The 163,374-nt window shown below is 43.0% G+C and carries 146 protein-coding genes, 1 other RNA gene and 3 pseudogenes; 100 read left to right on the top strand and 50 right to left on the bottom strand.

Translation table 11 applies throughout. The features are described from left to right. From IEV39_RS09585 to rimI, 4 genes are all read left to right on the top strand, one after another. A partial coding sequence (locus IEV39_RS09585; protein ID WP_075192013.1) for an EF-Tu C-terminal domain-related protein occupies positions 1-126 on the top strand: 126 nt, incomplete at its 5' end. A 199-nt stretch (positions 127-325) separates the two neighbouring features. Next, entirely contained in the window at positions 326-1,207 is an 882-nt protein-coding gene (locus tag IEV39_RS09580) for a metal-dependent hydrolase (protein WP_005229048.1), read from the top strand. A gap of 218 nt (positions 1,208-1,425) precedes the next feature. Next, on the top strand, positions 1,426-2,310 hold the full coding sequence (locus IEV39_RS09575) for a metal-dependent hydrolase (protein WP_005229049.1): 885 nt from the start codon (positions 1,426-1,428) through the stop codon (positions 2,308-2,310). Positions 2,311-2,402: 92 nt separating this feature from the next. Further along, the gene (gene rimI / locus IEV39_RS09570; protein WP_188382617.1) at positions 2,403-2,864 is read left to right on the top strand and encodes a ribosomal protein S18-alanine N-acetyltransferase; all 462 of its coding nucleotides are present in this window, start codon (positions 2,403-2,405) and stop codon (positions 2,862-2,864) included. On the opposite strand, the gene IEV39_RS09565 is transcribed toward rimI, so the two are convergent. The 4 genes from IEV39_RS09565 to trxB all read right to left on the bottom strand — a co-directional run bounded on the left by IEV39_RS09565 (position 2,850) and on the right by trxB (position 7,151). Then, positions 2,850-3,665 (bottom strand): arginyltransferase, encoded by an 816-nt coding sequence (locus IEV39_RS09565; RefSeq protein WP_005283961.1) that lies wholly within the window; start codon positions 3,663-3,665, stop codon positions 2,850-2,852. The two genes, rimI and IEV39_RS09565, sit on opposite strands and share 15 nt — an antisense overlap. A 28-nt stretch (positions 3,666-3,693) precedes the next feature. Next, on the bottom strand, positions 3,694-4,425 hold the full coding sequence (gene aat / locus IEV39_RS09560; RefSeq protein ID WP_005283963.1) for a leucyl/phenylalanyl-tRNA--protein transferase: 732 nt from the start codon (positions 4,423-4,425) through the stop codon (positions 3,694-3,696). An 86-nt stretch (positions 4,426-4,511) separates the two neighbouring features. Next, the gene (locus IEV39_RS09555; RefSeq protein ID WP_005283966.1) at positions 4,512-6,068 is read right to left on the bottom strand and encodes a class I SAM-dependent methyltransferase; all 1,557 of its coding nucleotides are present in this window, start codon (positions 6,066-6,068) and stop codon (positions 4,512-4,514) included. A gap of 132 nt (positions 6,069-6,200) precedes the next feature. Beyond that, positions 6,201-7,151 (bottom strand): thioredoxin-disulfide reductase, encoded by a 951-nt coding sequence (gene trxB / locus IEV39_RS09550; protein ID WP_005283969.1) that lies wholly within the window; start codon positions 7,149-7,151, stop codon positions 6,201-6,203. A 252-nt stretch (positions 7,152-7,403) separates the two neighbouring features. Here trxB and IEV39_RS09545 point away from each other — a divergent pair, with 252 nt between their 5' ends. Both IEV39_RS09545 and rhtC read left to right on the top strand, forming a co-directional pair. Beyond that, positions 7,404-10,487 (top strand): DNA translocase FtsK, encoded by a 3,084-nt coding sequence (locus IEV39_RS09545; RefSeq protein WP_005283972.1) that lies wholly within the window; start codon positions 7,404-7,406, stop codon positions 10,485-10,487. Positions 10,488-10,615: 128 nt separating this feature from the next. Continuing rightward, complete coding sequence (gene rhtC / locus IEV39_RS09540) at positions 10,616-11,233, top strand: threonine export protein RhtC (RefSeq protein ID WP_005229055.1); 618 nt, start codon at positions 10,616-10,618, stop codon at positions 11,231-11,233. A 76-nt stretch (positions 11,234-11,309) separates the two neighbouring features. On the opposite strand, the gene IEV39_RS09535 is transcribed toward rhtC, so the two are convergent. The 7 genes from IEV39_RS09535 to yihG form a co-directional block, all read right to left on the bottom strand. Then, the gene (locus IEV39_RS09535) at positions 11,310-11,840 is read right to left on the bottom strand and encodes a hypothetical protein (RefSeq protein WP_005283975.1); all 531 of its coding nucleotides are present in this window, start codon (positions 11,838-11,840) and stop codon (positions 11,310-11,312) included. A 156-nt stretch (positions 11,841-11,996) separates the two neighbouring features. After that, entirely contained in the window at positions 11,997-12,284 is a 288-nt protein-coding gene (locus IEV39_RS09530) for a PA4642 family protein (protein ID WP_005283978.1), read from the bottom strand. 125 nt (positions 12,285-12,409) lie between these two features. Next, positions 12,410-12,682, bottom strand: coding sequence for a cell division topological specificity factor MinE (gene minE / locus IEV39_RS09525; protein WP_004655180.1), 273 nt, complete (start codon positions 12,680-12,682; stop codon positions 12,410-12,412). 2 nt (positions 12,683-12,684) lie between these two features. Beyond that, complete coding sequence (gene minD / locus IEV39_RS09520) at positions 12,685-13,497, bottom strand: septum site-determining protein MinD (protein ID WP_005229058.1); 813 nt, start codon at positions 13,495-13,497, stop codon at positions 12,685-12,687. A 65-nt stretch (positions 13,498-13,562) separates the two neighbouring features. Continuing rightward, positions 13,563-14,282: a septum site-determining protein MinC gene (minC, locus tag IEV39_RS09515; RefSeq protein ID WP_005283982.1), complete on the bottom strand. Its 720-nt coding sequence runs from the start codon at positions 14,280-14,282 to the stop codon at positions 13,563-13,565. A 117-nt stretch (positions 14,283-14,399) separates the two neighbouring features. Then, positions 14,400-15,458, bottom strand: a complete 1,059-nt coding sequence (locus tag IEV39_RS09510) for a hypothetical protein (protein ID WP_005283985.1) — start codon at positions 15,456-15,458, stop codon at positions 14,400-14,402. 24 nt (positions 15,459-15,482) lie between these two features. Continuing rightward, the gene (gene yihG / locus IEV39_RS09505; RefSeq protein WP_005283989.1) at positions 15,483-16,400 is read right to left on the bottom strand and encodes a 1-acylglycerol-3-phosphate O-acyltransferase, YihG family; all 918 of its coding nucleotides are present in this window, start codon (positions 16,398-16,400) and stop codon (positions 15,483-15,485) included. 380 nt (positions 16,401-16,780) lie between these two features. On the opposite strand from yihG, the gene IEV39_RS09500 reads away from it, so the two are divergent. The 10 genes from IEV39_RS09500 (at position 16,781) to IEV39_RS09455 (ending at position 26,919) form a co-directional block, all read left to right on the top strand. Then, the gene (locus IEV39_RS09500) at positions 16,781-17,434 is read left to right on the top strand and encodes a YiaD family glycine zipper/OmpA-like lipoprotein (protein WP_004770962.1); all 654 of its coding nucleotides are present in this window, start codon (positions 16,781-16,783) and stop codon (positions 17,432-17,434) included. 197 nt (positions 17,435-17,631) lie between these two features. Beyond that, positions 17,632-19,671: a DNA helicase Rep gene (rep, locus tag IEV39_RS09495; protein ID WP_005229067.1), complete on the top strand. Its 2,040-nt coding sequence runs from the start codon at positions 17,632-17,634 to the stop codon at positions 19,669-19,671. 23 nt (positions 19,672-19,694) lie between these two features. After that, positions 19,695-20,147: a dUTP diphosphatase gene (gene dut / locus IEV39_RS09490; protein ID WP_005229068.1), complete on the top strand. Its 453-nt coding sequence runs from the start codon at positions 19,695-19,697 to the stop codon at positions 20,145-20,147. A gap of 193 nt (positions 20,148-20,340) precedes the next feature. After that, positions 20,341-21,762 (top strand): phosphomannomutase/phosphoglucomutase, encoded by a 1,422-nt coding sequence (locus IEV39_RS09485; RefSeq protein WP_005283992.1) that lies wholly within the window; start codon positions 20,341-20,343, stop codon positions 21,760-21,762. A gap of 13 nt (positions 21,763-21,775) precedes the next feature. Next, the gene (argB, locus tag IEV39_RS09480) at positions 21,776-22,675 is read left to right on the top strand and encodes an acetylglutamate kinase (RefSeq protein ID WP_005229070.1); all 900 of its coding nucleotides are present in this window, start codon (positions 21,776-21,778) and stop codon (positions 22,673-22,675) included. A gap of 126 nt (positions 22,676-22,801) precedes the next feature. Then, positions 22,802-23,578 (top strand): GNAT family N-acetyltransferase, encoded by a 777-nt coding sequence (locus tag IEV39_RS09475; RefSeq protein WP_005283995.1) that lies wholly within the window; start codon positions 22,802-22,804, stop codon positions 23,576-23,578. A 99-nt stretch (positions 23,579-23,677) separates the two neighbouring features. Next, positions 23,678-24,526, top strand: coding sequence for a class II glutamine amidotransferase (locus IEV39_RS09470; protein WP_032867878.1), 849 nt, complete (start codon positions 23,678-23,680; stop codon positions 24,524-24,526). A gap of 283 nt (positions 24,527-24,809) precedes the next feature. Next, positions 24,810-25,265 carry a bacteriohemerythrin gene (locus IEV39_RS09465; RefSeq protein WP_005283998.1) on the top strand — a complete coding sequence of 152 codons (456 nt, stop codon included), beginning with the start codon at positions 24,810-24,812 and terminating at the stop codon, positions 25,263-25,265. A 247-nt stretch (positions 25,266-25,512) separates the two neighbouring features. Next, on the top strand, positions 25,513-26,595 hold the full coding sequence (locus IEV39_RS09460; RefSeq protein WP_005284001.1) for an SLC5/6 family protein: 1,083 nt from the start codon (positions 25,513-25,515) through the stop codon (positions 26,593-26,595). Further along, the gene (locus IEV39_RS09455) at positions 26,596-26,919 is read left to right on the top strand and encodes an RnfH family protein (protein WP_005284004.1); all 324 of its coding nucleotides are present in this window, start codon (positions 26,596-26,598) and stop codon (positions 26,917-26,919) included. It abuts the gene before it with no gap. Between the two features lie 53 nt (positions 26,920-26,972). Here IEV39_RS09455 and IEV39_RS09450 read toward each other — a convergent pair whose 3' ends face one another. Beyond that, positions 26,973-27,371 carry an outer membrane protein assembly factor BamE gene (locus IEV39_RS09450; protein WP_004655148.1) on the bottom strand — a complete coding sequence of 133 codons (399 nt, stop codon included), beginning with the start codon at positions 27,369-27,371 and terminating at the stop codon, positions 26,973-26,975. 111 nt (positions 27,372-27,482) lie between these two features. Here IEV39_RS09450 and fur point away from each other — a divergent pair, with 111 nt between their 5' ends. Continuing rightward, on the top strand, positions 27,483-27,920 hold the full coding sequence (fur, locus tag IEV39_RS09445) for a ferric iron uptake transcriptional regulator (RefSeq protein ID WP_005284007.1): 438 nt from the start codon (positions 27,483-27,485) through the stop codon (positions 27,918-27,920). A 97-nt stretch (positions 27,921-28,017) separates the two neighbouring features. On the opposite strand, the gene IEV39_RS09440 is transcribed toward fur, so the two are convergent. Further along, complete coding sequence (locus IEV39_RS09440; RefSeq protein ID WP_004770977.1) at positions 28,018-29,136, bottom strand: PilT/PilU family type 4a pilus ATPase; 1,119 nt, start codon at positions 29,134-29,136, stop codon at positions 28,018-28,020. Positions 29,137-29,160: 24 nt separating this feature from the next. Continuing rightward, positions 29,161-30,198: a type IV pilus twitching motility protein PilT gene (locus tag IEV39_RS09435; RefSeq protein WP_004770978.1), complete on the bottom strand. Its 1,038-nt coding sequence runs from the start codon at positions 30,196-30,198 to the stop codon at positions 29,161-29,163. 127 nt (positions 30,199-30,325) lie between these two features. Between IEV39_RS09435 and IEV39_RS09430 the strand changes: the two genes are divergently transcribed. Together IEV39_RS09430 and IEV39_RS09425 are read left to right on the top strand one after the other, a co-directional pair. Then, positions 30,326-31,012 (top strand): YggS family pyridoxal phosphate-dependent enzyme, encoded by a 687-nt coding sequence (locus tag IEV39_RS09430; protein WP_005284010.1) that lies wholly within the window; start codon positions 30,326-30,328, stop codon positions 31,010-31,012. A 46-nt stretch (positions 31,013-31,058) separates the two neighbouring features. After that, a complete protein-coding gene (locus tag IEV39_RS09425; protein WP_005284013.1) occupies positions 31,059-31,754 on the top strand; it encodes a tetratricopeptide repeat protein in 696 nt (231 codons plus the stop codon). Positions 31,755-31,869: 115 nt separating this feature from the next. Here the strand turns inward: IEV39_RS09425 and IEV39_RS09420 are convergent, their stop codons facing one another. Both IEV39_RS09420 and IEV39_RS09415 read right to left on the bottom strand, forming a co-directional pair. Continuing rightward, entirely contained in the window at positions 31,870-35,466 is a 3,597-nt protein-coding gene (locus IEV39_RS09420; protein ID WP_005284016.1) for an AAA family ATPase, read from the bottom strand. A gap of 9 nt (positions 35,467-35,475) precedes the next feature. Beyond that, positions 35,476-36,726, bottom strand: a complete 1,251-nt coding sequence (locus IEV39_RS09415; protein WP_032883139.1) for an exonuclease SbcCD subunit D — start codon at positions 36,724-36,726, stop codon at positions 35,476-35,478. A gap of 163 nt (positions 36,727-36,889) precedes the next feature. On the opposite strand from IEV39_RS09415, the gene IEV39_RS09410 reads away from it, so the two are divergent. Then, on the top strand, positions 36,890-37,672 hold the full coding sequence (locus tag IEV39_RS09410; protein WP_005284022.1) for a crotonase/enoyl-CoA hydratase family protein: 783 nt from the start codon (positions 36,890-36,892) through the stop codon (positions 37,670-37,672). A 29-nt stretch (positions 37,673-37,701) separates the two neighbouring features. On the opposite strand, the gene IEV39_RS09405 is transcribed toward IEV39_RS09410, so the two are convergent. Beyond that, on the bottom strand, positions 37,702-38,079 hold the full coding sequence (locus tag IEV39_RS09405) for a VOC family protein (protein ID WP_005284026.1): 378 nt from the start codon (positions 38,077-38,079) through the stop codon (positions 37,702-37,704). 161 nt (positions 38,080-38,240) lie between these two features. On the opposite strand from IEV39_RS09405, the gene IEV39_RS09400 reads away from it, so the two are divergent. From IEV39_RS09400 to IEV39_RS09390, 3 genes are all read left to right on the top strand, one after another. After that, the gene (locus IEV39_RS09400; protein ID WP_005284031.1) at positions 38,241-38,690 is read left to right on the top strand and encodes a GNAT family N-acetyltransferase; all 450 of its coding nucleotides are present in this window, start codon (positions 38,241-38,243) and stop codon (positions 38,688-38,690) included. Positions 38,691-38,979: 289 nt separating this feature from the next. Then, positions 38,980-39,426, top strand: coding sequence for an ABZJ_00895 family protein (locus IEV39_RS09395; protein ID WP_005284034.1), 447 nt, complete (start codon positions 38,980-38,982; stop codon positions 39,424-39,426). A gap of 85 nt (positions 39,427-39,511) precedes the next feature. Next, a complete protein-coding gene (locus IEV39_RS09390) occupies positions 39,512-40,417 on the top strand; it encodes a TIGR01777 family oxidoreductase (protein ID WP_005284037.1) in 906 nt (301 codons plus the stop codon). On the opposite strand, the gene thiO is transcribed toward IEV39_RS09390, so the two are convergent. Continuing rightward, positions 40,403-41,524 (bottom strand): glycine oxidase ThiO, encoded by a 1,122-nt coding sequence (gene thiO / locus IEV39_RS09385; protein ID WP_005284039.1) that lies wholly within the window; start codon positions 41,522-41,524, stop codon positions 40,403-40,405. The genes IEV39_RS09390 and thiO overlap by 15 nt on opposite strands. 59 nt (positions 41,525-41,583) lie before the next feature. Further along, positions 41,584-42,597 (bottom strand): porphobilinogen synthase, encoded by a 1,014-nt coding sequence (gene hemB, locus IEV39_RS09380; protein WP_005284042.1) that lies wholly within the window; start codon positions 42,595-42,597, stop codon positions 41,584-41,586. Positions 42,598-42,766: 169 nt separating this feature from the next. Here hemB and IEV39_RS09375 point away from each other — a divergent pair, with 169 nt between their 5' ends. The 5 genes from IEV39_RS09375 to IEV39_RS09355 all read left to right on the top strand — a co-directional run bounded on the left by IEV39_RS09375 (position 42,767) and on the right by IEV39_RS09355 (position 47,953). Further along, the gene (locus IEV39_RS09375; protein WP_005229102.1) at positions 42,767-43,264 is read left to right on the top strand and encodes a thioesterase family protein; all 498 of its coding nucleotides are present in this window, start codon (positions 42,767-42,769) and stop codon (positions 43,262-43,264) included. Between the two features lie 264 nt (positions 43,265-43,528). Next, positions 43,529-44,944: an anthranilate 1,2-dioxygenase large subunit gene (gene antA, locus IEV39_RS09370; protein WP_005284045.1), complete on the top strand. Its 1,416-nt coding sequence runs from the start codon at positions 43,529-43,531 to the stop codon at positions 44,942-44,944. 3 nt (positions 44,945-44,947) lie between these two features. Then, the gene (gene antB, locus IEV39_RS09365; RefSeq protein WP_005284050.1) at positions 44,948-45,439 is read left to right on the top strand and encodes an anthranilate 1,2-dioxygenase small subunit; all 492 of its coding nucleotides are present in this window, start codon (positions 44,948-44,950) and stop codon (positions 45,437-45,439) included. Between the two features lie 6 nt (positions 45,440-45,445). Then, positions 45,446-46,483: an anthranilate 1,2-dioxygenase electron transfer component AntC gene (gene antC / locus IEV39_RS09360; protein WP_126687393.1), complete on the top strand. Its 1,038-nt coding sequence runs from the start codon at positions 45,446-45,448 to the stop codon at positions 46,481-46,483. A 135-nt stretch (positions 46,484-46,618) separates the two neighbouring features. Next, positions 46,619-47,953 carry an MFS transporter gene (locus IEV39_RS09355; RefSeq protein WP_005284055.1) on the top strand — a complete coding sequence of 445 codons (1,335 nt, stop codon included), beginning with the start codon at positions 46,619-46,621 and terminating at the stop codon, positions 47,951-47,953. Positions 47,954-48,000: 47 nt separating this feature from the next. On the opposite strand, the gene IEV39_RS09350 is transcribed toward IEV39_RS09355, so the two are convergent. Continuing rightward, positions 48,001-48,987, bottom strand: coding sequence for an AraC family transcriptional regulator (locus IEV39_RS09350; protein WP_032883140.1), 987 nt, complete (start codon positions 48,985-48,987; stop codon positions 48,001-48,003). 472 nt (positions 48,988-49,459) lie between these two features. Between IEV39_RS09350 and IEV39_RS09345 the strand changes: the two genes are divergently transcribed. The 5 genes from IEV39_RS09345 to IEV39_RS09325 all read left to right on the top strand — a co-directional run bounded on the left by IEV39_RS09345 (position 49,460) and on the right by IEV39_RS09325 (position 56,424). Next, positions 49,460-50,608, top strand: a complete 1,149-nt coding sequence (locus IEV39_RS09345) for an HlyD family secretion protein (protein ID WP_005284060.1) — start codon at positions 49,460-49,462, stop codon at positions 50,606-50,608. 6 nt (positions 50,609-50,614) lie between these two features. Further along, entirely contained in the window at positions 50,615-52,141 is a 1,527-nt protein-coding gene (locus IEV39_RS09340; protein ID WP_005284062.1) for a DHA2 family efflux MFS transporter permease subunit, read from the top strand. Positions 52,142-52,447: 306 nt separating this feature from the next. Next, on the top strand, positions 52,448-54,442 hold the full coding sequence (ggt, locus tag IEV39_RS09335) for a gamma-glutamyltransferase (RefSeq protein ID WP_005284066.1): 1,995 nt from the start codon (positions 52,448-52,450) through the stop codon (positions 54,440-54,442). Between the two features lie 158 nt (positions 54,443-54,600). Then, positions 54,601-54,960, top strand: a transfer-messenger RNA (tmRNA) gene (gene ssrA / locus IEV39_RS09330). Between the two features lie 540 nt (positions 54,961-55,500). Beyond that, complete coding sequence (locus tag IEV39_RS09325; RefSeq protein WP_005284069.1) at positions 55,501-56,424, top strand: LysR substrate-binding domain-containing protein; 924 nt, start codon at positions 55,501-55,503, stop codon at positions 56,422-56,424. 52 nt (positions 56,425-56,476) lie between these two features. Here IEV39_RS09325 and IEV39_RS09320 read toward each other — a convergent pair whose 3' ends face one another. The 4 genes from IEV39_RS09320 to IEV39_RS09305 all read right to left on the bottom strand — a co-directional run bounded on the left by IEV39_RS09320 (position 56,477) and on the right by IEV39_RS09305 (position 62,707). Further along, positions 56,477-57,595 (bottom strand): NADH:flavin oxidoreductase/NADH oxidase, encoded by a 1,119-nt coding sequence (locus tag IEV39_RS09320; RefSeq protein ID WP_005284072.1) that lies wholly within the window; start codon positions 57,593-57,595, stop codon positions 56,477-56,479. Positions 57,596-57,672: 77 nt separating this feature from the next. Next, positions 57,673-58,971: a M24 family metallopeptidase gene (locus IEV39_RS09315; protein WP_005284074.1), complete on the bottom strand. Its 1,299-nt coding sequence runs from the start codon at positions 58,969-58,971 to the stop codon at positions 57,673-57,675. Between the two features lie 144 nt (positions 58,972-59,115). Continuing rightward, positions 59,116-60,792, bottom strand: coding sequence for a BCCT family transporter (locus tag IEV39_RS09310; protein WP_005284077.1), 1,677 nt, complete (start codon positions 60,790-60,792; stop codon positions 59,116-59,118). A 217-nt stretch (positions 60,793-61,009) separates the two neighbouring features. Continuing rightward, complete coding sequence (locus tag IEV39_RS09305; protein ID WP_005284078.1) at positions 61,010-62,707, bottom strand: BCCT family transporter; 1,698 nt, start codon at positions 62,705-62,707, stop codon at positions 61,010-61,012. A 317-nt stretch (positions 62,708-63,024) separates the two neighbouring features. Here IEV39_RS09305 and IEV39_RS09300 point away from each other — a divergent pair, with 317 nt between their 5' ends. The 8 genes and pseudogenes from IEV39_RS09300 to IEV39_RS09270 all read left to right on the top strand — a co-directional run bounded on the left by IEV39_RS09300 (position 63,025) and on the right by IEV39_RS09270 (position 70,788). Beyond that, on the top strand, positions 63,025-64,215 hold the full coding sequence (locus tag IEV39_RS09300) for an aromatic ring-hydroxylating oxygenase subunit alpha (RefSeq protein ID WP_005284081.1): 1,191 nt from the start codon (positions 63,025-63,027) through the stop codon (positions 64,213-64,215). 1 nt (position 64,216) lies between these two features. Then, on the top strand, positions 64,217-65,647 hold the full coding sequence (locus tag IEV39_RS09295) for an aldehyde dehydrogenase family protein (RefSeq protein ID WP_005284083.1): 1,431 nt from the start codon (positions 64,217-64,219) through the stop codon (positions 65,645-65,647). A gap of 27 nt (positions 65,648-65,674) precedes the next feature. Continuing rightward, positions 65,675-65,836, top strand: a pseudogene (locus IEV39_RS18510) (rubredoxin); the annotation flags it as partial. After that, positions 65,825-67,030, top strand: coding sequence for an FAD-dependent oxidoreductase (locus IEV39_RS09290; RefSeq protein WP_227554513.1), 1,206 nt, complete (start codon positions 65,825-65,827; stop codon positions 67,028-67,030). The pseudogene IEV39_RS18510 and the gene IEV39_RS09290, both read left to right, overlap by 12 nt. Positions 67,031-67,047: 17 nt before the next feature. Then, positions 67,048-68,364 carry an NAD(P)/FAD-dependent oxidoreductase gene (locus IEV39_RS09285; protein ID WP_005284090.1) on the top strand — a complete coding sequence of 439 codons (1,317 nt, stop codon included), beginning with the start codon at positions 67,048-67,050 and terminating at the stop codon, positions 68,362-68,364. An 11-nt stretch (positions 68,365-68,375) separates the two neighbouring features. Next, the gene (locus tag IEV39_RS09280) at positions 68,376-68,729 is read left to right on the top strand and encodes a EutQ-related cupin domain-containing protein (RefSeq protein ID WP_032883141.1); all 354 of its coding nucleotides are present in this window, start codon (positions 68,376-68,378) and stop codon (positions 68,727-68,729) included. Between the two features lie 204 nt (positions 68,730-68,933). Then, positions 68,934-70,106 carry a hypothetical protein gene (locus tag IEV39_RS09275; RefSeq protein ID WP_005284096.1) on the top strand — a complete coding sequence of 391 codons (1,173 nt, stop codon included), beginning with the start codon at positions 68,934-68,936 and terminating at the stop codon, positions 70,104-70,106. A 76-nt stretch (positions 70,107-70,182) separates the two neighbouring features. Further along, entirely contained in the window at positions 70,183-70,788 is a 606-nt protein-coding gene (locus IEV39_RS09270; protein WP_005284099.1) for a MarC family protein, read from the top strand. Between the two features lie 41 nt (positions 70,789-70,829). Here the strand turns inward: IEV39_RS09270 and yddG are convergent, their stop codons facing one another. The 5 genes and pseudogenes from yddG to IEV39_RS18505 form a co-directional block, all read right to left on the bottom strand. Beyond that, entirely contained in the window at positions 70,830-71,732 is a 903-nt protein-coding gene (gene yddG / locus IEV39_RS09265) for an aromatic amino acid DMT transporter YddG (RefSeq protein ID WP_005284101.1), read from the bottom strand. 115 nt (positions 71,733-71,847) lie between these two features. Further along, positions 71,848-72,774: a DMT family transporter gene (locus tag IEV39_RS09260; RefSeq protein ID WP_005284105.1), complete on the bottom strand. Its 927-nt coding sequence runs from the start codon at positions 72,772-72,774 to the stop codon at positions 71,848-71,850. A 3-nt stretch (positions 72,775-72,777) separates the two neighbouring features. Then, on the bottom strand, positions 72,778-72,969 hold the full coding sequence (locus IEV39_RS09255) for a type II toxin-antitoxin system Phd/YefM family antitoxin (protein WP_005284108.1): 192 nt from the start codon (positions 72,967-72,969) through the stop codon (positions 72,778-72,780). A gap of 531 nt (positions 72,970-73,500) precedes the next feature. Further along, a complete protein-coding gene (locus tag IEV39_RS09250) occupies positions 73,501-73,989 on the bottom strand; it encodes a hypothetical protein (RefSeq protein ID WP_005284111.1) in 489 nt (162 codons plus the stop codon). Then, positions 73,986-74,531, bottom strand: a pseudogene (locus IEV39_RS18505) (hypothetical protein); the annotation flags it as partial. The pseudogene IEV39_RS18505 and the gene IEV39_RS09250, both read right to left, overlap by 4 nt. Here IEV39_RS18505 and IEV39_RS09240 point away from each other — a divergent pair. The 3 genes and pseudogenes from IEV39_RS09240 to IEV39_RS09230 form a co-directional block, all read left to right on the top strand. Beyond that, positions 74,526-74,768 (top strand): annotated as a pseudogene (locus IEV39_RS09240) (FCD domain-containing protein); the annotation flags it as partial. The pseudogenes IEV39_RS18505 and IEV39_RS09240 overlap by 6 nt on opposite strands. A gap of 569 nt (positions 74,769-75,337) precedes the next feature. Continuing rightward, positions 75,338-75,676 carry a hypothetical protein gene (locus tag IEV39_RS09235; RefSeq protein WP_005284117.1) on the top strand — a complete coding sequence of 113 codons (339 nt, stop codon included), beginning with the start codon at positions 75,338-75,340 and terminating at the stop codon, positions 75,674-75,676. A 616-nt stretch (positions 75,677-76,292) separates the two neighbouring features. Continuing rightward, complete coding sequence (locus tag IEV39_RS09230) at positions 76,293-76,520, top strand: hypothetical protein (protein WP_032883142.1); 228 nt, start codon at positions 76,293-76,295, stop codon at positions 76,518-76,520. 162 nt (positions 76,521-76,682) lie between these two features. Here IEV39_RS09230 and IEV39_RS09225 read toward each other — a convergent pair whose 3' ends face one another. Together IEV39_RS09225 and IEV39_RS09220 are read right to left on the bottom strand one after the other, a co-directional pair. Next, positions 76,683-78,194: a hypothetical protein gene (locus tag IEV39_RS09225; RefSeq protein ID WP_005284120.1), complete on the bottom strand. Its 1,512-nt coding sequence runs from the start codon at positions 78,192-78,194 to the stop codon at positions 76,683-76,685. 351 nt (positions 78,195-78,545) lie between these two features. Next, a complete protein-coding gene (locus tag IEV39_RS09220) occupies positions 78,546-79,073 on the bottom strand; it encodes a GNAT family N-acetyltransferase (protein ID WP_081401872.1) in 528 nt (175 codons plus the stop codon). A 168-nt stretch (positions 79,074-79,241) separates the two neighbouring features. Between IEV39_RS09220 and IEV39_RS09215 the strand changes: the two genes are divergently transcribed. The 8 genes from IEV39_RS09215 to IEV39_RS09180 all read left to right on the top strand — a co-directional run bounded on the left by IEV39_RS09215 (position 79,242) and on the right by IEV39_RS09180 (position 86,420). After that, positions 79,242-80,597, top strand: a complete 1,356-nt coding sequence (locus IEV39_RS09215; RefSeq protein WP_005284126.1) for a PQQ-dependent sugar dehydrogenase — start codon at positions 79,242-79,244, stop codon at positions 80,595-80,597. A 155-nt stretch (positions 80,598-80,752) separates the two neighbouring features. Next, positions 80,753-81,193 carry a hypothetical protein gene (locus IEV39_RS09210; RefSeq protein WP_005229162.1) on the top strand — a complete coding sequence of 147 codons (441 nt, stop codon included), beginning with the start codon at positions 80,753-80,755 and terminating at the stop codon, positions 81,191-81,193. A 413-nt stretch (positions 81,194-81,606) separates the two neighbouring features. Then, positions 81,607-82,941, top strand: coding sequence for an acetamidase/formamidase family protein (locus IEV39_RS09205; RefSeq protein WP_005284128.1), 1,335 nt, complete (start codon positions 81,607-81,609; stop codon positions 82,939-82,941). A gap of 14 nt (positions 82,942-82,955) precedes the next feature. Next, entirely contained in the window at positions 82,956-84,173 is a 1,218-nt protein-coding gene (locus IEV39_RS09200) for an aromatic ring-hydroxylating oxygenase subunit alpha (RefSeq protein ID WP_005284132.1), read from the top strand. Further along, positions 84,170-84,523, top strand: a complete 354-nt coding sequence (locus tag IEV39_RS09195; RefSeq protein ID WP_005284136.1) for a hypothetical protein — start codon at positions 84,170-84,172, stop codon at positions 84,521-84,523. Before IEV39_RS09200 ends, IEV39_RS09195 begins: the two co-directional genes overlap by 4 nt. Before the next feature lie 11 nt (positions 84,524-84,534). Beyond that, positions 84,535-85,017, top strand: coding sequence for a nuclear transport factor 2 family protein (locus IEV39_RS09190; protein WP_005284139.1), 483 nt, complete (start codon positions 84,535-84,537; stop codon positions 85,015-85,017). A gap of 59 nt (positions 85,018-85,076) precedes the next feature. Further along, the gene (locus IEV39_RS09185) at positions 85,077-85,412 is read left to right on the top strand and encodes a non-heme iron oxygenase ferredoxin subunit (RefSeq protein WP_005284141.1); all 336 of its coding nucleotides are present in this window, start codon (positions 85,077-85,079) and stop codon (positions 85,410-85,412) included. A gap of 3 nt (positions 85,413-85,415) precedes the next feature. Continuing rightward, a complete protein-coding gene (locus IEV39_RS09180) occupies positions 85,416-86,420 on the top strand; it encodes a 2Fe-2S iron-sulfur cluster-binding protein (RefSeq protein WP_005284144.1) in 1,005 nt (334 codons plus the stop codon). A 363-nt stretch (positions 86,421-86,783) separates the two neighbouring features. On the opposite strand, the gene IEV39_RS09175 is transcribed toward IEV39_RS09180, so the two are convergent. Continuing rightward, positions 86,784-87,143, bottom strand: coding sequence for a hypothetical protein (locus tag IEV39_RS09175; RefSeq protein ID WP_005229164.1), 360 nt, complete (start codon positions 87,141-87,143; stop codon positions 86,784-86,786). A gap of 248 nt (positions 87,144-87,391) precedes the next feature. Then, complete coding sequence (locus IEV39_RS09170; RefSeq protein ID WP_005284147.1) at positions 87,392-88,096, bottom strand: FMN-dependent NADH-azoreductase; 705 nt, start codon at positions 88,094-88,096, stop codon at positions 87,392-87,394. A 122-nt stretch (positions 88,097-88,218) separates the two neighbouring features. Here IEV39_RS09170 and IEV39_RS09165 point away from each other — a divergent pair, with 122 nt between their 5' ends. Next, complete coding sequence (locus IEV39_RS09165) at positions 88,219-89,070, top strand: LysR family transcriptional regulator (protein WP_005284150.1); 852 nt, start codon at positions 88,219-88,221, stop codon at positions 89,068-89,070. A 70-nt stretch (positions 89,071-89,140) separates the two neighbouring features. Here the strand turns inward: IEV39_RS09165 and IEV39_RS09160 are convergent, their stop codons facing one another. Further along, positions 89,141-89,533, bottom strand: a complete 393-nt coding sequence (locus IEV39_RS09160; RefSeq protein WP_005284153.1) for a hypothetical protein — start codon at positions 89,531-89,533, stop codon at positions 89,141-89,143. Positions 89,534-89,934: 401 nt separating this feature from the next. Between IEV39_RS09160 and IEV39_RS09155 the strand changes: the two genes are divergently transcribed. From IEV39_RS09155 to IEV39_RS09140, 4 genes are all read left to right on the top strand, one after another. Further along, positions 89,935-91,278, top strand: a complete 1,344-nt coding sequence (locus tag IEV39_RS09155; RefSeq protein WP_005284157.1) for a spinster family MFS transporter — start codon at positions 89,935-89,937, stop codon at positions 91,276-91,278. A gap of 86 nt (positions 91,279-91,364) precedes the next feature. Continuing rightward, entirely contained in the window at positions 91,365-92,375 is a 1,011-nt protein-coding gene (locus IEV39_RS09150; RefSeq protein ID WP_005284160.1) for an AraC-like ligand-binding domain-containing protein, read from the top strand. Positions 92,376-92,459: 84 nt separating this feature from the next. Further along, positions 92,460-93,566, top strand: a complete 1,107-nt coding sequence (locus tag IEV39_RS09145; protein ID WP_005284163.1) for an NAD/NADP-dependent octopine/nopaline dehydrogenase family protein — start codon at positions 92,460-92,462, stop codon at positions 93,564-93,566. 1 nt (position 93,567) lies between these two features. Beyond that, positions 93,568-94,557: a 3-hydroxybutyryl-CoA dehydrogenase gene (locus IEV39_RS09140; RefSeq protein ID WP_005284166.1), complete on the top strand. Its 990-nt coding sequence runs from the start codon at positions 93,568-93,570 to the stop codon at positions 94,555-94,557. 57 nt (positions 94,558-94,614) lie between these two features. Here IEV39_RS09140 and IEV39_RS09135 read toward each other — a convergent pair whose 3' ends face one another. After that, positions 94,615-95,082, bottom strand: coding sequence for a MarR family winged helix-turn-helix transcriptional regulator (locus IEV39_RS09135; RefSeq protein ID WP_032873109.1), 468 nt, complete (start codon positions 95,080-95,082; stop codon positions 94,615-94,617). 148 nt (positions 95,083-95,230) lie between these two features. Here IEV39_RS09135 and IEV39_RS09130 point away from each other — a divergent pair, with 148 nt between their 5' ends. The 13 genes from IEV39_RS09130 to IEV39_RS09070 all read left to right on the top strand — a co-directional run bounded on the left by IEV39_RS09130 (position 95,231) and on the right by IEV39_RS09070 (position 110,810). Next, entirely contained in the window at positions 95,231-96,343 is a 1,113-nt protein-coding gene (locus tag IEV39_RS09130; RefSeq protein WP_005284172.1) for an amidase, read from the top strand. A gap of 18 nt (positions 96,344-96,361) precedes the next feature. Next, positions 96,362-97,528, top strand: coding sequence for an acyl-CoA dehydrogenase family protein (locus IEV39_RS09125; RefSeq protein WP_005284174.1), 1,167 nt, complete (start codon positions 96,362-96,364; stop codon positions 97,526-97,528). A gap of 41 nt (positions 97,529-97,569) precedes the next feature. Next, positions 97,570-98,097 (top strand): nuclear transport factor 2 family protein, encoded by a 528-nt coding sequence (locus IEV39_RS09120; protein ID WP_005284177.1) that lies wholly within the window; start codon positions 97,570-97,572, stop codon positions 98,095-98,097. Between the two features lie 30 nt (positions 98,098-98,127). After that, entirely contained in the window at positions 98,128-99,408 is a 1,281-nt protein-coding gene (locus tag IEV39_RS09115) for an aromatic ring-hydroxylating oxygenase subunit alpha (RefSeq protein WP_005284180.1), read from the top strand. Between the two features lie 10 nt (positions 99,409-99,418). After that, the gene (locus IEV39_RS09110) at positions 99,419-99,904 is read left to right on the top strand and encodes an aromatic-ring-hydroxylating dioxygenase subunit beta (RefSeq protein ID WP_005284182.1); all 486 of its coding nucleotides are present in this window, start codon (positions 99,419-99,421) and stop codon (positions 99,902-99,904) included. Between the two features lie 10 nt (positions 99,905-99,914). Continuing rightward, positions 99,915-100,652: an SDR family NAD(P)-dependent oxidoreductase gene (locus IEV39_RS09105; protein ID WP_005284184.1), complete on the top strand. Its 738-nt coding sequence runs from the start codon at positions 99,915-99,917 to the stop codon at positions 100,650-100,652. A 34-nt stretch (positions 100,653-100,686) separates the two neighbouring features. Further along, positions 100,687-101,640 (top strand): PDR/VanB family oxidoreductase, encoded by a 954-nt coding sequence (locus IEV39_RS09100; RefSeq protein WP_005229181.1) that lies wholly within the window; start codon positions 100,687-100,689, stop codon positions 101,638-101,640. Between the two features lie 66 nt (positions 101,641-101,706). After that, a complete protein-coding gene (locus IEV39_RS09095; protein ID WP_167510605.1) occupies positions 101,707-102,666 on the top strand; it encodes a p-hydroxyphenylacetate 3-hydroxylase reductase component in 960 nt (319 codons plus the stop codon). A 143-nt stretch (positions 102,667-102,809) separates the two neighbouring features. Next, positions 102,810-103,724, top strand: coding sequence for a transcriptional regulator FeaR (gene feaR / locus IEV39_RS09090; RefSeq protein WP_005229183.1), 915 nt, complete (start codon positions 102,810-102,812; stop codon positions 103,722-103,724). A gap of 203 nt (positions 103,725-103,927) precedes the next feature. Continuing rightward, positions 103,928-106,243 carry a primary-amine oxidase gene (gene tynA, locus IEV39_RS09085; RefSeq protein WP_167510597.1) on the top strand — a complete coding sequence of 772 codons (2,316 nt, stop codon included), beginning with the start codon at positions 103,928-103,930 and terminating at the stop codon, positions 106,241-106,243. A gap of 107 nt (positions 106,244-106,350) precedes the next feature. After that, positions 106,351-107,604, top strand: a complete 1,254-nt coding sequence (locus IEV39_RS09080) for a hypothetical protein (RefSeq protein WP_126687546.1) — start codon at positions 106,351-106,353, stop codon at positions 107,602-107,604. Between the two features lie 66 nt (positions 107,605-107,670). After that, positions 107,671-109,278 (top strand): GMC family oxidoreductase, encoded by a 1,608-nt coding sequence (locus tag IEV39_RS09075; protein WP_005284193.1) that lies wholly within the window; start codon positions 107,671-107,673, stop codon positions 109,276-109,278. Between the two features lie 44 nt (positions 109,279-109,322). Beyond that, positions 109,323-110,810: an NAD-dependent phenylacetaldehyde dehydrogenase gene (locus IEV39_RS09070; RefSeq protein WP_005284196.1), complete on the top strand. Its 1,488-nt coding sequence runs from the start codon at positions 109,323-109,325 to the stop codon at positions 110,808-110,810. Positions 110,811-110,872: 62 nt separating this feature from the next. Here the strand turns inward: IEV39_RS09070 and IEV39_RS09065 are convergent, their stop codons facing one another. The 9 genes from IEV39_RS09065 to IEV39_RS09025 form a co-directional block, all read right to left on the bottom strand. After that, positions 110,873-113,287 carry a penicillin acylase family protein gene (locus IEV39_RS09065; protein ID WP_050560209.1) on the bottom strand — a complete coding sequence of 805 codons (2,415 nt, stop codon included), beginning with the start codon at positions 113,285-113,287 and terminating at the stop codon, positions 110,873-110,875. A gap of 324 nt (positions 113,288-113,611) precedes the next feature. Beyond that, positions 113,612-115,021 carry an MFS transporter gene (locus tag IEV39_RS09060; RefSeq protein ID WP_005284204.1) on the bottom strand — a complete coding sequence of 470 codons (1,410 nt, stop codon included), beginning with the start codon at positions 115,019-115,021 and terminating at the stop codon, positions 113,612-113,614. A 158-nt stretch (positions 115,022-115,179) separates the two neighbouring features. Then, positions 115,180-115,962 (bottom strand): 3-oxoadipate enol-lactonase, encoded by a 783-nt coding sequence (gene pcaD / locus IEV39_RS09055; RefSeq protein WP_005284206.1) that lies wholly within the window; start codon positions 115,960-115,962, stop codon positions 115,180-115,182. A 15-nt stretch (positions 115,963-115,977) separates the two neighbouring features. Next, the gene (pcaF, locus tag IEV39_RS09050; RefSeq protein WP_005284210.1) at positions 115,978-117,186 is read right to left on the bottom strand and encodes a 3-oxoadipyl-CoA thiolase; all 1,209 of its coding nucleotides are present in this window, start codon (positions 117,184-117,186) and stop codon (positions 115,978-115,980) included. A gap of 600 nt (positions 117,187-117,786) precedes the next feature. After that, positions 117,787-118,440, bottom strand: a complete 654-nt coding sequence (locus tag IEV39_RS09045) for a 3-oxoacid CoA-transferase subunit B (RefSeq protein ID WP_005229197.1) — start codon at positions 118,438-118,440, stop codon at positions 117,787-117,789. A 2-nt stretch (positions 118,441-118,442) separates the two neighbouring features. Continuing rightward, a complete protein-coding gene (locus tag IEV39_RS09040) occupies positions 118,443-119,126 on the bottom strand; it encodes a 3-oxoacid CoA-transferase subunit A (RefSeq protein WP_005284215.1) in 684 nt (227 codons plus the stop codon). Positions 119,127-119,247: 121 nt separating this feature from the next. Then, on the bottom strand, positions 119,248-120,168 hold the full coding sequence (gene catA / locus IEV39_RS09035) for a catechol 1,2-dioxygenase (RefSeq protein WP_005284217.1): 921 nt from the start codon (positions 120,166-120,168) through the stop codon (positions 119,248-119,250). A gap of 115 nt (positions 120,169-120,283) precedes the next feature. Beyond that, the gene (catC, locus tag IEV39_RS09030; protein ID WP_005229200.1) at positions 120,284-120,574 is read right to left on the bottom strand and encodes a muconolactone Delta-isomerase; all 291 of its coding nucleotides are present in this window, start codon (positions 120,572-120,574) and stop codon (positions 120,284-120,286) included. 14 nt (positions 120,575-120,588) lie between these two features. Continuing rightward, complete coding sequence (locus IEV39_RS09025; RefSeq protein ID WP_005284220.1) at positions 120,589-121,698, bottom strand: muconate/chloromuconate family cycloisomerase; 1,110 nt, start codon at positions 121,696-121,698, stop codon at positions 120,589-120,591. Between the two features lie 104 nt (positions 121,699-121,802). On the opposite strand from IEV39_RS09025, the gene catM reads away from it, so the two are divergent. Beyond that, the gene (catM, locus tag IEV39_RS09020; protein ID WP_005229202.1) at positions 121,803-122,720 is read left to right on the top strand and encodes a cis,cis-muconate-binding transcription regulator CatM; all 918 of its coding nucleotides are present in this window, start codon (positions 121,803-121,805) and stop codon (positions 122,718-122,720) included. 292 nt (positions 122,721-123,012) lie between these two features. Next, positions 123,013-124,278, top strand: a complete 1,266-nt coding sequence (locus tag IEV39_RS09015) for an OprD family outer membrane porin (protein WP_005284223.1) — start codon at positions 123,013-123,015, stop codon at positions 124,276-124,278. A 65-nt stretch (positions 124,279-124,343) separates the two neighbouring features. On the opposite strand, the gene IEV39_RS09010 is transcribed toward IEV39_RS09015, so the two are convergent. Next, a complete protein-coding gene (locus tag IEV39_RS09010; RefSeq protein WP_005284225.1) occupies positions 124,344-125,243 on the bottom strand; it encodes an ATP-binding protein in 900 nt (299 codons plus the stop codon). Positions 125,244-125,339: 96 nt separating this feature from the next. Here IEV39_RS09010 and IEV39_RS09005 point away from each other — a divergent pair, with 96 nt between their 5' ends. The 9 genes from IEV39_RS09005 to IEV39_RS08965 all read left to right on the top strand — a co-directional run bounded on the left by IEV39_RS09005 (position 125,340) and on the right by IEV39_RS08965 (position 135,211). Further along, positions 125,340-126,029, top strand: a complete 690-nt coding sequence (locus tag IEV39_RS09005) for a FadR/GntR family transcriptional regulator (RefSeq protein WP_032883231.1) — start codon at positions 125,340-125,342, stop codon at positions 126,027-126,029. A 16-nt stretch (positions 126,030-126,045) separates the two neighbouring features. Further along, positions 126,046-126,261, top strand: a complete 216-nt coding sequence (locus tag IEV39_RS09000; protein WP_167510595.1) for a hypothetical protein — start codon at positions 126,046-126,048, stop codon at positions 126,259-126,261. Continuing rightward, the gene (locus tag IEV39_RS08995; protein WP_005284234.1) at positions 126,248-126,961 is read left to right on the top strand and encodes a metallophosphoesterase; all 714 of its coding nucleotides are present in this window, start codon (positions 126,248-126,250) and stop codon (positions 126,959-126,961) included. Before IEV39_RS09000 ends, IEV39_RS08995 begins: the two co-directional genes overlap by 14 nt. A 322-nt stretch (positions 126,962-127,283) precedes the next feature. Then, positions 127,284-127,631, top strand: a complete 348-nt coding sequence (locus IEV39_RS08990; protein WP_032873115.1) for a hypothetical protein — start codon at positions 127,284-127,286, stop codon at positions 127,629-127,631. Between the two features lie 4 nt (positions 127,632-127,635). Continuing rightward, positions 127,636-129,333 (top strand): PepSY-associated TM helix domain-containing protein, encoded by a 1,698-nt coding sequence (locus IEV39_RS08985; protein ID WP_005284241.1) that lies wholly within the window; start codon positions 127,636-127,638, stop codon positions 129,331-129,333. Next, positions 129,333-129,668 carry a DUF3325 domain-containing protein gene (locus IEV39_RS08980; protein WP_032883232.1) on the top strand — a complete coding sequence of 112 codons (336 nt, stop codon included), beginning with the start codon at positions 129,333-129,335 and terminating at the stop codon, positions 129,666-129,668. The genes IEV39_RS08985 and IEV39_RS08980 overlap by 1 nt, the downstream gene beginning before the upstream one ends. A gap of 470 nt (positions 129,669-130,138) precedes the next feature. Further along, entirely contained in the window at positions 130,139-132,607 is a 2,469-nt protein-coding gene (locus tag IEV39_RS08975; protein WP_005284247.1) for an acyl-CoA dehydrogenase, read from the top strand. Positions 132,608-132,822: 215 nt separating this feature from the next. Beyond that, the gene (locus IEV39_RS08970; RefSeq protein ID WP_005229212.1) at positions 132,823-132,933 is read left to right on the top strand and encodes a hypothetical protein; all 111 of its coding nucleotides are present in this window, start codon (positions 132,823-132,825) and stop codon (positions 132,931-132,933) included. A gap of 283 nt (positions 132,934-133,216) precedes the next feature. Next, on the top strand, positions 133,217-135,211 hold the full coding sequence (locus IEV39_RS08965; RefSeq protein ID WP_005284250.1) for an esterase/lipase family protein: 1,995 nt from the start codon (positions 133,217-133,219) through the stop codon (positions 135,209-135,211). A 19-nt stretch (positions 135,212-135,230) separates the two neighbouring features. Here the strand turns inward: IEV39_RS08965 and IEV39_RS08960 are convergent, their stop codons facing one another. Both IEV39_RS08960 and IEV39_RS08955 read right to left on the bottom strand, forming a co-directional pair. Further along, positions 135,231-135,917 (bottom strand): hypothetical protein, encoded by a 687-nt coding sequence (locus IEV39_RS08960; RefSeq protein ID WP_032883233.1) that lies wholly within the window; start codon positions 135,915-135,917, stop codon positions 135,231-135,233. Between the two features lie 49 nt (positions 135,918-135,966). After that, on the bottom strand, positions 135,967-138,138 hold the full coding sequence (locus IEV39_RS08955; RefSeq protein ID WP_005284255.1) for a TonB-dependent siderophore receptor: 2,172 nt from the start codon (positions 138,136-138,138) through the stop codon (positions 135,967-135,969). A gap of 435 nt (positions 138,139-138,573) precedes the next feature. On the opposite strand from IEV39_RS08955, the gene IEV39_RS08950 reads away from it, so the two are divergent. Beyond that, complete coding sequence (locus tag IEV39_RS08950; RefSeq protein WP_005284258.1) at positions 138,574-139,665, top strand: amidohydrolase family protein; 1,092 nt, start codon at positions 138,574-138,576, stop codon at positions 139,663-139,665. Beyond that, a complete protein-coding gene (locus IEV39_RS08945) occupies positions 139,652-140,494 on the top strand; it encodes an SDR family NAD(P)-dependent oxidoreductase (protein ID WP_005284261.1) in 843 nt (280 codons plus the stop codon). Before IEV39_RS08950 ends, IEV39_RS08945 begins: the two co-directional genes overlap by 14 nt. Before the next feature lie 115 nt (positions 140,495-140,609). Here IEV39_RS08945 and IEV39_RS08940 read toward each other — a convergent pair whose 3' ends face one another. Together IEV39_RS08940 and IEV39_RS08935 are read right to left on the bottom strand one after the other, a co-directional pair. After that, positions 140,610-140,897 carry a DUF1330 domain-containing protein gene (locus IEV39_RS08940; protein ID WP_005284263.1) on the bottom strand — a complete coding sequence of 96 codons (288 nt, stop codon included), beginning with the start codon at positions 140,895-140,897 and terminating at the stop codon, positions 140,610-140,612. 56 nt (positions 140,898-140,953) lie between these two features. Continuing rightward, positions 140,954-141,616 carry a GntR family transcriptional regulator gene (locus IEV39_RS08935; RefSeq protein ID WP_005284266.1) on the bottom strand — a complete coding sequence of 221 codons (663 nt, stop codon included), beginning with the start codon at positions 141,614-141,616 and terminating at the stop codon, positions 140,954-140,956. A 152-nt stretch (positions 141,617-141,768) separates the two neighbouring features. On the opposite strand from IEV39_RS08935, the gene IEV39_RS08930 reads away from it, so the two are divergent. The 10 genes from IEV39_RS08930 (at position 141,769) to IEV39_RS08885 (ending at position 153,492) form a co-directional block, all read left to right on the top strand. Further along, entirely contained in the window at positions 141,769-142,371 is a 603-nt protein-coding gene (locus IEV39_RS08930) for an amino acid synthesis family protein (RefSeq protein WP_005284269.1), read from the top strand. Next, entirely contained in the window at positions 142,340-143,131 is a 792-nt protein-coding gene (locus tag IEV39_RS08925; protein ID WP_005284271.1) for an alpha/beta fold hydrolase, read from the top strand. Before IEV39_RS08930 ends, IEV39_RS08925 begins: the two co-directional genes overlap by 32 nt. 24 nt (positions 143,132-143,155) lie before the next feature. Next, the gene (gene tgnA / locus IEV39_RS08920; protein ID WP_005284275.1) at positions 143,156-144,088 is read left to right on the top strand and encodes a flavin-dependent trigonelline monooxygenase reductase component; all 933 of its coding nucleotides are present in this window, start codon (positions 143,156-143,158) and stop codon (positions 144,086-144,088) included. A 2-nt stretch (positions 144,089-144,090) separates the two neighbouring features. Then, positions 144,091-145,128, top strand: a complete 1,038-nt coding sequence (gene tgnB, locus IEV39_RS08915) for a flavin-dependent trigonelline monooxygenase oxygenase component (protein WP_005284278.1) — start codon at positions 144,091-144,093, stop codon at positions 145,126-145,128. 11 nt (positions 145,129-145,139) lie between these two features. After that, positions 145,140-146,609 carry a (Z)-2-((N-methylformamido)methylene)-5-hydroxybutyrolactone dehydrogenase gene (tgnC, locus tag IEV39_RS08910; protein ID WP_005284280.1) on the top strand — a complete coding sequence of 490 codons (1,470 nt, stop codon included), beginning with the start codon at positions 145,140-145,142 and terminating at the stop codon, positions 146,607-146,609. Positions 146,610-146,922: 313 nt separating this feature from the next. Then, positions 146,923-148,317, top strand: a complete 1,395-nt coding sequence (locus tag IEV39_RS08905) for a purine-cytosine permease family protein (protein WP_005284283.1) — start codon at positions 146,923-146,925, stop codon at positions 148,315-148,317. 30 nt (positions 148,318-148,347) lie between these two features. Next, on the top strand, positions 148,348-149,517 hold the full coding sequence (locus IEV39_RS08900) for a hypothetical protein (RefSeq protein ID WP_005284286.1): 1,170 nt from the start codon (positions 148,348-148,350) through the stop codon (positions 149,515-149,517). 133 nt (positions 149,518-149,650) lie between these two features. Beyond that, a complete protein-coding gene (locus IEV39_RS08895) occupies positions 149,651-151,108 on the top strand; it encodes an NAD-dependent succinate-semialdehyde dehydrogenase (protein WP_005284289.1) in 1,458 nt (485 codons plus the stop codon). Continuing rightward, positions 151,105-151,491, top strand: a complete 387-nt coding sequence (locus IEV39_RS08890; protein WP_005284291.1) for a carboxymuconolactone decarboxylase family protein — start codon at positions 151,105-151,107, stop codon at positions 151,489-151,491. Before IEV39_RS08895 ends, IEV39_RS08890 begins: the two co-directional genes overlap by 4 nt. Positions 151,492-151,791: 300 nt before the next feature. Beyond that, positions 151,792-153,492, top strand: coding sequence for an NAD-dependent malic enzyme (locus IEV39_RS08885; RefSeq protein ID WP_005284294.1), 1,701 nt, complete (start codon positions 151,792-151,794; stop codon positions 153,490-153,492). A gap of 85 nt (positions 153,493-153,577) precedes the next feature. Here the strand turns inward: IEV39_RS08885 and IEV39_RS08880 are convergent, their stop codons facing one another. Further along, positions 153,578-154,000, bottom strand: a complete 423-nt coding sequence (locus tag IEV39_RS08880; RefSeq protein WP_004771166.1) for an Lrp/AsnC family transcriptional regulator — start codon at positions 153,998-154,000, stop codon at positions 153,578-153,580. A gap of 222 nt (positions 154,001-154,222) precedes the next feature. Here IEV39_RS08880 and IEV39_RS08875 point away from each other — a divergent pair, with 222 nt between their 5' ends. From IEV39_RS08875 to IEV39_RS08845, 7 genes are all read left to right on the top strand, one after another. Further along, the gene (locus tag IEV39_RS08875) at positions 154,223-155,497 is read left to right on the top strand and encodes a Glu/Leu/Phe/Val family dehydrogenase (protein WP_126687443.1); all 1,275 of its coding nucleotides are present in this window, start codon (positions 154,223-154,225) and stop codon (positions 155,495-155,497) included. An 82-nt stretch (positions 155,498-155,579) separates the two neighbouring features. Continuing rightward, on the top strand, positions 155,580-156,785 hold the full coding sequence (locus IEV39_RS08870; protein ID WP_005229221.1) for an aspartate aminotransferase family protein: 1,206 nt from the start codon (positions 155,580-155,582) through the stop codon (positions 156,783-156,785). A gap of 21 nt (positions 156,786-156,806) precedes the next feature. Further along, complete coding sequence (gene astA, locus IEV39_RS08865; RefSeq protein ID WP_005284300.1) at positions 156,807-157,850, top strand: arginine N-succinyltransferase; 1,044 nt, start codon at positions 156,807-156,809, stop codon at positions 157,848-157,850. After that, positions 157,850-159,319, top strand: coding sequence for a succinylglutamate-semialdehyde dehydrogenase (gene astD / locus IEV39_RS08860; protein ID WP_005284302.1), 1,470 nt, complete (start codon positions 157,850-157,852; stop codon positions 159,317-159,319). The genes astA and astD overlap by 1 nt, the downstream gene beginning before the upstream one ends. A gap of 32 nt (positions 159,320-159,351) precedes the next feature. Beyond that, positions 159,352-160,692, top strand: a complete 1,341-nt coding sequence (gene astB, locus IEV39_RS08855) for an N-succinylarginine dihydrolase (protein ID WP_005284305.1) — start codon at positions 159,352-159,354, stop codon at positions 160,690-160,692. Between the two features lie 33 nt (positions 160,693-160,725). Continuing rightward, positions 160,726-161,700, top strand: a complete 975-nt coding sequence (gene astE, locus IEV39_RS08850; protein WP_005284309.1) for a succinylglutamate desuccinylase — start codon at positions 160,726-160,728, stop codon at positions 161,698-161,700. A gap of 169 nt (positions 161,701-161,869) precedes the next feature. Beyond that, on the top strand, positions 161,870-163,360 hold the full coding sequence (locus IEV39_RS08845; protein ID WP_005229226.1) for an amino acid permease: 1,491 nt from the start codon (positions 161,870-161,872) through the stop codon (positions 163,358-163,360). The last annotated feature ends 14 nt before the right edge of the window (positions 163,361-163,374 follow it).

Genomic DNA, 163,374 nt, shown 5'->3' with positions numbered 1-163,374 from the left:
GGTGACAACGTAGAAATGTCAGTAGAGTTAATCCACCCGATCGCAATGGACCCAGGTCTACGTTTTGCGATCCGTGAAGGTGGTCGTACTGTAGGTGCTGGTGTTGTTGCTAAAGTAACTGCATAATCGCCTAGAGTGATAAAAAACACCCCTTTGGGGTGTTTTTTTTTGTTTATTGTTAGACAATCCATTGGTAAGAGTGTCCTAAACTGATAGCTTGCTGTCCCAAACTGCACTTAATTGATTTACATAACCACGTAATATAAAACGCAAGAAACAGACAAAAGTGCTCAGTGGAAAGTTCCACTGAAAAGGAGTTGGCAGCATGAATGCTAAAGTAAATATTTCAAATCGTGCGGGTGCAAGCTTTCCAGTCCGTCGTATGAATTTTGATTTTGATCAGGTCCCTGAATACTGGATGAATGGTTCGGCAGGTTTAACCCACTTCATGACAGGTTTATCTGCGCTGTTCCCAGATGGTGAAAAATTATTTATTGATGCAGTGCGTGCGGTTCGTTATTACCCGGCGATTAAAGACAATGAAGAGCTACAAAAAGAAATCAGTGCCTTTATTGGTCAGGAAGCCATGCATACGCAAGAGCATGTTAACTTTAATGCCTCAGCCCAGAAATATGGCCATGATGTCAGAACGTTAGAACGGATCACAGGGCGTTATATCCAGTTTGCATTAAGCAATTTTTCTAAGGTGGTCAAACCTTTTGGTATGACCCGAGAAATGGTCAATCTTACCGCAACCACAGCATTAGAACATTTTACGGCGACCATTGCTTCTGAGTTATTACGTAACCCGCATATTCAGGACTTAATGACCGATGACACCATGTCCTATATGTGGTTCTGGCATGCAGTCGAGGAAAATGAGCATAAGGCCGTGGCTTATGATGTTTATGAAGCAGTATTTGGTAAAGGTTTAAAAGCCTATAGCTTGCGTACATCTGCGCTGGTATTTGCCATGGCCTTGATTTTTATCCTCCAGTCTTATTTCACTTTACGTTTGTTGCAACAGGACAAGAAGCTGAACTTTAAAGAATTGGCCATGATTTATAAATATGGTTATAGCCCTTCAAAAGGCATTATTACCGGCATGGCCGGGGAGATGCTGGCTTATTTTAAACCTGGTTTCCATCCTAATGATCTGGATACAGTTCAGCTGTTAAAAGACTGGAAAGCAAAACTTGGTTTCTAACTTTTTATTTTGAAGTGTATGGTTTAAAAAAGGGCAATCAAAATTGCCCTTTTTTTATTTTGCAGCGCTCATTTCATAGATGATTTTTAGTGTGGCGACATGTCCTAATATGATGTTTTTCTGACCTTATCTGCACTTATGAGAACGACTGAAAAGGGCGTATAAATGAACTATTCAGCATGATTTATCAAGAATATTCACGGATAGGAGAAAAGGGTATGAATGCTAAAGTCAATATTTCAAACCGAGCTGGCGCCAGTTTCCCTGTACGCCGAATGGATTTTGAATTTGGTGAAGTACCACGTTACTGGGCCAATGGAGATGCTGCCTTAACCCATTTTATGACTGCGCTTTCAGCACTATTTCCAGAAGGTGAGCAATTCTTTGTAAATAGTACCCGTGCAGTCCGTAATGATCCCAAACTGGCTGACCCTAGATTGCAGAGAGAAATCAGTGCCTTCATTGGTCAGGAAGCGATGCATTCAAAAGAGCATTTGGCTTTCAATGCATCTGCCCAGGCCTATGGATACAATGTCCGTAAAATGGAAGCACAAACCGGCCGTTTGATTAACCGAACCATTGGAGTAACCTCGAAACTCCTGAAACCTTTTGGTTTCACCAAAGAAATGATCAGTTTGACCGGGACCTGTGCTTTAGAACACTTTACCTCGACCATTGCCGAAGAGTTATTGAGTAATCCGGATATCCAGGCCATGTTTATGGATGAGACCATGTACCATTTATGGATGTGGCATGCGGTAGAGGAAAATGAACATAAAGCTGTCGCTTTTGATGTGTATGAGTCGATGTATGGTCAGGGTGCTAAAGCCTATTTCATGCGTTCATTGGCTTTGGTGATTGCCATGGGGCTGATCTTTATCACCCAATCTTATTTCACTGCAAAATTACTGCAGGTAGATGGCAAACTGACCTGGCGTGATACCAAGTACATGCTGAAGTTTATGTATGGTTATAAAGGCTTTATGACACGTCAGATTCCAACATTGCTGTCTTTCTTAAGACCGAAATTCCATCCTAATGATGACGATACGACCGAACTACTGAATAAATGGCGGGCTGAATTGGGCTTTAATCCAAGTTAATGTTTAAGGGCAGTAAAACTGCCCATTTTTTTATTCAATTTTCAGCTGAAATTGTCGATAATCTGCCACAGTAATTTTTAGAGTGTTAACTTGTGATTCGATTGATGCGAGACAGTGATCTGGAAAGTGTGGCAGCCATTGAACGCTTGGTCCAGACCCATCCATGGAATAAGCAGCAGTTTCAGGAGTCTTTAGCTTCATATCAATGTACGGTTTACGAACAGGCTAATCAGGTCGTCGGTTTTTGTATTCTGCAGCCCGTTTTGGATGAGGCTAATTTATTGTTGATGGCGATCCATCCGAGTCAGCAGGGCAAGGGTCTTGGTTATAAATTATTGGACCAATCTATCCAGCAATTAAAAAACAATCCAATCCAGATTTTTTTAGAAGTCCGTGAAAGTAATACAGCCGCAATTCGTTTGTATGAAAAAACAGGTTTTCATCAAATTGACTTACGTAAGAATTATTATCCAAACCCTGATGGTTCCAGAGAGCATGCCGTGATTATGGTCAAAACATGCACTGATGATTTTGCTGCGTTATTTAATAATTAAATTATTCCATTCAGAGGGTAAGGTACTCATCAATGAATTCCCGAGTTGCTGGATTTCATTGTCTGCGAGTGGGCGGTTGAGTCTGCGCCATTGACCATCCAGTAATAATTCCAGTGGGGTATATTGCGATTTATAATTCATTTTATCTGAATGCGGGACCCAATAACCCAGATATAAGTACTCCAGATTCAAGCTGCGGACATATTCAATCTGTTTCAGGATTGCGAACACACCTAAGGAGCGGCGTTGCTCATCAGGATCGAAGAAGGTATAAACCGCTGACAGTCCATCATCCATCAGGTCACAGGTGGAGACCGCGACCAATTTCTGGTCTTTCCATAATTCTATAAAAAAGCTTTCGGTGCAGCTATGCACCAGAAATTTTTCAAACTGGTCTAGGCTCGCTGGGTACATATCGCCATCTGAGTGGCGTTCATTGATGTAGCGTTCGTATAAATCGTAATGTTGCTGAGTGGCCTGCGAGGTTGGAAGAATACTCATTTGTAAATCTTGATTGCGTTTCCAAGCCTTTTTCTGGCTGCTATTCATGCTGAAATCTTGCACGGGAACACGACAGGATAAACATTGACGACATAAGTGACATTCAGGACGATAGACAAAATCACCACTACGACGAAAACCCACACGAGAAAGTTCTGACAATGTCACCACATCAATACGGTGAATCGGGTCCAGAAAGACCATCCGCGCAGATTTATTATCGAGATAACTACAATCATGCGGTGGGGTAATATAGTACTGTAAGTCATTTAAAAGGGACTTGGGTTGGTATGATTTCATTAATCTGTCCCTCCAAGGTGTTAATCCGTTAACCGTCTAATGTGGCAAAAACTGCTATTGTTTTACTTGAAAATACACGTTCTTGATAACTTTTCCAATTGATAGAGGGGGCAATAATTACATCTTGTAACGATTTAAGATAGGCTTGGCGAGAAAGTGTACTCGCACCAAGGCTTAAAAGATGGTCATTGACCAGCTGGCAATCAATCCACGGCAGCTGGTTTTCCCGTCCGATCAGCATCAGGGCGTAGAATGCCATTTTCGACACGTCGGTTTCAGTGCTAAACATCGACTCACCAAAACAGCCTTTACCGATGCTGACGCCATATAAACCACCCACCAGTTTCTCTTGCTGCCAGACTTCCACACTATAGGCATAACCGGCATTAAATAAGTCACAATAGCCTTGAATAATGTCTTCACTGATCCAGGTTTCATTGGCATAACTGCGAGGTAAGGAACAGGAACGAATCACCTGTTCAAAAGCACGATTCACGGTGATTCGATAATCATGCTTTTTCATATTGCGAATGAGTGACTTACTGGGCTTGTATTGCTGTGGTTCAATCACACAGCGCGGTTCAGGACTCCACCAACAGATCGGCTCATCTGCATTGAACCAGGGGAACAGACCATGTGTATAGGCTTCAAATAAGGTAGAAGGATGAAGATCAGCACCAATACAGATAAAGCCATGGCCTTCAGGATCGGCTTCTACAGGATCTGGAAAAATATATTGAGAAGGGGGAAGTGGTTGCATAGCAAACAAAGTAAATAGGAATGATTCTAAACTAACTGAACTGGGTAGGAATGGCAATCTTTGGAGCTACCATTCCCAAAACAGCTTTAATTAAATAAGCGTAGCTGTTTCGCAATTTGTAGTTTGTTACTATCCAAGAAAAGCTGTGCTTTAGCTTGAATAACTTCGAGACTTTTTTCTCGGTCAGTAATGGATTTTCCATCACTTTCTAAAACCAACCAATTTAACTGACTGATGACATTCTGAACATAATGTGCAAAGTCACTTACTGACGCTAAACCATCAATGAAATGTGCGCGATAGAACAGTTGATGGAAATGCTCCGTCGGAATTCCGATACCTGTAATTGGGCTAATTAAGACCTTATAGTTTTGATGAAAACTTGCCTGTTCTAATAAATAATGATTTAAGCGATGACTTTGTTGCAGTATTTCATTATTCGGTTCCAGTGTCTGGCAAGGCTGAGCCAAACCTAGATGTGATAAAATCACCAAAGCATTGAGAATTTGGGCGTAATTCAGTTCAGGAAAACTTTGTTCTAGTTCGGCAATGGTGATTGGACGATAATTTTCCTCTGAAAATTTATTTCCGATCGGCGTATAAATTTCTTCAATTAAATTAAATGTACCTAAAAGTCCATTGATACTATGAGGCAGTTTCTCCTTGGCGGTTAGTAAGACAAAGGCAGTTTTTCTCAAACGTTCTTGAACTTGTAAGGGGGTTAAATTATTTTTGCCACGGATAAATAAATCGCGTCTGAATTGAGTATTGGCAAAATAATCACGACATTGCTGTCTAAAAATCGGGTGTTCAATTGCTTTTAAAAATGCTTGGTGTTGTTCAGAAAAATTGATGTTATCTAAGTGAGTACTTAGATCCGTTGAACCCGCATATGACAATTTAATTTCATCCATTATGCGAACGACTTGCTGAAACGAAAAACACTGCCAGTCCTGATTGAGATACTCATGAATTAAATAATTGGGATTTTGCTGCTTGAGATCAGCCACTTTATGAGCGGTATTAGGATTACGCTGAACAAAAATAGGATTTTGTTTTAATAGTTCTTCGCTAAAATTAAGGGCTTCATTGACCTTTTGTAAGGGGTTGGTACTTTTACTATTAAATTTAAAATGACTATGAAACAGTTCACGGATCGGCATATTGGCTGCCCAGCCGGTGAGGCAGTTATAGCTGATATAGACAATGCCATTGGGCTTTAAGAACTGACGTATAAATTTTAAAATAATGTGCTGGTTTTCATGACTGATCCAGCTCCAGATTCCATGTAAACTAATCGAATCGAACATCGGTAAATCCTGACGGTTGAGTAGCTCTTCAAAACTGTCGTCATAGAAATAATGCTCAACCTTACTTTGCTCCGCCAGTTGATTGGCATGTGCGGCGTGTGCTGGATTGAAGTCGCTGCCATAAAAGCTGGATTGGTTGCTAGTGGCATGAATATTGATACTAACGCCTTGACCAAAGCCAAGTTCGCAGTGATTCTGGTTTTCCTGAAAGTCTGGACTGTCGATTCCATTGAGTAATAAACAAAACTTTTGGAAATTCGGACTAAGATCTCGATAATAACCATAGGTATAATTCACTTCAGTTTGATAGCCATTGGTCCAGCTTGTTGTCATTTATTATCCATCCTATTCATCAATATATTTCTGTCTAGAAAATAACTTTGTTTAGAAAGACATCATTTTGATTGTAGGGAGGCAGGCATAAAAAAACCACCAATGACTGGTGGTTTTTAAATTTTGGCCTAATTAGTTTAAATTATCGAGATATTTTTCTGCATCAAGCGCTGCCATACAGCCTGAACCCGCTGAAGTAATCGCTTGACGATAAACGCTATCTGCGACATCACCCGCTGCGAATACACCTTCAATTGAAGCCGCAGTGGCATTACCCGCCGTACCACTGTGTACCTGGATATAGCCATCGCGTAAGTTCAATTGTCCATCAAACATACTAGTATTAGGTTTATGGCCGATTGCAACAAACAGACCTTGAACCTGAACGTCCTGAGTGCTTGCATCCTGGGTCGATTTAATACGAACAGCGGTTACACCGGTATTGTCACCTAAGACTTCATCGACCTGATGGTTCCAGATAATACTGATTTTGCCTTCTTTTTCTTTGGCAAACAGGTGATCTTGCAAGATCTTTTCTGAACGTAAGCTATCACGACGATGCACCAGCGTAACATGCGCTGCAATATTAGAAAGATACAGTGCTTCTTCAACGGCAGTGTTACCGCCACCAACCACCATCACATTCTGGTTCTTATAGAAGAAACCATCACAAGTTGCACATGCGCTTACGCCTTGGCCCATAAAGGCAGCTTCAGATTCAAGACCTAAATATTGTGCGGTTGCCCCTGTTGCAATAATCAGCGCATCACATGTGTACTCTTCCATATCACCTTTCAGCACGAATGGACGAGTCTTAAGATCAACTTCATTGATGTGATCATAGACGATTTCTGTACCGAAACGTTCTGCATGGGCTTGCATACGTTCCATCAGTACAGGACCAGTTAATCCTTCAGGGTCACCAGGCCAGTTATCAACTTCAGTGGTTGTGGTTAACTGACCACCAAGTTGTATACCAGCAATGAGTGTCGGTTTGAGATTCGCACGTGCTGCATAGACTGCCGCACTATAACCTGCAGGACCAGAACCCAAAATAATTAACCGTGAGTGACGAGCGCTCATTAAAGAACATCCTTTTTATATTGAAACTGCTAAAATTATACGTGAATCGAGAGGGGAGTGGGGCAAATCGATCCGGATAATATTGATTAACTCAATCGAATTGGGCTATATCCGTGCAGAATGTTAACAACAACAGTAAATAATCGTGCATCTTTTTTGTAAGAACGAGTGCATAATATAAAACTTATTGATTAAGGTAAGTTAGGCCTTAAAAGATACCAACAAATAACGAATTGGGTTACAGGACTGTATATGACTGCGGTGTCAAGTGTTTATGCACAACGCTTTTTAATGACATTATTTTTGATTTCCTTTGGCATTTATTTATTTCTTGCCACAGTCACCTATACACCGTTTGATCCGGGGTGGATGCATATTTCCAGCGATACCCAGCAGGTTTCGAACGCAAGCGGTGTGGCCGGTGCTTGGATCGCAGATTTACTCTTTGGCTTTCTGGGATGGGCAAGCCTGCTTATTCCCTTATTCCTGTTTATAGAAGCAATTCAGGTCTGGTGGCCGAGAAGCTTTCTGAACCGCCCATTTCGTTATGCAGCCCAGTTCTTCCTGATTCTTTCAATTTCAAGTTTGTTGTATCTACATTGGAACATGCCGGCAGATACGCTGGAGAATGCCGCTGGCGGTATTATCGGTTATGAGTTGGGGGGAAGTCTCTCTCAATTGCTGACGATTTATGGCGCGACCTTATTTTTACTTGCTTTCAGTATCTTGTTGCTGACTTTGGCTTTTGGGATTCAATGGAACAAAACCTGGGTAACCTTGAAGAATACGCCTGCGTATTTGCAAGACCTGTTCTATAAGAATGTGCCGCAAAATGAATCTGCATATGATTTAACCGAACAGTTGACGCCGGCTGAAACACCAGCGGTCACGACCAAGGCTCAAGCAGAGAGCGAGAGTCAGGATAATACAAACCAGAGCAAAACCAATCAGGTTCAGGCCAAGCTAATTAAAATTGATGATTCACACCATCAGCTCATGGCTGAAAAATTATTTGCCGATGTGGTGGCGAAAGAACAGCAACAAAGCGCTGAGCCGCATCCAGCGAATGTGCCAGATGAAGAGTTCGAGCAGACCTTACAACGTGCACGTCAATTTGAAACTGAAAGTCAGCGTTTAGTCAAAACAGGTGAAGTATGGCGTGCATTACAACGTGATGATGCCAGTCATAAACAGGAGATTGATGCATTACTCCGTGCTGCTGATGAGTCAGCTCAGATGACTACACCACTTGAACCCTCAGCCCACGCTGAAGCGGTTATGCAGCAAGCCAATGCCAGCCATCTGGACTGGAATGATGACCAGATCTTTGATGAGCTGTTGGCCGCGGTACCGAACAGTAAAACTGCTACAGATGCACATACGCCATTCACGCAAAACGTTCCGACAATGCCACATACACCGGTTGAGCAGGAAAACGAGTTTGAGGCGGATATTGAAGCTCTGATTCATGAATCTAATCAGAACAATGCTGCTCAAACTCCTGCTACTGTACAAAATCCCGTACACGAAGAAAAGCCGCATGCTGTTGCAGAGGAATTTGATGAATTCAATGATCTTCTGGTTGAAGAGGAGCGTGAACATGCTGCTGCTCCACGGACCACAAGTTATGCGCAATCATCTGCTTTCGTCAAAGCACCGATTGAAGTGAAGTCTGCACCGAAAGAAGCTTTGTCTAAAGAAGCATTTATTGAAGCATGGCAAGAAACAGCAGGTAAAGCTGAACCCGAGCCAGACTTTGATCTTGAAGAAGATTTTGATCTGGATGCACCTTTAACCGATGCCTTTGGTCGTCCAATGTCACGCGCCATGCAAGTCGCGCAAAAACGCCATGATCTGCCGACCTTACCGGGTCTGGAATTGCTGGATGAAGTCGATCCAAATAAAAAGGTCAATTTTACTGCCGAGCAATTAGCCCGTCTTTCTGAACTTTTAGAGATCAAACTACAAGAGTTTAACGTCAAGGCTCAGGTAGTCGAAGCCCAGCCGGGACCCGTAGTAACACGTTTCGAACTGGATCTGGCACCTGGTGTAAAAGCCTCTAAAGTCACCAATATTTCCCGCGATCTGGCACGTTCCATGTCGATGGCCTCGGTCCGTGTGGTTGAAGTGATTGCAGGAAAACCATATATCGGAATTGAAGTGCCGAATAGCAGCCGTGAAATGGTACGCTTGATTGAGTTGTTGAAAACGCCAGCGTTTGAAGATCCTGCGGGTATGCTCTCTATGGCGATGGGTAAAGACATTTCAGGCAATCCTGTTATTACTGACCTTGGTAAAGCGCCGCATATGCTGGTTGCGGGGACCACAGGTTCGGGTAAGTCGGTTGCAGTGAACTCGATGATTTTGTCGATGTTGCTGAAATACACACCAGAGCAGTTACGCCTGATTCTGATCGATCCAAAACAGCTGGAATTGGCCAACTATAACGATATTCCTCATCTACTGACCCCTGTTGTCACCGACATGAAAGATGCGGTTAGCGCATTAAACTGGTGTGTCAATGAGATGGAACGCCGTTATAAACTGATGTCATTCCTGAAAATCCGTAAGCTTAGTGACTATAACCGTAAAGTCGAAGAAGCAATTGCCAATGGTGAAGACCTGATTGATCCAACCTGGAAAGCCAGTGATTCAGTTGTGGGTGAGCGTGCACCGCGTTTAACGCCGTTACCTTCCATTGTGATCGTGGCCGATGAATTTGCCGACATGATTATGCAGGTCGGTAAAAAGGCTGAAGAAATGATTACCCGTCTGGCACAGAAATCTCGTGCTGCGGGGATTCACCTGTTACTTGCCACACAACGTCCTTCGGTGGATGTGATTACCGGTCTGATCAAGGCGAATATTCCAACCCGTGTGGCACTACGTGTCAACAGTAAGATTGACTCACGCACCATTCTGGATGCGGGTGGGGCAGAAGACTTGCTCGGTCATGGTGATATGCTGTTTCTTGGTCCGGGTAAAATCGAGCCTGAGCGTGTGCATGGTGCCTTCATTAGTGATGATGAAGTGAACCGTATCTGTGATGCGTGGCGCGAACGTGGTGAACCAGATTATGTGGATGAGATTCTCACGCCATTTGATGAAGAACCTACATCGCGTGGTTTTGAAGATGGGGATGGTGATCCGAGCCGAGATGCGTTATATGATCAATGTGTCTCTTTCGTTTTAGAAACACGCAAAGCATCGACTTCATCATTACAGCGTAAATTTAGCCTGGGTTATAACCGTGCAGCACGGATCATTGACCAGATGGAAGAAAATGGCATCGTCAGCTCGATGGGTGCCAATGGTAAACGGGATATTCTGGTTTAACCCAAATATCCCCTAAAAAAAGCCTCGTTATCGAGGCTTTTTTGTTTTAGGTTTTCAAATTTTTATATGGTAAAAATCACGTTTTTTATATAAGCTTGCCCTTTAAAATCTCAACCTTGAGGTGAGTCGTGTTCGTTGCATTAACTACACTCATTTTTATTCATTTCTGTGCATTGATTACACCTGGACCTGACTTTTTCTTAGTCTCACAAACCGCAATTAGCCGCTCGCGCAAAGAAGCCTTGCTGGTGGTACTGGGGATTTGTCTAGGAGCAATGTTGTGGTCACTGCTTGCCTTGATGGGACTCAATATCATCTTTGAAAAAATGGCATGGCTTAAGCAAGGACTGTTGATCGCTGGCGGGCTATATTTGTGCTGGCTTGGTTTTCAAATGCTTCGCTCTGCTTTCTCTAAAAATAACCCAACTATAAATCCAATAAGCTTACCTCAGTCACCTTATTTATTTTTTATGAAAGGCTTGTTGACCAATCTTTCCAATCCTAAAGCCATTATCTATTTTGGCAGTGTCTTCTCACTGTTTCTGGCAAACCCACTATTTGACCAGCATCATTCATTACTTTTTATTATTGTTTCGATTGAAACGATTTTATGGTTTGTCCTGGTCGCTTTTGTATTTTCTCTGCCGACATTTCGCAATGCATACCAAAACTTTGCCAAATGGATTGATGGAGTTTCAGGCGGAATATTTACCTTACTCGGTATTTATCTGATCGGCAGCCGCTAATTCAGGGATAACAAAGCCTGCATCATGCAGGCTTTATGATATACGCCAATCTTATGGTCTTTTTAACCCTTAAACTTCAAGAAAAAAACCCTATCAATAAGAGTATCCAGAAGATAGACCCAATAATAATCACAAAAATTTGAGCAATATTAAATTTTTCCTGTATCACCGCATTGAGTTGATCATCCTGTTTTTTGGCATGATTAAGGGCTACAAAAGCGGGAATAAGGAACATAAAACTGACTGATGAAATTAACCAGTAAGGATCTGGTAAGTTGGCGAATATTAAGGCGAAAAGGATATAGCCGATATACATCCAGCCTGCAGAAAACTCCTGAACATCGCCTTGCGCTTTGGCATATTCCCGGATTTTCTTAAACAGGGAATATAAGAAGAAAATGGAAAAAATAGCTCGGGCAGCCGGCATGATATTTAAATGATCTTTAATTGCGAAAAAGCGCCATGCCTTAAAAATCCACCATAGCTCGTATAACCCTAAAGAAATAATTGATAAAAAGATAAACCTTTTTAAGCTAATAATGGTTAAATCGGCTAAATGATGGTTTACAGGATCAGTTTTAATTACAGTTGTGTTTTGATCAGTCATGGTCTTAGTTAGAATAGCTAAAATATAAAAATTGTATTATTAGTAATCTATTTATCAGAGAATTTAAGAAATATCATTATTTTAATTAAAAACCACATAATTTACGCTTCAATTTATTGATATTGATAAATTATGTGGCCTTTATTGTAGCGTTGATTAAGCAAACTTCGCTAAAACTTCCAGAAAACCCGCTTTCTGGCGAGGAAATTGTGCAATCACATCATGAATGCGTTGGCCTTCAGGATTGGTTGCATTCAAGTCACGGCCATCTGCCAAAAACTTGGTAAGCAAGCGCTCATAGTCATTTGGACGCATATGTTTGAAGGCATGGTAGAGCACATGAAAGTCGGCATTTACGCCAGCTGGAGGAAGCTGGTTAAGGTAGGCAAACACACGCTCATCTGACCATTCTTCATTGAAAGTTGCTGGCTGTGATAATGCCATGACAATCTCCTCAGTCTTATAAAATAATAAAGGCAAAATATGAGGCAGGATGAGAAAAGTCATACTTTTCAAATTCTGCGACGTATTTTGCCCTTATTTACGAAAAATCGCTAATGAAAAAACTTCTAACGATCTTCAGGTAAATTGATATTCATTTCTAGCATTTCAATGTTTGCTTCTGAACGAACCTGCATTTGAATATGCTGTTCATCCACCCCACGAACATAACGGCTGACGACCTGCATGATTTCTTTTTTCATTTGGTCGATTTTATCCTGGCCTAAGCGACGGCCCAAGCCTTGTTCAGATGCAACAATAACTTTTAAACGATCTTTGGCAGTTTGTGCACTTGATGGTTTTTCATCACTGCTAAAAAGTTTACTCCAGAATCCTGCCATAATTACGCTCCAAATAGTCTAGCTAACCAACCTTTTGGCTGTACTGCAATGTGTCGATAAGGACGGTCTTCGCCAAGGAAGCGAGCCACTAAGTCATCATAAGCTTGTCCAGCTTTTTCATCTGAATACAGAATCACGGGTTTACCTTCGTTTGATGCTTGAAGTACGCTTGGGCACTCAGGAATTACCCCTAAAGTCGGCACACGTAAAATATCTTTAGAAATATCGTCGATCGTTAACATTTCCTGTTTATCCGCACGTTCCGGATTGAAACGGGTGATACATAAATGCTTACGGATACGACCTTCGTTTTGTTCAACTTTTTTGGTCTTGCTATCAAGCATACCAATAATACGGTCAGAGTCACGTACTGATGAGATTTCAGGATTCGTCACAATGATCGCTTCATCGGCATGATACATGGCTAGAATCGCACCACGCTCGATACCTGCAGGCGAGTCACAGATGATGTAATCGAATTCTTGCGAAAGTTCGTCGATCACACGTGCTACACCATCATCACTCAACGCATCTTTATCGCGGGTTTGTGACGCAGGGAGAATATATAAGTTTTCAATATCTTTATCACGGATGAGTGCTTGTTGTAAGCGAGCTTCATTATTGATGACATTGACAAAGTCATAAACTACACGGCGTTCGCAGCCCATGATCAAATCAAGATTACGTAAACCCACATCGAAATCGATCACAACAGTTTTATGACCACGTAGGGCTAAACCTGTTGCAAAAGATGCACTTGTTGTAGTTTTACCTACACCACCTTTGCCTGACGTTACGACAACAATTTTGGCCACCGAATCCACTCCTATTTATGGTCATACGCCCCTAAAAGGGCTTTTTTGGTGTTTAATGAGATAAATTAAAACTGCAAGGCCTCAAATTCAAGTTCTTGCTTGTTATTTAAATAAATATGTACAGACTTTTTGATCATATCTTTGGGAATATCATCGGCTACACAATAGGTCCCTGCAATCGAGATGAGTTCGGCTTCTAGCGAATGGCAGAAAATACGTGCTGCAGCTTGTCCACCTGCACCTGCAATGACTCTACCACGAGCATTGCCATAAATGTGAATATTTCCAGATGCAATTACTTCCGAACCACTATTCATGCCTGCATTTAAAATGATATCACCTTGATCTTGCACCAAACATTGGCCTGTACGCAAAATTTCATCATGATACGAGCTGATATAGGCATTCGATGTGTTTTTTTGTGGTGTTTGTATTGCTGAATTATCTGCGGCTTTTGCCGGAGCAGGATCAACCACCTGTTCTTTTGAGGCCTTGATACGTTGCAACGGCTGATCGACAGGTAGTACTGGGAATTGAATGGCGCGGGCTTCATCACCCAAGATGCCGTCAATCACCGCCATCGGCTGTAAACCCAGATCAATCAAGAGTTGAATCAAGGCAATCAGTTCTTGCTCAACCGTACTGTCAATAATGACCAGGGTACCGATATAGGAACCTTCATTCAGGGTGCTGGTAAGTTGCTGTCGGATTGCATTATGGTCATTTGTGTCGAACGTGAGTCGACTAAAATTCACCATTCTGCCCGTAATCCGTATATCAGCCATAATTTATCCTTCAGGGCTTTTTAAGCGCTCTATATGTGTTAAAGCAGTTGTAAATAAAAGCAAATGCTAGAACAAATTACACGAATTCTCTAGCTCGATTGGTAATTTTTCTTGTAATCATTCTGCTTTTTTATCCAATTGATCAGTTTCTTGCAAAGTTTGCTGCCATTGCTTCACTTTTACTTGTTTTCTGATCGCTTCCAGACTTTCAAATACCACCGATTCGACCAGTTTTTCCAGATATTGATTATCAATATTCAACTGGCTGACCTGCTCGGCAATATATTGATAATTTGCATTTGGCCGCTGAGCTGATCCCGCTATAAAAGGATCAATCAAACCAGCCGTGATATTCTCACCTAAACGTTGACCAATACTTTGAATCTGTTGTTCGATTCTTCCCCCCACAATCGGGATCAAGCGTAACAGTTGCGTCAGTTCGGGCGTATCTTCAATGGCCTGATTGACAATAACGCCCACTTTCTGGGTAATCAGAGGTTGCTGTTGTTGTAATGCTGCAGCGAGCGACTCCTGTAGCATCGAGGCCAAGGTCACCGTAAACAGTTGTCGATGATGATCGACCAGATCATGAATAATTTTTTTATGATGCGAACTGGTTTGCAGTTCATGGCGGATTCCGTCAATCACGGTAATCACGACACGATCTGATAATTCTTCCATGATCACGCGATAATAAAACACGGCTTTGATGCGAATGCCGTCTGGTACGACTTTATAACCGAGTTCATATAAACGGTAAGCAATCACGCCTGCACGGAACAAACGTAAAAAACGGAAATAGGGAATGATCGCCAGAATTTCATACCAGTGTACAAAAGGAAAGAACCACCAGCGTGCATGGTGTTTTTGCACAATCGACAGAAACCAGCGAATCACCAGTTCAACAATTAAAAAGATAATAAACCAGGCTTCGGTGGTAATCACCCACGGGTGTAGATGAGTCCGGTAAAACTCCAGCACCGTCGGAAGCTGGATGGTATTAAAAAACCAGCTCCCAATATTGCTCATCAGGAAAAAGTTCATGCCCAAGCAGAACAGGTTAAAAACAATAATAAAGACCATAAAAATGTCATAGACCAGAAACAGCTTGAAGAACTTGCTGTTCGGATTGACATAGTTATATTTAGAGTTGTTTCCTGAGTCCGGCTGGGTCATGTCTTACTACAATTCCTTGTGCAACTATTGCTGGTATCTGGCTTTCATTTGGCTAATCAGCTGGTCTTTTTCAGTCCAGATCTGGTCCACCCATTTTTGGAAGCGTTCACGGTAAACCGGGTCATCTTCATAATGACCACCCAGTACCCAGTCTGGAATTTCAATCTTACGTAAATCTACAGCGATACGAGACACATCACCGAGCCAGAATTCGCCGTAACCCGGCGCACCGTCTGGATAAACAATGGTCATGTCGACCAAAGCATCAATTTTATCGCCGAGAATATTCAGTGCTAAAGCCAGACCACCGGCTTTAGGTTTAAGCAGGTTCTGATAAGGGGATTGCTGTGCAGTATGTTTTTCAGGGGTAAAGCGAGTTCCTTCTAAATAGTTGAGTAAGGTAAAAGGCTGACTGAGTAACTGTTCACAGGCTTTACGTGCTTCCAGCATATCACGCGATTTGAGTTCCGGATTCTTTGCGATTTGCTCTTTGGTGTGACGTTTCATCATCGGGAAGCCGAGGATTTTGAATGCCTGCCCGACAAATGGAATAAAAATGAGTTCCCATTTGGTAAAGAAGCGGGTCAGCGGCATACGGGTTAGGCCAAAATATTGATTGACTGTGGTATCGACCCAGCTTTGATGGTTGCAGATCATCATATATCGGCCCTGCAAATTCAGGTCAAGGCTTTCATCAATGCTGATATCCCAGTGTAGATCTGGCAATACATTGTCAATTAACCAGTTATTTACCCCGAGCCAGCTGTTGGTGATCTGAATATTGGTTTCGTCTACTTTTGATGATTTTTTAAATAATTTGGTTAAACCTAATGCCAGGACAGGAGGACCATGAAAAAATGTACTGCCTGTAATCACTGAACTAACGGTTAATCCTTTACTGACTTTTTGCAATAAGGACGCTTTTTTATTGGCGTTAGACATAAATCGAGCCTTGAGTGCAGAGGTTTGAAAAATGAGATGTTCCAACTATAAACAACAGATGTTGAAATACAACTGTATATTTTCAGAAGTTGACAATTTTTATATATTTAAACGGCATAAAGCTACTTTTTCCGATTAAATACCGGTTTTCCCTGGTTGAGATCAGAAAAGGTATCCGTGTGATGAGGGTCACATAAAAAAAATATTGTGTGAAAAGCATAAACATGAAGAAATTGTGATGCTTTATTCAAGTAAAATGCATCAAAATATTACAAAAATACAAATAAAGTGTTTATTATTAACAAAATATCAATGGTCTAGGGCCGTTTTCTCATTCATTATTTGTCCAGACAACAAAATACATAGACAGGAGCTACGCAATGCGTGCATTAGTAATTTCAACACTCGTAGGGGCTGGATTGGTACTTTCTGGTTGCCAAACGACTGGTAATAACATCGGTGGCGTAGAATATGACAAATCTGCTTTAGGTGCATTAATTGGTGCAGCAGCAGGTTATGGCGTATCTAAAGGTAACGCAAATACAAGTAAACAAAACAACCGTGCTGCGGCAATCGGTGCTGTTCTTGGTGCTGCTGGTGGTTTATATCTCGACAATAAAGAGAAAAAATTACGTGAGCAAATGGCTGGTACTGGCGTAGAAGTAGGTCGTAACCCAGATGGTTCTGTTCAGTTAATTATGCCGGGTAGCATTACTTTTGATACTAACAAATCAAACATCAAACCTAACTTCTACAGCACTTTAAACAAAGTAGCGCAAACTTTAGGTGAAGATAACAAGAGTGCGATCTTGGTAACGGGTTATACAGATAATACCGGTAACGATTCAATCAACATCCCATTATCTCAAGCACGTGCGCAATCAGTGAAGAACTACTTAGCTGGTCAAGGCGTATCTTCTAGCCGTATCGATGCGCAAGGTTATGGTTCTTCTAACCCGATCGCTTCAAACGCGACTGCTGCTGGTAAAGAGCAAAACCGTCGTGTAGAAATCAGCATTTATGCAAAACAGTAATTTTTACTGATTTCTAAAAAACCACCTTCGGGTGGTTTTTTTATTGTCTATCCAGTCAGGCGACAAGCCGTGGCGCAGCATTTGTACAAGGCATCATAATTTATACATATCCCTGGATTTACTATTGGGTTTCTAAAACATAGATGTCTATAATTGTGCTCGAAAAATCAGGCTCGGAAACGAGAGAGGAATAACCAATGTCATCTGCCAGTCAACTTAATGACAAGCAACTTGAAGCCATGAAATATGTTCAGGGGCCTTTGTTGGTACTCGCAGGTGCAGGTTCGGGTAAAACATCGGTGATTACCCGAAAAGTGGCTTTCCTAGTACAGCAATGTGGCATTCCAGCCTACCGTATTACCGCAATGACCTTTACCAATAAGGCCGCACGTGAAATGAAGGAGCGTGTCGGTAAATTACTGTCACGTGAAGAAGCAAAAGGACTTTCGGTTTCGACCTTCCATACTTTTGGTTTGAATTTACTCCGTCTCGAATTAAAACACTTACCGCTTAAAAACAACTTTTCTATCTTAGATGCGGACGACTGTAAGCGAATCCTGATGGATTTGATGCAGCGTGACAACTTGTCAGGGGCAGAGAGTAAAGAGCTGCTGGCCAAGGCAATGAAGAAAATTTCGGACTGGAAAAATGACCTGATCGTTCCAGAACAAGCCCATTCAACTTGTGAAACGGTTGAAGACGTCCAGTTTGCCCATCTTTATCAGCTGTATGAGCGTAACTTGCGTGCCTATAACGCGGTAGACTTTGATGACCTGATTGTCATGCCGACACGTTTGCTTCAGGAAAATGCTGAAGTACGGGATAAATGGCAAAACCGTGTTCGCTATTTGCTGGTCGATGAATATCAGGATACCAACACTGCGCAATATACTCTGGTCAAGCTATTGGTTGGGGTGATGGGGCAGTTCACTGCCGTAGGTGACGATGACCAGTCGATTTATGCATGGCGTGGTGCCAAGCCTGAAAATATGGCGTTATTGAAAGAAGACTTCCATAATCTCAAAGTGATTAAGCTTGAACAGAATTATCGCTCGACCAGTCGTATTTTAAAAGCGGCCAATGCCGTAATTGAGAATAACCCGCATATTTTCGACAAGAAATTGTGGAGTGATAAGGGGCATGGTGAAAGCATTCGCGTGATTACCTGCTTAAATGACGATGATGAAGCAGAGCGCGTGGTGAAAGACCTGATCACGCATAAGTTGATGAACGGTAAAAACTGGAAAGATTATGCGATCTTGTATCGTGGTAACTTCCAGGCTCGCGTAATCGAAACCCAACTGCGCCAGATGCAGATTCCTTATAAATTGTCGGGTGGTCAGTCCTTCTTCGCGCGTGCCGAGATTAAGGATGTGATGAGCTATTTGCGTCTTATCATTAACCCTGAAGATGACAGTGCATTCTTGCGTATTATTAATACGCCAAAACGTGCCATTGGCCCGGTGACTTTGGAAAAACTCGGTTTATTTGCACAGGAGAATACCCTGTCTTTGCTTACGGCATCGTCTGATCAGCGCCTAAGCATGGTGTTGCCGAAGAAAGCGGCCACCCAATTGCATGAGTTTGCAGATTTTATCGCGACATTTACCCGTGAGTTACTTGATGATGATGAGCCGATGCCAAAGGTTCGTCAAATGATCAATGAAGCGGGCTATATCGATTATATCCGCGAACAGGCCGCAACACCTGCCCAGGAAAAAACCAAGCTCGACAGTATCGAAAGTTTGTATAGCAGTATTCAAAACCTGTTGAATCGAACCGATGATGTCGATGAGAAAAATATTGAAAGTGTAATTCGCAAACTGGTATTGCTGGATATGCTCGAGCAGCAACAGGAAGAAGAAGACACCGATAAGGTGAACTTGTTGACGTTGCATGCGGCAAAGGGGCTGGAGTTTCCTTATGTGTATATGATCGGTCTAGAAGAAGAACTGTTACCGCATAAGAACTCGATTGCATCGGAAACCATCGAAGAAGAACGCCGTTTGATGTATGTGGGCATTACCCGTGCGCGTCAGGGCTTAACTTTGACTCTGGCAGAACAGCGTAAGAATGGCGGGCAAATGCGTCAAATGACCCCAAGTCGTTTCCTAGATGAAATGCCGCAAGACGATCTGGAATGGCATGGCCGTAAAAAGAAACTGGCACCGAATGTCGATCCAAAAGAGCAGGCGCAGCAGTATCTTGCCAATTTAAAAGCATTGTTGAAACGATAAAAGTTTGTAAGTAGGAAGTTGTAATGAAAGTCCAAGTTAAAGTATTAGATGCGCGTTTAGGTCAAGAGTGGGCTTTGCCTTCTTATGCCACCACAGGTTCGGCAGGTTTAGATTTACGTGCATGTTTAGATGCAGCGATTGATATTGCACCAGGTGAAACGGTTCTAGTGAAAACCGGTTTGGCGATTTATATCGAAGATCCAAACTTTGCAGGTTTGATTTTACCGCGTTCAGGTCTAGGTCATAAACACGGGATCGTTTTAGGCAACCTGGTCGGTTTGATTGATTCAGATTATCAAGGCGAATTGATGGTCTCGGTCTGGAACCGTGGTCAAAACACCTTCCGTTTAGAGCCAGGTGAGCGTTTGGCACAATATGTGCTGGTACCTGTGGTACAAGCTGAGTTTGAACAAGTCAGTGAATTTGTGGCTACCGAGCGTGGTGCGGGTGGTTTTGGACATACTGGTCAACAATAAGTTTCCGGTAAATATCACTTAAAATGCAATGTTTTACTGGAAAACGTTGCATTTTTCATATTGATTGTTTGTTTAAAGTATATTACAAAGCAACTGATTAATTATTTTAATTTTTCTGAACAAGGGTTAGTTAATTACTTAATAATTTCGCCATCTTGCATAATCAGAATGATTATAAAAATAGGGGCTTGCTGTGAATATACAACAAACTTTTCCTTTGAATATTTTCCGTGCCTACGATATTCGCGGAAAACTTTCAAATCTCACGCCAAATATTATTTGTTCAATTGCGCATGCCCTGGCGTTACACTATAAAAATGCTGGACAGCATCAGGTTGTGGTCGGGTATGATGCGCGATTAAGTAGTCCTCATTATGCTGAAATTATTCAGCACGTTCTTCAGCAACAAGGATTGCAAGTCACCAATATCGGTTGCTGCTCATCGCCAATGATGTATTACATTGCCCGGGATTTTGGTGGGAATGGCATTATGGTCACCGCCAGTCATAATCCAAAGTCCGATAACGGCATTAAATGGATTGTGAAAGGGGAGCCTCCGAGCCCAGAGATGATTCAATCCGTCGGACAGCTTGCCCAGATTTCCCAACCAGCCGCAAATGAAAATTTCTCCGCCGATATTCGCCCGCATCAGATCATTTCTCAATATTGTTTACCTTACCAACAGTCTTTAATTGATGATATTGATCTGGCACGTCCCTTAAAAGTAGCTTTGGATGGTTTACATGGCTCGGCAGGCCGTTGTGCAAAACAAGTGCTGGAAAAGTTAGGCTGTGAGGTGATCGCATTACGTTGCGAAGCCAATGGACATTTCCCTGATCATGCACCCGATCCTTCCCATGCCGAGCATTTAAAGCAGTTACAGGCGGTGATCCTGTCAGAGCAGGCGGAACTGGGTATTGCCCTGGATGGAGATGGGGATCGGGTCGTATTGCTGGATCAGCAGGCAAATATTATTAGCCCTGACCGGTTGTTGTCCCTATTTGCACAAATCTGTTTACAGCAGCATCCGCAAAAAGAAATTGTATTTGATGTGAAATGCTCGCGTATGGTGGCGGATACGGTTCAGCAACTGGCAGGTCAGGCTAAAATGATCCGTACTGGCAGCAGCTTCTTACGGGCCTATTTATCTCAATCCAAAGGTGCGGCCGTTTTTGGCGGAGAATATGCAGGTCATTACGTCTTTAATGACGGACGTGGCTATGGCTATGATGACGGCCTCTATGCGGCCCTGCGGGTGATGGAATATCTGACTCAATCCACCGCAAAAAGCTTGTCTGAATTACTGAGTATTTATCCTGAACGTTACTGTACAGAAGATACCTATATCAGTACCCATGATGCCAACCCGCAACAGGTTTTAAATGAAATAGAGATTTTAAGTCACCGTTTAGGCGCACGTTTAAGTAAAATAGATGGGGTAAGACTTGATTTTGACGATGGTTTTGGCATTATTCGAGCATCAAATACGGGTGAATATTTTACCGTCCGCTTCGATGCAGACAATCCGGACCGGTTAATCGATATTCGCCAGAAGTTTGTTTCCATGTTGCAAGATCATTATCCACAGATTGCACAAGAACTCGCACAGGCTTAATAAGGAGAGACGCATGCCACATGAACATATCGGCATTGATAAAGCAAAAATTTTGATTGAAGCTTTGCCGTATATCCAACGATTTGCAGGAAAAACGTTGGTTGTAAAATATGGTGGTAATGCGATGACTGATCCTGAACTGGAAAGTTCATTTGCCCGTGACATCGTGTTATTAAAAACAGTCGGTTTAAACCCGATCGTTGTACATGGTGGCGGTCCACAAGTGGATTCATTATTAAAACGTCTCGGGCAGGAATCTGACCGTATTGATGGCATGCGCGTAACAGATGAAGCGACCATGGAAGTGGTTGAGATGGTATTGGGCGGTAGTGTCAACAAATCGATTGTGAACCTGATTAACAAACATGGTGGTCGTGCCATCGGTTTAACTGGTAAAGATGGCAACCTATTGCGTGCGCGTAAGTTATTGATGGAAAAGCAGGAAGCGGATGGTTCCATTTCGCAAATTGACTTGGGGATGGTGGGTGAAGTCACAGGTGTGAAAACCGACGTCCTTGAAATGTTTACCCAAAGTGATTTTATTCCTGTGATTGCACCGCTAGGTGTCGATGAAGAAGGCAATACCTATAATATTAATGCAGACCTTGTAGCTGGAAAGGTTGCAGAAGCCTTAGGTGCAGAAAAACTGATTTTATTGACCAATATCAGTGGCGTACTGGATGAAAATAAGAACCTGTTGACAGGTTTGACCACGCAAGAAGTTGATCGTCTGATTGAAACCGGTGTGATTTACGGTGGCATGATTCCAAAAGTGGGTTGTGCACTCGATGCGGTAAAAGGTGGTGTAGTAAGTGCGCATATCGTTGATGGACGAGTACCGCATGCAAGTTTGTTGGAAATCTTTACCGATCATGGGGTAGGAACTTTAATTACCAATCGGGTCAAGCATTAATTCTGCCGATTAAAAAATTGAGGCCTGAATAGGGCCTCTTTTTTTCGTCATGTGTTGTTCATGTTTTAGTCATCTCAATGTCATTTACACGCTTTAAGGTAAAGCTAGTCATAAGGAGCTTTCATTATGCTAGAAAAATTAAATCAATATCGCCAGACATTGACTTTACCTTTACGCCACAAACCAGCTCAAAACCAGTTCCGTTTTGAATGGGTGGATAATTTAAAAGAATTACAAGATGTACAACGTTTTAGAGCGACGCAATTTAGCCATCAGTTTGGCATGTCTTTTGAAGACGGTTTAGATCAGGACCTGTATGATTTTGGCTGTGAACATGCCGTTTTACGTGAGAAGTGGACAGGTGAAATTGTTGCCTATACCCGCTTGAAATTATTTCAAGGCCATGAAATCGGGCAGAGCTACAGCGCGCAAGAATTTGAAATTGTTCCGCATTTATCACATTTACCGAGTGTTTTAGAAATTGGTCGAACCTGTGTTCACCCTCAATTTCGTTCTGGTAAAGCACTCTCCATGCTATGGTTGAATCTGGTGCCTAAAGTATTATGGTCAATGCGTGCCAAATATTTAATGGGCTGTGTCAGTATCCATTTAGATGATAATCTGGCCCGTACTTATTATACCCATCGCCAGATTCAGCAACTAGGTGAGCATCAAAGTATTGATATTCGCTCAAAGCGTATATTTGAACCAGAACGTCCTGACTATAGCTTTCCACAAGATGAGCGCATGCCAAAACTATTCCAGACCTATTTGGGTATGCAGTCGAAACTTTCAAAACAGGCATTTTATGATGAAGACTTTAAATGTCTGGATTATTTTGTGTTTCTGGAAGTGAACAAGATTGCCATGTCTTTTGTCATGAACAAAATGGTGCAGCGTTAGTGCTTTATCATTCTTAATCTAATAGTGAGCACATATTCAGATTTACAAGCGATCTCAACCTCATGCACAATAGGCATAGATGTTAGATAGTTAAAAGATATGTGCCAGCTATTAGGAATGAATTGTGCTACCCCGACAGATATTACCTTTTCGTTTCGTGGGTTTTCCCAACGAGCAGGGGTCACGTCTGATCATTGTGATGGTTTTGGTATCGCATTCTTTGAAGATAAGGCTTGCCGCCTATTTGTCGATAACCAGTCTGCAGTCGAATCTCCGATTGCCGATCTGATTCGTAACTATCCGATCAAATCTCGTAATGTCATTGCGCATATCCGTAAAGCGACTCAAGGCAAAATCAATCTGGAGAACTCACATCCTTTCTTGCGAGAGTTGTGGGGCCGACACTGGATTTTTGCCCATAATGGCGATTTGCATGACTTTAAACCTGAATTAAGCGGTCGTTTCGAACCGGTTGGTAATACCGATAGTGAACTGGCATTTTGCTATTTACTCGATCAGATGGTTGAGGCATTTGGTTATACCGAGCCAAGTTTAGAAGAAATTTTTTCATTATTGCAGCGCATTTCTCCACAAATTGCCGAGCATGGAACTTTCAATTTTTGTTTGTCCAATGGCAAGGCGCTGTATAGCTATGCCACCACCAAATTGCACTGGCTGGTACGCGAATACCCTTTCCAGCATGCACACTTAATTGATCTCGATGTCGAAGTTGATTTTAGTCAGGTCACGACGCCTGACGATCGTGTGGCAGTGATTACCACAGAACCTTTAACGCATAACGAAGCGTGGACTGCCTACCAGCCGGGGGAAATGATCTTATTTCAGTGTGGCAAACCGATTTTGCATGCTTTAACCCGAGTCGAGCGTTTAATCCGCGAGGCAGAAAATCCAGCATTAAAACGAATCACCAAAGCAGACCAATATTAATATCGAAGATATAACCAGAATATATGTTTTAACTGTTTTTATTAAAAAAATTAGTACTCATTTTTCTGGTTATATCAATAAAATTAGATAGATAGTTTTCTTACTGGTTAAAAAATACTTGAGTGTTTTGATCGGTAAAAATATTAAATTAAATATAAAACAATAGTTTATTATGTTTTTTTAATAAAAAATGCAAACCTGACAAAAATGCTGCGTTTTTATTTAAATACTTTACCGATATTATATCCGTATTCAATAAATCAAATATGGTTTGGGGTTCGATATGGGTATGAAATGGTCTGTCGAATATAATACAGGAATCGAGGTGATCGATGATCAACATCGTCGTATTCTAGATTATATTAATGAAATTGATGAATTAAAAGAAGAAGATGATCGTGCAAAGTTAAAGGGGATTCTGGATAATATTATTGATTATACCCAGTCTCATTTTACCTTTGAAGAAAGTTTGCAGGAAGAAGCAAATTATAAATATCGTGTGCCGCATAAACGGGTACATGACTTATTTATCAAAAAGATAGAGACTTATCGTCAGCGTTTTGAATTGGGGCAGGAAATTGATAGTGAGCTACATGAAGCACTATCAAAGTGGTTGATTAATCATATTCGTCATGATGATGCCGATTATGTCGGTGCCGTCAAAGAAAATATGATTGGTATTATTAAAGAAAATGAAAAGAAAAAAGGGAAGAACTGGTTTTCTCGATTCTTCTCATAATAATAAGATAATAAAAAAAGATCCCTTGTTATAAATAATAATAAGGTTGGTATGAGTGATATACAGGGGGTCGAATGAATAAAATAATAACTGGTGCGCAGCAAATCATCTTGACGAGGTGATTTGCTTTTTTCTTTTGCGATCTTTTGTTTTGATTTTCAAGCGTGAGAAAGGCAAAATAGATTGAATATTTCATTGCAAACACCATAAAGCGCAATGAGTTCAAAGATTTTTCAAGGAATGCATTATGCAGGACACAACTCTGTCACGCTGGTTTGCCCCAGTGATGGCGTTTTGCCTATCTTTTGTCATGATTACCACATTGGCACCGACGGTGGGTATCCAGATTGATCGTCAATTCGATTTCTGGTTGCTCTGGTTAGGGACCATGATTTTATTGGCACTGCCAATCGGCTATCTTGAAATCGCTTTAGCGAAGCGTTCACAAACCACTGCATTGCAAGCCCTTTCAAGCCTGACCCGTGATGCCGATGCTTCACCAAAATGGCGCCTGGTTGGCTGGTTAGCAGTTGTTTTCGTCCCGTTTTTTGCAGGTAGCGTATTAAGCACTGCAAGCCATGTGGTGAATGCGCAACTGGCATCTAATATTTCGAGTCAGATCCTGTTCGCGATTCTTGCGCTTGTGGCATTTGCACTTTCTTTTATTCCTCGTCAATTCCTGATTGCTTTGACCACCATTGGTGTGGTTGCTGCGTTCGTTCTTGCTAATGTGATGGGCACCCAGTTACAGGCTTGGCACTGGACAGGTGTGGAGTTTAGCGAGTGGGGCAATGCGACCGTGCTGGCCTTGGTCGCAAGTGGTCTAGGTTTGGGCTTATATTGGCAGAGTAGTCTGGCGATAGTGAAAAAGCAGGAAGCTGCAACCACTTCAGTGTTGCCGATCTGGATAGCTCAACTGCTTGCCGTGATTGCATTTGGTTTCTTCTCGATTCAGGCTCAGTTGCCTGCGTTGGCCTGGGGTTTTGCTGCCCTGATGTCAGCTGCTTTATTAATCCAGTTTGCAAAAGAGCAACTGGCGCAGCGCCAGCTGGCGGTTGTAGTGCAATGGGCAATTTTACTTGCAGCCGTTGTTGTATGGGCAGTGCCTCAAGTTGAGCAAGTTTTTAATACTGTATTGATGCTATGGGGACTGGTCATTTGCCTGATCTATGCCTTGTTTGCGGGCTGGATCATGAAGATCAGTCATCTGCGTAAAGCCATGGGCTTTAGCAATGAGCTGTTCTATAACCTGTGGCGTATTGCGATCCGTATTGTGTTACCCCTTTCAATTGTGGTCGCGATTATTGCAGTGATCGGGCAAGTGATTTAAATGGAACCGATCAAACAAGTCTGGGTGGCTTACACCACACCTGAGCAGCAGTTTCATCTTAGGGTTGCATTCAGTGAGGGAATGACGGCTCAGCAGGCGATTGATGCCAGTGGCTTAGCCGAGCAGGTGTGCCTGCCAGAAGTTTTACATTTGGGAATTTTTGGTAGCAAGATTGAAGCTGAGACTGTGCTACAGGCCGGGGACCGGGTCGAGATCTATCGTCCCTTAACCATTAATCCCAAAGATATTCGCCGTAAACGGGCAGAAAAGAATCCAGTTGGACGATTTATCAAGGGTAATCGCTTTAGACCATCAAGCTCATAAAGAAAACCCCTCACGATTCTCTCGATGAGGGGTTTCTTTTTACGGCAAAGCCGTTATAGTGGGGGCGCAGTCAAAATCGCTTCTTTTGATGCCGGTAAACCAGGTTGTGATTCTGGAATCGTATCCAAGCCTTCCAGACGTTCGACATTACCATTCGCATCAAAATAAACTTTCAAATGCTGGCCATGTGCCGCAGGTATTTTTGCTTTTTTCGCATAGGTACCCGGGATGTAGTTGTAGATGTAGTCCCAACGTTGTGGATTCAGTGGATCTGTCACTGTTGGACTACCCAGCAAGAAACGGACTTGCTGAAAGCTCATGCCCACTTGTACTTGAGATGCTTGTGCTTTGGTTAATGGTGTTCCCTGTGGAATATCGACTTTATAAACACCAAAGACTGAACAACCGCTAAGTACTGAAGTGACGAACAACGCCAGCATGATTTTTTGCATTTTGCTACACTATCCTGATAAATGATGATGCATTTGGTTCAAGGATAGATCATACTGCATCTAAACTCTATTGCCTATTCCAACTTAAGATTTGTTGAGAGACCTTTTTTTATGCCGATTTCCAATCAAGACTTACGCAAAGCTGGACTTAAAGTTACCCTTCCTCGTATTAAGATTTTGGAATTATTAGAAAATTCAAAACAACATCATTTAAGTGCTGAAGATATTTATAAAACTTTGCTTGAGCAAGGTGAAGATGTAGGTCTAGCAACGGTTTACCGTGTGTTAACACAATTCGAAGCTGCCGGTATCATTCAGCGTCACCATTTTGAAAACAACCATTCTGTTTTTGAAATCATGCAGGAAGATCATCATGATCACCTTGTATGCTTGAACTGTAACAAAGTTGTTGAATTTACAAATGATATTATTGAGCAAGAGCAACATGCGGTTGCTGATAAGCATCAATTTGCCTTAACGGGCCATTCTTTAAACCTTTACGGCTATTGCAGTGATACAGAATGCCAAGAGGCTTATCGTAAAAAATAAGCTGAGTTGAGTTAACATTTTTAAAGTTCACGAAAAATGAACAAATAAAAAGGGAAGGTTACAAAAACCTTCCCTTTTTTTAATGGCTTAGTTTGAACTATTGCCCATCGAAGGTAATGTTACGGCTGGCACTCAATAACTGGTCTGCGCCTTCCTCGGAAAGTTTGATGGTGAGACGCAAGTCGTTTGGCGAATCGGCATGCTTTAAGGCATCTTTGTAGGTGATCTGACCTGCCTTATAAAGGTCGAATAGGGCTTGGTCAAAGGTCTGCATACCTAACTCACGTGAACGCTTCATCAGATCTTTAATCTCGTGAATTTCACCCTTACGGATATAGTCGGCCAGAAGCGGGGTGTTAATCAGAATCTCAATCGCAGCACGACGTGAATTACCATCAGGTGTAGGAATTAGCTGCTGCGCCACTAACGCTTTTAAGTTCAGCGACAAGTCCATATACAGCTGACTGTGACGATCCGCTTCAAAGAAGTGAATAATACGATCCAATGCCTGGTTGGCATTGTTGGCGTGCAGGGTCGCGAGTACCAAGTGTCCTGTTTCTGCGAAGGCAATCGCGTAGTCCATGGTTTCACGCGAACGGATCTCTCCAATCAGGATCACATCCGGTGCCTGACGTAGAGTATTTTTCAAGGCCACTTCAAATGAGTCGGTATCAATGCCGACTTCGCGCTGCGTTACAATGCAACCTGCATGTTGGTGTACGAATTCGATCGGGTCTTCAATGGTAATAATATGGCCTTTGGAATTCTGGTTACGGAAACCGATCATCGAAGCAAGGGAAGTCGACTTACCTGTACCTGTTGCCCCTACAAAAATGATGATGCCGCGTTTGGTCATCGCCAGTTCTTTCAGCACTTCTGGCAGTTTCAGGTCATCCATGGTGGGGATGTGGGTCTCGATCTTACGCAGAACCATGCCCGGCATATCACGTTGCTGAAAAGCACTGACACGGAAACGGGCTGTTTTTTCGCGATTCATGATCGCGAAGTTACATTCACGGGTATCGGCAAATTCTTTACGCTGTTTGTCCGTCATGATGGACTGTACCAGTTGACCGACGATTTCCCCAGACAGCTTAGTTTTTGAAACAGGGACAATCTGCCCGTTAATTTTCATTGAAGGTTCAACATCCGCCGTGACAAATAAGTCTGACGCATTCTGCTGAATCATCAAATTGAGTAAGTCATTAAAGTCCATGATATTTCTCTAATCCATTTATTTTTATAGGAATGACTCGGGTTGTTTCGCCACGGTACGTGCCGTTTGCGGACTGATTAAACCTTTGGACACCAATGTTTTCAAACTTTGATCCAAGGTGGTCATACCGTAGTTGGCACCTGTCTGGATCGCTGAGTACATTTGCGCGACTTTATTTTCACGCACAAGGTTACGAATTGCCGGAATCCCGATCATGATTTCATGTGCAGCCACACGGCCACCGCCGTTCTTTTTCAATAAGGTTTGTGAAATCACCGCTTGTAGAGATTCAGACAACATGGCACGCACCATATCTTTTTCTTCAGCAGGGAATACGTCGATGACACGGTCAATGGTTTTTGCGGCAGAGGTGGTATGCAGGGTACCAAACACCAAGTGACCGGTTTCCGCAGCGGTCAATGCCAGTCGAATGGTTTCCAGGTCACGCATCTCACCGACCAGAATAATATCCGGATCTTCACGTAGGGCAGAGCGCAGTGCGGCATTAAAGCCATGTGTATCACGGTGTACTTCACGCTGGTTGATCAGGCATTTCTTCGACTGGTGTACAAATTCGATTGGATCTTCTACCGTGAGGATATGGTCATAACGGTTTTCATTAATATAGTCGATCATTGCTGCAAGGGTGGTTGACTTACCCGAACCTGTCGGGCCTGTCACCAACACAATTCCACGTGGATAATCACAGATTTCCTTGAAAATTGTACCGAGGCCTAAATCTTCCATGGTCAGGACTTTAGAAGGAATGGTACGGAACACGGCACCAGCGCCACGGTTCTGGTTGAAGGCATTGACACGGAAACGGGCAATATTCGGTACTTCAAATGAAAAGTCAGTTTCTAGGTCTTCTTCAAAATCACGACGTTGTTTATCATTCATAATGTCATACACTAGACGGTGTACATCTTTATGTTCCAGTGCTGGCAAGTTGATACGACGGACTTCACCATCTACGCGAATCATCGGAGGCATACCTGCTGACAGGTGTAAATCTGACGCACCGTTTTTAACCGAAAAGGCGAGTAATTCTGTAATATCCATAATTTCCCCGAAACAAACTCAAAAAGTCTCATTATTTTGTAGAATAATATAAGGCTTTCATTCCGGCTTACCAACACCTTAAAGAATGGGAAAGCAAAAAAACATTTCGTAAATGAGAACTGTGTCAATGAATCAATCGCAACAATCCCGCCAAACTGTTTTAAATCAAATAGAACACGCCTGTCAGCAAGTTCAGCGAGATCCTGCGACTGTGCAATTGTTAGCCGTTTCAAAGACTCATCCTGCATCAAGCTTACGAGACATGTACGCAGTGGGGCAGCGTTGTTTTGGTGAAAACTATCTACAGGAAGCCTTGGAAAAAATTGAGGAACTACGGGACTTAGAAATTGAATGGCATTTTATTGGGCATGTACAGCGCAATAAAACCAAGCATCTGGCTGAGAAATTTGACTGGGTGCATGGGGTTGACCGTTTGATTATTGCCGAGCGTCTATCTGGCCAGCGTCTGGAATCGCAAGCGCCGTTAAATATTTGTCTACAAGTGAATATTGATGGACAAGATTCAAAAGATGGTTGCCAGCCAGAACAAGTGGCTGAACTGGTTCAGCACATCAGCCAGCTTCCACATATCCGTTTACGTGGCTTGATGGTCATTCCTGCGCCTGAAAATCATGCTGCATTTGCAGATGCTAAAGCACTATTTGATCAGGTGAAAGCCTTGCATGCACAGCCGCAAGATTGGGATACTTTGAGTATGGGGATGTCGGCTGATTTGGAAGCTGCGATTGCAGCGGGTTCTACGATGGTAAGAATAGGAACTGCATTGTTTGGTGCAAGGGATTATAGCGTCTAGAGATTAATTATATATTTGAATCTACTTTATTTTTTGAGGGGTAAATATGAATTTTTTAAAAAAAAGTTTAATAATCACGATTTTTAGTTTAGCAATCAACACAATGGTTCATGCAGATAATATTGATTTGCAAACTCTAACAGAGCAAGCGGAACAGGGGGATGCAGTTGCTCAATATAATTTAGGGATAATGTATCACAACGGGGCAGGCGTTGCTCAAAATTATACTAAAGCAATAGAATTGCTTAATCAGGCAGCTGATCAAGGTCTTATGCAAGCTCAATATGATTTGGGGTATATGTATGTTCAGAACCTAGAAAACGTACCTATGAATTATGAGAAGGCAGCTGCATGGTTTACTAAGGCTGCGAATCAAGGTTCTGCAAGAGCTCAGTATGGTTTGGGTTTATTGTATCGTAATGGACAAGGTGTTACCCAAGATTATACTAAGGCAGTTGAATTATATATTTTAGCTGCAAATCAGGGACTTGCAGAGGCCCAAAATAATTTGTCGATAATGTATGGTAGAGGTTTAGGAGTCCCACAAAGCAATTCTAAAGCTAAAGAGTGGCTTTCAAGAGCAGCAGAAAATGGAAGTGCGAGTGCACAATATAATATTGCAAAAATGTACCATGATGGTACGGATGGTTTCCCTCGTAACTTAAATGAAGCTAAAAAGTGGTATAAAAAATCTGCCGATAATGGAAATGTATTGGCAAAAAAAGCATTAGAGAATATGTAGTTTTGAAGCAGAAAGATAATAAGTTTGATTTGAACTTAACCTTATTATATTTAGTAAAAGGTTAAGTCCATTAACTTTCTTTCTAAAGCATTAGGAGGAAAGTAATATTTCAGTTTTAGCCCACTACTTCAATCCGACTCGAGCCTGAACCAACTGGTTGAACCTGAATCTGTACAGGAATCCGTTCATGCATTTCCTGAATATGCGAAATTAAGATTACTTTACGACCTTGGCTTTGCAATTGATCCAGCGCATTCATCACCATGTGCAATGATGACGCATCCAGCGTCCCAAAACCTTCATCAATAAACAGTGATTCGATTTTCATAGAACCCGAGGCCATATTGGCTATCGCCAAGGAAATCGCGAGGGCGGTGAGGAAAGATTCTCCACCTGAGAGTGAAGCCACCGAACGGATTTCGCCATCCATATCATGGTCGATAATCGCCAGACTGAGCGAGTTATCCAGACGTTTTAGAGTGTAACGCTGTGACAGCATTGCCAATTGCTGATTGGCATATTCCAGCAAAATATCCAGATTATACTGTTGGGCCAAATCACGGAAATCTTTGCCCTTAGAATCGCCAATCAGGCTCGAAATCTTATTCCAGCGATGCTCCTGTTGCTGAATTTGCTGGATCTGCTCGGCAAACTGTTTTTGCTTGGCAAGATTTTGCTGATGCAGTTCCAGCTGAACTTTATATTGATCGCGTTGTTCAAGCTGCTGTTGCAGTTTGTCCTGATTTAACTGAATCAGCTCAGACAGCTGTTCCTGCTGGATCTCAGGCTGTTGTTGTTGATGCTCGTTTAATTGCTGTTGTGCAGTTTTGAGCGCATAGGCAGCTTCGCTGAGAACACGCTCTGCATTTTGCAGCGTTAAGCGAATCTGCTGTTCCTGTGTAGACGAAATGGCCAGCAACTGACTCAGCTGCAGCTCTTCAAACTGGGTATGCTGCGTCAGCCATGCATTAATTTCGTTGTTACATTGAGTCAATGCATGCTGATTGTGCTGATGCTGGGCTTTGAGCTGTTCCAGTTCATTCTTGTGTTGCTCAAAGTTTTGTCGTGCCAGTTCGAAATTCTGTTTAAGTTGCTGGTATTGATGCTGCACCTGCTGTCGTTGCTGATCATGCTGATGAAACCATTCATTGGCTTTGAGTTCGGTTGAACCGGCCATGGCCTGAATGAGTTGATTGGCAGATTCACTATTTTGTTGACCCTTTTTCGCAATGTCCTGCAATTGCTCAGTCAGTTCAGCATGTTGGGTATTCAAGCCATTCAGATTTGATATGAATAAATTGAGCTGTTGAGTGCTGTGCTGTTGTTGTTTGCTGAGTCCATCCGCATGATCAAGCTGTTGCAGGCGTTGTTTTAAACGCTGCACAATTTGTTGTGAGTGGGCTAGCGGTTGTTCCAGCCAAAGTGTTTTCTCATTGATTTCCAGACAATCTACAATATGCTGAATCTGTTGTTGTAATTGCTGTACGTTTTCAAGTTGATAAGCCGTATTTTGAATAGACTGATTTAAATGAAGCTGCTGTTTGCTGGCCTGGCTGAGCTGGTGTAATTCCTGCTCAAGCTGTTGTTTTGTCTGTGTAGATTGAGTGCTTAAGCCTTGCAGGTAAACTTCAAGTTCAGGTTGCGCCACATTCAAATCGAGTTGGATCTGGGTTTGAGCCAAATAGTGCTGTAATTCTTGCTGTTGCGTGTTTAGCTTGTTCTGGGCCTGTTGTAAGGCATTTTGCTGCTGCTTTTGCTCGGATTGCAGTTGGGTAAATTGCTGCTGTGTATGCTGCCATTGTTGAAAACATTGCTGTTCTTGCTGTAAAGCCTGTTGTTCCTGCTGTTGTTGTAATGCAAATAAGGCCTTAGACACTGGACTTTCATCATCACGATAGGGATGCTCGGTACTGCCACAGACCAGACAGGCTTCACCTTGTTTCAGTTCAGCACGTAAATGTTCAACATTTTCTGCGTGTAACAGGCGTTGCTGTTGCAGAATATGTTGTAATTTTTCCCGTTCGTTTTTTGCGGCCTGAAATTCACTTTCCGCTTTTTGAGTATTTTGCTCAAGCTGTTGAGATTGGTGTTGCAGTGCCCCCAGGGTTTGTTTGAGTGCTGAGGCTTCATTTTTTAATTGAAAATGATGCTGTAATTTTTGCTGAATCACATCCAGTTGATTCAGTTGAGTCAACAATTGCTCTTTTTGTGCCTGTTTTTGTTCTAGCCTAGACTCAATCTGCTGCGGGCTACCAAACTGTGTAATCAATTGAGCAATTAGGTTTTTATCTTGCTCAAGTTTGACCTGAGCCTGTTGAATATTCCCAAGGGTATTTTCAACTTTTTGATAATGCTGAATAAACTGTTCGAGCTGCTGTACATGGGCATGCAGACCCTTATCCAAAACCGAGAAGTGGCCACTGTGCTGTAATTGCTCAATACAGGTTGCCTGTTGTGTACTCAAATTCTGAATATGTTGCTCAAGCTGTTGCTGCTGTTGCAGTAGAGGCTGTTGCTGAGTTTCAACATGTGCCAGTCTGCTTTTGGTCTTTTTATAATCTTCTGCAATATAGTCCCGTTCCTGCACATATTTACGAACCTGATTCAACTCATCTTGATGTTGCAACTCAAAATTCTGAAACTGTTGTAGCGCCGTTTCTGCTTGCGTATAGCGGACTTTTTCCTGCTCAAACGCTGAGGTAAAGCGACTAAAATCTTGCTGTTTCTGCTGCAGTTGTGGTTCAAGTTGTTGCAGTGTTTTTTGGATTTGCTGCTGTTGAAAAGCAACAGGGCGAATCTCGGAAAAGATATCCAGTTGTTCGAGCAGTTGGCGATCTGTTGCTAATCCAGCATGGGCATTGAGTTGCGTCTCATGCTGCTGTTGTTTGAAGATAACTTCACTTTTAAGCTTTTGTTGCTGCTCAAACCACTGTTGTTGTTGTTTAAGCTGGTTTCGCTCGTTCTCAAGTTGCTGGACTTGTTGTTGGAGCTGTTGAAACTGAGCCTGTAATTCGGCAACTTCCTCATCGGAACGAATTTCGATATGGCCTAAAACATTTTCCAGCTGTTTGCGCTGATTGGTGATTTCTCGGGTCTTTTCAAAGGCCAGTTGTCCAATTTTGGCAAAGATACTGGAATTGGTCAGATACTCCAGCAATTCGCCCCGTTCGGTATCACGAGCTTTTAAAAATGCCGTGACCTCAGACTGCGCCAGTAAAACGGCGCGGGTAAACTGTTCAAAACTGAGTTGGGTAATCTGCTGGATATGGCTTTCGACGGCTTTGGTCTTGTCTGCTACTACTACACCGTCGGTGAGACATTTAAGCGAGCGCTGCACACTTTGCAGTTTCCCACTGGCATTTTCACGAGCACGTTTAATTTCCCAACGCGCCTGATAATGTTTTTGGTCTTGTGCTACAAAACACAGTTCAGCAAAGCCGTGTCCTGTACCACGACGTAAAACGGTCAGGGGAGAGTTGGTCAGTAGCTCCGAACCATCCACATCCAGAAGCTTGCCATCACTTTCTTTAAGGCGGGGAATTTTATTAAACAAGGCCAGACACATGGCATCTAAAATGGTGGATTTACCAGCCCCAGTTTTGCCGACAACGGCGATCAGTCCCGCATTGGCCAAAGGGTCGCATTCAAAATCAATAAAGTGTTCGCCTGCAAGAGATGCCAGATTTTTTAGCCGAATCGATAAAATTTTCATGGCAAATCCTTAAGAACTTTGATCATCTTCAAGTTTTTTCTGTGCTTCATTCACCAGACTTAAGAAATCTTTGGTGACGTCATCATCGGCGTGATAACCCTTTTTCTCCCAGATCTGCTGGAATAATTTTTCTGGTGTCGGTGGTTCCAGGCTGATGCTCTGCTTGGTTTCAGCATTATTTTCATTGGATAAATATTGTCTGGAAATACGTACCAGACGATAGCGATCCTTCGGCAAGGCATCTTCAAATTGTTGGCGCAAATTCGGCTGTGGGGGAATCGCGGTATGATATTCGATATCGACATATTCACGATGCTCAATATTTTCGATGGGGCCACTCGGTAGGTTTTTAAGCTGCTGCATGACCGCTGTGAGTTCATCTTTAATTTTATGCAGTTGAATACTTCGCGGAATTGCCAATGCTTCAAAATTTAGCTTATTTTCTGGTTGGGTCGAATCAATGGTGACTTCAACAATCTGATGCTTATAGTTGATTTCACTAAATGACAGTGGAATTGGAGAGCCGCTATAACGGATATGTGGATGTTGTACCTTTTGTGGTTTATGTAAATGACCCAGCGCAACATAATCGATGCTGTCATCAAACAGGCTGGTCGAAAGTGCTTCTTCATTGCCAATGATAATGGGGCGTTCAGAATCAGAAGTTTCCCCGCCTTGCATATGTGCATGCGACATCAGAATCAGCGCTTGATCCTCGGTTTTACGACGTTTGGCTTCTTCGATTAATTGTTGGTGTAGATAAGCAATAGCATTCTGGCTATTGGTGGTATATTCATTAAACCCCGTGATTTCGGCAGAACGCAAGAAGGGCAAGGCAATACACCACGCGACAATCTGTTTTTGCTCATCATAAATCGGCAGAATTAAACGTTCCAGATCCAGCGTTTTATCTTCCTTCCAGCGAATCACGCCAACCGTTTTGGCATTATATTTGGCCAATAAGGGTTCAACCTGTTCAATTCGGTAGCCTGAATCGTGATTGCCTGCAATCATGAGGGTTTGCATATGCGGTGCAAGTTCATGCGCATCGGCAAGGAACTGGTAGAGCTGCTTTTGTGCCTGAGAACTCGGATTGATGACATCAAAAATATCACCCGCAATCAGCAAGGCATGCGGCTGTTTCTGTTTGATTTGCTCAAGTAACCATGCCAGAAATTGTTCATGTTCATAATGGCGGGAATGATTATAAAAGAATTGCCCCAAATGCCAGTCAGAAGTATGAAAAAAACGCACAGTCATAAATGAATCTAAAAAAAGAATTGAACCAGAATAAGGTAGCACGTATTTAAGTGGAAAGGAGAATCTTGCTGAGCAGAAAAGTAGTACATGATCGCGCTTGATCATTTTTAAACGTTGCTCTAGTTTGAAGATAAAGTCATGCAACAAAAAATGAGGCATAAAGATGAGCTTAGGTAAAGTAAGCCGTGAAGTGACGGATCAGATTATGTTGATTGGGCTGGACCGTGTGGAAAAACGGAATGCCTTTGATAGTCATATGATTCAGGATTTGTCACTGGCGTTAACCGAATATGAGCATGATCCTGAACTTCGGTGTGCGGTAATTTTTGCGCATGGCGACCATTTTACAGCGGGCCTGGATCTGGTTGAGTTACAACCGAAGATATCTGAAGGCATCTTTAATTTTGCTGAACAACAAATTAACCCGTGGGGAACAGCGGGCCGGCATCGCAGTAAACCCGTGGTGGTGGCAGTACAGGGAATTTGTTATACCGCAGGAGTTGAGTTGATGCTAAATGCCGATGTGGTCATTGCCAGCGAGAATACCGTCTTTGGTCAGCTTGAAGTGCTACGTGGCATCATGCCATTTGGAGGTGCAACGGTGCGCTTTGTGCAGGCTGCGGGATGGCAAAAAGCCATGCCCTATTTATTAACCGGCAAAACTTTTGATGCGAAAACGGCGGATCAACTCAATCTGATTTCTGAGATTGTGGAAAATGGTCAACAGTTGCAGCGAGCCATTGAAATTGCCAAAGAGATTTGCCTCTCCGCACCACTTGCGGTACAGGCTTTATTAGCTTCTGCAACCGATGCGCTAACTCAAGGGCAGACGGCGGCCTTTGAAAAGATGAACAGTTATCTGATGCCATTGTTTGAATCGCAGGATGCACAAGAGGGCGTCCATGCCATGTTAGAAAAACGTCCGCCGCAGTTTAAGGGAAAATAATCATTTTGACTTCACTTGAGCCTGATCAGTTATTGCGCATTTTCATCGATTTCACAAATACCAAAGGTATTGTGGTCAGGATCAAGAAAATAGCCCTGCCAGCAACGATTCGGGATTGCGAATTTATCCATTGCCACAATGCCGCCGAGGCTAAGAATTTTAGCTGCTGTTTCATCAAAGTTTTCGACTTCTATGGTGCAGGTAAAGGCATTGGTCCCGCATCCTGTGGGTGGAATCGCCACTGGGCGTTGTAGTAAGCCGCCGTGAATTCCCTCTGTTTCAATGCGATAATATTCAATCGGCAGGCCTTCCACTTTTTCAAAATGCCAGCCAAATGCAGACTGGTAAAAATGGACGTCGCGTTGAGGATTGGATGACTGAATTTCAAAATAGGCAACAGTATTCATGATTCTATTCCTTGGTCTTTATTGTGCTTGATTCATTCTAGACAGAACTGGCATGAGCGTGCTAAAGCTTTATGTAAATGAGTAAAGTTGTCCTTTCTGATTTGATTACTCAAATAAATTTTATGAGTTTAACTAAAATAGCGGAGATTGATTAAACCTTGATGAAGATAATGAAGTTAGCCGATCATCCTAAGCTTTTGGATCAGGCTGCCAATTGGTTTTCGCAGAAATGGGAGATTCCTGTTGAAGCATACCGTGACAGCATGCAGACCTCGATTGAACAGTCACAAGCCATTCCACAATGGTATGTGATTCTGGATGACAGGCGGCACATTATTGCGGGTGCAGGGGTGATTGATAATGACTTCCATGACCGCAAAGACCTGACACCAAATTTATGTGCCTTATTTGTTGAAGAGACTTATCGAAAGCAGAATATTGCCAGACAACTATTAGATTTTGCTCGGACAGAGATGAAAAACGCTGGATTTAAAAAGTTGTATCTAGTGACAGATTTAAATGATTTCTATGAAAAATGTGGCTGGACATTTTTAACGAAGGTCACCGAAGATGATGGTGAGTTGATCAATATGTATGTTGCCGATACCTGAACAAACTCAAATCGCAGGCAAATAAAAACCGACGATTCGAGTGATGATAAATCGTCGGTCAAAATCTTTTTCAATGGTTATGGCTGCTAACACAACCATTGTTAAAGATGGAGAGTCATAATGAAAGGTCACCGAAAACATTGCGGATGCCGTGCAATGTCCAATCGGTTGCTGCGACCTTGTACCCTATATAACGCTGCTGGTTAAGGATTGGTTGACATAAAAATGAAAAAAAAGTGAAAAAAATTTATAATTATTTCTTAAAGCCAGTCTAATTAGGTTTATCTTTATGATTTCATTGCGTTTGTATTATCTCTGGTTTTTTATTATTTGTTTGGCCTCGACGTTAATTGCCGGTGTGCTGGCCGCGATTCTACCGAATAGCTTAGGTGGGGTACTCACTGCAATTCCTTATCTGATCGCGATTATCTTTGTTTTGTTTAAATTTCTCAAGCAACAGCGCCGTGCACCCAATGCGCAAGAGAAAAAGCGCTTAAGCATTGGCTTTAGTCTGATCTTTTGGGGGTACAATGCATGTGGTCTGTTACTCGGGCTATATATTTTTGCGCGTAAAGATCCTGAAATTTGGCAGAACTTCCTGCTTTATTTAAAACAGCCACAATTTTTACTTGCTGTATTGGGTATGTGGTTGGTGATTGCCTTACCTTTATTTCTCATTACTTATTGGTTTTATGGACCGCAGGCACAGAGAATGGCCACAAAGATGTTTCACTAATTAAAGAAAGTTTACTTGTCATTCACTTTTATTCTGCTAAGACTTAGGCATTGATCTGATCAATATCATGCAGGATGAGGATGTAATGCAGAAACAGACAGTTTTAATTACAGGCGCTAGCGGTTTTATCGGTTCGTATTTGCTGCCTTTCTTGTTAGAGCGGAACTATCAGATCATTGCACTGACCCGCCAGCCCAATCGGGTATCGTCGCATTCAGCACTGCGTTGGGTAACTGATCTTGATCAAATTGAAACACAACACATTGATTATGTGATTAATCTGGCGGGCGAAAATATTGGTGCAAAACGCTGGACGGAACAACGTAAGCAGCAGCTGATACACAGCCGTGTGGCAATGACTGAGCAGTTGTATCAATGGCTGGAACAACGGCAAATTTTTCCGACATGCATTATTTCCGGTTCTGCGATTGGTTATTACGGGATTGATCCTCAACAGCAATGGAAGCTTGTTTGTGATGAAAATACGCCACCACAGACGATTTTTATGTCTGAGTTGTGCCAGAAATGGGAACAAACGGCTTTAAAATTTATCCAGCAAAAGACCAAGATTATTCGTTTAGGCGTGGTTTTCGGGCAAGGCGGAATTTTGCCGCAGATGCTGTTGCCGATCCGGTTAAATGCTATTGCCAAAATTGCTTCAGGACAACAACCGGTGGTGTGGATTCATATTCAGGATGTACTGAATGCCATCCTTTTTCTGCTGCATTCGGATCATCGTCAAAAGGTGTATAACCTGGTTGCACCTGATCGGGTCAATCAACAACAGTTTGCTCAAGTGGCTGCCCACATTTTAAAGCGCAAACCTTTTATGAACCTGCCCAAATGTGTGTTTACCTTGCTGTTGGGCGAGCAATCACAACTGATCCTTAATGGACAGTATGTGGTTCCCAAGGCTTTGCTGGATCACGGCTTCCAGTTTCAATATCCGGATTTGAATGGAGCTTTGACCGAAATTCTAGCAAGACATTAAATTCTGTTGTTTTAAGCGCAAGGGTGAATAGGCTTGAGGATCAACAATTGTCTCTTGACCCAACAGCAGTTGGCGTAACAGTCGTGCTGAGCCAGAACCCATGCATAAGCCGTTACGGAAATGTCCAAAATTAGCCCAAAGGTTTTCCAGTTCAGGCATGGCACCAATATAGGGAATCCCTTGTGGTGAGCTTGGACGCAATCCAGCCCAACGTTTTACAATGGGGAATTGCGCTAACTCAGGAACCATCTCTAAGCAGGCAGCAAGAATGTCCTGTTGGGTCTGTTCATCTACCGCAGTGCTAAAGCCTGTATCTGCCATGCTTGAACCACATACAATGTGTCCATCTTGACGGGGAATCAGGTACATCACCCGATTCATGCACATGGTCGGTAACCAGTTTTCAGGGGTTTTAAATAACAGCATCTGTCCTTGGACTGGTTGCACAGGAACATGGCATTGCAGTTGTTCGGCCCATTGCTGGCTCCATGCACCAGAACTGATGACCACATGATCTGCCATAAATTTTCGGCCATCTTCGGTTTCAATTCCGAGCACTTTCTTATTCTGAATCATTAATTTTTCAACAGGACAATGTTCAAAAAAACGCACCAATGCATGTTGCTTTAAGTAGCAAATTAATGATTGTAATAAACGTGGATTGCGAACATTGGAGAGTTGCGGGAAGTAGATAGCTTGCTGGAATTGTTGGGAAATATGGGGGTTAATCTGTTCGAGTCTGGAGCGATTGAGCAACTCGCATTGCTGCATCGGTTCATGGTATCGGGTGGCATAATTCAAGCCAGTTTCGAAATCTTCCTGATCAAAGATCAGCATGCCGGTATCGTGGATTTGAAAATCAATGCCAGTGACGGGGAGTAACTTTTCATTCCAGGTCTGGTACAGCGATTTTCCGTATTGCGCCAGTTGATTGACTTCAGGCGCATAACGCCATGGATACATGGGGGAGAGAATACCACCACCTGCCCATGAGGCAGCTTGACCTGCTTGTTGTTGATCAAAAATATCGACAGAGCAGCCTTGTTCAGCGAGTTCTAATGCTGACATTAAGCCACTAATACCCGCACCAATGATGGCAATATGCATGATAAAGTTAAACCAGTTTAAAAATTCCCCTCTTTATCAAAGAGGGGTTAGGGGAGATTTTATTTCATCTCTTTTAATTTACGGGCTGCATCTTCTGCAAAATAGGTCCAGATCCCATCAGCACCGGCACGACGGCAGCACATTAAGGATTCCAGAATTACGCTGTCAGATAACCAGCCGTTCTGAATCGCACCCGCAAGCATGGCATATTCACCACTGACCTGATAGAGGAAAGTTGGCACGCCAAAAGTATCTTTGACTTCACGCACCACATCCAGATAAGGCATGCCCGGTTTAACAATGACCATATCTGCACCTTCTTGCAGATCCAGTGCGATTTCATGTAAGGCTTCGGCACGGTTGCCAATATCCATTTGATAATTGTATTTATTGCCACCTTTCAGGTTGCTGGCAGAGCCGACCGCATCACGGAAAGGGCCGTAGAAGCTGGATGCATATTTCGCTGAGTAGGCCATAATGTTGGTATAGATAAAATCGTTTTGCTCGAGTGCTTGGCGAATCGCACCGATACGGCCGTCCATCATGTCACTTGGTGCAATCACATCAGCCCCAGCTGCAGCATGACTGAGTGCCTGTTTCACCAGACATTCAACCGTTTCATCATTTAACACATAACCTGTGTCATCAATAATGCCGTCTTGACCGTGTGTGGTATAAGGGTCAAGCGCACCGTCGGTAATCAGCACCATTTCTGGTAATTCTTTTTTGAGTAGACGACAGGTGGTTTGAACTAAACCATTTTCGTCCCAAGCGGCTTCCGCTGTTAAACTTTTATCTTGTTGTGGTGTCACAGGGAATAAAGCAAGTTTCGAGACACCGAGTTCAAGCAGGGTTTCCGCTTTCTTTAGCAGTAAATCAGCCGATAGACGTTGCACATTCGGCATGCTTGGAATGTCTTGAGTTTGTTGTTGTCCCGGTAATACAAACACTGGATAAATCAAGTGATCTGCCGTTAAATGCGTTTCGCTGACCATGGCACGAAGTTGGTCATTTTTACGGATACGGCGCATGCGAGTCGCAGGAAAAGCGGGACGATTGAACGTATAAGTCATAACAATCTCGATGTTCAGTATTACACTAGGGGAATAATTGAGGTATGAAGTCACGCGAGGGAGAGCTGGGTGACGTCGCTCAATTACGAACCCCGCTATTGTAGCCCCATATTTTTAGATTTGTGCAAAATAATGGAAAGTTATTCTTTCCATTGAGTGTAGGCCGCGTATGAATGATGTAAAGAAAAACTGGACTGGCAATATTCAGTTAGGTGCAAAGGCAGATCACCAAGTGGTCTTGAAACAGCTATGTAAGGCATTTAATGCCTGTCCATTTTTTAAATACAGTGGCATGGTCATGCGCGTGGTCGATGATCAGATTGAAGCCTATGTGGAGATGCAGCCAGAACTGGTCGGGAATCTGGCATTCCAGATTTTACATGGTGGTGTGGCGGCTACGATTCTGGACAGTATCGGTGGTGTAGCAGCGATGGAGCAACTTTATCGCCGTGCCGCACCCGAAGATTTGCCTGATACCATCAAGAAAGTATCCCGTCTGGCCACGGTGGATATGCGGGTCGATTATCTGGCGCCAGGTCGTGGTAAATATTTTATTGCCCGTGCCGAAACCTTACGTCTAGGTCGTAAAGGCTGCACCATGCGCATGACCATGGTCAATGATGAGGACAAGCCGATTGCCACTGCGATCGCATCTTATGCCTATTAATCGGTTACTGCTTAAATTAGAACAATGTGAAGGCCTCTTATGCCACGCTTGAGAGGCTGATTTCATTTTAGAAGCATTTTATTCTCCATTCCGATTGTTTTATAGCAGGCCTAAGGCCTGCTTTTTTTGTGCCTGAATATTCGCATCGCGAGCTGGGTCAAAATGATTCACAAACTGGATAAAGATCTGGAAAAAGTGGATAGAGTCCAACCATAAATCAGGCTTCAATCAATAAAAGATTTTTATGGATTGGAGGAGATAAAAATGACGACACGTAATATTGCCGAATGGCAGGACTTTGTGAGTGGTTGTCTGGACTTTCGCCCGAAAGATGGAGTATTCCGTATTGCGCGCGAGATGTTCACTGAAGCTGAACTGTTCGATTTGGAAATGGAATTTATTTTTGAAAAAGTCTGGATTTACGCCTGCCATGAAAGTGAAATTGCCAATAATCATGATTTTCTAACCGTTCAAATAGGGCGCCAACCGTTAATCATTAGCCGTGATGGTCAAGGCCAACTGCATGCCATGATCAATGCCTGTGAGCATCGCGGTGCGACCTTAACCCGTGTGGCCAAAGGCAATCAATCCACTTTTACTTGTCCCTTCCATGCGTGGTGCTACAAGTCCGATGGCCGTCTGGTCAAAGTCAAAGCGCCTGCCGAATATTGTGAAGATTTTGATAAGTCCAGCCGTGGACTCAAGCAGGGGCGAATTGCCAGTTATCGCGGTTTTGTCTTTGTCAGTCTGGATACACAGGCTACGGATAGTCTCGAAGACTTCTTGGGGGATGCCAAAGTCTTTCTGGACTTAATGGTAGAGCAGTCACCGACTGGTGAGTTGGAAGTCCTGCAAGGCAAGTCGGCCTATACCTTTGCAGGAAACTGGAAGCTGCAAAATGAAAATGGACTGGATGGCTATCACGTCAGTACCGTGCACTATAACTATGTCTCCACCGTACAGCATCGCCAACAGGTTAATGCAGCCAAAGGTGATGATCTGGATACCTTGGATTACAGCAAATTAGGCGCAGGTGATAACCAGACTGATGATGGCTGGTTCAGTTTTAAAAACGGTCATAGCGTTTTATTCAGCGACATGCCCAATCCAGCGGTGCGTCCTGGCTATGATACGGTGATGCCGTATCTGCTGGAAAAATATGGTGCCAAGCGTGCGGAATGGGCTATGCATCGTCTCAGAAACCTGAATCTTTATCCAAGTTTATTCTTTATGGATCAGATCAGTTCACAGCTGCGCATTGTGCGTCCAGTGGCATGGAATAAAACTGAAGTGATCAGCCAATGTCTGGCGGTAAAAGGCGAGTCAACCGAAGCGCGTCGTAACCGTATTCGTCAGTTTGAAGACTTTTTTAATGTTTCGGGCTTAGGTACGCCAGATGATCTGGTGGAGTTCCGTGAACAGCAAAAAGGATTTCAGGCGCGTCTGGAACGCTGGAGTGATATCTCTCGTGGTCATCATAACTGGTGTTATGACATGACCCAAAATGCACAAGACTTGGGAATCAAACCCCTGATTACAGGCCGTGAACTGACGCATGAAGGCCTATATGTCAATCAGCATGGTCATTGGCAACGTTTAATGCTGGATGGCTTAAATCGCAAGGCTTTAAAAATGCAGGATATTACCTATCAACTTGATACAGCAACGGAAGAGGTATAAGTCATGACTGCTGAATTACATTTTGCCGTTTCACAATTCCTTTATCAGAAGTCTGAATTATGCGACCGCTATGACTGGGATGCCTATCTGGAACTGTATGATGAAGATAGTGAGTATCACATTCCGCAATGGATTGATGATCATCGTTATGTCGAAGATCCAAATCAGGGCTTGTCTTATATCTATTATGCAGACCGTTCGGGGCTGGAAGATCGCGTATTTCGTATCCGTACGGGTAAGGCGGCCTCAGCGACACCTTTACCCCGTACCCAGCACAGCATTCAAAATGTACAGGTTAAAAGCCTGCCAGATGGCTTGGTTGAAGCCAAAGTCGGTTGGAGCACCTTATATAACCGTCAGGGGCTGGAAGGTTGCTTCTATGGACATGCCACTTATCTGTTAAGACCAACCGCTGAAGGATTCCGTATCCGTCGTCAGCACACGATTTTGCTGAATGACAAAATTGATTCGGTCTTGGATTTTTATCATGTTTAAGGGAGCATCATGATGGGACATTCAGTTGCGCTTAATTTTGCCGATGGAAAAACCTTTTTTATTTCAGTTCAAGAGAATGAGTTGTTGCTGAATGCAGCCATTCGTCAGGGCATCAATTTACCCTTGGATTGCCGTGAAGGCGTGTGCGGAACCTGTCAGGGACAATGTGAAACAGGCATTTATGAGCAGGAATATGTGGATGAAGATGCGTTAAGTGAACGTGACTTAGCAGAGCGCAAAATGCTGGCCTGTCAAACAAGGGTCAAATCCAATGCTGCATTCTATTTCGATCACAATTCTGAAATCTGCAACGCTGGCGAAACACAGAAAATTGCGACGAAAGTGACTCAGGTTGAACTGGTGTCCGAGACAACCGCGATTTTGCATGTTGATGCCAGTGCATCTGCCAAGCAACTCGAGTTTTTACCCGGCCAATATGCGCGTTTGCAGATTCCCGAGACGGATGACTGGCGTTCTTATTCTTTTGCCAATCGTCCGAATCAGACCAATCAATTGCAGTTTTTAATCCGCTTATTACCCGATGGCGTGATGAGCAATTATTTACGTGAACGTTGCCAAGTGGGTCAAACCATTTTGATGGAAGCACCTTTGGGTAGTTTCTATTTACGTGAGGTTGAGCGACCGCTGGTATTTATTGCGGGTGGAACAGGGCTGTCGGCATTTTTAGGCATGCTGGACAATATTGCGGAACAGGCAAATGCACCCGCAATCCAGCTGTATTACGGCGTCAATCAGGCAACCGACTTATGCGAGCAATCCCGTTTGCAAGGCTATGCGGAACGTTTACCAAATTTCAATTATCAACCTATTGTCACGCAAGCTTCAGAGGCTTGGGCAGGCAAAACAGGTTATATCCATGAGCATCTGGATCGGGAGCAACTGGCAGAACAGCCCTTTGATATGTACCTATGCGGCCCGCCACCGATGATCGAGGCTGTTAAAGGCTGGCTGGATGGACAAGCCTTAGACAACTATCGCCTCTATAGCGAAAAGTTTTTACAAAGCAATACGGCTGGTCATTGATCGGCTGCGTTGCCAGACGATGAATACAAAACAGGGGGAGAGGAAATCCCCCTGTTAAAGATAAATAAGCCGTTTGAAAAATTAAAAATCTCAACGTGAGCATACGTTGAAACATCGACTTTTAAGGGAATAAAAATGAAGACAATTGATGTGAATCATGTGATCAATCGGGATCGGCTATCGCCCTTGCAATGGCTGGTGTTTGCCTTGGGCTTTCTGGTGTTTTTCTGTGATGGTTTGGATACCGGAATTATCGGTTTTATTGCGCCTGCCTTGCTGGATGACTGGGGTATCAGTAAACCTGAATTGGCGCCAGTGCTGAGTGCGGCACTGGTGGGGATGTCGATTGGTGCAATTATTTCTGGGCCTTTGGCGGATAAATTTGGACGTAAAGGCGTGATTGTATCCACGACTTTATTGTTTTCTATATTTACCATTCTGTGTGGATTTGCTTCATCTACCCAAGACCTGATGCTTTACCGTTTTATTACCGGTGTGGGGTTAGGCGCGGCCATGCCGAATATTAGTACCATTGTTTCAGAATATATGCCTGCAAAACGCAAAGCTTTTTTAACAGGGCTTGCCGGTTGTGGATTTATGTTGGGTATTTCTTGTGGCGGGGTGTTGTCAGCCTATTTACTGGAAAATCTGGGCTGGGCCAAGGTGGTGATTCTGGGTGGGATTATTCCTTTATTTCTAGTGGTCGCTTTAATCTTGAAATTACCAGAATCTGTACCGTATCTGATTAAAAAAGATCAGCAAAATAAAGCCCAAAGCATTTTGGAAAAAGTTCAGGGTCATGCTTTTGCTGATACGGTCAAAATCGAATTAGCCCAAGTTGATGTCAATCATAGCGATAGCCCGGTCAGAACCGTACTAACGAAATATCTCTGGGGAACGGTGATGTTGTGGCTATGCTGTTTTATGAGTCTGTTGGTATTCTATTTGCTGACCAGCTGGATGCCGACGATTCTAAAAACAGCGGGCTTTAGTACCCAGCAATTTAGCCTGATTGCTTCCATTTTTCCTTTTGGGGGTGTAATTGGTGCGGTGATCATGGGCTGGTATATGGATAAGCTCAATCCAACTCAGGTGATTAAATATGCCTACCTGACAGCATTTGTGCTATTCATTGTTGCAGGCTTTGTCAGCTCCAGTATCGTGTTACTTAGCATCAGTATTTTCCTGATCGGGGCATTGCTGACAGGAGCACAATCATCACTACTGCCTTTGGCTGCTTTATTTTATCCATCGCAATGTCGTGCAGTCGGCGTGTCGTGGATGCATGGGATTGGACGAGTTGGAGCAATTTTCGGGGCATTTTTCGGTTCGTATATCTTTACCTATGACATTAGCCTCGGTGGTATTTTTTACCTTTTGGCCTTACCGACCTTTATTGCTTTTGTCGCGCTGAGCTTGAAAGCGATGCATCAAAATAATAAAGCCAATCCTGTGTTAAGCACCAGTTAATGGCAAGAAAGCCCAGTACGTTGACTGGGCTTTTTATTTAACAATGCTTACTCATGTTTATTTCGGGTTTCACTCGGTTTTTCGCCAAATTCATCTTTATATTCTTGAGCGAAGCGGCTGAGATGATTAAAGCCCCAGTCATAAGCGAGTTTGGAAATGGAAATTTTTTGATGCTTGGCGGCATTACTTAATATTTTATAAATTTGTTGTAGGCGATATTTACGTAGATAGGCCATCGGACTCAGACCATAATGCTGCTGAAACTCTGCATAAAGCTTGGATTTAGAGACACCTGCCAGGCGCTGTAAACTCTCGACATCGAAGGATTCACGTGCATGTTGCACAATAAAATTCTTCACTTTACGGATATAGGCGGGTTCCATCTGATTGCTGCGTTCATGCAGGGCTGCCGAATAATTATTTTCCTGAGACAGGAGCAGGGCTTTAATCACAAAATTTTCATAGTCTTCAGAAAACATCGGTAAGCCAGCAAAATCCGCATAATGTGATTTCAGTTGTAGAAAATTTTCAATATTATGCCACCAGGCTTGCATTAATCCGGTCATGCCGAGCGAGATTTCAGGGTTAAACACCAAGGCCTGCTCAAGCGGTTTATTCAGTAGTTCTGCAAGGACCTGATGCAGACTCTGTTCAGGAATCACCACCTGAAATTTTTGACAATCCTGATGAATGACCAAGTCCTGTAAATCCTGATTGGAAACAATGAGCCCTGTATGGGCATCGGATTGGTATTTGGCGCCACCAATACTCAGTGTCTGCTTGCCATGAAAGGGCAGACTGATGCTATAGGCTTTCAGATGGGAAATATTGATCGCGACATTGGCACCATAACTGATGGTCCCGATCGCCATTTTTTTATGCGGGAACCGCATACCCTCATAATGAAAGTCGAGTGTCTCCCGACACAACGTATCCAGACGGTGTTCGCCACAGATCATCGACATTACATTTTGTGCAAAATCGGCTTGATGCGAATGATGGATAAGATCCATATTTTGGCTGAGTGATGTCATCGTCCTTTCACCTAGCGAAGTGCTTATTGTTTTAGCAGCAAGAAAAATGCCATTTTGTTCCATAAATGACGCCATTTACGCTCATTGCCAGCAATCGGGAATTGAGCAGAAACTCTGATCCAGCTTGGTTTATTAGAACAAATTTGGCTCAATACTCAAGCCCGTAGGGAATATATCTTTATGCTTTATAGGTATGTTAAATGCTGTGATCTACCAGATTGCATGGTTCGCTTCATCAATCAGTAAGCAAACTTAAAGTTTTTAATCGTCATTAAAATATCAATTTATAAGAATTGAACGCATCAGTTATTTTTTTTAATCTCGTCATATGATTTTTTGCCGTTAAAATGCAAAATAATTTTTGCGCTTATGTTGCACTTTGGTTTTTAACATTCAGTTAAGTTTTCAAAATTAAACTGATCGGCTGATTAAACCAAAAGTTAAAAATCTCTTTAATTTTCAGGAATAACTTATGACTGACGCTCAAGCCAATACACAGGATGCTGCTTCAGATTCGGCATCAGATGATGCAATGAAAGCAAAACGTAAAAAATTTCTTGGATTTTTCGCGCTCATTCTCATTCTTGCTGCAATTCTGTATGGCATCTGGGCGTTATTCTTTAATCATTCTGTCAGTACCGATAATGCGTATGTGGGCGCTGAAACTGCACAGATTACCTCAATGGTGAGTGGGCAAGTTTCTGAAGTCTTGGTGAAAGATACCCAACAGGTGAAAAAAGGCGATGTGCTGGTGCGCATAGACGAGCGGGATGCCAAGATTCAACTGGCACAGGCGCAGGCAGAACTGGCCAAAGCACAGCGCCAATATAAGCAGACTCAGGCAAATAGTAGCTCTTTAAATTCTCAGGTCGTGGTGCGTAATGATGAGATCAGCAGCGCACAGGCGCAAGTGACCAAAGCACAGGCGGATTATGATCGTGCGGCATTGGAGCTCAAGCGCCGTAATGAGCTGGCTGCAACAGGTGCGATTTCTAAAGAAGAATTAAGCAAGGCGCAAAGCGCAGTTTCAACGGCTAAAGCCAGTCTGGATCTGGCTCAGGCCGGTTTGGCGCAGGCTACCTCTAGCCGTAAAGCAGCTGAAAGTACTTTCGCTGCCAATGAGGCCTTGATTCAGGGGGTAAATGAAGCCTCAACACCTGATGTACTGGTGGCCAAAGCCCATGTGGAGCAGGCTGCGCTGGATCTGGAACGTACTGTGATCCGTGCACCTGTGGATGGGGTAATCGCACGTCGCAATATTCAGATTGGGCAACGTGTCGCACCCGGCACCGTGATGATGTCTGTGGTGCCTTTATCGGCACTCTATGTCGATGCCAACTTTAAAGAAAGCCAGCTGGCGAAAGTGAGACAAGGCCAGAAGGTCACACTACGTTCCGATCTGTATGGCGATGATGTGGTCTATCACGGGACGGTGCAAGGTTTCTCGGGTGGAACCGGCGCTGCATTTGCCTTGATTCCAGCGCAAAATGCGACAGGGAACTGGATTAAAGTGGTACAGCGTTTACCGGTACGTATTACTCTTGATCCAAAAGAGCTTGCACAACATCCATTGCGCGTCGGGTTGTCGATGCAAGCGGATATTGATCTCGCAACGAAGTAATTAGCCATGAAAACGCAAACTCCTTTTGCAGAACTCAGTGGCGGGCGCTTACTACTCGCAGCTTTTGTGATCGCCCTTTCAAATTTTATGGTGGTTCTGGATACCACCATTGCCAACGTATCTGTCCCGCATATTACCGGCAACCTTGCGGTTTCCAGTTCCCAAGGGACCTGGGTAATTACCTCTTATGCGGTTGCCGAAGCGATTTGCGTGCCCTTAACTGGCTGGCTTGCAGGACGCTTTGGCACAGTCCGTGTGTTTATATTCGGGCTGATTGGTTTCACCATCTTTTCATTCCTGTGTGGCTTAGCCACCTCGCTGGAAATGCTGGTGTTTTTCCGTATTGGACAAGGTCTCTGCGGTGGCCCGTTAATGCCGCTCAGTCAAACCCTGCTCATGCGAATTTTCCCTCCCGAAAAACATGCACAGGCGATGGGTCTTTGGGCCATGACCACGGTGATTGGACCCATACTCGGGCCGATTCTCGGGGGCTTGATCAGTGATAATCTGTCTTGGCACTGGATTTTCTTTATCAATATTCCGGTTGGTATTGTCTGTGCCTTCGCCGCCGTGCGCTTATTATCTGTAGCTGAAACCAAAACCGAAAAATTGCGGATTGATGCGATTGGTTTGGGGTTGTTGGTGCTGTGGATTGGTGCACTGCAATTAATGCTGGACCTCGGACATGAGCGCGACTGGTTTAACAATACCAGTATCATTATTCTGGCGTTGGTGGCCGTTGTTGGTTTTATCGTGTTTATGATTTGGGAGCTGACCGAAAAGCACCCTGTGGTCAATCTGTATGTGTTCCGGCATCGGGGTTTTGCGGTTTCGGTACTGGCACTGGCCTTTGGTTTCGGTTCCTTCTTTGGCAGTATTGTATTGATTCCACAGTGGTTGCAGATCAATCTCGGCTATACCGCCACATGGGCGGGTTATCTCACTGCCACGATGGGCTTTGGCAGTCTGACCATGTCACCGATTGTGGCGAAGCTGTCGACCAAATATGATCCACGGGCATTGGCAAGCTTTGGGCTGGCCTTGCTCGGCGTGGTTACTCTGATGCGGGCATTCTGGGTCACTGATGCTGACTTTATGGCCTTGGCGTGGCCTCAAATCCTACAAGGTTTTGCCGTGCCATTCTTCTTTATTCCGTTGTCGAATATTGCAATGGGCTCGGTATTGCCCCAAGAAATGGCATCTGCCGCAGGCTTGATGAACTTCCTTCGAACCATGGCTGGTGCGATTGGCGCGTCAATTGCAGTCACCATTTGGGATGATCATGCCAAAGTGGCACGTAGTGAAATGGTCAATAATCTGCATCCGCAAGAAGTGCAAAACAGTTTACTGCAGAATGGATTTTCTCCCGATGCAACGCTGGGCGTGATTGCCAATCTGGTGGATAAAGAAGCCATTACCATGTCAGCCAATCATGTGTTTATGCTACTGGCGATTGTATTTGTCTTTGCCAGTGCCCTGATCTGGATGAGTCCAAAGCCGAAAGGCAATAGCGGTGGCATGCCGACCCACTAGAAACTCTGAGCCAAACAGGCATCTCTCAGGAGGTGCTTTTTTATGTATAAAAATAGTGTCTTAAGTCAGAATTGATAGATTTTGCCTGTTTTTATTCAGGCAAGGCATGCCAGAATTCAGCTGCAAATGATGAAAAGACATAATCAAAACAGGGAGGAGCATTGCTGGCAGAGGAACGTCAGCGCCAAATCATTCAATATTATTAAAATTTTATTTTGAGCAAAGATTAAAAGTTTTATCCCTGAGAACAAAGTTGCCCGCATGAAAATTGCATGGATTGGCATACACATATAGTGGAGTTATCACGTGAATCATCGATATTCATTTTGGTTGAGCAGCGTATTGGCTGCTGGTTTATTACAGGGATGTGGAAATGATTCCTCATCAGATCAATCAGGCACAGATCCAAATACAGGCCATCCTTCAACCCCTAACCTAATCATTGATCAGGACCCAAGTAGCTGTAGCAAACGGGCAGAAGATGGCTCAAGTGTGGTGGTCGGTTCGGATCAGAATGGTGATCCCGCAGCGCCTGAAGGCGCCTCAGGCTATCGGTTAAACAATACGGTGAAATATGCCGATAAATATATGGTGGTGGCGAACACGCCATTGGCCGTAAAGGCGGGCTGTGACGTCTTGAAAGCGGGCGGCAGTGCGGTGGATGCGGCGGTTGCAGTACAGGCGGTATTGGGCTTGGTAGAACCGCAATCCAGCACCATTGCGGGCAGTGGTTTCATGATGTACTACGATGCTGAAAGCAAAACGGTCACTGCCTATGACGGACGGGAAACCGCACCTGCTGCTGCCAATGAATATTATCTGGTTCGACAGGATCTGCATGATCCGGCATCACCCGCACCGGTACCGAGTGCCCGTCGCAGTGGGCGTTCGATTGGTGTCCCTGGGGTCATGCGCTTGCTGGAACAGGCACAACAAGAGCATGGCAAACTGAAATGGGATCGGCTTTTTGATCAGGCCATTGATCTTGCCGATCATGGCTTCCGTATTCCTGGGCGTCTAGCCGATGCAATTGCCAGCAATGCAGACCATCTGGCACTGGATGCCAATGCAGTCGCAACCTACTTTTATCCAGATGGTACGCCACGTAAAGTGGGTGAAACCATGACCAATAAAGCTTATGCCAAAACGCTGGAAGTACTTGCAAGCCAAGGGGCAAAGGCCATGTACAGCGGGCCGATGGCGAAAAATATTGTGGCTAAAGCAGGGCAAACTGTCGGGGATGATGCAGCTCGGACACCTATCACTCCAAGTTTGATGACCTTACAGGACTTATCTAATTATCAAGTTAAAAAACGGACGCCAATCTGTACCACTTACCGAGACAGTTACTATGTATGTACCATGCCACCGCCATCATCCGGTGGGATTGCAGTTGCACAAACGCTAGGCATTTTAGAAAATTTCGAGATGAGTAAATATCCGCCTAAAAACCCAGAGAATGAGGGCGGAATTGCGGATGTCATGGGCGTGCATCTGGTCACAGAAGCTGAGCGACTGGCCTACGCAGACCGCGATAAATATGTGGCAGACACTGATTTTGTAGCTTTACCAGCCAAAGGTATCGCCAGTTTGATTGATAAAAACTACCTGAAACAACGTGCCGGATTGATCAATCCAGATCAAAGCATGGGCGTAGCCCCAGCAGGTCAATTCAACTCAAATGCAGGGATAGATAAGACCGTTGAACATGGCACCACTCAATTCACCATTGTCGATGCTTATGGCAATGTGGTGTCGATGACCTCCACTGTTGAATCGAGTATGGGTTCATTCCATATGGTGGATGGTTTCCTGTTATCCAACCAGTTAACCGATTTTAGTGCCAATCCGGTCGATCAGACGGGTGCATTATTGGCGAATCGGGTGGAAGGTGGTAAGCGTCCACGCAGCACCATGGCACCAACGCTGGTGTTTAAAGGAACAGCACCTGGTGATTTTTATATGGCAACCGGTTCACCGGGTGGCGGCACCATTATTCAATATGTGGTAAAAACGCTGGTGGGTGCATTGGACTGGAACCTGAATGCCCAACAAGCCACGTCTTTAATGAATTTTGGTGCGACCAACAGCCCAAATACCAATGTTGACAGTTCAAATAGCCAGTTATCCTTACTTGAACTGATTGATGCTTTGAAAGCAAAAGGACATGGTATTTCCAATACGGCACAAACCAGCGGTATTGCGACAATAATGAAAGTGGATATTGATAACCAAAGCAAATATGCAGGTGGTGTCGATCCACGCCGTGAGGGTATTGTATTAGGCAATGGTGCTCTATAGGTCAAATTCAAAAAAGCTGTCTTTGTGGCAGCTTTTTGATTTGTAGCTTGAAAAATGTCATGCAGTCGCCATATACAGCAATAAGCGTATATTTTGCTGATTGGTTAGAAATTAAGATTTAAATTCTAACGATCTATGTTATGATTGCGCTGTACTCTGGGGATGTTTCTGGCTTCGACGCTGGTGATGAAACTCATAGATGCATGCCGAGAGCGCATTTTCTCTCGTAAATAAAATTTGCATTTTAATAGTCGCAAACGACGAATCATACGCTCTAGCTGCCTAAGGGCAGCTTGTCCGCTTCACTGAATACTTGTGGTCAGTGAACCCGACTGAAGCGCACGCACACAAGTCCGTATAGTGTTGAGCCTCGGGACACTATACCAAATCTAGAGGATCGCGCTGAGTACCCTGTTCGTCGGGTCGCTTAGCGTTAAAACAATAGACGATATCTAAGCATGTAGTATTCTCGAGCGTAATGCTGGCGGACGCGGGTTCAACTCCCGCCATCTCCACCAAAATTCTCTATATAAACCAGCCACTTTTTTAAGTGGCTTTTTTATCGGACAGGCATTTGATAGGTTGATTAATTTAGCTAGTTGTGAAGAGAGATGCTTTTGCTCCCTATTTTTCAATTGAATTTTTTTTGACAAAAATAAATAATAATTCAATCAGATATACAGGAAAATCAAAGTACAACAATAGTATGTTTCATCTAATGACTGTGCATGACTGAACAGAATAGATCAAAAGAGTTTTAACCGTAGGTGGCGGAATATGTTGCATGGCAGGATTATGGCAATCTGTACTTAAATCTTAGTGGATTAATAAAAAACAAATATAATTTTCTATTTGATATGAGAAAAAATCATAGGTTAAATACTTTTTCTCACTTTTTATTAATTTATATTTATGACACTTTATTAACAATAAATAGCTTAATCGTAAATTGGGCTAGATGTACATGCGCTGAGGAAACATTTTAAAAAATTAAATAATTCTAGGACATATGTAGTTTTTACTACGTTGAAGATGTAACGGACAAACTAGGAGTGTCCATGAAGATTAGGCCATTACCACCAATGAACAGCTTAATTGTATTTGAGGCAGCTGCACGCCACCTCAGTTTTACAAAAGCTGCAGATGAATTAAATGTTACTCAAGGAGCAATTAGTCGCCAAATCAGACACCTTGAAGAATATTTAGGTAAAGAGTTATTTATTCGTGCAAATCGTAATATTGCACTCACACCTACGGGTCTACAGTATTATCAGACGATTTATAGTGCGTTGCTGGAAGTCTCTCAAGCTACAGCTGAGATAAAAAAATGGCAAGGTGAACATCAGGTTACGGTCGTCACAACCAATGCCATGGCTGCACTCTGGCTTTTACCTAAAGTAGCTACTTTTCAGCAGAATGAGGGGGTTGATTTAAGAATTTTAACCACTGAAAATATTCTTGATTTGCATAAAATGGATTGTGATTTAGCATTATTTTATAGCAAGGCACCTCCCGCAAATATGAAGGTAACTCCATTATTTCCTGAAGAAGTATTTCCTGTGTGTAGTCCGCATTACTTGGCACAATTTCAAGGAGAGATTACGCCTGACAAGATTTTTGGCAAAAGCCTACTTTCTTTGGATGAATCACAAAAAGATTGGATTAACTGGGCAGAATGGTTTGCTTTAGTAGGTTATCCAATGTTTAAACCCAAAAATAGAGTGAATATAAATAATTATCCTTTATTAATTCAAGCCGCTATAAATGGTCAAGGGATAGCTCTAGCGTGGGGATCTTTAGTGGACGATTACTTGAAGAGCGGAGCTTTAGTTCGCCCTGTAGAAACTGTACTTCGCACTCAGGCAAATTTTTGTATGTTAGAGCCGACAGACAGAGGTGTGATTCCTTCAAGTGTAAAACAGTTTCGTAATTGGCTCTTGGAACAGTTACCTGGCCAAGTAGGGCAGAAAGGGTTGAATTAGTTAGAGATTTATTAAGTTTAGAGAATGGATTAAATAGCCATTCTCTAAAAATTTAGTCTATTTTAGTTGGATAAGTTTTAAAAAGATGATTCGAGCCACGAGGTTGAAAGCGAAAGTATTGTGGAGCGATTGCGATAGTTTCATTTAACTCGGCAGCTGCATGCCAAGGCCATCTTGGATCATAAAGAATACCGCGAGCTATACCTATAGCATCGGCTTGCTGAGCTTGTAGAATTCTTTCAGCTTGTTGAGGTTCAGTAATCAATCCAACAGCAATCACTGGAATATTAATTGACTTTTTGATTTCTTGAGCAAATGGAATTTGGTATTCAGGAAATACTTCAATTTTCTGCTCAATATGTAAACCACCTGTGCTTACGTGTATATAAGCTACTCCCAATTTTTCTAGAGCTTTCGATAATTTAATACTCGATTCAAGATCCCAACCTCCTTGCACCCAATCTGTAGCAGAAATTCTTACTCCTATTGGGAAATTATCTGGAATTACTTTTTTTACGGCTTCAAACACTTCTAAAGTAAGCTTCATCCTATTTTCAAAACTTCCACCATATTCATCATTACGGTTATTGGAAAGTGGAGATAGGAATTGGTGCAATAAATAACCATGAGCTACATGAAGCTCAATGAGCTCAAAACCAGCTTCTACTGAACGTTGTGCAGCAACTGCAAAATCGTCAATTAATTCTTTAATTTCACTTATAGATAGCGCAATAGGCAGATTATCTGAATTTTGGAAGGGTATTTCACTTGGACCAAGTGTTTGCCAACCTTTAGATTCATCAGGTTGATATTGTCCTTTCTTGGCTCCCCAAGGCGTATCGCAGGAAGCTTTGCGGCCCGCATGTGCGAGTTGAATTGCAAACGGCGTAGGTGAAATAGTTTTAATCTTTGTTAGAAGAGTTTTTATTTGTTCGCAATGTTTGTCATTCCAAATTCCTAAATCAGCATAACTGATTCGTCCTTCTGGTCTTATGGCTGTAGCTTCAACAATACAAAGGCCAGCACCAGATAAAGCGTAGCTTGCCCATTGTTGTTCGTGCCAAAAGCTTAATTCACCATTTTTAGAAGAATATTGGCACATTGGTGCAATAATAATTCTATTATCCAGTTTTAGACGACCAAATTGGATTGGTTGGAATAAAAGTGACATACATATTTTCCATATTTAAGGGTATAACGAGAGAGAATAGAGGCGTAATCACCTCTATATTTAAAATTTTTAAGATCTTAAGTTGATAGTAATTTTGATTCGAAAGGATAAAGTGTTAAGACTTCAGGACCATTTTCAGTAATTAGGACTTGGTTTTCTAATTTAACGCCTGGCCCACCAGCTTTATGACCTACATAACTTTCAACACATATCACCATGCCAGACTCTAATACGCCATCATAGCCATAGCTTTCCCAAGCTTCTTTAAAATAAATGCCAGGTGCTTCATCACATAAACCAACGCCGTGATATAGGAATGAATAATGGTTATACTCATTTGGATCGTATTGTAGAGCGTTATGGGTGAGTTCTTTATAGGTTGTGCCAACTTTCAATAGTTCAGTATTAAATTGAATTTGGTCATATGCCATTTGATAAATATTTTTTTGTTCGGCAGTAGGGGCTTTGTCTCCGCATAACCAAGTACGTGAAGTGTCTACACAAATGCCATAAGCACCAATCATATCCGTATCAAAGCCAACCAGATCGCCATTTTCGATAATACGACCACTACATTCTTGATACCATGGATTGCAACGTGGGCCAGAGGAAAGTAAACGAGTCTCAATCCACTCACCCCCGCGGGCTATATTTTCAGCGTGTAAATATGACCATAAACGTTGCTCTGAAATGCCAGGTTCTAAATGAGTATGCATGATTTTTATTGCAGCATCTGTCGCATGGACTGCACATCTCATTGCATTGACTTCATCTGCACCTTTAATGGCTCGAGCAAGCTCCATAATCACTTCACCATTTTCAATGTTTAAGCCTAGGTGTTCTAGTTCTTTTATCCCTTCATCATTACATTTATCTATAGCAATTTTTTTATTACCTTTTCCAAGTTCTAACACAACATCGTAGATTTCATTCGCCCACTTTTTTGCTTGTTCATCAATTCGAGTACCAGCACAGAAATAGAACCATGAAATACATGGGCGTATTTGTGTTACAACCTTAGAATGGTCAGCTAAAAAGTCACAGTGATCGAACTCCCACAGCACGACCTTGCCCTCAGCAGAAACATAGGTATATCTTCCAGCATTATGCAGCAACCAAACTTGCATATTTGTCGTGCCTGTTGCGTAACGGATATTAATAGGGTCATAGAGTAAAATACCTGCTAACCCTTTTTGTTTGAGTAAGGCACAAATTCTATCTAGGCGATATTGGTGCATACGGTCAAGGTTTGGAAGAGTCAGACCTGCTTGTTGCCATTCAGAAGTTGCTAAATCACCTGGGCCAATCTGATGCATATTTAAATGTTCAGGATGACGATTACCTATACGATTTTGATGAGGTCTCATATTTTTCATATTGCTTCCTTGATGAGATTTATCTTCCCAACATTCTTTGTTAGAAATTTTATGGTTTAACTGTTTGTTTTAAATTGAAAATATAAGTTTAGAAGAGCGTTTTAGATTATAACTTTCTTCTAAACTGTGAGATAGAAGTCTAGATTATGCTTCAGGCTCAATCTTCGGATGTTTAGGTACAACGTTAATATTTGCTATATCTTCTTGCCTGAAAGCTTTCATAAGTGCTACAGCCATAATTGTGAGCAACACAATAATAGGGAAGCCAAACAGTGTGACAGCGGCTTGAATCGCTTTTAGACCTCCTACATAAAGCAAACCTAGACTGATTGCAGTAACAAACACACACCACAAAAGACGAGTACGGATAGGGGTATCTTTTTCAGATAAGGTATCAAGGAAACATAGAACATGTGTTCCGCCATCTTGTGAAGTTACAAGATAAGTAATGAGTAGGAGACAGGTTGCAATACTAAGAATTTGTCCAAAAATACCTCCTCCTCCAACAGCATCAAACAAAGCAAAAACGGCGAGGGTACTGTCTTTTTGTGTCGCTTTTACTATAGGACCACCAGTAAACTCTTCGTGTGGTTCTGCTTTATTGTCAGTTTGAGAAGTAATTGTAGGATGTGTTGTAGCAGTAGTTGATTGGGTATTTTCTACCAAAGCTGATTGCTGTTTTTCAAATGTATGTCTAGAGTCTTGTTCAATTTTTAGAGCTGAACCGCCGAACACTGCGAACCAGAAAAATGTAACCAAAGTTGGAACAACAAGCACACCTGAAATGAGTTGACGAATGGTACGACCTTTTGAAATTTTAGCAATGAACATACCTACAAACGGAGCCCAAGTCGACCACCATAACCAATAGAAAGCTGTCCACCAGTTTTGCCACTCAGAGTCCTTTTGAGTATCGCTCCACAAACTCATGCCTACAAAATTAGACGTATAGTTACCAATACCTTCTAAGTAAGAATTGGTAATGTATCTCGCAGGTCCAATGAACATAAGGATTACAATCAAAATAATTGATAGGATAATATTAAGTTCAGAAATACGGCGCATTCCTGTACCAATACCGCGCACTACAGAGAAAGTGGCGATACTGGATAAGGTAATCATGAGAATAAATTGAACGGTTGTGTTGGTTTCTAGGCCAAAAACTTTATGTAATCCGGCATTTATTTGTAAAACACCTAAAGCGAGAGTTTGAGAGATACCAAAAGTTGTGACAACAATTACGACAATATCAATAAAATGTCCGATAGGACCATAAATACGATCGCCAATAAGCGGATGTAAAATTGAACGTAAAGAGAAAGGTAGACCTTTACGGTAAGAAAAATAACCGATAGCTAACGCTGCAATACAGTATACAGACCATGCATGTAATCCCCAGTGAAAGTAGGTAATTTGCATTGCCATACTCGCTGCTTCATCTGTTAAGCCTTTTGTAAATGGATTACTCGCATAATGGTTCATTGGTTCAGCAACGCCCCAAAATACTAAACCGACTCCCATGGCACATGAAAATAACATCGAAATCCATGCAAAATAACTGTATTCAGGTTTATCTGTATCTTTTCCCAGTTTTATTAAGCCATAACGACTGCACATAACATAAATTAAGAAAAAGCAGATCGCTGTAACAGATAGTAAAATGAACCATTTCATATTGCGCAGCAAGGCGCTTGATAAATCAGCAAATATTTTCGCTGCTTCGTTTGCATAAATGGCACAAAAAAGTACAAATGCGACTACTAATATTTTTGAAATAATTGAAACCGCAGAATTGGATTCAGCAACCCTTGTTGTACGCATAACTCCTCCTTGGATGCGTTGCAAACAGCTAGAATCATTAGCTGTTTTTATACGGATAATACAGAGTAATGAGGAGTGCTAATTTTGCTCAACCGATTTATTTTCACTCTTGAGTGAGTTTTTATCATAGGTCTCTATATAAAAATAATGTGAAAAGATTCACATTTTAAAATTGGCTAGAAGTGAAAACTTCTAGCCAATTGAAGCTCATAATTAATTACTCAACAATCAGTTGATCGTTTAAGTCGTTCGTCTCTTTTCTAGGTGTTTCGACTAACCTCTTATCTGAGTTAGGAGAGTTGGCGTGAATATAAATTATTTCACGCTCCTGTACTTTAGGGTCTTCTCGTAGGCTTCTCATCAATGAAAAACACATAATTCCTAACAGAATTGAGATAGGGAAACCAGCAATGATACAAGCTGTTTTTATGGCTGTTAGCCCGCCAGCAAGTAGTAATCCTCCACCAATTAAGGGAATGATAATACTCCAGATCAGCCGAATTCCGATTGAAGGATCTGTTGCTCCATAAGAATCCAAGAAACAAAGAACTAATATTCCAGAGTTTACTAAGGTAATGACATGAATTGCTAAGAGTAAGCAAAGTAATGCGCTAAGAATAATTTTAGTATCGGAGCTTGGTGTGAGATGATCAAAGAATACGAATACGGCTCGTGCTGGATCTTGTTTGGTTGCCTCGGTGATAGTAAGTTCATGAGCTGGAACTTTATCAACTGATACAGTCGTAGCGGTATTCGTTACAATTGAGGAAGTTGTTGGTTGGTGGGTAGATTTCTCTATTTTCAGGGCTGCTCCGCCAAATGCAGCTATCCAAAGAAATGTAAGTAGGGTTGGGGCTGCAAGTGAACCTAGGATAACTTGCCGAATAGTACGTCCTTTTGATATTCGAGCAATAAATAATCCTACAAATGGTGCCCAAGTCATCCACCAAGGCCAATAATAAGCTGTCCATGAGTTCTGCCAACCAGAATCTTTTTGCGCATCGCTCCATAGGCTCATACCCACAATGTTTTGTAGATAGTCACCAATACCTTCAAAAAATGTATTTAAAATATAATGGGTTGAACCAATGAAGATAATGATAAATACTAAAAGGTAAGAAAGGACCATATTGCCTTCAGCAATAAATTTAAATCCTTTACTGATGGCAGATAATAGAGAAATAGTTGCTAATGCACAAAGTACTAAAACAAGGATTAATTGGATTTTCACATCCATATTAATTCCAAAAGTATGGTTAAGGCCTGTATTTAGTTCCAAGATGCCCATACTTAAAGATTGTGAAATACCAAAAGCAGTAATGACGATTGTTAACGTATCGACTATATCTCCAATTGGCCCATATATTTTTTTACCAATCAGAGGGTATAAAATTGAGCGCATTGCGAAAGGTAAATCTTTACGGTAGGAAAAGTAACCAAGCGCAACTGCAACTAAACAAAATAATCCCCAAGGATGTAATCCCCAATGAAAAAATGTCAATTGCATTGCCATACGGGCAGATTCATCTGAAAGTCCTGGCGTAAAAGGGTTACTCGCGTAATGACTAATTGGTTCAGCTACTGACCAAAACATCAGTCCAATACCCATGCCACAGGAAAAAAGCATGCATATCCAAGCCAAATTACTATATTCAGGCTTTTCGTTATCCTTTCCTAATTTGATTTGCCCAAAGCGACTCATACATAAGTAAAGAAGAAATACTAATAGGCTTGTAGCTAGCAATAAGAGATACCATTTTGCATTCTGCAATAAAACATTGGAGATGAGTTGAAAGTACTCACCAGCCTGTTTTTCCTTAAAAATACAGAATGCAATGAAAATAAATAGTAATAGCTTAGAGGCAATCGTAACCGTGGGATTAAGTCCTTTCAGGACTCCTGTTGTTGTACGCATAACTACTCCTTTGTTGCGTTGCATTTAGCTAAAAACTATTAGCTGTTATGTGCAAATCATACAGGGTAGTTAGGAGGATGGAGTTTACTCAACCCACTTATTCTCAGGGGTTAATGAGTTTTTCTCATGGGTGCATTTTTTTATGGAAAGATGAATCTGGAATTCATTACAAAAACTCATACTTGCCTAGCTAAAAAGTCGTTTGTCACTTTTGTTCTCATTTTACACAATCTCAATTAAGCAGCACTGGGTGCTAACGAATAGTTAATGCCAACGCAGGGAGCACTGCGTTATTCAAAATAAATGGAGATTGCCAGATGAATAGTCGAGTAAGCCAGCAACTAATTACAGTTCAGCAAGTAGACAACGTTTTAAATCCAATTACTGAATCAAATGGTATGCCTAATTTAGCATATACCAGTAACGAATATTTTAATTTTGAACGAGATAATATCTTAAGTAAAACTTGGGTATGTGTAGGTTTTGCTTCTGACTTACCTAAAAAGAGTTATGTAAAGCCTGTTAATTTCATGGGCATGCCTCTGGTCATGATGCGCAACCGCGAAGGGGAAATCCAAGTTTTTCATAATGTTTGTAGCCATCGCGGTATGATTTTGGTGCAACAAGAAGGCACTATTGAAGGTGTGATTCGTTGTCAATATCACTCTTGGAGTTATGACCTAAACGGTAACTTAAAAGGTACTCCTCATGTTGGCGGTATTAATCAACATAAAGATGAGCGCTTTAAATGTGAAAAACATGGTTTAAAAGCACTTCGTTCAGCGATCTGGATGGATATGATTTTCGTAAACATCTCTGGCGATGCCCCAACATTTGAAGACCATATCCGTCCATTGGTTGAACGTTGGAAACCTTTCCTCGGCGAAAACGATTTAGAGCTTATTCGCAGTAGCAAAATAGGTTCAACTTTTGAGTTACCAGTAAAAAGTAACTGGAAACTTACGGTTGAAAATTATTGTGAAGCTTATCACTTACCTTGGGTACACCCAGCGTTAAATACGTATTCAAAACTTGAAGATCATTACAACATCATGTTCGAAGATCGTTTTGCTGGTCAGGGTAGTTATAAATATAACTTGTCAGCGACAGCGGGTACGCATTTACCAAAATTCCCAAGCTGGCCAGAAGATCAACTTCGTCATGCTGAATATGTTGCTGTTTTTCCGAACGTATTGTTAGGTATTCAAGCTGATCATGCATTTGCAATGATGATTGATCCAATTGCTCCAGAACAAACCATTGAAAAATTACGCTTGTATTACGTTGGTGATGAATCATTAGATCCTAAATATGATGCATGTCGTGAAGCAACTTTAGAGTCATGGAAAGTTGTATTTGCTGAAGATGTCTTTGCGGTCGAAACCATGCAAAAAGGTCGTCATTCACCAGGTTTTGGTGGTGGTGTTTTCTCTCCTGAAATGGATTTACCAACACACTTCTTCCAAAAATGGTTAGCAACCCAAGCTAAAAAAGCATTGGAGGCTTAATATGCAACATTACCTCAACTATGTTGATGGCCAATGGCGAGATGCTTCTCGCCAATTGGAAGTAATCAATCCAGCAACTGATAAAACTTTTGCAACAGTAGCTCGTGCAAGTATTGAAGATGCCGATGCGGCAATGGCTGCAGCTCGACGTTGTGTGAATAGCGGTGCATTAACTGATGTACGTCCTGCACAACGTACAACGTGGATGTTAAAAGCTGCACAAGCGATCCGTGAAATTGCTGACGAAGGCGCATTAATTCTTTGCCGTGAAAACGGTAAAAATGTCGATACGGCACGTGAAGAATTTGATGAGGCTGCTCGCTATTTTGAATATTACGCGGGTATGGCAGATAAAATTGAAGGAATCTCAGTACCTTTAGGTAAAGATTATATCGATTTCACCTCATATATTCCAATGGGTGTATCAGTTCAAATCGTACCTTGGAACTTTCCTGTTTCGATCTGTGCACGCTCGTTAGCACCTGCTTTAGCAGCCGGCAATGCGGTCGTAATCAAGTCTCCTGAAGTTTCTCCTTTAGGAATGGTTTTACTCATTAAAGCAATTGAGAAAGCTGGTTTTCCACAAGGTGCAGTGAACCTACTGTGTGGTAAAGGGTCAGAAGTTGGTACCCATCTGGTTAAACATCAAGATACGAACCAGATTGTATTTACTGGCTCAGTACCTACAGGTCAACGCATCTTAAAAGATGCGGCTGAACGGGCGACACCTTCAGTGATGGAGTTAGGCGGTAAGTCAGCAGCAATTGCTTTTGCTGATGTTGACCTTGAGCAACTACTACGTAGCGTTAAAGTCGGAATTTTTTATAACTCAGGGCAAGTCTGCTCAGCAATGTCTCGGTTATTAGTACACCGTAGTCGTTATGACGAAGTCAAAGCAGCAGTCGTTAATCTTGCAGAGAGCCTCACTGTAGGTATTGGCGAAAGTAATGCAGAACTCACCCCAGTTGTCTCTAAAGATCAGCAACAACAGATTCTTGCCATGATTGATAAGGCGCGTGAAGAAGGTGCAAAAGTTCTAACCGGCGGTAAAGCTGCCGATCTAGAAGGCTACTTCGTACTGCCAACAATTATTGAAGCATCAGCTGATATGTCGATTGCTCAAGAAGAAGTGTTTGGCCCTGTCATGGTGATCATGCCATTCGATGATGAAGACCAAGCTGTTGCAATCGCAAATGGTACTGACTTTGGACTTGTTGCGGGGGTATTTGGTGAAAATCTGAATCAAACACTTCGAGTAGCAAATCGTCTTATCGCAGGTCAAGTCTTTATTAACGAATGGTTTGCGGGTGGTATTGAAACACCGTTTGGTGGTGTGGGCCTATCTGGTTTTGGTCGCGAAAAAGGGCAGGAAGCCATCTACAGTTATGTTCAAACTCGCAATATCGGTATCCGTTTGAAACATAGCGTGTAATTTGTAAGAAATAAGGAAATAGACAAGATGAGAAAGTGGTTATGTATTGTCTGTGGCTGGATCTATGATGAAGCTAAAGGCTGGCCTGATGATGGGATAGCACCTGGTACAAAATGGGAAGATATCCCTGATGATTGGATGTGTCCAGAGTGTCAAGTGGGTAAAGCTGATTTTGAAATGCTCGATATCACAGATGTTGAAGAGGACGAAATTCCTCAAGTGGCAGCAGCTGCAGTGATTGAACCCGTTGTGATTATTGGTAGCGGTCATGCCGGCTATCAAGTGGCTTCAACTTTACGTGCACAATCTCCGGACTTGTCTATTACTGTATTTACTGCTGATGATGGTGCCTTATATAGCAAACCAGCTTTATCTAATGCTTTAGCATTAGGTAAAGACGGCGATAGTTTAGTCCGTGAGACCGCTCTTAATTGGGAACAACGCTTAAACATTCGTGTTTATCCACATACAAAAGTGACTCATATTGACCGTGCCAATAAGAAGGTTCAAACCACAATTGGAGATTATCCTTACGGCAGACTCGTACTTGCTACTGGGGCAACACCAGTTGTCATTCCAATTGATGGTGATTCTATAGCAACATTAAGCGTAAATGATCTAGCGGATTATCGTCGTTTTCGTCAGCAATTATCAGATAAACAACATGTCACCATTCTTGGGGATGGTCTCATTGGTTGTGAGTTCGCTAATGATTTAGCTGCTCATGGCGTCAAAGTTACCGTTGTTGGGCTAGGTAAATGGGCGATGGAACGTCTTATTCCAGAACCTTTAGGCCATGCGCTACAAAATGCGCTAAGTGAGTTAGGCGTAGAGTGGAAATTACAAAATAGTATCCGTTCTATTCAATCAGCTAAGGGTCGTTACCAATTAACTCTCCAAGATGGACAATCCGTTGAAACTGACTTGGTATTAAGTGCAGTCGGTTTAAGACCAAATATTGCACTTGCTCAAGCCGCTGGTCTAGAAACAGCACGCGGAATCTGTACGGGATTAGATCACCGCAGTAGCGATCCTGCAATTTTTGCTTTAGGGGACTGTGCGGAAGTGAATGGTCAGTGGGCACCTTATATCAATCCTATCACTCAAGCATTACCAGCTTTGGTGAATAACCTTTTGGGTCAGTCCACTGCTGCAGATTTGAAATCAACACCTGTTTTAGTAAAAACACCAATTTTGCCGCTTTCTGTTTTGCCAGCAACGGGAACAGGTGAGTGGAAAGTGGAACAACATGACGGCGAGTTAGCTGCTGGTTTCTACAATGAACAAGGCAAATTAACAGGCTTTGCCTTACTCGGTCGCCAATTACAGCACCATCGTAGTGAGTGGCTTGAGAAACTAAATTCGTGTCCATCCACAGTTTAAGTTAAGGGAATAACAACATGATTGCTTTACCAAATGATGATAGTACCTGTGGTTGGTATGCGGCATTGCCTCCAGCAGGTCCTGCTAAAAAGTTAATAGGTCCACAAAAAGCTGACTATGCCATTATCGGAGCAGGCTTTGCAGGATTAGCAGCAGCTCGACGATTAGCTGAACTCAAACCGAACGCCCGTATTATTTTAGTGGATGCACAACGTGTAGCTGAAGGCGCTTCAGGGCGTAACTCAGGGTTTGTAATTGATTTACCGCATAAATTTGCTTTATCACATCCAGATCCTTCGCATAAACAAAAGCTGTTAAGTCTAAACCGATCTGCAATTGCACAATTACAAGGTTTAGTCGAGCGCCATAATATTGATTGTCAGTGGTCGGCAGCAGGTAAATATCAAGGTGCGGTGGGTGAAAGAGGTGAAGCTCATCTCAATCATTTTGAACATTTGATGAAAGATTTAGGTGAACCCTATCGTTGGGTTGAAAAGGCCGAGCTGAAAAAAGTATTAGGGACAGATTTTTATAGTCGTGCAATTTTTACCCCTGGTTCTTACTTAATGCAACCAGCTGCGTTAGTAAGAGGTATGGGAGATAATCTACCAGCTAATGTTGAATTATTAGAGCAATCACCAATCCGTGATTTGAAAAGAAATAATAATCAATGGGTCTTAGAAGGTGATCATGGCCTGATCACTACGCCTAAGGTACTTCTAGCAACAAGTATTTTCACGCGTGAATTTGGATATTTGAAAAATCGCCTATTACCCGTCATGACCTTTGCGAGTTGGACACGCCCTCTGACAGACCAAGAAATGAATATTTATCTTGGTGAGTTAGATTGGGGACTAACGCCAGCAGATCATGCTGGAACCACATTACGTATGACAGCAGATCGTCGTATTTTAATCCGCAACACTTATAAGCATGTGCCGAAATACGGCGCCAATGTGAATGATGATAATCGTCAATGGATACAGGCTGATCATCGTAAAGCCTTTTTAGCACGTTATCCAGAGTTAGCTGATGTGCCATTTACGCATACATGGGGCGGTGTTTACGCGATTTCTCGAAACTTCACGAATTTCTTTGGTGAATTAGAAGATGGTGTTTATGCCAGTGCTTGTGACAATGGTGTTGGAGCAGCTTGGGGAACAATTTCAGGCACACTTTTAGCTGATTTGGTTGTAGGTGCAGACTCTCAAGCGCTAAGTGATATCCAATTTGTGACGGGTATGCCAAGTTTAAATCCACCTGAACCATTTTTAGGTCTTGGAGTAAAGACTCGTATTCGATTTGAAAAGTGGCGTAGTCGTAGTGAATTGTAAGGTAAAAGATGATGAGTGAAGTTCGTTTAGTTGATAGTAAACAATTGATTTTCAACCTACGCGGTGAAACTCCTGATGGGATGGCATATGTTGCTAGAGCGTTAGGTGCAGATGTTTCACCGAATATGGGAATCGGATTTGCACGCTGGGAAGGGGCTGAAGTTAGCTGGAAATTACTTTATGACGAAGTCATTTTTGTAATTGAAGGCTGTTTTGAACTCACCGCAAATGGTCAAAAATATGAGGTTCGCCCTGGACAAATGTTATGGATTCCTGAGGGAACTGACTTAATTTATGGTGGCCATGCATTGTTTGGTTATGTAGTACACCCTGGTAATTGGAAAGAAATACACGGGATTGCATAACAGAAACGACCCATATTGTTCAGGAAAGAAATAATGTGGGTCGTTTTATTCTTATGAGAACTTAGCTCTAAATTTGGGCTAATACAAATTAACGAAAATTTTAAATTTCAGGAGCTTCTCCTGAATAGGGAAGTATTGTCTGAAAAAATAAGCAGAGGACAGGAAAGGTTTTCTGCAAATCTTCATTTAAACAAGGATTTGTAAATGAGCAAAGTCTATTTAACACTTGGATTTGGGTTAATTTCAGTTGGAATGGTATTACCTGCTTTTGCCGGAGTAACTTTTGGCGATCCTAAAAGTGATACGGGCGCTTTAACAATTTCAGGTGCTTTACGTGGAAATTATCAAAATAAGGATTACGGTGAGTCTGCCTCAGACCAGAAAATAAAATTTGATGCAGCTATTTTAAGACTAGGATATGAGTCACCAGACTGGTTCGGAAAAGTCGAATATCGCTGCTATCAATACGATACATTTTGCGACTTTTCAACTTTGGTATATGGATATGCGGGATACCACTTAAACTCAACGGATAATATCACTGTGGGGGTACAACCGATTCCATTTGGACCAGGTCGTTTTTGGGATACTAGCTTTTATGCTGGTATTAATAACACCATGGGCTTACAGGATGCTTCCAATTTAGGAGCGAATTATCACTTTGAATTACCGTCTGCGACTAAAGTGGATTTGGCTTATTTCGCAACTGATGGTGGTAACTATCACGGGACTAGTAAAGACTCAGCGCGTTATACGGCTAATGTTGTCACCTCATCTGATCCACTCAAAACCAACCTAAATGAAAAAAACATGTGGATGGCACGTGTAGATCAAGATCTTAAATTTTTAAGTACAGATGATTTGAAAGTATCAGTAGGAGGCAGTTACTGGTACTCAGAGATTGAAAATAAGAAAACCTCAGCTGATGGTTCAAGAAATACATGGGCTCTATTTAATCGTATTAATTATAAAAATTTAAATATTGTCGTCACTGGTGGAAGACAATCAATTAGCAATAAGGATGCTTTAAGTCCAGATAGCTCAAATTTCGGTTCTTTTGATGGCGAATACGACATTGCGAATAAGGGCTATTTCTACACAGTCGATACAAGTTACGTATTTAAAAATGTACGTGATTCGCTGAATGTTACGCCGTATGTTGTTTTTAGTGGTTTTAATAAGAAAGAAAAAGGATTTGATGACTCACAGAGAAATATTGTGGGGGTGGCATGGGACTATAAAAATATTTCGCTCTATACCGAATATGTGATGAGTAAAAACGATCCGTTTGTTGGCGGTAATGGTAGCTCTCTTGCAGCAGGCGATGATGGGAAATGGAACAAACTCTTAAATCTCATGTTGATTTATAGCTTCTAAAAGTTTGCTTGGATTTTTAATTTATCAATTTTCAGGAAGTTTAAAAACTTCCTGAAGTCGTTTAGGAATAATAAAAATGTCTTCACCATACCTCAGTACTTTTATTCTATTTTTTTCGTTACTCAACCCTTTCCTCATGAGTATCTATATGATCGGTTTAATACGACATACAGAAACGAAAGTTTTTAATAAAGCTTTAATTCAAGGCAGTCTTATTGCATATGTGGTTTTTCTGCTTTTTGCTTTGGGAGGAGAAGCAATTTTTAATAAATATTTAAATGTAAGATTTGAATCATTTCTTATTTTTGGAGGGTTAATTTTTCTAGTAATAGGTTATCGATTTGTGTTTCAAGGGGCAGACACTATTGGAGAAATGAGAGGGGCTCCTGAACATTTGGCAGGAACTATTGCTATGCCATTTATGATTGGACCTGGCACGATTAGTGCTGCTGTAGTTACTGGTATGCATATGTCTATTTTAGAGGCAGCTGCAATTATAGCTTTAGTACTACTTTTAACGTGTAGTATATTAATTCTTATGAAATTTTCACATGATCACCTACGTTATAAACATGCAAAGTATATAGATCGTTATTTTGATATCGTAGGACGTCTTGCTGCTTTAATAATTGGAACTATAGCAGTCGACATGATAGTAACTGGTGTTTTAAGACTAATTTAAAAAGCGAGATAAAGCCAAAGTTCATCTTTGGCTTATTTATTTTAGATTGCTAATTTGGGGTGGTGGATTTGTTTCTTACGAGTAGAAAGCCAACAAATTAATGAGCCAAATGTTACGGTAATTGCTCCATACCAAAAATTGTTAGATAGAGTGGAATGGAGTACTATGACTGAAAATGCAGAAGAGAGCATAGGAGAGAAATAAGATAGAATGACTAAAAATGGCATATTCCCTTTGATGATTCCAACATTCCAAGCGAGATAGCCCATCGCAAAAAAGAATGCATTGATAAGGATGAAAGTATAGCTTGTGAAATGAGTGACATGAGGAAAATGAAACCCTTGCGTAAAAAAGGTCATAATCCATAAAGCGATTGCTGTCAGAATAAAGTATAAAGAAACAGCATTAGTACCATTACTATGTTTTTTTGTATATATACAATAAAAGGCCCAAAGTATTGAAGCCAAGAAAATTAGAATATAGCTAAGTGGATTTTTATAAAAGTTATCAATAAAGTTAAGATTTGGATGATAATTAATCATGATAATTCCTGAAAAACTAATTAATATCCCGAAAATAGTTAAAAAGTTGATTTTTTCTTCTTTTAGTACTGCTAGCATTAAAATAATCAAGGTTGGCCATAAGCTAAAAATGATATTCATTTCAATCGACTTTTCAACTGATTTTGCTAATGTAATCGAAAAAGCAAAACATAATTCAAAGATTACAAAAAGTGAGCTAGAGATAATCAGAAATTTACCAGACGTTTTTTTAAAGTCAGGTAAACCATAAGAAAAATATAAAAGAATGGCACTTAAAGTGTAGACATAAGTTACTGTATAAATTGGGCCAAAAATCTCTGTAGATAGCCTGAGTAAGCCAACTAAAGTTGACCAGAGCAATAAAGCTAGAATACCCATACTGGTTGCAATCTGGCGGTTCATTTACTTTGCCTGATTAAAATAAATTTAATATTAATTTTTTAATAATCAGTTTGAAAGTTATATTCGCGTGATATTTTATCATGCAATAATGAGTTTTTTGATAGGTGGATAATTGTTAATGCTTGAGCCTGTTTTTTGATAAAGTAATCATCATTACTCCAACAACGTTAAGTATACATCCAATCCTTTGAATAGAATTTAAGTGTTCATCTAAAAATAAAATAGCTAAAAAAATAGTTAAAACTGGGCCAACTGATGAAATAATTGATGACTGAGCGGCACCTAAATGTTCAATACTAAACACAAGCAACAGGGTAGGTAGGACCGTTGCAAAAATGCCTAACCCAACGCCATACCAAATTATACTAGAAGGTAAGGAAATTAAGTGCTGGAATGGATGAGGATTTATAGTGATAAAATGAATGAAAATACAGAGACAAGCTGCGGACAGAGATAGTCCTGTTAAATTTAAGGAGCCAAATTTTTTTATCAGTGATGGCGTTAGTAATAGATAACATGCAAATGCAACAGCACTTGCAAAGACAAGGCTAGCGCCAAGCCAAAAGTCATGCTGATCTGTTAAGTTTTTTTGCTCTTGTAGCATAACCAGAACAGTACCCCCATAACTTAAAATTAATGCAATGATGACTTTAACATTAAGTTTTTGCTTGAAGATGATACTGGAGGCGATAACAGTGAACGTTGGATATAAGAAGAGAATAATCCTTTCCAAAGAAGCACTAATAAACATCAAGCCATAAAAGTCGAGCCAGCTAGCTATGTAGTAACCGAGAGCACCCGTGAGAGTGAGTAGCAACCAATCTTTATGCTTTACATTTTTAAGATGATGTCGACCAAACCAACATATAAGTAAAAAGAATGGTAAAGCACTTGCCATTCTAATCACCATAAGTGTAGTTGCATCTAAAGTAGAAGTAATGGCATAAGCTTGTTTAATAAAAATAGCTTTAGTACTAAATAAAAAGGCTGATAAGAATGCACTAGCAGTACCTATCTGAAAGGATGAAAGTTTTAAGTCCATCAATCAATTTTTTTCATTTGATTTTTGACATATTTGTTCATATTCAGCTTTTTTATAAGCTTCATAAGATGCTTTACTTATGATCACAGTAGGTTCTTTACCTCTACGAGTAATTTCTACCGGATGTCCAGCAGAAGCCTGATCCATAATGGTAGAGAGTTGAGCTCTCGCATTAGAGTAATTCCAACTAATCATTTAAAAGTCCTTTTTTGCTGTTCATTATCGTTAAAAAGATAAGAGAGACTATAGTGTGAATACAAGAGATTTATTTTCAAGGTTTAATGATTTTATCTCATGGATGTCTCAAAGTTTTTATCAATTTTTATTGTATGCCCCAAAAATCTCACTGAACGATTAATGTTAAAGTTATAAATTCTAGAGTTTTGGGTGAATTCCTTTTCTTTCTTAAAAGTTATCGATTAAAAATTTAAACCATCTTAAAAGTGCAAAAGGATAATGGGTCAATATTGGGTAAGTTTTATTTTTATAAAAATAAAATTTAAATAAAACAGTAGGTTATTTTTTTAGTTCAACTGACGCCATCTCCACCAAAATTTGCAATAAAAAACAGGCACCTAATTAGGTGCCTGTTTGCTTTGACAGGTTTTTGATAACTTTAGTCTGTTGTCAGTTTCCCCATCTCTATCTTGTTCTTATCGCCGTGCATTCCCTTTGCATAATGTTTTATCATCTACATAATTTTGTAAAGAGGAGGGGATACAGAATCTAAGTGCATAATTCAACAAAGTTCTTAGCAGTTTTTTCTTTACTATCTCTTAATTTGATAACCTTTTTTCTTTCTTCATAGAGTCGATGTACGTCACTTAAAGTTTCTACTTTAAGATCTTTTTTATACGTCTCACCAATTTTCCCTACGTAGTTTTCCATATAGACCGTCATCCAACATATCGTATTGAGATCTGCATAATCGAAACCATTACGGTTTAAACCTTCCACCCAATCAGGATATTCTTCACTTAAAAGACTACGAGCTGTCTCCAGCTTTACGTATGTATTATTAAAAAGCGTTTCCTTTAATGCGGGATCATTAGAGAAGTTCTTATTAGCTTCGATAAAAACTCTGTAGTTATCAGTTGCATAGTTTTTCAGATCTACTTTTACAAATTGATCAATATCATCTTTATCAGATGATGCTTTACAAGATGTTAAGAATAGACATGAAATAGCTAGTACGGGGATTAATGTCATTTTCATAGTGAAAAACGGTTTTTAGGTGGAGTGTAGTTGTAGTTTTGAATATATTGAGAAACTGTTGCTCTATCATATGAACGTCCAAAGACATTTTGATACATATATTCATTAATTCCAAAAGGGCCATTGTTGGTAAATACTGCCAGAGCATTTGCTGCAAGAACAGGCTTACTTGCATTTGATAATGCTAAATCTATTATTTCACCAAAATTTTTCTTAGCAATTGCCATTCGAGCAGAAAAAGAATCTTTTGCTAATTCTAAGATCATTTCTGCTCCTTTATTTCTTGAGTGCTTTTGTGCGTATAAGGTGAACTTTAAATACATCATTGTATGAAAAGAATAGCGCTCTAATACTGAGTCGCTAAACTGGCGTAAATCATACTCAAGCCCAAAGCGAATAGCTAAATCATGCTCAAAGGGGTATTTCTGTTTTACCCAATCCCATTGAGCTTGGTTCATCATAAAAGTGTAAGGCACTGTTGTATGAAAGTTAAGTACTTTAACGATACTATTACAAAGTAAAGGATCTAATAATTCATCTGCGAAGCTTCTGAAAATCAATATTTCGTTGATTTTTTAAAGTATCTGGGCGAAAAAATTATTCCGCGCGCACGTCTGAAATCTATTGAGCAAAGCCCTGAAAACCGTGAAGAATATTTAAAAGCGGTTCACCATGATCATGTCAATATTTATAACGCAATTGTCGATCAAGATGGTTTGTTAGCTCGACAAATGATGCGAGCTCATCTTTTTAAAAGCATTAAAAAGTTTAAGCAATAAGCATCGATTTAATCTTGAATCTCGTGTGATAAAAAAAGAGAGCGCCTATCCGCTCTCTTTTTTTAGATTTTTATTCAGAAAATGAATAAAGCCAAGACGCTATTTAGTTTCTATTAATACAAAAAACTAATACTTATCTATTATCCAGCTATAAGCTGCAGAAAATGGCAGGATGACTTCGTTACTACTATGCAGCTTTTGGTGATTTACTTTCATATTTATCTTTACTGTTTACTTTAAGGGCGGAAGCACTATACCAAGCTACCTCATCCGCTTTATCAGGTGGAATTAGCTTCAAATGACAGAATAAATTTAATGATGTCATCCCCTTAGTAAAGCAGAGTGACGAATAAGGCAGACAGCAGGTTTTTTTCAGCAGGTTTTAGATCATGTTTTAAGAGTAATTATTTAAGTAACTGATTTTGTTTTTTTAATATAGGTTTTAATTAACTTTTTAAACATATGTATAATCCTGACTATATGCTGTTAAAACATGTATAGATTGCTAGATTCCTTTATAAGATTGTTTCAGTATAGAACCTGACTCTCGAATTAGTAGGACAATGAGCATGGCAGTGAAGCATCGTATCTTTTTTAAGTATCTTTCTATTTTCGGTTTTGTAGCAAGTTCAGTTGTCACAAGTGTGACTTTCGCCAGCTCGGAGCAGGCATGGAATAAGCATGATCAGGAAATCAAAACGGCGTGTATAAAAGCCAGTCAACTTAAGAATGCCAAGGTAGTGAGCAATATCATGTTGTTTGAAGATCGTGTCGGATATTCTGCACTGTTGATTCAAGGGAAATATCCTCAGGCACATATGAAAAACAAAATTGGTCAAGAGCTGTGTTTATGGAATAAGACTTCGAAGAAAGCTTATTTAAGTGAAGCCAACATAAAAGTAGGTTAAAAAGATAAAGGGGAAAATTGGATAAATTTGAGATGTTCCATAAATAAAACAATAATTTATTTATGTAAATCAACTAACGCCATCTCTACCAATGTTCTTTATAAAAAGAACAGGCATCTAATTAGGTGCCTGTTTGCTTTGACAGGTTTTTGACAACTTTAACCTTTTTTTAGTTTTCGCGTGTCTATCTTGTTTTTGTCGCCGTATTTCTACTTTGCATCGTGTTTCATCATCATCTCTAAGCAATGTCCCCTCTGGTTGGATACAAACATGCTTTTCAATCCCTCAGCGTCATAGCCACTTATCTGTAGCGTCTATTGTCAGTAGTATAGGGACGAATACCGCAACTTTTTATAGCAGTAATAAGTCTATTACCTGGTAGCTGCTCATCAAAGAAAGATTCCCCAGTCTCAGGACAAATCATAAAATATAGCTTTCGAGTATTTTGATTCTTTAAGAGGGTTTTTAATTAAAAATAATAAATATCAGTAATTTATGTTGATGTGTTGGTTCTAAGTAAACTAAATAAAACCAATACCGGAGTTAGAACTTGATGTATATAGATGCCCTTTAACTTATCAATAATTTTTACTAATGATTTGGCATGAAATGATGAATGGTAGAGATTAGTGTCAATTGTTCATTAATTTACTATGCTAATTTTATTCAAGTTTTAAGGTGGATAGGTTGGGTTGTTGATTATATCAATGAACTTTATTTAAACTATAAGGGGGTTAAAATGAGAAGGTTTATTTGGGTTGTAATCATTGCTTTATCTTTCACTGGCTGCTCGAATGCATCAAAAGTAGATCCTGAACTTGATAATATTGCTCATCTCATTTAATTGAAAATCAGCTTTAAATTGAAATTTTATTGTATTTGGTTTTTGAAGTTCATCATAAATATAAAACTCATAAAAAAGAGAGCCTCTATCAGCTCTCTTTTTAAGTTTGGTTATTTACTACAGGCATAAAACCAAGAAGTTATATTATTCTATTAAAATAAACTAAAACTTCTCTCTCACCCAGCCATAAGCCGCAGCAAAGGGGAGTGCAGTTCTTGCTAAATAAGGTACATGCCACAAACCGCCATGATTGGCATTTTCCATAATCAGCTGTAAAGGATGTTCGAGCTGTGTTTCAGGATTGGTCGCACTCGCTGGATTATTTAAATCATGTACCCACAGCGCTGCCATAATCGCATTTGTGGTTTCAGGACTAAAGGTTTCGACCTTAAACAGATCTGCACCTGAAAAAGCCGCTTTCAGGATCGGATTCTTCACCACCGAATGGGTGGTGGTAGAGGGCGCAATATTGATCACTGTTTTTTGACCACGCGCGCGGCTACAAATGGCAAACCACTGTTGCAGGCGTTTCGCGAGGGCATAGTTAGGTCCTTGCTCAATCACCATACAATCGGAAATACCATATTTTTGGCCATTATCCGATTCAATCAGCTGCTCAATATTCGACTTAAAAAAATGTCTTAAGGAAATATTGTGAATCGATTTGGTCAGTAACTTTTCAAGCAGTGGACGCTGCTTAATTTTTTGCTGGATCGACTGTACAACCGATGCTGGGATGGCATAAATATCAGTAGGCGTTAGCATAAACATGATACTGCTATCTGCTTTTTGATGACTCACCTGTTCCATGATGCTGATCATGGCGATTGAAACACGCACATGTTTTTCACCATCCAGATACGCAATCCCAGCCAGATCTAAGCTTTGCTCAAATGTAGTTAACCAGTTCGCAATCTCCGGCGTTTGAGTCAGGAGATTTGCACCGAGCTGCTTTTCACCATTTTCCAAGGTCATTTGTGGTGCGATAAGCGTGGCATTGCCTTGTTGAATGGTGCTGGTAATTTTTTGCCAGATTTTTGGATTCGGTAAATCAATCGCGACAATATTGGCACGCCATTTTGCTAACCAGCTTAAAGGCCCGGCTTCTGAGGCGGCACCGAACAGCACCATGGTACGTGAGGACAAGTCAAACCACTCAGGATGAGCCTGTAACAGGCGTAGGGCTTTGGCATGACTAGGTTCGATAATGTGTTGCTGTTCCCAGCAGTCAATCTGCTTGAGTAAGGCTTGGCCTTGCAGTTTCTGCCCGTTAAAGGGAATAAACCAGGGTTCAATGCTAGGGTTACCTGTTCCTTTGAGCACATAGCTTTCAAAAGGCTGGTCTTTAAAATCGGCCATGGCCTGTTCTAAAGAAGTTTGCTGACCAGCACGATGAAAATTAAAGGACTTTTTCGCAATATCCAGCCCATGTTGAGCAATCCGTAGAGGATGTTGAACAGAACGAATACCTGTTTTCACCAGTTCTTCAAAATAAACCGGATATTTCTTTCTCCAATTCTTTTCGGCTTTTAATTCAGATGCATAAGGTGAATCGACACTTTTCAGTGCGGCATATAAGATATTCTTTGCGGTGGCTGTTGTGCTGGGCTTGTTTTTGCCAGATTGAATCGGAAATTGTATTCCATCCATATTTGACGATGATTTATTACTCAATGCGCTGCTCCAATCTACTGAATGCTAAAATTCAAAAAAGTAGAGGGACTCTTTGTCTCATCCATATTTATGTTTCCAGCATAAGTCGAAATGATGAAATTAAAAATAGCGGAAAATAGGGCAATTCATCACGATTTTGGAACAGCATAAAATGGAGAAAAAAGACCGGATCACACATTAAAAATAGTAATTACAGTGACTTAGTTGTAGAATTTGGCTTAATTCTGTTTGTCCCAGATGGGTAAAATGTTACTTTGGATGTGCTACAAACACTTTTAACTGTCCGTTTAGAGTAAATCACACATCATATTTTGATTTAAGTTCTTTTAGGACATGATTGCTCGAATCCCTTTAAATCTTGCATAGCAAATGAATATCTTCAGGCTCGAGTTGCCATAGCTGCTGATCGGGTTTATCCAATACTTCAGCGCCATGTTTTAGATAAAAATCAACAGTTCGTTTGCTAGGCGTCGCCGAAATATACAGCTCGTTTCCACCCAGTTCTATTGTAGCGTTTTTTGCTGCCTGCATGAGTTGCGCACCTATGCCTTGGCCTTGCTGATCGGCATCCACATAAAAGTAGTGTAGAAGTCTGGCTGCGGGATAATCTTGAATGTGTTGATTCGAGACCACGCAAATGCCGACCAGTCTTGCTTGCAGGTTAAAAGCTCCGATGAATGCGGCATGCTCCTGGTAGAGCTGTTTTAATTTCGGCGGATCATTTTCTAGATGGTAAGCATCCCAATGTTGTACATCATAAAAGCAGTCGACCAGTTGTAAAGACTGTTGTTTGACATAATTTTGGGTGATCAGTTCTCGCCGATTAATCTGTTGCCAGATCAAGTCAATTTCTGAATATTGAAGCGGTCTTAAAATAATAGTGATAGTGTTTTCCTTGTCTTACTATTTATTTATATTTTAACGGCTAAGCTATGCTTTAAACAGTTTATTTACATTAGAGACAATCTGTTAAGCAAATCAGCTATACCTCTCCTATAGATCAACTTATGCTATCTGTAGTCATTAAAATAACAAGGAAAATCTCTGATGTCTTTACGGTTGTTCTTCTCCCTGACTGGAACTAGTCTGATTTTGATGTTTTCAGGCTGTACGCCATCTTCAAAATATTCAATTGCCGATAGTTTCGGTCCACAGCCGGTTTTACCAAAACCTCAATCCAGCCTGATTCCGACGGTTAATATTGCTCCGGCCAAAGGCTGGCCGCAGGGCAAAATGCCCACTACGGTTGAAGGGCTGAAAGTTCAGGCTTTTGCCAGTGGACTGGATCATCCAAGATGGCTGTATGTATTGCCAAATGGTGATGTGCTGGTGGCAGAAACCGATGCACCGCCTAAACCGGAAGACAGCAAGGGCATTCGTGGCAAAATCATGAAAATGGTGATGAAACGTGCCGGTTCATCATTACCCAGTGCCAACCGCATCCGCTTATTACGGGATACCAATGGTGATGGTATCGCAGATCAGAATACGGTTTTTCTACAGAATTTGAACTCGCCCTTTGGCATGGCCTTGGTGGGGGATATGCTTTATGTGGCCAATACCGATGCGCTGATGCGTTATCCCTATCAGGAAGATGCAACCCAAATCACGGCAAAGGGCACCAAGGTGCTGGATTTACCCGCTGGTCAGCTCAATCATCACTGGACTAAAAATGTGATTGCCAATCCACAGGGAAGCAAACTTTATATCACGGTCGGCTCGAATAGTAATGCCGGGGAGAATGGTCTGGATCAGGAACAGGGACGGGCACAGATTCTGGAATATGATATTGCTACTGCCAAAGTAAGGCCTTATGCAACCGGACTACGTAATCCGAATGGCATGGGTTGGCAACCACAGGGCGGACAACTCTGGACAGTGGTTAATGAACGGGATGAACTCGGTAGTGATCTGGTTCCAGATTATATGACCTCAGTGAAAGAGGGAGCGTTTTATGGCTGGCCATATAGCTATTATGGACAACATGTCGATAAACGGGTCAAGCCACAAAATCCTGAGCTGGTGAAGCGGGCACTTAAACCTGACTATGCCTTGGGTAACCATACCGCATCTTTGGGGTTGGCATTTTATGCGACCGAACTTATGCCACAGTATCGCGGTGGTGCATTCATTGGGCAGCATGGGTCATGGAACCGAAAACCGCATAGTGGATACAAAGTGGTTTTTGTGCCTTTCCGAAATGGACAGCCTTCGGGTCAACCGCAAGATGTGCTGACCGGTTTCTTAAGTGAGAAAGGCGAAGCTTATGGTCGTCCTGTGGGAGTGGCGATTGATTTTTCTGGTGCGCTTTTAGTCGCTGATGATGTCGGCAATACGGTTTGGCGAGTCTCGCCTGCTGCACAAACCACTTATGAAAGCCCAACGCAAAAGTATCGGCAGTAACTTAGATTTATGATTTAAATTTTACTTGGTGCTATCCAAATTGTCGTTATTCATATAAAGTCTATAGAAAATACATCTTCATTGTAAAACATTACAAATCTACTAAACTTTTCGTTCCATACTCAGTGGGACATAACAACATCAAGGATAGCGTCATGCCACAGTATTTGCGTATCGCTGATAATATTTACAGGCATTTTGAAGAGGAGAAAAAGTTTCATGCTCCGCTGCAAGATTGCCTAAATTTCATTGTTAAACAGTTACGTGAAGAACTTAAAGATACTGACTTAAAATTATTGTATAACTACATCGATTTCGTGGAAGGTTTTCAGGACAGGCCGACCAAAGACCATATATGTATTGATGTCAGTTTAGTCCCCAACTATAAGAATAAAGATGAGTTTGTGTTGTGGTTAGCGGGGTTTATTGAACGTATCACAGAAGGTGGGGTAAAGAGACTGCCACCCATCCATGAAGAAATACCGGCAGAGTTTACATTTGAACGTGACCTGAGCATTATTCTGGATCAGTTGAAAACTAGTTCTGCTGAACAGATCAAATCCTATTTTGAAAGTGATGAATTTAAGAATAGTTAGTGGGCATTTATGGAACCATCATTTTTAGTTTTAAGACTTTTAAAGTGCATCTTTATTTAATGATGCACTTTTTTATTTGTATCTTTGATCCACCATTTATAAGAGCATAAGATTTTCCTGTTGTTATCCGAATAATAGAATTAGAACATTTAAAATCAGCTGAGCTAAGACATGGCCGTTAGACGATTTTTTAAGATATCTAGTGAAATTAAACATATTAGGCCTGGTTTTTTTACATTATAATTGTTTAGATTTCCTAATATACTTATCAAGTATAAATAAATACCTGTGAGACTCTATTCTCAATTAAAAAAATAATTTAGCTTAATAAGCATCAAAACTAATTTTTATTTTTCAAATATATAAATTTGAAAACTATTTTTAAAAGGACAAATTTTAAAAGGATTACAACAATGAAGACGGTCGATAACCCAGATGTGAGGACGAAAATTCATGCAGTTGAAATGCTCAGTGTGCATGAGTTTTCAGGTGGTATTGTTGGACCCAGTTTAAAAATGTTAGGTCCATTAAAGGATAGAGGGATTTTAAAAGCGGGAATTCCACCTGGCTGTTGGGGTCCAATGATTACCCCCGCTTTTCAAGGTGGCCATGAAGTCACTTTACCTGTAGCAATAGAAGGGGCTGAGATTGGAGATGCCGTTGCTCTAAAAATTAAAAGCATGAAGGTGACATCGACCGCAACATCTTCTGGTGTGATGACTTTTGTGGAAGGACGTTATCACGGCGACCCATTCGTTGCAAAATACTGTGCTGCCTGCGGGGTGAATCAGCCCGAGAGTTATGTTGATGGCATCGGTCAAAATGCGATTCATTGTCAGCATTGTGGTGCAGAAGTCAGTGCATTTCGGTTTTCTCATGGTTATGTGATTGTGTTCGATCAGAAAAACAACCTGAGCTTGACGGTTTCCCAGCCGATTGCCAATCGATTGGCTGGACAGGCGCATGAAATAGCAGCCTTGCCTGCGCAGGCAGCGCAACATTCTATTTTGTCGTTGGCGCGTGCAGATATGCCTGGTGTTGCTGCGCATATGCGACCTTTCCTCGGCAATATCGGCACCAGTCCAGCCCGAGATCTGCCAGATTCGCATAACTGTTATGACTTTGGTCAATATCTAATTCAGGCGCCTCATCAATATTGCATGACTGAACAGGAACTTTGGGCTGCCAAAACCGATGGGCATATGGATACCAATTCGGTACGTCCTGGCTGCATTGTTATTTGTCCAGTCAAAGTTCCGGGGGCGGGAGTTTATTTAGGCGATATGCATGCGCAGCAAGGCAATGGTGAGATTGCTGGACATGCAACGGATGTATCGGGCGAGACTGAGCTTGAAGTACAGCTGATAAAAGGGTTGACACTTGAAGGGCCGATTCTATTGCAAGCACTTGAAGATCTTCCTCCGCTGGCACGTCCGTTTACCGCAGAACAGAAACTACAGATTCAAGCACTTGCGGCGAAATGGGGGCAAACAGAAGTTGAAGAGAGTGGTCCTATTACTTTTATGGGGACAGGTAAAAACCTGAACGAAGCCACTGAAAATGCTTTACAGCGCGCAGCTAAAACCACTGGGCTTGCCTATGAGGAAGTACTCAATCGCTGCACCATTACGGGTTCAATTGAAATTAGCCGCTTACCAGGCATGGTCCGTGCCACATTTCTTTGTCCATTGCCTATTTTAGAAAAAATGGGCATTGCATCCCTAGTTCGGGAACATTATCAGCTTTAAAAGAGGGAACTTAAATGAATAGTACAGCTCAATTACGCTGGGGAAACCTATATCCAGAATTAGGTCAGGACCCGATCCCTACCGAGGCGTGTATTTCGCCTAAAATTTTTGAACAAGAAATAGAAAAGATTTTTTCCAAAGTCTGGCTTAAAGTCGGCAGGGTTGAAGAAATTGCTAACAAAGGTGATTACAAGGTTAAACGACTTGATTTTGCCAAGACTTCAGTGATTTTAATTCATGCTAAAGATGGACAAGTCCGTGGCTTTCACAATGTCTGCTCACACCGCGGCAATAAAGTCATTGTAGAAACGGGTGATGAGACCTTTGGACATAGTAAAGCTGCAGTGGTGAGCTGTCGTTTTCATGGGTGGGTATATGATGCCAAAGGTGACTTGGTCAATGTGCCAGAAGAGGAAAAATTTTCGGCATGTTTTGAAAAGAAAAACAATGGGCTCACGCCTATACGGACTGAGGTCTGGGAAGGATTTATTTTTATTAATCTGGACGCTGAGGGCGGGCAGAGTTTAACTGAGTTTTTAGGGACAATGGGACAGCATCTCGCGAGCTATCCTTTTGCCGAGATGGAGGAGTGTTTTGCCTATAACACGGTGTTGAACTGTAATTGGAAAGTGGCCCATGACGCTTTTGCCGAGGCCTATCATGTCGCAACCATACATGCAGGTTCTTTTCCAAATGTCTTCGCTTCAGGCTTACAAGATGTTCAACTCTTAGGGGATCATCGTACCTGCGCTGTCTGCCTTACTAAAAACGCGCATCCGAAACCGGCTGCAAAACTGTCTGGTGAAATTACAGGTGCTTCTTTAGTTCATCACTATCAACGTCAGCAATTACCGCCATCTGTTAATCCGCATGATCGGGATGATTTTTCTTTTGAACTCTCCGTGATTTTTCCGAATATTCTGATCCATGTGACAGAAGGAGTCTGGTTTACCCATCAGTTTTGGCCGATCAGTCATAACCAGACTCGGTGGGAAGGCCGCTATTATTTACCCAAGGCCAAAACATATTCAGAACGATGGGCTCAGGAGTTTGCACAGATTTTACAGCGTAACGCCTGGCTGGAAGATACGGCAACCATGGAAGATACACAATCGGCACTTGAATCCCAAGCCAAGAAAGTGATGCACCTACAGGATGAAGAAATTTTAATTCGACATGGTTATCACGTTTTAGAACAGTATCTGAATGGTCGTAAGGAGCACATCGCATGAGTAAATGTATTTCTCAATTACCTGCAGATTTTTCCATGCTGCAACCTTTTGTGAAGATGTGGGCGTTGAATACAGCCCAGCAACGACATCGACAGCGCTTGAATGCTACTACAGATGCTTTGCATCTTTTCTACAACGCCATGTTACCTCAAATGCGTCATTTGCTAGCCATGCTGGATACTTATCCATTGGGACACCTGCCTGACGAACTGCATCCATTGTACTGGCTAAGTCTCAGTTTTGCAGAGGTGGCACCACATATTGAACTGTATAAAGGACAAGTCGGTGTCCCTTTTGCCTTTGAAGAAAAAAGGTTTATTTATGAAAAAGCTGAACTTGTCGATTGCTGAGAGTGTGTAAGGTGAATATTAATAGTTTGCTGCAACGCCTGGAATATCTAGAGGCTTGTAATGCGATAAACCAGTTAATTGGCCGTTATGCCACTGCAGCAGATCAGCGGAATAATCCACAGATCATGCATAACTTATTTCATGAAGATGCGATCTGGCAAGCAGCGGGATTTGGCGCCTATCAAGGACGCCAAAGCATTGTGGCGGGTTTATCTGAAATTGCGCGTGAGCAAATTTTGTGGAGCCTGCATGTAATGGGTGTTCCTAATCTTGAGTTTTCCGAAAACCAGCAGCAGGCAAAGGTGCAGTGGGTACTCTGGGAAGTTTCAACTATAGCTGGTAGTGAGGCTTCACAAAATTATTGTCTAGGTGGGTTTTATCAAGCCAAAGCTAGAAAAGACTCCCAAGGAATTTGGCGTTTTGATGAGGTGCTACTGAATATCGCACTTAAGTATCCAATTGCGGCCAATCTTTATCAGGACAACTCAGCCTAAATAGAAGTTGTTGTGGCGAAGGCAATTGATGATTGAACTAAATCAGGGAGAGATGAGAAATGAATCATACTTCTATAAATTGTATTGTTGAAAAATTTCTTTGCAATACTGCACAGGTCGAAGCAGGAACAGGGTTACAAGTAATCCTGCAAGGATATCCCCCTTTGGCCGTCTTCCATTTGAACAATGGTGAATTTCACGTAACTGCCGATACTTGTACCCATGGTAATGCGTCATTGGCAGATGGTGAGCTAGAAGGTGAAGAAGTGGAATGTCCATTTCATGCAGGTAGTTTCAACGTTAAAACCGGAGCCGCCTGTAGCGCGCCATGTCATATTCCTCTCAGAATCTACCCAAGTGTAGTTGAGAATGGTCAGGTATTCTTGCTGGAGTAGGGTATGACATTCAAAATCACATTGGCAGAAGATCACTATTTTCACTGTGGGCAGAATGATGTCATTTTACGTGCAGGCTTACGGCACGGATTCGGCATGCCGTATGAATGTAATACGGGCGGATGCGGGACCTGCAAAATCGAAGTAGTAGCAGGTGAAATTGAGAATTTATGGCCTGAAGCGCCGGGATTAACCGATCGCGATCGACGAAAAGGTCGGGTATTGGCGTGCCAGAGTCGACCTAAGAGTGCTTGTAAAATCAAAGTGCATCTGGACGAGCAATGTAAACCTAATATTCAGCCTAAACAACATCGTGTACAACTTATTAAAGTTACCCCAGTAACACATGATATCGTTGAAATACATTTACAATCTCAACAGGCTGCTGATTTCTTGCCTGGACAGTATGCGCTGTTGCAGATAAATGGTGAATTACAGCGTGCTTATTCCATGGCAAATTTACCGAATAAAGAAGGACGATGGGTTTTTCAAATCAAGCGAGTCGTGGGTGGCCAAGTTACTGGTCTTCTGTTTGATGAGCTGCAACGACAACAGTTAGCCATTGTGCTGGATGGCCCCTATGGTTTGGCTCATCTCCAGCCTGAAGAGAGCTCAGTACGACCGATAATCTGTATCGCTGGTGGCTCTGGTTTGGCCCCAATGTTGTCTATTGCACGGGGTGCGGCTCAACAAGCACGCACACAGCAACAAAAGCTTTATTTTTTTCATGGTGGAAGGGAAGCACGCGATTTATTGAATCATTCCATTTTAAATGCATGGACTGGGCTGGGAGAGCAGTTGGTTTATGTTCCTGCGACCTCATTTACAGCGATTGCTGGAATCTCGCATGGTTTTATTCATGAGGTAGTGCAACAACATTTAGGCCAATCTATTGCTGATTATGAGGTGTATTGTGCTGGCCCTCCACCCATGGTGCAATCGATTGAGCAAATGGCACATGCCATGGGATTGCCTAGAAAGTATATTCATTTCGACCGGTTCTTCTAGCTTTAACTATTCACGTGATGAATGTATCTGAAAATGGGAGTTGAGAATAAAATGGGAATAGATAGACGGTTATGTATAGTTTGTGTGACGCATTATGTATTTATAAAATAAAGCGTGATATAAATAGCGCATTAACGATGAGCTTCTTTGATGAATGTCTATATCGTAATCCCATGTTCTTCCCCAAGAGCTTGGGATTTTTTTTATGTGTAAATTAATCTATTGCAGAATCAGAAAGCACAGTGTAGATCAGGAGGGGAGATATAAAGGAAAAGGATGAGCAACTGTTGTCAAGTTGAATGAAAGCATCTGGAGAACTGGTCTAAACACGTATCCTCCAAATGAGTTCACTGGTATGAAATATTATTTTTTTTGCTTAAAACGGTATTTGCATTTCAGACAGCGATAGTCCTGAAAAATATTTTTGTCGACCATGACACCTGCCTTTTTCCCGAACATATTGCCAATCACGCCCCCTGTGATCCCTGCACTGATCGCGCCAACAAAAGTACCGACCGTACCGCCAACAATCACACCTAAGGGACCAGCCACTGTACCAATTGCTGCACCGATGGATGCACCACCTGCAGCACCACCGACCGTACCTGCTGTCGTTCCTGCGGCTGTCAGTAACACACCACCTGTAGTTTTCAGTAATTTGTCATGATTACGTGTTTCCACTTCGGTAGAACCACATTTCGGGCATAGTATAGGTTTGTCCATAAAACTATCCTGTTTTCTCTATTGATAACGACATTCAGTGTATTGAGCAATTGCCGATAGCACTGGGTCAGGCTCAATTCTAGCTGATCGCTGCAATAAGTATTTATAGTTCATGTAAATACTTTTACCCTTATCCTGACACCCTTGATTTGAATCTTTTAAGTTCACAGTAGAACTGCGGAAGAATAAGGTGAGAGAGGAGTCCTTATTCTTCAGTAAAAATAATAGGCTATGCAACCTAAGCCAGATTAGCTCAGGACTACAGCGTTGGCTTCGATCATTAGCTCTAATTCCTGACCCAGTTCGAGCGCAAGCTGTTCGGCTTTGGCATAAGCATCTGCGACAGACTGACGATGTCGATCATCCGCAAATTCCTGATATTCGGAGGCAATTTCATAAATTTTGTCAACTCCCAAATATTTGCTGACGGTGTGCAGATGGGGCACCAGATGGTTCATCTGCGCTCTGATTCCACCTTGTTCAAAACCAAATTCACCACTTGAGGTGATAATCAGCAAGGTTTTACCAGACAAGGTTGGCTGTAAAGGAAAATCACCCCGTGTAAGATCAAAATCAAAGGTCTTGTTTACCCGGGCAATTTGGTCAAACCAGGCTTTGAGTTGAGCTGGCATGCCATAGTTATACATTGGTGATGAAATAATGATGAGATCAGCCGCGACAATTTCAGCAATCAACTGATCAGAAAGCTTGAGTAAGTCATGTTGTTGCGCCGTTCTATTTTGTTCTGGGGTAAATGCAGCTCCCATCCACTCCTGAGTAATAAAAGGCGGTGGATTGATACCGACATCACGATAAATATATTCACCTATGGCATATCGTGTTTTCCAGGTTTGGATAAAGTGATGGGCAATATTCTTTGAAATGGAATTATGGTTCGGGTTGGGATTACTGGCCGCACGGATACTGGCATCGATATGTAAAATGGTACTCATGTGATCGGACTCTACTGCGTTCAAGATGACACCATTCTGGAATGATACAGAGCGCTAGACAAACGAGTAAATCACAGCTATAGATGATTTTAATTCATCTATTATTTCTATAGGAGCGTGGCATGCAAGTTTCTTTACAGGCATTAAAAGCATTTGAGTCAGCTGCGCGTTTAGGTAGCTTTAAACTGGCCGCTGAGGAACTTTCACTGACACCGACAGCGATTTCACATCATGTTGCCAAGCTTGAGCATCGGTTAAGCGTTGATTTATTCCATCGCGAAGTCAGAAAAATTGTACTCACCGAAGTCGGTGCAAAATTCGCGAAGCAGATTTCAGAGGGATTTAGAAGCATTGAGGAGGCAGTAGAGCAGATCAGTCTGGCAAGTCATGTGGTGAACGTGACGACGACTTCATCTTTAGCGGCTTTGCTTTTAATACCAGCCCTGCATGAATTTTATTCGATCCATCCCGATATATCTGTAGAGGTTTCAACAGGGGAGAGCTTGGACAATCAACTTTATTATTTGCCCGTACGTTTGGGCAATATTGCGTCTGTGCCTGCCTCAGAGATTATACGTTACGAAACATTTAATCTGTTCGGCCGAGCACAGCTTGATCTGCTTACTGCTGGCGATGAACCGATGCTGATTTTTACTACAACGTGGAAAAACAAGGCATTGGCTGCGCCCCCTTTGGAGGAATGGTGTGCACTAAATGGCATAGCGTCTTCAAATATTATCGTAAAAACTTTTGATCAGGAGCTGTTTGGTATTCAGGAAGCACTGGCTGGCAATGGATTTGTGTTTGCCTCTACCACCTTAATGAGCCGATTGCTGAAACTGAACCAGCTCCAGCAATACCAGACTAAATCCATCCAGTCTGAACTATGTTATTACATCCCAAATAAAGCAAAAGTGAGCAATCGTAACACTCGCGATCTGATGGAATGGCTGGAACAAAAATTAAATGAATGATTTCGGTTCAACCCCCCATATTTGATGATTGCTCATCAATGAATGCGTTTAAACCCGTCACAGTCTGAATTCAAGGCAAGAAGGTTTCTTGTAAATAACTCCACAACATTTTGCCATCAATTTCTTCAATCAATGCACAAGAACGGCGGATCAGAATGCCTGAATCTTTGGTATGTTTTTCGGTATAGGTGAGTACGATCGCATCAGGTTTTTGCATCAGGATCTGTTCATCATAGATTTCAATCTGGATATCTGGCATCTTGCCCTGATTGTTGGCAAATAGGCCTTTCACTTGTTCGAAAGAAATACGTTTACCAGCCGCACCGACCATTTCAAAATGATCAGCAAAATAGTCAATCAGTTGGGGAAGGTCTTGTTCCGAGTGTTTGCCGCTAAAAATTTTTTCGATCAAGACGTGCATGCTATGGATGCTTTCGATTGCCTGTTCTTTGTTAAACGCCATGTTCATTTCCATTGAAAATTGATTATCTCATGTTATTTTAAAACAAAAATAAATGTAAAATTCAATATCATTTTAAAATAAATTTAGATTTCCTCTATTCGCGCTAATTCTACATTTAATCTTTTCCTTTAAAGAACAGCTATTTTTTCAGTCGCTTAGCAGCATTTGAGCTGGTTTTAAATCCTGATTTTACCTTCAAATGAACAATATTGCGTGCTGAATGGGTAAAAAAGGTATAACTTTATACCTAAAATATTATGGAAAATTCCATGTAAAAATAATAATTATAGGAGGGAGAAATTAACCTTATTGAAGCTGAGCCAGAAAAGGAGATGAATTCTGGTGATTACACCCTTCAATAAGCAGACACATGAGAACAATGACATGGACAAGGAAGCAAAATGGATACGCACTCAACCGAGCCAGCACGTGCTCACTCAAATCTATACGCCTGGTATGTGGTACTACTGTGCATGCTGGCCTATATCTTTTCATTTATCGACCGGCAAATACTGGCGCTGATGATCGAGCCGATCAAGGCCGATCTGGGTCTTTCCGATACCCAGTTCAGTCTACTCCATGGTTTGGCCTTTTCATTGTTTTATGCCTTTATGGGCTTGCCGCTGGCCTATCTGGCGGACCGGTTTTCACGTCCAAAAATTATTGCCATCGGGGTGGTGTTCTGGAGTATTGCGACCGCATTTTGTGGTCTGAGCAAGAATTTTATCCAGCTTTTTTTAAGTCGTATGGGCGTCGGTGTCGGTGAGGCTGCTTTGTCACCCGCAGCTTATTCAATGTTTAGTGATATGTTTAGCAAGGACAAGCTGGGCCGTGCCGTGGCGGTATATTCGATCGGCTCCTTTGTCGGTGGCGGTATTGCTTTTCTGGTTGGTGGTTATGTGATTGGCTTGCTGAAAAATATGGACAGCATCATAGTTCCGGTATTTGGTGCACTCAAGGCTTGGCAAGCAGCATTTATTATTGTGGGGCTGCCTGGAGTATTTATCGGTTTACTGGTGTTGTTGACGGTGAGAGAGCCGCAGCGTAAAGGCCAGCGTTTAAATGCACAGGGGCAGGTTGAAAAGACCAGCATGAAAGATGCGTTTAAGTTTATCAAAAAGCATGGGCGTACCTTTAAATGCCATTATTTAGGTTTTACCTTCTACGCGATGGCGCTGTATTGCCTGATCAGCTGGTCACCCGCATTTTATATGCGTAAGTTTGGATTAACCCCGACTGAAGCGGGTTATATGCTCGGCAGTGTGTTACTGGTGGCCAATATTCTAGGCGTATTCTGTGCGGGTTGGCTGAATGACTGGTTTATTCAAAAAGGCCGTAAAGATGCCCCGATGATCACCGGTGTGATTGGGATTGTCGGTTTAGTGATCCCGATCATGGTGTTTACGCAAGTGAATGAGTTATGGCTATCGGTGGTGTTTCTGGTGCCTGCAATGTTCTTTGCTTCATTCCCGATGCCGATTTCTACCACAGCCATGCAAATGCTGGCGCCAAACCAGTTACGTGCACAAATCTCGGCAGTATTCTTGTTGATCAGTAATCTGGTTGCGGTCGGCATTGGTACCACATTGGTGGCATTGATTACCGATAAAGTGTTTGAAAATCCATTGATGGTTGGCACATCCTTGTCGATTGTCGGGACGATTTCTTGTGTATTGGCCTTTATTTTATTGAAAAAAGGCTGTCAGGCATTTAGCGACAGTATGCAGCAGGAACATGCTTCTTGATCTGACCTAAGTGCAAGCATAAAGCCCATTCTTTTGTAATGGGCTTTATGCTTTGCTGGCGAAACCCATAACAAGGGAGTGAAGTGATGCACGCGACATTTAAACTGGATCATTTGCATTATCTGGATGAGTTTTTATTATTTCAGTCCAGTGATTACCAGACCATTAAAGATCAAATCAGTCATTATCTCTGCCCGCATCGTTTTGATGTTGAGACCCAACAGCCGTTGAACACGCGCCTGAATGGTTTTAGCTTTGGTAATGGGGCGCTGTATGATCTGAAATATAGTGCACCGGTCGTCATCTGTATTGATGACAGTTCGAGTTTTTATCTGTTCAGGATCACCCTGGAAGGGCAATGTCAGGTCGGGGCGGCAAACCAGCAACTGCTACAATCTGCAGGCATTATGTCGGTGACTCATCCGCATACCCGACAGCAGATTGTGACCAATCAGCATTGCCGCAATATTATTTTAAAATTATCCCAACAGGAGATCGAAACTCAGCTGTTTAAAATGCTGGGCCATACCAGTCAGGCGCCCGTCTGCTTCGATAGTGGTCTGTCCTGTACCGCAGAAGGGATGAGTGCCATTGTTGAAACGCTAAATTATCTTTGTCATGCCTATCATAATATCCGGAACTGGAGCTTTATCTCAGCCAGTTTTACCCAATACCTGATCGGGCTGATTCTGCTTAAAATCCCCAATAATTATAGTGAGCAGCTGAATGCACAGCGTCAACAGCTTGTGCCAGGCTATATCAAAAAAGCGCAGCAATATATTCAGGACAATCTGCATCAAGCGATTTCGCTAGCGACGCTGAGTCAATATTGTGAGGTGTCGATCCGCAGTCTACAAAAGGGTTTTAGCCAATATCTACAGCAGACACCCGTCGAATATATCCGTGAGCAACGTCTGGAGCGGGTACATTCTGCTTTACAGCAAGCCGTGGAACATCAAACCGTCACCGATATTTTACTGGATCATGGCATCCAAAGTTTTGGACATTTCTCTACCTTGTATAAAAAGCGCTTCGGCTGTCTGCCTTCACACACTTTAAAAATGACTCCTGTACAACTCAGTGAAATACGGTCGTAAATGGAATAATCACTGCGCATTTGGATAAGCCGGTTTAGGCTGACCGTTCTATGCTGAATGACAAATCAATCAGCAGGAATGCACATGAAAATTACAGTACTCGGTGGTGGACACGGATGTTATGCCGCAGCATTAGAGATGGCAGAAAAAGGCCACGAGGTGGTGCTATGGCGCCGTGACCGTGAGGCTTTGCAACAGCTGGCAGCAACCGGTGAACTCAAGATTAAAGATTATCAGGGCGATCGTCGTGTCACAGTCGGTTTTGAGCGGAGTCAGATTAATCTGACCGATGATTTACAACACGCCATCCAGCATGCCGAGCTGATTATTATTCCTTTACCCGCAACCACACATCTGGATTTGGCGCAGCGGGCCGCGCCGTTCTTTCAAGCGGGCCAAGTGGTGTATTTACCGCCTGCAACCTTTGGTAGTTTTATTTTTGCCAAAGCCATGCGTGAGGCAGGTAACACGGCTCAAGTGGCCTTTGCCGAAACCGGCACCTTACCGTATCTGGTACGTAAGCACGGCGTCAATCAGATTGTGGTGAGTGGCTATGCAACCCGTTTACCAACGGGGGTATTCCCAAGCAGCTTGTCCGAGCATGCATTTCAAATTTTGAAACAGGCTTATCCAAGTGTTGAGCCGATCGAAGACAGTCTCAGCGGTGCCTTGATGAATGCCGGGCCGATTATTCATCCACCGTTGATTCTAATGAATGCGGGACCACTAGAACATTTTGAGGCTTGGGATATTCATAATGAAGGGACACAACCGTCGATTCGCCGTGTCACCAATCAGCTTGATGCAGAGCGTATGCGTGTAAGGGAAGCATTGGGTTATTCTGCACCGCATTTTCCGCTGGCGGATCATTACAATAAAGCGGGGGAAGGCGATGAATGGATGTATGGCCGTGGCGCGCATGGAAAATTGACGGATAGTGGGGACTGGCGTGAGGACATTGACTTACAGACACACCGTTACATGCTGGAAGATACGCGTCTGGGGCTATCCTTTCTGGTTTCAGTGGGACGTTGGGCGGGTGTCGCGACACCTGTAGCAGAAGGGCTACTGAATATTGCGTCTGCGGTGACAGGCAAGGATTTATATCAGGACGGGCGGACGTTTGAGAATCTGGGACTCGCCGATAAAAGCAAGGCTGAGTTGCAAGCGACTTTGCAGCAAGGAGTCTGATATGACATCGATTCAACAGGTTGCTGTACTTGGCGCTGGACGGATGGGCAAAGCCATTGCAATTGCCTTTGCCTATGCGGGATTAAATGTGGCTTTAATCGATGCCCGACAACGTACCGAGGCTGAGTTTGAGCAATATCAAGCTCACATCCGAACCGACTTAAAACAAGAATTGCAGTTGCTGGAACGTATCCAGTTTATTCAATCTGAACAAAGCCTCTTTATTCTGGATCAGATTCAGATTTTAAGTCGCGAGGCTTCAATATCAGTCTTAGCGCACTGTGATCTGGTGATGGAAGCTGTACCCGAGCTCAGGCAAGCCAAACAAGATATTTTTACTTGGCTGGATCAATATATTACACCGATTTGTATTGTTGCATCGACCACTTCAACCTTTCTGGTCACTGATATTGCTCAGATGATTTCTCATCCAGAACGGGTGGTGAATGCGCATTGGCTCAATCCTGCTTATCTGATTCCGCTGGTTGAGTTAAGCCGTTCCGAGCAAACTTCTGATAGGGTCGTTACACAACTGAAAAGCTTTCTACAGCTGATCGGTAAAGTACCTGTGGTGTGTCATGCCAAAGCAGGCTATATCGTGCCACGGATTCAGGCCTTAGCCATGAACGAAGCGGCGCGGATGGTGGAAGAAGGCGTGGCTTCGGCAGAAGATATCGATATCGCCATTCGGACCGGATTTGGTTTGCGTTTTTCTGTATTGGGCTTGCTGGAGTTTATTGACTGGGGAGGTGGCGATATTCTGTATTACGCTTCCCAATATCTGGAAAAAGAGCTTGGTGAACGTTATCGCACGCCAGAAATTATTGCCGAGAACATGCGACAGCAACGCAATGGTCTACGTGAACAGCAAGGCTTTTATGATTATCAGCAGGTCGATATTGCGGCCTATAAACAACAGGTTTTACATACTTTTGTAGACCGGATTGCCGCAAATCAGCTGAAACCACCGTTTAATATTTTAAATCCGTAGTCGGCCTGGTTTGAACTTTTGCCCATCTCTGTAGCGACATGGGCTTTTGTTGTTGCCTTAACTTGAAGGCATCAGATCAAACAGCTTTTTTAATTGGCCGTTGAGCTGGTGCAATTCAGCATCATCAAATGCATTTAGAATCCCGGAGAGGGTGACCTGACTGATCTGGTTAATTTGTTCAACCATTTCTTTTCCTTTATCGGTCAGTTTCACCATCGAAATCCGTTCATCTGATTCAGATGAAAACACCTGCACAATACCGTCTTCTACCAGACGGTAAACGGCTTTGGTTGCCGTGGTCAGCTTGAGGGTAGAGAGGTTGGCAATCTCGGTAATACTGGCTTGTTCAAGTGCATTGGTACTTAAAATGATTTTACGACGGGTATTGTCGATTCCTAATTTTTTAATTGATTTTTCAATAAGTTGTGTGTATTTACCATTCACCTGTGAGATCCAGAAAAAAGGATAGCTTTGTAAGCTGCTCGGTTCATTGTTGGGTAGAAATTGTTCTAAATGCGTAAGCATAGCCAAGTCATTACTTTTATAAAAATGGACATTCAGCATTATACAAAAATTAGAAACATTTTCTTGATTCTTCGTATCGAAAAATACTTGACAATTACATTACTTTTTCCGATATTTGTATTAAGTATAAAAATACATGGAAAAGTGAATGAATATTATTGTACAAGAGGTACAAAAAGGTACAGGCGCTTTGAAGGTGATGGTCAAGGATTCCATCGATATTCAAGGCATGAAGACCATGGCAGGCAGTAAAGCCTTGATGCAGAGTCAAGCCGCAACTGCCAATGCCGAAGTCGTCGAGCGTATTTTGGCAGCAGATTGTCAAATTACCGCGAAAACCAATTTGCATGAACTGGCTTTCGGGATCACAGGGATTAACCATAGCTTTGGTACGGTGATTAACCCGAAATATCCTGAGTTGATTCCGGGTGGATCATCTAGCGGTTCTGCGGCGGCAGTTGCAGCTGGTCTGGCAGATTTCACATTAGGCACGGATACAGGTGGTTCGATTCGTATGCCTGCGGCATGTTGCGGTGTGTACGGTTTAAAACCGACCTTTGGCCGTGTCAGCCGTGCTGGCGTACATCCCGCAAGCAGTTCACTGGATTGTGTTGGCCCTTTTGCAAACTCAGTTGAAATGCTTGAAAGCGCCATGCAAATCATTGATCCCACCTTTCATGCACAGGCTGAATTAGCACAGGCACCAAAACTGGCGTGGCTCAATGTCGCTGCTGATTCAGCCGTGATTGAGACGATCCAGCAATATTTAACCCAAGCCAATTTGACAGTGTCAACTGTAACGGTGGAAGGCTTTGCAGCGGCCTTCGATGCGGGCATGCAGATCATTAATTATGAAAACTGGCAGGCTTACGGTGAGTTGACCCAAACAGGCTTGCTCGGTGCAGACGTCAATGGGCGTTTATTGAAAGCCGCCGACACCACCTTAGCCCAAGTCAAACAGGCCGAGCAGGTGAGAGCAGATTTTACCGCCGAGCTTGATGCCTTACTGGCTCAATACGATGCCTTGATTTTACCGACTTTACCGCAGCTACCGCCCAAGCTGGCTGATGCTGAAAATACCGTGGCTTTTTTAAATCTCACCGCTTTGGTTCGACCATTTAACCTGTCTGGACATCCTGCAATTTCAGTACCGCTGCAAACAGAACAAGGTCAGCCCGTGGGGTTGCAGATCGTGGCAAAACGCAATGCCGATGAATATTTGTGTGCGCTTGCGAAATATATCGTCAGCGCTGCGCAATAAATCACAAGGAATAAGGGAATGAATCATTTAGCGACAAAGGAATTTGTAATGGATAGCAATACAAAGCAATTAGATGCCTTATGTCAGGAAATTCGTAAACGTGCCTGTAGCGGAGAGTTTGATAATCAGGCCTATGTCAGTCAGGACATCATCGAGAAACTCAAACAGATTGGCGTTTACCGTGCTTTGGTTCCAAAACGTTTTGGCGGCAATGAATGGTCACCCAAACAGTTTTGTGAATTGATCGAACAATTGTCTAAGGCCGATGGCTCAGTCGGTTGGGTCGCAAGTTTTGGTATGAGCCCTGCCTACTTGGGCAGTTTGCCAGAAGCAACACTTGAGCAGTTGTATAAAGATAGCCCTGATATTGTGTTTGCAGGTGGCATTTTTCCACCACAACCCGCTGAGATTACTGATGATGGTGTTGTGGTCAGTGGACGCTGGAAGTTTTCCAGTGGTTGTATGGGCGCTGATATTGTTGGTGTCGGCATTTCTCCGCAAAAGGACAATGAAGCACAAGGTTTACCGCGTATGGCGGTGATGCCAGCCAATAAAGCACAAATCGATATGACGTGGGATACTGTTGGCCTAAAAGGCACAGGTAGTCATGATCTGGTCGTCAAAGATGTGCTGGTGGCGAAGGAATGGACCTTTGTCCGTGGCGAACCTTCAAAACTCCCTGAACCATTTTTTAAATATCCATCTTTATCTTTAGCTACTCAGGTCTTAACCGTAGTCGGGATTGGTGTGGCAGCCGCAGCGATCGAAGAATTTCAAAAACTTGCGCCAGGCAAGTCTTCAATTACTGGCGGTGCTGAAATTGCCAGCCGACCTGTAACCCAATATGAATTTGCCCAAGCCGAAGCTGAGTTTAAGGCTGCACGCGTCTGGTTCTACGACACCATGCAAATCGTCTGGAATGAAGTCGTCGCAGGACGTACCCCAAGCGCAGAACAGATCAGTGATATGCGTTTGTCCTGCACCCATGTGGCCCGTGTCTGTGCCCGTGTCACGCGCAAAATCCAGATGCTGGCAGGCATGACCGCGATTTATACCCATAACCCGTTTAGCCGCTTTGTCAACGACACCAATGTGGTGACGCAGCATGCCTTTATGGGCGATGCCACTTTGCAAAATGCAGGTCTGGTCAGCTTCGGTATGAAACCAGCACCCGGTTATTTATAAGCCGGATTGAATTAAAGAGTGTGATGGCAAGGATGAATGAGATGAATACGCAAGTGGATTTAACGGTTTTGTTACAACGCCTACAACAGCTTGAAGCCCAAAATGCGATTCGTAACTGCATTAACCGTTATATGGAAATTTGTGATGCCTTGAATGCCGATACCGACCTGAATGAATTGATGGATTTATTTGATCAGGACAGCATTTGGGAAGGCATAGGCGAAAGATATGCGCAGTCTTTTGGTCGTTATGCTTCATGGCAAGCCATTTATGACATGTTCAAAAGCTATACCCAACAGCAGTCGCATTTTGTCATGAATGCGCATTTTGTTAGCTCAGAGCAAATCTATATCGAAGCAGATCAGGCCAATGCCAGCTGGTTGATGTTGCAAACCTCAACCTTCCGTGATGGTCGTAGCCATTTAAATGCCGCCAAACTCACCGTGCAATTTAAACAGCAACGCGATGGTCGCTGGAAGATCAAACATTTTCAGACTGAAAACATTTTTAGTCGCCCCGTATCTCACTGGGACAGTACAGTCGCATTGCCAGTACCGTCGCAGCAATAACCAATGGATAGACCGAAAAGGATCGTGGATATGAACAGCAATATTATTCCAATGCAGAATATTGAGATGGATTACAGTAGCTTGGTGCAAAGTGATCGTGCGCATACCTCACTGTATAAGGACGAAAAAATCTTTGAAGATGAGATGGAAAAGATTTATTACAGCACTTGGGTCTGGGTGGCACATGCCAGCGAGATTCCTGATGCAGGCAGCTATAAAACCATCAATATTGGCAAGCAACCTGTGGTGGTGGTGCGTGATCGCAAGAAAAAAGTGCATGTCTTACTAAACCGTTGCCGTCATCGTGCCGCAACCGTGTGCGAACATAAAAAAGGCAAAACCAACAGTTTTGTCTGTCCGTATCATGGCTGGAGCTATGCACTGGATGGTTCATTACGTGGCGTGCCTTCTCCTGAAAGTTATGGCGAATGTCTGGATAAGTCAGAGTTTCCATTGATTAGCCTGCGCGTTGAAGAATACAACGGCATGATTTTCGCCACCTTTAAACAGGATATTGAACCATTAGAAGATTTCCTCGGCGCTGCGAAAAAATGGATCGACTTGTTTATGAAACAAGGTGCAGGTTACCCAATTAAAGTCTTGGGTGAACATCGTTTCCGTTTTCCAGGGAACTGGAAAATCCAATTGGAAAATACCACCGATGCTTATCACTTCCCATTGGTGCACAAGTCATTTTTAAGTTCAGTTGATGAAAAAACCGAAGAACTGTTTAATTTTGAAAATCAGCCGGGCTATGTCGAAGACCTCGGTAATGGTCACAGTGTGATGGTGATGATTCCTGAACTGGTTGATTTGGATGAAGAGTTAATGGAACGTCCAATTCAGGAACGTTTTGAAGACTTGGCTCAAGCCTTACGTGATGAAGGGCATGAAGAGCTGGAAGTGCGTCGTATGGTCCGTGCGGTGGGTGGTTCTGGTTTTAACCTGAACCTGTTCCCGAACATTGCCTGTTCAATGGCGTTCTTCCGAGTGATGCAACCGATTTCCGTCAATGAAACAGAGATTCACCATTCCGTGATTACCATGGATGGCGGTCCACAAATTGCCAACCAATATCGCTTACGTCTGCATGAACATTTCCAAGGCCCATTTGGTTTTGGTACGCCAGATGATTCAGAAGCGTGGGAGCGTGTACAACATGGTGCCAATGCAGGCAATGACCTGTGGATCATGCTCAATCGCGGCCTGCCAGGTGAAGTCAAAACTGAAGATGGCTTAAAGAGCGATGTCAGTGCTGAAACAGGGATGCGCGCTGCCTATCAGCAGTGGAAAAAGATGATGACGGCTTAAGGAGAGCGCCATGAAAATTGATTTAAATTTACTGAATGAAGTGACTGCATTTGTCTGGGCAGAAGCCGATATGCTGGACCATTCTGAGCATGATACTTGGCTGGATCTGTGGAATGAAAAAGGCGTGTATATCATCCCGATCGATCCAAAACTGACCGATTATGAAAACAATTTAAATTATGCCTATGACGATCATCATATGCGTAAGTTACGGGTACAGCGTTTGGAAAATGGTGAGGCGATTTCAACTGCACCTAAAGCCAATACGGTGCGTAGTGTTTCGCGTATCCGTGTCGTCAAAGATCAAGATGGTGAAATCATTTTGCGTTGTGCGCAGAATTTGCGTGAATTCCGTAAAGAAAATCTCAAACATTACACCGCTGACGTGACCTTCCATTTGGTTCGTGATGCGGAACAAGGCTTTAAGATCAATCGTAAAATTATCAATTTAGTGAACTCAACCGATAGCTTGGCGGGTATCAGCTATATTCTCTAGGAGCGAAAAAATGAAACAGGTTGTTTTAGTCACAGGTGCCGCTTCGGGTCTAGGGAATGTCATTGCTGAGTATTTTGCAGCACAGGGACATCAAGTAATTGTATCTGCCAGTACTTTAGAAAAGGCTGAGCAGGCTAAAGCTCGTAGCCCGCATGCAGAAAATATGTTTGCCTTAAAACTAGATATTTCAGTTGAAGCCGATTTTCATGCCGCAGTGCAGTGGATTCAGCAGACATTCTCAAAGCTGGATGTGTTGATTAACAATGCCACCATGACCAAGGCAACCCCAGTTTTAGAGATCAGTGCTGCGGATTTTGACATGATCACGCAAGTGAATCAGCGTGGCACATTTCAGTCTTGTCAGATCATTGGTAAATATATGGCAGCGCAAGGTTATGGCCGTATCGTCAATATGGCATCTCTGGCTGGACAAAATGGCGGTACGGCAACTGGTGCGCATTATGCAGCCACCAAAGGTGCCATTATCACCCTGACCAAAATCTTTGCCAAAGAGTTTGCAGCCAAAGGTGTGACGGTGAATGCGATTGCGCCTGGACCGATGGAATCACCGATTGTGCATAGCGTGGTCTCTGACGAAAAAATGGAACAGTTCATCCAGAATATCCCGGTCAAAGCACTCGGTAGCATGGCGTTTATTGCCGAGACCTGTGCTTTATTGGCCAGTCCAAGTGCAGCTTTTGTCACTGGGGCGACATGGGATATTAACGGTGGATTATTTATGCGTTAAGCCTTGGGCGAGATGCATATCAGGGAGAGAAATCATGACGAAACTGTATAACGTGGTGGTAAAAAACCGTCATGTCGAAGGTGGGAATGTTGCAGTGATGGAATTTGAATCTGCAAATTCGAGCCTATTACCCAAAATTGAAGCTGGGGCGCATATTGATGTGCACCTCCCGAATGGCATGGTGCGTCAGTACTCATTGTGCCAGAACCCGAATGATGTCGGTAAGTTCCGACTCGGGATTTTACGCGACCCAGAATCACGTGGTGGTTCAGTCTCGGCCTTTGATGATTTAAAGGATGGCATGCAGATTCAGGTCAGTGAACCGAAAAATCTGTTTCCTTTAGTGAAATCCAGACATGCAGTACTGATCGGTGGCGGTATCGGAATTACTCCCCTGATTACCATGGCCTATCAGTTGGCACAGGAAGGCACTTCTTTTGAATTGCATTACTGTGGTGCAAGCCCAGAACGCTGTGCTTTTGTCGATGAAATTAAACATGGCATCTTGGCGCCTTTCACGACCTTTCATTTTAAATCGGAAGGGGCCAGTCACCGTGAGTTTTTCCAATCCGCTATTCAAGATATTGATAAAGACAGCCATATCTATACCTGTGGTCCAAATGGTTTTATGGACTGGGTCATCAATTTAGCCCTGACACAGAATTTCCCTGAACAGCAAATCCATAAGGAATATTTTCAGGTTGAGGTTGAAACAGGCGGCGATGCCTTTGAAGTGGTGGCGCAGCAAAGTGGCAAGATCATTCTGGTCAATGCAGAAGAAACCATTTTGCAGGCCTTGGCGCGTGAAGGTATCGAGATTGAAATGTCATGTGAGCAAGGTGTGTGTGGCACCTGTATGTGCGATGTGATCGAGGGTGAACCTGATCATCGCGACGTGTATTTTACCGATGAAGAAAAAGCCAGTAATGAGCAGATATTGGTGTGCTGTTCACGTTCTAAGTCAGCAAGATTGGTACTGGATATTTAAGCGATTTAATCAGGATAAATCGGTAGCAAATATTGGCCAGAAACAGGATAAAAGATTCAGGAGAGAATAATGAATTCACTAAAATCAATGGATGAAATCACAATAGATCCAATGCGATTCAGACGTGCTTTGGGGAATTTTGCCACAGGTGTCACCATTATGACCGCGCAAAATGATCAGGGTGAAAAGGTAGGCGTAACTGCCAATAGTTTTAATTCAGTGTCTTTAGATCCGGCGCTAATCTTGTGGAGTATTGATAAGAACTCGTCCAGCTTCCCGGTATTTGAACAGGCTTCACATTTTGCCGTGAATATTTTATCGGGCTCGCAGATCGAGTTATCCAATAAATTTTCACGCCGTAACATTGATAAATATGAAGGTACCAGTTATCAGACTGGGGCAGGTCAGGCTCCGATTCTGGACCACTGCTCTGCGGTGTTTGAATGTGAGCGTCATCAGATTATTGAAGGCGGTGATCACTGGATTATTATCGGCAAAGTGGTGCGTTTCCGTGATGAAGGGCGTAGTCCATTGGTCTATCACCAAGGCGCTTACTCTGGTGTAATTCCTCATCCCTTACTTCAGTTAAAAGAGACGGTAGAAGCTGAAGACATTGGTGAAATGCATCAGGGCCATTTATATAGTAATGTTTGTTATCTGATGAGCCGTGCGTTCAAGTTCTATCAGACCGATTATATTCCCAAGCAGTTGGTGACAGGATTCCGTACCAGTGAAGCACGTTTACTGTTGGTGCTCGGTAGTGGAACTGCGTCGAATAAGGCAGATCTGCCACGTGATATTGCCATGCCGATGCGTGAAGTGGAGCAGGCTGCATCGATTTTGCAAAAGGATGGCTTGCTGATTGAAAGCGACGGATTTTTTAAATTGACTGAAAAAGGCAAAAAAACAGCGCATTATCTGTTTGATATTGCAGATAGCCATCAAAATGAGGTGTTTGAAAAATACTCAGATGAGCAAAAAGATATTTTTATTACCATGCTCAGGGATTTTGCTGGTGTAGCATAAGCAGGATGAGGCTGATAAGTTGAAACGATTTATCAGCTTTCTTATCTCAACTCTCTAAGCAATCAATAAAAAGAATGTGCAAGGACGTATATTTGACAGAAAAATTTAACGCGTGAATACCGTAGTAACAAGGACGTGAGCGGATGAACCAATATGTAAGTGACGCACTGTTAAGCTGGACGCATCATATTAAAAATGTATGCGGCAATTTTGAAACGGATTTTGATGGTACCCGTAATTTATTCATTGGTGAGGTGCAGTGTTTTTTATTGGGCGATACCGAGATTGCCTTCATTAAAAATAACGCCAATAAAATTGTCCGAAAGGCGGATGAAGTTGATCGGGTCAATAATCGCTTCTGTTTTTTGATTTTGCAGAATTCGGGCAAAATGCTGCTTGAGTATAAAAATGAAACCTTAACCCTGAATGAGGGTGATATCGTTTTACTTGATCCTGTTGAAACCATTTCCATGTTTCCACAGGGGTTGGTCAGTCAAATTTCGGTGCATCTGTCGCGGGAAAAGTTACTGAATGAGCATATTAGTTCGGAATATTTCGGCAAGCTGATTACCCAAAATATGAGCGGGTTTTTACTCAAGAATATTCTGAAAAATATGTCGCCTGAAAATATTAAGCTCTGGTATGCGAGTGAAGATGGCAATGCCTTTGAAGATGCGCTGATTGCCCTAATCAAGCCGACTATTAATTATAAAAATATGAGTCATGCCGATAATCTTTTAGAAAAAGCTGAGCGCTATATTATAGAAAACTTAGCCAAACCTGATCTTTCTCCCAAGCTCATTGCCGCACATATTGGGGTATCGCTACGGCATCTTTATCGATTATTTGTGCAGGAAAACCTATCGATTAATAAATATATACAGCTCAAACGTTTGGAAAGAGTCAAAACAGATCTGCTGGATAAAAGGAATAAACAAAGTTCGATCACCCAACTTGCCTTGAAATGGGGCTTTTGGGATGGCGCGCATTTCTCCAAAATCTTTAAAAAAACCTACGGCATCTCTCCGAAAGAATTTAGAGAAACGATGTTGGCTTAAGCATTTTTGATGTCATTTTTAGACAAGTTCGAGGTCATTCCTGAACAAGCTAGACCGATGCAACTGTGTTGAAATTAAATCAATAAGAGAAGGTTGGAACGATCAAAGAAAACCAAAATCGTAGGTTGATCTTACCTGTTTCACACATTGGAAAGTGCATTTTAACGGTCCATAAAAGATCGTTCAGGGATAGACAGAAAAGGATGAAGATGATGCTTAAACAACAGTTATTTAAAGAGATACAAAAAATATTAGCGCTTAACCTATCCATTGCTGCGAGCTGTTGGGGCTTAACTACGCAGGCTTATGCGCATGGTGGGCATGCTGAAATGGTACCGTTTTATCAAAATATGAGTGAGCAGGGGGCCAAAGTCGTTAAAGATGATTTTACCAATAGCTATACCATCAGCAAAGGTTCCATGCAGGTCAGAGCCAAACCTAATTCGGATCAGGTCTTGGTGAATGGAAAACCATTAAAACTGAGTGTCCCGTTACTCATTAAAGATGGCAAACCTATTATTGGGAAAGATTTTTTCAATGAAGTGTTCCAGTCGGGTTTAGATCAAACCTTTAAAATTGAAAATACCTTTCATCCACTGAATAGCCTCAATACAGATGAAATCAAAAAGACCTTTGATGTGATTAATCGCTCAAAGTATGCCTATACAAATATGCGTTTTGCCGAGTTAAAACTGAAAGAACCTGAAAAAGCCAAAGTCTGGGATTTCTTTATCAATCATAAAGAATATAAAGATGATCGAGTGGCGTCGTTCATTTTATTGAAAGGCAATCAGGCGATTGAAGGTGAAGTGAACCTGAATACACAGCAAGTCACAAAATGGAATGTCCTTAAAGATACGCACGGCATGGTGTTACTGGATAACTTCGAGACCGTACAACGTGTGATTGAGGCCAGCAAAGAATATCAGGACGCTTTACGGAAACGTGGCATCACCGATGTCAAGAAAGTGATTACCAATCCATTAACCGTTGGCTATTTTGGCGGTAAAGATGGCTTGGATAAACAGCTAAATGTTTTAAAAGTGGTATCCTATCTGGATACGGGCGATGGTAATTATTGGGCGCACCCGATTGAAAATCTGGTCGCTGTGGTGGATCTGGATAAAGAAAAAATTATTAAAATCGAAGAAGGGGCAATGATTCCTGTGCCAATGGTAGATCGTCCTTATGCCACCAAAAATACCAAAGCACCGAAAATTAAGCCATTGAACATCAGTGAACCTGAAGGCAAGAACTTTACCATTACTGGACAAACGGTACATTGGGGCAACTGGTGTTTCCATGTCGCGCTCGACTCACGTGTCGGCTTGCAACTTTCAACCGTGACCTATAAAGATAAAGGCGTAAAACGCAAGGTCATGTATGAAGGTAATCTGGGCGGGATGGTGGTTCCTTATGGTGACCCAGATATGGGATGGTACTTTAAATCTTATCTGGACTCAGGTGAGTATGGCATGGGAACACTCACATCGGCCATTCAACTGGGGACTGATGCACCGGAAAATGCGGTGTTACTGGATGCGGTCATTGCTGACTACAAAGGCCAGCCACAAGTAATTCCCAATGCCATCGCCATTTTTGAGCGCTATGCAGGGCCTGAATACAAACACCAAGAAATTTTTGGTGATCAAGACGCCAGCGAAGCACGCCGTGAACTTGTCGTGCGCTGGATTAGCACAGTGGGTAATTACGATTACATGTTTGACTGGGTCTTTGCCCAAAATGGTGTAATTGGCATTAATGCTGGTGCAACGGGTATTGAAGCGGTTAAAGGGGTTAAATCACGCACCATGCATGACAGTACCGCCAAAGAAGACACTAAATATGGCACTCTGATTGACCATAATATTGTGGGGACAACCCATCAACACATCTATAACTTCCGTTTAGATATGGATGTAGATGGTGAGAACAACAGCTTTATGCATATGGACCCTGTGGTGAAGGCCAATGATCGAGGCGGTGTGCGTACAAGTACGATGCAAATTGACAGTAAAGTGATTCGCAATGAGCAGAATGCGGCTGAAAAGTTTGATCCGTCTACCATTCGTTTACTCACGAATTTCAATAAGGAAAATAAATTAGGTAATCCGGTTTCTTATCAACTGATTCCTTTTGCCGGTGGAACACACCCTGTGGCGAAGGGTGCCAATTTTGCCCCAGATGAATGGCTATTTAAACGCCTCAACTTTATGGATAAGCAAATTTGGGTGACGCAATATAAGCCTGAGGAACGTTATCCAGAAGGTAAATATTCCAACCGTTCAACCCATGATACGGGTTTAGGCCAATTCATTAGCAACAATGACAATATTGAAAATAAAGACCTCGTGGTCTGGATGACTACAGGAACCACCCATGTGGCGCGTGCTGAAGAATGGCCAATCATGCCAACAGAGTGGGTTTATACCTTGATCAAACCGTGGAATTTCTTTGATAGTACCCCGACGTTGAATCTGGGTGAAGAAGAGCAAAACAGGCAGCACGACCATCACTAAAAGTGCAGATGAGCCAGAAAGGGTAATCTGAGGTTACCCCGAGCTGAGCGTCCAGCAGTCCGCTGACAAAAAAGGAATTTTGTATGAAAACGCTACTTTCTCAAGTTATGAGAGGGACTCTCTTTGTCTCATTTTTTTCAACTGCACATGCAGGTGAGCTAGAAGTTAAACCAACTTTTGAAGCAACTTTCGGGGCTTTTAGTAGCGCTAAAAGCTATAACGGTGAAAACCTTGATGATGAACGAATCAATTGGCAAGAAGGTCATCTTAAATATGGTGCCAAAGGGCAGCAAACATTTCAAAACCATCAGCTCTATGCAAGCTTGAGCGGGATCAGCTCGGCAACATTTGGTGATGGTGATGCTGGCCAAAACAGTAATGGCAAAGAACGTAAAACAGATCTGAATGAATGGATCATTGGTTTTAAAGATGGTACCAATAAAGATGAGTTGACGACTTATGATTTAAGTATTGGTCGACAAAATATCATGATTGGTGACGGGTTCTTCATTGCGGGTGATGCGTTAAACCTCGGTAAAGCACCTGCGGATGGCAAACTCGATCGGGGTGGTGCCTATTATCTGGCAGCCCGTCGAAGCTTTGATTTTACCAGTTTGCTTCAGTATAAACCGCAAGAAAATACAACTCTAAAGCTGGCTTATTTAAAATCGGACAATAAAGCACAATTTTCACCTGAACTGTTTGTGACTGATCTGATCTATCAGCTTAAAGATAAGGGCGTTGGGTTTACCTATTTAAATGTATTGGATCTTGAAGATGCTGAACAGGTTTCAGGGCGCGAAGATCTTAAGAATTATGCTTTACGCTTGAATTATCAACCTTTGCCGGAACTACAAGTTAAAACTGAGTTTGTAGTTCAAGATAAAAAAGATAGCCACGAAAATGCTGGCTATTTGGCACTGAACTATAACTTTTTATCCTCAAAATATACGCCGTCACTAGGTTATCGTTTTAGCCATTTTTCCGACCAATATGATCCGATGTTTTATGGTAATACAGTTGGGTTTGGTACCTGGTTTCAGGGCGAAGTTGCTGGAAATTATGCTGGTCCATTCAATAAAAATGCAGATATTCACCAAGTTTCTTACAGTATGAATCTAAAAGAAAATTTTATGCTGGGTGCTTTGGCCTATAAGTTTCAAACCGTAAATAAGTCTTTAGGCAATGTCGATGGGCATGAGCTGGATGTGTTTTCGGTCTGGTCGGTCAATCAAAAATTCAACGTTATTCCTTTAATCGGTCTCTATAAACCGAAACACGATATCCATAGCGGTGGTACTCAAAACTACGATGACAAAACCAATGTGTATGCGCAGTTGATTCTGCAATACATCTATTAAATCAGGGCAAAGCAGAGCATGTTTATTGGCGGTGCATTGATAGAAATAAAATGAGGATGAAATCAGATGAATCAACAATATGACTATATCGTGATTGGTGCTGGCTCGGCAGGTTGTGTGGTTGCAGCACGACTATTAGAAGCCGAGGCAGGGCGTGTTCTTGTATTAGAAGCAGGAAGCCGAGATAGCAGTCTATTCCATACCATCCCTGCCACAGTAGTTAAAGTATTCCAGCAAAAATCATGGCAATACATGACTGTTCCGCAGAAATATTGTAATCATCGTGAAATGATCCTTGCACAAGGAAAAGTGTTGGGAGGTGGAAGCTCAGTTAATGGCATGATCTATTGCCGAGGTCAACGTCAGGATTATGATTTATGGGCCTCGGAATGGGGATGCAATCAGTGGTCGTATCAACATGTGCTGCCTTTTTTTAAGAAAGCAGAAAAAAATGAAAGTCTTGCTGATGAATATCACGGACAAGATGGCATTTTACCTGTCAGTGAAAACCGCTATCGCCATCCTTTAACGCTTGCTTGTATTAAAGCAGGTCAACAAATGGGGATGAATTACGTCAATGATATCAATGGCTGGGATCAGGCGGGTGTAGGGTTTTATCAAACGACCACTCAAAACGGTTCTCGGGCCAGTACCTCAAAAACTTATTTAAAGTCAGTCGAAAACCACCCAGACCTTACGGTTATTACGGATGCATTAGTTCATAAAATTGAAACTCAAGGGGATCAGGTGACTGGGGTGACTTATAGTGTTGGGGGAAAATCACCGATTACGGTACAGGCTCAAAAAGAAGTCATTCTGAGTGCTGGTGCCATTGGTAGTCCTAAGGTTTTATTACTTTCGGGAATTGGTCCAAAACAGCATTTAGATGAACTCGGAATAGAATGTATCCGAGACTTACCTGTAGGTGACAATTTTCACGATCATTTGCATATGTCGGTTAATGCGACAGTAACAACCCATAATAGTCTGCTCGGTGAAGACCAAGGTTTAGCCGCAGTACGACACTTTTTACAATGGTGTTTTACGCGTTCAGGATTGCTAACCACCAATATTCTAGAAGGTGGTGGTTTTATTGACACCAATAACAACGGTCGACCTGATGTCCAATTTCATTTTTTACCTGTACTGGATAATTTCGATAATACCCCAGGTGAAAAAGCAGTTGCTCAGGCACATGGCCTGACCATTAAAGTCGGACATGTACAGCCAAAAGCACGTGGGACTTTACGTTTAAGCAGTAAAGATCCCAAAGATTTGCCTGTTATTGATCCTAATTATTTAGGTCATCAAGAAGATATTGATGCCAATATCCGTGCGGTACAGGCCGGACTTCGCTTATTACAACAGCCCGCATTGAAAGCAATTGTCAAAGAAGTGATTGAGCCTGCAAATATCGATCCTGATGATATTGAAGCGATTGATCAATGGATGCGCCAGAACATTAAAACGGTCTATCACCCCGCGGGTAGCTGCAAAATGGGCAATGCTCCGCAAGATTCGGTCACAGATCAGACCCTTAAAGTACATGGTTTTCATAACTTACGTGTTGTTGACTGTTCGATTTGCCCACAAGTTCCAAGCGGTAATACCAACGCAATTGCCATCATGATTGGTGAACGCGGTGCAGACTTTATTTTGAATCAGGTCGCCTAGTTGCTGCCATAACAAAATTTTAGAAATGAAAAGAGGAAAAGAACATGAGTGAAGTTCAGATTTTAGCAAGCGTACAACAATTTATGGCACGTCAACATGGACATTTTATTGATGGAAAATTAGTTGCTGCCGAGCTTTTAGATAAAGTGGATATTGTAAATCCATCGACTGAACAAGTGGTTGCTCAAATTAGTATTGGTAGTGAACACGATGTCGAAAATGCGGTGAAAAGTGCTGAACATGCTTTTCAACATGCTTGGGCTGAAACGACACCGTATCAGCGTGGCGTTAAACTGAATAAGCTCGCAGATTTAATTGAGCAATATGGTGAAGAACTTGCTCAGCTCGAGACGTTATCTACAGGAAAACTTATCAATATTTCCCGTCATCTTGAAGTCGCACAATCTGTTATTTTCTTAAGATATTTTGCTGGTTGGGCAACCAAAATCAATGGTCAAACCATGCAGCCCTCTATTCCTTCTATGCAAGGTGAACAATATACGGCCTTTACTTTAAGACAACCGATTGGTGTAGTTGCAGGGATTGTGCCCTGGAATTTTTCACTGATGATTGGTGTATGGAAAATCGGTTCAGCGTTAACCACGGGTTGTACCATTGTGCTTAAACCAAGTGAGTTTGCCAGCTTATCTTTATTACGTTTAGCTGAACTTGCCATCGAAGCAGGTATTCCAGCCGGTGTGATTAATGTGGTGACAGGTAAGGGAGAGACGGGACAATATTTAATTGAGTCGCCACTGGTTAAGAAAGTCTCATTTACAGGTTCAGTCCCAACAGGTATTGCGATTGGTAAGCTCGCGATGAGTAGTGATTTAACCCGTGTCAGTCTGGAGCTGGGGGGTAAAAATGCCATAGCCATCTTGGCTGATGCAAATATTGATGAGATTTTACCGACTTTGTTGCAAGCAACTTTTGTACATCAAGGTCAAGTTTGTGCATCCCCAGAGCGTTTTTTTGTACATCATACAAAACATGATGAACTGGTCGAGAAACTCTCGAAAGCACTTTCTAGTTTCAAAATTGGATCGGCGATGGATGAGGGGAGTATGTTTGGCCCACTTGCTAACCAGCCACATTTTCATAAAGTAAAACATTATTTAGATATGGCAAAAGCTAACAAGCAGATTATTGCAGGGGGTGAGGCCCTAGATCAGACTGGATATTTTGTACAGCCGACTTTAATTTCCTTTAAAAATACCGCTGATCCTTTATTTTCAGAAGAAACTTTTGGTCCAGTGGTCGGGGTAATGCCATTCGAAACTGATGAAGAACTCGTTCAACTGATGAATCAGTCGCGTTTTGGTTTAACCGCAAGTATCTGGACCAATGACTTATCTAAAGCTTTGCGGTTGATTCCTAAAATTGAAGCAGGGACTCTATGGGTCAATATGCATACGTTCTTGGATCCTTCCGTTCCATTTGGCGGGGTAAAAGCTTCAGGAATTGGCAGAGAGTTTTCAGATGCATTTATTGAAGATTATACCGAACTAAAATCAGTGATGATTCGCTATTAATTGAAAACGAGGTTTGTCATTAAATAACAAACCTCGTTTTTTAAGATCAGTTGAACTAAAAACTAATAATTTAACGTGATAGTTTGCTGGGTTGCTTGATCGATTTGCTTTTGACTCACCGCATCCTCTTTACATTTATAATTTTCAAATAAAGTCAGTTGATCTGCAAAGTGAGCATCCAGTTTTCCATTTGGATGGATAAAGCCACTTTGACCCGGGGCCAAAATTGAACACATGCTGACCTGATTTGGATTTAACACCACTCTAAAGGTCGCGCTTCCCGTATTGCCATAGGTACTGAGTTGTTGTTCATGTGAAGCATCCGCCCATGGAATACCGACTGAATTTTTGCTGGAAAAGCCCATGGTTGCCACTGGAATTTTCCAGTCATTCGGGTCAGTCGAATGATACTGTTTTGAAAGTTCAGTCAGTGCGTTTTCTAAAGCTTTTAACACCACATCATCTGCTGTTTGTCCTTTTAAGAAATCAACCTTTTGGGGAACGCTTGACTGTTTTCCTTGCAATGCATTCCAGATTAATTTTGAAGCACTGGCTGGCTGGGCACTACGCGGATCATGATTGACCGGATAAAGCGTATCGGTATAACGCTGATAAATACTTTCAGACAAGTTCGGTTTTAACACCAACACAATCATCTGATTCAGCCATGCGCGCATAATCGCTGGTGCTGCACCCTGATAATATTTTGCTTCACGATCTGGGCGTAATTTTAGATCCCATTCTGCCAACAGTGGTGCGACTTTTTTAGCCTGTGTTGAGGCTTTGTCACTTTGTGCGGCCCTGATCATAGAGGGAATAAAATAGCGTGCATTCAGATCCGACCAGGCACCTGTTTTATTGATGTCCCAAATCTCTTGCTGGCTTAACTTGGGTTTGCTTTCCAAAGGTTCAATCAGTTCATTGACACGATCAACATAAGAGAAATTCGAGGAATCGGAACGTAACCCTGCAAAGGCTTTATTATTCCAGCTACTGATATAACCTTTTTCTGGATTATATTGTTTAGGGTTATGCGAGAAATCGTAGAAACCTTGCCATTCCATTGAACCATCGCCAAGCACTGGAAGCTGAATATGCTGGTTTTCAGGCCGAATCGGTAAACGACCCAACGCAGCGACTCCGATATTATTTTGGGTATCGGCATAAAACCAGGTGATTGAAGCTGCGACACGTTTGGCTTGGGCAAGAAACTCATTCCAGTTGCTGGCTTTGGCTGCATTGGCCCAGCCTAATAAGCTTTCAATTTCTACACCTTCCCAGCTCCGTTTTTGAGCATAGGCGGTGTGATTCTTTTCATCCCATGTACTGACAAAGCCTTGTTTACTTTGATAAACATCTAAAATATGGTCGGCCTGATTTTTCACTTTTATTTTTACTTGTTTGTGCTCAAATGGAATATAAGCGCCTTTGTATAAATATTCTTTTGAATTGCTTGGATTTAGAGTGAGTTGGTAAACATCATTAGTATCGAGTGAACCGACGGTCGAGCCCCATGCGATTTTGCCATTGGTACCAAATAAAATTGCGGGTAAACCGACAGGGGTAATTCCGGTTAAGTCATAGCCAGCGCCGTGTAGTCCAATTGCATAGGTGATGGCAGGGGTATACCAGCCTTGTTGTGGCCCATTATATAAAACAGTCTGGCCTTCGATAGTTTTATCTGCCTTCACTACCCAGGCATTGCTGGCTGTTGGAACACCATCAATCACGCTTTTTCCCATGGCAATACGGGCTTGGGCTAAATATGTTTCGGCCGCATGACTGGAAATCGGTAACACCTTTTTCGAGATAGTTTGCTGCCGTACTGAAAACTGTGGGGCTTGTTCGGACTGAATAATGGTTGGGGCTTTGGGATCATCTAGCCAACGTAATTGTTGATAGACTTTAAGACCCTCAGCTTGCCCTTTTTCTTTTTGCAGTTGGGTGAGTAAATCTAGATTTGAAACTTCAGAACTTGCTGAAAAAAAGCGGTTGAGGATGAGGCCGACCCAAACCATGGCGATATCTTCTGATGCCCAGAGGGAGGGTTTAAAGCCATAATCAACAAACTCTTTGGGCATGAGTGCTGGATTGGCTAGTACTTCTTTGACCCGTTGATTAAAACCTGCTGCATAGCCGTCAAAAATTGCACGGTCTTGAGGGGAGAGTTGTGCAATTTGTTGTCTGATATTTTCTGGATTAAAGCGACTATGCGTGGCGATATCATATTGCAGATAGTCGGGACCCAATACTTCAGCCACAGTACCTAAACCTGTGCGCTTCGACATCTCCATCTGGAATAAACGATCGGTTGCAACCGCATAGCCATAGCCGTAAAACAGGCCAAAGCTATCTTTGGCATAAATATGAGGTGTACCAAAGCTATCTCGTTTGATGGTGATTAAATTTTTGGGCGGTGTCACTTCTGAATTCGAAGATGAATGACAGCCGATGAGAAAGGCGCAACCTAGTGCCATGATTCCATTTTTCAGCACAGTCGGTTTATAAAAGGGGGAATGTGTGATCAATTTTAACGATCCTTATTGTTGCTATTGTTTAAATGTAATGTCGAGTCAATCTTCTGCTAGAAGCTGACGAGATATACCGATGAACATGCCTTGTTCATTAAATAAAATTATGATGATTTATCTATGTAATTTTCCATTACCTTGTGGGTATATCTTTATACTTTATAAGACAAGGCTTTTATCGGTTGATTGAAAGATCGATATGAAAAAATCAAAACAAAAAACATTTAGGTCTGTTGAGCTGACTCAGATGATTTATGGATAAAACAATGATTAGCGCATTAATTTTTTAGCCAGCCGATCCGGGTTGAGAAAGACCATATTGAGGATTCCCACCACAATCAGATACAAGCCAATAGCGCTAAAACCCTGATTCATCCCCATGATTAAATTTTCTAACATCTGTGGACTAAGCGGAACACCCTTACCTGGATTGATATAACCTGCATGATCCATCAAATATCCAATCATGGTTGGGGAAATCATTCCGCCTATAGATGCGGTGGCCACCAGTGTTGCCATAACTGCGGCACGTTGCTGCGGACATACACTATAACTGACGGTCATGGTCGCCAGCGGAAAACACATCGAAAATCCGGCTGCTACCGTAATCAGGATCAGATTGAGATTTCCCGTTGAGAAAGGGAGCATATAAAAGGCACCACCTGAACATAACAGCAGTAAGCCAAAAACAATCCCAAAAGCGACATGAACACTTTGGCCTTTTTGTAGAAGTATCTTTGAAACATAACCAGCAAGTGCCAATGTAATTGCGCCTAAAATCCACGGAAAGCTGGAAATAAAGGCAATCATTTCAGGTGCGAATTGATGGGTCGATGCAATATATTTAACTGCCCAAGTGGTTAAAAAACCTAAAGACCAAAAACATCCTAAACCGGCAAGCAAGGCAGCAATAAACATTTGAGAAAAAAATACGTTGAAAATCGGGACAGGTTTTAATTGATCTACAAAATCTATGATGCTTTGGCGACTGGTCTCAGCTTCTTTGCTTTTAATAATAGAGGAAGCTGCTGAATTTTGGGCTTGATGAAAATGACTATAAGGGCCTTCTTTACAGATACAACGCCATAAAATACTCCAAATGATGCCGACAATACCGAGAAAGCCAAAGGCCCAACGCCAGCCCCAATCCGGATGTGCAATGATATAAGCTAAAATAGGTGCTGCAATAATGGGGCCAAGCATGGTTCCTGAAGCGACCAGACTGCTTGGGAAACCACGGGCACTGGGTTCAAACCAACCTTGGACATGCGTCAGAGATATGGAAGAAGCAGGACCTTCTGCTGCACCGAGTACAATTCTTGTGATCAATAAGGTGGTTAAACCCCCACCGAAGAGCATAGGGAACTGTAATAGTGCCCAACTTGCGCCCATGATCAAAAGTAGCCAGCGGGTTTGAACTTTTTCTGCGAGAAAGCCTACCGCAATTCCTGAGATTGCAAATAAAAAGAAAAAGGCACTGCCGATAAAACCAAATTGAGTTGCACTGAGTCCCAACTCAGCCATGACGGGTTCGGCAACAAGCGCTAAAACAGCTTTATCCACGAAATTAATCATCTGAAACAGCACCAGCAGGGCGGTAATAAGCCAAGCCCGTTGCCTATTTGCAGAAGATAATAAGGATGCTGAAACCGTTTTATTTTGTGAATTGTTATTATGCATTGCATGATCCTTATGCAGCGACCAAGGCACATCGGTCAAAAAGATAATGGTTTACTATTGATTTAAATAAATATATTTCTATGGCAAAGCTTATTCAGGTGGTGCGTGTTTTTAGTGCTACGATCTTGCGCTGCTTATTAAGCAGCGCTTTGTTTTAATTAAGTTGTAGTAATAAAGTCGAACACTGCCTGATTGAATGCATCGACCTGTTCAATATTGGAAATATGTGAGGCATTGATTTCTACCAGTTGGGCATCCGCAATCTGCTGTTGCATAAACTGTCCATCTGCGACGGTAGTAACGGGGTCTTGGATTCCGGCAATGATCAAAACAGGGAGATGGATGTCTTTGAGTTGATCTCGGACATCCGCTTTAGCCAAAGCCTCACAACAATTGGCATAACCGTCTGCGCTGCCAGCACTTAAGTCGTTACACAGATTATTGACAATGGCAGGATGACTTTGGATAAAGGGATCTGTAAACCAGCGAGAAGCTGCTGTAGTGGCGATAGGACCTAAACCTTGCTTTCGAACCAGCTGGGCGCGATCCAGCCAGGCCTGTTCCTGTCCAATTTTTGCTGCAGTATTGGCAATCACCACGTGGCTAAATCGTTCTGGATAATGAATTGCCAGCCATTGGCCAGTGATCCCACCCATGGAAATCCCACAAAAACTGGCTTTTTCAACTTGCAAATGATCCAGTAAATGGATGACATCTTCGCCCAGTTGTTGCAGGCTATATGGACCTGATGGGGTAGAAGAAGACCCATGACCACGGGTGTCATAACAGATCACATAAAAGCGTTGTTTAAAATAATTGAATTGCTGTTGCCACATCCCGTAGTTGGTCCCCAAAGAGTTAGAAAACACCAGTGCCGGGGCGTTGGGATCGCCAAAGGTTTGATAGTGAATTTGCGTATCGGCAGACTGAAAAACTGACATTACTCTTCCTTTATTTTAATCAATACGTTGAATAATCAAGGCAATCCCTTGACCAACACCGATACACATCGAACACAAGGCATACTGCCCCTTAATCTGTTCAAGCTGATTCAGGGCCGTGGTCACCAGACGCGCACCAGAGGCACCTAAGGGATGACCCAAGGCAATTGCACCGCCATTCGGATTAACTCGTGTATCATCATCTGCCAAAGCTAAATCACGGGTTACCGCCAAAGCCTGTGCTGCAAAAGCTTCATTCAGTTCAATCACATCCATCTGTTCTAGCGTGAGATTGGCCTGTTTCAGCAGTTTCTTGATCGCAGGTGCAGGCGCAAAGCCCATAATCCGTGGTTCAACCCCAACTGTTGTGGCTGCAATGATTTTGGCGCGTGGTTTGAGTTGGTATTTTTCTACCGCTTCGTCCGACGCAATCAACACAGCGGCTGCGCCGTCATTAATTCCAGAGGCATTACCTGCTGTCACGGTACCTTCAGCTTTCACCACACCTTTGAGTTTGGTTAATGCTTCTAAAGTGGTCGATGCACGTGGATGCTCATCACGATCCACCACAATGGCATCACCTTTACGTTGTGGAATGGTCACAGGGATGATTTCATGGGTAAAGAAACCTTTGGCTTGTGCCGCTGCAGTACGCTGCTGACTATTAAGCGCAAAATGGTCTTGGTCGGCACGGTTGATGTTGAACTGTTCCGCCACGTTTTCTGCGGTTTGCGGCATGCTGTCCACGCCATACATTTCTTTGAGCTTTGGATTGATAAAACGCCATCCCATGGTGGTGTCTTCAATCTTTTGGCTACGGCCAAAGGCACTATCCGATTTACCCATCACATAAGGCGCACGGCTCATGCTTTCGACACCACCTGCAATAATCAGGTCGGCTTCATTGGCTTTAATCGCACGGGCAGCCATTGCAATCGCATCCAGTGATGAACCACATAAACGGTTCACTGTGGTAGCAGGCACCTGATACGGTACGCCTGCCAATAAGGCTGACATACGTCCCACATTACGGTTATCTTCACCTGCTTGGTTAGCACAACCATAGATCACATCATCCACCTGTTGCCAATCCACAGTTGGGTTACGTTGCATCAGCGCCTGAATTGGAACTGCTCCCAGATCGTCGGCACGGACAGGGGCAAGACCGCCTGCATAACGACCAAATGGGGTACGGATGGCATCGATGATATAAGCGTTTTTCATTTTAAATCTTGTCCTTTACTTCAGGCCTTTCAGCCATTCTCCGTAGGTATCTCGCGGCGGCGGCATGGATGCCGCCCGTTGGACTGTGGTATATGGATATACCATCAGTCCTACAAAGGTTTTTGTTACTTTTGACCTTTCAAAAGTAAGGTATTGCCTATACAAACGGTTTTCGAAAATCACTTTCATTTATCGGCAGTGATGGTATTCGTCGCTTTCATTCATAAGAGTTAGTCACGACGGAGTCTTAAGGTGCTTAATCCAATACCCACAGCTAGTTCTCGTCACTTTTTAAAAAAGTGACCAAAAACCTTTGTTACTCAGACACAACTTCCTTGTTGTGCTGAGTAACGGGGCGACATCCCTGTCGCCAATCACGATAGCAACTCTCAATTTATCTTCGAATATGTGAAAATCTCGATCTGAGACTTTCCCATAAGCATTTCGCGATGGCGGCATGGATGCCGCCCGTTAGACTGTGGTATATGGATATACCATCAGTCTAACAAAGGATTTTTGTTACTTTTTATCCTTAAAAAGTAAGGCAATGCCTATACAAAAAGCCTCTGCTTGAACCCGTAATTATTGGCTGTGTAAACATTATCCTTGCGTCGCATCAATCAGTTTCGCACCCGTCAATGCCTGTAACTCCTCAAAGCTCAGACCTTCGACTTTTTCAATCACTTTTAAACCGTCTTGAGTCACATCAATCACACACAGGTCGGTATAAATACGATCGACACATTTCAAGCCTGTTGCCGGATAAGTGAGTGCTTCAACAATCTTCGGTTCACCTTGCTTGGTATTGTGATCGGTGGTGATAAATACTTTCTTGGCGCCGACAGCCAAATCCATGGCACCACCTACTGCAGGAATGGCATCTGCTGCACCGGTATGCCAGTTGGCGAGATCACCATTGGCCGCCACCTGAAATGCACCGAGTACCGCAATATCCAGATGTCCGCCACGCATCATGGCAAAGGAATCACCGTGATGAAAAAAGCTACCACCCGTCAGCATGGTCACATATTCTTTACCTGCATTGATCAACTCAGGATCTTCCTCACCTTTGGCAGGAGGCGGACCGAATGCGAGTAAGCCATTTTCCGAATGCAGGAATACATCCTTATCGGCAGGAAGATAATTGGAAATCTTGGTGGGCAGGCCAATGCCGAGATTGACATAAGCACCATCGGGAATATCTTGAGCGACACGTTCAGCGATCTGGTCACGGCTTAGTTTCTGATAGCTCATGTTTATGCTCCTGTACCATTGGCGGCATCGACAGCGACCACATGCTGGACAAAAATCCCTGGGGTAATGATATGTTCAGGATCAAGCTGACCGAGTTCAGCCAGTTCAGACACCTGCGCAATGGTGACATCTGCGGCCATTGCCATGATCGGGCCGAAGTTACGGGCAGATTTGTTATAGACCAGATTGCCCCAGCGATCGCCCTTATAGGCCTTGATCAATGCGAAGTCGGCTTTAATCGGATACTCAAGCACGTAGTCTTTACCATCGATATGCCGGACCTCTTTGCCTTCTGCCAATAAAGTACCAAAGCCAGTTGGGGTAAATACTGCACCTAAACCCATCCCAGCGGCTTGAATACGACAGGCCAGATTGCCTTGTGGCACCAGTTCCAGTTCAATCTTGCCGGCACGATACAGTTCATCGAACACCCATGAGTCAGACTGACGCGGGAAGGAACAGATAATTTTACGAACCGCACCTGTTTTAAGCAGTTTAGCCAAACCGTAATCGCCATTGCCTGCATTGTTATTGACGATGACCAGATCCTTGATGCCGAGTTCGATCAGTCCATCAATCAGTTCAGCGGGTTGTCCTGCGGTGCCAAAGCCACCGATCATGATGGTTGCACCATCCTTGATCTGTGCCAGTGCCTCAGTCAATGAGAGCGTACTTTTATCAATCATAAGGCCAACCTTTTATCCATGTTTTCAAATTTCTATACATACCGGCTTCGCTATAAACGGATATGCATAGAAATTTAAAAACCGTGAGCTAATGAATAGCTCACAGTCATTTTTTAGAGAATTAAGCACCAACGCGACGACGTTCTACCTCTGAACTTGGTGCACCGGCATGTTCCTTCACCAGTTCTACATTAAAGGTAATGTGTTTGAATGGTTTATTCACACCACGACGGGCAATTTCGGCTTCATCGGTTACGTCTACCGCAGTTGCGATGAGGCCTTCACGTGTTGCAAAGGCAAAGTCATCCCATAGGTATTGATCACCTTCGATATTGAACTGGGTGGTTAATTTGCGGTAACCCGGCGCAGACACAAAATAATGTACATGAGAAGGGCGGTTACCATGACGGCCTAACTGATTTAATAATGCCTGAGTGGTGCCTTCTGGTGGGCAGCCATAACCGACAGGCATGGTGGTTTGTGCGACATAGTGACCGTTGGCATCAGACAAAATGGTACGGCGCAAGTTAAAGTCTGATTGTGACTTATCAAAGAATGAATAATTGCCTAAGCTGTTGGCATGCCACACTTCAACTTTAGCACCTTCGATAATATTGCCTTCAGGATCAGTCACGGTTCCTTCGATGAATAAGGTATCGACTTTATCCGATTCAGAACCGTCATCCATACGGGCAAAACCGACAAATTCAGGCGCGCCTGCAACATAGAGTGGACCTTCAATGGTGCGTGGTGTGCCACCGGTAATCCCTGCCTTGGCATCGGCTTCATCGGCACGTAAATCCAGATAATGTTCAAGACCTAGACCTGCTGCCAATAAACCCAGTTCATTGGCCTGACCTGCATCGGTAAAGTATTCCAGACCTTTCCACAGTTCGCTTTGAGAGATGTCCAGATCTTCAATCGCCTGAAAAAGATCACCGAGCAGACGAACTACGATTTGTTGTACACGTGGATTGACGTCACCTGTCGCGGTATCCACATTCATTTTTTTAACCAGTGCATCGATTTCTTGACGGTTCATACATATTCTCCTGAAGTATGATAATTTTTGGTGGCTCGCGGACTTGCTGTTTTTACTGCTTGCTTGGCTTGCCACATTCCTTGTTCAAATCCTGTTTTTAACTTTACCGGCTCGTTTAGCTGTCATCTTCACGAATGGCAGAGGGATGACGGTTCAAGGCCATCACTTCGATATTCATGTAAGGATATAAAGGCAATCCCTGCAAAATATTGTGTAATTCCTCATTACTTTCCACATCAAAAATACTGATGTTTGAGTATTGTCCCGTGATGCGCCAGATATGACGCCATTTGCCCTGACGTTGTAAATCTTGAGAATAAGCCTTTTCTACGGCTTTAATTTGATTGGCTTGTTCAACTGGCATATCCAGTGGGATGTTTACATCCATTCGTACGTGGAAAAGCATGTCAACTCCTTGAATTATTGACGACGCAGGTTGTCGATTTTGTCTTGATCCAGCTCAATGCCGAGGCCGGGACCCGTGGGAAGTTTGAGCTCAAAATTGCCATATTGAAGCGGAGTTTTTAAAATTTCTTCCGTGAGTAACAGTGGGCCAAACAGTTCAGTTCCTGCTGCAAGATTACTAAAAGTAGAGAATGCATGTGCAGAAGCGATCGTCCCTACAGGTCCTTCCAGCATGGTGCCGCCATATAGGTCGATCCCTGCCAGATTGGCGACTTTGGCAACATCACAGGCCTCAATCAGACCGCCAGACTGGGCAATTTTGACTGCAAACACTGAGGCTGCATTGGTTTTTGCCAGTTGATAAGCGCTTTGCGGACCGGTTAAAGATTCATCCGCCATAATGGCAATATCGAACTTGCGCGTCAGACGTTGCATGGCATCAATATTGTGAATTGCACACGGTTGCTCAATCAAATCAACACCGCCATCCTGAAGCATTTGAATCCCTTTAATGGCATTGAGTTCAGACCAAGCACGATTGACATCGACACGGATTGAAACGTCCTTGCCTAAGGCTTTTTTAATGGCCAGCACATGTTCAACATCTTGCTCAAGCGGACGTGAACCAATTTTTAATTTGAAAATATTATGGCGTTTGAGTGCCACCATTTTTTCTGCTTCAGCAATATCTTTTTCGGTATTGCCCGAAGCCAGTACCCACAGCACAGGGACACTATCACGTAAGCGTCCACCCAAAACTTCACTGAGCGGCAAGCCCAGACGTTGGGCCTGAATATCCAGCAAGGCGGTCTGGATGGCGCATTTGGCAAAACGGTTCCCATTAATATTTTGCTGGATGGTTTTTAGGGTTTGAGCCACATTAAAACCGTCCAGTGTTTTTAACAATGGCGAAAAGTATTGCTCAATATTGGTTTTGACACTTTCAGGACTTTCTTCCCCATAACCTAACCCTCCAATGGTCGTTGCTTCGCCCCAACCGGTAAAACCATCTGCTGTGGTGATTTTAATCAGTACTAAGGTTTGGGTTTGCATGGTTGCAACCGCCATCTTATGCGGACGGATGGTTGGAATCTCGACAAGTAAGGTTTCTATGGATTTATACATCTTTGGTATTTCTTCAATCTTTGCCTATTTACATACCCTAAATTAATGTAATATTTAGAACTAGGCTGAATTTGGTATTTTTAGATACTTAAAAGGTATATTAAATGGAATTAAGACATCTTCGTTATTTCGTGACGGTGGTCGAGGAACAGAGCATTACCAAAGCGGCGGAAAAGTTATGTATTGCGCAGCCCCCTTTGAGTCGCCAGATTCAAAAGCTGGAAGAGGAACTCGGTATCTTGTTATTTGAACGGGGCTCACGTCCAGTAAAAACCACCGAAGCGGGGCAGTTCTTTTATCAGCACGCGGTGCAGATTTTGACCCACACTGCCCAAGCGGCTTCCATGGCAAAACGCATTAGCACAGTCAATAAGATCGTGCGTATTGGTTATGTCAGCTCCTTACTGTATGCGCTATTACCGCAGGTGATTTATTTATTTCGCCAAAATCATCCCGAGATTCAGGTCGAACTGATTGAACATGGCACCAAAGACCAGATTGAAGCATTAAAACTGGGTAAAATTGATTTGGGATTTGGGCGATTACGAATTAGTGATCCTGCGATAAAACGGATTTTATTGCGTAAAGAAAAGCTCAAATTAGCCATCCATAAAAATCATCATCTAACCCGCTTTATCGATCAGGGGATTTACCTATCGCAGATTATTGATGAGCCTATTTTTTCTTATCCCGCCACACAAAAACCGAACTTTTCCACCTTGATCCAGTCGATTTTCACTGACTTGGGCTTGGTACCTAAAGATATGGTCGAGGTACGTGAAATTCATATGGCCTTAGGGCTGGTGTCTTCTGGCGAGGGCATTTGTCTTATTCCTGAGAGTGCCAGCGATATTGGCATGAAAAATCTGGTCTATATTCCGATTCTGGATTTGGAAGCCTATACCCCGATTTCACTGGCGGTACGTAATATGGATCAGAGTCCGTATCTGCCGCAGATACTAGAATGTATTAAGCAGGTATTTGAAGAAGAGGGAATACCGATACAACTGGATGGTGATTAAGGCAGATCCGAAAATTAATTATGTTTAAGCGGTCCTAAAGACCGCTTTTTTAATGCGATACGATGGTCTACAGCTAAAACCAGACTTAAAAGGTATAACTATATACTTCGTTATCTATGGAAAATTACATTAATTATTCAAATAATAAATCCAGCCTGAATCTTTCTCTAAAGATATTTTCTTGAATTTCCGGATATTTAAAAGAAATGGAACTCAGGTCGGCAGGACTAGGCAAGTTGTGAAACTTTATTTACAGCAACAAGAATTTTAAAAACTCAGGAAAGGATTTCCCATGTTAATACCGAATAGGCTGTATAAAGCCCAGCGCGTGGCGTTATATACGCTTTTTGGCTGTCTGAATGTCAATGTGGCTTATGCCGACTTTCTAAAGGACAGTGAAAAGAGTATTTATTTACGAAATTTCTATGTCGAACGTGATTTTGAAGGCACCAATCAAGACCTGGGCAGTTGGTCACAAGGCTTATCAGGGCGGTTTGAGTCAGGCTATACCGATACACCGCTTCAAGTCGGTCTGGATTTAGGGTTTCAATATGCATTGCGTTTGAATGACCATAATGATGAACGGCTGGATACCGTGTTTAAATATGATCAGCATGAACGACGTCAGGAACGTGATTACTTAAAATTGGGCGCGACCTTAAAATTGAAATATCACAATACCGAATTGAAAGTGGGAGAACTTTTTCCTAAAACGCCGGTACTGTTTATTGATGACTCACGGCAACTGGTTACCACCTATGCCGGTGCAATGCTGGAAAGCAAAGAGATCAAGAATTTAAAAGTATCTGCGGGCCGTTTTACCCATGTGAATGCCCGTGATGATGACGAGTATCGAAAATTCACGTTAGGCAACTCGACTGATCCGGCAAAAAGAAGTGATGGACTCAATTTTCTAGGTCTGGACTATAATTTCACGCCGAATTTATCCGGGGCTTACTGGTTTGGACAACTGCAAGATATTTATCAACAACACTATGTCAATGCGGCCTATACAGAGCAGATTAAAAACAGCAAGTTAAAAGTGGATGCCCGCTATTTTAACTATAAAGAAGATGGTGACGCCTATTTCGGCGATATTGATGCGCAATCAATCGGTGTGCAAGCCAGTGTGCAAAATGGTCCGCATACCATTCTGACCGGTCTGCAAAAGCATATGGGCGAGGACAATATTCCACTGTTAAATGGTTATGTGCCACAAGCCTATTTACAGAGCTGGTCTGCGCTTGCCTTTTACAAAGCCAAAGAATTGACCTGGCATGTTTTATATAGTTATGACTTTAAAGAGCAGGGTATCCCCGGATTAAAACTGACGCTACGCTATTTAAATGGTAGTGAAATCTATCGGGAAGGCTTTAAGGACAATAAAGAAACCGAGAAAAATGTCATCATCAATTACAGCATCCCTGAAGGAAAACTCAAAGGTCTCGGCTTCGAATGGCGACATATTCGTGCTGATATCAAATATGGTGCAGGCAACAATCCAGGGACAGATTTTGTTGAAAACCGCATCATGACCACCTATACGCATAAGTTTTAATGATCTGTTGCCCACCTGAGCAAGAGCATTGCTGTTCAGGTGGGGATGCTGCAGTGCTACAGGATTTAAGACAGATTTTGCGATTGCAACATTTCCTGGCCGACAATCATTTTGGCAAATTGATTGGCAATTCGACCAGAACGATTACCTTGTTGAGTGGCATATTGAATGGCTTTTAACTGTAAGCTGTCCCAGTTTTCCTGTTGTTGCCAGTGGTATTCATTTAACCAGAACTGCACGGTTTTCAGGTATTCGGGCTGACTGAAGCCATAGAAATTGATTTGCAGACCAAAACGGTCAGCCAGAGAAATCTTCTGTTCCAGACTATCACCCGGACGCAACTCACCATTTTCGCTCTGATTGATCTCGGTATTGTCCTTGTTATATTCCGCGACCATATGTTTACGGTTTGAAGTGGCATAAATCAGGGTATTGTTTGAACTGGTGGCCAGCGAGCCATCCAATACGGTTTTCAGGGTTGCATAACTGCTATCGCCTGCTTCAAAGGCCAGATCATCACAGAAAATAATATAGCGTTCATCGCGTTCATTGAGCAGATGGATAATCTTGGGAAGATCTTCGAGATATTTTTTTTCCAGCTCAATCACACGTAAGCCGTACTGGTGATATTCATTTAAACAGGCTTTCACAATTGATGATTTTCCCGTCCCTCGTGAACCGGTCAACAGCACATTATTGGCCAATAATCCTTTGGCAAAGGCCTCTGTGTTCAGCTTTACTTTGGCCAATTGGTTGTCAATATTACAAAGATTGTCAAACGAGAGCAGTTGGGGTTTACGGATTGGAATCAGGTGACCTTTATTGTTTTCTCTTTCCCATCGGAATGCGATGGCCTGATCCAGTACTTCCAGTGAGATTTCCTGATGGTTGGCAATTTTCTCAATCGCCTGGGTCAGTTTTTGAATTTCACCGATAAGACTGAAAATCGTCTGATTTAATTCCATAAGTTTTACCCTGAGAGATGACACGGTGTGCATTTGAAAATTTAAACATAGGATGATAGTATCATTGGATGTTTTTGAGTGCCAGTAGAAATTTTAATGATCGAACAGATCCAGAAAAGATCGCTTGTTGACGAAGTGATTGCGGTTGTCCGTCAGAATATCCAGACCGAACTGTGGAAGGTCAATGATAAAATTCCGACAGAACCTGAACTGGTTCAAGGGCTGGGGGTGGGACGCAATACCATTCGAGAAGCCATTAAAATATTGGAATATCTCGGCATTCTGGAAGTTAAACAGGGTCATGGAACCTTTGTTCGCAGCAAACACGATTTCTCCAGTATGATTCACTCCATTCAACAGTCAGCGTTGTATGAGCATCTGGAGGTCAGATGTGTTCTGGAAATTGAAATTGCAAAACTTGCAGCCAGAAACCGCGATGCAACTGACCTGCTGAATATTCTGGCATGCCTCAATACACGGGCTGGTACGGATGCCAGTGATGTGGCTGAGTTTATGCTGAACGATAAAAAGCTGCATTTGGCTATTGCACAGGCCACCCATAATCAGGCGCTGTATGCCACCTATGAATATTTTCTCAACTCCAGCTATCAATACACCTTTGAACTGGTGACCAATAGCCAGCTACCCGATCCGGATCAAACTATTCATGCTCAACTGGTCGATGCCATACAGGCACAGTCCGAGTCGCAGGCGGCTGAAATTGCCAAAGCCATGCTTGCTCCTTTATTGCTGTCGCTACAGACCAGTGATTATTCAGTCCGCTGAGTCGATCGAAACAGATATGCAAGATTTTATTATTGTATCCCGGCATTTTGGCAAATCGTATTTTTTAAATCAGCGGCAACAAGGTGGCATGACCGCCTATTTCTGGTCCTTGGAGCAAACTCAACTGGCACGTTTTAACAGCTATGCCTTGGCCTATCAATTTTATTTTCCTTCACGACATCTGTTAATTCACAGTGACATTGTGCAGCTCGGGGCAAATGATGAGCCCTAAAATCGCTGTATGTGGAGAAGCTTCTGAAGCATGGCCACGGGTGCAATATATCGCCCCAGATCATCAAAAGGTCTATGTGGTGGGCGATATTCACGGTTGCTATACGCTATTGATGCATCAACTTAAGCAACTGCAGTTTGATTTTGAAAAAGATCTGCTGATTGGCGTGGGAGATTTGATCGATAAGGGCCCGGAAAGCTTGCAATGCCTGCAGTTATTGCAACAACACTGGTTCAGGATGGTACGCGGCAATCACGAGCAATTATGTATTCAGGGGAGTCAGCATCCTTATTTTAAAAAGCTGCATCAAAAATATGGTGGAGAATGGTTCTATCAGTTGAAGCCACAAGAGCAGGCCCAGATTATCGCGTGTCTCAAACAATTGCCTGTGTTGATCCAGTTGAATTTTGCTCACAAAACAGTGGGCATCGCACATGGCGATATTGGTGTAGATGATTGGAACCTGCTTAAGCAAACCCTTGAGCTAAGCGGTCATGTCGATCAGGCCAGTTATGCCTCTGTATTATGGGGAAGGTCAAGAATCAGGGATGAGCAAAAATATGGCATGGTCCGCAATATTGATGAGATTTATCTGGGACATACCATTGTTGCCGAGGTGCTGCAAAAACATAATTGCTTCTTTATTGATACCGGCGCTTATCAAAGCCAGCAGTTGACGATCCTGCAGGTCAGTCCTTAAATCCCGAATCGACCTAAACCTTATATATTTTTTACCTCAATTACCAAATTTTCTATTTTGATTAGCAAAATGCCTTAACCTTAAGGTTAAAATGATATTAATTCTCATTATTATTGTTATTTTTGTTGATTTTGATTATGATGCCTTGATTTTTTAAGGCTGATTTAAGCTTGGTCAGGTTTGCCCTTGGCATTGCCAGATCAAATACCATGCACATGAGATGGGGTGTTGCATAGGTTATCGGCTAAATCATCCGTATTTTCATGGCTCTATATAAAGGTGAACATCATTTCCGTTGATGTCATTTTGTCCGGTGTTGTTTATGTCTATTGAAGCGTCTGTACCCTTGGTGAGCAGTACAAGGGTGGTAAAAAAGAAGGTTGCACCGTCCTCATTGATTCGATATCGATTGATGATTTTTTCCCGTTTTGTACTCGCAATTTTTGGGGGCTATTATTTTGCTGCGATTGCGGCAATGCTCATCGGTTGCTTGTTTTCATCTGAGCCATCCAGAGCGAATGCAGTTTTTAGTGCAACCATGCTGGCTTTTGTGGTGCATTGCATCCTGTTTATCTGGATATTCATGGTCAACTCGACTTTGAAAGTCTGGTTGGGCGTCATTATTCCTAGTCTGATCATGACCGTCATGTATGGCTTGTTAAAAGGGTAAGGGCATGCGTGTTGATGGTAAAAATGAAGGCCCACGCCAATCGATGTCATGGTTACATACCTGGACCAGTCTGTTGTTGGGATGGTTGCTGTACGCTGTTTTTCTAACGGGGACACTCAGTTTTTTTCAAAATGAAATCACGGTATGGATGAAACCGGAACTGCATCAATCAGTAAATACAACTTCGCAGCAACAGCAATTAGGCTATGCACTACAGTATTTAAATCAGAAAGGTCACGCTGCCGAGAGCTGGAATATCCGGTTTGCCAATGAAAGACAGCCTGCGATCATGCTGAATGTCCGTAAGCCGGGTGAGGGACGCCGCCGTGGCGGCGAAATCTATCTGGATGCGCAAACGGGGCAGGAAATTAAAGCCAGAGAAACCCGGGGTGGTGGTTTCCTTTATCGCTTCCATTTTGAACTGTATGGTATGCCACGCATCTGGGGGCGCTGGATTGTTGGTATTGCAACCTTGTTCATGTTTGTTGCGATTATCAGTGGCATTATTACCCATAAAAAAATCTTCAAGGATTTCTTTACTTTCCGTCCAGCCAAAGGCCAGCGTTCATGGCTGGATGCCCACAATGCAACCGCCGTGTTTGCCTTGCCTTTTCATCTGATGATCACCTTTAGCGGGCTGTTGCTATTGATGCATCTGTTTATGCCATGGGCAATGAACACGCACTATGGCAATGTCCGGAACTTCTACCAGATTTTAAATGAACCTGTAGCGCAAACTCCTGAACAGGCACGTTTACTGGCAGAGCAAAAACAGAAACAAGCCGCAGAAGAAGGACGTGGCAATCGAGGTGCTGGCCGTGGTGGCGAAGCTGAACAAGTGGTGCCCAAGCTTGCAGCAGCACCCATGGTTAACTTAGTGGCATTAAGCCAGCAGGTTCAACACGGTTGGGGGGATAATCCGATTGCCTCGGTTCGGGTGAATCAACCGAATACGGTGAAAGCGGATGTACAATTTAATGCAACCCATGCCACGACCTTGCTGGATCGGGAAAGTGTGCCGTCACTCAAGTTCAATGCGCTAACAGGGCAACTGATCGACGAAGCCCAGCCTGTAAATTCGGCATCCAAAGCTATTCATACCTTAGTGACATGGCTGCATATGGCACGGGGTGTCGATTCGGTCTTACGCTGGTTATTATTTCTATCAGGCGTCTTAGGCACGATGATGATCGCTTCCGGATTGATTTTGTGGGTGGTAAAACGTATTCCCGAGGTACAAAAACTAGGTTATAAACCCTTTGGCCATCGTGTGGTTGAGGTCCTGAATATTACGGCGATTACAGGGCTGCCGATTGCCTGCGCAGCGTACTTTTTTGCCAACCGTGTTATCCCTGCGCAACTCGCAGAGCGTTCGCCGCTAGAAATTAATGTGTTCTTTAGTGTCTGGTTATTGTGTTTGATACATGCGGCTATTCGTGCACACCGTCCAGCATGGCTAGAACAACTTGCGTTGGCGGCTGCAATGTTCCTGTTTATACCGGTGTTAAACGTTTTTACTGGTGGACAGGCCTTATGGATGAGTATTTATCATGGACAATGGATGATTGCCAGTTTTGATCTGGTCTGCATCATTTTAGGTCTGATTTTTATCTACTCTTACTACAAGCTAAAACGTTATCAAGGTCTACCCGTTAAGCAGAAAAAACAGCCTAAGGCTCAGTCGGCACAGGAGCAGACATGATGGCAGCATGGATGTTGTGGTGTGTTGCCGTGGTGGCGCTATCGAGTCTGGCGTGTGGAATGAATAAACATCAGCGCGATATCTTTAGCTCTCCGGTTTCAGCACAAATGAATCGGGCTTTTGAAATTGCAGGCTGGGTCATTCTACTCATTTCTGCGTTGGTCATGATTTATGTGAAAGGTGCTTCAATCGGTTTATCAGAATGGTTGGGATGTACCAGCTTTGCGGCTTTGGCAGTGGGACTTGTATTGTCCTACCAGCCTAAAAAGCTTTTGCAGACTAATCTGATCGTGATAGTTCTATTTGCGCTGCTACTGATTGTGACATTGAGGTAAAGCTGGGGCGCATGGCGTTCAACCAAAAGAGCAAACAGATGTTTGCTCTTTTTATGTCTGGACTAAAGGACCAGTTTACGGGGGGATATTCCCGGTTAAAAGTTAGCGACCTTGGTGTGCTTGCCTGATCCATGGCAGCAAGATAGCTTGGCTATTGCTGAGACAAACAGAAGGCTGGGCAGAAATTTGTTTAACTGCCCACATGCAGCATTACGGTTATTGATGATTTTATTTTTGGATTTATTACTGCAATCATTACGATTTCTTTGTGTATTATTCTTGAGCAGGCCGCAATTCCAGTTTCGGTGTCATCTCAATGCGTTTATGTAAAATTTAGTAGTTAATCAAGCAAATAGCGATCTGATCTGTAGAATAAAAAACAGCCATTTTATTCAAGAATTAACTTAAACATAAAACAACTCAGATCTTTATTTTTCCTCTTCATCCCAATCTGAGATAAAGGAGCAAACATGATTGTACTATTAATATTGCTTGGTCTACTGATACAACTCTTTGTGATTTGGGCTCTCTTTTATTTTGAAGCCAGTCGAACTGTCGGTAGTGTGCTGGCAATTGTCACTGCGATTTTGTGTAGTGTGCTGATTACCCCATGGAGTCTGTTACTGGGCGTACCTATTATCATCGCCAGTATTATTCTGCTGATTACGCCATTGCGTGATGCTTTGATTAGCCGCCCTGCTTTTAAAGTGCTGTCCAATGCCATGCCGAGTATGAGTACCACTGAACGAGAGGCTCTGGATGCCGGTACCAGCTGGTGGGAAAAAGAACTGTTTATGGGGGCACCGGATTGGGAAAAGTTTGATCAATATCCTTATCCCGTGTTATCGGCAGAAGAACAGGCTTTTTTAGATAACGAAGTACAACAGCTTTGCTCAATGTTGGATGAGTGGCAGATTCATCATCAGGACAAGGACCTGCCGCCTGAGGTGTGGCAATTTATCAAGGACAATGGCTTCTTGGGACTGATCATTCCAAAATCATTTGGTGGCAAACAATTTACCCCCTTTGCGCAAAGTCGCATCATGAGCAAAATTGCTTCGCGTTCACTGACTGCTGCGGTGAGCTGTATGGTACCCAATTCGCTTGGGCCAGGGGAGTTGCTGCTGCACTATGGTACAGAGGAGCAAAAACAACGTTATTTACCCGGGCTTGCTAATGGTACCGAAGTGCCTTGTTTTGGTTTGACCAGCCCTGAGGCGGGTTCGGATGCTGGGGCGATCCCGGATACGGGTGTGGTGTGTTATGGGCAATATCAAGGCCAACAAGTTTTAGGCCTGAAAATGAATTTCTCCAAGCGCTGGATTACCCTGGCTCCGATTGCAACCGTGATTGGTCTGGCCTTTAAGTTATATGATCCAGAAGGTTTGCTGGGCGATAAAACTAAAGTGGAATATGGCATTACCTGTGCCTTGATTCCCGCTGACCATGAAGGCATTCAGATTGGGCCCCGCCATAATCCGGGTGCGCCTTTTATGAATGGTACGGTTGAAGGTCGTGATGTATTTATTCCTTTGGACTGGATTATTGGTGGTCAGCAAAATGCTGGTAAAGGCTGGCGGATGCTGATGGAATGTCTGGGTGTAGGACGTGGTATTTCATTGCCTGCCTTGGCAACCGCAGCAGGGGAAATGAGTTATCTGTTGGTGGGTGCATTTGCCAGTGTCCGTCAACAATTTAAAATTTCGGTTGGGCATTTTGAAGGGGTACAAGAGGCGACCAGTGATATCGCCAGTGATGCTTATATGCTGGAATCATTCCGTTATCTGGTGACCTGTGGTTTGAATCAAGGCGGAACCCCAGCAGTGATGACTGCCATGGCCAAATACTATGCCACTGAAACCATGCGTAAAGTGGTTAATCATGGCATGGACGTGGTGGGTGGTCGGGCAATTCAGTTAGGCCCACGTAACTTCCTTGCCCTGACTTATCAATCCATTCCCGTTGCCATTACCGTAGAAGGCGCCAATATTCTGACCCGTTCTCTGATGATTTTTGGTCAGGGCTCAATGCGTTGCCATCCTTATCTATTTGAAGAATTGCAACTGTTACAAGCTGAAGATAAAGCGGCTGCTTTTAAGGAATTTTCGCCATTATTGTTTAAACATCTGGCCTATACTTTCAATCGCGCTGCCAAAGCACTGGCATTTTCGATTACGGGCGGTTCAGATGAGGGCTCTAAACAGGCCGATGATTTTTCGAAAGCCTATTATAGTAAAATCAACCGTTTCAGTGCCGATTTTGCCTTAACCGCCGATATGGCGCTGGGAATTCTAGCGGGCGATTTAAAGCGTAAGGAAATGCTGTCTGGACGTCTGGCGGATATTCATGCGCATTTATTTATTGCGACGGCAATCCTGAAATATTATGAACAGGGTCAACGCACCGAAGCAGAACAGAAACATGCCGAATTAGCCCTGAATAAAGCCCTGTATCAGGTGCAAGAAGCCTTCTTTGGCTTCTATGATAATTTTCCGATGCCGCTTGCCGCTGCTATGGTAAAACTGATCTGTTTCCCATTTGGCCGTCCTATTGCAGCGCCGTCAGATCAATTGAAGCAAGAGGTCGCGCAATTGATGATGCAGGAACATGCATTCCGCGAGCAGTTGAAGCAACATGTCTATTACAATACGGATGCCAACGATGTGATGGGACGGATGGAGTCTACATTCCAAAGCCTGTTACAGCTACAGCCATTGTGGAACAAGTTTAAAAAAGCCGAATCCAAAGATCAGTTTAGCGGTCTCACCTTTGAAGCGCATATTGCCAATGCAATCGAGACAGGTTTTATCACTACAGCTGAGGCGGAGTCACTTTTAGACTACAATGCCAAACGTTATGACAGTATGTTGACGGATATTTTTGATGAGCATTTAGTCGATGACCTGCCGTTGGAAAATCCTCATCTTCGCAACTTATGATTGAATCGTGTAAGCACAGCTTGAAGCAGTCCTGAATGTATCTGAGATGAAGCATCATCTACGCCTCTTTTACTTATGTTCAGGGCTGTTTTCATAACAGTCTCGAGTTTTTAAGCTCATCTGTTATATTTTTTTTGGAAATTTCTGTGTCTTTTCTTGTTCTGTATCTTCCTGCACTATAACAGTATGAGTTGAGCAAAGCCAAAGGTGACACCATGAGTTTTTTGAAAAAAAAGAATAATGCCAGTTTTGTATTTTTCATTATTACACTATATGCCTTTTTGGGCTTTGGTATTGGCTATGTAATCTGGGAATATCTGTTATAAGCTCATAGGCTCGAGCGCTGTCCAGTTTTTACATGCAGAGCTGGCTGATTCAGTTCCCAGCTTGAGATGCCATATTTCTATTCTTGTGATCCAGCTAAACCATCGAACCAGACCTTCGATGGTTTTTTTATATCTTTAATGGGTTGTTCTAAAATAAAAACGAAATGTTTTAACACGATGGCTGTGTTGTTGCTGGATCTTTGGCATATTAGAAGCAGATGCGCAAGAACAGGAAAACTGGTTGGGTGCGCGATGCGGGTTAATCAGTCTGGAGCTTGAGAAAATGGGGCGATATAAGCAACTATTGGCCAAATTGGTGCTGCTTGGCTTTATTCTTTTCAGCTTGTCGGCCTGTCAGTTGGTGAAATTGCAGCAACGAAGTTTAAGCGCCTCCTTAACCGATAAAACCCAGACCATACTGACCCGATCCCAGTTGAGTGATGCCACACAAAATAGCTTGCTGCTATCCGGAGTTCCGGTCGAAGCTTGTCTAAGTCAGCCTGAGCAATGCGTACAGAGATTACAACAGAAACTGGCCGACAGTCCTGAACAGCGTTATGCCGCAGCTAGTGAGATTTATCTGGCACGGGCCCTGCAACTCGGTCAGGAGAAAAATTGCCAGATTGCATTGGCTCAAACTTCGCATTCAGCACAGCAAAACCAGTGTCTCGATGAAGTCTTAAGTTTGCTTGATCAAAGTGTTCGCTTTAGCTTTGCGTATTTATTTGCAACGCCCTCTACGCCACAGAAACGTATTTTTGATCAACGCCAAACCCAGGTTCGGCTTTTTTACAATGTTGCTCTGTCACGTTTGATCACTACGGCCTATTTACGGCATCGATTTACCCGCTTTCCTCAGCAGTTACAGATTAACCAGCGACATTATCAGTTCAATTTTGATCATTATCCGGAACTGGTGAACACCGATATCCAGTTATTGCAGTCCAGCTACAATATGCGGTTTTCCGGATTTTACAGTGTTAACCGACGCGATGGTCTGGGCTCGGAATTTGTTCTGGTGGCCAAAAATCAGCAGTCTTTAAGCCCTGATTATATTTATGATCCTGAAAGCTATTATGCCGGTAAAGAAAATCCTTATATTCATGCGGCCAGATATCTGTCGGTCACTGCCGTGGCTCAGCCTGCGCCTAATACTTCGGTCGAGCAGTTACTTGATGCGGCTCCCTTGCAGATCCAGCTGATCGATCCGTTCCGTTATGACCAGCTTCAGGTGGCACAGCAGGACTATTTACTTACCGCCAATTATTCAGCGCCTTATGGTCTGTGGCTGGCTGAAAACAATCTGGGCGGAACCGGCTATAAAACCCTGATCGATCGCAAAGAGCAATTCAGCATGCCACATCTGTTCATGCTGGAACCCTATAATCCGGATAAAAAAATCATTATTTTTATTCATGGGCTGGCCAGTAGTCCAGAAGCCTGGATCGCCTTGACCAATGATATCTTGGGAGATGACAGCTTACGTCAGCACTATCAGGTCTGGCAGGTTTTTTATTCCACCAACATGCCGATTCTTGAAAGTCGTGCCCAGATTTATGCTTTGTTAACACAGGCTTTTGCCATGCATGATCCGCATGATGCTGCCATGCAGGATGCGGTACTGATCGGACACAGTATGGGGGGCATTATCAGCCGTTTGCTGATGGGGCAGGGTGACATTCGCCAGCAGGCCGTTGAGGCGATCCAGAATGATAAGGCGCATGACTTTATTTTTTCTGCTGCGGTGAGTAAGCGTTTTATGTTCCGTCCGATTGAAAATATTAACCGGGTGATTTTTATTGCCACCCCTCATCAAGGAACAGCCTACGCAGATCGCTGGTTTACCTTAGCTTTGCGCAAGATAATTCATTTACCGGCCAAGTTCTTAACGGCGGCTGAGCTGGCGGTGGCAGACCACAACATCAATATTCATCAAATGAAGAAAAATCTGGCAGCCGGCATTATCGAAAACGGTCCTAGTGATTTAAGTTATCAGTCCAAATTCATGAACATGACTCAGGCCATCCAGCCGGTGCAAGGGCTGGCTTATCACTCCATCATTGGCAATATCACCCGGCATCAGGAGCCAGATAAAATGACCGATGGCATCGTGCCGTATAGCAGTTCGCATCTGTCAGGTGCCATCTCGGAAAAAGTCATTCAGGGCGGGCATTCGATTCAGGAACAGCCCGAAGCGATTCTTGAGTTAAGACGGATTTTAAAACAGCATATGCAATTGCATCCGCTGGTGCCACCCGTACAGGCTGTTAAGGATTAACTGTCTTGGTATTTTTCAACTAAAGGGGCGGTTGATCGAGTAACCACTGAATGGAGGCATCAAACAGTTTGAGGCCATCCTCTGAAAGATTGGTAAATGTCTCATTATTGAGAAAGAACATCAGCCGTTTTGCGGGTGCCAGCGATTCATAGTCCATGGTTGCACCTTTTTCATAGCCCCAGATAGCCACTTTTTCCGGTTGCCCATATATCGTTGCAATAATGGTCGCGCCTAATCCCGGCTTGCCCCAGCTCATGGGTGCCTGTGCTTGATAAACGTTGCGAGTTCCCGCAGGAAGATGCGCAGAGAGGGAATGAGGTGCATTGACCAGCCATAGGTAACGTTCTTTTTCGACTTCACCAAAATCTGTATCAATCCTCTTGCCGGTCATGGCCAGATCATCGAGATAATCATTTTCCCAAGTCATCAGTGGAATCGGGAGTTGGCGCCAGCCTGTTTTTAAATTTTTGGATGCAACCGTTGAAGAAAGGAGGACCAGATCAGGATGATTTAAGCTGCTTGGCGAAACCGATTGATCCAGCATCTCGACATGGTAACCTTTGCTTTGCAAGTATTTCTGAATGGCAATATCGGTACTCGCTGACGCACTGTTCAGTTGTGAGATCAGCACAATTCGGGTTTGAGCATACGCAGCAGAACTCAACAGCATGCCAAGCAACACAAGGATGGAAAGAAACGTTTTCATCTTGATCTCAAACAAGGGCAGTGAACCCATCACTGCCTTGACTCCATAATTAGAATTTAAAAGTAGCACGCAATAGTGCTTGGCGAGCGTCACCTTGTGATACTGCCAGATTATTGACGCTGGCTGTATAGTAGGTTTTATCGAAGATATTATTTAAATTAAACTGGAAGTTCACCGCCTGTTTGGCAATGGTGGTGTCATAGCTGATAAAGGCATTACCCAGTGCATATTCAGGTAGGTCAAAGGTGTTCTCTGAGTTACCGGCACGTTTACCGACATAATTACCGCTCAAGCCCAAACGTAAATGACCATTGTAGAGTTCGCCATAGTTATAAGCCAATGCCAGAGACGCTGTATCTCGTGCCACATTATTTAAGCGGTTACCTTGCAGACCGGTTTCATCTTCAGTGACTTTGGCATCGGTATAGGCATAGGTCAGGGTTGCATCGAGTTGATCGGTTAGACGGCCTGTGAGGTCGAGTTCAACGCCTTTGGAACGGACTGCACCTGTGGTGTGTAGTTCTACTTCTTTGCTTGATGGGTTGGTGATTTTGGCAAGCACATTACGCTTTTTAATATCGTACAGTGCAAAGTTGGCTTTGATACGATCATTGAATTCGTATTTTGCACCAACTTCATAGGATTTTGCTTGTTCTGGTTGGACATCCGAATCAATCACGGCATTGCCGCCTAAAGGTGCAATGGAGGAGTTCGGTTTGAGTGACTCGGTATAGCTGCCATACAATGAAAGCTGGTCATTCCATTGATAGACCAAGCCTGCATGTGGTAGCCAGGCATCATCATTGGTGTTGGTATTTTCCTTAAACGGTCTGCCACGCCCAGCCGTTTGTTGATAATGCAAGTAACGTCCACCGAGTACAGCAATCCATTTTTCATCTAAATGAATTGCATCCTGCAGATAAAACCCATAGGTATGCAATTTATCGGTTTGATCACTATCAGAGGCAACGATATTACGCGATGCTTCCACAGCGCCAAAATCCGGATTTAAATAATCTAAAGTTGAGTTAGCTCCACGAACCATGTCTGGGCGGAAATATTTACGGTATTCAATATCTGAACCAATTTGAATATCATGTTTTAAACCGAGCAGATTGGCTGAGCCATTGAGATAGGCTTGGGCATTACTATCTACACTCTCTGCATTTAAGGTCGCATCGGTACGACGCTTCACCGTATGATTAGCAGTATCTAACGAGGTAACACGTAACTGGTTGGCATCATAGGTTTCATAATTGTAGGTATAGCCGAAATGAGCTGACCAAGTGTCATTAATTTGGTGATCTACCAGCAATTGCGCCAGATGATCTTCACCTTTCATCTGGTTAAAGGCTTCATCCAGACGCTGGTATTTTGAGATCGGCAACGCTTTTTTAGTGTTGAGGTCAAAAATGGTGGAGCGATCAAAAGGAACATCAAAATGACGATATTGATAGCTGAGATTGACTTTGGTCTGACCATTATCCCATGCCACCGACGGCGCAATTAAGGTCTGTTTGAGATTGCCAAAATTACGCCAATAGTCTGCATCAGAATGATCGACAATAAAACGATAGGCAAAGTTACTGTCATTAATTGCGCCTGTTGTATCCAGACTTGCACCCACACCATTTTTACCGGCCGCAAAGCTTGAACCATAAATGGCCAGTTCAGTTTTCTGGGTCATTTCAGGTTTTTTAGTCACTACATTGACCACACCGCCGGGGTCCATAATGCCGTAAAGTAGGGACGCTGGGCCTTTTAACACTTCAACCTGTTCAACCGCCGCATTCATGGTACGACCTTGTACAATCGGCATGCCATTCACGGTAATTGAACCATCACGGTTGTCACCAAAACCACGTTTCATCACCGTATCTTGGGTGCCGCCCAAGGTGTTGCCTTGGGTAATACCGCTGACTTGGGTCAGTGCATTATCCAGATTCGCAGGCAGATAATCTTTGACATATTGTTTGGAAACCACATTGACCGTTTGAGGCGTCTCCAGATTGTTATGCTTGCCTCTTAAGGTCGATGCGGTTTGTGTTCCGATATAGCTTGAGCTGGATTCCGCTTGTACTTTGATGGTGTCTAGCTGTGTGATTTCTGGCGTTGTTATGTCTGCCCAGCTCAGCACAGGAAGACAAGACAGAAGCAATGAACCGCTATATTTTAAAATTTCAATTGTGATGAGATTTTTACGCGGAGAAAATGCAGACATAAGAATACCTGAGCGATAGCGAAAAGCGGGTAGAGACTGGAAAGAAACGACTTTCAATTGAATGACAATGTTGGCCAATACAGCGATAAAAGCGTGCTCAGTATATTTAAATAGGAATCATTTACAAGAACTTGTTGGAAAGATATGCCCTTGGAAAATTAACAGATTGATAATGCATGAGTTATTTTTAGATTTTTATTCGGTCGTGTATCGACAATAGAACCAGAGAATAAAATGATTTAATTGGTTGAAATTCCTCTTAAATTTATATATTTAGAAAGGATGCGGTAAAAAAATAAATGAATCGTATTCATACTGTTATATTGAAATAAATCATTTTATTCATACTGACTTGTTCGGTAGGCTACAGTGATCAAATAGGATAAGTTACATAAAGCATCGCCATTTTTAAAAATAATGATATCGAGTGAACGCATGGAAGAATTAGGCTTTTCGATCATTGATCCGCATATTCATCAATGGGATCCTTATCACACACCGCATTCTGCTGCTGTATTGGTAAAAACTTTAGGCAAATATCCCGCTGTCATGGATCGCGTAGTGCGTTTGGTCAAACCCAAGCCATTATTAGAGACTTTAGGGATAACCCGATACGCACTGAATCCCTATTTACCCAAGCATTATCAACAGGATAGTGTTTTATTTCCTGTAGAGAGCGTAGTGCATGTCGAAGCGAACTGGCATCATCACACAGGCTTTGGAGTGGTGGAAGAAACTCACTGGATCAAGCAATTAGAGTTTAACAGTTACGGTTTAAAGCTGGGTGCTATCGTTGCCGCGGCTGATCCCAGAGACCGAAAGTTCAAAGACATTCTTAAAGCGCATCAGCAGGCCAGTCCACTATTTCGGGGCATTCGTAAAATGGCGGCCTGGCATGAGGATAGTGGGATCTATCGATGGTGTGATCGGCCGCATCTTTATCGTGACAAGAAATTCTTAAAAGGTTTTGAACAGCTGGCAAACATGGATCTATCTTTTGATGCATGGGGGTATTCCACCCAGTTAGCAGAAATTACCAATCTGGCGAAACAATTTCCTGACACCCGGATTGTGGTCGATCATCTGGCGACACCCGCTGGCTTGTTTGGGGCTGTGGGTAAGCGTACGGGAACTACAGCAGCGCAGCGTGAGTCTATTTTTAAACAATGGCAACAAGATATTGCAGTTCTGGCTGAACAGAAAAATGTCTATGCCAAAATTTCAGGCTTGATGATGCCGGTATTAGGACATCGCTTCTATCAACACAAACGCACTGCGACAGCTGCTGAAATCGTCAATTTACTGACCCCCATGATTCAACATGCCGTTCAGGTCTTTGGCGTCAACCGCATTATGTATGCGTCTAATTTTCCGATGGACAAAGTCAATGCAACACTCAGTGATTTGGTTCAGGCCTATATCCAGATACTTCGTCCCTATGGTGAACAGGCAATGTATGCCATGTTTAGACAAAATGCAGCCCATTTTTATCAACTTCATCTAGAGTCTAGCCATGAAAAATTTTAATCAGAAAGTCGCAGCCATTACCGGTGCAGGGTCAGGGATTGGTCGACAACTTGCAGTTTTACTGGCACAGCAAGGTGCACATTTGGCTTTGAGCGATGTCAATGAACAGGGATTAGCCGAGACCAAAGCCTTGTTACAGCAATATCCTGTCAATGTTACCCTGACCCAACTCGATGTTTCTGATCAGGACGCAGTCCGTGAATGGGCAGAACAGAGTTTTAAGACACACGGCAAGATCAACCTGATTTTTAATAATGCTGGTGTAGCGCTGGCGAGTACCGTCGAAGGGATGGATTATGAGGAACTGGACTGGATCTTAAAAATTAACTTTTGGGGTGTGGTCTATGGCACCAAAGAGTTTCTGCCTTATTTAAAACAAAGTGGCGAAGGGCACATTGTGAATATTTCCAGCCTGTTTGGCTTAACGGCTCAACCGACCCAAAGCGCCTATAATGCAACGAAATTCGCGGTTCGTGGTTTTACCGAGTCATTACGCCAAGAGCTCAAGCTGCAACAGAATGGGGTGAGCTCGACCTGTGTGCATCCTGGCGGGATTCGTACCAATATTGCCAATAGTGCACGCATGAGTGACAGCATTCGGGCTTTGGGAATGAATCCAGCTAAAGCCAGTCAAGCCTTTAACAAAGTGTTGAAAACACCACCTGAACAAGCTGCCAAAATTATTCTTGAAGCTGTGAAAGCAGATAAAGCACGGGTACTGATTGGAAATGATGCCAAAATCATTGATCTGATTCAGCGGATTACGCCAAGCCATTACTCACATGCATTGAGTTTCTTTAGCAAGAAATCCAAGAAAAAACGGGCTTAAAAGTCGGAATGATATGGATTAAAGTGAAACTGATATCCAATAGGAATCAGGTGACTTTGTTGTTGGGGCTGGCATAAAAAAAGATGTAAAAAACGCTCTTTTATGCCGCTCCAGCTTAATCCAGACTCTCTACAATATTGATCATCACATCTGCACAATCTTTACGGGCCAGGCGTGCTTTCAAATACTCTTCTGAATGGTAACAAGCCTGTGCTGTTGCTAAGTCAGCAAATTCAATAATGACATGACGCTGATATTCTGAACCTTCCAGACAAGTCGAATTACCGCCTCTGGCAAGAAACTTTGCTCCATATTTTTCAAAAGCATGCGGTGCCAAGGCCATATATTGTTGATATTGCTCCAGATCATGGATGGTAACGTGAGCAATCCAGTATGCAGACATGCTTATATCCTTATGTCAGTTAAGGCTTCATCGGCCTTATGGTTCCGTTTTCGTAATTAACTATTCAAAATATTTTTTGCGACAGATGCCGCTTCTGCAATATGTTCCGCAACAGCTTGCTTGGCTTTATCGGCATCTTTATGTAAGTAGATGGCTTCACACATATTTTTGATACGTTGGTAACCTGAAATTTCACGTTTGCTGGATTTCATGGTCATAGCGCGAAGACGGCTAATGCGGCCATTCAAACGTTGCACCACTTCCCAGGCAATATAATGTTTTGCGGTGGTAAAAATGGTTTCATAAAGCTTTGCAGAGGTGGCAATAATCAAATTGATATCATCCGCGGCAAATGCCTGTTCAAGCTCGGCCAGTAAGTGCTGCAATTGCTGGGTGGTATGATCGGTCAGATTCTGGGTGCAATCTGCAACCGCACTTTGCTCGAGTAAAAGACGAATCTCATAGATTTGTGAGGCAATTTCCCAGTCCAGTAATGAAACAATCGGACCTTTATTGGGCAAGATTTCAACCAGACCTTCTGCTTCCAGATAGCGAATCACTTCCCGCACCACAGAGCGGCTTACACCCAGTTCTTCACAGAGTGTCCGTTCAACCAGTCTTTTTCCAGAAGGAAAATAACCTGTAATAATGGCATTACGCACTTTATCCAGACAGAGCTCGCGTAAGGTCACAGGCGGGTTTTCAATTTTAAGATTCATAGAACTTCATCTTTCCATATTTCAGTAAGGCAGAATTTTGTTACATGTTCTTTGCTTAAAAAGAGCATAGCAAACTCTTGCTTTTTTTTCATTATGTATTATGGTATACCATAATACGAATGACAAGATAAATTCACACGCAAGGAAGAACAATGAATCTAATCCGTAAAACAGTGCTCCATGTGGAAACCACCTATATTGATGGTGGCAAAGCAGCACCCACACCTTTAAAAATGGTGGCAGCAGCAGCTGTGATCAAAAATCCTTGGGCAGGTCAGGGCTATGTTGAAAATCTGGCACCTGAGATCCGCCGTATTGCACCTCTACTGAGTGAACATTTGACCCAACTGATTCTTGATGAAGTCGGTTCTGGCGAAGCGGTACAAGCCTTTGGTAAAAGTGCTGTGGTGGGGCTGGAGGGCGAACTTGAACATGCCTCTGCACTGATTCATACCCTGCATTTTGGCAATACCTATCGCAGTGCCGTTGGTGCGAAATCCTATCTGGCATTTAATAATACCCGTGGCCCAGCCAATGCGCCAATCTTGATTCCAATGATGGACAAGAATGATGAAGGACGTCGTTCCCATTATTTGACTTTACAATTTGCAATTCCAGATGCACCTGCTGCTGATGAGCTGGTGGTGGTGATTGGTGCTGCGACAGGTGGTCGACCACATCATCGTATTGGAGATCGTTATCAAGATTTGGAAGAGTTAGGTCATGATCTCAAAAACCCTGCAGCTGTCAAATAACCGCATTGCTCATTATTTTGAGCAGGGCGAGGGAGAACCGCTGGTTCTGATTCATGGTGTTGGGATGCAAGCAGCAGCATGGTATCCACAAATCGAATTCTTCTCGAACCACTATCGGGTGATTTCAGTGGATATGCCAGGCCATGGACAAAGTACCAAATTAGCAGATGATGCCCAGTTACAGGATTTTGTGGACTGGACCATCGAATTGATTATCGCTTTGGATGTTGGCGCTGTGAATTTGGCTGGACATTCTATGGGATCACTAATCACCACAGGCGTCAGCGCAACCCGTCCTGATTTAGTCAAGCGTATGGCTGTGCTCAATGGGGTTTATAAGCGTTCAGCGGAAGCTAAAGATGCCGTGATTCAACGCGCCGAAGCGTTAAAAACAGGTCATATCGATATCGAGACCCCATTACAACGCTGGTTTGGTCAGAGTGAGGTTGAACGTCAGGCTGCCTCAAAGGTGAAATCCTGGTTACAGCAAGTGGATATGTCGGGTTATGCCACTGCTTATGCTGCCTTTGCACAAGGTGATGCAGTGTATGCAGATCAATGGCCAAAAATAGGATGTCCTGCCTTGATTTTAACAGGTACGGGCGATCCCAACTCTACTGCGGAAATGGCAATACAAATGGCCAGTCAGGCGCAAAAGGGTAAGGCGATCGTGATTGAGAATGAGCGTCACATGGTCAACCTGACGGCTCCGGATCAAGTCAATAGTGCAATGCAAGCGTGGTTGGAAACCAGCGTCTAAGTTGCTCAATGAAGGAATATGGCAATGAGTGAAATGGATACAATAAACAAGATACGTGAACTACGTGATGCCTTTGGCTCTTTTATGACGGGCGTTACCGTAGTGACGACCTGTAAAGATGATGGAATGCCATTAGGCTTTACCGCAAACTCTTTTGCTTCGGTGTCTTTGGACCCAGCTTTGCTGCTCGTCAGCATTGCCAAGACATCAAGCAATTATCAACACTTTGCAAATACAAAACACTTTGCCATCAATATTTTGGCAGAAGAACAAAAGGATGTGTCGAATATCTTTGCCCGTCCAAGTGATGACCGTTTTGCAAATCTTGCATGGACAAAAAGTGAATACCAAAACCCGGTTATTGATCATGTCAGCGCATGGTTTGACTGTACCACCTATCAAATCGTTGATGCAGGTGACCATGCCATTCTGATTGGTAAAGTTGAAAATTTTGCTTCGGCAGGTTTTGCAGGTCTTGGTTATTATCGTGGTGCCTATTTTACGCCAGCGAAATCATCGACCGATGTCATTTCAAGCATGAAAGTGATGATGATGGCCTTGATTGGTCATGAGAACCAGATTCTACTGGAACAAACTGCGGACCATAAATGGACTTTGCCACATCTGGTGGTCGATAAAGATGGCGCGGAAAAAGCCTTGGAAAAAATCTTTGCAGCTTATCAACCTGATGCATCAGCAAGTTTTATTTATTCAGTGTATGACGATGTGACGACACAGCAGCAATATATTGCGTTCTTGTGTAATACCCCGGTTGCAACTGCATACAAAGGTCAATTCATCGATTTGAATGATCTTGAGCAGCTCACTTTTGTAGATGGCGCTTTGCAAAGCATGTTGATGCGTTATCGCAAAGAAAATTATCTTAAAACTTATGGTGTTTATTACGGTAATCAAACCAGTGGTACGGTTCGTCAAATTGTTAAAGAGGAAGTTTAACTATGCGTTTTTCATTATTTGTACACATGGAACGTGTTTCTGATCAGCAAACGCAGAAACAGCTTTATGATGAGATGATTGAACTGTGCCAGATTGCGGATCAGGGAGGCATGCATGCGATCTGGACGGGTGAGCATCACGCCATGAATTTTACCATTGCACCGAATCCGTTTATTAATTTGGCTGATCTGGCCAATAAGACCAAAAATGTGCGCTTGGGTACAGGCACAGTGGTTGCTCCTTTCTGGCATCCGATCAAGTTGGCAGGCGAAGCGGCCATGACCGATATCATTACCAATGGTCGGTTAGATATTGGGATTGCACGAGGCGCTTACTCATTTGAATATGAGCGGATGGTCCCTGGGATGGATGCATGGAGTGCAGGGCAACGTCTACGTGAAATGATTCCTGCCATCAAAAATCTCTGGAAAGGCGACTACGAACATAAGGGCGAATTTTGGCAGTTCCCAAAAACCACCTCCGCACCACAGCCTTTACAACAGCCATTCCCTCCGATCTGGGTGGCGGCACGTGATCCAAATAGCCATGAATTTGCAGTACAGCATGGTTGTAATGTACAGGTCACACCGCTGCATTTTGGTGATGATGAAGTTGAAAAACTGATGGGGCATTTCAATGCCGCGTGTGAAAAGTTTGCTGATATTCCACGTCCGGAAATTATGTTACTCCGCCATACCTATGTGGCAGAGAGTGAGGCAGATGCACAAGTTGCAGCGGAAGAAATTAATGCCTTCTATAATTATTTTGGTGCATGGTTTAAAAATGAGCGCGAAATTAATCAAGGTCTCATCGCACCTATCAGTAAAGAAGAAATGGCTCAACATCCTTTCTACACCTCCGAAGCCATGCGTCAAAATAACGTGATTGGTGAAGCGCAGGAAGTGATTGAACGTTTAAAAGCCTATGAGGCGATGGGATATAACGAGTATTCATTCTGGATTGATACCGGAATGAGCTTTGAACGTAAAAAAGCCTCGTTACTCCGTATGATCAATGACGTGATGCCTGCATTTGCATAGGAGAGAAGAGCATGACTTCTCAATTCCAGTTATATATTAATGGTCAATTTGAAGACGGTGCTGCCCAGTTTGACAGTATCAATCCGGCAACAGGACAGGTCTGGGCCAAAATGCCGGAAGCACGCCGTGATGAAGTGAACCGTGCTGTGGCAGCCGCCACCCATGCTTTACAGGAGAGTGCATGGGCAGGTTTAACGGCTTCTCAACGAGGTAAACTACTTTATAAACTGGCAGAGCTGATTGAACAAGCGGCGCCACAACTGGCTCAATATGAAACCAGCGATACAGGCAAAATCATTCGCGAAACTTCAAGTCAGATTGCCTATGTCGCTGAGTATTATCGCTATTACGCAGGCATTGCCGACAAGCTTGAAGGCAGTTATTTACCGATTGATAAGCAGGATATGCAGGCCTGGACAATCCACGAACCTGTGGGTGTCATTGCTGCAATTGTGCCGTGGAATAGTCAGTTGTTTCTCTCGGCAGTCAAACTGGGGCCCGCTTTGGCCGCTGGATGTACTGTTGTACTGAAAGCATCAGAAGAAGGGCCAGCACCGTTACTTGCTTTTGCGCGTTTGGTGCATGAAGCCGGTTTTCCAGCAGGTGTAGTTAATGTCATTACTGGTTTTGGCCCCGAATGCGGTGCAGTGTTAAGCAGTCATCCCGATGTTGCACATGTGGCATTTACCGGAGGCCCTGAAACGGCACGACATATTGTGCGTAATTCTGCTGAGAATCTGGCAAAAGTATCGCTTGAGTTAGGTGGTAAATCTCCGTTTATTGTATTTGCTGATGCGGATCTGCAAAGTGCGGTCAATGCTCAAGTTGCTGCAATTTTTGCGGCTACAGGACAGAGTTGTGTTGCAGGTTCACGGTTACTGGTTGAGGCAAGTATTAAGGATGAGTTTGTGCAGCGTCTGGTTGAGCGGGTCCAAACCATCAATATAGGTTTGCCTGAAGACCTGGCAACGGAATACGGGCCCTTATGCACATTACGTCAACGTGAAAAAATTGAGCAGGTCGTGGCTAGCTCAATTCAGCAAGGCGCAAAATTATTAACCGGCGGAAAATCATTGGCAAGAGCAGGGTATTACTATCCCCCAACAATTCTAGATTGTAGTGATGTCCCACAGGCAGATTGCGTCATGACTGAGTTATTTGGGCCAGTCCTGTCTGTGGTGAGTTTTAGTAGCGAAGCAGAAGCGGTTCAAAAAGCCAACAATACCCCTTATGGACTGGCAGCAGGTGTGTTTACCAACAACTTAAGCCGCGCACATCGTATGACCAAAGCCATTCGTTCAGGCATTGTCTGGTTGAATACTTATCGCGCCGTTTCTCCACTGGCGCCTTTTGGCGGTCATGGTTTATCCGGTCATGGTCGTGAAGGTGGAGCAGATGCCGTGCTGGATTACACCACCACAAAAACGGTCTGGTTACGGACCTCGGATCAACCGATTGATGATCCTTTTGTAATGCGATAGCGCTATAAAAGGTCGAGTTCAGGATTGCTAAATTTCAAGGATGAAAATATGAAAATACAGAACACTGAAATTTCATAAATCTCATGCCGGGTGAGAAAAACTAGATTTTGTTGAGCATGCTTCATGTCTCGACTAGACCTCTTTTATCTTTTTTCCCGTGCTTCCATACCTATCGCTCAACAATGAGCTGCAAACAATAGAAATAAATGTCAGGTCATCCGGATATGGCACTGGCAAGGCAGGTTGTGAAACCTACATTTACTCTCACGAATTGCTATTGAGGAAATGAGTTCCTCAAAGAGAGATTAAGGATATGAGCCAAAATGAGAAAAATGCTTTCGCGATAGAAAGTCATTCAATTGATTATGTGGGTCCTTCGGAACGTCACGGAAAAGTTCGGGATCTATTCACTTTGTGGTTTTGTACCAATATTGCACCTTTGGCTGTGATTACCGGTGCAATGTCCATGTTAACTTTTAACTTAAGCCTGATCAGTGCGTTGGTCGCGATTTGTTGTGGTCATTTTTTTGGTGCAGCTATTCTGGCACTGACTTCAGCGCAGGGACCACAGGTGGGTATTCCACAAATGATCCAGAGCCGCGCACAGTTTGGACGTTACGGTGCGTTACTGGTTGTATTATTTACCACGTTAATTTATCTCGGTTTTTTTATTTCCAATATTATTCTTTCTGGCAAGACACTACATACCGTTGTGCCAGCGATCCCTGTTGCAACTGCGACGGTAATTGGTGCGATTGCTGCAACCACGATCGGTATTGTTGGCTATCACCTGATTCATAAGTTCAACAAGATTGGTACCTGGTTTATGGGTGGTTCATTGTTAATCGGTCTGATGATCATGATTCCGCATATTAATGCAGAGGTCTTGGCAAAAGGATCGTTTAACCTGAAAGGCTGGTTTGCCATGTTTGGTTTATGTGCGGTCTGGCAAATCAGTTTCTCACCTTATACCTCAGATTATTCGAGATATTTGCCTAAAAGTATCGGGATTTATAAACCCTTTATCTATACTTATTTAGGTGCGGCGCTTGGCACCATCTTTGCGATGAGCTTTGGAACGGTTGCAGTCGGTATTGGCTCAACCACTGATGCCATGGAAGCTGTTAAATCTGGAACAGGACTGTTTGGCTATGTGCTGATGATTTTATTCCTATGCAATATTATCGGACACAATGCCATGAACTTATATGGTGCAGTGCTGTCTTGTATCACCTCGATTCAAACTTTTGCGGGGCAGTGGATGCCAAGTAAAAATGTGCGTATCAGTTTGTCCATTCTTGTTTTAATTCTGGCGACCTTTACCGCACTTTGGGCTTCGAGCAACTTTATCAGCTTCTTCCTTAATGTCATTTTTGCCTTGTTATTTATTCTGGTGCCTTGGGTATCGATTAACTTGCTGGATTTCTATGTCGTCAACAAGAAATCTTATGATATTGCCTCTATTTTCGCTCAGGACGGTGGCATCTACGGTAAATTCAATGCCAAAGCCTTAATCGCCTATTTCTTAGGTATCGTGATTCAGATTCCTTTCCTCACCAATGCTTTCTTTACCGGGCCATTTGCCAATATTGTTCCTGATGTCGATATTTCATGGGTGATTGGTTTGATGGTGAGCTTCGTGGTGTATTACGCCTTTAATCTCGGAAAGATTAAGTGTAATCGTCCTGCATTTAATGCAAATGCATAAGCGGAACTGGATAAGAAAGGAATCTGGAATATGAAAAAAATTGATTTGCAGTTCGCCCTTAGCACCGTTTTGCTGGGCATGATCTCGTCAAGTTATGCGGGGATCAGTTTTGGAGATGCGACAGCCGATGCAGGCAAGTTGACAATATCGGGCTATGTCCGTGCCAATTATCAAGACAAGGATTTTGGTGAAGCAGCATCTGAACATAAAATACGTTTTGATGCAGCACAGCTCAAACTGAACTATGAACGTGGGCAGTTGTTTGCATATGCTGAATATCGTTGCTATCAGTACGATACCTTATGTGATTTTTCGAGTTTGATTGATGCTTATGTTGGCTATCATCTGAATCAGACGGATCAAGTGGTGATGGGCATGCAACCGATTGCTTTTGGACCGGCACGGTTCTGGGGCAATAGCTTATATGGCAGTATCAATACCACAGCAGGTTTAGAAGATGTGCATAACCTTGGTTTAAATTATCACTTTGAATTACCGAGCGCGACTCAATTTGATGTCGGTTATTTTGCTACAGATGCAGGTCATTACCAAGGAAGTACGCGAGACTCTGGACGCTATACGGCCAATTATGTGAGCTCAAATGACAGTAGTAAAAGCGATCTACAGGAAAAAAATATGTGGGTGGGGCGTATAACGCAAGATATCTCTTTAGGGCTAACTGGCTTAAGCACCCAAGTTGGCGGTTCTTACTGGACTTCGGAAATTGAAAATAAAACCATAGCTAAAACAGGAAGACGTAACGCCTGGGCATTATTTAGCACATTTAATTATGGCAATCTGGGACTCACATTAACGGGCGGGAAAAATGATGTCACCAATAAAGACTCATTTGACTCTGCGGCTTCACTCATGGGTTCATACGACAGCGAATATTATGTTGCCAACAAAGCAACGTATTATACCGTTGATATTGGCTATGCCTTTAAAAATGTCAAACAGATTGGCAATATTACGCCTTATTTCATGCATAGCCGTTACAACAAAGATCAGGCTGGTGCACAAGATTCGACCCGTAATATTCTGGGTGTCGCAATCGACCATAAACAGCTTTCTTTGGTTGCTGAATATATCATGAGTAAAAATGATCCCTTTATTGGAGGAAATCAAGACTCACTGGCGCTGGGGGATGATGGGAAGTGGAACAAATTATTAAACCTGACATTGTTCTATTATTTTTAGGATGAGTCATCAAATTCGGACGACCGAAAATTTTTTTCAAGATTTATTTGGTATGCCATAATACAAGATGGAATAGTTTCCAGATTTTTCATCATCTGTTGACCTATTCCAACGCCGATACAGGATAACGTGTATGCAACTTCAACAAATGCAATTATTCCACCAACAAGCGCTTATTGCTGGACAGTGGTGTGATGCTGATAACCAGCAAACTTCAGAGATTTATAATCCTGCGACACAAGAAATGATTGGTACTGTGCCGAATATGGGGAAAGCTGAAGCGGATCGTGCAATTCAGGCTGCTGTGAAGCATTGGGCAACGTGGAAAAATAAGACAGCTAAAGATCGTTCTATTATTTTAAAAAAATGGTTTGATCTCATGGTCGCACATGCCGATGAGCTGGCATTTATTTTAACCAGTGAACAGGGCAAACCTTTAGCAGAGGCAAGAGGAGAAATCCTATACGCTGCCAGTTTTGTAGAATGGTTTGCAGAGGAAGCAAAGCGGGTCTATGGGGATACCATTCCAAGCCCATATCCTGATGCACGTATTATTGTGAGCAAGCAGCCGATAGGTGTCATTGCCGCGATTACGCCGTGGAATTTTCCGGCAGCCATGATTACCCGTAAAGTTGCACCCGCTTTGGCAGCAGGATGTCCATGTATTGTAAAACCTGCACCAGAAACACCTTTTACGGCGTTAGCTTTGGTTGATCTTGCTATTCAGGCCGGTATCCCCGCAGAAATTTTTAGTGTCATTACGGGGGATGCCGTAACCATTGGTGATGCGATTTTTGAAAGTGATGATGTACGCAAATTCACCTTCACTGGCTCCACGCCTGTGGGGAAATTACTTTACCAGCGTTCAGCTCAGACCCTGAAGAAAGTTTCTCTCGAGTTGGGTGGCAATGCGCCGTTTATTGTGTTTGATGATGCAGACTTAGATGCTGCGATTGAAGGGGCATTGATTGCCAAATATCGCAATGCTGGGCAAACCTGTGTTTGTGTGAATCGTTTTCTGGTTCAGGACGGTATTTATGAACGCTTCATTACCGCATTAACTGCCAAAGTGAATGCTTTCGCCATTGGTAATGGATTCGAAGCTGGAAATGAAATTGGCCCTTTAATTAATAGCAATGCCGTGAAAAAAGTTGAAGCACATGTTGCAGATGCTTTAGCCAAAGCAGGACGTTTAATTACGGGAGGCAAGCGTCATCAGGCGGGCGAACTTTTTTATGAACCGACCATTATTGCCGACGCGACAACGGAAATGGATGTTGCAACTCAGGAAACCTTTGGGCCTTTAGCCGCAGTTTTTAAATTTGAAACGGAACAGCAGGCGATAGACATGGCGAATGCGACTGAGTTTGGTCTAGCTGCTTATTGTTATACCAAGGATTTAGGACGAGCATGGCGCATGAGTGAGCAACTTGAATATGGTATGGTGGGAATTAATAAAGGCCTGATTTCCAATGAAGTTGCTCCTTTTGGCGGGATTAAACATTCAGGTTTAGGGCGTGAAGGCTCAAAATACGGCATTGAAGATTATCTTGAAATCAAATACACCTTATTTGGAGGATTGAATCCATGAGCAATGAAAAGTTTGAAAAAGGTTTAGCAATCCGTAAACAGGTGCTTGGAGAAAGTTACGTCAATAATTCAATCAACAATGCAGATGACTTTAATCTACCTTTACAGGAATTGGTAACCGAGTATTGTTGGGGTGCTGTTTGGGGACGTGAGGAGCTCAGCAAACCTGAACGTAGTTTGATCAATCTGGCCATGATTTCTGCGCTCAACCGTCCGCATGAACTTAAACTGCATGTCAAAGGTGCGCTACGAAATGGCGTGCCAAAAGAAAAGATCCGTGAAGTGCTACTACAGGTTGCAATCTATTGTGGCGTGCCTGCTGCAGTAGACAGTTTCCGGATTGCCAAAGAAGCGATTCAGGAATTTGAACAAGAAAATAACTAAAATTTTTGTTGAGCAAGCAGGCCTCAGATCCTGATTGAAATGAGGTCTGTATAAAATATTTGTTTATAAATTATCTATCCGTATAAAAAACCTACAAAATATCGCCACAGATGGACTACAAATGTGCATTATTAGCGAGTACTATTTATTTCCTAAATGTTGAATCACTTTACATACCGTCAGATTATTCGGTTTCGAGGGCGGATTAGTGTAAATTATTCACTTCGCCAGAATTCTTTTTGCATAAGAATTTAAGCAACGAAATTTTATATATTTGACGGATAATCTCAAGAGTAAGGTATGCCTGCGACCCCTAGTAAAATCAAAAAACCTTTATATATTCCCTATGCTGGGAATGCTCTTTTAGAACTTCCGCTGTTAAATAAAGGCTCTGCTTTCTCTGAAGAGGAAAGAGAAAATTTTAATTTACATGGTCTCGTTCCATACAATATTGAAAACATCGAAGAGCAAACACAACGCTCTTATCAACAGTACCTTTCATTTGACAGTGACCTGAATAAGCATATTTATTTAAGAAATATCCAAGACACCAACGAAACCCTGTTCTATAGCCTATTGAGTCAGCATTTAGATGAAATGCTACCAATTATCTATACCCCGACGGTAGGGGAAGCCTGCCAGCGTTTCTCTGATATTTATCGTCGTCACCGTGGTATCTTTATTTCTTATCCAGAACGTAAGTACATTGACCAGATTATTCACAATGTGAATAAGAAAAATGTCAAAGTCATCGTGATTACAGATGGCGAACGTATCTTAGGTCTAGGTGATCAGGGGATTGGAGGGATGGGTATCCCGATCGGCAAATTATCTCTTTATACTGCCTGTGGTGGTATCAGTCCTGCCTATACCTTGCCGATTACCATTGATGTCGGAACTAACAACGAAGAATTGCTGAATGATCCAATCTATATGGGCTGGAAACAACCGCGTATTCGTGGTGAGCAATATTATGAATTCGTTGAGCAAATTATTACTGCGGTGCGTCAGCGTTGGCCTGATGTACTGATCCAGTTTGAAGACTTTGCGCAAATGAATGCGATGCCGTTATTAACCCAGTATCGAGATAAGATTTGCTGTTTTAATGACGATATTCAAGGCACGGCGGCTGTAACAGCGGCAACCCTGATTGCGGCTTCTCGTTCACAAGGCAAGCAGCTTAAAGACCAAACCATTACTTTTGTTGGTGCGGGTTCGGCAGGTTGCGGTATCGCAGAGCAGATCGTTCGTCAAATGATGGATGAAGGGCTCAGTGATCATGAAGCACGTTCACGTATCTTTATGGTGGATCGTTTTGGTCTGATGACCGACCAACAGCCAAATTTACTCGATTTCCAGCAAAAGCTGGCGACACCAACCAATGCCATCAGTGACTGGGAATATACCGGTGAATATGTCGGTTTACTGGATGTGGTGAAAAATGCCAAACCGAGTATCCTGATTGGTGTTTCCGGTCAGGCGGGCTTGTTCAGTGAAGAAGTGATCAAAACCTTAGCGAAATATTACAAACATCCGATTGTTCTGCCACTGTCGAACCCGACTTCACAAGTGGAAGCACAACCTAAAGATATTATCGAATGGACAGATGGCGCGGCGATTGTTGCGACAGGTAGTCCATTTGCGCCAGTTTATTATCAGGGCAAGGCCTATAGCATTGCGCAGTGTAATAACTCCTATATCTTCCCGGGGATTGGTCTGGGTGTCATTGCATGTGGCGCAACGCATATCAGTGACGCTATGCTGATGGCTGCTAGCACGGCTTTGGCAGATTGTTCGCCACGCCTGAAAAACCCGGCAGCGGATTTATTGCCGAATATTAATGATATTCAGCAAGTGTCCAAGTTTATTGCCTTTAAAGTGGCAAAAGCAGCGATGGCCGATGGCTTGGCCGTTCCGATGAGTAATGATGTGTTGAAAACAGTGATTGATGATAATTTCTGGACACCAGAATATCGCAGTTACCGTCGTGTCACTGCATAAGCGATAAGTGATTTTTTTAAAGGGCGCATGATCATTTCGATTGTGCGCCCTTATTCATGTCTGCAATCTTTGACTTTTAGTCTGATCAGGTTTTATAGGTCGACAGTAAAATACTGGTTTCACTATTGTAAATACCTGAAATATTTCGGATTCGCTCCAAAGCCTTATCAAAATTTTCCAGACTGTCGGATTGTAACTCGACCAGAATATCCCACTTTCCATTGGTGGTATGCAGACGCTCTACCGCAGATTCGAGACGCAATTCGCGGATCACGGCTTGGGCTTTGGTCCCTTCCACCATAATATTCATCCATGCCCGAATGATATTCTTCTCTGCACTGGGGCGGAAGCGCACCGTGTAACCGGTAATGACACCAGTCGATTCCATATATTCAATTCGTTTCTGTACGGTTGCGCGCGACACCCGTGTTTTGGCCGCCAGATCGGTAATGGACATCCGTGCATTGTCTTTGAGTAATCCTAATATAATATGATCGATATTGTTCATTTTGATATTTACTATTAGCAAATTGATAAAAAATAATTCATTTTAATCATTATAACGAATTTTGTGAATCAATTTGATTCTTAATAATAATCTTATACAAAACCCCAAGCATTTTTGATTCAGTGAAAAGAAGCACAATGCCGATTAGGGAGGATGGGGTAGGACGCCCTGAAAAAAAGGGAATCTGTGAATAACAGGGACAAATGATTAATTAAGGAATAGATGATGTCTTTATCATATGCGGCTCAAAACGGTAGTGCTTGGCAAACCTTTCTCACTCAAGTTGATCGGGTAGCCCCTTATCTGGATGCCGACCTCAGCAACTTTATCAACACACTGAAAACCCCAAAACGTACCTTGATTGTTGATGTTCCAATCGTGATGGACGATGGTTCAATCCGTCATTTTGAAGGCTATCGTGTACAGCACAATTTGTCACGTGGCCCGGGTAAAGGCGGTATTCGTTATCACCAAGATGTTGAATTAAATGAAGTCATGGCATTGTCTGCATGGATGACCATTAAAACGGCTGTATTGAATCTGCCATTCGGTGGCGCGAAAGGCGGTATCCGTGTGAATCCAAAAGAATTGTCGACACGTGAACTCGAGCGTTTAACCCGCCGTTTTACCAGTGAAATCAGCCCAATTATCGGTCCACAAATTGATATTCCTGCGCCAGATGTCGGTACCAATGCCAACATTATGGGCTGGATGATGGACACTTATTCAAGTATCAAAGGCCATACGGTTACAGGTGTGGTTACAGGAAAACCCGTTCATTTAGGTGGTTCGCTGGGCCGTGTTCGTGCCACAGGTCGCGGTGTATTCGTAACCGGTATGCAGGTGGCAGAACGCATCAAATTACCAGTCGAAGGCAGTAAAGTGGCTGTACAGGGCTTTGGTAATGTGGGTAATGAAGCGGCCTATCTGTTCAGCCATGCAGGCGCAAAAATTGTGACCGTACAAGACCATACCGGCACCATCTTCAATGCAGAAGGTCTGGATGTGAAAGCCCTGCAAAAACATGTGGTGGAAACGGGCGGTGTGAAAGGCTTTGCCGATTCAACTGTGATTTCGGATGAAGAATTCTGGACAGTTGAGATGGATATTCTGATTCCAGCAGCACTGGAAGGCCAGATCACGGTTGAACGTGCACAAAAACTCAAAGCGAAAATCGTACTTGAAGGCGCCAATGGTCCAACTTACCCAGAAGCTGATGATGTTTTCGTGAGCCGTAATATTACCGTTGTTCCAGATGTAATCTGCAACGCGGGTGGTGTAACCGTCAGTTATTTTGAATGGGTTCAGGATATGGCGAGCTACTTCTGGAGCGAAGACGAGATCAATGAACGTCTGGACAAATTGATGATCCAGGCAATTGCGGATGTCTGGAATACCGCAGCACAGAAAGAATGCAGCTTGCGTACCGCAGCTTATATTCTGGCGTGTGAACGTATCCTGAAAGCACGTAAAGAACGCGGGATTTTCCCGGGCTAATCAGTCCCTCAAACAATAAGCGTAAAGGGCTTGTTGAGCATTCAACAGGCCTGAAGATTAAAACAGGAAGTGAGTAAATAAAATGAGCGAAGTCGCAATTACACGTAGTAATTTTAATGATTGGATGGTGCCAGTTTTTGCCCCGGCAAATTTCATTTTAGTACGTGGTGAAGGTTCTCGTCTTTGGGATCAAAACGATAAAGAGTATATTGATTTCGCAGGCGGGATCGCGGTAAACGCTTTGGGTCATGCACATCCTGTGGCAGTCAATGCCTTAACCGAACAAGCGCAAAAGTTATGGCATATTGGTAATGGTTATACCAACGAGCCAGTGTTACGTCTTGCAAAGCAACTGGTTGACAGTACCTTTGCCGACAAAGTCTTTTTCTGTAACTCAGGTGCAGAAGCCAATGAAGCGGCGTTGAAACTGGCACGTAAAGTCGGTTTGCTCAGCGGCAATGCAAACAAGAACCAGATTGTTGCGTTTAAAAATGCCTTCCACGGTCGTACTTTATTTACCGTAACGGCGGGTGGGCAGCCAAAATATTCTCAAGACTTTGCACCGTTACCAGGTGGCATTGAACATACGGCATTTAATGATCTTGAAGCAGCCAAAGCCGCGATCACTGAAAATACCTGTGCCGTGATTGTTGAACCCATTCAGGGTGAAGGCGGTGTGCTGCCAGCAGATATCGAATTCCTGAAAGGCTTACGCGCGCTGTGTGATGAAAAAGGTGCGGTACTGATTTTTGATGAAGTCCAAACAGGGGTTGGCCGTACCGGTTCGCTTTATGCTTATATGAATACGGGCGTAACGCCTGACATTTTGACCACAGCAAAAGCATTGGGCGGTGGTTTCCCGATTGGTGCCATGATCACTACAGATCATTATGCCAACATGTATGCCGTGGGTGATCATGGTACTACCTATGGCGGCAACCCTTTAGCCTGTGCCGTGGCAGGTGCGGTATTTGAATTTATCAATACACCAGAAGTGTTAGACGGCGTAAAACAACGTCATCAATATTTCATTGAAGCCTTAAATAAAATCAATGCGCAATATGGCCTGTTCAAAGAGATTCGCGGTCAAGGTTTATTAATTGGCTGCGTGCTGAAAGATGAACATGCCGGTAAAGCCAAAAATATTGTGACCTTAGCCGGTGAAGAAGGCTTATTGGCTTTGGTTGCAGGGGCTGATGTGGTTCGTTTCACACCATCATTGATCATTCCTCAACAGGATATTGATGAAGGTCTAAACCGTTTTGTTCGTGCATTAGCACGCCTCTAAGTCTGCTGTGAGCATCTAACCATGATGATTGTTAGACATGCAGCGCATCGGGACTTAGATGATATTTATCGTTTAGCGCAACGAGCGGGGGAGTCGGGCATTGGCCTGACCTCCTTACCACAAAATAGAGACATTCTGGCTGAACGTATTACACGCACCACACGTACTTTAGCGGGTCTGACCGAAAAGTGTGAGGCAAGTTATCTGTTTGTACTGGAAGACACCAGCATTCGCAAAATTGTGGGTGTCAGTGCAATTGAAGTTGCAGTCGGGCTCAATGAACCCTTTTACAACTTCCGTGTGGCAAAACAGGTGCATGCGTCTAAAGCCTTAAATGTGTATAAGACCCTGGATACCTTGTTTTTAAGCAATGACCATACGGGTTGCAGTGAACTCTGCACCTTATTCCTTGACCCTGAATATCGTAAAAACCAGAACGGTAAATTTTTATCCAAGGTCCGTTTTCTGTTTATTGCAGCCTTCCGTTCTTTTTTTGAAGAGCGACTGATTGCAGAAATGCGTGGTTTTTCCGACCAGAATGGGCGGTCACCCTTTTGGGATTCACTCGGTTATCTATTTTTCAATATGGATTTTGCCGCAGCGGATTATCTCAGTGGTGTCGGGCAAAAAGCCTTTATTGCAGAGTTGATGCCGAGATTTCCAGTCTATGTGGACTTGCTGTCTTCAGAGGCACGTGAGGTGATTGCAGAAGTGCATCCCCATACGCTGCCAGCAGCCAAAGTGTTGATGTCTGAAGGTCTTAAATATCAGGGTCATGTCGATATTTTTGATGCGGGGCCCACACTGGAAGCGACTACGGCCGAGTTACGGGCGGTGAAAGAAAGTCGGTTGCTTAAAGTCAGACTCACTGAGCAGGTCGAAAGTACCGAGACACATTTTCTGGTTGCCAATGACCAATATAAAGATTACGCCGTGCTGCTGATCAATAACAAAGTCGATGACAGCGAGACTTTGCATTTAACTGCAGCACAAGCACAGGCACTGAATATTGCTGAACACGATGAAGTACGGGTTTTAGCATTAGAAAAAATGGAGAACAACTAATGTCACAAGGTGCATTATTAATTGATGGTGCTTGGGTGCAAGGACAAGGAACCGCATTTCAAAAAACCAATCCGGCCAGCAATCAGCAAATTTGGGCGGGACATGAAGCCAGTCAGGCCAATGTCGAACAGGCATGCCATGCCGCACGTCAGGCATTTCCAGCTTGGGCACGCTTAGCACTAGAAGAACGTATTGCAATTATTGAGCGCTTTGCGGGCTTATTGGAACAAAATAAAACCCAGTTGGCTGAAGTGATTAGTCAGGAAACCAGCAAACCGCTTTGGGAAACCTTGACTGAAGTACAGTCGATGATCGGTAAAGTGGCGATTTCGATTCGTGCTTATCATCAACGTACAGGATTCAGCGAAACTGAAATGCCAGATGGCGTGGCGTCGTTACGTCATCGTCCTCATGGTGTTCTGGCTGTATTTGGTCCCTATAACTTCCCAGGTCACTTACCGAATGGCCATATTGTTCCTGCGCTGATTGCTGGCAATACCGTGGTATTTAAGCCAAGTGAACTCACGCCTTGGACTGCGGAAGAAACTGCAAAATTATGGCAGCAAGCAGGTCTGCCAAAAGGTGTGCTGAATATCGTACAAGGCGGACGCAGCACCGGTGAAGCACTTGCGGCGGCTGAGCAGATTGACGGTTTGCTGTTCACAGGCAGTGCCAATACCGGTTATCACTTGCATAAACAAATGGCAGGTGCGCCTGAAAAAATCCTGGCGCTGGAAATGGGCGGCAATAATGCCCTGATCATTGATGAAGCAATCGATATTGATGCGGTGGTGAATTTAGCTATCCAGTCTGCTTTCGTTTCTGCGGGACAACGTTGTACCTGTGCACGCCGTATTATCGTTAAACACGGTGCCAATGGGGATGCCTTCATACAACGTTTTGTTGAAGTCGCTAAAAACCTAGTGGTTGGGGAATGGAATGCAGAACCACAACCGTTCATGGGCGGTGTCATCTCTGCACATGCCGCGGAACAGATGTTGGCAGCACAAAGCAAACTGATTGCTTTGGGGGCAAAAGCATTGTTGGAAATGACACGTCCACAAGCGGACAGTTCATTGCTCACCGCGGGTATTTTAGATGTCACTGAGGTGACCGATATTCCTGATGATGAATACTTTGGCCCATTGACTACGATTTATCGTTATAACAGCTTCGATGAAGCCTTAAACATTGCCAACAACACCCGCTTTGGTTTGGCCGTGGGTCTGGTGTCTCCTGACCGTAATTTATTTGATCGTGTATTGATTGAAGCGCGGGCAGGGATTGTGAACTGGAACAAGCCATTAACAGGTGCATCAAGTGCGGCACCATTTGGTGGGGTGGGCGCATCAGGTAATCACCGTGCCAGTGCCTTCTATGCAGCAGACTATAGTGCATGGCCAATGGCATCACTGGAAAGTGACAGCGTTACTTTACCTTCAAAATTATCACCGGGCATTGTGCTGTAAGTCGGCTTGTATCGGGACACAGGGAGAAAAAAATGTCAGGTTATGAAATTAATTTTGATGGTTTAGTGGGACCGACCCATCATTATGCAGGTTTATCCTTTGGTAATGTCGCATCGACTAAAAACCGGAATAATGCATCCAATCCGAAATTGGCTGCAAAGCAAGGCTTGAAGAAAATGAAAGCGCTTGCGGATTTGGGACTCAAGCAAGGCGTGTTTGCCCCACAAGAGCGTCCGCATGTGCCAACGCTGCGCCGTTTGGGTTTTACCGGCAGTGATATTGACGTGATTACCCAGGCCATGCGCACTGCACCGGCATTGTTATCATCATTGAGTTCAGCATCATCGATGTGGACGGCGAACTCCTGTACGGTGTCGCCTTCAGCGGATAGCGCGGATGGTCGCATGCATTTTACTGCGGCAAACCTGAATAATAAGTTCCATCGATCAATTGAGCATCATACGACTACACGTATTCTGCAAGCAATGTTCAACAATGATGTATATTTCGCGCACCACGAAGCACTGCCAGAAGCAGCCTTGTTTGGTGATGAAGGGGCAGCCAATCATAATCGCCTTGGTGGAGCATATGACCAGGCCGGTGTACAGGTATTTGTTTATGGACAGCAACAGCTCGGTGGAACGGTTGCACCGCAGAAATTCCCTGCGCGTCAAACCCGTGAAGCAAGTGAGGCAATTGCTCGTTTACATCGTTTAGATGCGAAACGAACTGTGTTCATTCAGCAAAATCCAGATGTGATTGATCAGGGCGTATTCCATAATGATGTGATTGCGGTGAGTAATCAACAGGTCTTATTCCATCATCAACAGGCGTTTTTAAATCAGGCTGCGGCATTGGATGAAATTCGTGAAAAAATGGCGGGGATTGGGCAAGAGTTTATCTCGATTGAAGTACCAGATAGTCGTGTCACAGTTGAAGATGCGGTATCGACCTATTTATTCAATAGCCAGATTCTGACCCGTGCAGATGGTGGCATGAGCATTGTGGTACCCGAAGAATCACGCCAGAACAAAGCCGTGTGGGACTATTTGAGTGACATGATTCAAATGGGTACGCCTATTGATGACATCAAGGTGTTTGATTTGCGTGAAAGTATGCGTAATGGCGGTGGTCCTGCATGTTTGCGTTTGCGGGTGGCGGTGAATGACGCGGAACTTGCTGCGGTGAATCCAAACCTGTTTATGAATGATGTATTGTTCAAAACCCTGAATCAGTGGGTCGATCAGCATTATCGTGACGAGTTAACCCAGGATGATCTGGCCGATCCAAATTTATTGATCGAGAGTCGTACTGCGCTGGATGAACTCACCAAGATTCTGGGTTTAGGTTCGGTTTATCACTTCCAGAGATAAACATTTAATAACGGCTTTTAAGGATGAAAGTACATGGTTGATCTACTCGCATTGACTTTGGCGCAACAGCTACCTGAGCAAACGCAAGGTGAAACGGCTGGATTTACATGGCAATGGCTTGGTGAAGGGCTATTGCAATGTACGCCAAAAACGGCTTATCGAAAAACCATCGTACTTTCTGCCGGTATTCATGGCAATGAAACCGCACCGATCGAACTGCTGGCACAGATCATTCAGGATGTGTTTGCCGGTCAGCTGGCTTTAGCGGTTCGTGTACTTTTCGTATTGGGCAATCCTGCCGCAATCCGACAAGGGGTTCGTTATCTTGAAAATGATATGAATCGCATGTTCTGCGGTGGGTATCAGAATTTAATTCAGGATCAGGAAACTGCCCGGGCTGCACAATTGGAGCAGGCGGTAGCAGCGTTCTTTGAACAGGATCAGCTTGCTACGCAACGTTATCACTATGATTTGCATACCGCTATTCGCGCTTCGTTATTGCCCGTATTTGCCTTATTTCCGTATCAGACACAGCCTTATGATGACTTCCTGATTCAAAGCTTGAATGCTGCCAATCTGGATGCTTTGGTCTATCACAATGCGGCTGGAAAAACCTTCACCCATTTCAGCACTGAACGTTTTCAGGCCGCCAGCAGTACTTTGGAATTAGGCAAGGCTAAGCCGTTTGGTGAAAATGATCTGGCCGAATTTGCCAGTACTGACCAGATGCTGCGTGCTGTACTTGCAGAGCAGCCTTTACCGATCAGACAAAAATCCGCCGTTCGCCAGTTTAAGGTGGTGGATTCCATTTTAAAGCAAAGTGAAGATTTTCAACTGAATCTGAGCGCGGATGCACCAAATTTTTCTACCTTCCAGCAAGGTGAAGAGATTGCAACACAGCAAGCAGGTGCCTATATTGCGCATGATCAGCAAGTCTGGATTTTATTCCCGAACCCGAATGTGAAAACAGGGCTTCGGGCTGGGTTGATATTAAAAGAAATCAAATAAGCCTTCGCCAGTGCAGTGGCTAGATGCCGTTATGGAATAGTAATACATGGAGTTTGAATATGGATGTTCAGTAGAACAAAACGCCTCAAGCAATATCATCTAGATATTCGTTTTTATGAATCAAAAGCAAGGACAGGTTGTCATAAGAATACAGTTGGAGTGACCGTGTATGAGTAACAATAACGAAAAGACATTTCCATCAGGCCAGACCCTGAGTGGACAATATGTACCACAGCAGGATGTCGCCAGTTTAGCGGGGTCTTCTAGCGCAGAGATTGAAGTCGGCAAACCATTGAAACGCGCCATGACCAAGCGTCATCTGGTGATGATTTCATTGGGTGGTGCAATCGGAACCGGGTTATTTTTAGGCTCGGGTGACGTGATTTCTCAGGCGGGTCCCGTGGGCGCGATTTTTTCTTACCTGCTGGGCGGCGTGATTGCTTACATGGTGATGCTGTGTTTAGGCGAATTGGCGGTACAGATGCCGGTTTCAGGTTCATTTGGTGAGTATGCCAGAACCTATATTGGCCCAGGAACGGGCTATATGATCACTTGGTTGTACTGGCTGACCTGGACGGCAACGCTAGGCACCGAATTTACCGCTGCGGCCTTACTGATGCAGGAGTGGTTTCCTTCTATTTCCATGTGGACGTGGACCTTATTATTTGCAGGGCTGGTATTTACCCTGAATGTCAGCTCTACGCGGCTATTTGCGGAGTCCGAATTCTGGTTGTCTTTGGTCAAGGTCTTGACCATTATCTGTTTTATTGGCTTGGGCTTAGCGGCAATTTTTGGCCTGATTTCCTATCATGGGCATGAGTCAGCACCTTTATTTAGTAAATTGACCGAACATGGCTGGTTCCCGAATGGGATTTTCCCGATTTTTGCGACCATGCTGATTGTAAATTTTGCCTTCTCAGGCACGGAACTGATCGGCGTTGCGGCAGGTGAGGCAGAAGAGCCAGCCAAAACCGTACCAAAAGCCATCAATGCGGCCATCTGGCGTTTATTGATTTTCTTTGTCGGAACCATTGTGGTGATCTGTGCATTATTGCCTTATGAAATGGCAGGCTTAAATGCCAACAGCGTCAGCAATAGCCCATTTGTTACGGTCTTTAACTACATCGGCATTCCATATGCAGAAGACATTATCCGCTTTGTGATCATTACTGCGCTTTTATCGGCCGCAAACTCGGGGTTATTTGCAGCTTCACGCATGATGTGGTCATTGTCTGCCAAGAATCAGTTGCCAAAAGTATTTTCAAAACTGACCCGTTCAGGCACACCGATTATTGCGATTATTGTCACCATGTTTGGCGCAATTCCGGGTTTATTGTCAGAACATTTTGCCCCTGAAACGATTTTCAAGAACTTACTCGGTGTTGCTGCTTTCACCATGGTGGTGGTGTGGATTTCGATTTGTGTGTGTCAATTTAACTTCCGCAGACAATGGATCAAATCAGGTAAAACCGTTAAAGACCTGAAGTTTGCTGCACCTTTGTTTCCGTTAACTCCGATTTTAGGCGGTTTATTCTGTGTGATCACCTGTATCAGCATGGTGACGGATCCTTCAATGCAGGTCGGTTTTGTCTGCTGTATCCTGTTCATTATTGCCTGTTATGCCAGCTACAATATTTTTTATAAAAACAAAATCAATTAAGTTATAAGTTTCAT

It is taken from the genome of Acinetobacter courvalinii, from assembly GCF_014635545.1.
GTDB classification, from domain to species: domain Bacteria; phylum Pseudomonadota; class Gammaproteobacteria; order Pseudomonadales; family Moraxellaceae; genus Acinetobacter; species Acinetobacter courvalinii.
This window is presented reverse-complemented; position numbering and strand designations above follow the sequence as displayed.

Coding starts and splice junctions, on each gene's coding strand:
- IEV39_RS09110 (WP_005284182.1), top strand. CDS start 99,419: ATGAAAATTGATTTAAATTTACTGAATGAAGTGACTGCATTTGTCTGG.
- IEV39_RS09580 (WP_005229048.1), top strand. CDS start 326: ATGAATGCTAAAGTAAATATTTCAAATCGTGCGGGTGCAAGCTTTCCA.
- IEV39_RS09105 (WP_005284184.1), top strand. CDS start 99,915: ATGAAACAGGTTGTTTTAGTCACAGGTGCCGCTTCGGGTCTAGGGAAT.
- IEV39_RS09070 (WP_005284196.1), top strand. CDS start 109,323: ATGAGTGAAGTTCAGATTTTAGCAAGCGTACAACAATTTATGGCACGT.
- IEV39_RS08940 (WP_005284263.1), bottom strand. CDS start 140,897: ATGTCTGCATACTGGATTGCTCACGTTACCATCCATGATCTGGAGCAA.
- IEV39_RS09270 (WP_005284099.1), top strand. CDS start 70,183: ATGTCTTCACCATACCTCAGTACTTTTATTCTATTTTTTTCGTTACTC.
- IEV39_RS08995 (WP_005284234.1), top strand. CDS start 126,248: ATGATGAGCCCTAAAATCGCTGTATGTGGAGAAGCTTCTGAAGCATGG.
- IEV39_RS09075 (WP_005284193.1), top strand. CDS start 107,671: ATGAATCAACAATATGACTATATCGTGATTGGTGCTGGCTCGGCAGGT.
- IEV39_RS09460 (WP_005284001.1), top strand. CDS start 25,513: ATGCAGGACACAACTCTGTCACGCTGGTTTGCCCCAGTGATGGCGTTT.
- IEV39_RS09465 (WP_005283998.1), top strand. CDS start 24,810: ATGGGTATGAAATGGTCTGTCGAATATAATACAGGAATCGAGGTGATC.
- yddG (WP_005284101.1), bottom strand. CDS start 71,732: ATGAACCGCCAGATTGCAACCAGTATGGGTATTCTAGCTTTATTGCTC.
- IEV39_RS08985 (WP_005284241.1), top strand. CDS start 127,636: ATGCGTGTTGATGGTAAAAATGAAGGCCCACGCCAATCGATGTCATGG.
- IEV39_RS08885 (WP_005284294.1), top strand. CDS start 151,792: ATGCCTGCGACCCCTAGTAAAATCAAAAAACCTTTATATATTCCCTAT.
- IEV39_RS08880 (WP_004771166.1), bottom strand. CDS start 154,000: ATGAACAATATCGATCATATTATATTAGGATTACTCAAAGACAATGCA.
- IEV39_RS09175 (WP_005229164.1), bottom strand. CDS start 87,143: ATGGACAAACCTATACTATGCCCGAAATGTGGTTCTACCGAAGTGGAA.
- antA (WP_005284045.1), top strand. CDS start 43,529: ATGACGACACGTAATATTGCCGAATGGCAGGACTTTGTGAGTGGTTGT.
- IEV39_RS09555 (WP_005283966.1), bottom strand. CDS start 6,068: ATGACAACAAGCTGGACCAATGGCTATCAAACTGAAGTGAATTATACC.
- rep (WP_005229067.1), top strand. CDS start 17,632: ATGTCATCTGCCAGTCAACTTAATGACAAGCAACTTGAAGCCATGAAA.
- trxB (WP_005283969.1), bottom strand. CDS start 7,151: ATGAGCGCTCGTCACTCACGGTTAATTATTTTGGGTTCTGGTCCTGCA.
- astD (WP_005284302.1), top strand. CDS start 157,850: ATGTCACAAGGTGCATTATTAATTGATGGTGCTTGGGTGCAAGGACAA.
- IEV39_RS09230 (WP_032883142.1), top strand. CDS start 76,293: ATGGTAGAGATTAGTGTCAATTGTTCATTAATTTACTATGCTAATTTT.
- argB (WP_005229070.1), top strand. CDS start 21,776: ATGCCACATGAACATATCGGCATTGATAAAGCAAAAATTTTGATTGAA.
- hemB (WP_005284042.1), bottom strand. CDS start 42,597: ATGACTTATACGTTCAATCGTCCCGCTTTTCCTGCGACTCGCATGCGC.
- IEV39_RS09215 (WP_005284126.1), top strand. CDS start 79,242: ATGTCTTTACGGTTGTTCTTCTCCCTGACTGGAACTAGTCTGATTTTG.
- IEV39_RS08970 (WP_005229212.1), top strand. CDS start 132,823: ATGAGTTTTTTGAAAAAAAAGAATAATGCCAGTTTTGTATTTTTCATT.
- IEV39_RS09375 (WP_005229102.1), top strand. CDS start 42,767: ATGAATGATGTAAAGAAAAACTGGACTGGCAATATTCAGTTAGGTGCA.
- IEV39_RS09145 (WP_005284163.1), top strand. CDS start 92,460: ATGAAAATTACAGTACTCGGTGGTGGACACGGATGTTATGCCGCAGCA.
- IEV39_RS08980 (WP_032883232.1), top strand. CDS start 129,333: ATGGCAGCATGGATGTTGTGGTGTGTTGCCGTGGTGGCGCTATCGAGT.
- IEV39_RS09425 (WP_005284013.1), top strand. CDS start 31,059: ATGAATTTTTTAAAAAAAAGTTTAATAATCACGATTTTTAGTTTAGCA.
- IEV39_RS08960 (WP_032883233.1), bottom strand. CDS start 135,917: ATGAAAACGTTTCTTTCCATCCTTGTGTTGCTTGGCATGCTGTTGAGT.
- fur (WP_005284007.1), top strand. CDS start 27,483: ATGCCGATTTCCAATCAAGACTTACGCAAAGCTGGACTTAAAGTTACC.
- catA (WP_005284217.1), bottom strand. CDS start 120,168: ATGAACCGTCAAGAAATCGATGCACTGGTTAAAAAAATGAATGTGGAT.
- IEV39_RS08845 (WP_005229226.1), top strand. CDS start 161,870: ATGAGTAACAATAACGAAAAGACATTTCCATCAGGCCAGACCCTGAGT.
- tgnC (WP_005284280.1), top strand. CDS start 145,140: ATGACTTCTCAATTCCAGTTATATATTAATGGTCAATTTGAAGACGGT.
- IEV39_RS09195 (WP_005284136.1), top strand. CDS start 84,170: ATGAGTAAATGTATTTCTCAATTACCTGCAGATTTTTCCATGCTGCAA.
- IEV39_RS09065 (WP_050560209.1), bottom strand. CDS start 113,287: ATGGCACTAGGTTGCGCCTTTCTCATCGGCTGTCATTCATCTTCGAAT.
- IEV39_RS09165 (WP_005284150.1), top strand. CDS start 88,219: ATGCAAGTTTCTTTACAGGCATTAAAAGCATTTGAGTCAGCTGCGCGT.
- IEV39_RS09255 (WP_005284108.1), bottom strand. CDS start 72,969: ATGATTAGTTGGAATTACTCTAATGCGAGAGCTCAACTCTCTACCATT.
- IEV39_RS09015 (WP_005284223.1), top strand. CDS start 123,013: ATGTTAATACCGAATAGGCTGTATAAAGCCCAGCGCGTGGCGTTATAT.
- aat (WP_005283963.1), bottom strand. CDS start 4,425: ATGCAACCACTTCCCCCTTCTCAATATATTTTTCCAGATCCTGTAGAA.
- IEV39_RS08955 (WP_005284255.1), bottom strand. CDS start 138,138: ATGTCTGCATTTTCTCCGCGTAAAAATCTCATCACAATTGAAATTTTA.
- IEV39_RS09530 (WP_005283978.1), bottom strand. CDS start 12,284: ATGGCATTATCACAGCCAGCAACTTTCAATGAAGAATGGTCAGATGAG.
- IEV39_RS09350 (WP_032883140.1), bottom strand. CDS start 48,987: ATGACATCACTCAGCCAAAATATGGATCTTATCCATCATTCGCATCAA.
- astE (WP_005284309.1), top strand. CDS start 160,726: ATGGTTGATCTACTCGCATTGACTTTGGCGCAACAGCTACCTGAGCAA.
- IEV39_RS09170 (WP_005284147.1), bottom strand. CDS start 88,096: ATGAGTACCATTTTACATATCGATGCCAGTATCCGTGCGGCCAGTAAT.
- antB (WP_005284050.1), top strand. CDS start 44,948: ATGACTGCTGAATTACATTTTGCCGTTTCACAATTCCTTTATCAGAAG.
- IEV39_RS09100 (WP_005229181.1), top strand. CDS start 100,687: ATGACGAAACTGTATAACGTGGTGGTAAAAAACCGTCATGTCGAAGGT.
- IEV39_RS09160 (WP_005284153.1), bottom strand. CDS start 89,533: ATGGCGTTTAACAAAGAACAGGCAATCGAAAGCATCCATAGCATGCAC.
- IEV39_RS09545 (WP_005283972.1), top strand. CDS start 7,404: ATGACTGCGGTGTCAAGTGTTTATGCACAACGCTTTTTAATGACATTA.
- IEV39_RS09125 (WP_005284174.1), top strand. CDS start 96,362: ATGAATCATTTAGCGACAAAGGAATTTGTAATGGATAGCAATACAAAG.
- IEV39_RS09310 (WP_005284077.1), bottom strand. CDS start 60,792: ATGCGTACAACAAGGGTTGCTGAATCCAATTCTGCGGTTTCAATTATT.
- IEV39_RS09155 (WP_005284157.1), top strand. CDS start 89,935: ATGGATACGCACTCAACCGAGCCAGCACGTGCTCACTCAAATCTATAC.
- IEV39_RS09040 (WP_005284215.1), bottom strand. CDS start 119,126: ATGATTGATAAAAGTACGCTCTCATTGACTGAGGCACTGGCACAGATC.
- astA (WP_005284300.1), top strand. CDS start 156,807: ATGATGATTGTTAGACATGCAGCGCATCGGGACTTAGATGATATTTAT.
- IEV39_RS09320 (WP_005284072.1), bottom strand. CDS start 57,595: ATGTCACTTTTATTCCAACCAATCCAATTTGGTCGTCTAAAACTGGAT.
- IEV39_RS09340 (WP_005284062.1), top strand. CDS start 50,615: ATGAAAACGCAAACTCCTTTTGCAGAACTCAGTGGCGGGCGCTTACTA.
- IEV39_RS09150 (WP_005284160.1), top strand. CDS start 91,365: ATGCACGCGACATTTAAACTGGATCATTTGCATTATCTGGATGAGTTT.
- IEV39_RS09435 (WP_004770978.1), bottom strand. CDS start 30,198: ATGGATATTACAGAATTACTCGCCTTTTCGGTTAAAAACGGTGCGTCA.
- IEV39_RS08945 (WP_005284261.1), top strand. CDS start 139,652: ATGAAAAATTTTAATCAGAAAGTCGCAGCCATTACCGGTGCAGGGTCA.
- IEV39_RS08895 (WP_005284289.1), top strand. CDS start 149,651: ATGCAACTTCAACAAATGCAATTATTCCACCAACAAGCGCTTATTGCT.
- IEV39_RS09280 (WP_032883141.1), top strand. CDS start 68,376: ATGAGTGAAGTTCGTTTAGTTGATAGTAAACAATTGATTTTCAACCTA.
- IEV39_RS09420 (WP_005284016.1), bottom strand. CDS start 35,466: ATGAAAATTTTATCGATTCGGCTAAAAAATCTGGCATCTCTTGCAGGC.
- IEV39_RS09275 (WP_005284096.1), top strand. CDS start 68,934: ATGAGCAAAGTCTATTTAACACTTGGATTTGGGTTAATTTCAGTTGGA.
- IEV39_RS08975 (WP_005284247.1), top strand. CDS start 130,139: ATGATTGTACTATTAATATTGCTTGGTCTACTGATACAACTCTTTGTG.
- IEV39_RS08935 (WP_005284266.1), bottom strand. CDS start 141,616: ATGAATCTTAAAATTGAAAACCCGCCTGTGACCTTACGCGAGCTCTGT.
- catC (WP_005229200.1), bottom strand. CDS start 120,574: ATGCTTTTCCACGTACGAATGGATGTAAACATCCCACTGGATATGCCA.
- IEV39_RS09300 (WP_005284081.1), top strand. CDS start 63,025: ATGAATAGTCGAGTAAGCCAGCAACTAATTACAGTTCAGCAAGTAGAC.
- IEV39_RS09535 (WP_005283975.1), bottom strand. CDS start 11,840: ATGACTGATCAAAACACAACTGTAATTAAAACTGATCCTGTAAACCAT.
- IEV39_RS09455 (WP_005284004.1), top strand. CDS start 26,596: ATGGAACCGATCAAACAAGTCTGGGTGGCTTACACCACACCTGAGCAG.
- IEV39_RS09510 (WP_005283985.1), bottom strand. CDS start 15,458: ATGACCCAGCCGGACTCAGGAAACAACTCTAAATATAACTATGTCAAT.
- minC (WP_005283982.1), bottom strand. CDS start 14,282: ATGGCTGATATACGGATTACGGGCAGAATGGTGAATTTTAGTCGACTC.
- minE (WP_004655180.1), bottom strand. CDS start 12,682: ATGGCAGGATTCTGGAGTAAACTTTTTAGCAGTGATGAAAAACCATCA.
- IEV39_RS09130 (WP_005284172.1), top strand. CDS start 95,231: ATGAATATTATTGTACAAGAGGTACAAAAAGGTACAGGCGCTTTGAAG.
- IEV39_RS09115 (WP_005284180.1), top strand. CDS start 98,128: ATGAACAGCAATATTATTCCAATGCAGAATATTGAGATGGATTACAGT.
- IEV39_RS09405 (WP_005284026.1), bottom strand. CDS start 38,079: ATGAATACTGTTGCCTATTTTGAAATTCAGTCATCCAATCCTCAACGC.
- IEV39_RS09475 (WP_005283995.1), top strand. CDS start 22,802: ATGCTAGAAAAATTAAATCAATATCGCCAGACATTGACTTTACCTTTA.
- IEV39_RS09120 (WP_005284177.1), top strand. CDS start 97,570: ATGAATACGCAAGTGGATTTAACGGTTTTGTTACAACGCCTACAACAG.
- tgnB (WP_005284278.1), top strand. CDS start 144,091: ATGCGTTTTTCATTATTTGTACACATGGAACGTGTTTCTGATCAGCAA.
- IEV39_RS09400 (WP_005284031.1), top strand. CDS start 38,241: ATGAAGATAATGAAGTTAGCCGATCATCCTAAGCTTTTGGATCAGGCT.
- IEV39_RS08890 (WP_005284291.1), top strand. CDS start 151,105: ATGAGCAATGAAAAGTTTGAAAAAGGTTTAGCAATCCGTAAACAGGTG.
- yihG (WP_005283989.1), bottom strand. CDS start 16,400: ATGTCTAACGCCAATAAAAAAGCGTCCTTATTGCAAAAAGTCAGTAAA.
- IEV39_RS08900 (WP_005284286.1), top strand. CDS start 148,348: ATGAAAAAAATTGATTTGCAGTTCGCCCTTAGCACCGTTTTGCTGGGC.
- IEV39_RS09575 (WP_005229049.1), top strand. CDS start 1,426: ATGAATGCTAAAGTCAATATTTCAAACCGAGCTGGCGCCAGTTTCCCT.
- IEV39_RS09295 (WP_005284083.1), top strand. CDS start 64,217: ATGCAACATTACCTCAACTATGTTGATGGCCAATGGCGAGATGCTTCT.
- IEV39_RS09210 (WP_005229162.1), top strand. CDS start 80,753: ATGCCACAGTATTTGCGTATCGCTGATAATATTTACAGGCATTTTGAA.
- IEV39_RS08930 (WP_005284269.1), top strand. CDS start 141,769: ATGAATCTAATCCGTAAAACAGTGCTCCATGTGGAAACCACCTATATT.
- IEV39_RS09390 (WP_005284037.1), top strand. CDS start 39,512: ATGCAGAAACAGACAGTTTTAATTACAGGCGCTAGCGGTTTTATCGGT.
- feaR (WP_005229183.1), top strand. CDS start 102,810: ATGAACCAATATGTAAGTGACGCACTGTTAAGCTGGACGCATCATATT.
- IEV39_RS09500 (WP_004770962.1), top strand. CDS start 16,781: ATGCGTGCATTAGTAATTTCAACACTCGTAGGGGCTGGATTGGTACTT.
- IEV39_RS09355 (WP_005284055.1), top strand. CDS start 46,619: ATGAAGACAATTGATGTGAATCATGTGATCAATCGGGATCGGCTATCG.
- IEV39_RS08870 (WP_005229221.1), top strand. CDS start 155,580: ATGAGCGAAGTCGCAATTACACGTAGTAATTTTAATGATTGGATGGTG.
- pcaD (WP_005284206.1), bottom strand. CDS start 115,962: ATGTCAGTTTTTCAGTCTGCCGATACGCAAATTCACTATCAAACCTTT.
- IEV39_RS09450 (WP_004655148.1), bottom strand. CDS start 27,371: ATGCAAAAAATCATGCTGGCGTTGTTCGTCACTTCAGTACTTAGCGGT.
- dut (WP_005229068.1), top strand. CDS start 19,695: ATGAAAGTCCAAGTTAAAGTATTAGATGCGCGTTTAGGTCAAGAGTGG.
- IEV39_RS08950 (WP_005284258.1), top strand. CDS start 138,574: ATGGAAGAATTAGGCTTTTCGATCATTGATCCGCATATTCATCAATGG.
- IEV39_RS08965 (WP_005284250.1), top strand. CDS start 133,217: ATGGGGCGATATAAGCAACTATTGGCCAAATTGGTGCTGCTTGGCTTT.
- IEV39_RS09140 (WP_005284166.1), top strand. CDS start 93,568: ATGACATCGATTCAACAGGTTGCTGTACTTGGCGCTGGACGGATGGGC.
- thiO (WP_005284039.1), bottom strand. CDS start 41,524: ATGCATATTGCCATCATTGGTGCGGGTATTAGTGGCTTAATGTCAGCA.
- catM (WP_005229202.1), top strand. CDS start 121,803: ATGGAATTAAGACATCTTCGTTATTTCGTGACGGTGGTCGAGGAACAG.
- IEV39_RS09010 (WP_005284225.1), bottom strand. CDS start 125,243: ATGGAATTAAATCAGACGATTTTCAGTCTTATCGGTGAAATTCAAAAA.
- IEV39_RS09410 (WP_005284022.1), top strand. CDS start 36,890: ATGAGCTTAGGTAAAGTAAGCCGTGAAGTGACGGATCAGATTATGTTG.
- IEV39_RS09235 (WP_005284117.1), top strand. CDS start 75,338: ATGGCAGTGAAGCATCGTATCTTTTTTAAGTATCTTTCTATTTTCGGT.
- IEV39_RS09180 (WP_005284144.1), top strand. CDS start 85,416: ATGACATTCAAAATCACATTGGCAGAAGATCACTATTTTCACTGTGGG.
- astB (WP_005284305.1), top strand. CDS start 159,352: ATGTCAGGTTATGAAATTAATTTTGATGGTTTAGTGGGACCGACCCAT.
- IEV39_RS09565 (WP_005283961.1), bottom strand. CDS start 3,665: ATGAAATCATACCAACCCAAGTCCCTTTTAAATGACTTACAGTACTAT.
- tgnA (WP_005284275.1), top strand. CDS start 143,156: ATGAGTGAAATGGATACAATAAACAAGATACGTGAACTACGTGATGCC.
- IEV39_RS09185 (WP_005284141.1), top strand. CDS start 85,077: ATGAATCATACTTCTATAAATTGTATTGTTGAAAAATTTCTTTGCAAT.
- IEV39_RS08905 (WP_005284283.1), top strand. CDS start 146,923: ATGAGCCAAAATGAGAAAAATGCTTTCGCGATAGAAAGTCATTCAATT.
- IEV39_RS09260 (WP_005284105.1), bottom strand. CDS start 72,774: ATGGACTTAAAACTTTCATCCTTTCAGATAGGTACTGCTAGTGCATTC.
- IEV39_RS09305 (WP_005284078.1), bottom strand. CDS start 62,707: ATGCGTACAACAACAGGAGTCCTGAAAGGACTTAATCCCACGGTTACG.
- IEV39_RS09325 (WP_005284069.1), top strand. CDS start 55,501: ATGAAGATTAGGCCATTACCACCAATGAACAGCTTAATTGTATTTGAG.
- IEV39_RS09345 (WP_005284060.1), top strand. CDS start 49,460: ATGACTGACGCTCAAGCCAATACACAGGATGCTGCTTCAGATTCGGCA.
- IEV39_RS09135 (WP_032873109.1), bottom strand. CDS start 95,082: ATGCTTACGCATTTAGAACAATTTCTACCCAACAATGAACCGAGCAGC.
- IEV39_RS09440 (WP_004770977.1), bottom strand. CDS start 29,136: ATGGACTTTAATGACTTACTCAATTTGATGATTCAGCAGAATGCGTCA.
- IEV39_RS09200 (WP_005284132.1), top strand. CDS start 82,956: ATGAATAGTACAGCTCAATTACGCTGGGGAAACCTATATCCAGAATTA.
- IEV39_RS09025 (WP_005284220.1), bottom strand. CDS start 121,698: ATGTATAAATCCATAGAAACCTTACTTGTCGAGATTCCAACCATCCGT.
- IEV39_RS09000 (WP_167510595.1), top strand. CDS start 126,046: ATGCAAGATTTTATTATTGTATCCCGGCATTTTGGCAAATCGTATTTT.
- IEV39_RS09470 (WP_032867878.1), top strand. CDS start 23,678: ATGTGCCAGCTATTAGGAATGAATTGTGCTACCCCGACAGATATTACC.
- IEV39_RS09205 (WP_005284128.1), top strand. CDS start 81,607: ATGAAGACGGTCGATAACCCAGATGTGAGGACGAAAATTCATGCAGTT.
- IEV39_RS09060 (WP_005284204.1), bottom strand. CDS start 115,021: ATGCATAATAACAATTCACAAAATAAAACGGTTTCAGCATCCTTATTA.
- IEV39_RS09005 (WP_032883231.1), top strand. CDS start 125,340: ATGATCGAACAGATCCAGAAAAGATCGCTTGTTGACGAAGTGATTGCG.
- IEV39_RS09045 (WP_005229197.1), bottom strand. CDS start 118,440: ATGAGCTATCAGAAACTAAGCCGTGACCAGATCGCTGAACGTGTCGCT.
- IEV39_RS09415 (WP_032883139.1), bottom strand. CDS start 36,726: ATGACTGTGCGTTTTTTTCATACTTCTGACTGGCATTTGGGGCAATTC.
- IEV39_RS09395 (WP_005284034.1), top strand. CDS start 38,980: ATGATTTCATTGCGTTTGTATTATCTCTGGTTTTTTATTATTTGTTTG.
- IEV39_RS09250 (WP_005284111.1), bottom strand. CDS start 73,989: ATGAAAATGACATTAATCCCCGTACTAGCTATTTCATGTCTATTCTTA.
- IEV39_RS09080 (WP_126687546.1), top strand. CDS start 106,351: ATGAGAGGGACTCTCTTTGTCTCATTTTTTTCAACTGCACATGCAGGT.
- IEV39_RS09430 (WP_005284010.1), top strand. CDS start 30,326: ATGAATCAATCGCAACAATCCCGCCAAACTGTTTTAAATCAAATAGAA.
- IEV39_RS08925 (WP_005284271.1), top strand. CDS start 142,340: ATGATCTCAAAAACCCTGCAGCTGTCAAATAACCGCATTGCTCATTAT.
- pcaF (WP_005284210.1), bottom strand. CDS start 117,186: ATGAAAAACGCTTATATCATCGATGCCATCCGTACCCCATTTGGTCGT.
- IEV39_RS09290 (WP_227554513.1), top strand. CDS start 65,825: ATGCTCGATATCACAGATGTTGAAGAGGACGAAATTCCTCAAGTGGCA.
- tynA (WP_167510597.1), top strand. CDS start 103,928: ATGAAGATGATGCTTAAACAACAGTTATTTAAAGAGATACAAAAAATA.
- IEV39_RS08875 (WP_126687443.1), top strand. CDS start 154,223: ATGATGTCTTTATCATATGCGGCTCAAAACGGTAGTGCTTGGCAAACC.
- IEV39_RS09285 (WP_005284090.1), top strand. CDS start 67,048: ATGATTGCTTTACCAAATGATGATAGTACCTGTGGTTGGTATGCGGCA.
- IEV39_RS09315 (WP_005284074.1), bottom strand. CDS start 58,971: ATGAAAAATATGAGACCTCATCAAAATCGTATAGGTAATCGTCATCCT.
- IEV39_RS08990 (WP_032873115.1), top strand. CDS start 127,284: ATGTCTATTGAAGCGTCTGTACCCTTGGTGAGCAGTACAAGGGTGGTA.